The organism is Roseibium sp. (assembly GCF_048260565.1).
Lineage (GTDB): Bacteria > Pseudomonadota > Alphaproteobacteria > Rhizobiales > Stappiaceae > Roseibium.
Window position 1 is genome coordinate 336,674 of record NZ_JBLXGP010000003.1, and the last position, 229,769, is coordinate 566,442.

199 protein-coding genes, 1 tRNA gene, 2 other RNA genes and 1 riboswitch (2 of these 203 running past the window's edge) are annotated in these 229,769 nt (G+C 60.9%); of the genes, 125 read left to right on the forward strand and 77 right to left on the reverse strand.

Annotated features, from left to right (window positions below; translation table 11 throughout):
- On the forward strand, window positions 1-2,565 hold the 3' portion of the coding sequence (gene metH, locus ACN0SO_RS09800; protein WP_417677049.1) for a methionine synthase. Its footprint begins 1,161 nt before the window's first position; 2,565 of the gene's 3,726 nt are visible here — the last part of the coding sequence; the start codon falls outside the window, past its left edge; it ends in the stop codon at window positions 2,563-2,565.
- Window positions 2,566-3,339: 774 nt separating this feature from the next.
- A complete protein-coding gene (locus tag ACN0SO_RS09805) occupies window positions 3,340-4,467 on the forward strand; it encodes a DUF2336 domain-containing protein (RefSeq protein ID WP_417677051.1) in 1,128 nt (375 codons plus the stop codon).
- Window positions 4,468-4,478: 11 nt separating this feature from the next.
- On the opposite strand, the gene ACN0SO_RS09810 is transcribed toward ACN0SO_RS09805, so the two are convergent.
- Window positions 4,479-5,105 (reverse strand): LysE family translocator, encoded by a 627-nt coding sequence (locus ACN0SO_RS09810; protein WP_417677053.1) that lies wholly within the window; start codon window positions 5,103-5,105, stop codon window positions 4,479-4,481.
- A gap of 109 nt (window positions 5,106-5,214) precedes the next feature.
- On the opposite strand from ACN0SO_RS09810, the gene ACN0SO_RS09815 reads away from it, so the two are divergent.
- Window positions 5,215-6,000 carry an extensin family protein gene (locus tag ACN0SO_RS09815; protein WP_417677055.1) on the forward strand — a complete coding sequence of 262 codons (786 nt, stop codon included), beginning with the start codon at window positions 5,215-5,217 and terminating at the stop codon, window positions 5,998-6,000.
- Between the two features lie 118 nt (window positions 6,001-6,118).
- Here the strand turns inward: ACN0SO_RS09815 and ACN0SO_RS09820 are convergent, their stop codons facing one another.
- Window positions 6,119-6,574, reverse strand: coding sequence for a BA14K family protein (locus ACN0SO_RS09820; RefSeq protein ID WP_417677057.1), 456 nt, complete (start codon window positions 6,572-6,574; stop codon window positions 6,119-6,121).
- Window positions 6,575-6,820: 246 nt separating this feature from the next.
- Here ACN0SO_RS09820 and ACN0SO_RS09825 point away from each other — a divergent pair, with 246 nt between their 5' ends.
- Window positions 6,821-7,591, forward strand: coding sequence for a HugZ family protein (locus ACN0SO_RS09825; protein ID WP_417677059.1), 771 nt, complete (start codon window positions 6,821-6,823; stop codon window positions 7,589-7,591).
- A 71-nt stretch (window positions 7,592-7,662) separates the two neighbouring features.
- Here ACN0SO_RS09825 and ACN0SO_RS09830 read toward each other — a convergent pair whose 3' ends face one another.
- The 3 genes from ACN0SO_RS09830 to ACN0SO_RS09840 all read right to left on the reverse strand — a co-directional run bounded on the left by ACN0SO_RS09830 (window position 7,663) and on the right by ACN0SO_RS09840 (window position 16,425).
- On the reverse strand, window positions 7,663-9,411 hold the full coding sequence (locus tag ACN0SO_RS09830; RefSeq protein ID WP_417677061.1) for a methyl-accepting chemotaxis protein: 1,749 nt from the start codon (window positions 9,409-9,411) through the stop codon (window positions 7,663-7,665).
- A gap of 456 nt (window positions 9,412-9,867) precedes the next feature.
- Window positions 9,868-12,516, reverse strand: a complete 2,649-nt coding sequence (locus tag ACN0SO_RS09835; RefSeq protein ID WP_417677063.1) for a DUF3857 domain-containing transglutaminase family protein — start codon at window positions 12,514-12,516, stop codon at window positions 9,868-9,870.
- A 324-nt stretch (window positions 12,517-12,840) separates the two neighbouring features.
- Entirely contained in the window at window positions 12,841-16,425 is a 3,585-nt protein-coding gene (locus ACN0SO_RS09840) for a hydantoinase B/oxoprolinase family protein (protein ID WP_417677065.1), read from the reverse strand.
- Window positions 16,426-16,657: 232 nt separating this feature from the next.
- On the opposite strand from ACN0SO_RS09840, the gene ACN0SO_RS09845 reads away from it, so the two are divergent.
- Window positions 16,658-17,899: a glycosyltransferase family 87 protein gene (locus tag ACN0SO_RS09845; RefSeq protein ID WP_417677067.1), complete on the forward strand. Its 1,242-nt coding sequence runs from the start codon at window positions 16,658-16,660 to the stop codon at window positions 17,897-17,899.
- Here ACN0SO_RS09845 and ACN0SO_RS09850 read toward each other — a convergent pair.
- Window positions 17,896-18,582: an MBL fold metallo-hydrolase gene (locus ACN0SO_RS09850; RefSeq protein ID WP_417677069.1), complete on the reverse strand. Its 687-nt coding sequence runs from the start codon at window positions 18,580-18,582 to the stop codon at window positions 17,896-17,898. The genes ACN0SO_RS09845 and ACN0SO_RS09850 overlap by 4 nt on opposite strands.
- A gap of 201 nt (window positions 18,583-18,783) precedes the next feature.
- On the opposite strand from ACN0SO_RS09850, the gene ACN0SO_RS09855 reads away from it, so the two are divergent.
- The 7 genes from ACN0SO_RS09855 (at window position 18,784) to arsH (ending at window position 23,895) form a co-directional block, all read left to right on the forward strand.
- A complete protein-coding gene (locus ACN0SO_RS09855) occupies window positions 18,784-19,779 on the forward strand; it encodes a TRAP transporter substrate-binding protein (protein ID WP_417677071.1) in 996 nt (331 codons plus the stop codon).
- A 78-nt stretch (window positions 19,780-19,857) separates the two neighbouring features.
- Window positions 19,858-20,415 carry a TRAP transporter small permease gene (locus ACN0SO_RS09860; protein WP_417677073.1) on the forward strand — a complete coding sequence of 186 codons (558 nt, stop codon included), beginning with the start codon at window positions 19,858-19,860 and terminating at the stop codon, window positions 20,413-20,415.
- Window positions 20,415-21,719, forward strand: a complete 1,305-nt coding sequence (locus ACN0SO_RS09865; RefSeq protein WP_417677075.1) for a TRAP transporter large permease — start codon at window positions 20,415-20,417, stop codon at window positions 21,717-21,719. The genes ACN0SO_RS09860 and ACN0SO_RS09865 overlap by 1 nt, the downstream gene beginning before the upstream one ends.
- Window positions 21,720-21,777: 58 nt before the next feature.
- Window positions 21,778-22,311 carry a winged helix DNA-binding protein gene (locus ACN0SO_RS09870; RefSeq protein WP_417677077.1) on the forward strand — a complete coding sequence of 178 codons (534 nt, stop codon included), beginning with the start codon at window positions 21,778-21,780 and terminating at the stop codon, window positions 22,309-22,311.
- A gap of 105 nt (window positions 22,312-22,416) precedes the next feature.
- Entirely contained in the window at window positions 22,417-22,749 is a 333-nt protein-coding gene (locus tag ACN0SO_RS09875) for an ArsR/SmtB family transcription factor (RefSeq protein ID WP_417677079.1), read from the forward strand.
- Window positions 22,750-22,753: 4 nt separating this feature from the next.
- A complete protein-coding gene (gene arsC, locus ACN0SO_RS09880) occupies window positions 22,754-23,158 on the forward strand; it encodes an arsenate reductase (glutaredoxin) (RefSeq protein ID WP_417677081.1) in 405 nt (134 codons plus the stop codon).
- A complete protein-coding gene (arsH, locus tag ACN0SO_RS09885) occupies window positions 23,155-23,895 on the forward strand; it encodes an arsenical resistance protein ArsH (protein ID WP_417677083.1) in 741 nt (246 codons plus the stop codon). The genes arsC and arsH overlap by 4 nt, the downstream gene beginning before the upstream one ends.
- Before the next feature lie 3 nt (window positions 23,896-23,898).
- Here arsH and ACN0SO_RS09890 read toward each other — a convergent pair whose 3' ends face one another.
- Window positions 23,899-26,085, reverse strand: a complete 2,187-nt coding sequence (locus tag ACN0SO_RS09890; protein WP_417677085.1) for a putative bifunctional diguanylate cyclase/phosphodiesterase — start codon at window positions 26,083-26,085, stop codon at window positions 23,899-23,901.
- 277 nt (window positions 26,086-26,362) lie between these two features.
- On the opposite strand from ACN0SO_RS09890, the gene ACN0SO_RS09895 reads away from it, so the two are divergent.
- The 4 genes from ACN0SO_RS09895 to ACN0SO_RS09910 all read left to right on the forward strand — a co-directional run bounded on the left by ACN0SO_RS09895 (window position 26,363) and on the right by ACN0SO_RS09910 (window position 29,329).
- Entirely contained in the window at window positions 26,363-27,055 is a 693-nt protein-coding gene (locus ACN0SO_RS09895) for a TerB family tellurite resistance protein (RefSeq protein WP_417677087.1), read from the forward strand.
- The gene (locus ACN0SO_RS09900; RefSeq protein WP_417677089.1) at window positions 27,052-27,816 is read left to right on the forward strand and encodes an N-acetylmuramoyl-L-alanine amidase; all 765 of its coding nucleotides are present in this window, start codon (window positions 27,052-27,054) and stop codon (window positions 27,814-27,816) included. The genes ACN0SO_RS09895 and ACN0SO_RS09900 overlap by 4 nt, the downstream gene beginning before the upstream one ends.
- Window positions 27,817-28,066: 250 nt before the next feature.
- Window positions 28,067-28,657 (forward strand): lytic transglycosylase domain-containing protein, encoded by a 591-nt coding sequence (locus tag ACN0SO_RS09905; protein ID WP_417677090.1) that lies wholly within the window; start codon window positions 28,067-28,069, stop codon window positions 28,655-28,657.
- Window positions 28,658-28,939: 282 nt separating this feature from the next.
- Window positions 28,940-29,329, forward strand: a complete 390-nt coding sequence (locus ACN0SO_RS09910) for a hypothetical protein (protein WP_417677092.1) — start codon at window positions 28,940-28,942, stop codon at window positions 29,327-29,329.
- A 24-nt stretch (window positions 29,330-29,353) separates the two neighbouring features.
- Here the strand turns inward: ACN0SO_RS09910 and ACN0SO_RS09915 are convergent, their stop codons facing one another.
- The gene (locus ACN0SO_RS09915; protein ID WP_417677094.1) at window positions 29,354-30,973 is read right to left on the reverse strand and encodes a Na/Pi cotransporter family protein; all 1,620 of its coding nucleotides are present in this window, start codon (window positions 30,971-30,973) and stop codon (window positions 29,354-29,356) included.
- 255 nt (window positions 30,974-31,228) lie between these two features.
- Here ACN0SO_RS09915 and ACN0SO_RS09920 point away from each other — a divergent pair, with 255 nt between their 5' ends.
- Window positions 31,229-32,794, forward strand: a complete 1,566-nt coding sequence (locus tag ACN0SO_RS09920) for a class I adenylate-forming enzyme family protein (protein ID WP_417677096.1) — start codon at window positions 31,229-31,231, stop codon at window positions 32,792-32,794.
- Here ACN0SO_RS09920 and ACN0SO_RS09925 read toward each other — a convergent pair.
- Entirely contained in the window at window positions 32,778-33,365 is a 588-nt protein-coding gene (locus ACN0SO_RS09925) for a TetR/AcrR family transcriptional regulator (protein WP_417677098.1), read from the reverse strand. The two genes, ACN0SO_RS09920 and ACN0SO_RS09925, sit on opposite strands and share 17 nt — an antisense overlap.
- Window positions 33,366-33,824: 459 nt before the next feature.
- Between ACN0SO_RS09925 and ACN0SO_RS09930 the strand changes: the two genes are divergently transcribed.
- Both ACN0SO_RS09930 and rnpB read left to right on the forward strand, forming a co-directional pair.
- On the forward strand, window positions 33,825-36,446 hold the full coding sequence (locus ACN0SO_RS09930) for a DUF2339 domain-containing protein (RefSeq protein WP_417677100.1): 2,622 nt from the start codon (window positions 33,825-33,827) through the stop codon (window positions 36,444-36,446).
- A 46-nt stretch (window positions 36,447-36,492) separates the two neighbouring features.
- Window positions 36,493-36,880: RNase P RNA component class A (gene rnpB / locus ACN0SO_RS09935), an RNA gene on the forward strand.
- Between the two features lie 291 nt (window positions 36,881-37,171).
- Here the strand turns inward: rnpB and ACN0SO_RS09940 are convergent.
- Window positions 37,172-38,659, reverse strand: a complete 1,488-nt coding sequence (locus tag ACN0SO_RS09940) for a flavin-containing monooxygenase (RefSeq protein WP_417677102.1) — start codon at window positions 38,657-38,659, stop codon at window positions 37,172-37,174.
- 33 nt (window positions 38,660-38,692) lie between these two features.
- Complete coding sequence (locus tag ACN0SO_RS09945; protein WP_417677104.1) at window positions 38,693-39,139, reverse strand: cupin domain-containing protein; 447 nt, start codon at window positions 39,137-39,139, stop codon at window positions 38,693-38,695.
- Window positions 39,140-39,300: 161 nt separating this feature from the next.
- Between ACN0SO_RS09945 and ACN0SO_RS09950 the strand changes: the two genes are divergently transcribed.
- The 24 genes from ACN0SO_RS09950 to ACN0SO_RS10065 all read left to right on the forward strand — a co-directional run bounded on the left by ACN0SO_RS09950 (window position 39,301) and on the right by ACN0SO_RS10065 (window position 71,478).
- On the forward strand, window positions 39,301-40,302 hold the full coding sequence (locus ACN0SO_RS09950) for an AraC family transcriptional regulator (protein WP_417677106.1): 1,002 nt from the start codon (window positions 39,301-39,303) through the stop codon (window positions 40,300-40,302).
- Between the two features lie 361 nt (window positions 40,303-40,663).
- A complete protein-coding gene (mraZ, locus tag ACN0SO_RS09955; RefSeq protein ID WP_417677108.1) occupies window positions 40,664-41,134 on the forward strand; it encodes a division/cell wall cluster transcriptional repressor MraZ in 471 nt (156 codons plus the stop codon).
- The gene (rsmH, locus tag ACN0SO_RS09960; RefSeq protein ID WP_417677476.1) at window positions 41,134-42,171 is read left to right on the forward strand and encodes a 16S rRNA (cytosine(1402)-N(4))-methyltransferase RsmH; all 1,038 of its coding nucleotides are present in this window, start codon (window positions 41,134-41,136) and stop codon (window positions 42,169-42,171) included. The genes mraZ and rsmH overlap by 1 nt, the downstream gene beginning before the upstream one ends.
- A 1-nt stretch (window position 42,172) precedes the next feature.
- Complete coding sequence (gene ftsL, locus ACN0SO_RS09965; protein WP_417677110.1) at window positions 42,173-42,529, forward strand: cell division protein FtsL; 357 nt, start codon at window positions 42,173-42,175, stop codon at window positions 42,527-42,529.
- A 10-nt stretch (window positions 42,530-42,539) separates the two neighbouring features.
- Complete coding sequence (locus ACN0SO_RS09970) at window positions 42,540-44,252, forward strand: peptidoglycan D,D-transpeptidase FtsI family protein (protein WP_417677112.1); 1,713 nt, start codon at window positions 42,540-42,542, stop codon at window positions 44,250-44,252.
- Between the two features lie 84 nt (window positions 44,253-44,336).
- Window positions 44,337-45,806 (forward strand): UDP-N-acetylmuramoyl-L-alanyl-D-glutamate--2,6-diaminopimelate ligase, encoded by a 1,470-nt coding sequence (locus ACN0SO_RS09975; RefSeq protein ID WP_417677114.1) that lies wholly within the window; start codon window positions 44,337-44,339, stop codon window positions 45,804-45,806.
- The gene (locus tag ACN0SO_RS09980) at window positions 45,803-47,233 is read left to right on the forward strand and encodes a UDP-N-acetylmuramoylalanyl-D-glutamyl-2,6-diaminopimelate--D-alanyl-D-alanine ligase (RefSeq protein ID WP_417677116.1); all 1,431 of its coding nucleotides are present in this window, start codon (window positions 45,803-45,805) and stop codon (window positions 47,231-47,233) included. The genes ACN0SO_RS09975 and ACN0SO_RS09980 overlap by 4 nt, the downstream gene beginning before the upstream one ends.
- 10 nt (window positions 47,234-47,243) lie before the next feature.
- On the forward strand, window positions 47,244-48,326 hold the full coding sequence (gene mraY, locus ACN0SO_RS09985) for a phospho-N-acetylmuramoyl-pentapeptide-transferase (protein ID WP_417677118.1): 1,083 nt from the start codon (window positions 47,244-47,246) through the stop codon (window positions 48,324-48,326).
- 5 nt (window positions 48,327-48,331) lie between these two features.
- Complete coding sequence (murD, locus tag ACN0SO_RS09990; protein ID WP_417677120.1) at window positions 48,332-49,732, forward strand: UDP-N-acetylmuramoyl-L-alanine--D-glutamate ligase; 1,401 nt, start codon at window positions 48,332-48,334, stop codon at window positions 49,730-49,732.
- Complete coding sequence (gene ftsW / locus ACN0SO_RS09995) at window positions 49,732-50,889, forward strand: putative lipid II flippase FtsW (protein WP_417677122.1); 1,158 nt, start codon at window positions 49,732-49,734, stop codon at window positions 50,887-50,889. Before murD ends, ftsW begins: the two co-directional genes overlap by 1 nt.
- Window positions 50,890-50,908: 19 nt before the next feature.
- A complete protein-coding gene (gene murG, locus ACN0SO_RS10000; protein WP_417677124.1) occupies window positions 50,909-52,027 on the forward strand; it encodes an undecaprenyldiphospho-muramoylpentapeptide beta-N-acetylglucosaminyltransferase in 1,119 nt (372 codons plus the stop codon).
- Complete coding sequence (gene murC, locus ACN0SO_RS10005) at window positions 52,024-53,439, forward strand: UDP-N-acetylmuramate--L-alanine ligase (RefSeq protein ID WP_417677126.1); 1,416 nt, start codon at window positions 52,024-52,026, stop codon at window positions 53,437-53,439. The genes murG and murC overlap by 4 nt, the downstream gene beginning before the upstream one ends.
- A complete protein-coding gene (gene murB / locus ACN0SO_RS10010; protein WP_417677128.1) occupies window positions 53,436-54,407 on the forward strand; it encodes a UDP-N-acetylmuramate dehydrogenase in 972 nt (323 codons plus the stop codon). The genes murC and murB overlap by 4 nt, the downstream gene beginning before the upstream one ends.
- Window positions 54,407-55,333 (forward strand): D-alanine--D-alanine ligase, encoded by a 927-nt coding sequence (locus tag ACN0SO_RS10015; protein ID WP_417677130.1) that lies wholly within the window; start codon window positions 54,407-54,409, stop codon window positions 55,331-55,333. The genes murB and ACN0SO_RS10015 overlap by 1 nt, the downstream gene beginning before the upstream one ends.
- A 32-nt stretch (window positions 55,334-55,365) precedes the next feature.
- A complete protein-coding gene (locus tag ACN0SO_RS10020; protein ID WP_417677132.1) occupies window positions 55,366-56,238 on the forward strand; it encodes a cell division protein FtsQ/DivIB in 873 nt (290 codons plus the stop codon).
- On the forward strand, window positions 56,235-57,557 hold the full coding sequence (ftsA, locus tag ACN0SO_RS10025; RefSeq protein WP_417677134.1) for a cell division protein FtsA: 1,323 nt from the start codon (window positions 56,235-56,237) through the stop codon (window positions 57,555-57,557). Before ACN0SO_RS10020 ends, ftsA begins: the two co-directional genes overlap by 4 nt.
- Before the next feature lie 100 nt (window positions 57,558-57,657).
- Window positions 57,658-59,421: a cell division protein FtsZ gene (gene ftsZ / locus ACN0SO_RS10030; protein ID WP_417677136.1), complete on the forward strand. Its 1,764-nt coding sequence runs from the start codon at window positions 57,658-57,660 to the stop codon at window positions 59,419-59,421.
- Between the two features lie 256 nt (window positions 59,422-59,677).
- The gene (gene lpxC, locus ACN0SO_RS10035; protein ID WP_417677138.1) at window positions 59,678-60,619 is read left to right on the forward strand and encodes a UDP-3-O-acyl-N-acetylglucosamine deacetylase; all 942 of its coding nucleotides are present in this window, start codon (window positions 59,678-59,680) and stop codon (window positions 60,617-60,619) included.
- 231 nt (window positions 60,620-60,850) lie between these two features.
- Window positions 60,851-61,702 carry an outer membrane protein assembly factor BamD gene (locus tag ACN0SO_RS10040; protein WP_417677478.1) on the forward strand — a complete coding sequence of 284 codons (852 nt, stop codon included), beginning with the start codon at window positions 60,851-60,853 and terminating at the stop codon, window positions 61,700-61,702.
- A 131-nt stretch (window positions 61,703-61,833) separates the two neighbouring features.
- Window positions 61,834-63,504, forward strand: coding sequence for a DNA repair protein RecN (gene recN, locus ACN0SO_RS10045; RefSeq protein ID WP_417677140.1), 1,671 nt, complete (start codon window positions 61,834-61,836; stop codon window positions 63,502-63,504).
- Between the two features lie 52 nt (window positions 63,505-63,556).
- Window positions 63,557-65,716 carry an NAD-dependent DNA ligase LigA gene (ligA, locus tag ACN0SO_RS10050; RefSeq protein ID WP_417677142.1) on the forward strand — a complete coding sequence of 720 codons (2,160 nt, stop codon included), beginning with the start codon at window positions 63,557-63,559 and terminating at the stop codon, window positions 65,714-65,716.
- A gap of 283 nt (window positions 65,717-65,999) precedes the next feature.
- Window positions 66,000-66,287: a GIY-YIG nuclease family protein gene (locus tag ACN0SO_RS10055; RefSeq protein ID WP_417677144.1), complete on the forward strand. Its 288-nt coding sequence runs from the start codon at window positions 66,000-66,002 to the stop codon at window positions 66,285-66,287.
- Window positions 66,288-66,434: 147 nt separating this feature from the next.
- Window positions 66,435-68,867 (forward strand): ATP-dependent helicase, encoded by a 2,433-nt coding sequence (locus ACN0SO_RS10060; RefSeq protein WP_417677146.1) that lies wholly within the window; start codon window positions 66,435-66,437, stop codon window positions 68,865-68,867.
- A gap of 193 nt (window positions 68,868-69,060) precedes the next feature.
- A complete protein-coding gene (locus tag ACN0SO_RS10065) occupies window positions 69,061-71,478 on the forward strand; it encodes an autotransporter outer membrane beta-barrel domain-containing protein (RefSeq protein ID WP_417677148.1) in 2,418 nt (805 codons plus the stop codon).
- A 29-nt stretch (window positions 71,479-71,507) separates the two neighbouring features.
- Here the strand turns inward: ACN0SO_RS10065 and ACN0SO_RS10070 are convergent, their stop codons facing one another.
- Window positions 71,508-72,095 carry a tetratricopeptide repeat protein gene (locus ACN0SO_RS10070; RefSeq protein ID WP_417677150.1) on the reverse strand — a complete coding sequence of 196 codons (588 nt, stop codon included), beginning with the start codon at window positions 72,093-72,095 and terminating at the stop codon, window positions 71,508-71,510.
- A gap of 275 nt (window positions 72,096-72,370) precedes the next feature.
- On the opposite strand from ACN0SO_RS10070, the gene ACN0SO_RS10075 reads away from it, so the two are divergent.
- Window positions 72,371-73,261 carry a 50S ribosomal protein L11 methyltransferase gene (locus ACN0SO_RS10075; RefSeq protein WP_417677152.1) on the forward strand — a complete coding sequence of 297 codons (891 nt, stop codon included), beginning with the start codon at window positions 72,371-72,373 and terminating at the stop codon, window positions 73,259-73,261.
- An 88-nt stretch (window positions 73,262-73,349) separates the two neighbouring features.
- On the opposite strand, the gene ACN0SO_RS10080 is transcribed toward ACN0SO_RS10075, so the two are convergent.
- On the reverse strand, window positions 73,350-73,562 hold the full coding sequence (locus ACN0SO_RS10080; RefSeq protein ID WP_417677154.1) for a hypothetical protein: 213 nt from the start codon (window positions 73,560-73,562) through the stop codon (window positions 73,350-73,352).
- Window positions 73,563-73,811: 249 nt separating this feature from the next.
- On the opposite strand from ACN0SO_RS10080, the gene ACN0SO_RS10085 reads away from it, so the two are divergent.
- The gene (locus ACN0SO_RS10085; RefSeq protein ID WP_417677156.1) at window positions 73,812-75,626 is read left to right on the forward strand and encodes an aminopeptidase P family protein; all 1,815 of its coding nucleotides are present in this window, start codon (window positions 73,812-73,814) and stop codon (window positions 75,624-75,626) included.
- Window positions 75,627-75,700: 74 nt separating this feature from the next.
- Window positions 75,701-76,738, forward strand: coding sequence for a phytanoyl-CoA dioxygenase family protein (locus tag ACN0SO_RS10090; protein WP_417677158.1), 1,038 nt, complete (start codon window positions 75,701-75,703; stop codon window positions 76,736-76,738).
- 27 nt (window positions 76,739-76,765) lie between these two features.
- On the opposite strand, the gene ACN0SO_RS10095 is transcribed toward ACN0SO_RS10090, so the two are convergent.
- Window positions 76,766-78,430 (reverse strand): chloride channel protein, encoded by a 1,665-nt coding sequence (locus tag ACN0SO_RS10095; protein ID WP_417677160.1) that lies wholly within the window; start codon window positions 78,428-78,430, stop codon window positions 76,766-76,768.
- Window positions 78,431-78,676: 246 nt separating this feature from the next.
- Here ACN0SO_RS10095 and ACN0SO_RS10100 point away from each other — a divergent pair, with 246 nt between their 5' ends.
- Complete coding sequence (locus tag ACN0SO_RS10100) at window positions 78,677-80,488, forward strand: chloride channel protein (RefSeq protein ID WP_417677162.1); 1,812 nt, start codon at window positions 78,677-78,679, stop codon at window positions 80,486-80,488.
- A 57-nt stretch (window positions 80,489-80,545) separates the two neighbouring features.
- On the opposite strand, the gene ACN0SO_RS10105 is transcribed toward ACN0SO_RS10100, so the two are convergent.
- The gene (locus ACN0SO_RS10105; RefSeq protein WP_417677164.1) at window positions 80,546-81,043 is read right to left on the reverse strand and encodes a thioesterase family protein; all 498 of its coding nucleotides are present in this window, start codon (window positions 81,041-81,043) and stop codon (window positions 80,546-80,548) included.
- 128 nt (window positions 81,044-81,171) lie between these two features.
- Here ACN0SO_RS10105 and ACN0SO_RS10110 point away from each other — a divergent pair, with 128 nt between their 5' ends.
- Window positions 81,172-82,587, forward strand: coding sequence for an FAD-binding oxidoreductase (locus ACN0SO_RS10110; protein ID WP_417677166.1), 1,416 nt, complete (start codon window positions 81,172-81,174; stop codon window positions 82,585-82,587).
- 82 nt (window positions 82,588-82,669) lie between these two features.
- Entirely contained in the window at window positions 82,670-86,584 is a 3,915-nt protein-coding gene (locus tag ACN0SO_RS10115) for an AsmA-like C-terminal region-containing protein (RefSeq protein WP_417677480.1), read from the forward strand.
- A gap of 688 nt (window positions 86,585-87,272) precedes the next feature.
- Here ACN0SO_RS10115 and ACN0SO_RS10120 read toward each other — a convergent pair.
- Window positions 87,273-87,698, reverse strand: a complete 426-nt coding sequence (locus tag ACN0SO_RS10120) for a VOC family protein (protein ID WP_417677168.1) — start codon at window positions 87,696-87,698, stop codon at window positions 87,273-87,275.
- A gap of 67 nt (window positions 87,699-87,765) precedes the next feature.
- On the opposite strand from ACN0SO_RS10120, the gene ACN0SO_RS10125 reads away from it, so the two are divergent.
- Window positions 87,766-88,356, forward strand: a complete 591-nt coding sequence (locus ACN0SO_RS10125; protein WP_417677170.1) for a TetR/AcrR family transcriptional regulator — start codon at window positions 87,766-87,768, stop codon at window positions 88,354-88,356.
- Between the two features lie 128 nt (window positions 88,357-88,484).
- On the opposite strand, the gene ACN0SO_RS10130 is transcribed toward ACN0SO_RS10125, so the two are convergent.
- From ACN0SO_RS10130 to ssrA, 4 genes are all read right to left on the reverse strand, one after another.
- Complete coding sequence (locus tag ACN0SO_RS10130; protein WP_417677172.1) at window positions 88,485-88,724, reverse strand: ribbon-helix-helix domain-containing protein; 240 nt, start codon at window positions 88,722-88,724, stop codon at window positions 88,485-88,487.
- Between the two features lie 11 nt (window positions 88,725-88,735).
- Window positions 88,736-88,957: a DUF4169 family protein gene (locus tag ACN0SO_RS10135; protein ID WP_417677174.1), complete on the reverse strand. Its 222-nt coding sequence runs from the start codon at window positions 88,955-88,957 to the stop codon at window positions 88,736-88,738.
- A gap of 18 nt (window positions 88,958-88,975) precedes the next feature.
- Window positions 88,976-89,548 (reverse strand): SspB family protein, encoded by a 573-nt coding sequence (locus ACN0SO_RS10140; RefSeq protein WP_417677176.1) that lies wholly within the window; start codon window positions 89,546-89,548, stop codon window positions 88,976-88,978.
- Between the two features lie 124 nt (window positions 89,549-89,672).
- Window positions 89,673-90,043: a transfer-messenger RNA gene (ssrA, locus tag ACN0SO_RS10145) on the reverse strand.
- Window positions 90,044-90,205: 162 nt separating this feature from the next.
- On the opposite strand from ssrA, the gene ACN0SO_RS10150 reads away from it, so the two are divergent.
- The 3 genes from ACN0SO_RS10150 to ACN0SO_RS10160 all read left to right on the forward strand — a co-directional run bounded on the left by ACN0SO_RS10150 (window position 90,206) and on the right by ACN0SO_RS10160 (window position 91,605).
- Entirely contained in the window at window positions 90,206-91,000 is a 795-nt protein-coding gene (locus ACN0SO_RS10150; RefSeq protein WP_417677178.1) for a thymidylate synthase, read from the forward strand.
- A gap of 74 nt (window positions 91,001-91,074) precedes the next feature.
- Entirely contained in the window at window positions 91,075-91,311 is a 237-nt protein-coding gene (locus ACN0SO_RS10155; RefSeq protein WP_417677180.1) for a type II toxin-antitoxin system ParD family antitoxin, read from the forward strand.
- A gap of 3 nt (window positions 91,312-91,314) precedes the next feature.
- Complete coding sequence (locus tag ACN0SO_RS10160; protein WP_417677182.1) at window positions 91,315-91,605, forward strand: type II toxin-antitoxin system RelE/ParE family toxin; 291 nt, start codon at window positions 91,315-91,317, stop codon at window positions 91,603-91,605.
- Between the two features lie 45 nt (window positions 91,606-91,650).
- Here ACN0SO_RS10160 and ACN0SO_RS10165 read toward each other — a convergent pair whose 3' ends face one another.
- Window positions 91,651-91,992, reverse strand: a complete 342-nt coding sequence (locus ACN0SO_RS10165) for a TfoX/Sxy family protein (RefSeq protein WP_417677184.1) — start codon at window positions 91,990-91,992, stop codon at window positions 91,651-91,653.
- A 137-nt stretch (window positions 91,993-92,129) separates the two neighbouring features.
- Between ACN0SO_RS10165 and ACN0SO_RS10170 the strand changes: the two genes are divergently transcribed.
- From ACN0SO_RS10170 to ACN0SO_RS10200, 7 genes are all read left to right on the forward strand, one after another.
- Window positions 92,130-92,642, forward strand: a complete 513-nt coding sequence (locus ACN0SO_RS10170; RefSeq protein WP_417677186.1) for a dihydrofolate reductase — start codon at window positions 92,130-92,132, stop codon at window positions 92,640-92,642.
- A gap of 96 nt (window positions 92,643-92,738) precedes the next feature.
- The gene (locus ACN0SO_RS10175) at window positions 92,739-93,584 is read left to right on the forward strand and encodes a universal stress protein (RefSeq protein ID WP_417677188.1); all 846 of its coding nucleotides are present in this window, start codon (window positions 92,739-92,741) and stop codon (window positions 93,582-93,584) included.
- A 9-nt stretch (window positions 93,585-93,593) separates the two neighbouring features.
- Window positions 93,594-94,073, forward strand: coding sequence for a GNAT family N-acetyltransferase (locus ACN0SO_RS10180; protein ID WP_417677190.1), 480 nt, complete (start codon window positions 93,594-93,596; stop codon window positions 94,071-94,073).
- Window positions 94,074-94,368: 295 nt separating this feature from the next.
- Window positions 94,369-95,559 (forward strand): FtsH protease activity modulator HflK, encoded by a 1,191-nt coding sequence (hflK, locus tag ACN0SO_RS10185; protein WP_417677192.1) that lies wholly within the window; start codon window positions 94,369-94,371, stop codon window positions 95,557-95,559.
- The gene (hflC, locus tag ACN0SO_RS10190; RefSeq protein WP_417677194.1) at window positions 95,559-96,473 is read left to right on the forward strand and encodes a protease modulator HflC; all 915 of its coding nucleotides are present in this window, start codon (window positions 95,559-95,561) and stop codon (window positions 96,471-96,473) included. Before hflK ends, hflC begins: the two co-directional genes overlap by 1 nt.
- The gene (locus ACN0SO_RS10195) at window positions 96,470-96,655 is read left to right on the forward strand and encodes a DUF2065 domain-containing protein (RefSeq protein ID WP_417677196.1); all 186 of its coding nucleotides are present in this window, start codon (window positions 96,470-96,472) and stop codon (window positions 96,653-96,655) included. Before hflC ends, ACN0SO_RS10195 begins: the two co-directional genes overlap by 4 nt.
- Window positions 96,656-96,776: 121 nt before the next feature.
- Entirely contained in the window at window positions 96,777-98,264 is a 1,488-nt protein-coding gene (locus ACN0SO_RS10200) for a DegQ family serine endoprotease (protein ID WP_417677198.1), read from the forward strand.
- Between the two features lie 71 nt (window positions 98,265-98,335).
- On the opposite strand, the gene serB is transcribed toward ACN0SO_RS10200, so the two are convergent.
- Window positions 98,336-99,226, reverse strand: a complete 891-nt coding sequence (serB, locus tag ACN0SO_RS10205; protein WP_417677200.1) for a phosphoserine phosphatase SerB — start codon at window positions 99,224-99,226, stop codon at window positions 98,336-98,338.
- Here serB and miaA point away from each other — a divergent pair.
- The 3 genes from miaA (at window position 99,225) to ACN0SO_RS10220 (ending at window position 101,534) form a co-directional block, all read left to right on the forward strand.
- Window positions 99,225-100,190, forward strand: coding sequence for a tRNA (adenosine(37)-N6)-dimethylallyltransferase MiaA (gene miaA, locus ACN0SO_RS10210; RefSeq protein WP_417677202.1), 966 nt, complete (start codon window positions 99,225-99,227; stop codon window positions 100,188-100,190). The two genes, serB and miaA, sit on opposite strands and share 2 nt — an antisense overlap.
- Window positions 100,187-100,642, forward strand: a complete 456-nt coding sequence (locus ACN0SO_RS10215) for a GIY-YIG nuclease family protein (protein WP_417677204.1) — start codon at window positions 100,187-100,189, stop codon at window positions 100,640-100,642. Before miaA ends, ACN0SO_RS10215 begins: the two co-directional genes overlap by 4 nt.
- 349 nt (window positions 100,643-100,991) lie before the next feature.
- Complete coding sequence (locus tag ACN0SO_RS10220; protein WP_417677206.1) at window positions 100,992-101,534, forward strand: GNAT family N-acetyltransferase; 543 nt, start codon at window positions 100,992-100,994, stop codon at window positions 101,532-101,534.
- On the opposite strand, the gene ACN0SO_RS10225 is transcribed toward ACN0SO_RS10220, so the two are convergent.
- Window positions 101,531-102,886 carry a CoA transferase gene (locus tag ACN0SO_RS10225; RefSeq protein ID WP_417677208.1) on the reverse strand — a complete coding sequence of 452 codons (1,356 nt, stop codon included), beginning with the start codon at window positions 102,884-102,886 and terminating at the stop codon, window positions 101,531-101,533. The genes ACN0SO_RS10220 and ACN0SO_RS10225 overlap by 4 nt on opposite strands.
- 148 nt (window positions 102,887-103,034) lie before the next feature.
- Entirely contained in the window at window positions 103,035-104,585 is a 1,551-nt protein-coding gene (locus ACN0SO_RS10230) for a 2-isopropylmalate synthase (protein ID WP_417677210.1), read from the reverse strand.
- A 482-nt stretch (window positions 104,586-105,067) separates the two neighbouring features.
- On the opposite strand from ACN0SO_RS10230, the gene ACN0SO_RS10235 reads away from it, so the two are divergent.
- Entirely contained in the window at window positions 105,068-105,406 is a 339-nt protein-coding gene (locus tag ACN0SO_RS10235; RefSeq protein WP_417677212.1) for a Kazal-type serine protease inhibitor domain-containing protein, read from the forward strand.
- 43 nt (window positions 105,407-105,449) lie between these two features.
- Window positions 105,450-105,800: a pentapeptide repeat-containing protein gene (locus tag ACN0SO_RS10240; protein WP_417677214.1), complete on the forward strand. Its 351-nt coding sequence runs from the start codon at window positions 105,450-105,452 to the stop codon at window positions 105,798-105,800.
- 36 nt (window positions 105,801-105,836) lie between these two features.
- Here the strand turns inward: ACN0SO_RS10240 and ggt are convergent, their stop codons facing one another.
- The 5 genes from ggt to ACN0SO_RS10265 form a co-directional block, all read right to left on the reverse strand.
- Entirely contained in the window at window positions 105,837-107,654 is a 1,818-nt protein-coding gene (gene ggt / locus ACN0SO_RS10245) for a gamma-glutamyltransferase (RefSeq protein WP_417677216.1), read from the reverse strand.
- A 38-nt stretch (window positions 107,655-107,692) separates the two neighbouring features.
- The gene (locus ACN0SO_RS10250) at window positions 107,693-108,115 is read right to left on the reverse strand and encodes a hypothetical protein (protein WP_417677218.1); all 423 of its coding nucleotides are present in this window, start codon (window positions 108,113-108,115) and stop codon (window positions 107,693-107,695) included.
- Window positions 108,116-108,246: 131 nt separating this feature from the next.
- Window positions 108,247-109,158 carry a PhzF family phenazine biosynthesis protein gene (locus tag ACN0SO_RS10255; RefSeq protein ID WP_417677220.1) on the reverse strand — a complete coding sequence of 304 codons (912 nt, stop codon included), beginning with the start codon at window positions 109,156-109,158 and terminating at the stop codon, window positions 108,247-108,249.
- 134 nt (window positions 109,159-109,292) lie between these two features.
- Window positions 109,293-110,459 (reverse strand): GNAT family N-acetyltransferase, encoded by a 1,167-nt coding sequence (locus tag ACN0SO_RS10260; protein ID WP_417677222.1) that lies wholly within the window; start codon window positions 110,457-110,459, stop codon window positions 109,293-109,295.
- Between the two features lie 208 nt (window positions 110,460-110,667).
- Window positions 110,668-111,570 (reverse strand): pirin family protein, encoded by a 903-nt coding sequence (locus tag ACN0SO_RS10265; RefSeq protein ID WP_417677224.1) that lies wholly within the window; start codon window positions 111,568-111,570, stop codon window positions 110,668-110,670.
- 229 nt (window positions 111,571-111,799) lie between these two features.
- On the opposite strand from ACN0SO_RS10265, the gene ACN0SO_RS10270 reads away from it, so the two are divergent.
- Genes ACN0SO_RS10270 through ACN0SO_RS10280 form a run of 3 tightly spaced genes read left to right on the forward strand, consistent with a single transcriptional unit; the run spans window position 111,800 to window position 114,421 of the window.
- Window positions 111,800-112,726, forward strand: coding sequence for an ABC transporter ATP-binding protein (locus ACN0SO_RS10270; protein WP_417677226.1), 927 nt, complete (start codon window positions 111,800-111,802; stop codon window positions 112,724-112,726).
- Complete coding sequence (locus tag ACN0SO_RS10275; protein ID WP_417677228.1) at window positions 112,723-113,484, forward strand: ABC transporter permease; 762 nt, start codon at window positions 112,723-112,725, stop codon at window positions 113,482-113,484. The genes ACN0SO_RS10270 and ACN0SO_RS10275 overlap by 4 nt, the downstream gene beginning before the upstream one ends.
- A gap of 46 nt (window positions 113,485-113,530) precedes the next feature.
- Window positions 113,531-114,421: a D-alanyl-D-alanine carboxypeptidase family protein gene (locus ACN0SO_RS10280; RefSeq protein ID WP_417677230.1), complete on the forward strand. Its 891-nt coding sequence runs from the start codon at window positions 113,531-113,533 to the stop codon at window positions 114,419-114,421.
- A gap of 34 nt (window positions 114,422-114,455) precedes the next feature.
- On the opposite strand, the gene ACN0SO_RS10285 is transcribed toward ACN0SO_RS10280, so the two are convergent.
- A complete protein-coding gene (locus ACN0SO_RS10285; protein ID WP_417677232.1) occupies window positions 114,456-115,520 on the reverse strand; it encodes a GGDEF domain-containing protein in 1,065 nt (354 codons plus the stop codon).
- Between the two features lie 650 nt (window positions 115,521-116,170).
- On the opposite strand from ACN0SO_RS10285, the gene ACN0SO_RS10290 reads away from it, so the two are divergent.
- Both ACN0SO_RS10290 and ACN0SO_RS10295 read left to right on the forward strand, forming a co-directional pair.
- Complete coding sequence (locus ACN0SO_RS10290) at window positions 116,171-119,011, forward strand: tetratricopeptide repeat protein (protein ID WP_417677234.1); 2,841 nt, start codon at window positions 116,171-116,173, stop codon at window positions 119,009-119,011.
- 140 nt (window positions 119,012-119,151) lie between these two features.
- Complete coding sequence (locus ACN0SO_RS10295; protein ID WP_417677236.1) at window positions 119,152-119,613, forward strand: SRPBCC family protein; 462 nt, start codon at window positions 119,152-119,154, stop codon at window positions 119,611-119,613.
- A gap of 217 nt (window positions 119,614-119,830) precedes the next feature.
- Here ACN0SO_RS10295 and ACN0SO_RS10300 read toward each other — a convergent pair whose 3' ends face one another.
- On the reverse strand, window positions 119,831-121,156 hold the full coding sequence (locus ACN0SO_RS10300; RefSeq protein WP_417677238.1) for a hypothetical protein: 1,326 nt from the start codon (window positions 121,154-121,156) through the stop codon (window positions 119,831-119,833).
- A gap of 198 nt (window positions 121,157-121,354) precedes the next feature.
- Here ACN0SO_RS10300 and ACN0SO_RS10305 point away from each other — a divergent pair, with 198 nt between their 5' ends.
- On the forward strand, window positions 121,355-121,540 hold the full coding sequence (locus ACN0SO_RS10305; protein WP_417677240.1) for a hypothetical protein: 186 nt from the start codon (window positions 121,355-121,357) through the stop codon (window positions 121,538-121,540).
- Window positions 121,541-121,731: 191 nt separating this feature from the next.
- On the opposite strand, the gene ilvC is transcribed toward ACN0SO_RS10305, so the two are convergent.
- A complete protein-coding gene (ilvC, locus tag ACN0SO_RS10310; protein ID WP_417677242.1) occupies window positions 121,732-122,751 on the reverse strand; it encodes a ketol-acid reductoisomerase in 1,020 nt (339 codons plus the stop codon).
- A gap of 99 nt (window positions 122,752-122,850) precedes the next feature.
- Complete coding sequence (locus ACN0SO_RS10315; protein ID WP_417677244.1) at window positions 122,851-123,489, reverse strand: TetR/AcrR family transcriptional regulator; 639 nt, start codon at window positions 123,487-123,489, stop codon at window positions 122,851-122,853.
- A gap of 193 nt (window positions 123,490-123,682) precedes the next feature.
- Here ACN0SO_RS10315 and ACN0SO_RS10320 point away from each other — a divergent pair, with 193 nt between their 5' ends.
- Complete coding sequence (locus ACN0SO_RS10320; protein ID WP_417677246.1) at window positions 123,683-124,483, forward strand: siderophore-interacting protein; 801 nt, start codon at window positions 123,683-123,685, stop codon at window positions 124,481-124,483.
- A 28-nt stretch (window positions 124,484-124,511) separates the two neighbouring features.
- Here the strand turns inward: ACN0SO_RS10320 and ACN0SO_RS10325 are convergent, their stop codons facing one another.
- Window positions 124,512-124,961, reverse strand: coding sequence for a DUF805 domain-containing protein (locus ACN0SO_RS10325; protein WP_417677248.1), 450 nt, complete (start codon window positions 124,959-124,961; stop codon window positions 124,512-124,514).
- A gap of 186 nt (window positions 124,962-125,147) precedes the next feature.
- Between ACN0SO_RS10325 and ACN0SO_RS10330 the strand changes: the two genes are divergently transcribed.
- From ACN0SO_RS10330 to ACN0SO_RS10345, 4 genes are all read left to right on the forward strand, one after another.
- A complete protein-coding gene (locus ACN0SO_RS10330; RefSeq protein WP_417677250.1) occupies window positions 125,148-125,741 on the forward strand; it encodes a DJ-1/PfpI family protein in 594 nt (197 codons plus the stop codon).
- A 93-nt stretch (window positions 125,742-125,834) separates the two neighbouring features.
- The gene (locus ACN0SO_RS10335; protein WP_417677252.1) at window positions 125,835-126,185 is read left to right on the forward strand and encodes a ribbon-helix-helix domain-containing protein; all 351 of its coding nucleotides are present in this window, start codon (window positions 125,835-125,837) and stop codon (window positions 126,183-126,185) included.
- A gap of 190 nt (window positions 126,186-126,375) precedes the next feature.
- Complete coding sequence (locus ACN0SO_RS10340; protein ID WP_417677254.1) at window positions 126,376-127,149, forward strand: matrixin family metalloprotease; 774 nt, start codon at window positions 126,376-126,378, stop codon at window positions 127,147-127,149.
- 176 nt (window positions 127,150-127,325) lie between these two features.
- A complete protein-coding gene (locus tag ACN0SO_RS10345) occupies window positions 127,326-127,883 on the forward strand; it encodes a PRC-barrel domain-containing protein (protein ID WP_417677256.1) in 558 nt (185 codons plus the stop codon).
- Window positions 127,884-128,022: 139 nt separating this feature from the next.
- On the opposite strand, the gene ACN0SO_RS10350 is transcribed toward ACN0SO_RS10345, so the two are convergent.
- Together ACN0SO_RS10350 and ACN0SO_RS10355 are read right to left on the reverse strand one after the other, a co-directional pair.
- Window positions 128,023-128,562, reverse strand: coding sequence for an NADPH-dependent FMN reductase (locus ACN0SO_RS10350; RefSeq protein WP_417677258.1), 540 nt, complete (start codon window positions 128,560-128,562; stop codon window positions 128,023-128,025).
- 87 nt (window positions 128,563-128,649) lie between these two features.
- Window positions 128,650-129,396 (reverse strand): pyridoxine 5'-phosphate synthase, encoded by a 747-nt coding sequence (locus tag ACN0SO_RS10355; RefSeq protein ID WP_417677260.1) that lies wholly within the window; start codon window positions 129,394-129,396, stop codon window positions 128,650-128,652.
- 860 nt (window positions 129,397-130,256) lie between these two features.
- On the opposite strand from ACN0SO_RS10355, the gene ACN0SO_RS10360 reads away from it, so the two are divergent.
- Window positions 130,257-131,942, forward strand: coding sequence for a methyl-accepting chemotaxis protein (locus tag ACN0SO_RS10360; RefSeq protein WP_417677262.1), 1,686 nt, complete (start codon window positions 130,257-130,259; stop codon window positions 131,940-131,942).
- Between the two features lie 62 nt (window positions 131,943-132,004).
- Here the strand turns inward: ACN0SO_RS10360 and serA are convergent, their stop codons facing one another.
- From serA to ACN0SO_RS10385, 5 genes are all read right to left on the reverse strand, one after another.
- Window positions 132,005-133,249 carry a phosphoglycerate dehydrogenase gene (gene serA, locus ACN0SO_RS10365; RefSeq protein ID WP_417677264.1) on the reverse strand — a complete coding sequence of 415 codons (1,245 nt, stop codon included), beginning with the start codon at window positions 133,247-133,249 and terminating at the stop codon, window positions 132,005-132,007.
- A gap of 274 nt (window positions 133,250-133,523) precedes the next feature.
- Window positions 133,524-134,351 (reverse strand): arylamine N-acetyltransferase family protein, encoded by an 828-nt coding sequence (locus ACN0SO_RS10370; protein ID WP_417677266.1) that lies wholly within the window; start codon window positions 134,349-134,351, stop codon window positions 133,524-133,526.
- 54 nt (window positions 134,352-134,405) lie between these two features.
- Window positions 134,406-134,981 (reverse strand): acetolactate synthase small subunit, encoded by a 576-nt coding sequence (gene ilvN / locus ACN0SO_RS10375; protein ID WP_417677268.1) that lies wholly within the window; start codon window positions 134,979-134,981, stop codon window positions 134,406-134,408.
- Complete coding sequence (locus tag ACN0SO_RS10380) at window positions 134,978-135,448, reverse strand: hypothetical protein (protein ID WP_417677270.1); 471 nt, start codon at window positions 135,446-135,448, stop codon at window positions 134,978-134,980. Before ACN0SO_RS10380 ends, ilvN begins: the two co-directional genes overlap by 4 nt.
- A 9-nt stretch (window positions 135,449-135,457) precedes the next feature.
- On the reverse strand, window positions 135,458-137,233 hold the full coding sequence (locus ACN0SO_RS10385) for an acetolactate synthase 3 large subunit (RefSeq protein ID WP_417677272.1): 1,776 nt from the start codon (window positions 137,231-137,233) through the stop codon (window positions 135,458-135,460).
- A 936-nt stretch (window positions 137,234-138,169) separates the two neighbouring features.
- On the opposite strand from ACN0SO_RS10385, the gene ACN0SO_RS10390 reads away from it, so the two are divergent.
- A tRNA-Lys gene (locus tag ACN0SO_RS10390) sits at window positions 138,170-138,245 on the forward strand.
- Between the two features lie 86 nt (window positions 138,246-138,331).
- On the opposite strand, the gene ACN0SO_RS10395 is transcribed toward ACN0SO_RS10390, so the two are convergent.
- The gene (locus tag ACN0SO_RS10395) at window positions 138,332-139,060 is read right to left on the reverse strand and encodes a hypothetical protein (protein WP_417677274.1); all 729 of its coding nucleotides are present in this window, start codon (window positions 139,058-139,060) and stop codon (window positions 138,332-138,334) included.
- Window positions 139,061-139,184: 124 nt separating this feature from the next.
- Between ACN0SO_RS10395 and ACN0SO_RS10400 the strand changes: the two genes are divergently transcribed.
- The gene (locus tag ACN0SO_RS10400) at window positions 139,185-140,093 is read left to right on the forward strand and encodes a DUF1932 domain-containing protein (protein ID WP_417677276.1); all 909 of its coding nucleotides are present in this window, start codon (window positions 139,185-139,187) and stop codon (window positions 140,091-140,093) included.
- 6 nt (window positions 140,094-140,099) lie between these two features.
- Here the strand turns inward: ACN0SO_RS10400 and ACN0SO_RS10405 are convergent, their stop codons facing one another.
- Window positions 140,100-140,825 carry a helix-turn-helix transcriptional regulator gene (locus ACN0SO_RS10405; RefSeq protein WP_417677278.1) on the reverse strand — a complete coding sequence of 242 codons (726 nt, stop codon included), beginning with the start codon at window positions 140,823-140,825 and terminating at the stop codon, window positions 140,100-140,102.
- A 72-nt stretch (window positions 140,826-140,897) separates the two neighbouring features.
- Between ACN0SO_RS10405 and ACN0SO_RS10410 the strand changes: the two genes are divergently transcribed.
- From ACN0SO_RS10410 to ACN0SO_RS10425, 4 genes are all read left to right on the forward strand, one after another.
- Window positions 140,898-142,514, forward strand: coding sequence for an FAD-dependent monooxygenase (locus tag ACN0SO_RS10410; protein WP_417677280.1), 1,617 nt, complete (start codon window positions 140,898-140,900; stop codon window positions 142,512-142,514).
- Window positions 142,511-142,693 (forward strand): hypothetical protein, encoded by a 183-nt coding sequence (locus ACN0SO_RS10415; RefSeq protein WP_417677282.1) that lies wholly within the window; start codon window positions 142,511-142,513, stop codon window positions 142,691-142,693. Before ACN0SO_RS10410 ends, ACN0SO_RS10415 begins: the two co-directional genes overlap by 4 nt.
- Before the next feature lie 111 nt (window positions 142,694-142,804).
- Entirely contained in the window at window positions 142,805-143,593 is a 789-nt protein-coding gene (locus tag ACN0SO_RS10420) for a rhodanese-related sulfurtransferase (protein WP_417677284.1), read from the forward strand.
- Window positions 143,594-143,709: 116 nt separating this feature from the next.
- Window positions 143,710-144,300, forward strand: coding sequence for a hypothetical protein (locus ACN0SO_RS10425; protein WP_417677286.1), 591 nt, complete (start codon window positions 143,710-143,712; stop codon window positions 144,298-144,300).
- Window positions 144,301-144,311: 11 nt separating this feature from the next.
- On the opposite strand, the gene ACN0SO_RS10430 is transcribed toward ACN0SO_RS10425, so the two are convergent.
- Window positions 144,312-145,196 (reverse strand): SMP-30/gluconolactonase/LRE family protein, encoded by an 885-nt coding sequence (locus ACN0SO_RS10430; protein ID WP_417677288.1) that lies wholly within the window; start codon window positions 145,194-145,196, stop codon window positions 144,312-144,314.
- A gap of 101 nt (window positions 145,197-145,297) precedes the next feature.
- Window positions 145,298-145,771: an Lrp/AsnC family transcriptional regulator gene (locus tag ACN0SO_RS10435; RefSeq protein ID WP_417677290.1), complete on the reverse strand. Its 474-nt coding sequence runs from the start codon at window positions 145,769-145,771 to the stop codon at window positions 145,298-145,300.
- Window positions 145,772-145,923: 152 nt separating this feature from the next.
- Between ACN0SO_RS10435 and ald the strand changes: the two genes are divergently transcribed.
- The gene (ald, locus tag ACN0SO_RS10440) at window positions 145,924-147,060 is read left to right on the forward strand and encodes an alanine dehydrogenase (RefSeq protein WP_417677292.1); all 1,137 of its coding nucleotides are present in this window, start codon (window positions 145,924-145,926) and stop codon (window positions 147,058-147,060) included.
- A gap of 90 nt (window positions 147,061-147,150) precedes the next feature.
- Here ald and ACN0SO_RS10445 read toward each other — a convergent pair whose 3' ends face one another.
- The 4 genes from ACN0SO_RS10445 to ACN0SO_RS10460 form a co-directional block, all read right to left on the reverse strand.
- Entirely contained in the window at window positions 147,151-147,423 is a 273-nt protein-coding gene (locus ACN0SO_RS10445; protein WP_417677294.1) for a hypothetical protein, read from the reverse strand.
- 77 nt (window positions 147,424-147,500) lie between these two features.
- A complete protein-coding gene (locus ACN0SO_RS10450) occupies window positions 147,501-147,773 on the reverse strand; it encodes a bacteriocin (protein ID WP_417677296.1) in 273 nt (90 codons plus the stop codon).
- 186 nt (window positions 147,774-147,959) lie between these two features.
- Complete coding sequence (gene pgi, locus ACN0SO_RS10455) at window positions 147,960-149,579, reverse strand: glucose-6-phosphate isomerase (protein WP_417677298.1); 1,620 nt, start codon at window positions 149,577-149,579, stop codon at window positions 147,960-147,962.
- A 135-nt stretch (window positions 149,580-149,714) separates the two neighbouring features.
- Window positions 149,715-150,506 carry a delta-class carbonic anhydrase gene (locus tag ACN0SO_RS10460; RefSeq protein WP_417677300.1) on the reverse strand — a complete coding sequence of 264 codons (792 nt, stop codon included), beginning with the start codon at window positions 150,504-150,506 and terminating at the stop codon, window positions 149,715-149,717.
- 130 nt (window positions 150,507-150,636) lie between these two features.
- Between ACN0SO_RS10460 and ACN0SO_RS10465 the strand changes: the two genes are divergently transcribed.
- Window positions 150,637-151,227 (forward strand): LysE family translocator, encoded by a 591-nt coding sequence (locus ACN0SO_RS10465; protein WP_417677302.1) that lies wholly within the window; start codon window positions 150,637-150,639, stop codon window positions 151,225-151,227.
- Between the two features lie 130 nt (window positions 151,228-151,357).
- Complete coding sequence (locus tag ACN0SO_RS10470; RefSeq protein ID WP_417677304.1) at window positions 151,358-151,891, forward strand: PilZ domain-containing protein; 534 nt, start codon at window positions 151,358-151,360, stop codon at window positions 151,889-151,891.
- A gap of 10 nt (window positions 151,892-151,901) precedes the next feature.
- On the opposite strand, the gene ACN0SO_RS10475 is transcribed toward ACN0SO_RS10470, so the two are convergent.
- The 9 genes from ACN0SO_RS10475 to ACN0SO_RS10515 form a co-directional block, all read right to left on the reverse strand.
- Window positions 151,902-152,540 (reverse strand): bifunctional 4-hydroxy-2-oxoglutarate aldolase/2-dehydro-3-deoxy-phosphogluconate aldolase, encoded by a 639-nt coding sequence (locus ACN0SO_RS10475; RefSeq protein ID WP_417677306.1) that lies wholly within the window; start codon window positions 152,538-152,540, stop codon window positions 151,902-151,904.
- A 42-nt stretch (window positions 152,541-152,582) separates the two neighbouring features.
- Entirely contained in the window at window positions 152,583-154,406 is a 1,824-nt protein-coding gene (gene edd, locus ACN0SO_RS10480; protein WP_417677308.1) for a phosphogluconate dehydratase, read from the reverse strand.
- A gap of 45 nt (window positions 154,407-154,451) precedes the next feature.
- Window positions 154,452-155,924 (reverse strand): glucose-6-phosphate dehydrogenase, encoded by a 1,473-nt coding sequence (gene zwf / locus ACN0SO_RS10485; RefSeq protein WP_417677310.1) that lies wholly within the window; start codon window positions 155,922-155,924, stop codon window positions 154,452-154,454.
- 58 nt (window positions 155,925-155,982) lie between these two features.
- Window positions 155,983-156,927 (reverse strand): carbohydrate kinase family protein, encoded by a 945-nt coding sequence (locus ACN0SO_RS10490; RefSeq protein ID WP_417677312.1) that lies wholly within the window; start codon window positions 156,925-156,927, stop codon window positions 155,983-155,985.
- 73 nt (window positions 156,928-157,000) lie between these two features.
- Window positions 157,001-157,774 (reverse strand): ATP-binding cassette domain-containing protein, encoded by a 774-nt coding sequence (locus ACN0SO_RS10495; protein ID WP_417677314.1) that lies wholly within the window; start codon window positions 157,772-157,774, stop codon window positions 157,001-157,003.
- Window positions 157,774-158,856 carry an ABC transporter permease gene (locus tag ACN0SO_RS10500; protein ID WP_417677316.1) on the reverse strand — a complete coding sequence of 361 codons (1,083 nt, stop codon included), beginning with the start codon at window positions 158,854-158,856 and terminating at the stop codon, window positions 157,774-157,776. The genes ACN0SO_RS10495 and ACN0SO_RS10500 overlap by 1 nt, the downstream gene beginning before the upstream one ends.
- A gap of 114 nt (window positions 158,857-158,970) precedes the next feature.
- Window positions 158,971-159,987, reverse strand: a complete 1,017-nt coding sequence (locus ACN0SO_RS10505; protein WP_417677318.1) for a sugar ABC transporter substrate-binding protein — start codon at window positions 159,985-159,987, stop codon at window positions 158,971-158,973.
- 100 nt (window positions 159,988-160,087) lie between these two features.
- Window positions 160,088-161,362 (reverse strand): ROK family transcriptional regulator, encoded by a 1,275-nt coding sequence (locus ACN0SO_RS10510; protein WP_417677320.1) that lies wholly within the window; start codon window positions 161,360-161,362, stop codon window positions 160,088-160,090.
- Window positions 161,363-161,482: 120 nt separating this feature from the next.
- Window positions 161,483-161,755, reverse strand: a complete 273-nt coding sequence (locus tag ACN0SO_RS10515) for a hypothetical protein (RefSeq protein WP_417677322.1) — start codon at window positions 161,753-161,755, stop codon at window positions 161,483-161,485.
- On the opposite strand from ACN0SO_RS10515, the gene ade reads away from it, so the two are divergent.
- The 5 genes from ade (at window position 161,735) to ACN0SO_RS10540 (ending at window position 167,945) form a co-directional block, all read left to right on the forward strand.
- Window positions 161,735-163,459, forward strand: coding sequence for an adenine deaminase (gene ade, locus ACN0SO_RS10520; RefSeq protein ID WP_417677324.1), 1,725 nt, complete (start codon window positions 161,735-161,737; stop codon window positions 163,457-163,459). The genes ACN0SO_RS10515 and ade overlap by 21 nt on opposite strands.
- Window positions 163,456-164,613 carry an AAA family ATPase gene (locus ACN0SO_RS10525; protein WP_417677326.1) on the forward strand — a complete coding sequence of 386 codons (1,158 nt, stop codon included), beginning with the start codon at window positions 163,456-163,458 and terminating at the stop codon, window positions 164,611-164,613. The genes ade and ACN0SO_RS10525 overlap by 4 nt, the downstream gene beginning before the upstream one ends.
- A gap of 241 nt (window positions 164,614-164,854) precedes the next feature.
- Complete coding sequence (locus tag ACN0SO_RS10530; protein ID WP_417677328.1) at window positions 164,855-166,516, forward strand: long-chain-fatty-acid--CoA ligase; 1,662 nt, start codon at window positions 164,855-164,857, stop codon at window positions 166,514-166,516.
- 80 nt (window positions 166,517-166,596) lie between these two features.
- Window positions 166,597-167,481 (forward strand): substrate-binding domain-containing protein, encoded by an 885-nt coding sequence (locus ACN0SO_RS10535; RefSeq protein ID WP_417677330.1) that lies wholly within the window; start codon window positions 166,597-166,599, stop codon window positions 167,479-167,481.
- A gap of 35 nt (window positions 167,482-167,516) precedes the next feature.
- A complete protein-coding gene (locus ACN0SO_RS10540; RefSeq protein WP_417677332.1) occupies window positions 167,517-167,945 on the forward strand; it encodes a nuclear transport factor 2 family protein in 429 nt (142 codons plus the stop codon).
- A gap of 28 nt (window positions 167,946-167,973) precedes the next feature.
- On the opposite strand, the gene ACN0SO_RS10545 is transcribed toward ACN0SO_RS10540, so the two are convergent.
- Window positions 167,974-168,888 carry a DMT family transporter gene (locus ACN0SO_RS10545; protein WP_417677334.1) on the reverse strand — a complete coding sequence of 305 codons (915 nt, stop codon included), beginning with the start codon at window positions 168,886-168,888 and terminating at the stop codon, window positions 167,974-167,976.
- A gap of 311 nt (window positions 168,889-169,199) precedes the next feature.
- On the opposite strand from ACN0SO_RS10545, the gene ACN0SO_RS10550 reads away from it, so the two are divergent.
- From ACN0SO_RS10550 to ACN0SO_RS10615, 14 genes are all read left to right on the forward strand, one after another.
- Complete coding sequence (locus ACN0SO_RS10550; protein ID WP_417677336.1) at window positions 169,200-169,790, forward strand: VOC family protein; 591 nt, start codon at window positions 169,200-169,202, stop codon at window positions 169,788-169,790.
- Window positions 169,791-169,820: 30 nt separating this feature from the next.
- Window positions 169,821-169,982 (forward strand): hypothetical protein, encoded by a 162-nt coding sequence (locus ACN0SO_RS10555; protein ID WP_417677338.1) that lies wholly within the window; start codon window positions 169,821-169,823, stop codon window positions 169,980-169,982.
- Window positions 169,979-170,329, forward strand: a complete 351-nt coding sequence (locus ACN0SO_RS10560) for a ribbon-helix-helix domain-containing protein (RefSeq protein ID WP_417677340.1) — start codon at window positions 169,979-169,981, stop codon at window positions 170,327-170,329. The genes ACN0SO_RS10555 and ACN0SO_RS10560 overlap by 4 nt, the downstream gene beginning before the upstream one ends.
- Before the next feature lie 90 nt (window positions 170,330-170,419).
- Window positions 170,420-170,815, forward strand: coding sequence for a VOC family protein (locus tag ACN0SO_RS10565; protein ID WP_417677342.1), 396 nt, complete (start codon window positions 170,420-170,422; stop codon window positions 170,813-170,815).
- Window positions 170,816-170,845: 30 nt separating this feature from the next.
- Window positions 170,846-171,370 (forward strand): twin-arginine translocation signal domain-containing protein, encoded by a 525-nt coding sequence (locus tag ACN0SO_RS10570; RefSeq protein WP_417677344.1) that lies wholly within the window; start codon window positions 170,846-170,848, stop codon window positions 171,368-171,370.
- 14 nt (window positions 171,371-171,384) lie between these two features.
- A complete protein-coding gene (locus ACN0SO_RS10575; protein ID WP_417677346.1) occupies window positions 171,385-172,956 on the forward strand; it encodes a GMC family oxidoreductase in 1,572 nt (523 codons plus the stop codon).
- Window positions 172,957-173,072: 116 nt separating this feature from the next.
- Window positions 173,073-174,326 (forward strand): PQQ-dependent sugar dehydrogenase, encoded by a 1,254-nt coding sequence (locus tag ACN0SO_RS10580; RefSeq protein WP_417677348.1) that lies wholly within the window; start codon window positions 173,073-173,075, stop codon window positions 174,324-174,326.
- On the forward strand, window positions 174,326-174,910 hold the full coding sequence (locus ACN0SO_RS10585) for a c-type cytochrome (protein ID WP_417677350.1): 585 nt from the start codon (window positions 174,326-174,328) through the stop codon (window positions 174,908-174,910). The genes ACN0SO_RS10580 and ACN0SO_RS10585 overlap by 1 nt, the downstream gene beginning before the upstream one ends.
- 268 nt (window positions 174,911-175,178) lie before the next feature.
- Window positions 175,179-175,670 (forward strand): ATP-dependent zinc protease, encoded by a 492-nt coding sequence (locus ACN0SO_RS10590; protein ID WP_417677352.1) that lies wholly within the window; start codon window positions 175,179-175,181, stop codon window positions 175,668-175,670.
- Window positions 175,671-175,732: 62 nt separating this feature from the next.
- Window positions 175,733-176,638: a 30S ribosomal protein S6--L-glutamate ligase gene (gene rimK / locus ACN0SO_RS10595; RefSeq protein ID WP_346894451.1), complete on the forward strand. Its 906-nt coding sequence runs from the start codon at window positions 175,733-175,735 to the stop codon at window positions 176,636-176,638.
- Window positions 176,639-176,641: 3 nt separating this feature from the next.
- Window positions 176,642-177,685, forward strand: coding sequence for a succinylglutamate desuccinylase/aspartoacylase family protein (locus ACN0SO_RS10600; protein ID WP_417677354.1), 1,044 nt, complete (start codon window positions 176,642-176,644; stop codon window positions 177,683-177,685).
- Between the two features lie 165 nt (window positions 177,686-177,850).
- Entirely contained in the window at window positions 177,851-180,154 is a 2,304-nt protein-coding gene (locus ACN0SO_RS10605; protein ID WP_417677356.1) for a xanthine dehydrogenase family protein molybdopterin-binding subunit, read from the forward strand.
- A 242-nt stretch (window positions 180,155-180,396) separates the two neighbouring features.
- Window positions 180,397-182,475: a putative bifunctional diguanylate cyclase/phosphodiesterase gene (locus tag ACN0SO_RS10610; protein WP_417677358.1), complete on the forward strand. Its 2,079-nt coding sequence runs from the start codon at window positions 180,397-180,399 to the stop codon at window positions 182,473-182,475.
- Between the two features lie 259 nt (window positions 182,476-182,734).
- Window positions 182,735-183,682 carry a DMT family transporter gene (locus tag ACN0SO_RS10615; protein WP_417677360.1) on the forward strand — a complete coding sequence of 316 codons (948 nt, stop codon included), beginning with the start codon at window positions 182,735-182,737 and terminating at the stop codon, window positions 183,680-183,682.
- A gap of 56 nt (window positions 183,683-183,738) precedes the next feature.
- Here the strand turns inward: ACN0SO_RS10615 and ACN0SO_RS10620 are convergent, their stop codons facing one another.
- On the reverse strand, window positions 183,739-184,530 hold the full coding sequence (locus ACN0SO_RS10620; protein ID WP_417677362.1) for a hypothetical protein: 792 nt from the start codon (window positions 184,528-184,530) through the stop codon (window positions 183,739-183,741).
- A gap of 315 nt (window positions 184,531-184,845) precedes the next feature.
- Window positions 184,846-185,082 (reverse strand): Lrp/AsnC ligand binding domain-containing protein, encoded by a 237-nt coding sequence (locus tag ACN0SO_RS10625; RefSeq protein WP_346912380.1) that lies wholly within the window; start codon window positions 185,080-185,082, stop codon window positions 184,846-184,848.
- 125 nt (window positions 185,083-185,207) lie between these two features.
- Window positions 185,208-185,317: riboswitch (TPP riboswitch) on the forward strand.
- Window positions 185,318-185,388: 71 nt separating this feature from the next.
- Between ACN0SO_RS10625 and ACN0SO_RS10630 the strand changes: the two genes are divergently transcribed.
- The 3 genes from ACN0SO_RS10630 to ACN0SO_RS10640 are packed head-to-tail and all read left to right on the forward strand — an operon-like array spanning window position 185,389 to window position 188,094.
- The gene (locus tag ACN0SO_RS10630; protein WP_417677365.1) at window positions 185,389-186,150 is read left to right on the forward strand and encodes a hydroxyethylthiazole kinase; all 762 of its coding nucleotides are present in this window, start codon (window positions 185,389-185,391) and stop codon (window positions 186,148-186,150) included.
- A gap of 26 nt (window positions 186,151-186,176) precedes the next feature.
- Window positions 186,177-186,980, forward strand: coding sequence for a bifunctional hydroxymethylpyrimidine kinase/phosphomethylpyrimidine kinase (gene thiD / locus ACN0SO_RS10635; protein WP_417677367.1), 804 nt, complete (start codon window positions 186,177-186,179; stop codon window positions 186,978-186,980).
- Between the two features lies 1 nt (window position 186,981).
- A complete protein-coding gene (locus ACN0SO_RS10640) occupies window positions 186,982-188,094 on the forward strand; it encodes a TRAP transporter substrate-binding protein (protein WP_417677369.1) in 1,113 nt (370 codons plus the stop codon).
- Window positions 188,095-188,143: 49 nt separating this feature from the next.
- Here ACN0SO_RS10640 and ACN0SO_RS10645 read toward each other — a convergent pair whose 3' ends face one another.
- The gene (locus ACN0SO_RS10645) at window positions 188,144-188,986 is read right to left on the reverse strand and encodes a fumarylacetoacetate hydrolase family protein (protein WP_417677371.1); all 843 of its coding nucleotides are present in this window, start codon (window positions 188,984-188,986) and stop codon (window positions 188,144-188,146) included.
- A gap of 530 nt (window positions 188,987-189,516) precedes the next feature.
- Between ACN0SO_RS10645 and ACN0SO_RS10650 the strand changes: the two genes are divergently transcribed.
- On the forward strand, window positions 189,517-190,722 hold the full coding sequence (locus ACN0SO_RS10650) for an OmpP1/FadL family transporter (RefSeq protein ID WP_417677373.1): 1,206 nt from the start codon (window positions 189,517-189,519) through the stop codon (window positions 190,720-190,722).
- Between the two features lie 79 nt (window positions 190,723-190,801).
- Here ACN0SO_RS10650 and ACN0SO_RS10655 read toward each other — a convergent pair whose 3' ends face one another.
- Window positions 190,802-191,581, reverse strand: coding sequence for an SDR family oxidoreductase (locus ACN0SO_RS10655; protein WP_417677375.1), 780 nt, complete (start codon window positions 191,579-191,581; stop codon window positions 190,802-190,804).
- 280 nt (window positions 191,582-191,861) lie between these two features.
- Here ACN0SO_RS10655 and ACN0SO_RS10660 point away from each other — a divergent pair, with 280 nt between their 5' ends.
- The 4 genes from ACN0SO_RS10660 (at window position 191,862) to ACN0SO_RS10675 (ending at window position 196,492) form a co-directional block, all read left to right on the forward strand.
- Window positions 191,862-192,665 carry a UDP-2,3-diacylglucosamine diphosphatase gene (locus ACN0SO_RS10660; RefSeq protein WP_417677377.1) on the forward strand — a complete coding sequence of 268 codons (804 nt, stop codon included), beginning with the start codon at window positions 191,862-191,864 and terminating at the stop codon, window positions 192,663-192,665.
- Window positions 192,662-193,696, forward strand: a complete 1,035-nt coding sequence (locus tag ACN0SO_RS10665; RefSeq protein ID WP_417677379.1) for a glycosyltransferase family 4 protein — start codon at window positions 192,662-192,664, stop codon at window positions 193,694-193,696. The genes ACN0SO_RS10660 and ACN0SO_RS10665 overlap by 4 nt, the downstream gene beginning before the upstream one ends.
- Before the next feature lie 95 nt (window positions 193,697-193,791).
- A complete protein-coding gene (locus ACN0SO_RS10670; RefSeq protein ID WP_417677381.1) occupies window positions 193,792-194,781 on the forward strand; it encodes a threonine ammonia-lyase in 990 nt (329 codons plus the stop codon).
- A gap of 379 nt (window positions 194,782-195,160) precedes the next feature.
- A complete protein-coding gene (locus ACN0SO_RS10675; RefSeq protein ID WP_417677383.1) occupies window positions 195,161-196,492 on the forward strand; it encodes a protoglobin domain-containing protein in 1,332 nt (443 codons plus the stop codon).
- An 89-nt stretch (window positions 196,493-196,581) separates the two neighbouring features.
- On the opposite strand, the gene ACN0SO_RS10680 is transcribed toward ACN0SO_RS10675, so the two are convergent.
- Window positions 196,582-197,775 carry a protein phosphatase CheZ gene (locus ACN0SO_RS10680; protein WP_417677386.1) on the reverse strand — a complete coding sequence of 398 codons (1,194 nt, stop codon included), beginning with the start codon at window positions 197,773-197,775 and terminating at the stop codon, window positions 196,582-196,584.
- 118 nt (window positions 197,776-197,893) lie between these two features.
- On the opposite strand from ACN0SO_RS10680, the gene ACN0SO_RS10685 reads away from it, so the two are divergent.
- The gene (locus tag ACN0SO_RS10685) at window positions 197,894-199,069 is read left to right on the forward strand and encodes an MFS transporter (RefSeq protein WP_417677388.1); all 1,176 of its coding nucleotides are present in this window, start codon (window positions 197,894-197,896) and stop codon (window positions 199,067-199,069) included.
- A 30-nt stretch (window positions 199,070-199,099) separates the two neighbouring features.
- Here ACN0SO_RS10685 and dgcA read toward each other — a convergent pair whose 3' ends face one another.
- The gene (gene dgcA / locus ACN0SO_RS10690) at window positions 199,100-200,083 is read right to left on the reverse strand and encodes an N-acetyl-D-Glu racemase DgcA (protein WP_417677390.1); all 984 of its coding nucleotides are present in this window, start codon (window positions 200,081-200,083) and stop codon (window positions 199,100-199,102) included.
- Window positions 200,080-201,093 (reverse strand): N-acetyltransferase DgcN, encoded by a 1,014-nt coding sequence (dgcN, locus tag ACN0SO_RS10695; protein ID WP_417677392.1) that lies wholly within the window; start codon window positions 201,091-201,093, stop codon window positions 200,080-200,082. Before dgcN ends, dgcA begins: the two co-directional genes overlap by 4 nt.
- 174 nt (window positions 201,094-201,267) lie before the next feature.
- Between dgcN and ACN0SO_RS10700 the strand changes: the two genes are divergently transcribed.
- From ACN0SO_RS10700 to ACN0SO_RS10720, 5 genes are all read left to right on the forward strand, one after another.
- The gene (locus tag ACN0SO_RS10700; protein ID WP_417677394.1) at window positions 201,268-202,416 is read left to right on the forward strand and encodes an ABC transporter permease; all 1,149 of its coding nucleotides are present in this window, start codon (window positions 201,268-201,270) and stop codon (window positions 202,414-202,416) included.
- A gap of 11 nt (window positions 202,417-202,427) precedes the next feature.
- Window positions 202,428-203,237, forward strand: coding sequence for an ABC transporter ATP-binding protein (locus ACN0SO_RS10705; RefSeq protein WP_417677396.1), 810 nt, complete (start codon window positions 202,428-202,430; stop codon window positions 203,235-203,237).
- A 10-nt stretch (window positions 203,238-203,247) separates the two neighbouring features.
- Window positions 203,248-205,245 (forward strand): MlaD family protein, encoded by a 1,998-nt coding sequence (locus ACN0SO_RS10710; RefSeq protein ID WP_417677398.1) that lies wholly within the window; start codon window positions 203,248-203,250, stop codon window positions 205,243-205,245.
- A gap of 40 nt (window positions 205,246-205,285) precedes the next feature.
- Window positions 205,286-205,909, forward strand: coding sequence for an ABC-type transport auxiliary lipoprotein family protein (locus ACN0SO_RS10715; protein WP_417677400.1), 624 nt, complete (start codon window positions 205,286-205,288; stop codon window positions 205,907-205,909).
- Between the two features lie 205 nt (window positions 205,910-206,114).
- Window positions 206,115-206,579 (forward strand): MarR family winged helix-turn-helix transcriptional regulator, encoded by a 465-nt coding sequence (locus ACN0SO_RS10720; RefSeq protein ID WP_417677402.1) that lies wholly within the window; start codon window positions 206,115-206,117, stop codon window positions 206,577-206,579.
- A gap of 5 nt (window positions 206,580-206,584) precedes the next feature.
- Here ACN0SO_RS10720 and ACN0SO_RS10725 read toward each other — a convergent pair whose 3' ends face one another.
- Both ACN0SO_RS10725 and ACN0SO_RS10730 read right to left on the reverse strand, forming a co-directional pair.
- The gene (locus ACN0SO_RS10725) at window positions 206,585-207,022 is read right to left on the reverse strand and encodes a DUF930 domain-containing protein (protein ID WP_417677404.1); all 438 of its coding nucleotides are present in this window, start codon (window positions 207,020-207,022) and stop codon (window positions 206,585-206,587) included.
- 450 nt (window positions 207,023-207,472) lie between these two features.
- Entirely contained in the window at window positions 207,473-212,674 is a 5,202-nt protein-coding gene (locus ACN0SO_RS10730; RefSeq protein ID WP_417677406.1) for an antitoxin, read from the reverse strand.
- 286 nt (window positions 212,675-212,960) lie between these two features.
- Between ACN0SO_RS10730 and ACN0SO_RS10735 the strand changes: the two genes are divergently transcribed.
- From ACN0SO_RS10735 to ACN0SO_RS10750, 4 genes are all read left to right on the forward strand, one after another.
- On the forward strand, window positions 212,961-213,275 hold the full coding sequence (locus ACN0SO_RS10735) for a hypothetical protein (RefSeq protein ID WP_417677408.1): 315 nt from the start codon (window positions 212,961-212,963) through the stop codon (window positions 213,273-213,275).
- Window positions 213,276-213,532: 257 nt separating this feature from the next.
- Entirely contained in the window at window positions 213,533-213,895 is a 363-nt protein-coding gene (locus ACN0SO_RS10740; RefSeq protein ID WP_417677410.1) for an Hpt domain-containing protein, read from the forward strand.
- A gap of 196 nt (window positions 213,896-214,091) precedes the next feature.
- Window positions 214,092-214,412 (forward strand): 2Fe-2S iron-sulfur cluster-binding protein, encoded by a 321-nt coding sequence (locus ACN0SO_RS10745; protein WP_417677412.1) that lies wholly within the window; start codon window positions 214,092-214,094, stop codon window positions 214,410-214,412.
- Window positions 214,413-215,029: 617 nt separating this feature from the next.
- Entirely contained in the window at window positions 215,030-218,695 is a 3,666-nt protein-coding gene (locus tag ACN0SO_RS10750; protein ID WP_417677414.1) for a DNA/RNA non-specific endonuclease, read from the forward strand.
- A gap of 48 nt (window positions 218,696-218,743) precedes the next feature.
- Here the strand turns inward: ACN0SO_RS10750 and ACN0SO_RS10755 are convergent, their stop codons facing one another.
- A complete protein-coding gene (locus tag ACN0SO_RS10755; protein ID WP_417677416.1) occupies window positions 218,744-219,970 on the reverse strand; it encodes an MFS transporter in 1,227 nt (408 codons plus the stop codon).
- A gap of 125 nt (window positions 219,971-220,095) precedes the next feature.
- On the opposite strand from ACN0SO_RS10755, the gene ACN0SO_RS10760 reads away from it, so the two are divergent.
- Window positions 220,096-220,884: an AraC family transcriptional regulator gene (locus ACN0SO_RS10760; RefSeq protein WP_417677418.1), complete on the forward strand. Its 789-nt coding sequence runs from the start codon at window positions 220,096-220,098 to the stop codon at window positions 220,882-220,884.
- Between the two features lie 67 nt (window positions 220,885-220,951).
- A complete protein-coding gene (locus ACN0SO_RS10765; RefSeq protein WP_417677420.1) occupies window positions 220,952-221,377 on the forward strand; it encodes a universal stress protein in 426 nt (141 codons plus the stop codon).
- A 24-nt stretch (window positions 221,378-221,401) separates the two neighbouring features.
- On the opposite strand, the gene ACN0SO_RS10770 is transcribed toward ACN0SO_RS10765, so the two are convergent.
- The 8 genes from ACN0SO_RS10770 to ACN0SO_RS10805 form a co-directional block, all read right to left on the reverse strand.
- Entirely contained in the window at window positions 221,402-222,577 is a 1,176-nt protein-coding gene (locus tag ACN0SO_RS10770) for a vWA domain-containing protein (protein ID WP_417677422.1), read from the reverse strand.
- A 58-nt stretch (window positions 222,578-222,635) separates the two neighbouring features.
- Window positions 222,636-223,649, reverse strand: coding sequence for a glycosyltransferase family 2 protein (locus tag ACN0SO_RS10775; RefSeq protein ID WP_417677424.1), 1,014 nt, complete (start codon window positions 223,647-223,649; stop codon window positions 222,636-222,638).
- Window positions 223,646-224,551: a Gfo/Idh/MocA family protein gene (locus ACN0SO_RS10780; protein WP_417677426.1), complete on the reverse strand. Its 906-nt coding sequence runs from the start codon at window positions 224,549-224,551 to the stop codon at window positions 223,646-223,648. Before ACN0SO_RS10780 ends, ACN0SO_RS10775 begins: the two co-directional genes overlap by 4 nt.
- A gap of 69 nt (window positions 224,552-224,620) precedes the next feature.
- The gene (locus tag ACN0SO_RS10785) at window positions 224,621-225,163 is read right to left on the reverse strand and encodes a dTDP-4-dehydrorhamnose 3,5-epimerase family protein (protein ID WP_417677428.1); all 543 of its coding nucleotides are present in this window, start codon (window positions 225,161-225,163) and stop codon (window positions 224,621-224,623) included.
- Between the two features lie 322 nt (window positions 225,164-225,485).
- Window positions 225,486-226,541 carry a polyphosphate kinase 2 gene (gene ppk2 / locus ACN0SO_RS10790; protein WP_417677430.1) on the reverse strand — a complete coding sequence of 352 codons (1,056 nt, stop codon included), beginning with the start codon at window positions 226,539-226,541 and terminating at the stop codon, window positions 225,486-225,488.
- Between the two features lie 119 nt (window positions 226,542-226,660).
- Window positions 226,661-227,740, reverse strand: a complete 1,080-nt coding sequence (locus tag ACN0SO_RS10795; protein ID WP_417677432.1) for a YcjF family protein — start codon at window positions 227,738-227,740, stop codon at window positions 226,661-226,663.
- Entirely contained in the window at window positions 227,737-229,254 is a 1,518-nt protein-coding gene (locus ACN0SO_RS10800; RefSeq protein ID WP_417677434.1) for a YcjX family protein, read from the reverse strand. The genes ACN0SO_RS10795 and ACN0SO_RS10800 overlap by 4 nt, the downstream gene beginning before the upstream one ends.
- A gap of 70 nt (window positions 229,255-229,324) precedes the next feature.
- Window positions 229,325-229,769, reverse strand: the 3' portion of a protein-coding gene (locus ACN0SO_RS10805; RefSeq protein WP_417677436.1) for a SixA phosphatase family protein. The gene runs 83 nt beyond the window's last position; only the last 445 of its 528 coding nucleotides appear in the window; the start codon falls outside the window, past its right edge — the gene reads right to left on this strand; its stop codon occupies window positions 229,325-229,327.

The following is a 229,769-nucleotide window of genomic DNA, read 5'->3' on the forward strand; positions in this document are numbered from 1 at the left end:
GTCGCCCGCGACCAGGTGGAAAACGGCGCGCAGATCATCGACGTCAATATGGACGAGGGCCTGCTCGATTCCGAAGAGGCCATGGTCACCTTCCTCAATCTGGTGGCCGCCGAGCCGGACATCGCCCGGGTTCCGGTGATGGTCGACAGCTCCAAGTGGAGCGTGATCGAAGCCGGGCTGAAATGCATCCAGGGCAAGGGCGTCGTCAATTCCATTTCCATGAAGGAAGGCGAAGAGGCCTTCATCGAACAGGCCCGCAAAGTCCGCCGCTACGGCGCGGCCGTCGTCATCATGGCCTTCGACGACAAGGGGCAGGCGGATACGTTCGAGCGCAAGATCGAGATCTGCGGACGTTCCTACAAGCTCCTGACCGAAACGGTCGGCTTCCCGCCGGAAGACATCATTTTCGATCCGAACATCTTTGCCGTGGCCACCGGCATCGAGGAGCACAACAATTACGGCGTTGACTTCATCGAGGCGACCGGCTGGATCCGCGAGAACCTTCCGCATGCCCATGTGTCGGGGGGGGTCTCCAACCTGTCGTTCTCGTTCCGCGGGAACGAAGGAGTGCGCCAGGCGATGCATTCGGTGTTCCTCTACCATGCCATCCACAAGGGCATGGACATGGCCATCGTCAATGCCGGCCAGCTTGCCGTCTACGACAAACTGGAACCGGAACTGCGCGAGCTCTGCGAGGATGTGGTGCTCAACCGGAGCCCGGAGGCGACCGACCGACTGCTGGAAGCGGCCGAGCGGTGGAAAGGCGAGGGCGGCCAGAAGAAGGAAGCCGACCTGACGTGGCGGACATGGGATGTCGCCAAGCGCATGGAACATGCGCTCGTCAACGGCATCGCCGACTATGTGGAAGAAGATACGGAAGAAGCGCGCCAGGCGTTCGACCGGCCACTGCACGTGATCGAGGGACCGCTGATGGACGGCATGAACGTCGTCGGCGACCTGTTCGGCTCGGGTCAGATGTTCCTGCCCCAGGTGGTGAAGTCCGCCCGGGTGATGAAAAAGGCTGTCGCCTATCTGATGCCCTTCATGGAGAAGGAAAAGGAAGAACTCGGCCAGGTCGGCAATTCGACCAACGGCAAGATCCTGATGGCGACGGTGAAGGGCGACGTTCACGACATCGGCAAGAACATCGTCGGCGTGGTTCTCCAGTGCAACAATTTCGAGGTGATCGACCTGGGCGTCATGGTGCCGGTCGCGAAGATCATGGAAACGGCTCGGCAGGAGAACGTCGATATCATCGGCCTCAGCGGCCTTATCACGCCGTCGCTCGACGAGATGTGCCATGTGGCCGCCGAACTGGAGCGTGAAGGGTTCGACGTGCCGCTGATGATCGGCGGGGCAACCACCAGCCGGATCCATACGGCGGTGAAGATCCATCCGAACTACGAGCGCGGCCAGGCGATCTACGTCACCGATGCCGGACGGGCGGTCGGCGTTGCCAGCCGGCTGATGAACCAGGAGCAGCGCAAGAAGCTCTACGCGGAAGTCCGCGAGGAATACGTGGATATCGCGGAAAAGCATGCAAACCGTAATCACGCGCAGCGGGTCAGCCTTGAAGAGGCGCGAGCCAACCGCCTCGCTGTCGATTTCTCCGCTTCCGCACCGGTCCGGCCGAAGATGCTCGGCACGAAGGTCTTTGACGACTTCCCGCTTGAGGATCTGGTTCCCGTCATCGACTGGACGCCGTTCTTTTCGACCTGGGAGATCAAGGGACAGTATCCGCAGGTCCTGACCGACAATCGCTACGGCCCGGCGGCCAAGGCGCTCTATGACGATGCCCGGCGGATGCTCGACGAGATTGTGGAGAAGAAGCTTCTGACCGCGCGCGGGATCGCGGGGCTCTGGCCGGCGGCCGGGCGGGGCGACGATATCGTGGTCTACGGGGATGAAAGCCGCAGTGCCGACCGGGCGATCCTGCACAGCCTGCGTCAGCAGATCGTGCGCACATCCGGTGGCCGTGCGAACCTTGCGCTTTCCGATTTCGTCGCACCTGAAGAAAGCGGCATCGCCGATTATATCGGCGGCTTTGCAGTGACGGCGGGGCACGGTGAGGAAGAATTGGCCCGGCACTATGCCCAGGCCGGCGATGACTACAACAAGATCCTGAGCCAGGCCCTTGCGGACCGGTTGGCGGAAGCCTTTGCGGAAAAGCTGCATCAGATCGTGCGGACCGAACTGTGGGGCTACGCGCCCGATGAGAACCTCTCCGCGGAGGATCTCATTTCAGAGAAATATCAGGGCATCCGTCCGGCGCCGGGTTATCCCGCCCAGCCGGACCACACGGAAAAGGAAACCCTGTTTGCGCTGCTGGATGCGGAAAAGGCGACCGGCATCGAATTGACGGAAAGCTTCGCCATGAATCCGGGGTCTTCGGTTTCCGGGCTGTATTTTGCCCATCCGGAAAGTCATTATTTCGGCGTCGGCAAGATCGAGCGGGATCAGGTTGCAGATTATGCGGCCCGCAAAGGCTGGGATCTCGGCCTGGCCGAACGCTGGCTCGCGCCGATCCTGAATTACGATCCGCGGCGCATGGAGGCGGCGGAGTAAGCCACTTTTTGTTCGGTGGCTGAGAGTGGGTCTGTATCCGGAGCGGCCTGTGTTCGTCCAAACGAACCGGCGTTCCGGGTTCAGGGATCTCGTTCCGACGCAAGCAGTCCGAAGAACGCGGAAAGCCGGCCGTGTAGGCCGGCTTTCGCGATTTTGGTATGCGGTTTGGTCGGCAACTCTTTTTGCTGGAGGTCGTCGTCCTCAGAGGGCATCTGCCCCGTAAACCGGTTAACTTCCTTAAGGAAAACTACCCGGCGACTCCTTCTCCTCCGGTGGTTCGTGCCGCCTTGCTTATTCTCGGGTTCAGATCGCCGAACAGTGTCGGTTCAATCAGAAGATGCCGAGCACGATTGCCGTCAGAAACAGGAATGCGACGAAAAAGGCAATCATATTCAGGTTGCGTGTCAGGATCATCTTGGCCTCCCGATTACCTTCCAGAACGTTGTAACTTTAGGCGAGAGCGCGTCGGTTGCGAAGGAAAAAAGTTGCTGCATTGCAGCAGGCCTGTTGAAACAGGGGAGGCGATCCGCACCTGCGGCTTTCAAAAATCGCTGCTGAACTCTGCAGTTTTTGACAATGCTTCTTACAGATTGTGGTGTTTGAAGTTTTCTTTTTAAGGTTGTGGAAAGAAAATAAATTAAGCGGAGATTTGAATCTAAATTCTTCGGCCGCGTTGGATTATCGTTAATAATTATTTTCGATAATAGTAGCGCAATGTTAACGCGCGCCGGCTAATCTTTCGAAAATGGGAGTGAACCGCGCCAGGGAGGCTCAATGCTGACCAAGCTTTCCCAGCTTGCAAAAGATAATAGCACGGGTGGCCGAAAAAGTCTGGTTTCGGCTCTGACGGACCTTTTTGTGTCCGCGGACTCCGATCAGGCCGAGCAGGTCAGTCTGATGTTCGGGGACATCGTGATGCGCGTGCTCGGACAGCTTGAAGACGAGGCCCGCCGGGCGCTGGCAAAGCGGGTGTGTTCCCACCCTTCTGCGCCCCACGACCTTATGGTCACGCTTGCCAAGGATCAGATCGATGTCGCCCAGCCTGTTCTGGAGGAATCTCCGGTACTTCAGGCGGAAGATCTCGCAGATATTGCTTCGACCGGTTCGATGGATCACTTGAGTGCCATCGCCGGACGCGAAAGGGTCGATGAAATCGTGACCCGCGTCATCGTGTCACGCGGAGACAATCAGGTCCTGACCAAGGTTGCCAATAACGCCGGTGCCAATTTCAGCGAAGAAACGTTCCTTCGGCTGGTAGACCGTTCGATGGCCTATCCCGCCATTCAGGAAGCGCTGATCAATCGCACGGACCTGCCGAGCGATGCGGCGCGGATGCTGGTGCCGTTCCTTTCCGAAGAACTCACCGAACGGGTCAAGGAACTCGGCGCGGACAACACGCTGGTCATGGTTATGGCGGAGCGGGCCGCGGAGGAAGTGGCCGCGCGTGCGCGTCGGATTTCCGAGGCCAAGGAGCAGTCGGATCAGCTTATTCGGGATGTCCAGAACGGCAAGGCCAAGCTGGACGATGCGGTGCGTTTGTTTGCCCGTTCCGACCGGGCGACCGAATTGGGTATCCTGCTCGCCAAGGTAAGCCATCTTCCGGTCGCGGCGGTTTCGAAGCTGGTTTACAGCAAATCGGACAAGCCGCTGATCATCATCTGCAAGGCGAACGGCGTCTCAGAAGATGCCTTCAAGAACATCCTGACGATGCGGGCCCGACACCTGGGTATGTCCGGCGTGGCAGTCAACGATGCCATCCAGCGCTACAAGCAATTTACCGATGACGCCGCGAGCCGATCGCTCATCGCCATTCGCGAGAATGCGGAAAAGAACATGAAAAAGCCGGGTGAACCGGAAAAGGGTTCGCCGAAGTCGGAGATCGCGTTCGCGGTCCACCGCTAAGACGGATGACTTCAGCCTGAACTGCGCTGCAACGATGCGGTCATGAAGGCCGCCGACATCAGGAAACCTCCCCCGACACGATTGATCAGACGGACCAGCGAGGGGCTGCGCATCCGTTCTCCGATGGCCGCCGCCGCCAGGGCGTAGACGGCGGCGTTGGCGATCCCGAGCACGACAAAGGTCGTTCCCAGGAGGAGGAGCTGCGGGGCGACCGGCGCATCCGCCACGACGAAATGCGGCAGGAAGGCCATGAAGAAGACGATGCCTTTCGGATTGAGCGCTGTCACGATGTAGGCGTGCCGGAACACCTTGATCGGCGGTACCTGCGCGACCGCAACCGTTTCCAGCCCATGGGCACGTGCGCGCCACATTTTCAGGCCGATCCAGAACAGGTATGCGGCACCAACCCATTTCAGGACTGCAAACAGGCTGGCGGATGTCGCCAGAAGCGCGCCGAGGCCCAGAAGCGACGCGGTCGCGGCGGTCGCATCGCCCAGGCCCACGCCGAGCACGCTGGCGGTCGCCGACCGGCGTCCCTGCGCCAGGGCATAGCTGATGACCAGCATGATGGTCGGGCCGGGGATCGCAAGCAGGATCAGTGTTGCAACGACATATGCCGAATAGAGTTCCAAAGTCATGGCTGTCTCTCGATGTAATCTGGCTATGAGCCGCCAAATCGTCGTATTTTGCTGTGCTTTTTATCGGTAACGCAGGTGAGGTTCCAAGGAAAGGGGACGGATGGATTTCATGTGCCGCGGAAGGCGCCGGATTGCCGCAGCCTTTCTGGCCGCCGCAACAGTTTGTCTGCCGTCGGCCGGCTTCGGCTTCGTGGTGCCGTCGGTGACGCCGGTGCCGCACAAGCGGCCGGAAGCGAAAAGCCCGGTCGTTCCCGTGCCCGTACCGAAACCGGACCTTTCGTTCAGCGAAAGCGCTGCGCCTCCGGAAGCTGAAGCGGCAGATGAAATGCCTGAGGCAGTGCCTGTCCCTTGCACCGTGCAATTCGCTGACGTCGTCGACCTGCCGGCGATCGTCGGGGAAAAAGGATGCGGATTTTCGTCCGCTGTCCGGCTGTCCGGCGTGAACGGGACGGCCAAGGTGGGCTTCGTGCCTGAGCCGACGGTCAACTGCCGGTTTGCCGGGGCGCTTTCGAATTGGATTGAAGAGGATCTGGCGCAGATCGCCGTGGAAACCAAGGGCGAGCGCCTGAAGGCGGTTCATGCCGGTCCGGGGTACCAATGTCGGCGGAGAAACAATCTGGAAGACGGCAAGCTGTCGGAACATGCCGTTGGCAATGCGATCGATATCTTGAGTTTCGAGTTCGTCTCAGGCGACATCGTTACGGTTGCGGACGACTGGTCCGATGAGGATCCGGATAAGGAGCCGAGAAGACAGTTCCTGCGCGCGGTGCATGACGCGGCCTGCAAGCGGTTTACCACCGTGCTGGGGCCGGGCGCCGATGGTTATCATCAAAGCCATATCCACGTGGATATCGGCTGCCACGGCAAGACCTGCACCTATCGGATCTGCCAGTAAACGGGCGAAGGGACCGTTTGGGGAGAACGGTCCCTTGCTGCCGTCGGGCAAGATCCGGGTCGGGTGGCCAGTTCCGCTGTCCTGTCACCCGGTCCTGCCTTGGCGGAAATCTTGGCCGCTACTGACAGAACGTCTGTTCGCCCCGATAGGTCGTGTAGGTGCCGGTCGACGGATTGAAGGTGCGGAACTTGGACGAACAATAGTCGTACCAGGCTGGGCTCCAGGGCTGGTAGCCGGTGCCGGACACGCGGCCCGGATAAGGTGCCGGCGGATAGTAGCTCGGTGCCGGTTCCGCATAGCTTCGCTGATTGGTGGCGCCCAGCAGGATGGCGCCGGCGGCAAGGCCGATGATGCCCGCAGCAACCGCCGCGCCGACATCATTGTTCTTCTTCTTCTTGTGTCCGCCTTGGTGACGCCGGGGCTGATGGCGATCCCAGCCTCCGCGGTGATCGTTCCAACCGCCGCGATGATCGTTCCAGCCATGGCGGGGGCCGGCTTCGGCGGTGGAAATGGCCGGAGCAAGCAAGGCGCCGGTCAATGCGATTGCGAGAACGCGTTTGGTGATCGTGGTCATCGTCTATGCTCCTTGAGGCGGTTCCGAGGTTCGTGTCAGGGGTTCGTGTCGGGCCGCCGTGATTTGATGAGACGACTTTGCCTGAACGGCACTGAACCGATCCTGAGGCCGGCGTTCATCTGGCGTTCAGGTTTCGAATACGGTCCCCGGCGATGGAAAATGGCTCCACACGTTCGGACGGAGTGCTATGGTCCGGCTCGGCGGAGAGAGGGAAGTTTTGCAACCGGACGCTTTCAAGGAGATGCCATGACGGCCCCGAACCAGGAACCGGAAAAGAAGAAAGACGTTTTAAGGGAAACCGACGACACCGCACGGCGGCTGGCCAAAGACCTGATCCGAACCGCGCGCTTCGGTGCGCTTGCAGCGATCGAGCCGATGTCCGGCCATCCCCTGGCAAGCCGGGTTGCGCTGGCGACGGATATCGACGGAACGCCGGTGATCCTGACCTCCACGCTTTCAGGCCATACGGCGGCCATTCTGGCCGATCCGCGCTCTTCCCTGCTGGTCGGCGAGCCGGGCAAGGGCGATCCGCTCGCCCATGCCCGCATCACCCTGTTTACGCGAGCCCGGCGTATCGAGCGGGGCAGTGACGATCACGCCCGGCTGCGGCGGCGCTATCTTGCGCGCCATCCCAAGGCGGAACTCTATGTCGATTTCGGCGATTTCGCGTTTTTCCGGCTGGATATTGAGCGCGCCAGCCTGAACGGCGGTTTCGGTAAGGCGTATGAACTCAAGCGCAAAGACCTGGCCCTGGAGGGGGATTGGCTGCAGTTTGCGGATATGGAGGCTGGTGTCGTCGCCCACATGAACGAAGACCACAGTGATGCCGTGAAGCTTTATGCGGAAGTTTTGTGTGGGGCCGATCCCGCGAACTGGCGGCTTGCCACCCTCGATCCGGAAGGGCTCGATCTTGCCGCCGGTGACGATGTCCGGCGCCTGTGGTTCGATGAACCTTTGCAGACTCCGGATCAGGTGCGCGGGGTTTTGGTTGACCTGGCGAAAAGAGCGCGGAGCTGACCCTGGTGCAGAGTGGAATAGGGCGGGAACCGATGTGACTGCCGGTTCCCGGTCCAGCGCGACTGAAGTCGTCAGGCTGCGCGGATATTCAGAAGGAAGCCGTCAAGCTCGCGCTGAAGCTGTGCCGACTGATCCGAAAGCATGTCGACCGTGTCGAGAACCTGCCGGGCGCCGGCACTGGAATCGGTCGCGCCGTGGCTGACATCGCTGATGCTGTTCGTGATGTCGCTGCTGCCCTGGGCGACATCGGTCACGCAACGCGAGATTTCCGCAGCGGCGGAGTTCTGTTCTTCGACGGCCGATGCGATGCCTGTGATCTGCTGGTTCATGTCGGTGATCGCTTCGACAATGGCCATGATGGCTTCCGCGGTCTGGCTGGAGCCGGCCTGCATGTCCTTGATCTGGCGGCTGATTTCCTCGGTCGCGCTGCTCGTCTGGTTGGCGAGCGCCTTCACTTCCGAGGCAACGACCGCAAAGCCCTTGCCGGCGTCACCCGCTCGAGCCGCTTCGATCGTCGCATTCAGGGCCAGTAGATTGGTCTGATCGGCAATGTCGTTGATCAGTTTCACCACCGCGTCAATGCTCTGCGCGGAATGGGACAGGCCTTCGACCGTCTTGTTGGAGGCGGCGACACGTTCGTTGGTCGCACTTGCAAGTTCCATGGCCGAACAGGCCTGCCGGCTGATTTCCTGGATCGACGTGACCAGTTCTTCCGTGGAGGCCGCGACCGACTGAATTCCGGTTGAGGATTGTTCGGCCGCACTGGCGACACCGTTGGCGCGCTCGGAGGTCTGGACCGCCGTTGCGGACATGCGGTTGGCGGTCAACGCCAGTTCGTTGACGGCCTCGCTGATCCGGTCGGAAACCGATTTGACGGTGTTTTCCAGTTCATCGGCCATGCGCAGGGTGACTTCCCGCTTTTCCCGCTCGATGCGCTCTTCCTCTTCCCTGGCCTGGGCCTGAAGGCGTTTGATCTCGATCGTCTTTTCCCGGAAGTTGGCAAAGGTCCGCGACAACTGGCCGATTTCATCGGCGCCGCCCGTTTTCAGCTCGATCGACGTGTCGTCTTCTGCGAGCCGGTTCAGGGCGTGCGTGACCAGTTTGAGCGGTCGGCTGATCGATTTGATGGAGATGAGCAAAGACAGGCCGATACCGACGAGAATGGAAACCAGGGAGACGATGATCAACTGGCGGATTCCGGCGATCTCGTGCTGTTCGGCCGACCGGGCGGCATTTGCGGTGAAAGCCTGCAGGTCGGTCATCAGTGAGACCATTTCATGGTCGAGGCTCTCTTCTTCCGCTTCAACCGTTTCGGCAAGCGTGCTCGCTTCCTCGATCCTGCCGTCCTCGATCAGTTTGGTAACCTTGCGGGAATCCTCGTTGAAACGGTCGTGTTCGGTGTGGATTTTCTCCAGGCTGGCCAGCACAGTTCGGAACTTGTCCTTCATCTCGGCCGTCGCGGCGTGGTCGAGGCCCTGCCGTGCGAGTTTCTCCGCAGAGGCGATGACCTCATCGACTTCCAAGGCAAGTTCCTCGAAGCGCTGAACGCTGGTTTGGAACCCCTTTTCGGCGTCCTGACTCTTGATGCCGCCAAAACGCAACATTCGCTCCAGCATGACGGCCTGTTCAAGCTGATGCGCCGTGACCGCGCTTACGGTTTCCGTGAGAGGAATATCCTCTTCGGCGATCGCATACAGTTCGCCGCCGATCCGGTTCATCTGATAGATGCCGACAACGGCGACAATAACAAGCGCGATGCTTAGGAGGGCGACAAGCGAGAGGATCTTGGAAGATACCGACCGAAAAGCGATGATGTTCATTTTAACCCGTCAGTAGCGATGAGGCGGTTGGATTTGGGCATATGTTTACTGGCGCGATATTTCCGGATTCCGTGAATTCGCTTCTCAATTATAGTTATATTTTACCTTTTGGTTCCCTCTGGCCATATTTTGATATTGGTAATATTGCCATGTAGAGATGAATACGTTCATTCGATTTACAGGTTATTATTGTTTCCAATTTGTTAAAAATCAGAGTGTGGGTGAAAATATTTCCACCGATGCGCGAGATTTCGCGGTTTGATCGGTTGCTTCTGCCGAATGTGCAGGAGGTCTGTGAAGCTGGAAATTCTTCAGAAGCGCGGGGAAGCGGAACTCGAGCACTCCCGACACCGTAAGGCACGAGTTGGTCATGTGGACATGGACACCGTCGGTGCCGTTCCCGCAGGGCTCGATTATCGGAAATTTTTTTGTCTGGGGTGAGGAATATAAAAGGGGCTAAAACCCAGCCCAACTTACCCCGTATTCCATCTGAAACTGGAAGCCGAGAACGAGAACATTTATCGCAAGCAAAACCAGTGCGAAAATATTCCATCCGTTGTATCGCGAGTTCCTTTTCAGATACTCCGGATCCGCGGAATTCAAGCGATTGACCACAATGACCGCGGGCAGACAGCTTATGCCGGCCAAAAGCAACGCAGCGAAAAACGCAAAAGTTCCAACCGTGTCTTGGTAGACTGGAACACTGTTCAGGAATATCGACACAAAGAAAAACGTGACGGCTCCGAGAATGCCCCATACGGGCGGTAGGGAGACCCCCGCGTCCCTGGCTCTGGCGTTCGCCTTGCTGAAAGCGGGATAAAGCCAGAAAATGCCGAATATCATTCGCCAGGCCGGACGGATGCCGTTCATTTCCGCGCGCTTGTACCAGTTCCAGAATTTCAGCATCCAGAACATCGGGTACAAACCGAAGGATCCCATGGTCATAAGCAGGAATTTGATCGGACTCACGGGAAAGAATACGGCATTTTCCCGGTAGGCCCAATCGGCTTTCAAGCCGTATCGAAGCGCAAAAATCAGGATTGCGAAAAAGGCAAGAAACGTGATGATTTGCGCCGCAGTCGCAATTACCTTTTCCGTGGGCATCGTTGTGGCTTCCGACTGCCCGGTAGCGCCACCTCCATCCAATTCGCTGACCAGATCGGAGAAATCGTAATACAGCACACTGGAATTATTTAGCCTGTTGATGTCCTGAAGATAGTCTTCGAGCGCCTCTGCCGGGATTTGGGGCTTCAGAATATCCAGTTGCCATTTGACGTTCAGGGTATCGCCGGAGGAAAGCGTTGTTCGGCGCAGAGAGAAGGCATCGTTCGTGAAATCGATATCCTTCGGAGCCCGGAAGCCCTTGACAGCTTCCCTGATCACGATCGAATGCACGAAGGATCCGGGATAGGGTAATTTCACCGGCGCGGTCCGCCCATAGGATTTGGGGTCTGGCAACACGTTCAGTATGGTATCTGCCCGAACTATAAAATCGGTCAGGGTTGGTTTCTGGCGGAACTTGTCCTGAGGCAACGTGTAGGCCTCAATCAGCCTGATCCGGTTGGAGTCAAGGTCATCGACGACCCGGAGGTCGCGCTCAGGTGTCATACCCGGGTATTTTTCGTTGTAATACTCAAGGTAGGAGCGGCCGAGACTGGCTGTTCCCTTGCTGGCAATCCTGCGACGGAGGCTGTCCGCCTCGTCCTGAGTGTAGATAGAGGTGACGTCCAGTCGGACAGGACGGTCGGGACGCTGGGGAAAGGAGTAGCTTTCAGAGACCTTGATTTCCGGACCTTTCAATTTCTGAACGGGTATTTCCTGCAGGGCTTCTGCTTCAGGATCCAGATCCAGTGCATACCCGTAGTCCGGCTGCCGGATCTCGGTACGGCGCCCCCCCTGGTGTGTCATAGTCGGATCGAGCCAAAAGACCCGGTCTCCGTCCGAAGCGCGCACAATGGCATGATCGAAGGCATAGGGTGTCGGCAGGCGATCCGGAATTTCCAGGCCCGTAGACGTATGGACCAGGGCAGCCGAGGCGTCGATCCCCAGATACCGCAACATGACCGCGAGAAGCAAAGCCTTGTCCTTGCAGTCGCCGTAACCTTTGGCAATCACCTCGTCGGGCTGACGCGGGATGAAACCGCCCACGCCGATTTCTATGCCGACGTAACGGATCGTGTCCTGAACAAGTCGGAGGGCCTCTGTCATCCTGTCCTGGGGGGCGGGAAAATTCTTCGCAATAGCATCGAGCTTTTCCCGCAGACTTACAGGCAGATGGGATGACGGCCGATAATGCGGCGCTAGCCAATCGACGATGTCATGCCAGCGTTTCCAGGACGAGACTTCGACATAGCCCCAATGCGGGTAGGCTTCCGGCATGTCTTCTTCGTCCGGGACCGGGTCCGGATCCGTGAGGGCCCAGCTCAGGGTTTTAAATCCCCCTGCGACGGTGACTTCAGGTTGGATGTCGAGGGCATGGGCCTTGTAGCCGATGTCCATGCCTTCCGGCACGGTGACCCGAAAACGCCTTATCCCGAGGGGGACAGTCGATTCCATCCCCTTGGCCGCACTGAACGTTCCTTCGAAAACAGGATCGACAGAAGCCAGACTGTAGGCGACGTCGAGAATGTCTCCAACCCGTACATCCTTCAAATAGGCATGGGCGGTGAGTTCCCCATCGACAATGCCGTTTTCGAGTTCCTTTTCACGCCGCAGCAGTTCGAAGGAAACCTCATCCGAGAGGTCGGTCCAGTTGGAGTCACGCAATATTCTGATGTGGTGAAGGGTCAGGGTCTCCTGGCTGGGGTCATAGTCGATATCGACACTGGCAGCCCCTTCCAGTCCCTGCCGCTCAATGATCTTTCTTGCACGGCGATGGTAATTCGTCTCCGTCTCGCCGTCCCAGAACACCTGTCTGTCCGACAGCAACCAGTAAGTGCCGTATTTGATCTGGTTGAAGCGCTGGGGATTGGGATCCGGTAGTTTTGTTGCTTCTACCCAGGATGGCGTTTGTGCGCGTTCCACTTCACTCGACCGGACCGGGAAACACCCGGCATACAGGGCTGCGAGAACGACCGCAGTCCGCAAAAAGATCTGCTTGTACAAACGAATATTCCCGATCCTCGATTGCTGCCTTGTCGAGCAAGTGATGAGCAGACGGCGATTTCCTCGGCGGAGGAATCAAAGAGTTGAACGTTTAAGTTGTTTCCTCGCGATTTCTGCCAAAGTTTGGTGAAGGTTGGAAGTCGAAACTAATCTCAATGGAAAATTTTAGCCTCAGTGTGCTCCAGCTTGGCAGAAAGGTTTTCCCGGCCTTCCTTGATCGGGGGGCGCGCGCGCAAAAAGACGCGGCTGAAGAGGCTACTCTTCAGCCGCGTCCTGTCGCATCTATAGAGAGCTTTTCCGCACCTGGGAAAGGGCTGCTAAGGGTTAGGCCTTGCCCCATCCCCCGGACGTCGGAGTGATGACGGTAACGGCTTCGCCCGCTTCCAGGATGGTCTGGTCGCAACCCTCCAGGACCTCGACCTTGCCGTCCAGGCGGCGGACTTCGGTGCGGCCGAGTTCGCCGTCGCTGCCGCCTTCCAGACCCTTCGGGTGAATGGTGCGGTGGGAGGCGAGGATGGCGCAGTCCATCTTTTCCAGGAAACGCAGGGTGCGCCTGGTGCCGTCGCCTGCATGCCATTTGCCGGTTCCCCCTGACCCCTTGCGGATATGGAAATCCTCCAGAAGCACGGGGAAGCGGAACTCGAGCACTTCCGGATCGGTCAGGCGCGAGTTGGTCATGTGAACATGGACGCCGTCGGTACCGTTGAAACCGGGTCCGGCCGGCGAGCCGGAACAGATGGTTTCATAGTACTGGTAGGTATCGTTGCCGAAGGTCAGATTGTTCATGGTGCCCTGGCTGTTGGCCATGGCGCCGAGCGCGGCAAAAAGCGCGTTGGTGACGTGCTGCGAGGTTTCCACGTTGCCGGCTACAACGGCGGCCGGATAGGAGGGGCGCAGCATGCAGTCGTCCGGCAGGACGATGCGGATCGGCTTGAGGCAGCCGGCGTTCATCGGGATGTCGCCTTCCACCATCACGCGGAAGCAGTAGAGCACCGCGGCGCGGGTCACCGGTTCCGGCGCGTTGAAGTTGTTCGGCTTCACGCCGGAGGTGCCAGTGAAGTCGACGGTCGCCTCGCGGTTCGCCTTGTCAACGGTGATCTTCACCTTGATCACCGAGCCCTGGTCGGTCGGGTATTCGTACTCGCTGTCCTTAAGCGCCGAGATCACCCGGCGGACGCTTTCCTCCGCATTGTCCTGGACGTGGCCCATGTAGGCCTGGACCACGTCGAGGCCGAAGTGGGTGACCATTTTCCGCAACTCCTGGATGCCCTTTTCGTTCGCCGCGATCTGGGCGGAGAGGTCGGCGACGTTCTGGTGCGGATTGCGGGCCGGATAGGGGTGGTTGGTGAGCAGTTCCACCAGCTCCGCTTCGCGGAAATGGCCCTGATCGACGATCTTGAAATTGTCGAAGAGGACGCCTTCCTCGTCCACGGTCGTGGCGCGCGGGGTCATGGAGCCCGGCGCCGAACCGCCGACATCTGCATGGTGGCCGCGCGAGGCCGCCCAGAACAGGATCTCCTTGCCGTCATCGTCGAACACCGGCGAGACCACGGTGATGTCGGGCAGGTGGGTGCCGCCGTTATAGGGCGCGTTGAGCGCGAAAACGTCACCCGGCTTGATCTGCCCCTTGTTGAGCTTGATCACCGTTTCCACCGAGCGGTCCATGGAGCCCAGATGTACCGGCATGTGCGGTGCGTTGGCGACCAGGGCGCCATCATGGTCGAAGACCGCGCAGGAGAAGTCGAGCCGCTCCTTGATGTTCACCGAATAGGCGGTGTTCTGCAGGGTCACGCCCATCTGCTCGGCGATCGACATGAACAGGTTGTTGAACACCTCCAGCATGACCGGATCGGCATGGGTGCCGATGGCCTCGGCGCGTGCGAGCGGAACGACGCGGTTGAGGATCACGTGATCCTTGGCATTGATCTGCGCCTGCCAGCCGGGCTCGACCACGATGGTCGCGTGCGGTTCGATGATCAGGGCCGGACCGTCGACGGTCATGCCCGGTTTGAGCGCGTCGCGCTTGTAGATGCTGCCTTCGTGCCAGGCGCCGTCGGAGAAGAATTTCGTCGCCGTCGCCGCTGCGGGGATTTCTCCTGAGAGGCCCAGATCCGGTTCGGAAATGCCTGCGCCGCCGCCGAAGGTTTCCACCTCCAGCGCCTCGACCACGACCGGCTTTTCTTTATAGGCGAAGCCGAACTGCTTCCTGTGGGCTTCCTCGAAGGCGTAGCGCATGGCGTCGAGGCCTGCGAGATCGACCGGCAGCGGCGTGTCGCTGCCTTCGTAGCGCAGGTGCACGATGGCGCGCGTGTGCCGCGTATCCGGGCCGATCTCCTGGGACTGAAGCTCGGCTTCGGTGATCGCTGCAAGTTCGTCGCGCAGCTTGTCGAGTTCGGGCAGGAGGTTCTGTTCCAGGCGCTTGACAACCGCCTGCTGGCGGCTGGCGCTGATGTCGGCAAGGCCCATGCCGTAGGCGGACAGGATTCCGGAGAAGGGGTGCACGATCACCGTCGTCATGCCGAGCGTGTCCGCGACCATACAGCCGGTCTGGCCGCCGGCGCCGCCGAAGCAGGTCAGGGCATATTCGGTGACGTCATAGCCGCGCTGGACGGAGATCTTCTTGATGGCGTTGGCCATGTTTTCCACGGCGATCTTCAGGAAGCCGTCGGCGACGTCCTCGGCTGAGCGGCCGTCGCCGATCCTGTCCGCCAGTTCGGCGAACTTTGTTCTGACCGCGGTTTCGTCCAGCGGTTCGTCGCGGTTGGGACCGAAGATCTTCGGGAAGAATTCCGGGGCCAGCTTGCCGGTCATCAGGTTGGCGTCGGTGACCGTCAGCGGGCCGCCGCGGCGGTAACAGGCGGGGCCGGGGTTGGCGCCGGCGGAATCCGGGCCGACCTGGAAACGGCCGTCCTTGTAATGCAGGATCGAGCCGCCACCGGCCGCAACCGTGTGGATCATCATCATCGGCGCGCGCATGCGCACACCGGCGACTTCCGTTTCGAAAGCACGTTCGTAGTCGCCGTCGTAATGGCAGACGTCGGTCGAGGTGCCGCCCATGTCGAAGCCGATGATCCTGTCGAAGCCGGCCATCTTGGAGGTCTCGACCGCGCCGACGACGCCGCCGGCCGGGCCGGAGAGGATCGCGTCCTTGCCCTGGAACAGGTCGGCGGCGGTCAGGCCGCCGGACGACTGCATGAACATCAGCCGCGGACCTTCGCCGAGTTCCTCCTGCACCTGGTTCACGTAGCGGCGCAGGATCGGCGACAGATAGGCGTCGACAACGGTGGTGTCGCCACGGCCGACCAGTTTCATCAGCGGGGACACTTCATGGGAAACAGAAATCTGCGGAAAGCCGATCTCCCGGGCGAGTGCCGCGAGCTTCACCTCGTGGTCCGGAAAGGCGTAGGCATGCATCAAGACGATGGCGATGGAGCGGATGCCGTCGTCATAGGCCGCCTGCAGGGCTTTCTTTGCGCCATCGGCGTCGAGCGGGCTTTCCAGGGAGCCGTCGGCACGCACACGCTCGTCGATCTCGTAGACCTGCTCGTAAAGCAGTTCCGGCTTGATGATCTCCTTGGCGAAGATGTCGGGCCGGGCCTGATAGCCGATCTCCAGCGCGTCTCGGAAACCCTTGGTGATGAACAGCGCGGTGCGCTCGCCCTTGCGTTCCAGCAGCGCGTTGGTGGCAACCGTGGTGCCCATCTTGACGGTGGCGATCCGGTCCGATGGAATCGCAGCCCCGGTTTCGATGCCCATAAGCTCGCGGATCCCCTGGATGGCGGCATCGCGGTAGGCTTCAGGATTCTCGGACAGCACCTTGTGGGGGTGAATGCTGCCGTCCGGCGCGCGGCCGACGATATCGGTGAAGGTGCCGCCGCGATCGATCCAGAAATCCCATTTGGCCGTCATGTTCTTACCCTCTTTTGATTGTCGTCGTCCCGTCGGCTTGGCTACCGCAATTCCGTGCGCCGTTTCAAATCACGCCTGCCACAACCAGCCTCGGTTTGATCATACGTTTACATTTTATCGATAAATTGTCGATGAAAAAATGTCGAGGCGATCGATTTCCGCCTGTTTAGCCGATTTTAAAGCGATCGCCGTATAGCTGGACGCCTCAATTGATGATCGGGACATGCCGGCGATGGCGCAGACTGAAACTGAAAGTCCGGCAGACCGGACCGGCGTCCTGGATCGGATCGACGGTGTTCTCGGTTCCAGGCCTTTGCTTGAAGGTGTCGCCGTTTTCTTACTGTTTGTGTATGCGGCCCGGATCGGTATCGAGCTCGCAAACCGGCCGCTGGGAATTTCGAACACTTTCTTCAGCGACTTTATCGCCTTCTGGAGCGGTTCCCATTTCGCCCTGCAGGGCGATTTCCTCACGCCCTACGATTTCAACGCCTTTGTCGACTTCCAGAAGGAGCTGTTCGGCAAGACCGGTCTCGGGTTCTTCAATCCGCCCACCTGGTATCTCTATATCTTCCCGTTTGCGCTCGTCCCCTATCCGGTGGCGGCGGTCGCCTTTCAGGTGTTTGGTCTGGCACTGTTGGCCTATGTCTGCGCGCTGCTTGCCAAGCGCCGTCAGGCGGGCTGGATGGCGCTTGTCTTTCCGGGGGTGCTTTTCTGCGTCCTTTACGGCCAGAACGGTATCCTGAATGCGGTCCTGATCGGCGGCGCGATCGTGGCCCTTGAGAAAGGGCGTCCGCTGCTGGCCGGTGTCCTGATCGGGCTTCTGGCCTACAAGCCGCATATGGGGCTGCTCATTCCCTTTGCCCTGCTGGCGGGGCGGGAATACAGGGCCTTCCTCTCAGCCGCCCTGACCAGTGTCGGGATTGCGCTGCTTAGTGTGCTTCTTTTCGGGCTGGAACCCTGGTTCGCGTTTCTGGCGAGCATGGATTTCGTCAAGAGCTGCCTGCTTGAGGCTTGTGTTCCCATGCAGAAATACGCCTCGCCCTACGGCTTTTTAAGGCAGTTCGGGGTCACAGCCCAGATTGCGATGGGGGTTCAGGTCGTTGTTGCCGGCAGTGTTCTCCTCTCGGTCGTCTGGGCCTGGTCCCGTCCGGTGCCGATGGCGCTGAAAGGCGCGCTGCTGGTGGCAGGTGCGGGTGTCGCATCGCCCTATTTCCTCGACTATGACACGGCCCTGCTGGTCGTGCCGCTGGTGCTGATAACCCGGCTCGGGATGGAAGGCGGGTTCCTGCGCTATGAGCGGGTGTCGCTGTTTGCCGTGACCGTCGCGATGTTCGTCAGCCGGGGGTACGGCGTGGTCGTCCCGGTCTCGCTGATCGCGCTCGCCCCGGCCGGTTTCTTCGTCATCGCCTTGCGCCGGGTCTTTGCGACCTGCAGCGAATCCGCTTCCAGATTGCCTCAGAGCCAGACCGCTTAACGGATCAGGAGCGGCATTTCCTGGATATCGCTCCAGGTGAGATTGCCGGTCTCGTCCTTGTAGAGGGTCGGGTGATGGCCAGGCACAATCACCTTGCCGCGGCGCAGGACTTCCTGAATTGCAGCCTTGCCGCGCTTCTGCGGATCGATCTCCATGTCCGGAATGCCGGAAAGGGCCTCGCGGGCGGTCTTCAATGCGTCTGCTGCCAGCACGACGGGACCGTCCTTAGCGGCAAGCTCAAGCGAGATATGCCCCGGCGCATGGCCGGGGGTCGGGAAGGCGGTGACGCCGGGCAGGATTTCCGCCTCGCCATCGATCAGCTGAACGTCGCGGTCTGAAAGCAGGGCGGGCAGATAGCGCGGCGTCGCCGGATCGTCCTCAAACGGTGTTTCGACATAGTCGCGTTCGTCGCGGCTCATCAGGATCGGGGCTTTCGGGAACAGGTCCAGGTTCAGGACGTGGTCGAAATGTCCGTGGGAGAAGATCAGGAGGTCGATGTCATCCAGGGCGAGGTCCAGCCGTGCAAGCTGTTCGCGCAGTAGACGGCGCGTGGTGCCATGGCCGCAATCGAACAGCGCCCGCTTGCCGCCGGCTTCCACAAGCACAATGGAAGAGATGCCGAAGAATCCGCCTTCGAAGGCGAGGCTCGAGCCCGGGACCAGGATTTCGTATCGGACGGTCATGGCTTCTTCTCCCCCGTGCATCGATTATCGTATTCAAGAATAATGCAAACAATTACAATTTGTCGATAAATTGTTGATATTTCTTTCCTCTGCGTCTAGCCTGTCATCTGGACTTGGTTTTGCCCTCTTGTCAAAGCGACGGGAAGGGTTGGCCGGGTCACCGAACGAGGACAAAAGTCCCGCTTCCAAGAGGAGAGTAATATGCTGCTTTCACGTCATCTTTCGAAGGCAGGCGTTCGCCTTGCCGCTGCCGCCGTTATCGGTCTGTCGGGTCTTGCTTCCGCTTCCGCGCAGACGAAGTGGGACATGCCGACGCCTTATGGCGACAGCAACTTCCATACGGTCAATATCGCCGAATTCGCCAAGGACGTCTCCGACAAGACCGGCGGTTCGCTGACCATTCAGATCCATTCCGCTGGTTCGCTGTTCAAGCATCCGGAAATCAAGAACGCGGTCCGCAAGGGCCTGGCGCCGATCGGCGAAGTGCTGGTGTCGCGCCTGTCGAACGAAGACCCGGTCTTCGGCGTGGACTCCGTGCCGTTCGTGGCAACGTCCTATGACGATGCCTTCAAGCTCTACCAGGCGTCCAAGCCGTTCCTGGAAAAGAAGCTCGGCGAGCAGGGGCTGCAGTTGCTCTTCGCCGTGCCGTGGCCGCCGCAGGGCATCTATGCCAAGAAGGACATCAACACCATCGACGACCTGAAGGGTCTGAAGTTCCGCGCCTATAACGCGTCGACCGAACGGATCGCCCAGCTGGCCGGCGCCGTGCCGACCCAGGTGGAAGTGCCGGACCTGCCGACCGCCTTCTCCACCGGCCGTGTCGAAGCGATGATCACCTCGCCGTCGACGGGTGCGAACTCCAAGGCCTGGGACTACCTGGACCATTACTACGATGCCCAGGCCTGGTTGCCGAAGAACATGGTTTTCGTGAACAAGAAGGCTTTTGACGGCCTCAGCGACGCTGAAAAGGCAGCTGTCATGGAAGCCGCCGCCACCGCGGAAACCCGCGGCTGGGAAGCCTCCAAGGCGGAAACCGCCGAAAAGACCCAGATGCTGAAGGACAACGGCATCACGGTTGCCGCTCCCTCCGAGGCGCTGCAGGCATCCTTGAAGGAAATCGGTGCGACCATGGTTGTCGAATGGCAGGACAGCGCCGGTGACGATGGCAAGGCGATCATCGAAGCCTTTTCCAAGTAAGCGATCCTATGAAAGAGCCGGGCAATGCGCCCGGCTCTTGTCTTTTTATGGTTCCTGTCTGCGCGGGAGACCCTGCCTATGCGCGCCTTTCTCAACGGGCTTTACCGTCTGGCCGGCGGACTGGCCGCTGCCTGTCTCGTAACGATTGCCAGTCTTGTCGTGATCCAGGTGTCCTGCCGGCTCATCGACGGGTTTCGAAAGCTGATCGGCTTTGAGCCGCTCGGCCTACTGGTTCCCTCTCTTGCTGAAATCGCCGGGTTCCTGCTGGTCGGCGCCTCGTTCCTGGCGCTCGCCTCCACGCTGCGCATGGGCGACCACATTCGGGTTTCCATCCTGTTGCAGCATGTGTCGGCCCCGGTCGCGAAGGCTTTTGAGGTCTGGTGTCTCGGTGTGGCGCTGGTGCTTGTCGGGTTCTTCACCTGGCATGCGGGCTGGATGGTGAATGACAGCTACCTCTATAACGAGGTTTCCTTCGGCATTATTCCCGTTCCGTTGTGGATCCCCCAACTGGTGATGACGACGGGTCTAGCCGTTTTCGCGATCTCTATCCTGGATGATTTTCTGAGCGCGTTGCAGGGCCGACCGGTCAGCTATCAGGCGCCCGACCGCAGCGATGCGATCGAGGGAGTGGAATAATGGATCTCTCCCTCATCGCCCTGTGCCTGGGACTGGGCATGCTGGCGGCGCTTGCCACCGGTATCTGGGTCGCCGTCGCGCTCTTCGGTGTCGCGCTGATCGCCATGATGCTTCTGGTGTCGGCTCCGGCCGGTCCGGTGCTGGCTACCACCGTCTGGGGGGCGGCCAATTCCTGGGACCTGACCGCCCTGCCGATGTTCATCTGGATGGGTGAGATCCTGTTCCGTTCGCGCCTGTCGGAGGATATGTTCGCCGGCCTGTCGCCGTGGATGCGCAATCTTCCCGGACGGCTGCTGCACGTGAATATCCTGGGCTGCGGGATCTTCGCCGCGGTCTCCGGCTCGTCGGCCGCGACCACCGCCACCATCGGCAAGATGTCCCTGCCGGAACTGAAGCAGCGCGGCTATGACGAACGGATGGCGATTGGAACGCTGGCCGGATCCGGAACGCTCGGTCTCCTGATCCCGCCGTCGATCATCCTGATCGTCTACGGGGCCGCCACCGAGCAGTCGATTGCTCGTCTGTTCATTGCAGGCGTCATTCCGGGCGCCATGCTCTGCGTGCTGTTCATGGGCTACGTCGCGATCTGGGCCACCCTCAATGCATCGAAGATGCCGGGAAAGGAGCCACAGATCCCATTCTGGGACCGGGTCAAGGCCACCCGCCGCCTGTTTCCGGTGATTGCCTTGATCGCGGGTGTGATCGGCTCGATTTATGCGGGCCTCGCCGCGCCGACCGAAGCGGCAGCCATTGGTGTGGTCCTTTCGCTTCTTCTGTCCTGGGCTTCCGGTACATTGACGAAGAAGAGCTTCACCGATGCCCTGATGGGGGCGACGCGAACGTCCTGCATGATTGCCTTCATCCTGGCGGGTGCAGCCTTCCTGACCGTCGCCATGGGCTTTACCGGTATCCCGCGGGAACTGGCCGGCTGGATCGGTTCTCTCGGCCTGTCGCCGCTGCAACTGCTGGCCGCGCTCACCGTGTTCTTCATCGTGCTCGGCTGTTTCCTGGACGGGATTTCGGTCGTCGTGCTGACCACGTCGGTGATCCTGCCCATGGTCGAACAGGCCGGTCTCGATCTCATCTGGTTCGGCATCTATCTGGTCCTGGTCGTGGAAATGAGCCAGATCACGCCGCCGGTAGGCTTCAACCTGTTCGTGCTGCAGGGCATGACCGGCCACAACATCTTCAAGGTTGCGCGAATGGCCCTGCCGTTCTTCCTGCTCATGATCCTGGCGGTCGTGCTGATCGTGATCTTCCCCGAGCTGGCCCTGTGGTTGCCCCAGAACATGATGTCGCATTAGAAGGGGCGCGAAGAAGCCAGCCGGTTGCGCGGCGGTTGGGAGGACAAGGAAAATGCCAATGAGTGACAAGACACCGGATCAGCCCACAAGCATTGGCCCTGTGGTGTCGTCTGCCCATCTGGCTTCCGGCGCCATGCCGGCGTTGTCGGAAGTCGAGTTCGCCGTAACCATGATGGTCAACGCCTATCACCGCTGGATGGTGCGCTGCATGGCGGCTTCGGGCACCGAAGGCATGAGCCCGCTCGATGTGCTTGTCTTGCATACGATCAATCACCGCGGCCGCCCGAAGACGCTGTCCGATATCTGCCTCGTTCTGAATATCGAAGACACGCACACGGTGACCTATGCCATGAAGAAGCTGGAGAAGGCGGGTCTCATTACCTCCGGCCGACGGGGCAAGGAAAAGACGGCCAAGATCACGGAAAGCGGCGAAACCGCCTGCCTGGAATACCGTCGCCTGCGCGAAGCGATCTTGATCAAGCCGATGAAGGCACTGGGGCTCGACGAGAACGAACTGTCCCGGCTTGCCGCGACCCTGCGTCTGGTTTCAGGCAATTATGACCAGGCCGCACGCGCCGCCGCCGCCATGTGATGACTGACAATCGGATTATGGCGCATTCCGGCAAACACCGGATGAATGTGGCGCGGTGTCAAATTGGCCGATTGAATATTACAAATATTCTTGTAATGTCGAAATATGAAGGATGACGCCGCCATTGCCGCGCTTGCGGCCCTTGCCCAGGAAGACCGGCTCGCGGCCTTCCGGCTGCTGGTGAGGGCAGGGCCGGAGGGCATGGCATCGGGTGATATCGCCGACACGTTGTCGGTCGCACCGACGCGGATGTCCTTCCATCTTTCGGCGCTCGAACGCAGCGGGCTGGTGGCGTCCCGACGCGAGGGGCGCCGGATCTATTATGTGGTTTGTTTCGACCGGATGCGCGGTCTGCTCGGCTTCCTGACGGAGGATTGCTGCGGCGGCAGACCGGAAATTTGCGGCGTCGAGGCGCCGGCCAACACAGAAGGCTTATGAGCACATGACAATGACCATCTATCACAACCCGAAATGCGGCACCTCGCGCAACACGCTGGAGATGATCCGCAAGGCGGGCGTCGAGCCGACCGTGATCGAGTATCTGAAGACGCCGCCGAGCCGGGACGAGTTGGTCAGCCTGATCGAGCGCATGGGTCTGCCGGTGCGCGATGTGCTGCGCCAGAAGGGGACGCCTTACGACGAACTGGGGCTCGGCGAAGACAAGTGGTCGGATGACGAGCTGATCGATTTCATGATGGAGCATCCGATCCTGATCAACCGGCCGATCGTGGTCTCCGAGAAGGGCGTGCGCCTGTGCCGGCCGTCCGAAACGGTTCTGGACCTTCTGCCGCGGGACATCGGAGACTTCGTCAAGGAGGACGGTGAGGTGGTGAAGAAGGGCGCGTGACGGTGACGACAGAAAAGCCTGACTGTTCCGACCTTCCCAACATCGCCGTCGAACACTTCCGGCCCATCGACCGGCAGAAGCTGGAAACACCTGAAGACCTGATCCATCCGCCGCGGATCCTGCTGCTCTACGGCTCCCTGCGCGAGCGGTCCTACAGCCGGTTTCTCGTCCAGGAAGCTGCGCGGTTGCTTCAGACTTTCGGCGCGGAGACACGGATTTTCGATCCGTCCGGTCTGCCGCTGCCGGACGATACCGGGCCGGAGCACCCCAAGGTGCAGGAACTCCGTGACCTGAGCGCCTGGTCGGAAGCCCAGGTGTGGTGTTCGCCGGAACGTCACGGGGCCATGACCGGTATCATGAAGACCCAGATCGACTGGATTCCGCTCAGCATCGGCGCCGTTCGCCCGACCCAGGGGAAGGTTCTGGCGCTGATGCAGGTCTCCGGCGGCTCCCAGTCTTTCAATGCGCTCAACCAGATGCGGGTGCTCGGCCGCTGGATGCGCATGGTCACGATCCCGAACCAGTCATCCGTGCCGAAGGCGTTCCAGCAGTTCGACGAGGACGGACGGATGATACCGTCCGGGCTCTATGACCGGGTGGTCGACGTCATGGAAGAACTGATGAAGTTCACGCTGCTCCTGCGTGGCCGGAAGGACTATCTGGTCGACCGCTATTCGGAGCGCAAGGAAACCGGTGAGGACCTGATTGCGCGGGTCAACCGGTCTTCGTCAGGCTGAGTCTCAGCCCGTCGCGCTGAAGGGAGACGGAGGCTGCACGTTCTGCTCTTCGTCCTCTGCCTCGATCCTGGCATCGGCCAGTTCTTCCGCTGCCTGCGCGATGCTGGCGTGTGCCCTGGTATGAGCCATCGCCGGCCGCGGGTCGTTGCGTGCCATGAAGTTGGCATGCGCTTCCACCGATCCCGGTCGGCCGAAGAGATAGCCCTGAACGAGGTTGCAGCCGGCCGCGCGCAACAGGGTGACCTGCTCCTGGTTTTCCACACCTTCGGCAGTGATCACGACATCGAGGGAGCGGCCGAGGCCTATGATCGAGGTGACGATTGCGTCGGTGCCGACGTCCTTGCCGAGATTACGGATGAAGGACCGGTCGATCTTGATCTTGTCGAAGGGGAAACGGCTCAGGTAGCTCAGCGATGAATAGCCGGTGCCGAAATCGTCCATGGCGATCGAGACGCCCATATTTCGGATTTCGTTCAGGGTTTCGACGACGGCGTCGGTATTCGAAATCAGCAGGCTTTCCGTGATCTCGATTTCCAGGCGTGACGGATCGAGCCCGGAAACCCGCAGAGCGCGTGCTACCTTTTTGTGGGTCTCTCCGGCCATGAACTGGGCGGCGGAAACGTTGACCGCGACCCGAAGGTTTTTGTCGGGCCAGCCTGCCGCTTCCTGGCAGGCGCGCGACAGCACCCAATCGCCGATGGCTTCGATCAGGCCGCTGTCTTCGGCAACCGGAATAAAGACATCGGGCGGAATCGACCCCTTGGTCGGATGTTCCCAGCGGATGAGCGACTCGTAGGCCTTGAGTTGGTTGTCCGCCAGCGAATACTGCGGCTGGAACAGGAGCTCGAACTGATCGAACTTCAGGGCCTTCACCAGGCCGGCCTCGATTTCCTTGCGCTTCAACGCATCGGCGTCCATCTCCGGCGTGTACCAGGCAAAGGTCGAGCGTCCGGAATGCTTCGCTCGGTAAAGGGCAAGGTCGGCGCAGTGAAGCAGGCGGGAAGACCGCCAGTTGCCGTCGCTCGCCCGGGCAATGCCGATCGACAGGGAGATCTTGATTTCCTTGCCGTCGATGACGCACGGGTGCTTCGTTGCGGCCAGCATGTCGGAGGCGAGCTTGGTCAGCCGGGCCACGTCGGAAACCGATTGGACCATGACGGCGAATTCGTCGCCGGAGAGGCGGGCCACCAGATGGTCGCCGAAGACGGAGCGAAGGCGGTCGGCGATGATCTGGAGGAAGATATCGCCGGTCCCGTGGCCGTAGGTGTCGTTGATTTCCTTGAACTTGTCGACGTCGATCAGCATGACGCCCATGTTGCTGGCCTTGGCATGGGCCAGACGCAGGGATTCGTTCAGGCGCGCATTGAAGACCGCCCGGTTCGGCAACCCGGTCAGGGCATCGTGGTGGGCCAGGAACTCGATGTCGCGGTTGGTCTTTACCTGATCGTGGAAGCGCATCCATAACAGGAAGGCGGCGAACAGGAACGACGCCAGGCACAGGGCCGCGATGATGCCGCTGCTGATCAGGGTAATGATCGACAGGCTTTCAATCCGCTTGGTGTTGTCCAGGAGGACCACCAGAGCGCCGCGGACCATCCCTTCCGCATCCTGCTGCGGGAAAATCAGGAAAGATGCCGCTTCGACCTTGCCCCACCAGGTCATTTCAACGTCAGTGTATGGGGCGGTTTTCAGCTCTACCTGATCAAGCGCCAATTGCAGACCGAGCGCCCGTCCGTCAAAGATCTCCGGATCGGTATCCTTCGCGAAGACCGCGGCGAGACGATCGGCGAAACGCGGTCCCTGATTGATATCGGAGAGCGAGACGAAGCGATTGGCAACGACTTCGGACGGCTGCAGCGTTGCAGACATGAAGGAGAAAAGCTGTTCGGACATCTGCAGATCCGGAATCCGGATCGGCTTGTCGGTTTTCGCGGTCGTGCCGGTTTCCGTCTTGAGGCGGAGCCCCGCGCCCGTCTGCGCGTTTTCCGGAAGCATGGAGTAGAAGTCGTCCGTCAGCCCGGCCGAGACCACAGCCGGGGGAACGTGCTCGGCCGTCTGTTCGATGTTTCGAACCAGCAACCAATGGGTCAGCAGGCGGTTGCTTGCATAGACACCAAACGCAAGCAGCAGAACCAGCGCCATTGTGACGCTGAAAACGACTGTGCTGCTTCTGGCGGAGCCATTCTTCATTTATTCGAAAACTCTGTAAAACTACCAATCGCCGACAAGCTACAACGGATAGGTTTAGCCATCGTGAATCCCTGCAGATTCCCTTGCCTCGACGAATCGGATTTTTAAAAGGTTTGAAACCGACCTTGCCGGAATGCCAGAATTGGAACGGAATGACCTTCGCCCTTTCTTTTTATCCCGGCGACCCACCGGTAAAACCCGATGAACCCAACGCGAAACAGGCATCGCCGGGCATGGCGGGGATAGTGCCGGGCAGACGCAGAGCCAGGAGCCGTATGTGAGCGTTTGGAGCAGTTTGGAGACGATTGTTGCCGCCATTCAGACAGGCGGTGCGCAGGTTATCGACCGCCTGGTGCAGCTGGTGCTCTCGCGGCCGGAAGGCACGAACCGGGTGGGTTTCACGGTCGCCATGATCGCGCTCTCGGCGAAAATGGCAAAGGCCGACGGCGTTGTGACCACGGATGAGGTTCTTGCTTTCCACGAGCTTTTCCATGTGCCGCCGGGCGAAGAACGGAACGTTGTCCGCCTGTTCAATCTGGCGCAGCAGGATGTCGCCGGATTCGAGGTCTACGCCAAAAAGCTGGCTGATCTGTTTCCCTATGACCGAAAGACCCTGCTCGATATTCTCGACGGCCTGTTCTACATCGCCAAGGCGGACGGCGTCGTTCACCAGGACGAGATCAGCTATCTTGCCCGGGTCGCCGAGGTGTTCGGTCTGGACGATCGCGAATTTTCCAGGGTGCTGGCGCGCCATGTGCGGGAAAACAGCGACCCGTACGAAGTGCTCGGGCTCGGGCACGAGGCAAGCGACGAGGACCTGAAGACGAAATACCGGAGCGAGGTGCGCGATACCCATCCGGACCGGCTGATCGCGCGCGGCGTTCCCGAAGAATTCGTCCAGATCGCCAACGACCGGCTGGCGGCCCTGAATGCCGCATGGGCGCAGATTCGGGCGGAAAGAGGCCTATGAGTATAGCCACCGATACCGGCGTGAAAGCCAGGGTCCATCCATCACCCAATCACAACGATCGGGCCGGCGACGGGCCGATCGACATGCTGATCCTGCATTATACGGGCATGCCCGATGCCGAAGGCGCCCTGCGGCGGCTGTGTGATCCACGCGCCGAGGTCTCGGCCCACTACATGGTCTACGAAGACGGAGCCATCGTTCAATGCGTGCCGGAGGCAAGGCGCGCCTGGCATGCGGGGAAAAGCTTCTGGAAAGGCGAAACCGACATCAATTCCCGCTCAATCGGCGTCGAGATCGTCAATCCGGGCCATGACGGAGGGTATCCGGACTTTCATAAGGTTCAGATCGATGCGGTGATCGAACTGGTTCGGGACATCTGCAGCCGCCATTCCATCCCGCCATGGCGTGTGCTGGCCCATTCGGATATCGCACCGGACCGGAAGATGGATCCGGGCGAGAAGTTTCCATGGGGTCTGCTGGCGCAGCATGGCATCGGCCACTATGTGGACCCGGTCCAGGCGTCCGGCGGCATTTTCATGCAGGAAGGCGACAGCGGCCAGCCGGTCGAGGCCATCCAGTCCATGCTGGCCATTTACGGCTATGATGTCGCGATCACCGGTGTTTTCGACGAGCGGACCAGGAATGCGGTGACCGCCTTCCAGCGGCACTTCCGGCAGGCGAAGGTCGACGGGATCGTCGACCAGTCGACCGTAGAGACCCTTCATGCGCTGTTGGCGTCATTGCCGTCGCTGAACGCATAAAGCGGGTATCTGGCCGCATCGGCGGGATCGGCCTTTTGCCGGATCCTTGCCTTATTCTGCCCCGCCTTCGCCCGAAAGGGGGCAAGTTCCGCGCAAATTGCGTAAAAATCTCCATAAATTGCCGTGTGATCTGTAATATTTTGAAATATTTCGTGATCTGAGCGGGCCGATTTTCGTCCCATAGCGCGGTCATGTCTCTGCGCCTCGAATGAATTCCTCAACTACTCAAACAAGAACAAGGACACAACGAATGTTGCGGTCTATGAAAACACTTGTCGGAGCGCTCTGCCTTTTTGCCTCCGCCTTCTCCTTTTCCGCTCACGCGAACGAGGCATCCGGCTCCGGCCTGAAAACCTTCATTTCCGGAAAATTCGGAAACGAAGCAGAAGTTCCGAAAAAAAACACGGTGGCGAAGAAAGGCCGGCATGCCCGGGTATCCAAGCAGGCCGCTGCGTCCTCGCCACGCTCCAAGAACTATGCCCGGCTGATCCGCACGGCTGCCAGGAAACACGGCGTGCCGGAGCGCGTCGCCCTGGCCGTGGTTCAGGTCGAAAGCAATTTCAATCCGCGCGCCCGCGGCAGCGCAGGCGAGGTCGGGCTGATGCAGATCAAGCCTGCGACCGCGCGCGGACTGGGTTTTCGAGGCGCTTCCAAGTCGCTCTACGATCCGCAGACCAATCTCGAATGGGGGATGCGCTATCTTGCCGGTGCCCACAAGCGGGCCTCCGGCGATCTGTGCGGGACGATCCTGCGCTACAATGCCGGCCACTTTGCAAAACGCATGAATCCGGTGAGCCGTCGGTACTGCAGCAAGGTTAAGGCTATCCTTGCCTCAATCTGACGTAAGTGTTGATTGTGATTAAAACTTCGGATTGCGCAGAAATGTTGCTGCGTAGGCCGTTTTTATTTCCATGTTTCAGTTTTGTTCCGCGCAGGAGGTCAGTCAATTTACATTGATACTTTACCGTGCGGAGTACTACGTGCAGACGGCAGCGTCAGAATGCATATGATGGTTCTGTGACAGTGAGCATACCCTTGTGTAACCAAAGACGTGAACCGGCTGAACCGCTCTGACGGGCGGCAATCCGGGCACATCGGTATCGGTGACCCGGGAGGAAAAGCCATGCTGACGTTCAGGACCTTTCTGTACATCGTTGCATTTTCTTTTTTCTGCGGAGTGGCAGGCGCTGGCGATCTCGCCGAACAGGATGCAGGCAAATCCGTCAATCCGCCGGTTCTGGCGCAATCGGCAGACGGCGGGCAACCTGCTGCCCAACCGTCGGCCAAACCATTTGCTCCGGTATCGTCGTGGATCGGGGCAGCCGTTGCCCAGTCCTGTCCCGCGGCCGATCCCGGCGAGGCCCTGTGCGGCTATTTCAGCGGGTATTGCCGCTACTGCGATACCAAGTATCCGCACTACTGCCCGTCCAACAACACCTGCTACGAGTATTTTACCGGTGCCCAGGAAGCTTGCGGAAACAACTATGTGATTTGCGGCGGGCCGGCGCAGTAGGCAGGGACAAGGCGGTCCGCAGCATCAGTCGTCGGTCTCAAGCCGGGCTTCCTGCGCGAGCGGTGCTGCGGGTATCGCTCCTTCCGCGACCAACTGGTGATGGGTGACCCTCCAGATGTGATAGGCGACCCTGTGCAGCCAGCGCATCGCGTCGAGGCGCGCCATGGCATCGTCGGTCGCAATTTCATCCCGCGAAGCCTTGTCAATCGTCTCGGAGCGATAGCTGTGCCGGCTTTCGCGAAGTTCCTTTCTGAGAAGATTGAAGTGGGCCGCCGTCTCCGGCGTCATGTCCGTCTGAGAAGCGGCGTCGAGTGCGCGCCTGAGATCGGTGGCCTTTTTATACAGGACCGGATCCGCATCCAGGGTCGCGATCCGCTCGGTCTGGCGACAGCGGTGCAGCAGGCGTTCCAGGTGATCGAGATCGTGAAACAGTGCGCGGTGCTCGTCGTAAAGGGCTCCATCTGTCGTCTGCGTGCGGATTTCTCCGGCAAAAGACCGGGCGGTTTCGACGGCCTGTTCGAGGGTTTCCAGTTCCCTTTCGGGATGTGCCGGTTTCGGTTTTCCCAACAGAGAGGAGAGGTATTTCATGGCGCTCCGGTTGATGTCTCTTACCGTGACGCGCGCAGCGTCCAGAGCGGCGGCTGGATCCTTCAGCAGGCTTTGGTCCAGGCGGGCCGCCAGATCCGGCCCTCGCGCGGGAACCAGCAGCGTGACCAGGCGCGCGAACTGCGGGGTGACACCGATCACCAGCAGGACGCCGAGGATGTTGAACATGCTGTGAAAGGCGACAAGGCCGATCTGGGGATCGAAGCCGATCGGGCCGGCTTGCAGGGACTGCGCGATATTGCCGACAAGGGGCAGAAGGAAAAAGGCGATCACGCCGGTAAGCAGATTGTAGATGACGTGGGCATAGCCGGTTCGACGGGTCGCGACCGAGCCGCCAACGGTGGCAAGTACCGCGGTGGCCGTGGTTCCGACATTCATCCCGACCACGAGCGCGGCGGCCTGCGGGAAAGTGATCGCGCCTGTTGTGAGCGCGACCAGGGCCGTGGCAACGCCTGCGCTGGACGATTGGGCGACAATTGTGACGGCGGCGCCGATCAGGACGAGTTCGAACCGGCCGAACCATGTGTCGCCCGGGAAGATATCGGGACTGACGCTGCCTTCGAAATAGGCCATGCCGTCCTGGAGGGCGCTGATACCTACGAACAGGAGGCTGAAGCCTGTCAGCACCGTTCCGAATGTTTTCCAGGCCCCGGGGCCGAAAATCTTCAAGAGCACGCCGATGAACACGAGCGGTAATGCGATCACTTCGAGCTTCAGCTTGAAACCGAGGATGACGACCATCCAGCCGGTGACCGTGGTGCCGATGTTGGCTCCGAAAATGACCCCCAATGCTTGAGGGAAGGTCATGAGCCCGGCGCTGACGAAACCGACCGTGGCAACGGTGGTTGCGCTGGAGGATTGCAGAAGGGCAGTCACAATCGCCCCGGTGACAGCCCCGCTTCGCGGCGTTTTCGTCGACGTCCTTAGGATGTGCCGAAGCCTGTTGCCGGCCAGGGACCGAAGGCCGTCGGTCATGAGTTGCATGCCGAGCAGAAACAGGCCGAGGCCGCCCAAAGCAGTCAGAACGGACGTGTACATGTCGTGCTTCTAGTCTTTTCGTTGTTGTTGTTTTATTTGCAAATCTCTACCCACAGACGACTTCAGGGTCGACCGCGGGGCAGAGCATTTGCGAATTCTACCGGCAGGAGGATAACGGAACGTATTCTGCCCGACTGCGGCTTATGAACAATTTTTGCCGGCTTTGGATGGAGCGCGCCTCTATCAGGCGCTGGCGCCTTTTGCATAATTGTACTGGAAGAGTGGCACCTTGATGCCGCCAATTGGGAGGATTGCATGAACGTTGCCATCTGGCTTCAGCGGACCGCGCAGATCTATCCGGAAAGACCGGCACTCTACTCCGGCGACCGGTTGACCGCGACCTATTCGGCCCTCGCGGAGCAGACCCGCAGGCTCGCCGGCGGACTGGCGGACAAGCTCAACCTGCAGCCGGGCGATCGGATCGCAATCTACATGCCGAACAGTCCCGACTACCTGACCCTGCTTTATGCGGTCTGGCACGCCGGCGGGGCCGTGGTGCCGATCAACTACAAGCTCCATCCCAAGGAAGCCGCATTCATTGTGGCAAATTCCGGTGCCAGGGCCGTCTTCGTGGCGTCCGCCGCGACAGCGCGCGATCTGCAGGCCGCTCTCGATGGCAATGCTGACGGCCTCGAACTCATCGAACTCGACGGCGGTCGTTTTCGCGATCTGCAGGCCGCGCAACCTCTCCCGGAGCCGGCGGCTCGCGCCCGGGTCGATCTGGCCTGGCTGTTCTACACATCCGGTACGACAGGTCAGCCCAAGGGGGTGATGATCACTCACGGCAATATCCACGCGATGAGCTTTTCCTATTTCGTCGATGTGGACGAGGTCCGGCCTGACGATGTGGCGCTGTACGCCGCCCCCATGTCCCATGGCGCCGGTCTCTACAATTTCATGCATGTGCTGCGTGGTGCCGCCCATTCCGTGCCGGAAAGCGGCGGCTTCGATCCGGCGGAAATCCTGTCGCTGGGGCGATCCCTGAAGAGCGTACACATGTTTGCCGCACCCACCATGGTGCGCCGGCTGGTGGACCGGGCGAAAGCGGAAGGATCCGACGGAGAAGGCATAAGGACCATCGTCTACGGCGGCGGGCCCATGTATGTGGCCGATATCGAGGACGCGGTTGCCGCCATGGGGCCACGGTTCGTGCAGATTTACGGTCAGGGCGAATGCCCGATGACGATCACCGCCCTGCCGCGGGAGATGGTGGCCGACCGCACTCATCCGCGCTGGCGGGAGCGGCTAGGCTCGGTGGGCTTCGCCCAATCCTGCGTCGAGGTCCGGATCCTGAAGGAAGACGGTTCGTCTTGTGCGGTCGGCGAGGACGGGGAAATCGCGGTTCACGGCGCGGCCGTCATGGCCGGGTACTGGCGGAACGGGGAAGCCACGGAAAAGTCCCTTCGCGACGGCTGGCTGTGGACCGGGGATGTGGGGCGGATGGATGCGGACGGCTTCGTCACCCTGACGGACCGGTCGAAGGACGTCATCATCTCCGGCGGCACCAACATCTATCCGCGCGAGGTCGAGGAAGTCCTGCTGCAGCTGGAGGAGGTCGCCGAGGTTTCGGTGATCGGCAGTCCGGATGAGGAATGGGGAGAGGTGATTGTCGCCTTCGTCGTGCCGAGAGACGGGGCCAAAGTCACGCAAGCGGATCTGGATGCCCATTGCCTTGCCAACATGGCCCGGTTCAAGCGGCCGAAGAGCTACTTCTTTATCGATGCGTTGCCCAAGAACGCCTATGGCAAGGTCCTGAAGACCGACCTGCGTCAACGCCTGGCAGAGACGCCTAGCGCACGATGCTCTAGGCCTGCTCTATGAAATCGGCTGCGGTTTCCGCGGCAAGCAGGATGGAGTCATCGTCTACCCCCGCCGTTGCCATGGCGTTGAGGCCGAACAGGACCGAAGTCATATAGGCGTGGATCGCTTCCGCATCCATCCGCATCGGGCGGGTGGTCCTTTCCACAAGCAAGGATGCCTTGTCCGCGATGCGAAGCATGACGTATTCGGCCATGGATTGCAGCTTTTTAGCGTGATCCGGGCAGAGTTCGGGAGGCGCGGCAAGGGCGGACAGAAGCAGGCAGCCTCGTCCGTTGTTGCTGGTCATGAACGCACCGACCTGGCGCAGCATGCCCGAGAGGCCGGTTCGTGGATCCGGGTTTTGTTCCAGTTCGCCGACGACCAGTTTCGTGACGTCTTCGACATAGCGTTCTATCGCTGCGATGAAGGCGCTTTCCTTGCTGCCGAAGGCAGCATAGAAGCTGCCGCGTTTGATGCCGACGGCCGCCTGGAGGTGATCGATGGACGTCGCCTCGTAGCCTCGGTCCCAGAAGACCTCGACGAAGGCATCGATCGCAGTGTCGTTGTCGAAACTTTTCGGGCGGCCTGCCACTTTCTACTCCATTAAACGGCTCGTCGGTTCGGAAATGCGGATGACGTACTCCGACATGTCGTAACGGCCCACCTTAATATCACCCCGGTTCATTACCTAGGCCTACTCACACTTCAGTGAGGGGGCAGCGATTACCGGCATGTTTTGGAGGGAGATCCTCAACATTCCTGCAAGTGAATATGTAAACTCTGAAATATCGCTGTTTTGGTTCTCTTTGTGAAGCGCTTTACAGTCGGAAGCGACGGTGTTTTCGACGTATTCCCTTGAGGCCTGGGCCGGTTCACTGCAATAAATTGTCGGGAGCGAGGAATCGCCGGCTTCAAGATCCGGGAAACGGTCGTGATGCTTCTGGCCAAACCGTGAGGGAGACGGGCTTTGGAAGTTATTTTTGGTCTGGCGGTTCTCACGGCTCTTTTCTTTGTCATCCTACTATTTGTACTTGCCTATCAAGTCACCAGTTTGAACCGAAAGTTCCGCAGACTTCAGGCGGAACTGGACGTCATGAAATCCGGGATCGGCGGCGGCCGCCCGGAAGCCGGACCTGAACAGAGGCAGGACCGGGCAACCAGCCCGGCCGTCGAGACGGTTTCTCCGGCCGAAGAAGCGCCGGCGGCAGCGCAGCCCGAATATTCCGAAGCCTCTCCCGAAGTGTCGGAAATTCCCGCTGCAACAGCCGGGGCGCCGGGGCGTGAAACCATCATCGGAGGCAAATGGACCGTTTGGGCCGGCGGTGTCACCCTGGCCCTGGGCGGCGTGTTTCTGGTGAAATACGCGATTGAAAACAGCATTCTCGGTCCGGAAGTACGGCTCCTCCTCGGCGCGCTGTTCGGGTTTTTTCTGCTTGCTGCCGGCGAATGGAGCCGGCGCAGACCGGGCCAGTTTTCCTTTCCCGGTTTCGAGGTCGCCAACATTCCGGCAACCCTGACCGCAGCCGGCACGGTGGCGCTTTTTTCGGTCACCTATGCGGCCCACGGTCTTTACGGATTTATCGGTCCCGGGCCGGCCTTTCTTCTCCTCGGTGCGCTGGCGTTGATGGCCATGCTGGCCGCTTTGCTCCATGGAGCTGCACTCGCGGCCCTCGGTATCCTCGGCAGCTATGCCGTGCCGTTCATGATCAGTTCGCCCAGCAGCGCGCTTTTGCCGGTGGTCTTGTACGTTCTCGCCGTGTCGGCGGCCGGCGTGGCGATCGGCAGGTTCCGCCTGTGGCTCTGGCTTGCGGGCAGCGCGATTGCCGGTCTCATCGGTTACGGGCTTCTGTTTGAGGTTGCAGCCGCCAATGGCGACAGGCTGTTGCTGATCCTTTATGCGGCGGGCGGTATTGCGATTGCCTATTTCGGCTTCGTCTGGAAACTGCATCCGGCCGATCCGCAACGAGCGGAGCCGGTCGATTATGCGGCGACGGTCGTCCTGTCGCTTTTTGCCCTGCCTCTGGCGGCCCATGTCCAGTTTTCCCATGCGGGCGGCGCCTATCTGGCCGAGGCTTTCCTTTTGATCGTCCTGCCGTTTACGGCCGTCTATTTCCATTCGGCCTTGCGCCTTGTCCTGTTCGCGCCGCTGCTCGCCGCGCTCTGGTCGTATTACCGCATGGGCGTGCCTCTCAATGTCTCCGACGTTCTCACCGGCCCGGACTACGGGACCTGGCCAGGGATCATTACGCCGTTGCCGGCAGAATACCGGGAGGCGCTCTCGGCGTTCTCGCTATACGGCGCCTGCGCGGCCTTGTTCATGACCGCGCTGGCGGCCGTCGGTTCCTGGCGTTCCGCGGCCAGGACATACCTTGCCAGCGGCGCGGCGCTGGGCGCGCTGGGCCTGCTGTCGATCGCCTATCTGCGGGTCGAGAGCTGGCAGGTGTCCTGGAGCTTCGCCGGTCTGGCACTGGCAATCTGCATCGTGTTCCTCGTTATTGCTGACCGGTTGAAACGCAATGCCGGGCTGCCGGAAGGAGGGGGCGGTTGCGTTGCCGCCTGGCTGGTCGGCGCCCTTTCGGCACTCACTCTTGCCGCCTGTTTCGCCCTGGAGGAAGCCGCCTTGACGGTTGCGCTCGGCCTTCTGGTGCCCGCTTTCGCCCTCGTTTACCGGCGCTATCCGGAGCCGGCGCTGAGATATCTGACCGCCTTTGCCGCGATCCCCTATGTGCTGCGCCTGATCTGGGATCCGTTCATCGTCGGCGAGGCGCTGGGAACGACGCCGATCTTCAACGCGCTGCTTTACGGCTACGGCGTTCCCTGTCTCGGGCTCGTCTTTTCCGCGTACCTGCTCACCGCCAGGGGACATGACTACTCCGCCGGGCGGATGCAGGCCGTTGCCATCGTCTCGGTGGTGGTCACCCTGGCCATGCTGGCCCTGCACTGGGTGGATCCGCATTTCCGCTTTGACGCCTGGCAAGCGAAATTTCAGGCGGCGGCGATGCTGGTCATTATCGGCGGCGCGGTTTCGCTCGGCCTTACGCGGTTCCTGCCGGGGGAGCGCGGGTCCGTGCTGGAACAGGCGTCCATCTGGATCGGTGCGGGCGGCATGGTCTATGGCGCGCTGGAGCTGTTCATCGAGTTCAATCCGCTTGTGACCGGCGCGCCCGTCGGATCGGGGATCGTCGTCAACTGGGTGAGCTTTGCCTACGGCCTGCCGTTCCTGCTGTTCGGCATCCTTGCCCGGCAGGCGTGGCGGGTGCGACCGAAGCCCTATGTTCTGGCCGTTGCCCTCTTTTCGGCCGCGATGGGCTTTGCCTTCGTCAATCTCACCATCCGCAACATTTTCAGTCCGGATTACCTGATCGCCGAGCCCGTTTCGGACCTGGAAAACTACGTCTATTCCATCGTCTGGCTTGTGGTCGGTGTCGCCTGTCTTCTCGCCGGGCTGGTGCGGAATTCCCTCTTCCTGCGTCAGGTCTCCGGCGTGGTGATCGGCCTGGTGGTGCTCAAGGTGTTTCTTGTCGACATGTCGGCGCTGGAAGGCGTCCTGAGGGCGCTCTCGTTCATCGGGCTCGGCCTGACGCTGATCGGCATCGGCTACCTCTACCAGAGAATGCTGCTGCGGCCTTCCGGGGAAGCGCGGGACAGCGAGGCCAGCGCAGCGGAGTTTTGATCCGCCTTGCTTGACCTGCCCCGCATTCCCAAATAAGGCAGCAGAACCAGTCGGTCGGACAGCCGCTGCCGCAAGCGCCGAAAGGCCGTGGCGGAGGAAAGTCCGGGCTCCAAGGAGACACGGTGCCGGGTAACGCCCGGCGAGGGCGACCTCAGGGAAAGTGCCACAGAAAGCAAACCGCCGCGGACCTGTTCGCGGTAAGGGTGAAAGGGTGGGGTAAGAGCCCACCGCGCCGCCGGTAACGGAGGCGGCATGGTAAACCCCACCGGGAGTAAAACCGAATAGGGGCAGCATGGGCGCAAGCCCGGCCGGTTTCCAGGCTTGCTGCCCGGGTAGGTTGCTAGAGGCGTTTGGCAACAGACGTCCCAGATGAATGGCTGTCACGTCCGCGCAAGCGGGCCATACAGAACCCGGCTTACAGGCCGACTGGTCCTTTTTTCTGTCTATTCGGGACAGCGCGGTTTGCGGTGAATAACCCCGCTTTCCGACGATTTCTTTAAGCAACATGACAAAGCTTGATTTCGTCATCCCGGACGCAGCGTAGCGGAGATCCGGGACCGGCGAGCCGAGGTCTTTGTCCGTATCACTCTGTTGAATTTGGAAGGCCTCTGCCTCTCCGGCACCGGCTCGCGCTTTCGCTTGGCCGGGGTAACGTTGGAGGGAATGAGACTTTATCAGCAGTCGGAGGCACCCGAGAACGGGCGCCTCCGGAAGAATAGCTGCCCTCACCCCGCCTGATATTGCGGGGCGCTGGCCAGGTAGGTGCCGTAGGCCTTGGCGTTCGGGTAGGAGAACTGTTCGGCGAGCGGATTGGAGCGTTTGTGCTTTCGTGCGCCGATATCCGCCAACAGCTCGTCGAAATGCTTGAAATGGAACGGTGCGGAGCACAGGCCGCCGTAGATCTGGGCGGCGGGGCGTTCGTTGCGTCTCCAGTTCAGCATCATCTCTATGTTGTCGCGCATCTCTTTGTCGGTCGGCTGATGGGCCAGCTGGCCGTCGCAGTACCGGACCAGCCAGTTCGCGATCATTTCGGCCGACAACACCGTGCAGAAGCTGGAATTGAAGCCGACGAAACCCATGTCGGGCAGGTCCGGGTTCACGGAAAGCCGGTAGACCCGGTACTGGCCGTCCGGCTCGATCAGCTTGTCCTGGTACTCCTGAGAGAGATACGGCACGCCGAGTTTCCAGCCGACCGCAAGGACGGAGAGGTCGCAGGGAACCTTGTCACCGTTGGTCAGAACCGCATGTCCGGGCTCGTAGTGGTCGATGGTGCCCCGGACCGGTTTGATCGAACCGTCGTTGAAGCCCTCGAAGAGACCGGGGGTCACGATCGGAACCGAACAGGAAATCTCCTTTTCGATCGGCACATCGGGCACCATGTCCCATTTCTTGAGCCTGAGCTGGGTCTTGAGCAGCATCTCCAGGCCGCGGAAATTGGCCCAGATCAGGGGCTTGAACACGGCGGCGATGACCCGTGCCAGGCCTGAGCGCCCCCATGAATTGAACTGCTGTTCCTGCGCGCGCATGTAAAGCAGGCGCTTGAAGTTGATGCCGCCGACGAAGTAGGGCACCCGCCAGACCGGCTCGCGGTAGACGAGCGTCACCGACTTCGCGCCGCTCTTCGCCGCATTCACCGCAATATCCGTGGCCGATTTCGATCCGCCCAGCACCACCACGTGTCTGCCTTCGGCCATTGCGCTGTCGGTGTATTCGGAGCTGTGAATGACCGTGCCCCCGGCGGAAGTGAATGCGTCCTGGCCGGGATGGGTGATGATGTTCTTGTCGGAGAATTGCCCCGTGCAGACCGCGACGAAGTCGAAATCCTGCTCCCAGGTCTTGCCGGCAGCCTCCAGCGTCAGTGTCCAGCCGGGCTTGCCGTCCGCGCGGCGGTCCATTGACTGCACGTTGGTGTTCAGCTGGAACAGCCGCGCCAGCTTGTGCTTGTCGGCGTAGGAATGCAGATATTTGTGAACCTGCGGTCCCTTGGGCCATTCCGGATAGTCGTCCGGCATGGGCAGGTCTGTGTAGCAGTACAGCTCCTTGGGCGACTGGGTCTGCACGTCCGGATAGGACCGCGACAGCTCCCAGACGCCACCGAAATCGTGGCTGCGTTCAAAACCGATGACGCGGTGGCCGCGTTCGTCGAAGGCCTTGGCCGCGGCAAGACCGCTCACGCCGCCGCCGATGACGGCGACAGTCTTTCTGTTGATCATGCTCATGTTCCTTTCGCGTGACGCCGGGCCGTGTCAGGCCTGATCGGGCGGCGGCAGGAAGTCCACTTCGTGCAACGCGGACAGGCGCACGAGTTCGGCCGGATCGGTGACGCCGTCGAGCGCTTTGAACAGATCGAAGAGTTTGCGCGAGGGCGCGACCCCGAACACGCAGGTCGCGGTCTTGCCCGAGCGGTTGAAGATGCCGTGGGCTTCGCCCATCGGCATGCGCACGGTATCGCCAGGGCCGGCCTTGTGAACCTGGCCGCCCATCTCGACTTCCAGATCGCCCTCCAGCATGACGATCCATTCGTCCTGGGTGGGGTGGATGTGCGGCGGGACAAAGGTGTCCGCCGGGATCACTGCATGCCAGACGAAGGCATTGGTGCTGAGGAGTTTCGGTGTGTAGGTATGGCCGACGACGTTCCAGGCGAGGTTGTCCAGACCGGCTTCAGCGCCGGTTATTCCTGCTCCATGTTGCATAGCTGTCCCCTTTTTTATGGTTTGACAGCCGTGAGCCTAAATCTGGCGCGACGCTTTCTTTTATCCAGATTGCGAAATTACTTGAGGGGTGGCGGCAAATTGCCACCTTGCGTCTTGTCGACCCGCTTGCAGCCTGACTTTGCGGCATCTAAACTTTTCCGATGTTGGCTGAAGATCAAAAGACCGTGCCGCTCAGCAGGTTTTGCCGGTTTCAGACGGCCGATCTCGACGAGGCACGCGAAATTGTCGCGAGGAACTTTTGCGCCCATCGCCTGGACATGGCTTCGGGCGGCGGTCTGTTCGATGCCTGTCAGAACCGGGTGGAGGGCCGGTCGATTTCGCTGAACTACATCCGCTACGGTGCGGACGTGGAGATCGAGCCGGGCGAGCTCGACAGTTTCTTCCTGATCCAGATACCGCTTGCCGGTCATGCCACCATCCGCAACGGCCGGACGACCGTTTCCTCCAATAGCCGTGTTGCCACGATCCTCAATCCGGACCGCTACACCGCCATGCGATGGCACGCGGGGTGCGAACAGCTTCTCCTACAGATAGACCGCAGCTATGTCGTCGAAATAGCCGAACGGATGACGGGAACGCCCCTCGACAGAGGTGTCCGTTTCTCACCCCGGATTGACCTCGAGCAGGCGGCGGCGCGCGACTGGTTCGTCAAGCTGCGCGCGGTGGTGCGTGCCGCCGAGGCCGGCGCGGTCTTTGCCGGCCGTGACGGATTGCAGCAACGGCTGGTTGAGGAAAATCTCATCGTGCATCTGCTCGAAACTCAGCCTAGCGGTATTTCGCCCCTTCTGGAGCGTCCGGTCTGCAGTTCCGCCCCGGCGGTGTTGAAACGGGCGCTTGCCATTATCAACGAGCGGTTCGCGGATCCCCTGACCCTGCTTGATATCGCAACGGCCGCGGGTACCACCCCGAGGACATTGCAGCTGGTCTTCAGAAAGGAACTGGGAAAGTCCCCGATGGAATGCCTTCAGGACCGCAGACTGTGTTTCGCAAGACATTTGCTGATTTCGGATGAGGGGCAAAGAAGCGTCGGGGATGCGGCCTATCTGTCAGGCCACAGGCATTTCGGGCGGTTTTCAAGCGCCTACAGGCGGCGTTACGGCGAACATCCAAGGCAAACCCTTCAAAACGCAAACGCCTTTTGAGCCTTTAAACCCGTTCATACACGCAAATTTTTTACCTTTTTCGGCCGGTTTCTCCCGCGTTTTCCGGCTTGCGGGCTCCGATTCCCTCTTTCTGTCAAGGCTTCGTTAATCTTAACAGGATCAAAATCGCTTTGATTGCTGACACTTGTCCGTAAGCAGGTCTACGACCATGGGATTCCATTGACGTCCCATAAGATCCCATGGTATCCCATAAAAACCCAGAATGGGGATTGGCGGCCCATATCAGGGCGGTCACGGCGGCTCATATTTGGTGTCAAACCAGGTCGGAAACCGGCCGTCTTCTTTCATTCAGGGGGAACTTGGGCTTGGTCAGGCAGTTTTGCCTGCTTAGAGGGGTGTTATGGCCGGTTTTGTGTCGCATTTTACCAACCGGCTGGATGCCAAGGGTCGTGTTTCGATCCCGGCACCCTTCCGCGCGGTTCTTGCGCGCGACGGCTTTGAAGGCCTTTACTGCATCGCCTCTCCCCATTGTCCCGCCATCGATGCGGGCGGCAACGAACTCCTGGGCGAAATCCAGACCCGGCTCGACGCTTTCGCCAAGCTGTCGCCGGATCACGACGCCCTGGCCGTGGCCCTTTTCGGCGCCAGCGAGACGCCGAAGATCGACGGCGACGGCCGGATCATGATTTCCGATATGGTCCGGGACCACACCGGGATAACCGATCAGGTCACCTTCGCCGGTCTCGGATACAAGTTTCAGATCTGGGAACCGGAAAAGTTTCGCGAGCATCGCGCGGAGGCCCAAAAGCGCGCGCTCGCGATGCTGTCGGGGCAGGTGGCCCCGACACCCTTGCCAGGAGGGCCGGCATGATGGCGCTGAGCGAAAGAAGCCCTGCTTCGGATGCCGGCGGACCTGTGCGTCATGTGCCGGTTCTCCTGAAAGAGGTTCTGAAATATCTCGATCCGAAATCCGGCGAGGTAATTGTCGACGGTACCTTCGGGGCAGGCGGCTACAGTCGCGCGCTGCTGGAGGCTGGCGCATCCGTCGTCGGCATCGACCGCGATCCGGATGCGATTGCGGGCGGTCAGTCCCTCGTCGATGAGGCCAAGGGGCGTCTGACACTCGTTCCCGGCCAGTTCGCCGATCTGGACACCCATGCGCGGGATGCCGGTTTCGAACATGTCGATGGCGTGGTTCTGGATCTCGGCGTGTCGTCGATGCAGCTCGATCAGGCGGAGCGGGGGTTCTCGTTCCTGCGCGACGGGCCGCTCGACATGCGCATGGAGCAGGCCGGTCCATCCGCCGCCGACGTGGTCAACCGGATGCCGGTGAAGGACCTGATCCGCATCATCGGCCTGCTCGGCGAGGAAAAGCGGGCGACGACCGTCGCCCATGCCATTGACAATGCGCGCAAGGAAAAGCCGTTCGAGCGGACCGCGGAACTGTCCGCCCTGATCGAAAAGGTGCTCGGACGGTCTCCGAAAAAGGCCCAGATCCATCCGGCGACCCGGACCTTCCAGGCGCTGCGCATCTACGTCAACGGCGAGCTTCATCAGGCGGCCCGAGCGCTTGGCGCGGCGGAACGGATCCTGAAACCGGGCGGACGGCTGGTTCTGGTCAGCTTCCACAGCCTGGAAGACCGGATCGTGAAGCGGTTCTTCCAGGATCGGACCAAAACCCGGGGCGGCGGTTCCCGGCACATGCCGGAGGAAGACGTGCCGCCACCGACATTCGAATTGCTCACGCGCAAGGCGGTGGAAGCGGAGGAGGCCGAAACGGAGGCCAATCCGCGCGCTCGCTCCGCGCGTCTTCGCGCGGGCCGGCGGACCGATGCCCCGGCGCGCGAGCTCGACATTCACGCGGCGGGCGTCCCAAGGCTTGCCGAATTTGACGGATTAGGAGGCTGAGATGGGACGCTATCTCAACATACTCTTCGTGCTGGCCGTCGTGATCGGCGCGGCCGCGGTTTATGACATGAAGCTTGCGGCCAAGAAATCGGCGTCGCGGGTTGCCGAACTGCAGCAGCAGATCGACGAGGAGCGGGAGAACATCCGCCTCCTCAAGGCGGAATGGAGCGCGCTGAATCAGCCCGAGCGGCTGCAGCATCTTGTCGAACGGTACAATTCCTATCTTCGGCTCCAGCCGCTGGACGTGAACCAGATCGTGTCGCCAGAGGATCTCCCGGTCCGTCCGGTGCAACTGAAGCCGGTCGGCGGACCCGATCCGATGGGCGGATACGCCGGCAATTCCCAGGTCATCAGGTAAGGGCGGCGGCATGGCGGTAACCCACGACACAGGTTCCATTCTTCAGGTTCGCCGCGCAAAACCGCGTCCGGTGCGTGGTTCCGTGTCTTCCAGCGCGGTCAAGTCCCGCGTCTACCTTGCGATGATGGCGTTTGCTTTCGTCTATCTGATGATCGGAGGCCGCCTCGTGCTTCTGGCCGAGATGGACGAAACACAGTCCCCGGCCCTGATTTCGGCGCAGGATTCCGTCGCCGCCTCGCGACCCGATCTGCTGGACCGCAACGGCGAGATCCTTGCTACCGATATCAAGACCGCCTCGCTCTACGCCGAACCGCGCCGTGTCCAGGATGTGGATGAGACCGTCGAAGGCCTGATGAGCGTCCTTCCGGACCTGGCTCCTGCCGTGGTTCGCCGCCGTCTGGAAAGCCGGGCCGGGTTTGCCTGGCTGAAGCGCGAACTCACACCGGATCAGGCGAACCGGATCCATAATCTCGGTCTGCCGGGCATCAAGTTCCTGCCGGAAAACAAGCGGTTTTATCCGGGCGGCCCCACCGCCGGCCATATTGTCGGGTCGGTCAATGTGGACAACCAGGGCCTGACCGGGATCGAAAAATACATCGATGACGAATGGCTGGCGGATCTGCAGAAATTCGGCTTCGCCTCCGACAGGTCGATGGAACCGGTTCGGCTCTCCGTCGATCTCCGGGTCCAGCACGTGGTGCGCGACGAACTGGTCAAGGCCATGGAGCGCTATCAGGCCATCGCCGCAATCGGTATCGTGCTCGACGCCAAGACCGGCGAGGTCGTCGCCATGTCGTCCCTGCCGGACTACGACCCCAACGACCGGTCCGAGGCCCTGGACAAGAACCGGCTCAACCGGGCGACCGGCGGGGTCTATGAAATGGGGTCGGTGTTCAAGACCTTCACCGCGGCCATGGCGCTTGATTCGGGGAAGGTTTCGATCAACGACAGTTTCGATGCCTCGCGCCCGATCCGGGCCGCGGGACGCACAATCCACGATTTCCACGGCAAAAACCGGATCCTCTCCGTGCCGGAAATCTTCATCTATTCGTCCAACATCGGCACCGCGAAGATGATGCTTGCGACGGGGATCGACAAGCAGCAGGAATTCCTCGGCCGGCTCGGCTTCCTGGAGCGACCGCATACCGAGTTGCCCGAAAATGCGGCTCCGCTGCTGCCGCCGAAATGGTCCGAACTGGCGGCCATGACCATTTCCTTCGGTCATGGCATTTCGGTGACGCCGATGCAGACCGCGGTCGCCGCTGCCGCCCTGGTCAATGGCGGAAACTTGTTGCCGCCGACCTTCTTCCCGCGCAGCAGCGACAAGGTCAAGGCATTGGGAAAACGGGTGGTTTCGGAAGGGACCAGCCGGATCATGCGCTATCTGTTCCGGCTGAACGTTCTGTCCGGTTCCGGACGGAATGCCGATGTGCCGGGCTATACTGTGGGCGGAAAGACCGGGACGGCGGAAAAGGTCGAGAATGGCGTTTATGTTTCCAACAAGCGCCGGAACTCCTTTCTGTCCGCCTTCCCGATGGACGACCCGCGCTACGTGGTGCTGGTGGTTGTCGACGAGCCGAAGCCTGAAAAAGGCAAGTACAGCGCGACGGCGGGAATGAACGCGGCGCCGACCGTTGGCGCCATCATTCGCCGTGCCGCACCGATGCTGGGCGTGATGCCGCGCTTCGGCGATGATGAACAACCGATTGAAATAAAATATTAAGGCTTCAAGCACCGGCGGGGTCGCAGCCGTTAACCGGTGTTTGAATGCCAACATGACGACGCACCAACCGGACGACCGTATGAAATGCATCTTGAAAAATTAGCGCGCGAGCTGGACCTGCCGGAAGGGGCGGGGACGGTCGATATTTCCGGTCTGACCGCCGACAGCCGTGCGGTAGAGCCGGGTTTTCTGTTTGCCGCCCTGAAAGGCGCAAGCACGGATGGTGCGCGCTTTGTCTCCAGTGCGGTGGATGCAGGCGCGGTCGCGATCCTGTGTGCGGAAGAGGCAGCCGACCGGGTGCGGGCCGATGCGGCCGGGCGCGCCGTCGTCCTAGTGAGTGCCGAACCGCGTCGCGCTTTCGCCCTGATGGCGGCGGCCTTTTACGGGGATCAACCTGAAACGGTCGTCGCGGTGACCGGCACGAGCGGCAAGACCTCCGTCGCCCATTTCGTGCGCCAGATCTTTCAGGCCGCCGGCCATTCGGCGGCAAGCCTTGGCACCATCGGAACCGTGACTGCGGACGGCCGCATCTACGGCGGGCTGACGACACCGGACCCGGTGGCGCTCCACAAGGAACTCGCGCGGCTGGCAAGGGACAAGGTCACCCACGCGGCGCTCGAGGCGTCCAGTCACGGTCTCGACCAGTTCCGCCTCGACGGGGTGCGCCTGACGGCTGCCGGTTTCACCAATCTCGGCCGGGACCATATGGATTACCATGCGACGGTCGAGGACTATCTCAATGCGAAACTGCGCCTGTTCCGCGATCTTCTGCCCTCGGGCGGGACGGTCGTCGTCGATCCGGGCGAACCTTACGCGGACCGCGTGCTGGCGGTTGCGGCGGAGCGGAAGCTGCCGGTCATCACCGTGGGCGAAACCGGCAAGGACCTGAAGCTGACGGGATTGCGCCAGACGACTTCAGGCCAGGTCCTGACCATCCAGACGGCGCGCGGGGATTACACAGTGACCCTGCCGATGATCGGACGGTTCCAGGTCTCCAATGCCCTGATCGCCGCAGGCCTGGCGATCGCCGCCGGCATCGAAACCGGCAAGGCGGTCAGATCGCTGGAAAGCCTGAAAGGCGCGCCGGGGCGGCTGGAATTCGCCGGCAAAACCTTGAGTGGCGGCACGGTCGTCATCGACTATGCCCACAAGCCCGATGCGCTGGAAAACGTGCTTGCGGCCTTGCGTCCGTTTGCGGACGGCAAGCTCATCGCCGTGATCGGGGCCGGTGGGGACCGGGACCCGGGCAAACGGCCCTTGATGGGAAAGATTGCCGCCGAGAGGGCGGATGTCGTCATCGTGACCGATGACAATCCGCGTAGCGAAGATCCGGCGGCCATCAGGAAGGCGATCCTGGAAGCGGCGCCCGATGCGCTTGAAATCGGCGATCGCGGCGAGGCCATCCGCGAGGGTGTACGGCGGCTCGGTCCGGGCGATATTCTGTGCGTGGCCGGAAAAGGTCATGAAACGGGCCAGATTGTCGGCAACACGGTACACCCCTTTTCAGACCACGAAGCCGTGGCCGAAGCCATCGCCCAGGGAGTTGCCCGATGACCGAACCGTTGTGGACCCGAGAAGCTTTTGTCGAAGCGACCGGTGGAGAAGTCTCCGGCGAGGTCCCCGACGCGATCACGGGCATTTCCATCGACAGCCGGACACTTCAGCCGGGCGATGCCTTTGTTGCCATCAAGGGCGACCGTCTGGAGGGCCACGATTACGTCGATGCCGCCCTGAACGCCGGAGCATCGCTGGCGCTTGTGGCCCGGGAGCGCATGGCCGATCTGCCCGAAGGCGGCCGGTACGTCATCGTCGACGATCCGCTCGACGCCCTCCGCCAGCTTGGCATTGCCGCCCGGGCGCGGACGGACGCCCGTATCGTCGCGGTGACCGGGTCCGTCGGCAAGACCGGAACCAAGGAAGCGCTTCGGCTGACGCTGGAACGGTCCGGCAAGGTGCATGCATCCGTTGCCTCCTTCAACAATCATTGGGGCGTTCCCCTGACGCTGGCACGCATGCCGGCCGACACGGAATACGGCGTGTTCGAAATCGGCATGAACCACGCCGGAGAAATCACGCCGCTGGTCAAGATGGTGCGCCCGCATGTGGCGATCATCACCACGGTGCAGCCGGTCCATCTGGAATTCTTCGGGTCGGTCGAGAAAATCGCCCAGGCGAAGGCGGAGATCTTCTCAGGTCTGGAGCCGGACGGCGTTGCCATTCTGAACCGGGACAACAATCAGTACGATCTGCTGAAGTTCCTGGCGACTGCGGCGGGCGTCCCGCGCATCGATACGTTCGGCGAATCCGCCGGTGCGGATTCGGTTGTTGAGAAGGTCTCGCGCCAGCCGGGCAGCTCCAGCGTGCAGGCGGTTATCCTCGGCAACGAGATCACCTACAAGATCGGCGCGCCGGGACGCCATCACGTGAAGAACAGCCTGGCTGTTCTCACCGCCGTCGTCGAGCTGGGCGCCGATCTGGCACTGGCCGGACTGGCGCTGGCGGAGATGCATGCGCCGAAGGGTCGTGGCGAAGTGACCCGGTTGAAGCTGCCGGAAGGCTATCTCGACCTGATCGACGAGAGCTACAACGCCAATCCGGCGTCGATGAAGGCCGCTCTGGAAGTCCTGAGCGAGGCTCCTGTTTCCCGACCGGGCCGGCGTATCGCCGTGCTTGGGGACATGCGGGAGCTCGGAGAACAGGCGGATCAGCTGCATGCGGGCCTTTTCGCCCATATCAGCAACGCGGCGGTCGATACGGTTTATTGTTCGGGACCGCATATGCATGCGCTCTGGGAGCTGCTGCCCAAACATCAGCGCGCGGCCTATGCGGAAGAGGCCGCCGGACTCCGCAACCGGTTGCTGGAAGATGTGCGCTCCGGCGATGTGATCATGATCAAGGGGTCGCTCGGATCGAAGATGGGGCCCCTTGTTGAGGCCCTGAAAAAGGAATATCCGCCTGCGGACGAAACCGTGGCGGCTTGAGGACCTTCGGATGTTTTATTTTCTCGGCGAGTTAGCCGACCAGATTTCTGCCCTGAACGTGTTCCGGTACATTACGTTCCGGACCGGCGGGGCGATCATGACGGCCCTGTTCTTCGTGTTCCTGTTCGGGCCGAGGATCATCAGCAGTCTGCGCCTGCGCCAGGGACACGGACAGCCGATCCGCGCGGATGGGCCGGAAGGTCATTTGCTGAAGCAAGGCACCCCGACGATGGGCGGTCTGATGATCCTGTCGGGCGCGCTTGTCGCGGCCCTTTTGTGGACGGATCTGTCCAATCCTTATGTCTGGATCGTGATCGGGGTGACGGTCGGTTTCGGCCTGATCGGATTTTACGACGATTATCTGAAGGTGACGAAGTCCAGCGCCAAAGGTTTCGGCGGCAAGGCCCGGCTCGGACTGGAGTTCCTGATCGCGGCCGCGGCCGCCTACGCGGTCACCCTTCTCGACAACCCGCCGTTTTCGACCTCCATCGGCTTTCCCTTCCTGAAGGCGGTCACTTTCAATCTCGGTCTTTTCTTCATTCCCTTCGCCGCATTCGTGATGGTTGGCGCCGGCAACGCGGTCAACCTGACCGACGGGCTCGACGGGCTTGCGATCGTTCCGGTGATGATCGCCTGCGCGTCCTTCGCCCTGATTGCGTACCTCTCCGGGAACGCGGTGTTTGCCGAGTACCTGCAGATCCACCACGTACCCGGCACCGGCGAACTGGCGGTCATATGCGGAGCGGTGATCGGGGCCGGTCTCGGCTTCCTGTGGTTCAACGCGCCGCCGGCGGCCATTTTCATGGGCGATACCGGATCGCTGGCGCTCGGCGGAATGATCGGTGCGATCGCCGTTGCCACCAAGCACGAGATCGTTCTTGCCATCGTCGGCGGACTGTTCGTTCTGGAAGCGGTTTCCGTGATCGCCCAGGTGATCTCCTTCAAGCTGACCGGCAAGCGGGTCTTCCGCATGGCGCCGATCCACCATCATTTCGAACTGATGGGCTGGACGGAGTCCCAGGTCGTGATCCGGTTCTGGATCATCTCCGTCGTCCTGGCCCTGATCGGCCTTGCAACCCTGAAGCTGAGGTAGGTGCCATGATCCCGGTTACCTCGTTCAAGGGCAGGCATGTGGCGCTGTTCGGTCTCGGTGGTTCCGGGATGGCGACGGCGCGTGCGCTGGTGGCCGGCGGTGCGCAGGTAACGGTCTGGGACGACGCGCCGGCGCGGGTCGAGGCCGCACGCTCGGAAGGGCTGCATGCACAGGATTTGCGCGAGGCCGACTGGGACGATTTCGCAACCCTCGTGCTGGCGCCCGGCGTGCCCCTGACCCATCCGCTGCCGCACTGGACGGTGGACCGGGCGCGCGATGCCGGTATCGAAGTCATCGGAGACGTGGAACTCTTCTGCCGCGAGCGGCGCAGGAAATGTCCTGATGCACCGCTGATCGCCATTACCGGGACGAACGGCAAGTCGACCACCACCGCGCTGATCGCCCATCTCCTGAAGGCGCTCGGCTATGACACGCAGATGGGCGGCAACATCGGCATTCCGGTGCTGGAGCTGGAGCCGCCGGCGCCCGGACGGCACTATGTGGTCGAATGTTCCTCCTATCAGATCGACCTGGCCCCCACCCTCGATCCGACGGTGGGCATTCACATGAATTTGTCGCCGGATCATCTGGACCGGCACGGCACCCTGGAACGTTATGCAGCGATCAAGGAGCGGCTCGTTCAGGGCAGTGAGACGGCCGTCGTCGGTGTCGACGACCGGCTGTCGGCGGCCATTGCCGACCGCCGGGAAATGAGCGGAAAGCCCCTGTGGCGGATTGCAGGCGAGCGGGAAGTGTCGGAAGGCGCATATGCCAGCCATGGCGAGCTGTTCGAAGCCCATGACGGCGCCCAGGTCCGGGTCGCACGCCTTGCCGGGATCGACAGCCTGCGCGGCGATCATAACGGCCAGAACGCGGCGGCGGCCTTCGCCGCGCTGCGGACGCTTGGGGTTTCGGCCGACAAAATCGCCGAAGCGCTGAAAAGCTTCCCCGGACTGCATCATCGCATGGAAGTGATTGCCCGCTCCGGACGGATCCTGTTCGTCAACGATTCCAAGGCGACCAATGCGGATGCAGCCGCCCGTGCGCTCGCCAGCTTCGAACGGATCTACTGGATTGCCGGCGGTCGCGCCAAGGCCGGCGGGATCGCCCCGCTGGAAGAATTCTTCCCGCGCATCGCCAAGGCCTATCTGATCGGCGAGGCTGCGGACGACTTCGCAAAGACCCTGGGCAATCGGGTTCCCTACGAGATCACGGGAACGCTGGACAAGGCGGTCGCGCAGGCCGCTTCGGATGCCGCGAAGGACGCGGCACCCGAAATGGCCGTGCTGCTGTCGCCAGCCTGTGCGTCGTTCGACCAGTATCCCAATTTCGAAATCAGGGGCGATGCCTTTGCCAAGGCGGTCCGCGCCCTGAAGATGGTCGTCACCAGCCAGGAGGTCGCCTGATGGTCAGCCGCGCCGATCGCAGCCGCTTCGCGGAGTGGTTCTGGACCGTGGACCACTACCTGCTTGCCGCCTTCTTCCTGCTCATGGTCGGCGGTGTGGTCCTGTCCTTTGCCGCAAGCCCGCCGGTTGCAGAGCGGATCGGCGTCGAGACCTTCTTCTTCGTCAAACGTCAGGCACTGTTCTTAGGCCCGGCCATTGCGATCATGCTGGCTGCGTCGCTGATGTCGCCGCGCATGGTCCGGCGGGCGGCGCTTCTGATCTTTATCGCCTCGGTGGTGATGCTGATCGCCACGCTGTTCATCGGCCTTGAGGTCAAGGGGTCGAGGCGCTGGATCTCGTTTCTCGGTTTTTCGATCCAGCCTTCGGAATTCTTGAAGCCGGCATTCGTCGTCCTTGTCGCCTTCCTGCTGTCTGAGAGCGGTCGCAGGCGCGAGGTTCCCGGTGTCCTGTTCGCCATCCTGCTTTACGTCATCTGCGCGGCGCTCCTGATCGCCCAGCCGGACTTCGGCCAGACCATGCTTCTGGGCGCGGTCTGGGCAGGACTGTTCTTCCTGAACGGCCTGCCGTGGTTCCTGATTGCCGGTCTCGGTGTGATCGGTGTTATGGGCCTTGCGGCGGCCTATGTGTTCCTGCCGCACGTGACCGCCCGTGTGGACCGGTTCATGGACCCCAGTTCTGGCGACACCTACCAGATCGACACGGCGATGGACTCCTTCCTGTCGGGCGGCTGGTTCGGACGGGGCCCGGGGGAGGGGACGGTAAAACGGATCCTGCCGGACAGCCACACGGACTTTGTCTTCGCTGTCGTGGCGGAGGAATTCGGCATTATCGTCTGCCTGTTGCTGGTTTCCGTCTTCGCCTTCATCGTCATTCGAGGGCTTAACCACGCGAGCAAGGACCAGGATGCCTTCAGCAGGTTGGCAACGGCCGGGCTTACGGTCCTGTTCGGACTGCAGGCATCCATCAATCTGGCCGTGAACCTCAATCTTATGCCGCCGAAGGGCATGACGTTGCCGTTCATTTCCTATGGCGGTTCGTCTCTGCTGTCGTCGGCCTTGATCGCCGGAGCGTTGCTGGCGCTGACCAGGCGCAGACCGCGGCCGACCCGCGGCGAGCCGGTGACCGTCAGCCGCCTTTCGCCTTCCAGCCTCATGTGAGGACCGAGCGTCAAGAGTCATGAGTAAAACCATTCTTCTTACGGCAGGCGGTACGGGCGGGCATTTGTTCCCGGCCCAGGCGCTGGCGAGCGAACTCGGCCGGCGCGGCTGGACGGTGGAACTCGCCACCGATGAGCGGGCCGACCGGTATGGCCAGGCCTTCCCGGCCCGCAAGGTACATATCATCGCGTCGGAAACCCTGCGCGGCAAGTCGCCGGTTGCCCTGGCGAAAACGGCCTTCAGCCTGCTGCGCGGCACCTTGCAGGCGCGCAGCGTCATCAAGGCGCTCAAGCCGGCGGCTGTGGTCGGCTTCGGGGGCTATCCGACGTTCCCGCCGATGTTTGCCGCGCGGCTGACCGGGACGCCGTCCATCCTGCACGAGGCCAATGGCGTCATGGGGCGGGCGAACCGGATGCTGGCCAGGGGCGCGACCGCGATCGCCACCAGCGTTCCACTAAGCGGATTGCCGGCCGATCTCGCCGCCAAGGTGGTGGAGACGGGCAATCCCGTTCGCGATGCGGTCATTGCAGCATCCGGAAAACCTTATCAGCCGCCGTCGCCGGACGGTCCCTTTCATCTGCTCGTTTTCGGTGGCTCGCAGGGCGCTCGGTTTTTCTCCGATCTGATGCCGGAAGCCTTGAAGCATGTGTCCGATGAACTGCGCGGGCGGCTCAGGCTGGTCCAGCAATGCCGGCCGGAGGATCTGGAGCGGGTCGAAACGGCTTATCAGGCGCTCGGGGTCGATGCGGACCTCCATGCGTTCTTCCAGGATATGCCGGAGCGGATCGCTGCCTCGCATCTGGTGGTCTGCCGCGCGGGCGCGTCATCTGTCAGCGAACTGACGGTTCTGGGGCGACCGTCCATCCTGGTGCCTTTGCCGCATGCGCTCGATCAGGACCAGAGTGCCAATGCCCGGGGGCTGGAAGCAGCCGGCGGCGCCTGGCCGATCGCTCAGGCCGATCTGACACCGGAACGCATGGCACAGGAGCTGGAGCGGCTGTTCCGCGCGCCGGAGATGCTGGCGCGTGCGGCTTCGGGCGCGCTCGGGCAAGGCAAGCCGGATGCGGTCGTACGGCTGGCTGATCTCGTGGAACGGATTGCCGCAAAGAAAAAACTCGAAACAGGAGACGGCGCATGAAGATGCCGCAGGATATCGGCCCGGTGCATTTCGTCGGCATCGGAGGCATTGGGATGAGCGGCATCGCCGAGGTGCTGAAGACCCTCGGCTACGAGGTCCAGGGTTCCGACATGGCCGACAATGCCAATGTGAAACGCCTGCGGGACCACGGCATCAAGGTGACCGTCGGCCATGCGGCGGAAAACCTGGGCGATGCGGAAGTGCTCGTGGTGTCCTCTGCGATCAGGAAGGACAATCCGGAACTGGTCGCCGCGCGGGAAAAACTGATCCCGGTCGTCCGGCGCGCGGAGATGCTGGCCGAACTGATGCGCTTCAAGCAGGCGATCGCCGTCGGCGGAACCCACGGCAAGACCACGACCACCTCGATGATTTCAGCGCTGCTGGATGCAGGCAATCTCGACCCGACGGTGATCAACGGCGGGATCATCAACGCCTATGGCACCAATGCGCGCATGGGGCAGGGCGACTGGATGGTTGTCGAGGCGGACGAGAGCGACGGCACCTTCGTCAAACTGCCCGCCGATATCGCCGTGGTGACGAATATCGATCCGGAACATCTCGATCATTATGGCGACTTTGCCGGCGTGCGTGCCGCCTTCCGCCAGTTCGTGGAAAACGTTCCCTTTTACGGTTTTGCGGTCATGTGCCTGGATCATCCGGAAGTGCAGACCCTGATCGGCCAGATCGAGGACCGGCGCATCGTCACCTATGGCACCAATCCGCAGGCAGACGTCCGGTTCACAGATGTCGAGATGAGTGGCGGCAAATCGACCTTCTCCGTGACGATCCGCGACCGGCGGAGCGACGGCGTGACGGAACTCGACGGCCTCGTGCTGCCCATGCCCGGCCTGCATAACGTTTCCAATGCGACGGCGGCGATCGCAGTGGCCTCGCAACTGGGGGTCAAGCCGGAAGACCTCCGCAAGGGTCTTGCAGCATTCGGCGGGGTCAAGCGCCGCTTCACCCATACCGGTTCGGTCAACGGCATCGAGATCTTCGACGACTACGGTCATCACCCGGTGGAAATCCGCGCCGTGCTTCATGCGGCCCGCGAATCCACCAAGGGCAGGGTCGTCGCCATCGTCCAGCCGCACCGCTACACCCGGCTGAAGAGCCTGTTCGACGAGTTTTCCAGCTGCTTCAACGATGCCGACAGCGTCATCGTGGCCCCGGTCTATCCGGCCGGAGAACAGCCGATCGAAGGGGCCAGCCATCTCGACCTTGTGTCGGGTCTGAAGACCCGCGGCCACAGGTCCGCACGGGCGATCGACAATCCGGACGAGCTGGCGAAGCTGGTCGCGGAAATCGCCGAGCCCGGCGACTATGTCGTGTTCCTGGGGGCGGGCAACATCACGCAATGGGCCTACGCGCTTCCCGATCAGCTGAAGCAGCAGCTTGGAGGTTCGGTGTGAGCTTTCCCGATCTCCTGGAAATCCATCCGGATCTGGCGGAAGGCATCCGCGGCAAGCTGACGGCGAATCAACCGCTTTCGGCGGTCACCTGGTTCCGGGTCGGAGGTCCGGCCCAGCTGATGTTCCAGCCGGCCGACGAGGACGACCTGGCCGTCTTTCTGAAGAAGCTTCCGGACGATGTTCCAGTGCTGCCGGTCGGCCTCGGTTCCAATCTGCTGATCCGGGATGGCGGGCTCAAGGGTGTGGTTATTCGTTTGAGCGCCAAGGGCTTCGGGACGATCGAGGAGATCGGCGGCAACCGGCTTCGCGCCGGCGCGGCCGTGCCCGACAAGCGTCTGGCGGAAGCCGCCGTAAAGGCCGGACTGGGCGGATTTGCGTTTTACACCGGGATCCCGGGTGGCCTTGGCGGCGCGCTGCGCATGAATGCCGGTGCGCACGGCACGGAAACCCGCGAACGCATGGTGGAACTTGTTGCCATCGACCGCCGGGGCGGGCGTCATGTCCTGACGAATGCGGATATGGGCTACGCCTATCGCCATTCGGCGGCGTCGAAAGATTTGATTTTTACCGAAGCGGTGTTCGAGGGCACGCCCGCCGACGAGGCGGACATCCGCAAGGAAATGGAAGACGTCGTCGCGCACCGCGAACGGGCGCAGCCGATCCGGGAAAAGACGGGCGGCTCCACCTTCAAGAACCCGGAAGGCTCTTCCGCCTGGAAGGTGATCGACGCGGCCGGCTGCCGAGGCCTGACCATCGGCGGTGCGCAGATGTCGGAACTGCACTGCAATTTCATGATCAACACCGGCAACGCCACGGGACACGACCTGGAACTTCTGGGCGAAACGGTACGGGCGCGGGTCCTGGAGCATTCCGGGGTCCGGCTGGAATGGGAAATCAAGCGACTTGGGGAATTCGGTCCCGAAGGTGCGATCGCGCCCTTCCTGGGCAAACTTGAGGAGGCCTGCTGATGGCGCAAAAACACGTGGCGGTTCTCATGGGCGGCTGGGTCAGCGAACGGCCGGTCAGCCTGTCTACTGGACGCGAATGCGTCAAGGCGCTGAACGAGGCGGGCTACAAGGTCACCGAGATCGATGTCGACCGCAATGTCGCCGCCGTCCTCAAAGAGGTTGCTCCCGATGTCGCCTTCAATGCGCTGCATGGCCCCTTCGGGGAAGATGGCTGCATTCAGGGTATTCTGGAAGTGATGGGTATTCCCTATACCCATTCGGGTGTGATGGCCTCCGCGCTTGCCATGAACAAGGTCAAGGCGAAGGCGGTGATGGCGGCGACCGGAATCCCGGTCACCGAACACCGGATCGTGAACAGGCACGAGATCGGTCGCGAACACCCGATGAAACCGCCTTACGTGATCAAGCCGATCAACGAGGGATCGAGTTTCGGAGTCCTGATCGTGAAGGAGGACCAGGACTATCCGCCGCAGGAACTGACCCGCGAGGACTGGCCCTATCCGGACGTTTTGATGTGCGAACGGTTCATCGCGGGCCGGGAACTGACCTGCGCCGTCATGGGGGACAGGGCGTTGGGGGTCATCGACATCGTTCCGGTCGGTCACGGTTTTTACGATTACGATGCAAAATATCTGGAAGGAGGCTCTAAACACATCCTTCCTGCAAAAATTTCACCGATTGTTTACCAAAAAATACAGACACTGACACTCGAGGCTCATCAGTCTCTCGGCTGTCGCGGGGTTTCCCGCGCGGATTTCCGCTTCGATGAACGGGAAGACGGTACCGGCGAACTGATTTGCCTTGAAGTGAACACGCAGCCAGGCATGACGCCGACCTCTCTTGTGCCCGATATGGCGGCCCACGAGGGGATGAGTTTCAAGGACCTGGTCAGCTGGATGGTAGAGGACGCAAGTTGCTGTCGTTAAGGCGAAAAAACAGGCGGGACGACCTGACCCCGATGGAAGCCGAGCTGGCTCCGCGGGGACGTGGCGTCGCACGCCTGCATCGCCAGCCCGTGTGGCGGGCCGCCGGACGACTTGCGGAATTGCCGCGCTGGACCGGGTCCGCGGCGGCGCTCGGTTTCTTAAGTCTTACCATCACCTACGGCATTATCCTCGGCGGCTACGGGCGCGAGGTATCCGATGCGCTTCTGTCGGCCGTCGGTTTCGAGATCGAGGCGGTCAAGCTGTCCGGTCAACGCGAAACCAACGAATTCCAGATCCTGGAAGCGCTGGAAATCCAGGAAGGCTCCTCTCTGGCCCTGTTCGATGCGGATGCCGCCAGGATACGCCTGACCGATATCGCCTGGGTGAAGAACGCTTCGGTGATGAAGCTCTATCCGGGAACGATCCAGGTCAACCTGGAGGAACGCGTTCCCTACGCGCTGTGGCAGCGCGGCGACGTGGTCTCGATCATCAACGAGGCCGGGGATGTGATCACCGATGATGTCGACGGCCGCTATGCCAATCTGCTCCTGGTCGTGAACCACGGTGCGCAGCACCGTGCGAAGGAAATCATAACCGCCCTGGAAAAGGTGCCGGGACTGCGTTCGCGGGTCCGGGCGGCCTTTCTGGTCGGCGAAAGACGTTGGGACCTGATGCTGGAAAACGGCATTTCCATCCGTTTGCCGGAAGAAAACATGGATGTGGCTCTCGCCGACGTGGTGGCCATGGACGAACAGAACGGTCTTTTGTCCCGAGACATTGTCGCGGTGGACGTGCGATTGGCGGACCGGGTCGTCGTCCGGCTTTCCGACGAGGCCATGGAACGGCGCAAGGAAGAAGGCAAGGGACGCGGTCAGGTGGCTTCCGCCCGGGGGCACAACACATGAAGAAGTCCCGGTCCAACCTCTATCTGCCGCGCATGCGGCCCCTGCCGGGGCGCCGCGCCGTCGTGATGTCCGTTCTCGACGTCGGCTCGACAAAGATCTGCTGCCTGATCGCAAAGCTGACGCCGCGCGACGAAGGCGCGGTCCTATCCGGCCGTTCACATGCGGTCGAGGTGCTCGGCTACGGCTACCAGCGTTCGCGCGGGATCAAGTCCGGTGTCGTCGTCGACATGGATGCCGCCGAACATGCCATCCGGCTGGCCGTGGATTCCGCCGAACGCATGGCCGGTGTCACCGTTGAATCTCTGATCGCCAACGTGAGCTGCGGCCGGCTGCAGAGCGAAATCTTCTCCGCCGGGGTGCCGCTTGCCGGTGAATCGGTGACGGAAGCCGATATCCAGCGGGTGCTGTCGGCCGGGTCGTCCCATTCGGTGACCGAGGGCCGGGCCGTGACCCACGCCCTGCCGATTTCCTATTCGCTCGACGGCAACCGGGGCATGCGCGATCCGCGCGGCATGATGGGCCACAAGCTCGGGGTCGACATGCAGGTGGTCACCGCCGAGGTGCCGCCCGTACGCAATCTGGAACTATGCATCAACCGCGGCCACCTGCATGTGGAGACGCTGGTCGCGACGCCGTTCGCCAGCGGCCTGTCGACGCTTGTCGACGATGAAACCGAACTCGGCGTCGCCTGTATCGATATGGGCGGCGGAACGACGACACTTTCGGTGTTCGTCGAGGGCCAGATGGTCCACCTGGATGCGATCGCCGTCGGCGGGCATCACGTGACCACGGATATCGCCAGGGCTTTCGCCACGCGCCTGCAGGATGCGGAGCGGCTGAAGACCCTGCACGGGTCTCCGATCGTCAGCAGCTCTGACGACCGGGACATGCTCACGGTCCCGCCGCTGGAAGGCGACGGCGATCTGCCAAATCAGATCCCCCGCTCGGCGCTGACCCGTGTCATCCGCCCGCGGGTGGAGGAAATCCTCGAACTCGTGCGGGATCGTCTGACGGCCTCCGGCTTTGCCGGACGTGTCGGCAAACAGATCGTGCTGACCGGCGGAGCCAGTCAGCTCACGGGTTTGAGTGAAGTTGCGCGCCGGGTCCTGGGGCGTAACGTTCGTCTGGGCCGGCCATTAGGCGTCGCCGGCCTTCCTGAAGCCGCGAAAGGACCGGCATTCGCTACGGCGGTCGGTCTTCTCATCTATCCCCAGGTCGCACAGATCGAGCAGTTCGAGCACAAGAACCGCCGCACTGGCTGGGGTGGACAATCTGGTTATCTGGCCCGCGTAGGCCAGTGGATCAGGGAAAGTTTCTGACGATATGAGCCAAGGACAGGAACCGCCGGTGACGGCTGACGAGATTAGGGAAGAAGAGGGAGCCCCCGTTTCGGGTGCCCCAGTGGGTCGCGAGGATACTATGACCATCAACCTGAAGATGCCCGACATTCAGGAGCTGAAGCCGAGAATTACGGTCTTCGGCGTAGGCGGCGCGGGCGGAAACGCCGTCAATAACATGATCACTGCCGGACTCCAGGGCTGCGACTTCGTCGTGGCCAATACGGATGCCCAGGCTCTTGCCATGAACCATTCCGAACGGCTCGTCCAGATGGGCGTTGCGGTGACGGAAGGTCTTGGCGCCGGTTCGCAGCCCGAAGTGGGTAGCGCGGCGGCCGAGGAAGTGATCGACGAGATCAACGACCACCTGAGCGGATCGCACATGGTGTTCATCACTGCCGGCATGGGCGGCGGAACCGGAACGGGGGCCGCACCGGTCATCGCCCGGGCCGCCCGAGAGCAGGGTATACTGACGGTAGGTGTGGTCACCAAACCGTTTCAGTTCGAAGGTGCCCGACGGATGCGCATTGCGGATTCCGGCATCGAGGAATTGCAGAAGAACGTCGATACGCTGATCGTCATTCCGAACCAGAATCTGTTCCGGATCGCGAATGCGCAGACGACCTTCGCCGACGCTTTCGCCATGGCCGACCAGGTTCTTTACTCCGGTGTTGCCTGCATCACCGACCTGATGGTCAAGGAAGGCCTGATCAACCTGGATTTCGCCGATGTCCGCTCCGTCATGCGCGGCATGGGCAAGGCGATGATGGGAACCGGCGAGGCCAGCGGCGAGAAACGCGCCCAGCAGGCGGCGGAGGCGGCAATCGCCAACCCGCTGCTCGACGAGTCCTCCATGAAGGGGGCCAAGGGGCTGCTGATTTCCATCACCGGCGGCAACGATCTGACGCTGTTCGAGGTGGACGAAGCGGCAACCCGTATCCGCGAGGAAGTGGATGCGGATGCCAATATCATCCTCGGGGCGACCTTCGACGAGAGCCTTGACGGCATCATCCGGGTTTCCGTTGTCGCAACCGGAATCGACCGGGAAGCGGGCGCGCAGGACCTGCCCTATCAGATGGCCGCACCGGTCATGGCGAGCAAGCCGAAGGTAGAGACCGCTCCTGCACCGGCAAGGACGGAGTCCTCTCTGGACGAAGCGGCCAAGAAGGCCGTTGCCAGCCTGGAGCGCGAACTTGCGCTGCCGGACACCGCCAGCGTGACGGCCGCGTCAGATCCTGACGTGGAGATCAAGCCGTTCCGTCCGGCTCCCGAGATGCTTCAGGACAAGACACCGGCTGTCGACCTGGATGCGGAAGCACCGGTTGCCGCAGCAGCGGATGAGCCGGTCAACAAGCCGTATATCCCGCCGGTTGCCGAACAGCACAGCCCGTCTCCGCGTATGCCGCGGGTCGAGGATTTCCCGCCGATCGCGCAGCGGGAAATCCAGGCCAGACAGGCCGCGGCCCCTGCGGCAGCAAGGCCTGCGGCAGCGGAACGCGCTGCACCTGCTCCCGCTCCTGCTCCGCGTGACATGCATCACGACGAGTATGACGAGGAACGCCGGCCCATGGGCCTGCTGCGCCGTCTGGCCAGCGGTCTGGGTCGCCGGGACGAGCACGAGGACGATGAGGGCTATCACGAGCATCATGCGGAACCGCAGGTTCAGCAGCCCGCTCCGGTCGCCGCCGCACGTCCGGCTGCTCCGAGAGCTCCCGCGCCGCGTCAGAGTTCGGAAGGTGCTTCCGGCCAACTCGACACGACCGGACGGGCAGCACCCAAGCCGATGTCTGCGGCGGATGACGAACAGCTGGAAATTCCGGCTTTCCTGCGCAGACAGTCGAACTGATTCGTAGCCTTATCTTCTTCCCCTGTGGACAGCCCGGAGCATCGCTCCGGGCTGTTTCCGTTACGTCAAAGTTTATTGATTAATTTCAAGGCGTTGCGATGCTGCGCTGCGTTACAAACCGTAATAAAGCTTTATTTCATGTCCCGGGGGGGACTCGAGTATGTTCCTGACCAAGACGCAATCGTTAACAGTTCGTAATGTGCATTTGCGCATTTAGAGCTGGTTTCCAGATGCGAAATCGAAAGGCCGGGGCAGAATGACCAACCACATTGATCGCCAGACGACTCTTGCAGATCAGGTAACGCTTACCGGCATTGGCGTTCATTCCGGAAAACCGGCAAGTATCACCCTCCTGCCAACGGATGCGGGCACAGGCATCGTGTTCCAACGCACGGACAAGGATGACGCGGCAGAAATGCCGGCGCTCTGGAACCGGGTGACCCAAACCGCCTTGCAAACCGTGCTCGGCGACCCGTCGGACAACGGCCTGTCGACCGTCGAACACCTTATGGCGGCCCTGTCCGGAATGGGGATCGACAATCTGATCGTTGAAATCGACGGTCCGGAAATGCCGATCATGGATGGTTCGAGCGCCGCGTTCGTCGACGCCATCGACCAGGTCGGCGTGAAATATCTGGATCGCGGCCGCCGCTACCTGAAAATCAAGAAGCCGGTTCGGGTCGATAACGGCGGTGCATGGTGCGAACTCAAGCCCTATGACGGCACGCGCTTCGAGATTACCATCGATTTCGACACACCGTTGATCGGCCGCCAGACATTCGTTTCCGACCTGACCCCGCAGGTGTTCCGCGAAGACCTGTCCCGTGCGCGCACCTTCGGTTACGTGAAGGACGTGGAGCAGCTCTGGAAGATGGGCTTTGCTCTCGGGTCGTCCCTTGAGAATTCGGTGGCCATTGCCGAAGACAAGGTGCTCAATCCGGAAGGGACCCGCTGGCCGGATGAATTTGCCCGTCACAAGGCCTTGGACGCGGTCGGCGATTTGTCGCTTGCCGGACTGCCGATCCTCGGCCTCTACCGCTCCTACAAGGGCGGGCACAAGATGAACAATGCGATTCTCGCCAAGCTGTTCGAGGACAAGAGTGCTTACGAGATCGTCGAGGCGCCTGCGTTCCGCGAAATCGGCCATGCGGAAAACGCCGGTCTCGCAGCCGCCGCGTTCGGTCCGGACGTCTCCTGAGCCGGGAAATCCTGGTCCGCAACGCCGGTAAGTCGGCTGAAATTTACTCTCCGCCACAAAAAAGCTTAAAAAAAGCGACACATGACGCTCTTGGGGCGTGACGGCGACCTTTTATTTCCGCTAAACATCCCCCGTCGAGCAATGTAGATGACCGTTTCGGATCTGCCCGGACCCTGGAATTCAGACAGGGCGGGTCCCCGGGGAAGGAGTGCAAGGGTGAAGCTTAAGGACATGCGTCCGGTTAAACGGTTCGGCAATCGAACCACCGCACTCCTGAATGTCGCCGTTCTCGGACTTTCCCTGACGCTTGGTGCCTGTACTTCGAAGGACGACGTCGACGACCTTGCCCTCAACGATACCCCGCCCGAGGTTCTCTACAACGAGGGCCTTGCCTTGCGCGCGCAGGGCAAGCTGCGCGATGCCGGCGACAAGTTCGAGGAACTCGACAAGCTTTATCCCTATTCCGAATACGCCAAGAAGTCGCTGGTCAACCTTGCCTATCTGAACTTCACCAGAGGGAAGTACACCGAGGCGATATCCGCGGCCAAGCGGTTCCTGACGCTTTATCCGGGCAGCAACGACGCCGCCTATGCGCTTTATATCATCGGCCAGTGCTATTTCCGCCAGATGCCGGATATCACCCGCGATCAGGAAATGACGGAAAAGGCGATGTCCGCGTTCCGGGAACTGATCCAGCGCTATCCCGATTCCGAATACACCGCCGATGCCGAAAAGAAACTTCTGGTCACGCAGGACCAGCTTGCCGGCAAGGAGATGCAGATTGGCCGTTTCTATCTGAAGAAACGCAACTACATCGCGGCCATCAACCGGTTCAAGACCGTGGTGATCAACTATCAGACCACGCGTCATGTCGAAGAAGCCCTGTTCCGCCTGACCGAATCCTACTACGCGCTTGGCGTTGTCAACGAGGCACAGACTGCGGCGGCCGTTCTGGGACACAACTTCCCGGACAGCCAGTGGTACAAGGACGCCTATTCGCTGCTGACCAAGGGCGGTTACGAACCGTCTGAAGATTCCGGCAGCTGGATCAGTAAGGCGTTCAAGGGCATCAACGTCTTTTAAGCGGCGGTAGTGCGTGTCGGGGGCGATGCGACCGGCACTCGTTTTGCCGCTTGTAACCGGTCTGATCGGCTCATACCATTCGCAGACATGATAGGTATAAGTTCTCTGTTTTGATTCGGAGCTTTCCGTCCATGCTGGTTACGCTGTCCATTCGCGACATCGTATTGATAGACCGTCTCGATCTCGACTTCGCCGCGGGCATGTCGGTGCTGACCGGTGAAACCGGGGCCGGCAAATCCATTCTGCTGGATGCCCTGTCGCTCGCCATTGGCGGGCGAGGGGATGCGGATCTGGTGCGCCATGGCGAGGCCCAGGGTCAGGTGACGGCCGTCTTCGATGTGCCCGGAGATCACGCGGTTCGTGCGCTTCTGCGGGAAAACGACGTGGAGGATGACGGCGATGTCATCCTGAGGCGGATACAGACCGCGGACGGCCGCACGCGTGCCTTCATCAACGATCAGCCCGTAAGCGTCGGGTTGATGCGCCAGGCCGGCACACTTCTCGTCGAGATTCACGGACAGCACGACGACCGGGCCCTGGTCGATCCGGACAGCCACCGGCTTCTGATCGATTCCTTCGGTGGCCTGAGCGATGACGTGGAGGCGATCGGCGAGGCTTACAAGGCGTTCAAAGCCGCCGAGAAAGCCGTCCGGGATCATGAAGCGCGGATAGAGACAGCGCGTCAGGAAGCCGATTACCTGAAGAGCGCGGTCAGTGAATTGACCGCCCTTGCCCCGCAGGCCGGCGAAGAGGAAGAGCTCGCCGCCCGGCGGACCACCATGATGCAGGTGGAGAAGATCGCCGGCGATCTGAACGAGGCGTTTGAGACGCTCAACGGCACAGCGTCGCCGATCCCGGAACTGGCCAGCCTGCTGCGGCGCATGGAGCGCAAGACGGAGCAGGCGCCGGCTCTTCTGACAGGACCGGTGACCGCGCTCGCCAACGCGCTCGACAATCTGGAAGAGGCCCGCAGCGGGCTGGAAACGGCCGTTCGCGAGACCGACTTCGATCCGCGCGAGTTGGAGAGTGTCGAGGAACGACTTTTCGCCCTGCGTGCGGCATCCCGCAAATTTGCGGTTCCCGTCGATGAACTGGCCGGTCTTTGCGCCCGTATGAGCGAGGATCTGGCCGATCTGGATGCGGGCGAGGACAAGCTGGCAACGCTGAAGCAAGCAGCGGTCAAGACCCGCGACGCCTACGACAAGAAGGCAAAGGCACTTTCAAAGGCCCGGGAAAAGTCGGCGCGGATGCTAGAAGAGGCCGTGGGCGGGGAACTGCCGGCGCTGAAACTGGAACGGGCCCGGTTCATCGTTGAAATGACGAGCGATCCGGAGAACCGGTCGCGGACCGGTTTCGACCAGCTGGAGTTTTACGTTCAGACCAACCCGGGCACGAAACCCGGTCCGATGATGAAGGTGGCCTCCGGGGGAGAGCTTTCCCGCTTTCTGCTGGCGCTGAAGGTTTCGCTTGCCGACAAGGGATCGGCACCGACCCTGGTGTTCGACGAAATCGACACGGGCGTCGGCGGTGCCGTGGCCGAGGCGATCGGTGTCCGCCTTGCCCGGCTTGCCGCCAATGTCCAGGTGCTGACGGTCACCCATGCGCCGCAGGTGGCCGCACGCGCCGCCGGTCATTTCCTGATCGCCAAGGAAGAAGCCCATCCGGAAAGGGTGGCGACCCGTGTGCGCCGGATCGACGAAGACCACCGGCGCGAGGAAATCGCCCGCATGCTGGCCGGCAGCGTGATTACCGAGGAAGCGCGCGCCGCGGCCGGCAAGCTGATCACGGAAGCGGCCGGCTGACCGCGTCCGGCGATATCTGCCGGCGATGTTTGTTTGGGTGAATGGGGCCACAATGACCGAAAAATCCGATTCCGCTGCCGCTATCGCCGTGGAGGCGCTGACGCTGGAACAGGCGGAGGCCGAACTGAAGCGCCTGGCGGCGGAAATCGCGGAGCATGACAAGCACTACTTCGATGAAGATGCGCCCACCGTCTCCGATGCCGAGTATGACGCGCTGCGTCAGCGCAACAATGCGATCGAGGCCCGGTTCCCGGAACTGATCCGGGGAGACAGCCCATCCCAGCGTGTCGGCGTGGAGCCGACCTCGGGGTTCGGCAAGATCACACACAGCATCCCGATGCTGTCGCTGGACAATGCCTTTGATGATGAGGATGTGCGCGACTTCGTCGGCCGTGTCCGGCGCTTTCTGAAATTCGATCCGTTGATGGGCGCGCTTGGCGTAACCGCCGAGCCCAAGATCGACGGGCTGTCGCTATCGCTGCGCTATGAACGCGGCAAGCTGGTGAGCGCGGCCACACGGGGTGACGGCACGGTCGGCGAAAACGTGACCGCCAATGCCCGCACCATCGCCGATATTCCGCAAGTGCTGAAAGGCAAGGCGCCGGAGGTGGCCGAGATCCGCGGCGAGGTCTATATGGCCCATGCGGATTTCCAGTCGCTCAACGAGCGCATGGCCGCCAATGGCGGCAAGGTTTTCGCGAACCCGCGGAACGCTGCGGCCGGATCCCTGCGCCAGCTCAATCCGGACATCACCGCTTCCCGGCCTCTGCGCTTTTTTGCCTATGCCTGGGGCGAGATGACCGCACTGCCGGCCGATACCCAGATGGGGATGGTCCAGGCCATCGGCGACTGGGGATTTTCCATCAATCCGAAGATGCAGCGCTGCGAGAGCGTCGAGGAGCTGATCGCCGTCTATCACGGGATCGAGGAAGAACGGGCGACGCTCGACTATGACATCGACGGCGTCGTCTACAAGGTCGACCGGCTGGATCTGCAGGAGCGGCTCGGCTACGTGTCCCGCTCGCCCCGCTGGGCGATCGCCCACAAGTTCCCGGCCGAACAGGCCTTCACCATCCTGAACGATATCGAAATCCAGGTCGGGCGGACCGGCGCGCTGACGCCGGTCGCCAAGCTGGAACCGGTGACCGTCGGCGGTGTGGTCGTTTCCAACGCGACGCTGCACAACGAGGACTACATCAAGGGTATCGGACAGGATGGCGAGCCGCTTCGCGGCGGCAAGGATCTGCGCATCGGCGACACGGTGAAGATCCAGCGGGCCGGCGACGTGATCCCGCAGGTGATCGATGTGGATCTCGACAAGCGTCCCGCCGACGCCGAGCCATATGAATATCCAACCGTCTGTCCCGCATGCGGCAGCCATGCGGTGCGCGAAATCCATCCGAAGACAGGCCGCCAGGATGCGGTGCGCCGCTGCACCGGCGGGCTGATCTGTCCGGCCCAGGCGACGGAAAAGCTCAAGCATTTCGTCTCGCGCAACGCGTTCGACATCGAGGGCTTCGGCGACAAGCAGGTCGATGCCTTCTACGCGGACGGGCTGGTAAAGGCGCCTGCCGACATTTTCACTCTGGAAGAGCGCGACCGGCAGGCGCTGACAAAGCTCAGGAACCGGGACGGCTGGGGCGCGGTGTCGGCGCGCAACCTGTTCGAGGCGATCAACGCAAGGCGCGAGATCGACCTGCACCGCTTCATCTTCGCCCTCGGCATCCGCCATGTGGGCGAAGGCAATGCCAAGCTTCTGGCGCGTTATTACGGCTCATGGGATGCGTTCTACGAGGCGATGCAAAAGGCGCATGATCATGACAGCGAGGCCTGGGCGGAGCTGAACGACATTGATGGCATAGGCACGATCGTGGCCGAGGCGGTGACCGAATTCTTCGCCGAGAGCCACAACCGGGATCAGCTTACCGCGCTCCTGGAACAGGTGACCCCGAAGGACGCGGAAAAGATCGATGCCGGCGACAGTCCGGTTGCCGGCAAGACCATCGTGTTTACCGGATCGCTCGAACGCATGACCCGCGACGAAGCCAAGGCCATGGCGGAACGCTTCGGCGCCAAGGTCTCCGGCTCGGTGTCGAAAAAGACCGACCTCGTCGTCGCCGGCCCGGGGGCGGGCTCGAAACTGACCAAGGCCCAGGAACTGGACGTCGAGGTGATTTCCGAGGACGACTGGTTCGATCTGGTTGGGGGGTGAGGCAACCTGCCTACCGTCACCCCGGACGGAGCGAAGCGGAGATCCGGGGCCTACTCGCAACTCCGCTTGCTGAAACAACGGATGTTTTGCGAGGCTGCCTGCCGTTCCGATCAACTCGTCGACTCTCTGCGAATGAGTAGGCCCCGGGTCTGCACTTCGTTTCGCCCGGGGTGACGGTAGGAGGGGTGCACGCGCTTCAATCCTCGCGATTTTCTGTCACTCCGGGCTCGGCATTGGCGTTTGTAACGCTTGCTTATTTGGTTTGCGCAATCGAGAATTGTGTATGCCCTACTACGTCTACATCTTGGCCAGCCGTAAACACGGGACGTTATATGTCGGTGTGACCAACGAGCTCGCGAGGAGGGTGTTGGAGCATCGGTCTGGAGATGCGAGTGGCTTTACGAAGGAACACCAGGTTTTTCGGCTGGTCTTTTTCGAAACTTTTGAGCGGGTGGACGAAGCGATTGCGATGGAAAAACGTTTGAAGCGTTGGCATCGCCCCTGGAAAATCCAGTTAATCGAAAAACAAAATCCAGAGTGGGCCGGCTTGCTCAACAGTCTGAATAGCTGAAACGGCGCTTCGCTTCGTCTAGGCCAATGTCTATTGATTTTAGACTTCCAACCTTTTCCCGCAAAATCTCTCACTTCAAGCCTCGCTCTTGGACCGTTCGTTGCTATATTGTTCTCTTGAGATCTCACAGATTCGCGAAAGTGTGTAATGTCAGACCCGAACGGGTATTCCGATGATTGGGAACGGATCGAGCCGAGCTTCGATCCGGCGCCGCCTGCGCGTGCCGAGAAAGGCTCCGGTGGCGGGATTGCCGCGCGGGCCATGGCGGCGCGGCGGGCGCCCGATTATCTCGACGGACTGAACCCGGAACAGCGGCTGGCGGTGGAGACCATCAACGGCCCGGTTCTGGTGCTCGCCGGGGCGGGAACCGGAAAGACTCGGGTTCTGACCACCCGGATCGCGCATATCCTTGCGACCGGGGCCGCACGACCGTCGGAAATTCTGGCAGTGACCTTCACCAACAAGGCCGCGCGCGAGATGAAGGAGCGCATCGCGTCCTTCATCGGCGGCAATGTGGAGGGGATGGCCTGGCTCGGCACGTTCCACTCGATCTGCGTCAAGATCCTCCGCCGGCATGCGGAACTGGTCGGGCTGAAATCGGGCTTTTCCATTCTGGATACGGACGACCAGCTCCGGCTGATCAAGCAGATCATTCAGGCCGAAGGCCTCGACGACAAGCGCTGGACCGCACGCGCCTTCGCTTCGATGCTCGACGGCTGGAAAAACCGGGCACTGACGCCCAAGGATGTGCCGGAAGGCGAGGCGCGGGCCTTCGCCAACGGGAACGGCCGCAAGCTTTACGAAGAATACCAGGACCGTCTGTCGGTGCTGAACGCCTGCGACTTCGGCGACCTGCTCCTGCATGTGATCACCCTGTTCAAGACCCAACCGGATATCCTCAAGGAGTATCAGCGCCGGTTCCGCTACATGTTGGTGGACGAGTATCAGGACACCAACATCGCCCAGTATCTGTGGCTGCGTCTGCTGGCCCAGGGCAATCCGAACGTCTGCTGTGTGGGCGACGACGACCAGTCGATCTACGGCTGGCGCGGGGCGGAAGTGGACAACATCCTGCGCTTCGAGCACGATTTCAAAGGCGCGATCGTGATCCGGCTGGAACGGAACTACCGCTCCACCAGCCATATCCTGGCGGCTGCCTCGCACCTGATCGCCCACAACGAAGGCCGGCTCGGCAAGACGCTGTTCACCGACTTCCACGAGCCGGACCACGATCTGGTGACGGTCGCATCCGTCTGGGATTCCGAAGAAGAGGCCCGGTCCATCGGTGACGAGATCGAGGCGTTGCAGGCCAAGGGGCATGCGCTCAACGATATCGCCATTCTGGTGCGGGCGTCGTTTCAGATGCGCGAGTTCGAAGACCGCTTCGTCACGCTGGGTCTGAACTACCGCGTCATCGGCGGTCCGCGCTTCTACGAGCGCATGGAAATCCGCGATGCCATGGCCTATTTCCGCTGCGTGGTGCAGCCGGCGGACGATCTGGCCTTCGAGCGCATCGTCAATACCCCGAAGCGCGGCCTCGGCGAAGCGACACTTAAGCTGGTGCATGAACTGGCGCGTGCCGGACGCATCCCGCTGATGCAGGCGGCCAGCCAGCTGTGCCAGACGGAGGAGCTTCGACCGAAGGCGCGCAATGCTCTCAGCAGCCTGCTTGGGGACATGGACCGGTGGCGGTCGCAGATCAACGCGGTTTCCCACACGGAAATGGCGGAAATCATCCTGGACGAAAGCGGTTATACGGCGATGTGGCGCGCGGATCGTTCCGCGGAAGCGCCCGGCCGGCTCGACAACCTCAAGGAACTCATCCGCTCCATGGAAGACTTCGAATCCATGCAAGGCTTCCTGGAGCACGTGTCGCTGGTGATGGACCGGGACAGCGCGGAGAGCAATGACGCCGTCTCCATCATGACGCTGCATTCGGCCAAGGGGCTGGAATTCGACACGGTGTTCCTGCCCGGCTGGGAGGAAGGCCTGTTTCCGCATCAGCGGTCTCTGGATGAGAGTGGCCGGGCGGGGCTGGAGGAAGAGCGGCGGCTCGCCTATGTCGGCATCACCCGGGCGAAGAAACGCGCCAAGATCTATTTCGCCTCCAACCGGCGCATTCACGGCCTGTGGCAATCGACGGTACCGTCGCGCTTTCTTGACGAATTGCCCGAGGAGCATGTTGAGATCGCGGAAGCCTCGTCCAGCTACGGCGGCTATGGCGGCGGCGGTTACGGCGCCTCGCGCTTCGACAATCGCGACCCGTTCCAGTCAGGCTCCTATTCGACGCCCGGCTGGAAGCGGGCGCAGCGGGCGTCCCAATCCGGCGGCGGTTTCGGCGAAAGCCGGAACGACTACCGCTCCGCCCGCACCAAGCGTCAGGGGCCGCTCACCATCGAGGGCGAACTGGTTGCCAAGTCGGTCAGTGACACGCCATCGGAGTTTTCCCTCGGCGAGCGCGTGTTCCACATCAAGTTTGGCTATGGTGCGATCAAGTCGATCGAGGGCAACAAACTGACCATCGATTTCGAAAAGGCGGGTGTGAAAAAAGTCATTGATAGTTTTGTCGAGCGCCATTGAATAATGGAAGTGTCTTTGTGGGAATTATGACTTGATAATTTCTTTATCGATCCCTTCTTTAAACTTTTTTTAACCGTAAAACGCAAGCATTCCGCTGCGGGAGAAAGAGTCCTTGTCGCGAGAACTCCCGAATTGATATGGAGTTCGGCGCTCATATTTGAGCGTGCGGACGCCATAAATCGGGAGGTGTGGAATGCAAGGCGGGGGTGAGCCGAGCGCGCGGGTTTTAAAGAAGTCCGACAGTATCCTGTGTGTGCTGGCTGTCTTCTCCTGGGACCTGTATCTTGGGTCTTCCGCCGAGGCTTCAACATGCCCTGCGGCGGGTGTGGGAACCTACATCCTCTACGGGGCCAGTCCGACCAATATCCCGCCTGGAAGCCTTACTTCCACCACCAAGGTTTGTGTCACGTCTACCCACGATATCAACGTGGCGAACGGGACGATATCTGCCGATGGGAATCTGGTTTTCTCAACGAAATTTTTCTACGGAATCTCCTCCTCGCAGGCCGATGACGACATCAACAACATTCTGTTTTCCAACGTATCCGTAACAGGGGCGGCTACCGCCAATACACCGTTTCTGGAATTCGTTCCTCTCTCCGGTACGAGTCAGATGGCGGCGACCCGCGTGAACCTCGTTGACGTGAATATTGGTCAGAACCGCTCCATCGAGGCTTCATCCACCTCTTCGTCCGCTTTCGAGAATCCTTACATTTACATCGCCAGCACCACGCCCAGAACCTACGAGAATTTTGCGATCACCTATCCGGAGCTGGTGGCAATCGGGGCATACAATATCGACAAACATGAGCGGGACTTTGTGACGGACTTAACGCTCAAGGACAGCAGCATAATCGGTGCGGCGACTGTCGGCGTCCGAGACGGTTCCACGCTCAGACTGGACAACACCACTATCGACGCCACCTATTTCAGGCTTGATGGGACGCTTTCCGGAAACGGAACGATCCGGGGGATGTCGGGGGCCGCCGACGCTAATTTCCTAACCGCTTCAGGATCTGTCTTTGCGCCTGGGAACTCGATCGGAACGCTCGCGATCAATGGGGATTTGTCCTTTCAGGGGGCGACGGACCTTGTGTCGGAACTTAATCCCCTGGCCTCTCAAAATGCCGACCTTCTTGATGTTTCAGGCTCGATCGGAGGACTCAACAACCTGACGGTTACCCTGGAGAAGGACAGCGGTTATGCCGCTACCGGGGCAGGTGAAATCACGGATTTCGTTGGGGCAACTTATGTGGTGCTGGATGCGGCCAGTATCGACAGCGACGGTGTCACGCTCGTGGAGGGCGCTTCGCTGAATGCGCATTTGAGTGCGAGCCTTGTGGCCAGTCCGACAGCTGCGGGAAAGGTCGAGGTGCAGTTCACCGACAATTCGGCCGTGGGGACGCATCTGCCATCCAAGATCCTGACACTGTCATCGGGTAAGAAAGTGACGTTATCCAGCCCGGTTGCAAAGCTCACATCGGCCATATCCGCCACCCATACGGGGTCGACGGTCAATGGCATATCCGGCGGCAGTGGCGGCGGAAGCCAGTTGGTTACGAATGGAAGCACGCTCAGCACTGCCTGGCTATCCCTGACGAATTCGCAGCTCCTTCAGCTGAACACTGTTCATGCTGAACCCTACTCCTCCAATCTGACCGTTGCCCTGGAGCAGGTGGATCAGGTTGCGTCCACCGTCATGAGCCGCATCTCCGGCGGTCACGACGTTCTGGACAGGGCAAAAACGACGCGGGATTCCCAAGGTCGGGTGATCTGGATGGACAGCTCCGGCACGCTTGGCCATGTCGAAGGTCAGGATGGGCTCGGCACCTTCGGCTATTCGCTCGTCAATCTGATCGTCGGAGCCGACGTCCTTGCCTCCGAAGCCGGATCGGCCGGTGTCTTCGCCGGATACGGTTTTCATCAGATGAGCGAGCACGACAACGTCGATCAATCCTTCTCTGCTCACACCGGTTATGGCGGTGCCTATCTGACGCTGCTGCCCGGCGACTGGCGTCTCGCCCTGTCGGGCGGATATGCCTACAGCGCCAACTCCGGGATGCGTAACAATCCGGACGTCGGCCTGTTCACGGGCGGGCGCGCCGAGTCAGATTTCAATTCTCATTCGGCATTCGTGGCCGGCAAGTTCGGTTACGCCGCTTCGGTAACGGAAATCCTCTCGGTCACGCCATTCGTCTCAGCCTCCTATTCCCGCATCTGGCAGGGGGAGGCCAAGGAAACCGGTGGGGGCGACTTTTCCTATGACGTCCATGCCGCGACGGCCGAGGCGATCGTCACCGGCGTCGGCCTGGACTGGACGGCCGATATCGTCAATGTGGAGCGGAGCAAGGCGCAGCTTGGTGGATTTCTCCGCTATGACCATGACTGGAGTGCTGCGTCCGATTCCAGCCATGACGTCACCGTGACCAATAGCCTGTTCGGAACTTTCACCCAGTCGGGCCAGAACCGCGGACCTCATACTTTGACTGGCGGCTTCGGTGTCATGGGCGCACTCTCTGAAAGGGCAGCATGGCGGGTCGGCCTTGCCGGCAGCATGAGCCCCCATGGGCACGAGATTGGTGCCGGGGGGCATTTCACGCTGTATTTCTAACCGGAAATGCAATGTGGCGGGTCCGGTCCCTAGAGCTCCTTGCCCTTCGGCTCGATCAGCATGTGCCTTTCCTTGATGAAGGGGTAGATCTCGATCGCCTGGCGCAGGGCCTTTTGTCCGAGTGCGATCCGTCCCTGACGCATCAGGATATGCGCTTTCCCGGAAAGGGCGCCGAAATGGCGCGGTTCCAGTTCCAGCGCCCGGTCGGCATCCTCCAGGGCCTCATCGAGTTTGTCCTGCAGGAACAGGATGAAGGCCCGCTGGTTCCAGACTTCCGCGTAATCGGGCGCGCGCTTGACGGCGTCGTTGAGCAGAAGGCGGGCGCCCTCGAAATCGTAGCTGTCGCGCTTGCGCATGGCTTCATCGACGAGATGGCGGGTTTCCGTGTCCGGAGCCTCGCCGAGCCAGAACCACCAGATCTGGTCCTCGACCAGACGTGCTTCCTGTTCGGTCTTCGCCGACTTCAGAGCGGTGAAAAGGGCGTCCTTTTCCTCCGAGGCAAGGCTGGTTCCGGCTGACGACAGAAGAGCGAGGAAAGCAAATGCGACGAAGCCGATGAGGCCGGTCCGGATCCGGCGCATTGATGTCGGGTCGTGACTGAAACTCTCTTGTGCCATTCCCTATCCTCCCGAAAGGCGGCCGATCCAAGTCTGCCTGTCCTGAGAGTTAGGGCGAATGCAATTGACCTCCAGACTCGGTCGATCTTCTGTCACCCGATTGTTATCGGGATCGTCTTGCCGCCTCTCATAACCTTTGGAAGGTTATCGGGTTCTCTCGAACTTCAGGAATAGCACGGCAGCGGTTTGAACTGGCGATTGCCGCCGTCCCCCGTTATACCCCGGCTTCAGTTTGACATGCGAAGCGGCGCGGCGAGCGCGACAAGGGGTGCGTCATGAAGACGATCAGGGTCCGGATCACGGCCGGCGAGACGGAAGCCAAGCGTATTGCCGATGTGCTGGAGCGGGCTTTCGAGGACGATGGCAATCCGGTTTCCATCTACGAAGCGTCGGCCGACGGGAAGACCTGGTCGGCGGAAATCCTGCTTTTCGACATGGAACCGGACGAGGCGGAAGCCCTGGTCCGCGACCGGGTGGGCGCAGACGCCTTCGCCGCCCCTCTGGACGCGGAAGAGCTGCCGGACATCAACTGGGTGGAAAAGAGCCTGGAGGGACTGGCGCCGGTCCGGGCGGGCCGTTTCGTGGTGCATGGTTCCCATGACAGGGACAAGGTCCCGCCGGCAGCGATCGGCCTGGAGATCGAGGCGGCGCTTGCCTTCGGAACCGGCCACCACGGCACCACGGCCGGTTGTCTGGATGAACTCGACCGGCTTCTGGCCATGCGTTCCTATGACAGTATTCTGGATCTGGGGACGGGAACCGGGGTGCTGGCCATTGCTGCGGCTCATCTGGTGCGCCGGCCCGTGCTTGCCACGGACATCGATCCGATTGCCACCAGGACGGCGGCGGAAAACGCCCGCCTGAACGGTGTCGGGCCGCTGGTGAAGACCTTTACCGCCAATGGCATGGAAGACCGGCGTTTCGGCGAATACGGGCCATTCGACCTGGTCATCGCCAATATTCTGGCGCGTCCGCTGATGCAGATGGCCAAATCCATCGGGGCCCACTGTGCAGCGACGTCGACCCTTGTGCTGTCGGGACTGAGGATCGAGGACGGGCCCCGCATCCTGTTCGCCTACCGCTGCCAGGGATTCCACCTGGTCCGGTCGCGCCAGAAAGACGGCTGGCTGACATTGACACTGGTGCGTGGGCGAAAAGACGCCTGAAACGGCGACTTTCCCGAAAACCGGGCAAAAAAAGAGCGCGATGGCCGGGCCAACGCGCTTCTTTTTATTATGACGCCGGATATCCTGCTTAGAAGATGATCGGCGAAGAACCTTCGCGTTCCAGCTCGGCACGGTCATAGCCGTGAGCGGCAAGCGTAGCGTCGTCAAGGGACAGAAGGTAGCCGTTGACATAGCGACGAGCCTGCTTGGAGCGGGCATCGATCATGCGGTCGAATGCGCGGCGCACAAAGCCGGTGGAAGTGGAGCGGCCTGCGCCGGTGAAGGTGGTGGTCATTGCCATGGGACTTCTCCATGCTGTGAGTGAACGGGCGTATCCTCCGAGGGATTCGCTGCCTTAATCTTGTTGACCCGAATATGGGTGCTGGATCCGGTATGAGGTAGATGCAATCCTGCATGCCAGTCCTGCATTTTTCGCATATGCGAGATAAATGGTGCACTGCGAAGTGGTCGGGAGATTTTTCCGGTATTCTCCTCTTTAAGAAGAATTATCCAGCTTGATCGGTGCGGGGTGAGGAATTAGCTTTCCGGCATGTTTCAGAACTTTGACGATCTTGCCGATCCCTCCTGCGGAGCGCCGCATGCGGCCCTTCTCAGGGCAGAACTCAAGCGCCGCGGCCTGGATGGTTTCCTCATCCCGAGGGCCGATGCGCATCAGGGCGAATATGTGCCCGCTTCCGACGGCCGGCTGCAGTGGCTGACGGGATTTTCCGGCTCGGCGGGACTTGCCGCGGTGCTGGGGGACGAGGCGGCGATTTTCGTCGACGGGCGCTATACCATCCAGGTCCGCGAGCAGGTCGACATGGCCGTCTTCCCAGCACGCCACCTGATCAACGAACCGTTGACCGACTGGCTCGGTACGCACTTGAAACCGGGCCAGAAACTCGGCTTCGATCCGATGCTGCATACGGTGCGTGAGGTCCGGAAGCTGCGCGAGGTCTGCGACGAGGCCGGGGCGGAGCTGTTGGCGCTCGACGACAACCCGTTGGATGCGGTCTGGGAAGACAGACCGGAACCGCCGCTCGGTCAGGTCACGCTTCACCCGGAAGCGCTGGCCGGAAAATCCGCGAACGCCAAGATTGCCGAGATCCAGGCTGAGATCCTTAAGAAGAAGGCAGAGGCCTGCGTTCTGACCCAGCCGGATTCGATCGCCTGGCTGTTCAATATCCGCGGAGCCGATGTTCCGCACACGCCGCTGCCGCTGTCCTTCGCGACAGTCCCTGCGGAAGGTCGCCCGACGCTTTATATCGATGGCCGCAAGCTGTCCAATTCGGTACGCGACGCTCTGGAAAAGCTGACCGAAATCGAGGAGCCGACGGGGTTCAAGGCCGGGCTTGCAGGTTTGGGAAAGGCGGGAAAAAAGGTTCTGATCGATCCGGCCCTGGCCGGCGAGGCGATTGCAACGGCCATTACGGAGACCGGCGGATCCCTGATCGAGGCGTCGGATCCGGTGCTGTTGCCGAAGGCCGTCAAGAACCAGACGGAAATCGCCGGCGCGCGTGCCGCGCATCTGCGCGACGCGGCCGCCTATGCCCGGTTCCTGTGCTGGTTCGACGAAATGGCGCCTACGGGTAAGCTCGACGAGATCGGCGCGGCGCGGAAACTGGAAGAGTTCCGGGTCGGAACCGGGGCCCTAAAGGACATTTCCTTCGATACGATTTCGGGTGCGGGGCCCAATGGCGCCATCTGTCATTACCGGGTCAGCGAAAAGAGCAATCTGCCGATCCCGGCCGGAAAGCCGTTCCTGATCGACAGCGGTGCCCAGTACGAGGACGGCACGACGGATATTACCCGCACGATCGCGGTGGGGACCATGTCCGCTGACATGAAGCGGAACAACACCCTGGTGCTCAAGGGCCATATCGCGATTTCGTCTGCGCGCTTTCCGGAAGGAACGACCGGTGCGCAGCTCGACACCCTGGCCCGGATCGATCTGTGGAAGGCCGGCCTCGACTTCGACCACGGCACCGGCCACGGGGTCGGCTCCTATCTGTCGGTTCACGAGGGGCCGCAGCGGATTGCCAAGACCGGCTCGGTGCCTCTGAAGCCGGGCATGATTCTGTCCAACGAACCGGGCTATTACCCGGCCGGCGAATACGGCATCCGGATCGAAAACCTGGAGCTCGTGACCGAAGCAGGGCCAATCGAGGGCGGCGAACGCAACATGCTCGGGTTCGAAACCCTGACGCTCGCCCCGATCGATACCAGGCTGGTGGATGTGGCACTCCTGACCGCCGGCGAGCGCGATTGGCTGAATGCCTATCACAAGCGGGTGTTCGAAATGGTCGGTCCGTTGCTGGACGGGGAAACGCGCAACTGGCTGGAAGGTGTGACAAAGCCTATCTAGCGATATTTTGCCGCTTGATCTAACGTTGGTCTCCGACAATCTAATGTTTGAGCGCGATCATTCAGGGGGGGCTGTTGAGGGCGATCGATTTGTTGAAAATGCCGCTCTGGACCGCAGAGCTGGCAACGGGGGCGAAGTCGTTCGTCACCAATCCTGTCATCGGCAGCCGTTGGCTGAACGAACGTGGCCTGCATGAAAAACGGTTGCAGCTGGCCCAGCGGATGGCCGATTTCCGACGCCGGCAGATGAAGCATATGGTTTCGCCGGAGCACGCCGAAGCCTATGCCCGCGACGGTTACGTGATTTGCCGAAACGCTTTGCCGCAGGACGCGTTCGAACGGCTCAGGCACGAGGTCGAAGACAACGCATTTTCCGCCCAGGAAATGCTTCAGGGCCATACGGTCACCCGGTTCACGCCGATCACGCGCAAGATGCTGCGCGACTTGCCCGAGTTCGGAGCCTTCGTCACCGGTTCGTTGTTCCAGGGGCTGCTGCGCTACGTTGCTTCCAGCAACGCGGACCCGATCACCTTCATCCATACAGTGTTTGCCGAACCGGACCGCGGCAAGCGGGACCCGCAGACCGTATTCCACTCCGATACGTTCCAGCCGACGGCCAAGTGCTGGTATTTCCTCACCGATGTTGCGGAGGACGGCGGGCCCTTCACCTATGTGCCGGGCTCTCACCGTCTGACACCGGAAAGGCTCGCCTGGGAGCGGGAACAGGCGATTGCCGCGGGGTCCCAGAAGCGGTCCATGCACACGCTCGGCTCGTTCCGGATCTCCGACGAGGATCTGGCCCGCCTTGGGTACGGGCAACCGGTCAAGGTCGCGGTTCCGGCCAATACGCTGGTGGTTGCGGATACCCATGGGTTCCATGCGCGCGGTGTCAGTACCAGGCCGACCGTGCGGCTCGGCATTTACGGATCGTTGCGGCGCAATCCCTTCCTGCCCTGGGCCGGGCTCGATCCGTTCTCCCTGCCTGGACTACGCTGGCGACAGGCCGAAATCCATGATGCCATCAACAACTGGAAAATGCGCACCGGCCGGTTTACCGGCCAGCCGAACGTGGGCGACGTAAAACCGCTGGATCCGCCGCGCCGCTGGCAGTGATCGGAGTCCTGCCTTGGGGTACGGACCCTAGCGGTGTTCTTCCTCCGCCGCGTCGATCAGCGCCGAATTGAAATAGGTGAGCGCGTGGACGTGGTGGGCGATGCCGATGATTGTCTCCAGGTCGTTGATGTCGACCACCGGCAGGGTGTCGCGTCCCGTCTCCTTGAACATCTTCAAGGCGCTTTCCAGCGTGCCGGTCGCATGCAGGTAGGGACCGTCGGTTTCAATGCTGAATTTTCGGTCTTCTTCCGCTTCCGGGGCGGGATCCATGAAATCGCGAACCTTGACGGACGTGCTCAGGAAGCGGTGCGGGCCTTCGGTGGCCAGAACGCCGTGGGTCGCGAGCTGCCACTGGAAATAGGAGCGGCCGTGGAAGGCCTGGGTGATACCGGTCGCGATCGAGACGGTCAGAAGCAGGGCGATGGACAGGGTATAGCCGCCGGTCAGTTCGAATACGATCATGGTGGTGGAGACCGGAGCGCCGAGAACCGCAGCCGCGACGGCGCCCATTCCCAGGATGGAGTAAAGGCCTTCGCTGGAGGCCATTTCCGGGAAGACGGAGGCGGCGATCAGTCCGAAGGCACCGCCGGCCATCGCGCCGAGATAAAGGGATGGCGAAAAGATGCCTCCGCCGAACCTCGACGCCAGCGTGATGGCGGTCGCCGCGGTCTTGGCGATCAGCAGGGCCAACAGCATGGAGATCGAGAACTGGTCCTTGAGTGCGGCGTCGGTGGCCTCGTATCCGACGCCGACGACGGCAGGGAAGGCCAGTGCGATGGTGCCGACCGCGCAGCCGCCGACCACGGGTCTGACCCAAAGGGCGAGGGGGATATTCCGGGCGACCCAGTCGGTGCCGATCAGCGCGAACTGGAAGCAGATGGCCACGACCGCGCAGGTCACGCCCAGAAGCGCGAAGGCCGGAAACTCCCAGTAGGAGCTGATCTGGTGACCGGGAATAACGAAGGCTGCGACGTCTCCGAACCACAGCCGTGAAAACACGGTGCCGGTGACGGCGGCAATCGCGATCGGGGAAATCGCCGACAAGGCATAGTGCCCGAGGATGACTTCGTGGGCAAAGAGCACCCCGGCGATCGGGGCGTTGAAAGATGCCGACACGGCGCTGGCAACCCCGCAGGCAAGCAATATGCGCCGCGCGGAGGCAGGCAACTGAAACAGCCGGCTGAGGGAAGCGCCGATGGTTGCGCCCAGATGAACCACGGGACCCTCACGGCCGGCACTTGCTCCGGAACCGAGGGAAAGGGCGGTAATCAGGGCAGATGTAATGCCGGGCCTGAACAAGAGGCCCTCAGCTCCTCTGGCTCGTGCTTCGATGACATCTGCGACACTGTAGGTGCGCTTCGTCGGCTGGACATACTGCAGCAGCAGGCCGACGAGGAGGCCGCCGACCGTGGGCGCTGCGACAATCACATACCAGGGCAGGTCGGACAGAGCGGTAATGACGTTCTCGCTTGATGTGCCGAGCCACACCAGTTGCACCAGGCCGATGGCTTCGCGGAACAGGATAGCGGCCCAGGACACGATTGCGCCGATGCACAGCGCAAGCAACCAGACCAGCGGCCGTTTTTGGGCCATGAATTCATTGAAGTTCAGCCGGATGCCCGCCGGGATCGTCTTCAGGCCGATTTTGATCAGGCCGAAGCGGCGAACTGCGGAGAAAAGCCAATCAGGCATAGGGTTACCCTGGGGCGGCGGTATCATTCCAGTATTGGAGGAATATTAGGGCTTCGACGGAAAATTGCGCAGTCAAATATAAAATTTCTTAGCTTTTCCCTTGATTTTCGGATGCTGCAGGTTCAGGACAGGGGCATTCCCTGGCTTCCAGGCAGGCTCCCTGCCATTCGAACGGTCCATTCGGCCCGTGGCCAGGTATGAGCTCGCCCGAGACCATTACCCGCTGCCCATAAATGTTGGCTATTCATGTCCGTCTCTGATCCGTCGAATTCTCCCGCCGTCGAAACCGTCATCTCATCCGAAGTCCAAGACCGCGTCTTTTCCGTGCCGATGCTTTGCATCATCGCCTTTGCCATCGGCATCGTCGCCGCCGCAGGCGCGGTTGTCTTCCGATACCTGATCTCCCTTGTTCACAATCTCTTTTATTACGGAACGATTTCGGCCGTCTATGACGCGAACCAGTTCGATGCGCCCAGTCCGCTCGGAGCGCTGGTCATTCTGGTTCCCGTCGTCGGCGGCCTGATCGTCGTCTTCCTGGTCAAGACGTTCGCACCGGAGGCCAAGGGCCACGGCGTTCCGGAAGTCATGTATGCGATCTATCACAACAAGGGCGACGTGCGCGGCGTCGTCGCGGTGGTCAAATCGTTCGCGTCGGCGATTTCCATCGGCAGCGGCGCTTCGGTCGGCCGGGAAGGTCCGATCATTCAGATCGGGGCTTCGTTCGGATCCACCATCGCCCGGAAGCTGCAACTGGTCAGATGGCAGAAGATCACGTTGCTTTCGGCCGGCGCCGGGGCCGGGATCGCGGCCACCTTCAACACGCCCCTTGGCGGTGTGCTGTTTGCGGTGGAGATGCTTCTGCCGGAAGTCAGCAGCAGAACGTTCCTGCCCGTCGTCGTGGCGACGGCGACAGCGACCTATGCCGGCCGTATCGCCTTCGGTCTCGACCCGGCCTTCATCGTGCCGGTGGCCAATGTGACGGCGATTGAAGCCATCGATCCGGTCCAACTCGTCGCCTATGCGTTTCTCGGCGCCGCGGCAGGGGTCGCTTCCTGGGCCTTCATCCGCACGCTGGCCTGGTGCGAGGATCTTTTTCCGACGCTGCCGGGGAACGAATACACGCAGAATATCATCGGCATGCTGATCATCGGTTGCATGGGCTATGCGTTCTTCCTGACGACCGGAAACTATCACACTTCGGGTGTCGGCTACGCGACCATCCAGGATATTCTGAATGCGACCCCCTACACGATCGTCCTGCTCGGGGCGCTTCTCATCGCCAAGATCGTGGCGACATCGGTCAGCCTGGGGGCCGGCGCGTCCGGCGGTGTCTTCTCGCCGTCGCTGTTCATCGGGGCCACCCTGGGCGGCGTCGTGGGCGTGATCGGCAGCTGGCTGTTTCCCGAACATGGTTTCATCGCTGCGGAATTCGCTCTTGTCGGCATGGGTGCGCTGGTCGGCGGGGCCACCGGTGCCTCGATGACGGCCATCGTGATGATTTTCGAGATGACGCGCGATTACAACGTCATCGTGCCGCTGGTTCTGGCCGTTGCGATTGCGGTTGGTGTGCGCCGCTGGCTGATCGTGGACAACATCTATACCATCAAGCTGCGCCACCGCGGGCGGCCGATCCCGGTCAACCGGCATACGAACATGTATCTGGTGAAGCCGATCAAGGAAGTGATGGCGACCAATTTCAAGATCCTGCCGATCGATACGCCGATCCAGGAAGCGATCGCCACGATCGCGGAAGCGGGAGACGCTCATATCATCGTATCCGACGGAGCCCGAATTGCCGGCTTCGTCCGCTTCGGCACCATTCCCTATCAGGCCGATCGCTTTTCCGGCCAGACCCTGCGTGAGGTCTTGTCGAGCGACTATGTGATCGCCCCGGCCTCGAATATCCTGAACTCCGTCATCACCAGAATGAACAACCGCAGCCGAAGCTATGCCATCATCGTGGGCGGCGACGGCCGGATTCCGCGTCCGGATGATGTTGTCGGTGTAGTGGATTCCAAGGAAATCGCCGAAGTGGTCGTGGCCAACCACTACGGCTAGGCGGCCATATCGTTCCGGACCCCGCCAGGCTGTCGGGCCCGGAACAGGATTTCCGGTTCAGGCGGGCTTGCGCTTGATTTCGATGCGGCGTCCGGAGCGTTCGGGTCGCGGCAGGCCGGACTGGGCATCGGCGAGGGCCTGGATATTGGCAGCAATGTCTTCCGGCCAGGGAACGACCTTGCGGGCGCCCATGTCCACATGCAGGCTGATCTGCTCGTTGGTGGCCGAAAGCCAGCCTTCGTCCGCGTGATGGATTTCCTGATAGAAGTGGCAGCGTTTGGCGTCGTGGTCGACCAGTTGCAGACGGACCGTGACCGGCATGCCTGCGGCCAGTTCGCGCACATAACAGATGTGTGTCTCGGCCGTGAAATAAGAGGCGTTCCGTTCTTTCAGGTAGCTTTCCCCGAGGCCCAGTTTTTCAAAGACCTCGTCACAGGCCCTGTCGAACAAAACCACATAATAGGCCATGTTGAGGTGGCCATTGTAATCGATCCAGTCGTCCTGGACGGTCATTCGGGAGCTTTCGACCATCTGCGTCGGCCAGGTAACGGACATAATTCCTCCTTCTGTGTGGCACCAAGGGCGCTTGACTTTCACCTTCGCAAGCTGGCCTAACATATTCTCAGGCGAAACCGGAAATGCTGTCCGGTAGAACGCGATAAAAAGATAAGGGAAGTCGAACCATGTCCTTGACTGCTTTGCAGGCTCCGGTCGAACGCAACGAGGCAAACGCTATGCTCGTCGCGGATATTCTGACCCAGAAATTCGGTGAGCGCTGTTCGCGGTCGCAGGCCGTGCGCGAGCAGCATGGCCACACCACGACATGGTTGCCCAACCAGGCACCCGACGCGGTGATCTTTGCCGAAAGCACGGAAGAAGTCGCCGATGTGGTGCGGATCTGCGCCGAGCACAAGGTGCCGGTTATTCCCTTCGGTACGGGCTCTTCGCTCGAAGGCCATGTCAATGCGCCCGGCGGCGGCATTTCGATCGATCTGTCCCGCATGAACCGCATCCTGGCGGTGAACGCGGAAGACCTCGACTGCCGCATCGAGGCCGGCGTCACCCGCAAGCAGCTGAACAGCTACCTGCGCGATACCGGCCTGTTCTTCCCGATCGATCCGGGAGCAGATGCAAGCCTCGGCGGCATGGCGGCGACACGGGCATCGGGCACCAATGCGGTGCGCTATGGCACCATGAAAGATGCGGTCCTGGGGCTGACGGTGGTCACGGCTTCCGGCGAGGTCATCAAGACCGGCGGCCGGGCGCGCAAATCTTCGGCCGGCTACGACCTGACCCGCCTGATGGTCGGTTCGGAAGGTACGCTCGGCATCATCACCGAATTGACGGTTCGGCTTCATGGTCAGCCGGAAGCGATTTCCGGCGGGGTCTGCCCGTTCCCGAGCATCGAGGCCGCCTGCCAGGCCGTCATCGCGACGATCCAGTGCGGAATTCCGGTCGCGCGGATCGAGCTTCTGGACGAGCAGCAGGTGAAGGCCTGCAACATCTATTCGAAACTGACATTGACCGAAACGCCGACCCTGTTCCTGGAATTCCACGGCAGTGAGGCAGGGGTCAAGGAACAGTCCGAACTGTTTGGTGCCATTGCCGAGGAATATGGTGGCGGTCCCTTCGACTGGGCGACAAAAGCGGAAGATCGCACCAATCTCTGGACGGCGCGCCACGATGCCTACTGGGCATCCTTCACGCTTCGTCCGGGGTCCAAGGGGGTCGCGACCGATGTCTGCGTGCCGATCTCGCGCCTTGCGGAATGCGTGACGGAGTCCAAGAAGGACATTGAGGCTGAGGGCTTGCTGGCGACCGTGGTCGGCCACGTGGGCGACGGTAACTTCCACGTACTCGTGCTTGTCGATGAAGACAATGACGAAGAAGTGGCCAGGGCGGAGGGTTTCGTTGAACGTCTCAACTGGCGTGCGATCGAAATGGAAGGCACCTGTACCGGAGAGCATGGAGTCGGCCAGGGCAAGATGAAATATCTCCGAAAAGAGCATGGCGGCGGCGTCGATATGATGGCTGCCATCAAACGGGCACTTGATCCGGATAACATCCTGAATCCCGGCAAGATCGTGCCTATGTCATGATAGACTTCCGAATCGGCGGAAACGCCGGGGCTTTTGAGCCGGGAAGCAAGGAGAGCAGGGCCTGAATTCGGTTTATATCACAATAGGCGTCGCGATCATTCTGGTGCTGGTGACGGCACTGGTGGGGCCGTTTTTTGTCGATTGGACCATGTACCGCTCCACCTTCGAAAAATATGCGGAACAGGCCCTCGCGCACAAGGTCACGGTTCTCGGCGATGCGGATATCCGCCTTCTGCCGTCTCCGGCAGTGACCTTCACAGACGTTCGCGTTGGCGAAGCGGAGGATCCGCTTCTCGTCGTTTCCCGTTTCCAGATGCGCATCGAGCTGCCGGCCCTTCTTAAGGGGGAAGTGCGGGTGCTCGATATGGAACTGGATCGTCCGCATCTGAGCCTATCTCTCGATGAAAGCGGCCGTCTGGACTGGTTGACGGCGCAAACCTCCGACGGTGCGCTCGGCGACCTGGCTGCAGAAGACGTTGCCTTCGATCGCATTTCCATCGTCGACGGAGCGGTGTCGGTCATCGATGCGCGTACCGGCGAGACGCACCGGTTGGACAACGGCAACCTCCTGATCAGTGCCAGGACCCTGGCAGGACCGTTCAAGGTCGACGGCAGTGCCACATATGACGGCAAGCCCTACAGTGTACGGCTTGCCTCCGGCAAGGAGCTGGACAACGGCGCCATCCGGGTCAAGGGGCAGGTCACGCCGTCGGCCTGGCCGGTCAACCTGGCGGTCGACGGAACGCTGTCCCAGGACAACGGCGTGCCCGGGTACGAGGGAAACTTCTCGCTCGCCTCGATCCAGGACGAGGACCGGAAAGACAATGCATGGCGTGCCGGAGGCTCATTTTCGGCAAATATGGACGGGTTGAATGTTCCTTCCTTCGAGTTTCGCTATGGTCCTGAAGACCGCGTTCTCGGCCTGGACGGAACGGCGGAGCTTGCCTATTCCGGGCAGAAGCGCTTTGAAATCCGCGGACGGGCGAAACAGGTCGATCTCGACCGTATCTTCGGCGGCGGCCCCCAGACGCCGGTATCGGCGGACAATGCCGCTTCCAGGCTCATTGCCGCGCTTAAGTCGGTTCCGATACCGGACATGGACGGGGTCATCGCGCTTGACATTCCAGCCGTCGTCGTCGGCGGCGGGTTGGCCCAGGACGTGAAACTCGATCTGGAGACGACGCTCGGCGGATGGCGGGTCGCGCGGCTTGCCGTACGGGCGCCGGGACGCACGGTGATCGCCACCCAGGGCGATCTCGGACTCGAACCGGATCTTACCTATCGCGGCAGCGTGTCGATCGCTTCCGAACAGCCGGGTGCCTTTGCCGCCTGGTGGCGGCAGACGGGCAAGGGCGCAACTGCGATCCAACCGATTTCGATGGAAGGAAGGCTCAGTCTCGTTCCGGATGGAGTCGCGCTCGACAACATGCGGCTGAATATGGCCGGATCCGAAGCCACCGGCGGGCTGTCCTACCAGAAACCGCGTTCGGGCAATGCCGTCTTTTCGCTCAGTCTGGATGCGGACAAGCTTGACATCGATCAGGTCGAGACACTTGCAGGTCTTTTTGAACGCCCCGAAGACGGGGTGAAAGACCTTGACGTTTCCTTGAGGGTGCAGGCGCGAGAGGTCAGCGTGCGCGGGGTGGACGGCAAGGGCCTGTCGCTGGAGGCGCAGTATTCGGATAACGGCTTGCGGATCGATCGCCTCTATGCGGAAGACCTGGCCGGAGCCGAAGTGGATGTCATCGGTCGTGTCGACGATCTCCTGACCGCACCGGAAGGCCAGTTGACCGGTACTCTGAACGCGACCGACCTGACCGGCGTTACCGCGGTGCTGGGCAGCGTGCTGCCGGATAACGTCCTGGTCGGGCGTCTTGAGCAGGCGTCCGGACATCTGGTTCCTGCCAAATTCCAGGCAAACCTGAAGGCTTCGGCGCAGGACGGGGTCAGCCAGATCGATTTCACGCTGAATGGCGATGCCGGCGGCGCCAAAACCGACTTCGGGATGAATTTCAAAGGCCGGGTAGATGAGTGGCATTCGGCAGAGATCGGGCTCGGGGTCAGCCTGTCCGGCCCGAGCGGAGACCAGATCCTGAGGCAACTGGGATTTGCGGTTCTGCCGGTGGGCAGCCTTGGCACGGGGGAAGTCCGTTTCAGCGCAATCGGACGGCCGAAGGACGGCCTGACGGTTTCCTTGAGCGCTGCCGCCGGCCAGGCCACCCTGGGAATGGAAGGGCGGATAACCCTGCAGAAGGACCGGGAACCCGACTATCGGCTCTCCGTTTCGTCAGCCGCGCCCGATATCGCACCCTATGCCCTTCTGTTCGGCCGGGTACTTCCCGTCATGGCGGGCGACATCGACGCAGTCGTCGATTTCGACGTTAATGGAACGGGCAGCAAGATCGAAGTGTCGAAGCTGACGGGTAAAGTCGCCGGCGTGGCTGTGGAGGGCGAACTGGCCGGGGACATGGAACCTCTTCAGGGCGAGACCATCCGCCGGTTCAAAGGCAGCTTGGATCTGGACGCGCTCGACCTGAAGTTTCTGTCGGAAGCGATCCTCGGGCCGGATCAGTGGTTTTCCGCCGGTGACGGCTCCAGCATCTGGCCGAACGGGGCTTTCGGGACGCCGCTCCTGACACAAACGGACCTGACGCTTCAGCTTTCCACCGATCGCCTGATCGTTGACGACACCGACACGATCCAGGGCGCAAAGGCTGAGCTGCGGCTGACGCCGACCATGCTGCGTCTCGACGGACTGAACGGCACCTACGCCAACGGAAAGCTGGACGGCACACTCGCCATTCGCCGATCCGGAGCGGAAGGGGCCGTCTCCGGTACCATCAGGCTGACCCGCGGCTCTGTGCGTGATCTGATTTGGAACCTTAATAACCGGCCGGTGGCAACCGGGTCTTTCGATCTCTTCCTGGAATACCAGGGCAGCGGCCGGACGATTTCAGGGATTGTGTCCGGTTTGACAGGCGGCGGAACCTTCGCCGTGACGGACGGCGAACTCAGAGGCATCAATCCGCAGGCCTTTCCGCTGGTGATCAGGGCCGTCGACGCCGGCCTGGACCTGCATGACGACAAGATCCGCGAGGTCTTCCTGAACCACATGGCGGCGGGAAGCCTCGGATTCAAGCGGATCGAAGGCACGGTCACCCTGATCGGCGGCCGGCTGAGCGCACGTAATGTGGTGGTCGATTCCAATCGGGCGGATATTTTCGGCTCCGCGGAGGTCAACTTGAACGACTGGACCCTCAACGGGGATTTCGCCGTGAAGGTGGATCCGGGCGAAAACGCCGTAACCGGAGCGGAGCCGCAGGTCGGCGTGGTCTTCAACGGTCCGGTTGAGGCTCCGGTCAGGACAGTGGATATCTCTCCCTTTACCGCGTTCCTGACCCTGCGCGCCTTCGAACAGGAGGTGCAGAGGGTTGAAAAGCTGCAGGCGGAGATCCTGGAGCGCGATCGCCTGCTGCGGGAAATGAAGCGGATCAAGCACGAACGGGTGCGTCGGCAGCGGGAAGCCGAGGAGGCGGCCGTCAGGGCTGCAGAAGAAGCTGCGCGTGCGGCGGAAGCGGCGGCAGAGGCAGCAGCGGCAGACGATAGCAAGGACACACCCGACGCGAACCGAAAGGTCAACGGAACGGGCGGTGCAGTACCGGTTGAGGGAGGAAAAAACAGCTCCTCGCGGGATCAGAGCCGGAATAATGTCACGGTTGCCCCCGGAGAAAAGCCGCGCCATGAGGCCGTAACCGATCCGGCGGATTTCGCCAATCGCATCCGTTCCGTCATCGGCGCTGAGGGCAACGGGAACGGCGGGCCCATGGTCCTTCAACCCGGCGCCCCGGGGGCTTCGGCCCAGGAGGAGGCGACCGAAACACTGCCGCCTCTCGAACCGCCGCAGGTGATCGATGATCTTATCGCACGGGAAATCGGTATCCCGGCGTCAGAGCTTAACAGGCCGCCCGATCCGCTGATCAACGGCGGCACGAATTAGGGGCAGCCTTATAAACGTTCATCCACCAGCGGATTGCCGCAAGTTTGATGAACGCGAGGAAGCTCTCCGCCTGTTTGTCGTAACGGGCGGCAATCCTCCTGTAAGGTCTTATCCGGTCTGGGAACCGTTCCACCCAATTGCGATGGCGGTATAGACGTCGGCTAAAGCAGATCGGGTTTCTCCGATTTCGTTTCGGAGGGTTGTTTGTCCATGCACCAAGCTCTCGCACCAACTCCGTAATTTTATCAGAGACATATGCCCTGTCTGCAAGTGGCATTACGCTGTTGCGACGCCCGTCAGCAAATCGGTTGCGCGTGGACTGTCGTGGTCTTGACCGGCGCTAAGGGCCAATCGGAGAGGCGACCTTCTGGCATCAACTACCGCGTGGTTTTCGTTGTCAGCCCGCCGCGCCCGTGCAGTTGCTCTCGCTATCCTTGACGCAGCTTGCGTGCCGGTGAAGCCGTATAATCGACGCGTCGAGCATCTGAATGTCGTCGTCACGTCCGTCAGTTATGGCAACCGGTATGCTGTCCCAAATGCCTGCCTTGCCTCTTCTGACACTGCAAACATGTCCGCGGGTCTGACAGTCCGCTTCGAGCCCGGAGTTGCCGATGCTGCGCGATGCTCGAACGTCAACTGGTGAATGCGAAGCCCGGCCATAGTCAACAGGCTTCGCATTACACATGGGTCAGGTCGGCAATGCTTCGGTCGTATATTGATCGACGAACTGACCGACAGGCGGGATCGGCTTGATCACATCGATCATGACGCCGTTCGGATCGCGCGTGATGAAATGCCGTTGTCCGAAGGCCTCATCTGTGAGGGTCATCAGAATGGGCAGACCAGCCCTCTGGGCGCGTTCGAATTCTGCGTCGACGTCCTCGACCTCGAAGTTGAGGATCAGGCCCCGCGTGCACCCGCGCCCCTTAGACGGGATCGTTTCGTGATCGCCTTTCAGGATCGCGACGTTGACCTTCGGGTCTTCACTGGACTGCAGATGACAGTACCAGTCCGCTTCGAAGCTCACCTTGAAGCGGAAGTTGTCGATGTAGAACGCTTTCGTCGCATTCACAGCCTCGGTTTGGATGACGGGGTAGTATTGCGTGCATTTCATTTTCGCCTCCTTCATGTGATACATACAGTCTGCATGTGCAAAATACACAAACATACAGGCTGAATGTATGCAACAAAAATCTGTAACCCGCTCAAACAAGGACCGCACAGAAGCGACGCGTTCAGCGCTCTTGAAGGCAGCCAGGGTGCTTTTCGCGGAGAAGGGCTATGCCGAAACCTCAACGCCCGAGATCGTCAGGGCTGCAGGGGTAACGCGAGGCGCCCTCTACCATCACTTCGAGGACAAGGTGGCGCTCTTCCGTGCCGTCATCACAGAAGAATACCGCGCGGTCGCAGAGGAAATAACCAAGTCGGCGAAAACAGTACCAGGGTCTGCCCTCGATGCCTTGAAGCAAGGCAGCCGCGGCTACCTTGATGCAATGGCCGACAGGGGGCGCATTCGGATCATGCTCCGTGACGGCCCGGCCGTGCTTGGCCAGATGGAACTTGACAAGATTGATCGAGAGACATCGGCGGACACCTTGCGAATGGGACTGGCCGAGGCGATGCGGGCCGGTCAGATCAAGAGACTCCCGATTGATGCCCTGACCGTCCAGTTGTCAGCCCTTTTCGACAGGGTTGCCTTGGCCGTCTCCGAAGGTGACGATCCCAACGATCACCTTGAGGTGCTCGATGCCATCTTCCAATCGCTTAAGTAGCTGAGAGCTCTGCAAGCATCTGTGGCTTTACGTGTTGCGAGCGGAAGAGAAGCCCGCATAGCCGCCATCAGATCCGCATGTATCAGCTTCGCGAGTGGTCCCGAAAGTGGTCACTGGCTATCCGACAATTATGAGTCCGTACCCTGGGGTTCCGAAGGCCCTTCAAGCGCTCTCCCGAGTGCCCAGACGCGAACGGAAGACGACAGGGCGTCTTCCGGGTCGCGATTGTCATCGATTTCGGCAATGAGGGCAGCCAGCGCCATTTTCCGGGACCTTGCCGCTTCGTCCACTACCTCCCAGAATTCCGGTTCCAGTGCCAGGCTGGTGCGGTGACCGTGCAGGGATATGGATCTTTTGACCAGCGGCATTCGAACCGGGCCTATTCAGCCGAAGAGGTTGGAGCGTCGGGCGTTTCGTTGTCGGAAGCCGACAGCCGGTGACCGTCAATAGTCTTTTCCAGGACGGCTCTTTCGTGTTTTGCAGCCTGTTTTTCCGCCTTGGTCCGGCCGAATTTCAAGCGGTTATCTTGCGCTTGAGCTTCACGCTCGGAGCGGACCTTGCGTTTCCGTGCCTGGCGCAGATTGACGATCTCGGCGCTCATCAGATTACCCGTTTAAGGTCAGGTTTTTTTCCGGAAGGCATCGAGAGAGACGACCTGGCCGCTGGCGTCGCCCTTGTCCGCATCGGAGGCTTTCGCCTTGTCATCGGTTTCGGCAGACGCGGTTTCCGCCAGTGGCTTCTCGTCGTTTCCGGCAGCTTCCTCCGCTTCGGCCTGTTCGACCCTGGCGAGTTCCTCGACCGCTTCCAGAAGTTCTTCCGGCAGCTCTTCGGCTGTCTTGCCGGGATCGAATTCAAGGGCAAACTGGACGGACGGGTCGAAGAAGCCCTTGATGGCGGAATAGGGCACCAGGAGCTTTTCGGCGACGCCGCCGAAGGACAGACCGACCTCGAAGGCATGTTCGCCAATGGCGAGATCCCAGAACTGATGCTGGAGGACGATGGTCATCTCCTGCGGGTAACGTTCTTTCAGCCGCTGGGAGATCCGCACGCCCGGCGCTCTCGTGTCGAAGGCGATATAGAAGTGATGCTCGCCCGGAAGACCTGTGCGCCCCACCTCGGCAAGAATTTTCTTCACCGCGCCGCGCAGCGCGTCCTGAATGAGGATGTCGTATCTGAGTAGGTCTTCGGACATCTTGTCTTCGTTGGCTTCCGAGTCGTCACTTGTTAGGGCTTCATGCAATTTGACGGTTGGAGCGCGAAAAGAAAAGGCCCCAATTCGTCGCCTCACTGGCTTTTTTGTCATTTGATTGGTGGAAAGTGGAGGCTTCTGTTGCCAGGTGCCTCCGAACCCCGCCTGACGGTGCTACCCGTCAGGGCTTTAATGGACTACCGGTACTGCGTTACGCAGCAACAGCCATGTCCGAAGCATAGTTGTCATTTGCAACTATTAGGATGGCCCGATGTCGGTGGTACCATGCCGAGCAAAAGTACAGTCTTTACGCCCTCGTCGATCCTATTTCGCCCCCGCCGAAACACATCGCTGAACCTCGTCTGTCCTCGATGTGCTTGGGTGGAGGCGCCGGGTACCGCCCCCGGGTCCGATAGGTTTATTGCACTGACCATTTATTGCCGTAGCCGGCGAACCGGCACGCCAGATATAAGGTCTTGTGTCGGCAAATAAAAGGGGCTGCGTATCGACCTGCATAATTTCTGCCCGGCCGGCCCAAAGCCCCAAGAGTGGGGATATGACTCGTGGGAATCGCGCGAATGCTCGCGAATCTGGCACTTTACAGGTATCTGGAGAACAGGTGGATACGGGCGAAAGCCGAAGCAATACGGAAACAGCGACTTGCAGCAATATCTCGATCTCATGCAGCTCATCCTGGACAAGGGCGTCGACCGGGGCGACCGAACGGGAACCGGTACCCGGTCGGTCTTCGGTCACCAGATGCGGTTCGATCTGTCGGAAGGATTTCCGCTGGTCACGACCAAGAAGCTGCACCTGAAATCGATCATTTACGAACTGCTGTGGTTCCTCGCCGGCGATACCAACGTGCGCTACCTGCAGGAACACGGGGTAAAGATCTGGGACGACTGGGCAGACGAGAACGGCGAGCTGGGGCCGGTCTACGGCTATCAGTGGCGTTCCTGGCCGGCGCCGGACGGGCGCTCCATCGACCAGATTTCAAATCTGCTGCGCATGATCCGGGAGACCCCGAACTCCCGCCGCCTGATCGTGTCGGCCTGGAATCCGGCACTGGTCGACGACATGGCGCTGCCGCCGTGCCATTCCCTGTTTCAGTTCTACGTGGCGGAGGGGAAGCTGTCCTGTCAGCTCTACCAGCGTTCGGCGGACGTTTTCCTGGGCGTTCCGTTCAACATCGCCTCCTACGCGCTGCTGACCATGATGATCGCGCAGGTGACGGGCCTCAAACCGGGGGATTTCGTCCATACCTTCGGCGACGCGCATCTTTATCACAACCACTTCGACCAGGCCCGCGAACAGCTCACCCGGACGCCGAGGTCCCTGCCGACGATGACAATCAATCCGGGCGTGACCGATCTCTTCGCCTTCAAATACGAGGATTTCGCCCTGTCGGACTACGATCCGCATCCGCATATCTCAGCGCCGATTGCGGTTTGAGGGAAACGCGAGGTGTCAGCCGTTCTTGTTGATAGTACCAATTTTTGGTACATTGTCGGGCATTGGAGATTGTCATGGCCAGAAACACTTCGCTTTCCCTCGGCGACCACTTTGCCGGATTTGTCGACAGTCGTGTGAAGACCGGCCGCTACGCCAGTGCGAGCGATGTGGTTCGCGCAGGGCTTCGCCTGCTTGAGGAACAGGAAGCCAGGGTTGATGCGCTCCGGGCCGCTCTGCAGGCGGGCGAGGCGTCGGGCGAACCGAAAGACTTCGATTTCGACGATTTTATCGAACGGAAAACCGAAGCCTGAGCAATGCGGCATCTGCAGTTCACGCCGGCCGCTTTAGAAGACCTCGACAACATTTGGACATATACGGTTGAGCAATGGGGAAAGGCGCAGGCCGTGCGTTATGTCCGGGATTTGCAAGCAACCTGCAAAGCGATTGCAGAGGGACGGCAGTCAGGTCGAACGGCGGAAGATATCCGTGCTGGTTACCTCAAGGCGGCTTGCGGTGCGCATATCCTTTTTTATCGTGTGACCGACGAGGCGTTGGTTGTTGTAAGGATTCTGCATCAGAGAATGGACGTCGAACGCCACCTTTGAAGTCGGGGCTGTGAGTTGGTCATAGGAGTTCGGCCCGTCTTGCCGCTATTTCTTCACCTTCTCCGGCAGCTGGCCCACGTAGTCCATCGCAAGACCGATCCAGTGTTCCAGATCCGCGTCACTTGCGAGCCCGTCGGGGGCGACGCGCAGGAAGCCGGGCATTTTGCGTTCCGACATGCGGACCGGCGTGACATGAGGCGATTTCAGGATGTCGGCCTCGCGTGCCGGGTCGGTCCGGATCATCAGGCCTTTCTTGCTGGCGCCGCACAGGAGATTGCCGTTCAGCATGAAGCCGATATTGCCGAACATCGGTCTGTGGGTGACGTTTTGATCCGGGAGGACGGATCGGACCCGTTCCGCCAGCAGTTGTTTGTCCATCTCGGTCATTCGGGAGGCTTCCTCCGTAATCTTATCGCCCAATGCTCTAAGCCATCCTTCAACACCTTATTATACCGGAATGCGCTCCCGAATTGATCACACCCTTGTGCTTGCCTATGAGTGAAAGGCGAAACACGGGAGAAGAAATGCCCCAAATCGTTCTGATCGCGGCGGTGGCCCGCAATGGAGCTATCGGTCTGGACAACGACATGCCCTGGCGGCTGCCGTCGGACCTGAAGCATTTCAAGGCAATCACCCTCGGCAAACCGGTTGTGATGGGCCGCAAGACGTTTGAATCGCTCGGACGGCCTCTCCCCGGGCGGCCGAATATCGTGATTTCCAGGAATGGTTACCGTGCCGAAGGTGCCGAAGTGGTGTCGTCCCTGGACGATGCGCTGGAGCGGGCGTCCGCGCTTGCCGCCGATCTCGCCGTCGATGATATTATCGTCATGGGTGGTGGGCAGATCTACGATCAGGCCATGGGCCGGGCCGATCGGCTGGAGATCACAGAGGTGCAGGCGGATCCGGACGCCGATACCCATTTTCCCGACATCGACCCGGCGATCTGGCGGGAAACGGCGCGGGTCAAGGGGGAGCGGAGCGAACGGGATTCCGCCGATTTCGAATTTGTCACCTATCGTCGGGCGCAATCCGTCTGATATGGCTTGAACGAGACTGTTGAGTGGCCGCATCTGGCGGCGTTGGTGATTTGGAACCTGCTGCCCGGCGGGTTTCGGAAGATGGATGAGGCACCCATGTCCTTCAAAACCGTTCTGGCCGTTGTGGATTACAGATCCGACCTGCCGGATAGCCTGCAAAGCTCCATTCGGATCGCAAGGTGGTTCGACGCCCATTTGGCCGTGCTTCTGGTCGGCGAGGTGGAGTCCCTGCCGTTCTACGGCTACGGCAGTGTCGGCTATACGGAAATCTGGGTGAAGGAGAGCGAGGAGCGTGCGGCGGCCCTGAAACAGGCGGCCGTAGACGTGGATGCCCTCCTGGCCCGCGAAGGCCTGTCCTTCGAGGTTCGCGCCCATCAGACGATCGTCGCGCGGGAGGACAACCTGGTCGCCCGCCATGCGATCTATGCCGATCTGACGATCATGCAGCGGACCGGAGAAGATGGTTTGAGTACCGTCGAACGCCAGGCGATCGATGGCGCGCTGTTCGATTCCGGCAGGCCGCTTTTGTTTCTGCCCGCCGGCAAGGTGCCGGAGAGCATCGGCAAGAATGTGATGATTGCCTGGAATTCCCGTTCCCAGGCGGCGGAAGCCGTCTCCGATGCGCTGCCTCTTCTGAAGACCGCAGACAAGGTGACCCTGATCGTCGTCGACCCGGTGACGGGGCCGGATGATCACGGCGAGGTGCCCGGCGCCGATATGGCGGTGGTTCTGGCCCGCCACGGGGTGGAGGTCGAGGTTCGCTCGGTTGCGGCCGGCGACCGGCCGGTTTCTCAAGTTCTTCAGGAGGAAGCGGCCGCACTTGGCGCGGATCTCGTGGTCATGGGCGCTTATGGCCATATGCGTATCCGGGAGAACATTATCGGCGGGACCACCCGGGATATGCTGGAAACGGCGAAAACCCCGCTCTTCCTGGCGCATTGAAGGCTGGCAATGTCGGTCGAGCAAACGGGCAGATCCCTGCACATCACTGGAAAATGGGCCGGATTCGACGCGCTCAGCGGTCGGGAGGTGCATGACCTTTTGAAGCTCCGTCAGGATGTGTTCGTGGTCGAACAGGCTTGTGCTTTTGGGGAGATCGACGGCAAGGACCCCATCGCCCTGCATTATTTTCTGCTTTCCCCATCGGGGGAGATTGCCGGGGCGTTGCGACTGTTCGCCGGCAGCGGTGCGGACCGGCCGTCCCGGATCGGCCGGGTGGTGATCGCGCCTGAGTACCGTGGACAGAAACTCGGGCAAAGGCTCATGCGGGACGGCATCGACAAGGCGCGCGCGCTTGCGCCGGGAGCGCCGATCCATCTGTCGGCACAGGCTCATCTGGAGAGGTTTTACGGCGAACTTGGCTTCAGCACCGTTTCCGAAGTCTATCTGGAAGACGATATTCCGCATATCGACATGGTTCTCGCGGTTTAGGCCATGCCCCGGTCGAACGACCGGCCTTACGCCGTCAGACCATCCGTATTTGTTGCCTTGCGCTCTAATAACGCACCGATAAGCCGGAACTGCCCTTGAAAGCCTTGAAAATGCCCACCAAGTGGCATTTACGGAAAAAAGGGGCGGTTGGCGGGCGTGAAGCATGCCTATGCGTTGAAAGCGCTCGGTAACCTCCCTATAACCTGCGGTGAGTGACAACAGGCCGAATGTAGTCCCGGGACGCCTTTTGAGACAAAGGTGCAGAAGCCCGGGAGCTGGGAAAAAGGAAGTCTTGATGCCTTGGAGCAATCAGTCAGGCAGTGGCGGTCCCTGGAAGGGCGGCGGCAACAACGGCGGCCCTTGGGGCGGCGGTGGCGGAAACAACGGCGGCCCATGGGGCGGCGGTCCGAACCGCGGCGGCGGCGGCCAGCCGCCGGATCTTGAGGAGCTCCTGAAACGGACCCAGGACCGGATGAAGAACGTCCTGCCCGGCGGCGGCGGCGGGTTCGGGGCTCTGGGCATCGCTATCGTTGTCGGACTGGCCGTTGTCGGCTGGCTTGCAACCGGCATCTACATCGTCGATGAAGGCAAGGGCGAGGTCGGTGTCGAACTCGTGCTCGGCAAGGTGACCGATCAGACCGGAGCCGGTTTCAACTACAACTGGCCCTATCCGATCGGCGAGGTTTACAAGCCTCAGGTCGAGTTGCAGCGTGAAATGACCGTCGGTGTTCGGGAAAGCGTCCGTGGCAGTACGGTCACTTCCATCGAAGCGCCGGAGGAAAGCCTGATGCTGACCGGTGACGAGAACATTGTCGACGTTGGCTTCAAGGTACAGTGGCGTATCAAGAACACCCGCGAGGGCATCGCAAATTACCTGTTCAACATCCAGAACCCGGAAGGCACCGTGAAGGCGGTTGCCGAAAGCGCCATGCGCGAGGTGGTCGGCCGGTCCAAGATCGACGCGATCCTGACGGAAAGCCGGGTGGAAACAGAGCGTGCGGTTGACGAACTGATGCAGAAGACGCTCGACGACTACAAGGCCGGTATCGAAATCACCGAAGTACAGATGCAGAAGGTGGACCCGCCGCAGCAGGTGATCGATGCGTTCCGCGACGTTCAGGCGGCTCGTGCCGACCAGGAGCGGATCCAGAACGAGGCGCAGGCCTATGCGAACAAGGTCGTTCCGGAAGCGCGTGGTGAAGCGGCCCGTGTCCTGGAAAAGGCGAACGGGTACCGCGAACAGGCCATCGCCGAGGCGACCGGTCAGTCCCAGCGCTTCGAAAAGATCTACGAGCAGTACAAGAAAGCGCCCGACGTGACCCGGGAACGTCTCTATCTGGAGACGCTCGAAAAGGTGCTCGGCACCAACTCCAAGATCATTATCGACAACAAGGCTACAAGTCAGGGCGTCCTGCCATATCTGCCGCTCAACCAGCTGTCTTCGGGCGGCGCGAAACAGACCGGACAGACTGGAGGGAACCAGTAATGCGTAGCGGATTTCTTGGAATACTGGTCGCCGTCGTAGCGTTTCTTGCCTACATGTCGGTCTTTGTCGTCAATCCGGCGCAGCAGGCGCTGGTTCTGCAGCTCGGCCGTGTCGAGAAGGTGGTGCGGGAGCCTGGCGTTCAGTTCAAATATCCGTTCATTCAGAACGTGATCTATCTGGACAAGCGTATTCTCGATCTGAACATGCCGCCGCAGGAAGTGATCGCGTCGGACAAGAAGCGTCTCGTGGTGGATGCCTTCGCACGCTACCGGATTTCCGATCCGGTCCTGTTCTATCAGCGCGTGAACAATATCAACCAGGCGAACCGCCGGCTTTCGACCTTCCTGCAGTCCTCCCTGCGGTCTGAGCTGGGTAAGGCCTCCTTCATCGCCGTTGTCCGCGACAACCGCGACGGGTTGATGGAGAATATCCGCAAGAACGTCAGTGCGAGTGCCGCGGACCTGGGGATCGAAGTGGTCGACGTGAAGATTCGCCGTGCGGATCTGCCCGAGGCCAACTCCCTGGCCATCTTCCGGCGGATGCAGACCGAACGCCAGCGTGAAGCCTCGGAGCTGCGTGCGCAGGGTGAGGAACAAGCCCGCCGTATCCGCTCCCGGGCGGATCGCGAGGTGACGGTCGTGGTTGCGGAGGCAAATCGTGACGCGGACATCACCCGTGGTGAGGGCGACGCGGAACGTAACCGCATCTTTGCGGAAGCCTACGGCAAGGACCCGGACTTCTTCGCTTTCTACCGGTCCATGCAGGCCTACGAGGCCGGACTGCGCGAAGGAGATACCAGCCTGGTGCTGTCGCCGGATTCCAACTTCTTCCGTTATTTCAACGATCCCATGGGAGCGTCGGATGATACGGAAGGGAATTCCCAGGAGCGTCTGAGAGCACCTGGCGTTCAATGAACGACTTCCTGACGGCACTGGGCCTGGTGCTTGCCCTTGAGGGCACGCTCTATGCCCTGGTCCCGGGCGGCATGAAGAATGTGATGCGCGCGGCGCTGAACATGTCCGACCAGAGCCTCAGGATTGCCGGACTTGCGGGACTTGCGCTCGGCGTTCTGATGGTCTGGCTCATCCGCGCGTAACACATTTTTGCGGGGCGGGGGATCTTCTGTTCTCCCGCCCGTTCTATTCTCGTATATGTTTGTATCTTCAGGCCGGTCTGTGACCGGCCACCGATCCGAAAGGGATGGAGGAGAAGCCCAAATGGCTCCTGGTTTCTACCAACGTAGTCTCAAAACGATGAAATCGCTGGCCGCAAGTGCTGCACTTGGCGGTCTGATTGCCCTGCAGCCTCTGGCTGCCGTGCAGGCACAGGGGCCGGCCTCCGTCGCGGATCTGGCCGAGGGCCTTGCCGATGCGGTCGTCAATATTTCCACGTCCCAGACGGTTCAGGGACGGCGGTCCGTTCCTCTGCCCAAGGTGCCCGAGGGGTCTCCCTTCCAGGAGTTCTTCGAGGAATTCTTCAATCGCCAGAATCGCGATGAGGATCGGCCGCGCAAGGTGCAGTCGCTCGGCTCGGGCTTCGTGATCGACGGCAAGGAAGGCATTATCGTCACGAATAACCACGTCATCGAGGGCGCGGACGAAATCACCGCGAATTTCAATGACGGGACCAAGCTGAAAGCCGAACTGATCGGCACGGACGAAAAGACCGATCTTGCCGTGCTGAAGGTCAATCCGGAAAAGCCGTTGACGGATGTCAGCCTGGGCGACTCTGACATGATCCGCGTCGGCGACTGGGTGATGGCCATCGGCAACCCGTTCGGCCTGGGCGGAACCGTGACGGTGGGGATCGTCTCTGCCCGCAACCGTGACATCAACTCCGGTCCCTACGACAACTTCATCCAGACCGATGCATCGATCAACCGGGGCAACTCGGGCGGACCGCTGTTCAACATGGACGGCGAGGTGATCGGCATCAACACGGCGATCATCTCGCCGTCGGGCGGATCGATCGGTATCGGTTTCGCCATTCCGGCGAAGACGGCAAAGCGGGTGATCGCCCAGCTCCGCGAGTTCGGCGAAACGCGCCGCGGCTGGCTCGGGGTCCGGATCCAGGAGGTTACCGACGAGATTGCCGAGAGCCTGAACATGGACGAGGCCATGGGCGCTCTGGTCGCCGGCGTGACGGAAGGCGGGCCCGCCGAAAAGGCGAAAATCGAACCGGGCGACGTGATCCTGGAATTCGATGGCAATCCGGTCGACCATATGCGTGAACTGCCGCGCATGGTCGCGGATACCCCGATCGGAAAGACCGTCGATGTGGTGGTTCTGCGCCGGGGCGAGAAGGTTACGCTCCAGGTGGACCTGGGCCGGCTCGAGGAGGCCTCCGCGGAGGAAGACAAGACCGGCGATCAGGACAAGGACCAGCCCGCCGACAGCCCGGCCGAAAAGGAAGTGCTCGGCATGATCCTTTCCGAACTGGATGACGCGGGCCGGGAAGAATTCAAGATCGACAAGGAAGTTGCCGGTGTGCTGGTCAAAGAGGTTGCGCCGGGAAGCTCTGCGGAAGAAAAGCGCGTTCAGGCAGGCGATGTGATCAAGGAAGTTGCACAGGAACCGGTGTCCACCCCGGCCGATGTCATCGACCAGGTCAAGAAGCTGAAGGAAGACGGGCGCCGTTCAGCGTTGCTGCTCCTGTCCAATCCGAACGGCGAACTGCGCTTCGTTCCGGTTCGGATCGAAGACTGATACAGAGCCGTCAGAAACTGAAAAAGGGCGCCCCCGGGTGCCCTTTTTTGTTGCCGCGTCAAGCCGATGGATCAGGAGAGGACGAAGTCGCCTGCCGCGTAGCCCTGCAGATAGAGGAGAGCGGTCAGGTCGCCGTGATCGACCCGCATGTCGGCAGCCGCACCGACCGCTGGCTTCGCGCGGTAGGCCACGCCGATACCGGCGCGCTCGATCATCGCCAGATCGTTAGCGCCGTCGCCCACGGCCAGCGTCTCGGAAAAGGCGAGGTTCTTTTCCGCCACCAGCTCTTCCAGACGTCTGCGTTTGGCATCCTTGCCAAGGATCGGTTCCTGAACGATGCCCGCCAGGGTGCCGTCTTCCTCGATCAGCACGTTGGCCTGATTCTCGTCGAAACCGATCATGGCGGCGACCGCACCGGTGAAATGGGTAAAGCCGCCGGAGACGAGGGCGCAGTAGGCGCCGTTGGCTTTCATGGTCTGCACCAGCGTCCGACCGCCGGGCATGAGCTGGATGCGCGTATTGAGAACGGTGTCGATCGCGGAGACCGCAAGACCCTTCAGGAGCGCCACCCGTTCGCGCAGGGCCGGTTCGAATTCGATCTCGCCACGCATGGCCCGTTCGGTGATGGCGGCAATGTGGTCCTTGAGCCCGAGTTCGGCGGCCAGCTCGTCGATGCATTCCTGACGGATCATGGTCGAATCCATGTCGGCGATCAGCAGACGCTTGCGCCGGCCGTCGATGGGCTGCACAAAGACGTCGACGGGCGCACCGGCCAGTGTTTCGCGGATGGCGGCCTCGGATTGCTTGGCGTCCGGTGTGTCGAAGACGACTTCGGCGGCAACGCCCGGATTGAGCATGGCCGGGGGAGAGGAAGCACCGAGGACCCTTGCGACGCGCGCCAGAATGTCGTCGTCGACAGCAGGATTGTTCGGATTGGAAACGAGAGTGGCAACAAAGGACATGAGCGCGACCTTGGACGACGGGCGGGGACGGAGGCAATCCGGATATGATGCTGTCCTGATAGCCGGACCGACGGCCAGCGGCAAGTCGGCATTGGCGCTCGCGCTCGCCGATGCCCTGGATGGCGTGATCGTGAACGCGGACTCCATGCAGCTTTACCGGGAGCTTTCGATTGTTACGGCCCGTCCGCCGGCGGAGGACCTTTCCCGGGCGCCGCACCGTCTTTACGGCGTCCTGCCGGCTTTTGATCCGTTCTCGACCGGCGACTGGCTGCGGCTGGTGGAGCGGGAGCTTGAGGCGATCACGGCGCTCGGCAAGCAGCCAATCTTTGTCGGCGGCACCGGCCTTTATTTCAAGGCGCTCACGGAAGGGTTTGCGGAGCTACCCGATATCGATCCCGGGGTAAGGGCCCGATGCCGGAGGCTTGGCGAAGAAGGCGGTGCTGACGCCGTCCGTCACGCCCTGCAGGAAGAGGATCCGAAGGCGGCAGGTGAGCTGAAAGATCTGCAAAGGCTGACACGTGCACTGGAAGTCGTCCTTTCCACCGGCAGAACGCTGGCCGCTTGGCAAAGGGAGGCGCATGGCGAGCCGCTTCTCCCGGCCGACCGATGCCTGCGGCTGGTTCTGGCGCCGCCGCGCGCCTGGCTGCACGAGCGGATCGCCCTGCGGGCAAGGCAAATGCTGGACTGCGGCGGTATCGACGAGGTTGAGCGCCTTCTGCAGCTTGACCTGCCTACGAGCCTGCCGGCGATGCGTGCCATCGGGGTGAAAGAGATCGGGGCGTTGCTGGCGGAAGAGATCGACCGGGAAGAGGCCGAACGGCTGTTGACCGTCGCGACGCGCCAGTATGCAAAGCGCCAGGAGACCTGGTTCCGGAACCAGATGGCGGAGTGGGAACGTCTGGACCCGTCCATTGAACCGGCACAGGAGATGGCGAAGCGGATCGCGGACAGGTTCGTCCGGTGATCCGGCCGATACCGGCCGAGACGGCGGACATCGCCCGGCTGCTCGGCGTCGGCGTCTTTGCCGGGGAAGGGGAAGCGGAGAGATTACCTTCTCGGCCTGGAACCTACGGTCTCCTGTTGCGGCTCCTGGAGCCTGTCCATATTGACCTCGCCCGGCTGGGAAGCCCGGTGTTTGCACCCGGGCTCTATCTTTACTGCGGCAGCGCCAATGGCCCCGGCGGGATCCGGGCCCGGCTCGGGCGCCATCTGCGCCGGGACAAGGCCGTGCGCTGGCACATCGATTATCTGAGCGGCATGGCGGCGGAAATCGCGGGGCTCGTGGTGCCGGACGAAACCGAATGCAGCCTCCGGCAGAAGGCCGCTTCCGTTTTGAAAGCGCAGGCACCAGTCCCCGGCTTCGGGTCCTCGGATTGCAGGATCTGTCCGACCCATCTCATGCTGCTGGCGACATGACCGGTATTGGAAATACTGATAGGCCAGTTGCTTGGTAGCAAGGCCTTTCCCGTAGTTGCCCGGAAGTCTTGGATATCTTCCCGATTATTTTTGCGCCGGCTAAGGTTCTGATTTCAAGTATTAACCGGATATTTGCTAACTTTTAACGTAACGGCATGAAGCGCCCATTGTGCGGTGCACTGTGGAAAGGCTCTGAATAATTTTATGCATAAACCGATGTAACCGAACTTTTGTCTGGATTAAGAATCTTTTGCCTTTGTAACGGCACATTTTCCGACTACCTAAGCAGGGTTGTCAAATGAGGGGTCAACTACTTCTCGACGATGCTGACGTGCGCAGGGAGGCCACAGTGCAGGAGGTTGTTCTGAAGTGCGGGGCTGTGCGCCTCGTGCCCTTTTCCCGTTCCGATTTGAGTCTCGTGCAGGATCTTCACTGTGATGTCAGTGTCGATCGCTATTCCTCGCCAGATCCCGCCGCCAGATCGGCCGAAGATGTCGAGCGGTTTCTCGCCGAGACTGAAAAGAGCCGGGACAGTTACGGCTTCAGCCGGTGGAAAGCCTTGTCCGCTGAAGGCAGGTTCCTTGGCTGGGCCGGATTCTCGGCATTCGAGGAAACGTCCGAGATCGAATTGAGCTACTGCTTCACCGAGGCCGCGCTCAACAAGGATCCGGGACTTCCGTGCCGGATGTGTCAGGCGCTGGTCGACTGGTTTTTCGACAACACCTATTTTTCCCATCTGGTCGCCATGGTGCGCACCGACAACAAGGCGGCGCGGGACAGTCTGCTGAAAACCGGGTTCGCCTACCGGGAAAGCCGGCGCATCGCGGGCTTCCCTTGTGACGTGTTCCAGATGTTGAGCCCGGCCATGCAGTCTTATGTGATGAGCGCCTAGCTCGGGACTTCGTCGTTCCATTGCAGTGGATCGGAGCGCAGAGGGTGGGCAGCGCATCGCCAGCCGGCGGCTATGCCTTCGATTTCGAATGGCAGCGGCAGGCGGTGAAGATCGCCCCAGGCGGTTGCTTCGAATGTGGGACCCCGGCGGATGAGATCGGACGGAATAAAGTCCGAGGGTTTCGGCTCCTCCTGCCGGTGGTCCAGCAGAAGATGCGCCTGCCTTGCCAATGAAAGCCTGGCCGTTGAAATCACGCCTCCAGATGACGCCCTGAGCAGGGCGTGGATTGCTGTGGCGGCCATCAGGTATCCGGTCGAATGATCCAGCACCTGGTAAGGCAGTCCCTTGGGCTGGCCGTCCGGGCCGGGGGCTGCCAGGCCGGTGCTCCGCTGCACGAGGCTGTCGAACCCCCGCCGGGTGCGCCAGGGGCCGGTCCAGCCATAGGCATTCAGGGAAACCGTGATCAGATCGGGGTTAGCGGCCTGCAGCGCCTCGGGGCCGAGCCCCAGGCGATCCAGGGCGTCGGCCCGGTAGCCCGACACCAGCAGATGGGCTTCGCCCGCCAGTTTCAGGAAGGCGTCGCGGCCGTCTTCGGTCTTGAGATCGATCGTGCTGCAGGTCTTGCCCACGGTCATTTCGATCGCATTGCCGTCCTCGTTCCAGCTTTCCGGATCGATGCGCAGGACCGATGCACCGAAACCGGCGAGGAACCGGGTGCACACCGGTCCGGCCAGAACGCGGGTCAGGTCAAGCACGCGCAGTCCGGCAAGAGGCCGCGCAGCATTTGTCGACCGCCATGGGGCTTTCCGCGCAGGGCGCTCCGTCCAGGCGACGACCGGTTCTTTGGCAACCGCCTGTCCCTGCGGATGGGTTCTCCATGTCGCGGTGTCGTGTCGGACGGCAGCGCAGCCGCCGGCGTCGACGATGGCGGTTTCCAGATCCTCTCCGTCCCAGTGCGAAATCCGCTCGACTGCTTCCTCGGCGGTTTCGGGAGTTCCGAGAACGCCAAGGGCCGCGGCGCGGTGATGCGGGGCGTTGGTGTGCAGCCGGATCCAGCCGTCGCGGGTGGCGTAATCCCGGGCGAAATCATCCCATTGGGAGGGCAGTTTCCAGCCCAGCGGCGTGACGCTGGCCTTGCACCATCGGTCAACCAGAGTGCGGTCGATCACCGCCTTGCCTCTAGTTCCGGCAAGGGCGCGAACGGCGGCGACCGCGGACGACACGGCTGCCAGCGCCAGTTCGGAGACGGGCGGGCTTTCGCTGAGGGAGAGATCGCCCCCGATGATCACATCCTGTGGGCGTGCGGTCTGGTCATGGCCGTTTGCCAGGGAATTTGCGATTGCTTGCCACATGATCTGCGGGCCTCCTTGTCCGCCTCAAGGTACGAGTGCGGCTGCCGCGGTCACTCTTGATCGTTACAATCAACGTGACAATTCATTGCGCAAAAAAACGGGAAGCCGTGGGCTTCCCGTCCTTTGATCCAAGACTGCGGAGCGCGGATCAGCTTGCCTTCAGCGCACCCGGGTTGCTGCCCTGCTGGCGCAGCGCCAGCTTGTTGAGCGCCGAGACATAGGCGCGGGCGGAAGCGACCAGGGTGTCGGTGTCCGCGCCCTTGCCGGTGGCGATCCGGCCGCCCGATTCCAGTCGGACGGAGACTTCCGCCTGGGCGTCGGTGCCCTCGGTCACCGCATGCACCTGGTAGAGCTGCAGGGTGGCGTCGTGGGGGATGATCGCCTTGATGGCGTTGAAGGTCGCGTCGACCGGGCCGTCGCCCGTGCATTCGCGGGTCTCGTGATGGCCGTTGACGTCCATGGTCAGGATGGCCTTCTGCGGGCCGCCGGTGCCGGCGATCACGGTCAGGGCGATGACCCTTGTGTTCTCGCTGGCGATGGAGATTTCGTCCTCGACCAGGGCCTCGATGTCCTCGTCATAGACGTGCTTCTTGCGGTCGGCCAGATCCTTGAACCGGCGGAAGGCATCCTGCAGGGCGTTGTCGCCCAGTTCGTAGCCCAGTTCGCGCAGTTTGTCCTTGAAGGCATGGCGGCCGGAATGCTTGCCCATGACCAGGGACGTCGCCTTCACGCCGACGTCTTCGGGACGCATGATTTCGTAGGTTTCGGCGTTCTTCAGCATGCCGTCCTGGTGGATGCCGCTTTCATGGGCGAAGGCATTCTTGCCGACGATGGCCTTGTTGTACTGGACCGCGAAACCGGAAGCGCCGGCGACCAGCTTGGACGCGCGGGTCAGGTACTTCGGGTCGACGCTGCAGGCATAGGGCAGCACGTCGCCGCGGGTGCGGATCGCCATGACGATTTCTTCCAGCGCCGCGTTGCCGGCGCGCTCGCCCAGGCCGTTGATGGTGCATTCGATCTGGCGCGCGCCGCCGGCCACACCGGCCAGCGAGTTGGCGACCGCCAGGCCTAAGTCATCATGACAGTGGACGGAGAAGATGGCCTTGTCGGCGTTCGGCACCCGGTTGCGGATGTCGACGAACATCTGCTTGTACTCGTCCGGCGTCGCGTAGCCGACCGTGTCCGGCAGGTTGATGGTGGTCGCGCCGCATTTGATGGCGGCTTCCACGCAGCGGCACAGGTAGTCGATCGGCGTGCGGGTCGCGTCCATGGCGGACCATTCCACGTCGTCGATCAGGTTGCGCGCGCGGGTCACCGTGTCGGTGATGATGTCGAGGACCTGATCCTCGGTCTTGTTCATCTGGAACTGCAGATGGATCGGCGAGGTGGAGACGAACGTGTGGATGCGGCCTTTTTCGGCGTGCTTCACGGCGTCGCCGCAGCGGTCGATATCGGCGTGGATGGCGCGGGCCAAGCCGGCGATCACCGAGTTCTTGGAGCGCTTGGCGATCTCGCTGACGGCCTCGAAGTCGCCGTTGGAGGCGATCGGAAAGCCGGCTTCGATGATGTCGACGCCCATGTCGTCGAGGATTTCGGCGATCTGCAGCTTCTCTTCCAGCGTCATGGAGGCGCCGGGCGACTGTTCGCCGTCGCGCAAGGTGGTGTCGAAGATGCGGACCTGATCTTTTTCGGCGGTCATAATTTTATTCCTTCCCGGGGATCGGCGGCCTTGAGAGCGGATATCGGACAGTGCTCCGGCGCGCGATCAGTCTGTCTTTAACTGGTGAATGCGCTTTGTCTCCCCTAAGTGCCCGTCCGCAGGATACGGATCAGCCGACGCTCAGGGGCAGCTAAGCAGAAGGAGGTCGCCAAGTAGAATAAGGCCGCCGCGCAGGGGAAGCGCGTCGTTGAAAGAACCGGTCATGTCGCGCGTTGCGATCATCGGTGTTTCAGGGCCTTTGTTCAGGTCACATGGGATCTTTGGGTTTAAGCGTGCCGCAGAAACGTGACCGGGACGTTAATCTTTGATCAGGTTTCTAGGGGATCGGAAAATAATTGGCAAGAGGGAATGGGCTGTCCGCAGGCAGGGATTTTCACGAGTGAAAAGTTTTTTCTCCGCCATTTCGAGCCAAAGCAATAGACTTGCATCTGCCGTTGGTCCCGTTGTGAAAGGTCTGGAAGATGAGAGTTCTGGCTTCCCTGATCCTCTTTCTGCTGGCTGCCCAGGTTGCTCGGGTCCCAGTTGCAAGGGCCGAAGTCGGCACACCCTGCGGTGGGATCGTGGGAGCAATCTGCGGAGACCTCGAGTTCTGCAAGTTCACGCCGGAGGCGAGCTGCGGAGCCGGAGACCGGAAAGGCACCTGCGTCAGGAAACCGGATTTCTGCACCCTGCAGTTCGATCCTGTCTGTGGCTGCGACGGCAAGAGTTACAGCAATGCCTGCCAAGCCCATACCGCCGGCCAGAACGTAGCGCAGAAGGGGTTCTGCCCGGGCGCCGAGACTGCGCCTCCTGTAAAATGAGCGACTGATCTGCATTCCACCCGAAGCATGCGACCCTCCTGCCATGACAATCCTCGCGAAATTCCTGCTTTCCGGAATGCTCTTCCTATCGATTGGTGTCACGGCACAGGCCGAAAGCGGATCCTGTTATTCGGCAACACAGATGGCGGATGCCTTCATCGGCAAAATGGTGCGCGACCTGATCGAAAAGGGACAGGCTTTTCGTCTCGCCGGGGGCGATGTCTATGCGGTTTTTGAAAACCTGCCCGGTGCCGCTATTTGCGATCTCAAGGATGCCGATTTGTCCAACCTGGACCTTTCGCAGGTGGACCTCGATCCCGCCGATCTGAGCGAAGCGGTGTTATGCGACACGGTCCTGCCGGGCGGAGCGGTCAGTCACCGGGACTGCCGGTAGGCGATCCACTTCGTCCCGGCAACTTGCCGGCCAGGCTCACTCCCCAAGCGCAATGCCTTCCCGCCGAGGATCCGCGCCGCCCTGGAGCGTGTCGCCGATGGCAATCGCATGGAGGCCGGAGTTGAGGTCGCGGGTGTTGACCTTGTAGCCGAGGGCTTCCAGCGGTTCGGCAAGGCTTTCCGCTTTCGTGCCCGCTTCCAGGTCATAGGTGCCGAAGCGGTTGACCAGATGGGGCAGGGAGACGGCCTGCTGGACGTTCATGCCCCAGTCGAGATGGGCGATGATTGCCCCGGCCACATAACCGATGATCCGGCTGCCGCCCGGGCTGCCGATGACCAGTTCCGGTTTGCCGTCCTTCATGACGATGGTCGGCGCCATGGACGAGCGGGGCCGCTTGCCCGGTTCCAGCCGGTTGGCGATCGGCACGCCGTCCTTGTGGGTGCGGAAGGAGAAATCGGTCAGTTCGTTGTTGAGCAGGAAGCCGCGCACGAACAGCCGCGAGCCGAAACCGTTTTCGATGGTGGTGGTCATGGACAGCGCATTGCCGGCCGCATCGACGATGGAAATGTGGGATGTGGAGGGAAACTCGATGGCTTCGTCGCCGGAGAGCAGCATGGCGTGGTCCCACGGCGGCGTGCCGGGGGCGACTTCCGGCAAGGCATCGTCGCCTTCAAGAAGCTCAGCGCGATCGTCGAGATACTCCTCGTCGACAAGTCCCTTCAGCGGCATCGGCACGAAATCATTGTCGGCCATGTAGCGGCCGCGGTCGGCGAAGGCGAGGCGGGAGGCATCGCCGATCAGCCGCCAGCTTTTCGGATCGTCCGGCCCGAGCGCCGCCAGATCGTACTCGTCCAACATGCCGAGGATCTGACCGACGGTGAGCGCGCCGGAAGACGGCGGGCCCATGCCGCAGACGTCCCGGTCGCGATAGTCGACACAGACGGGCTTGCGCTCGATTACCTCATAGAGAGACAGGTCCCTGTCGGACAGAAAACCGGGATTTCCGGGCGCGGTCTGCACGGTCTTGACGAGGTCGCGCGCGATCTCGCCGTAGTAGAAGGCCTTGGTGCCGTTTGCCGCGATGGCCCGAAGGGTCGCGGCATAGTCCGGATTCCGGAGCGTTTCACCGGCCTTGATCGGCGTGCCATTGGGGAAGAAATAGGCGCGGGTGGCAGGGAAACGCTGCAAGCGTTCGGGATCTCCGGCGACCAGCGAGGCTAGGCGCGGGGAGACGGTGAATCCCTTGTCCGCCAGGTCGATCGCGTCCTGGAACAGTGGCGCCCAGCCGAGCTTGCCCCAGCGCTTGTGGGCTTCTTCCAGGAGCTTCGGCGTGCCGGGCGTGCCGACAGACAGGCCGCCGACGACCGCATCGAAGAATTTCAGCGGCTCGCCCTCGTCGTTCAGGAAGGCGGTCGGACGCGCGGCGAGCGGCGCGGTTTCGCGGCCATCGAGCGTGGTGAGCGTGCCGGTTGCCGCGTCGTACCAGACGAGAAAGGCGCCGCCGCCGAGGCCGGAGGATTGCGGTTCGACCAGACCGAGCACGGTCTGAACCGCGACCAGGGCGTCGGCTGCGCTGCCGCCTGCCTTTAGCACCTTTGCACCGGCTTCCACCGCCAACGGGTTGGCGGCCGCAATCATCCAGCTCTTCGCCTCGACCGGCTCGCCGAGGGACTTTGCTTCGATCGCGGATAAGGCTGCTGGCGACAAGGCCTCGAAACCTTTCGCGACCGTACTTCCGCTTTCCGGTGCCACCCTATCCGCAGCTTGTTGGGCAATGGCGGGAAGCGAGCCGAAAAGAGTGAGCGCGCTTGCGAGGAACAGGCGAGTGAGGAAGGTTTTCGGAGCCGAAGTCATCGGAATTTCCCTGTTGGAAATGCTTGGTGCGGAGATTTTTACGAAAAAGCCAGGACGGCCAGAACGATGGTGCTCACGCCGAAGAATGAGCCGAGCATGCCGATCTTTGGCATATGGGGGGCGAAACGGGCGGGCTTTCCGGCCTTGAGGCGGCTGATGGTCATCCGGCCCGTCACCGAGACAACGGTCAGCAGCACGACGGAAAGCATCTTGAGGTGAAACATCGGGCCGAGCCCCGCGCCGCCGTTATAAGCAAGCCATAACAGCAGAGGCCCGGTAATCCACAGGAGGATGACGGAGTGGAAGCTCATGGTTGCGATCCGCGGCATGACCCCGCGCAGGATCTTTGCGGCATCCGCATCGGCGGCCATGGCCGCGCGCATGACCAGCAGGTTGGCGAGCCCGCCGCCGACGCCCGCGGTAAAGGCCAGAACATGCAGTAATTTCAAAAGTGTAATCATGGCGCCGTGGTCCCTCCTTTTGGCCTCCTGTTCGGCCGGGTGGAGCACAGGCTAGACGATCGAAACGGGCGGTGCCATGGGGAATTGCCATCCGGCGGCGCCAAGTCCGCCGGAGACTTCGAACCGTTTATTTAGACGAAGAGTTCGCCACGGGCGACGAGGGTGGCCTGACCGCCGATCCGGATGGCGTGCATGGCGCCGTTTTCGATGTCGATTTCCAGGTCGATCAGTGAGGGGCGGCCCATTTCGAAACCCTGCTCGATGCGGATGTGGTGGGTGCCGCTCGGCAGGTCGTCGAAGAAATGGATGGCGCCGGCAAAGGCCGCAGCGGCAGACCCGGTCGCCGGATCCTCGGTGATGCCCATGGCGGGTGCGAACATGCGCGCATGGAACGCGCTTTCATGGGCGCGGGTCTCGCGGCAATAGACGTAGGCGTCCGTGTGGGTGTCGTTGCCGAAGGCATCGTGCCAGACGGTGAGATCAGGTTTGGCGCGAGCCAGCGCGCCGAGGTCGCGGACAGGAATGAAGTTGAAAGGTGCGCCGACCTGATACCGGGATGGCGCGTGGTTTTCGAAACTGATGTCGACCGGGTCGAGGCTGAGGGCGGCGGCGATCAGCTCCTTGTCCCGGGTCGGGCCGGCGGGTTCCGGCAGCTTCGGCACGTCGAACTCGGCGAAGGCGGCCGCATTTTCCCGCAAGACCACGGCGCAGCGCACGGCACCGATCTGTTCCTTCAAAACGACGACCGCATCCTGTTCGCCGCTGACGTCGCCGAAGCGCTCCATCGCCATCAGGATCGCCGTGCCGACGGTCGGATGGCCGGCGAAGGGCAGTTCCAGGGCAGGCGTGAAGATGCGGATGTTGGCCGTGTGCCCGGGATTTTCCGGCGGAAACACGAACACTGTCTCGGAGAGGTTGAATTCCTTGGCAATCGCCTGCATTCGCTCGTCACTCAAGCCTTCCGCATCGAGCACAACGGCAAGCGGATTTCCGGCAAGGGACTTGTTGGTGAAGACATCGAGGACGGCGTAGCGACGACCCATCGGCAGTTTCTCCATGGCTTTCCAAAGGCATCGAACGAGACCGGACTGTTGCACGGAAGAGTTCCGACTGCCACCCCGTACGTTTGCGCATTGGGCAATAAAGGATTAATCCGCCCCGGGGTCGAGACCTGACGTCAGGCCGGTGCGGGAGCCGGCAGAAGCATTCTCGCTATATCCCGGGCAAAGGGCACGAAATTCGGCGATGCCAGATCCTGTGGATGACGCAGGATCCGGATGTCGGAAAGTTCCTGTTCCTCGCTTGCCATCGAATGCCTCAGGATCCGGTCGCGCAAAGGCTCGGAGGCAAGCGGAACGTCGAGGACGCGGGCGATGGAAATCCGGGGGCCGTCCATGATCGCGTAAAGCGGTCCGGCTGTGATATCGTCCACGCCCAGGCCCGTTTCTTCCGCAAGCTCGCGGTAGATGGCTCCCAGGATGTCCACGTTGCCGCCCGCGCGAATATCCGACGGGTCCAGATTGCCGCCGGGCGGATAGATCCTGCCGGCATTGGCCGTGTCTTGCGACATGACCCCGTAAAGCAGGGCACCGTCCGACGATCTCAAGACCGCCGAGCCGAAGATATTATAGGTGTCGAGATCGGGAGCGCCCCAGTCGCGCCAGGTCAGAAAAGCGGCATAGGAGCATTCCCGGCAGGTCCCGGTGAAATGACCGTCGGCGAGGGAATAGCCGGCAAGTTTCAGCGTTCGCCCGTTCCACAAGGTGGGGTTCTTCCGGCAGAGTTCGGCCCAATGGGCTTCGATTTCCCTGACGTGCCTGCGTTCAAACGCCCAATGGCTCCCGCGGTCAATGGTGAGGTGGACGGACTGCAGCGGGAAGATTGCTGCGTGAAGAGGTTTTTCCATGATCGGAATGACGCCGTCGGGGGACATCTGCCCCGGCCGTTCGGACAAGGCGGCAAAGCCCCGGCTTTCATAGAAAGCGCGCGCGAAGTGGTCGCTTTCCAGCATGATCCGGTTCTTGCCGCAGGCCCTGGCCCGGTCGGCCATGCGTTGCAGCAGCAGGCTGCCGATCCCTTGCCGCATCGCCTCGGGCGCGACGAACAGGAATTCGAGATAGAGGCAGTCCTCCCGCATCCTGCCGCCGGCAAAGGCGACCGGGCGGCCGTTTTTCTCGGCCACGATCATGTCGAGCGATGCGAGGGTTGACTGGGTGATGCGGTATTCGCTGCGGAATGCCTCGATCTTCTCCGGAGGGTATCCCCAGGAGGCCTTGGATCGGTGCAGGATATCGGTGAGTATGCCGGTGTCGCCCGCATGCGCCGGGCGGAGTTTCAAGGTCATTCGCAGTCTTCGGCCCGTTTCATTGTCCCCGCTCAAGGGGTAGCCGCTCAGTGAATATCCGGCAAGCGCGGCGACGCCATGCCAGAGAAAAAAGGCGGTATCCATCAGGGACGGATACCGCCAGTAAGTGCTTGGCGGGCAAGCAAAGTCGGGAAGTCAGGGAGAGAGCCCCGGGTTGGGGACTCAAACAAATTATTGAATTCTCAATCTAGCGGATGAATGTACCGCTGCGCAGTTCGTTGACGGCCTGTATCAGCTCTTCTCGGGTGTTCATGACGATTGGGCCGTGCCATGCGACCGGCTCGCGGATCGGGGCGCCGGAGACGAGGAGGAAGCGGATGCCCTGTTCACCGGCCTGGACGATGATTTCGTCGCCGGAACCGAACATGACCAGGGTCCGGTTTCCGGTCTGGTCGCGCACATGCAGTTCCGTCCCGTCCAGTTCCTTTTCGGTCAGAACACCGACGGGGTCGGAGGCATCAGTGAAGGCGCCCGAGCCTTCGAAGACATAGGCAAAGGTCTGCTTGTAGGTGTCGACCTTCAATCGTTTCTTCACCCCGGCGGGCACATGGACATCCAGGTATTGCGGATCGGCGGCAATTCCGTCGACCGGGCCGGATTTACCCCAGAAGTCGCCGCAGATGACGCGTACCGAGGTGCCATCGTCATCGACGGCAACAGGTATATCGGCGGAACTGACGTCCTGGTAGCGCGGTTCGGACATCTTCAGCGATGAGGGCAGATTGGCCCAGAGCTGAAATCCGTGCATGCGTCCCTTGTCATCTCCCTTGGGCATTTCCTGGTGCATGATGCCGCGCCCGGCGGTCATCCATTGAACGTCACCGGCGCCCAGATTGCCGGTGTTGCCCAGGCTGTCGCCGTGGTCGACCGTTCCCGCGAGCACATAGGTGATCGTTTCGATCCCGCGGTGGGGATGCCAGGGAAAGCCGGCCAGGTAGTCCTCGGGCCGTTCGTTCCGGAAATCGTCGAGGAGCAGGAACGGATCGAGCATCTCCGGATCCTGAAATCCGAACACGCGTTCCAGCTTGACACCTGCCCCTTCAAGGGTCGGCTGGGTGCTGCCGATATGAGTAACGGGCCGAATAGACATTGATCCTCGCTCCAATACGTGGTTTCCCTAAAATAGTGGACCGGGAGCCGGTTCCCATCGGCCAATAACAAACAGTCTGTTCACTTTGAAGAAACAATAACGACCGGTCTTGGAACAGATCGAAGTGACGCCTATCTTTTGTAAACAGTGTCAGGCAGGTTCGGCGCATATGGCCTAAGCTGAACACGGCCTTTTCCCACTCCTCAACGCTTGAAGATCTCAACGATTCATGTCCGCGATCATTTCTGTTCAGTCCCTTACGAAAACCTATGACGGTGGCTTCCAGGCGCTCAAGTCGGTTTCGCTCGACATCGCCGAGGGCGAGGTCTTCGCGCTGCTCGGGCCCAATGGCGCCGGCAAGACGACGTTGATCAGTACGATCTGCGGGCTGATCCGGCCGACGTCGGGCACCATCGCCGTCGGCGGGTTCGACGCCATTCGGGAGTATCGCGACGCGCGCAAGCTGATCGGCCTTGTGCCCCAGGAAATGCCGGTCTCCCATTTCGAGAAGGTCATCGACATGGTGTCCTTCAGTCGGGGCCTGTTCGGCCTGCGGAGCAATCCGGCCCTGGTTGAGGGGATTCTGAAGGACCTGAGCCTGTGGGACAAGCGACGTGCGCCGATCATGGCGCTGTCCGGCGGCATGAAGCGGCGGCTCCTGGTTGCCAAGGCGCTGGCGCACGAGCCGCGGGTGCTGTTTCTGGACGAACCGACCGCGGGCGTGGATGTGGAATTGCGCCGGGACATGTGGCGCATCGTCGAAAGCCTGCAGAACCGTGGCGTGACGATCATCCTGACCACCCACTATATCGAGGAGGCGGAGGAAATGGCCGACCGCGTCGGGGTGATCAACAAGGGCGAGATCATCCTGGTGGAGGAAAAAAACGAGCTCATGCGCAAGCTTGGCCGCAAGGAGCTGACCCTCCATCTGCAAAACCCGATCAGCGAATTGCCCGCGGGACTTGAAGCACATGACCTGACCATCGGCGATGACGGCAAGTCGCTGACCTATTCCTACGACACGAAGAGCGAGCGGACCGGAATTACCTCTCTGCTGAACGACCTGTCGAAGGCGGGTGTTCGTTTCCACGACCTCAATACGACCCAGAGTTCCCTGGAGGATATCTTCGTCGATCTGGTGAAGGAAAAGGCATGAACTTTCAGGCGATCAAGGCGATCTATTTCTATGAAATGGCCCGCACGGGCCGAACGCTGATGCAGTCGGTGATATCACCGGTGATTTCCACGACGTTGTATTTCGTCGTTTTCGGCGCGGCGATCGGGTCGCGGATCAGCGAAGTGGACGGGGTTTCCTACGGGGCCTTCATCGTGCCGGGGCTGATCATGCTGTCCTTGATGACGCAGAGCCTGTCCAATGCGGCCTTCGGGATCTATTTTCCGAAGTTTACCGGGACAATCTACGAGATCCTGTCCGCGCCTGTGTCTTTCTTCGAAATCACCGTCGCCTATGTGGGCGCGGCGGCGACAAAGGCGGTGTTCGTCGGCTCGATCATTTTCGTAACGGCAACCTTCTTCGTGCCGATCGAGGTGCAGCATCCGGCCTGGATGGTCGCGTTCTTCCTGCTGACCGCCACGACCTTCTCGCTGCTCGGCTTCATTATCGGGATCTGGGCCGATACGTTCGAGAAGCTGCAATTCGTGCCGCTTCTGATCGTCACGCCGCTCGCCTTCCTGGGCGGCAGCTTCTATTCCATCAGCATGTTGCCGGAATTCTGGCAGAAGGTGACGCTCGCCAATCCGGTCGTCTATCTCATCTCCGGCTTCCGCTGGAGTTTCTATGGCAAGGCCGATGTCAGCCTCGCGCTTTCGCTCAGCATGACCCTGCTGTTTCTCGTTATCTGCCTTGCAATCATTCGATGGATATTCAAAACAGGGTACAAACTGAAGGCCTGACGGGCAGAGATGTGAAAGTGTCGGGGAAGACGAGGTGACGCGGATCATGACGGGAATTTCGGGAAGGCCGTTGCTTGCCCTGGCCATGGCGCTTGCGCTTGCCGCCTGCCAGACCGCGGGCGGAGCTGTGGCGCCAACTCCGACGCCTGTCGTCTCGCAGTCCGCGCCGCCGCCACAGGTCAAGGCGGTCGCCTATACGGAGACGGCGCCGGCGTCGGCCGCCAGCTATTCGGAATATGTGCTCGATATGGCAACCGGATCCGAGCTTTACGCCCACGATGCCGACAAGATCCGCTACCCGGCTTCGCTCACCAAGATGATGACGCTCTATCTGCTGTTCGATGAGGTTGCCTCCGGCCGGTATTCGCTTTCAAGCCCGCTGACCGTCTCGGCGAGAGCGGCCAGCCAGCCGCCGGCCAAGCTCGGCCTGAAGGCGGGCTCGACGATCACGGTGGAGCAGGCCGCCCGGGCGCTTGCGGTGAAGTCGGCAAACGACGTGGCGGTGGCGATTGCAGAAAACATATCCGGCAGCGAAGACGCCTTTGCCGCCAGAATGAACGCGCAGGCGCGCGCCCTGGGCCTTACCAGAACCCGCTTCGCCAATGCCAGCGGGCTGCCGGATCCCAATCATGTGTCGACCGCCCGGGATATGGCCAAGCTCGGAAGGGCGCTGAAAACCCGTTTTCCGCAATATGCCGGCTTTTTCCGGGCGAAGTCCTTCACCTACAACGGCCGGACCTACGAGACGACGAACAATCTGCTTGGCAAGGTGCCCGGTGTCGACGGACTGAAGACCGGACATACCAACGCGGCGGGCTACAATCTGGTGGCAACAGCGCACCGGGGCGGGGAACGGCGTCTCGTCGTGGTCATGGGCAGCAAGAGCGAAAGCGCCCGCGACAAGGAAGTCACCCGCCTGCTTGAGGCGTCTTTCTGACAGGCCGGTTGAAGGCGGGCGCTCAGGGGCTCGTTTAGGCGGCGTCGGCCAGGCACACCCGGTTGCGGCCGGCGTTCTTCGATTGATAAAGGCCCTGGTCGACACGGCGCATCAGCCCCTTGTGGCCGAGATCGCCGCCGGTTCCGTGATAGACGCCGGCCGAGAGGGTCAGCCGGAATTCGGCGGGGGCGAAGTCCAGCCTGGCTTCGGCGACGCTCTTGCGGATTGCCTCGGCGATTCGGACAGCCTCGTCCTGAGAAATCTCGGGCAGGATCGCGGCGAACTCCTCACCGCCAAGGCGGGCGAGGCAATCTTCGTCGCGCAGGTGCCATTTGATGAGGTCGGCGCAATATTGGAGTGCTTCGTCACCGGCGACATGGCCGAAGCGGTCGTTGACCTGTTTGAAGTGATCGAGATCGAACTGCAGGACGGCGAAGGCCCTCCGGGTTTCATCCGACAGCAGGGCCTTCAACCGGAGTTCGAATTCGCGCCTGTTGTAGACGCCGGTCAGGGGATCGCGATGGGCCGCGTCGCGCTGTTCGGCAACGGCCCGTTCAAAGGCGATGGCAAGGGAAAAGGCTCCGCTCGCGCTGACATAGATCAGGGCGAGCAGCAGATGGAACGTCAGGATGACGTCGTCCGGCAGGCCGATGCCCATGTTCTGCCATTCGGCAATCCCCTGAAACACACGCACCAGAAACGAAATGCCGACCAGAATATAGGCCAGGGTCAGGCCGTGACGCGATGAAAGACGGGAGGCCTTCATGCCGAAGTATTCCCGCGCGGTGCCGAACGCAAGCGCTGCCAGCATGACATTGGTCACGGTGTAGGTCAGTCCGTAATTGTTCATGGCGAGCGCGGGCAGGGTCGTTGCGATCAGGATCACCAGAGGGCCCCAGATTCTTACGTTGCAGAGCTTGCAGCCGGCGAACTGGCGCGCGGCGTTCCAATGCAGGCCAAAGCCCACCAGGAGAAGGCCGTTTGGGACCAGAAACACGACAGTAGCCGGCAGGTGCGCTTCCACAATGTAGAAAACCAGGGCCGTGGCCAGGACAAGGTTCGCAACGGTCCATGTTCGCCAGTAGCGGGCACGCTTCATGTCGTGAAATGCGGCCAGGAAAGCTATTGAAAAAACGACCAAAATAACTGCGTTGGCCGTAAAAAGGCTAAATTTGTCCACGGCAGGAAAGCCTTCGAATGTGACTGACAAGGCAAAAGGCGTATCGATGATGTTGCGGACACTAGGCAGAGCCCCTTGCGGCGTGTTTAACGCACTCGGTAAAACTTTATCTAACCGTGCAGTAATTTGTTTCGGCAGGATGCGGAGTGGCGGCAGGGTAGGAACTAAGTCTTTGAAAGCATGTCCTGATCAGGTGCCGGTATATTCGGAAATGCGACAAAACCGCGCTTTCCGGCATTAGTATTTTTCCCAATATTTTTTGGTATTCATGAAGACCGCCTTGGCTGAGAGGCTTTCAGGGCGCGGTCGTGCAGTTAACAAATCCAAACCCGATGCGTTGCCGACGGAATTGTCGACCGGGACATATTAACGCCTTCTGACCCGGGGTAAGGGTATTTTGCCGGTCCAAACAATAGTTTACAGCAGGACATGGAGCGCCGGCGGGCTGCAATTATGAGGTGCGGTCGGTTTCAAACTATCGGGATTGAATATGAGCCGCAGGATGGTCCATTATCGAAAGCGATTGGTGTCGGGTGTCGGGCTCTATGAACAGGAAGACGTCAGCGTTATTGCTCTCTGCCTTTTGGCTTTCGGTGGCTGCCGCGCCCGCCGGCGCGGTCGAAAGTCATGACGATGCGCTCAAATCCCTGAATCGGGGGACGATCGAAGACAGTCTGTCATCGCCTGGACGCGGCAGTCTGGATGAAACGCTCGAGCCTGAATTTCTGGAACTGGACACGTTGCGGGCCGCGGCTGCCGAAGGAGATCCGGAGGCGCATTTCCGGCTGGGGCTGGCCTACGAAAACGACCGGTTCTGGACGCCGGACTATGACAAGGCCTTCTTTCATTTCAAGGCAGCTGCGGATGCGGGATATCCGGCCGCGAAAGGCGCTTTGGGGCAATACTACCAGCTCGGTCTGGGGACGGAACGGGACCTGGAAAAGGCCGTCTGGCTTTATCAGGATGCTGCCGATTACGGTCACTACTGGAGCGGGATGCGGCTCGGCGCCATGTACCTGAACGGTCTGGGTGTGCGCCGGGACCATGCCCGGGCCCGGTTCTGGATCAAATGGGCATCCGACAACGGCGTGTTGCAGGCGACCGACTGGTTGGGCTGGCTTTACGAGAACGGCTGGGGTGTCGAGCAGAATTACGAAACCGCGGCAAAATACTATCAGCAGGCGATCGAGGACGGCTACACCGACAGTTATGCCTCGCTCGGGTTGCTTTACGAAGATGGCATGCTGAAACCCGGAGGCGCCGAAAAGGCTGTAGAGTTGTACCGGCAGGGGGCGGTTCGCGACGATCCCCGTTCGACCCACTACCTGGGAGAAATGTACTGGGCCGGGTCGGGGGTGGCGCAGGATTACGCGAAAGCGGCCGAGCTTTTCCGGCGATCCGTCGACCTGGGCCGGACGCGCGCCAACATTTCCCTTGGTGTCGCCTATGAAACCGGCAAGGGCGTGGCCGAGGATAACGCCGCCGCCTTCAGGCATTACAAGGCGATGGTGGATTACGATCGGGATGCGCAGGCGGTCGCCTATATGGCGTCGCTCATGGATCGCGGTCTCGGCACACAGAAGAATCTGGAAAAGGCGCGCGCGCTTTTCATCGAGGCGGCGGACAAAGGCTACGGTTACGCCCAGTACGAGGCCGGCCGGATGCTGCTCTACGGGCTGGGCGGAGATGCGCAGCCGCAGCGGGCGCGCAGATATATCCGCGCGGCGGCCGAAGACGGGCGGTCCTATGCGCAGGTGCTGCTGGGGAACATGTACTACTGGGGCAACGGCGTTGCGGAAGACGACAAGGAGGCGTTCGACTGGTTCACGAAGGCCTACGAGAACGATCGTCAGGCCGGTGCCTTCGCTCTTGCCCAGTGCTACCAGTACGGTGTCGGCGTTGAACAGGATGTCGGAAAGGCGCGTGAAATTTATCTGGAAGTGGCCTCAGACGACGCCGATGCGGCAACCGGGCTCGGCGACATCTACGGCGACAAGGACGGCGACTTCTACGATCCGCAGCGCGCTTTCGACTATTACCTCCAGGGCCACGAAGGCGGCGATATCGACGGGACCGTGATGCTGGGCGAAGCCTATTTCAAGGGCGAAGGCACGAGGCGGGACTACAAGCGTGCCGCGGAGCTTTTCCGGAAAGGGGCCGAACAGGACAACGCTCTTGCCATGGCCTATCTCGGCCATATGGCGGAACGAGGGCTTGCGACCAAAAAGGACGTCAAGGCCGCGGTCGAATGGTACGAAAAGGCTGCGCAAGGCGACAATGCCTATTCGGCCCGCCGGCTTGTCCACATCCACTCCAATGGCCCGGACGTTTTGAGGGACCGGAAAAAAGCGCTGCACTGGCAGATCAAGCTGGCAGAGGGCGGAGACGCCAAGCTGGCTTACGAAGCAGCGGAGGCGCTGTCGCGCAGCGCCCTGCTCGGCGATAAGCAGACGGCGTTGGATCTCTACAGAGTGGCGGCGGACAACGGCAACCTGGAGGCGACCGTCAAATGGAGCCGGGGGCAGATCCTGGAGGAGGCGTCCGAGCCGGATTTTGAGGGCGCGGTCGAACGGCTGCTGAAGATTTCGAAGTCCGATCCCCTGGCGAGCCTCGGGCCGCTTTCCGGCCTTGTCCGCAACACGGAAACCGGCAAGTGGCAGAAGCTCGGCGAGCGGAACCAGAACCTGTTTCTCGGTCTGGCCTATCAGTACGGGATCGCGCTGCCGATCGATCCGGAAAACGCGGAAAAGCATCTGAGGCTGGCGGCCGAAGGCGAGGACCGTCTTGCCACGACCCGTTATGCCCTGGCCGATTTTCTGCTGACGCAGGCGGCAGACCGTCCAGGCGCAAAGGAAGAGGCATTTAAAAACCTGGAAATCGCGGCCAATCGCGGCCTGACGATTGCTCAGCAACGGTTGGGGGATGCCTATTTCAACGGAACGGGTATCTCCCGCGATACGGGCAAGGCGGCATTCTGGTGGCAGCTTGCGGGCAAAACATCCGTCAAGGCGCGGCTTGCCGCCGCGGACCTGGTTCTCGACACCAAAACGGATGCGGGCGAGCGGGAAAAAGCGGTGACGTTGCTGGAGGATGAGGCCGAGACCGGAAATGCGGAGGCCGCGGCGGCTCTGGGCACCTACCATGCCTACCGGGCCGACGAGCCGCGCTTCGATCTGGCACTTCACTGGTTCGAGAAGGCCGCCCGGTTCGGTGAACCCCATGCGCTGACGGATATCGGCTATCTCTATAAAAGCGGCAAACTCGAGAAGGCGGACGTCGGGCTTGCGTGCGACTATTTCCTGAAAGCCGTCCAGGCGGGGGACGAAAAGGCGGCGGCGGAAGTTGAACTCTGCTCCCAGGCCGGGACCAGGTTGGCGCACGGCAAATCGAAGACGCCGAAGTCACGCTGAGGTCTTTCCGGTTTCCTTTTGGCGGGGCGTGCGAGGCAATGTGAACCTGCTATTGGGCAGGCACTTTCAGAGACGAGCCTGGGCCTTCAGACGTCGGCGGCCGTACCGATCGGCGACGACAGGACGGAGCGGAGGCGACCATGAACGAACATGGTGTTGTCCATGCCAAGTTTACATTGGAGCGGATCTACAGGGCGCCCAGGGAGCGGGTTTTCGATGCGTTTGCCGATTTCGAACAGAAACGGCAATGGTTCGAAAACCGGGAAGCGACCTCGGCCGCATCGATGGATTTCCGCATCGGCGGGCGTGAACACAGCCACGGCGTCATGAATTATCATGACCATAGCCATTCCTACCGGTTCGATTCCATCTATCTGGATATCGTCAAGGACGAGCGGATCATCTATGCGTATGACATGGATGCGGACGGCCGGCACATTTCCGCATCGCTGACCACCATCGAGCTGTTCGACGTGCCGGGCGGCACAAGACTGAAGTTCACCGAACAGGGGGCTTTCTTCGATGGCCACGACGGCCCGCAGATGCGCGAGGCCGGAACCCGTGACCTCCTGGAGGCACTGGGGCGGGTGGTGGAGGGGTAGGGTTTTCAAGTTGTTGTCGGTCGAGCGCGCAACGCCGAACCTTTTTGTTGCGCGCTACCACTTTTGCGGTGCTTCCGGCGTCTGCAGCGGACCCGCCGCGGTGACGACCGTCACGTCAGCCGCCAGGGCGTGACCATGTTCAATCGATCATGGCGGAGAACGGCTGTTGAAAGGGTAGTAAATGCGTAGAAGCTTTAAGTGGTTGGCAGAAAAGGGTTTAGTTCCGGGATTGCGGTTTCGCGCCAACTGTCTGCTGTTTTAATTTTTGTGCGATCACGCGAGCAAGCGGCTTGGCAATTTCAAGGGAGGCTTGAGGGCCTTTCGGCGCACGCATTGACACCTTTCCAAGGTATTTCCCGACAACAAACTCCAAATCAAGATTATCGTCGACCATTCTCCAGGCGGCTCCAGCACTCAAGGACGTGTAGCCATTGTTGGAAACGTCATAATCCAGAATGTCCTGTACGCTTAAGGAATAGCCGGCATCTTTTTCCGGCTTGGCAACCATTATGAACACCCGCACGTTCATGTAAGGGAAATCGCAGTCCTGGGTAGCCCCACTGCCTGGTTTGCACCAGCTACCGTTTTTATTCACGGAAAAGCCTTTTCCGGTGCTCATCGTGAAGGACTGGCGCCAGATGTCATAAGGGGATCCACTCGTTTGATTGGCGACTGGAGTTTCGGTGAAAGCTTCGCGGCCATCCTGTACCCACCACCAACCGGCAGGCAGATCCGACGCCGGATCCAAAAACAGGGACGTGTTGATTCCTGCCGGTGCCGCAAGTTGATCGAGAATTCCCTGAACACTGGCCCAGACAGCGTCTATGAGGCTTTGTTTCTGTCCTGCCAGGATCTCCCGCTGGTAGGTCACCTCCATCCGTCCGGTCCAGAAATCGTCAAGCTTTCCTTTCAGGTGTTCTTCAAGGCGTTTGCCGACGAGATCAGGATTGTAATCCTTCGCCTTCAAAAAGGTCTGATATTGTGCTTCGTATTGAGGCCAGTAACCTTTGAAACTAAGGCCGCCATTTGCCCGCTGGAGGTTGTATATGGCCTGTTCGAATGCTTCTTCCGGCGAAGCGTAGCTGTAATCGAGACGTCCTCCGCGGGCACGCTTGTATTCTCCATAGACAGCAGCGTTGAGCGCCGGCACGAATGCGTAATCACGGATCAGTTCGAGCGAGGCTTTATATGCTTTTACGGCGGCAATGAAGGCCGCCACGGGAGGAGGCAATGCCTTGCTGACAAACGTATCCGCAGCGCCTGTCGCCGTTCCGGTCACGAGATCGACGACAACCTCGGAGTCTTTTCCCTGCAAAAGCTTGTCGATCAGTTGAGCTGCGGTAACCGCACTGCCAAGCTTTTGCATCCAGGCCGGATTGTCGCCCAACGTCTGAGCGATAATGTCTGATGAAAGTCCCGTCACCCGCGAAACTTCGTTTATGACTTCCTGGCGACTTGCGCCTTCCTGGGCCCCCGCGACTTGCAGGGACCCTGCCCAGAAAACCAGGAGGGCAAGTGTAAGAATTACGACGCGGGCGCCCATCGGAAAATCTCCAGCTTGTGAATCTTGATGACTTTCTGCCGGGCATCAAGCGCAGCTAAATCATTTATCCGCCTTGATTATTCTCAAATCGCTGGGAGGGCTTATCTGTTACAGCACAAATGACCGGGATGCCGACTGATATGCTTGTCTGTTTATGGGCCTTGGCATTGTCGGCCCGCCTATCAGGAGGAATTGATATTGAAAATACTCGATCTCTTGGCCAAGCTTGGCATCCTTCGCTTTGGCGTCAAAAGCGGAACGTATCACTCCGGCAAAGACCGTCCGGCGGAGTTTCTTATTGATGGCGTATATGATGCGGAAAAAGACCTGACACATGCGGAAGACCTGAAGAAACCCACCGGCTCCAAAGACGGATCCGACTAATTTCAGGTCATACCCGCATTGCACCCAAGATCACGTCCTCACCGCCCACGACGCCATGCCGGAGGCTTACACCAAGGAATGTCCGGGGCAAGTTCTGTGTGACCGGTTATGAGTTCATGACCTGACACATCCCCGAAATGCAAAACGGCCCGCCGAAAGGCGGGCCGCTGCAAGCCGGATAAACCGCAAGCTTAGTTCTTGGTCTTGTCGACCAGGGCGTTGGACTTGATCCACGGCATCATGCCGCGCAGGCGCTCGCCGACTTCCTCGATCTGGTGTGCGTCGTTCAGACGGCGGGTTGCCTTGAACTTGGCGGCACCTGCCCGGTACTCCTGCATCCAGTCGGAGGTGAACTTGCCGGTCTGGATGTCGGTGAGGACGCGCTTCATTTCAGCCTTGGTTTCGGCGGTGACGATGCGCGGGCCGGTGACGTATTCGCCCCATTCAGCCGTGTTGGAGATGGAGTAGTTCATGTTGGCGATGCCGCCTTCGTAGATCAGGTCCACGATCAGCTTCACTTCGTGCAGGCACTCGAAATAGGCCATTTCCGGAGCGTAGCCGGCTTCGACCAGGGTTTCGAAACCGGCGCGGATCAGTTCGACGAGACCGCCACACAGAACGGCCTGTTCGCCGAAGAGGTCGGTTTCGCACTCTTCCTTGAAGGAGGTTTCGATGATGCCCGAACGGCCGCCGCCGACGCCGCAGGCGTAGGACAGGCCGAGGTCATGGGCATTGCCGGAAGCATCCTGGTGGACGGCGATCAGGCAGGGCACGCCGCCGCCGCGCTGGTATTCGGAGCGCACGGTGTGACCCGGGCCCTTCGGGGCGACCATGAGAACGTCGACGGTGGACTTCGGCTCGATCAGGCCGAAGTGGACGTTGAGGCCGTGAGCGAAAGCGATGGCAGCGCCGTCACGGATGTTGCCGGCGATGTGGTCCTTGTAGATGTCGGCCTGGAGTTCGTCCGGGGTTGCCATCATCATCAGATCGGCCCAGGCAGCGCCTTCAGCCACGTTCATGACCTTGAAGCCGTCGGCTTCGGCCTTCAGCGCGGTGGTGGAGCCTTCGCGCAGCGCAACGGCGATTTCGGTGCAGCCGCTGTCCTTCAGGTTCATGGCATGGGCGCGGCCCTGGGAACCGTAACCGATGACGAGGACTTTCTTGGACTTGATCAGGTTCAGATCGGCATCGCGATCGTAATAAACACGCATGGGTCTTCCTTTCTCCCGTTTGTCATGGGGGACCCGGCCTTATTTCCGGTGTCCCGATCTTTCGAACGTATTCCGTGGTTGTTGGCTATCCGGTGCCGGTCAGGCCTCGAAGAGCCGGTAAAACCTGTCGACCGCGACCCGTGCCTGGGCTTCCAGGTCGCGTTCCGCTTCGCTGGGCGTTTCGCCCAGCAGCAGGCGAATGTGGACGTCGCGGACGGCCAGGCCGTAGAGCACCTGATAGGCCTCTTCCGCGTCGTTGAACTTGATCAGCCCGCGGTGGCGCCCGGCCTCCAGCAGCGAGCGGGCGCGGGCGGAGATCATGTGCTTGCCGCGCACCAGAAGCAGCCGTCCGAGCCGGCTGTCGTCCCGGTTCGACTGGCCGATGGCAAGGCGATTGAGCGCCAGCGACGTCTCGCCGAACAGGACCGCAAGCAGTTCCGTGGCGAAGGCGACCAGGTGGGTACGGAACGTTTCCGCATCCGCCGTGGCGCCGCTTTCGGGCGGGAAATGCACCTTGCTCGCCTGATAAGCGACGACGGCGGCAAGCAAACCATCCCGGTCGCCGAACCACTTATAAAGGCTTTCCTTTGAGCAGTTGGCGGTGCGCGCCAGACCCGCCGTCGTCAGCGCCTTCTCGCCACCGCCGACGAGCAATGCCAACGCATGCTCCAGCACCGCTTCCTGGCGCGGCGTGAAGGCGATGTCTTCGAACTCGGGATCGACGGTGTGGGCGGACATGGGCATGGCAGTTGCTGTAATGTGTTTGTACCGTACGGTACGGTTCGGGATTTATGGCGGAGGCGGAAGGCGAGGTCAAGGGGGAATTTGGGGGAGGGACTGGACTGCGTCCGAAGCCGGACTTTGAAGCCCCCTTTTCAAATGAAAACTCAGGATATAAATATGAGTAAATAATTCAAGTTTAGGAATTCCAATGGCTGCTCCCCAGAAACGTAAACCCCGCATCCTGACCGTCAAATCCTCCCGCTACCTTACCCCCCACATGATCCGTGTCACCCTGACCGGCGATGACCTGGCGGATTTTCCCGAAAGACAGGAAGGCGCCCACTGCAAGCTCGCCTTTCCGCGCGCGGATGAAAGCCTCGAGGCGTTCTCCGCTCTTTACGCGGAAGGCAGGCCGAAGGAGCGGCTCCATCCGGTCCGCACCTACACGGTGCGTGCGTTCCGGCCTGAAAACCTGGAAATGGATATCGATTTCGTCGCCCATGGGGACGAGGGGCCGGCGACCCTTTGGGCACAAAGAGCAGAGCCGGGCGATTTCCTGGCCTTCATGGGGCCGGGGCCGGTCAAGCTGACGGAGTTTTATGCCGACTGGTATCTGGTGGCCGCCGACATGTCGGCGTTGCCCGTTGCTGCCGCCACGCTTGAGGCCATGCCGGCGACGGCGAGGGGCGTGGCGATCTTCGAGATCCACACGGAGGAGGACCGGCAGGAGATCGATATCCCTGAAGGCATCGAGGTCCATTGGCTGGTCCAGGACGATCCGCATCTGCCGTCGGCGGCGCAGATCGACTTCATTCGCGATCTCACATTCCCGGAAGGCCGGATCCAGACCTGCATTGCCGGCGAGAGCGGCGTCATCCGCGAGCTGCGCATGCTGGTGCAGACCGAGCGCGGCATCGACAAGGCCGACGCCTATATCTCCGGCTACTGGAAGATCGGGCTGGTGGAGGATCAGCACCAGCAGGCCAAGCGGGCAGGGGCTGCCGGCTAAATCCTCTGCGGCACCGGTTGCCAGGTGGTCAGGCCTGTCGGCGGCCGAAGGTCCGCCGGCTCCGTTGCTGGGGGATCTGAGCCCGTGGGGGCGGTGCGTAGGTCTGAGGGGGCGGATTATCGGTGTCGGCGGACGGACCTAAGATCGTTCCCCGGTTCCGCTCGATGCCGCAGAAATAGATCATTAGGCCGGTGCCTGCGGTCGGAAGCAGGAAGGTCAGATACCAGAACCCGCTTCGGCCGCTGTCCCGCAGCCGATTGAGGCAAGTCGAGAAATTCGCGAACAGGACCGAAAGGAGTATTCCGGTAAGGGCCCAGGTCTCGCCGGAGGTGCGTGTGCTGACCGGTTCGGAGCGGTCCGACAGAAGGAATGCGGTCAGAAACAGCCCGGCAAAAGCGGCGGCGAATATTCCGAGCTGCGCCAGCCACCACTGGAGCCGTGTCATCTGCCCCTCAAACGGATTGAAAAGAAAAGCCATACTGAAACTCCTGACAATATGGCTTTCCTATCCTGCACAGGTGAAAATTCGCTAAATGGAACCCTGGGTTTAGTTGGTGCGGGCAGGCCCGCGTGAAAATCTGTCCTGTAGTAACGGCCTAATACCCGTTGCATCCGCGCGCCTGCTAGCGTTCTTCCCGTTCTAGCTTGCTAATGGGAGGATGCGATGAGCGCGAAGAAAATCCTGATGATCACCGGTGACTTCACCGAAGACTACGAAACGATGGTGCCGTTCCAGACGCTTCTGGCGGTCGGCCACACGGTGGATGCGGTTTGTCCGGGCAAGAAGGCCGGCGAGACGGTGGCCACCTCGATCCACGATTTCGAGGGCGACCAGACCTATTCGGAAAAGCGCGGGCACAACTTCGCGCTGAATGCCACGTTCGCCGATATCGATCCGGCCGACTACGACGCCCTGGTCATTCCGGGCGGTCGGGCGCCGGAATACCTGCGTCTTGACGCGGATGTGATTGCCGCCGTGAAATACTTCTTCGAAGCCGGCAAACCGGTGGCAGCCATCTGTCACGGTGCCCAGCTTCTTGCTGCCGCCAGAGTGATCGAGGGCCGGACGGTGTCGGCCTATCCGGCCTGCCGTCCGGAGGTGGAACTTGCCGGCGGCACCTACGCCGAGATCGCCATCGATGCGGCCGTCACGGACGGCAATCTGGTCACGGCTCCGGCGTGGCCGGCCCATCCGGCCTGGCTCAGTCAGTTCATGGCCGTTCTGTCCGGCGAGGCGGCAGGCTCCCTGGCCGCCTGATATAGGCTTGGTCGTCAGCACTGTTTCGGACGGCACCTGCCTTGGCAGCGGGCCGTCCGGAGCCTATTTTCAGACAGGCCCGAGGAGGATCCGATGTGCAAACTGTTCATTGAAGCCGACGCGACGCTTTGGGAAAGCACGACCCGGTCGCTCAGGATCGACGGCATGGTCACCAGCGTGCGGCTGGAGAACTTCTTCTGGACGACGCTGGAGGAGATCGGCGCGCGTGACGGCATGAATGTGGTCCAGCTCATCACCAAGCTGCATCACGAGTCCATTGACGCCGGCCATGACCTGGGCAACTTCACTTCTTTCCTGCGCGTCTGCTGCGGGCGCTATCTGGCGCTGCAACTATCCGGCGATGTGCCCACCGACAAGCGCCTGCCGATCGCGGGCCTCGATGCCGACGGCATCCTGCCGTCCGAACGCGGTCGGATGCACTAACGAGGACGTGTCGTGGATCTCGTTTTCGGATGCGCGCGGTACCTTGTGAAAAATACCTTGGTGTTCTTCCCTATTTTACATGCCCGCCTATCGGTGCAAAGCTCGTCGCCGGACCCTGAAGCGCGATAGAAGCAACAGCGGGCATGACGGAAATGAAGCGGAACTTCCTCAAGCGGAAAAGCAGGCTGTTTTGAAGGCACGGTCCCTCCTTCTTCTGACGGGTTTCGTTTCCGCGTGGATGATGCCGGGTGAAGCCGCGCAGGCCGGGGGCGCGGCCTACAAGCTGCTTAAACTCGACAGGCAAATCGTGAAATGGGGCGCTCCGCGGCTCGGGGCTCCGGCTCGCATCGCCTACGCTTATGCGGACGGTCCGATCGCGGATCCGGCCGCGCGCAATTGCAAGTCCATGGACCGGCTCGACGCGGCCGGACTTCGCTCAGGACTTTCGATGTCCGACATGACCGCTGCCGCAGAGGCTGCGTTCCGGTTGTGGGAAAAGGCTGGCGGTGTCGTGTTCGAAAGGGTCGATGCGGTTGACGAGGCGGATATCGTGATTGGAGCGCAGACCGTTCCGCGCGGTTATGCTTTTACAAACGTTCACAAGGGAACCGATACGCCGCAAACCGTCTCACGGGAAAAGAACAGCGAACGGGGTCTTGGAAGCGACGACAGGGAAACCGTGAGCCCCGCCGGGGAAACGGCCGCGCAAGTTGCCTCTATTTCCAGGTCGGCGATCTGCATCAACCCCGATCGGACCTGGAAACTCGGCCATGACGGAAACCTCAAGGTTTACGATCTGGTTTTCACCTTCGCCCACGAAATCGGCCACGCGATCGGTCTGGATCACCCGGGGCGGAAGGACGAAGTGATGTACTTCAAGTACAGCGAGGATTTCGATGGCCTGCAAGCTGGCGATATTGCCGGCATCGTCAGGCTATACGGCCCTCCGATATCATCAAATTGACAAGGTTTGGCGCTATGCGGCTGATCTGAACGTTATCCAAGTTCCTTATTTTACTCAATAATTTTATTGTGGATCCTCCCGAAAATCGCCCTGTTTGACCACCACCTTTGCGTGTGCATGCGGCGCGTCGCATCTGAATTTTGCGGCGTTGGGGGTGACTGAAAAGGGAGTTAGACATGATGTACCGTACGATTGCAGCCGGGCTTGCCGTGGCCGCGATGGCCACCGGTCCGGCTCTTGCCCAACAGGCAACGACACCGTCGCAGCCGATTCCGCAGAAAAACGAAGCGCTCGATCCGGCGGCGGAAACGCCGATGGAAGCTCCGAAACCCACCGATGCGGCTCAGGCAACCTCTACCCAGCCATATGTCATGGCCCAGAAGGAAGGCAACATCCTTTCCTCCGACCTGATCGGACACGATGTGGAAAGCCCGACCGGAGATACGCTCGGCGAGGTCTCGGCATTCGAAATCGACCCGGAAGGCCGGATCGTTGCCTATGTGATCGATGTCGGCGGGTTCCTTGGCGTCGGAGCCAAACAGGTTGCGATCCCGGCCGACCAGGTACAGCACGACTTCACCCTGGGCGGGGAGAGCAAATTGATGCTCAACGCCTCGGCCGAGCAACTGGAAAGCGCGCCGGTCTACATGACCCTGCTGCAGAAAAAGCGCGCAATGGATGCGGCAAAGGCGGAAGAGCAATCCTCGCCGCGTCAAACCACCGGTACGCAGTAGGCCCAACAAACCAACTGGTGCACAACAATCCCCATAACGGAGGCCACCAAGGATCGGGTCGCGGAGGTTCCGCGGCCCGATCTGCTTCGGGCAGACCCGGCCGAGGCTTTCTGAGCGCACCGCGGCGTTCGTTGCCTTGTCAGGTTCTGCTGCGGATATATCCGGCAAAGTGCTGCAGCTTGTCCCTGATCGCGGCCGTAATCTCGGGAACGGCGGCAAGCACTTCGGGTTCGATCCTGTTGGTGGTGGCCGGCAGCACGAAGCTCGCCTGTTCCACCACATCGGTGGCCATGGTCTTCAGGACATCTCGCAACAGGGCCGGAACGTATTCATGACGCGAAGTCGCCTGGAAGAGCGCCACCGGTTTTCCGGGGAATGTCTCACTGCCGACCATCCAGTCGAGCGCGTTCTTGAAGCTGCCGGGCAGGCAATGCATGTACTCCGGGCAGGAAATCACGAGCCCGTCAGCTTCCTCCACTCTTTGACGCAAGTCCTTGGCGGCTTCGGGCAAGAGCGCGTCGTCATCCAGATCCGGAGAAAAATGCGGCAGGGCCTCGATGCCGGCGTAAATGGAAATCTCGATCCCATCCGGCCGGACCAATTGCGCGGCTTCCAGCAAGGCCCGGTTGGATGAACCCTTGCGCAGGCTGCCGCACAGGGCGAGGAGGTGGATCGGCATGAGTGGAGGTCCGGCTGATTGCACTGGCGCGATGAGCTGGTCCTGCTTAGCAGATTCGTGGTGCTATGGCCGAGGTGATACGCTGCCTCAAACTTCCCCCATCGCGTGCCGGAACCGCCTGACACTCTCCGCAAAGCCGTAGATCAGCGCATCGGCCGTAAAGCCATGGCCGATGGACATTTCGCGGATGAAGGGCGCGCGTTTGATCAGGGCCGGGATGTTTTCGACCGTCAGGTCGTGGCCGGCATTGACGCCGAGGCCGCAGTCTCTTGCCGCTTCCGCGGTGGCAACCACCTTGTCGAGTTCCTTTTCCGTCCGGTCCGGGTCATCGTAGCAGGCGCCGTAGGGGCCGGTGTAGATCTCGATCCGCTCAGCGCCGAGCCGGGCGGCGTGCTCGGGTGCGGCCGGATCCGGATCGCAGAACAGGGATACCGTGACCGCCCAGTTCCTGGCCGCCGTAATGGCAGCTGCAAGCGTGGAGGTGTCGCGGTCGAATTGCCAGCCGTGGTCGGAGGTCTGCTGTTCCGGGTCATCAGGCACGAACAGCACCTGTTCCGGCCGGGCCTCCTCGACAAGCTTCAGGAAGTCGGCGGACGGGTAGCCCTCCAGGCAAAGTTCCTTGTTCGGATAGCGCTCCTCGATCAGTTCTGCGAGCTCGTAGACGTCCGTCTTGCGGATATGGCGTTCGTCCGGGCGCGGATGGACCGTGATCCCCTTGGCCCCGGCCTCCATGGCGATTGCCGAAAGGCCCGTCACGCTCGGCCAGGGCAGGTCGCGCCGGTTGCGGAGCATGGCGATAGCATTGACATTGACGGAAAGGCGCGAGGCAGTCATGGGTTCGATCCGAACTGGTTGATTTGAAAAACGGGCGACTTCAATCGCCGGTTTCCCGCAAAATTGGCGTGAAAAGCGTTGGAGTCAAACAGGAAATTGTCCCTAGGGACAATGGCAATAAAGGCCGTTGAGCTAGGTGCGGACCCTGGTTCGGAGGGCTTCCTTGGCCGATTGAATTGCCGTTAACAGTTGATCCAACGGGACACTTATCTTGTGCTTATGGATAGCAGAAGGAAATATCTCGAGACAAATATCCGATAGTCCCCTGTCCTGGTTCAGCTTGCACCCAAGGTCGCCGTTCCAATAAATATCCGCAGTCAGTTGCTCATAATCGCTGTCGCTGGCGAGAAGTATTCTTATTCCACTACTGCTCATGATGCTGTCCGTTTTCCGCTGGACCTGAAGCGGTATGTTGTAAAGAGAGTAACGAATGGTGCTTCAATCTCAGGGATGGACCCGGCGCAAACTCTGGATTTTTATGTATTTGTCCGCCAGCCTGCACAGCCATTCTCCCATAAGAACTTCATAAATAATTCACGCATAAAATAAGAAAATGAAAGGGAAGATCGCAAATATTTCTTTATAATGCGATCTAAAATACAGGAGATAAGTATTAATCCTTATGAAATAATGCTTTGAATTAACGTTCCGATGCCGTTTTCGGGATTCGGATAACGTAAGGTTTCTTACTTGTATTTCGGAGTTCTTTCGCTTTCTGTTATTTTTATGGTTGTAACTGTAATTATCTCGCCTTCAATATTCGATTTAATAATACCTTATAAATAAAATATATTATTGCTGTTAACTGGTGATTAGTTTTCTTTTTGGATTGTTTTATTAAATAGTGATTTGGGGGTTTCATGTTTAATTTATCAAGCGTGCGCGGACGCCTGCTTCTTGTGACGGCGGGTGTCATTTTCGGTTTCTGTATCATGGTCGCAGTTGCGTGGATTTCGGCGCGAAAGAGTGAGCAGGCCATGGCGGACGTGGAACGTCTCAGCGCCAATCTCTCGGTGGTTGAGGGTATGCGCCTGGCGAATGTCGAACTTGTCCTGGCAGCCATGGACTCCATCGTTGACAAGGACGAAGGCAAGGTTCTGCCCGAGCGCACCCAGGCCATCGAAGATGCGATCAAGAAGATCCGGGACGGCATCGAAACCGCCAGGACGACCGCTGAAGCGATCGGCCAGCCGGACCTGATGGCCACGTTCGAAACGGACCTTGCCGCGGTGGCCAAGGCAATCCAGGTCGACCTGAAGACGATGATCGAGGCAAATGCCACGACCGAGGAATTCACCAAGCTCGACGACGCCATCGATGGCGGCGGAGAAAACATGATCGGCGCTCTGACGACCATTTCGGAAAAGGGCGGGGAGGTCCTGAAGGAAACCATCGCAAGTGCGAATTCGACAGCGTCGATGGCCCGGTTTGCGCAGATCGGTACGGCGCTTCTGGCGATCCTGCTGATTGCACCCGCGATGCTGTTCGTGGTCCGCTCCATTACCGCGCCGCTGACCCGGCTTCGGGAAAACATGGTTCAGCTCGCCGATGGGGAGCTTGAAATCGATATCGTCGATGCCGGCCGAAGCGACGAGATCGGCCATATGGCCCGCGCCGTCGAGGTCTTCCGCGACAATGCCCGCGAGCAGTCGCGGCTATCGGTGGCAAGCGAAGCCGAGCAGTTGCAGAAAGCGCAGCGGCAGGAGCGGATCGACAGTTTGATTGGGGCCTTCCGCACCAATGTACTGGAGCGTTTGAGCACGGTCGGAGCCAATACGGAGAAAATGGAAGAGACTGCCGTCGCGCTGACGGAGGTCGCCAATGCGACCAATCAGCAGGCAAGCGATGCCTCTGCCGCTTCCCAGCAGGCTTCGAGCAATGTCCAGACCGTGGCCGCCGCAGCGGAGGAACTGGCAGCCTCGATTTCCGAAATCGAACGACAGGTGGAACAGACCACAAAAATTGTCGGCGAGGCCACCGGTTCCGCTCAGGAGACGAATGAAAAGGTGGCGAGCCTCGCAAGTGCCGCCCAGAAGATCGGCGATGTCGTTTCCCTCATCCAGGCCATTGCCGAGCAAACCAATCTGCTGGCGCTGAACGCGACCATCGAGGCGGCGCGCGCGGGTGACGCCGGCAAGGGGTTCGCGGTCGTTGCTGCGGAGGTCAAGGAACTTGCGACGCAGACGTCCAAGGCGACGGAAGAAATCAGCCAGCAGATTTCGGCGATCCAGGGATCGACCGATCAGGCGGTGGAAGCGATTGGCGCAATCGCGGAAAAGATCGAGAGCGTCAATTCCTTCACGACCACGATCGCCGCCGCCGTGCGTCAGCAGGGCGACGCGACCGGCGAGATTTCGGAAAACGTCAATCAGGCTGCCGTGGGCACCCAGCATGCGACCGACAATATCGCCGGCGTGACGGAGGCGGCTTCCAGGGCGACCGCCTCGGCGGAAGACGTCCGCCACGTCTCAAGCGACATGGCCGTTCAGGCCCAGGCGCTGGAAGATGCCATCAGCGCCTTCCTGGATGATGTCGCTGCCGCTTAAGGCCTCCGGGCCCATTTAAGACAAAAACCCCTCTCCGCCCGGAGAGGGGTTTTTTGTTGGGCTTACACCCGGTTCAGCAGCCTTGCCCGGATGGTATTCGGCAGGGCGCGGATTTCCTCCAGGATGTCCTCGGAGTTTTCGACCGGGCTGTCCACATCGACCACCACGTAACCGATGTCCCGGTAGGACTGCAGGTACTGGGCGCAGATGTTGAGGTCGTGGCGGGCGAACAGGTCGTTGAGGGTGCGCAGGGCGCCCGGCGCATTGTGGTGCACCTGGATGAAACGGGTGGCGTCCGTTCCCTTGGGAAGTTGCACGCCCGGGAAGTTGACCGCGCCGATGGTCGAACCGACGTCGGAATATTCCACCAGCCGCTTGGAGACCTCCTCGCCGATCCGGTCCTGGGCTTCCTCGGTGGATCCGCCCACATGCGGGGTCAGGATCACATTGTCGAGGCCGCGCAGCGGGCTGATGAATTCGTCCTTGTTGGACTTCGGCTCCACGGGGAAGACGTCGATGGCGGCACCCGCCAGGTGATTGCTTTTCAGCGCTTCCGCCAGGGCGTCGATGTCGACCACCTTGCCGCGGGCGTTGTTGATGAGGAAGGCGCCCTTCTTCATCTTCGCGATTTCAGCGGCCGTGATCATGTTGCGGGTCGCGGCCGTGTCCGGCACGTGCAGCGAAACCACATCCGACTGTTCCAGCAACTCGTCCAGGCTTTCCGTGGGCAGGACGTTGCCGTGCTGGAGCTTGTCGGTGAGGTCGAAGAAGATCACCCGCATGCCCATGGCTTCGCCCAGGTTGGCGAGCTGGGTGCCGATGTTGCCGTAACCGACGATGCCTAACGTCTTGCCGCGTACTTCGTGGGAACCGACGGCGGTCTTCATCCACTTGCCCTGGTGGGCGGCGGTGGACTTGGGGAAGATGCCGCGCATCAGCATGACGGTTTCGGCAATCGTCAGCTCCGCGACGGAGCGGGTGTTGGAGAAGGGCGCGTTGAAGACCGGAATGCCGCGGATCAGAGCGGCGTCCAGATCCACCTGGTTGGTGCCGACCGAGAAGCAGCCGACGGCCACCAGCGTCTTCGCCGCATCCAGCACCTCTTCGGTCAGCTGGGTGCGCGAACGGATGCCGACCACATGGACGTTCTGGATCTTTTCAATGAGGGCATCCTTGTCGAGGGCGGTCGAAAGCCGTTCGACATTGGTGTAGCCGGCTTTTTCCAGAATCGCGTGCGCGGTCGGGGAAATCCCCTCCAGCAGCAGCCAGCGAATCTGGTTTTTCGGTCGGGAGAGACCGTGAATCATGGCAAAGGCCTTCCTGATGGGATGTGGCAGGAATCAGTCTGAAGCCGGAGGGTCGATCGTGGCCATCCGGGCGCGCACATATACGCAAAGACTCAGGGAGGCGTCTACCGCTCACACCCATGTCTTTCGTCCTTGCGACATAAAAACACGGGAATCCGTCAGGTGAGCGGCTTTGGCTACCGCATATTCCGCGGCCCGTCATTCCAGATCTCGTGATGGCACTTGCGTGCCACACGGTACGGAATGACGGGGGATAGCGGCGGAAGCATACGCGTCAATCTTCAACGCCGATCGGCGGGTGAAGCTCGTTCATGCGGTACCAGAGCGCATCGATGGTGGCCTCGTCATAGCCGAGACCCAGATCGTCGGTGACGTATCGGCGAAAGGCTTCGGGCGTCTCGATCTGCCAGGTCTCGCCGGTGCCGTCGTCCTTGCGCCGGGCCGTGCCGTTCAGGAAGCTGAAGCGGCCGCCGTCCGTCAGGCGGAAGAAGATCAGGTTTTCGACAAAGGGCTTCTGGTTCCAGGTGGCGCAGATGTAGTTCGCGGCCACGATATCGGGGAAGGTGGGCAGCATCCGGTCGAAACTGTAGAGCTCGAACCAGCCGTCGGCCATGTCCCGTTCCAGAACCTGTTCCTGGGCGGCTTCATCGAAACGGATGCGGAAACCCTGGCCGCGAATGGTCTGCGGCTCCGGCGTATCGAGACTGATCGGTTCTGCCGGCGCCGGTCCGCCGAAACCGCAATCTGTCAGCCATTCCTTGCCTTCTATGGTCACAACGAAGGCGAGGTGGCTCCTGTTGCGTCCCTCCGGCGGTCCCTTGCGCACCCGGGCCAGCACCGGCAGGGCGGAAAAGCCGATCGCGGCGAGCGCTTCGCCGAACAGCGTGTTCTGCTCGAAGCAGTAGCCGCCAAGCCGGTTCTCGACGATCTTTTTCCAGACCGCTTCGGAACGGACATCCGGGATCTGCCCCAGGAACGGCAGCACGTTTTCGAACGGAATGGCCGCCATGTGGTGGGACTGCAGCGCGCGCAGGCCGTCCAGCGTGGGTTCGCAGCCGTTAAGGCCGATGCGGCGGAGGTAGGTGTGAAGATCGAATGTCATGTCAGACGCTTAGCGCCCGCCGCATGTTTTCACAAGCGGCGGGCAGACAAGATTTTAAAGCCCTTCAGGACCGCGCTGGACGGCGGCGACGCCCGTGCGCGAGACTTCCACCAGGCCGAGCGGTTTCATGATCGACACGAACTGCTCGATCTTGGAGCTGCGGCCGGTGATCTCGAAGACGAAGTGATCGGTCGTCGCGTCGATGACCCGGGCGCGGAAGGCGTCGCCCAGGCGCAGGGCCTCGAGGCGCTTGTCGCCGGTGCCTGCGACTTTCACCAGCGCCAGTTCCCGCTCCAGCGGCTTTTCCTGGTTGGCCATCTGCGCCTGGACGGTGAGGTCGATGACCCGGTGGACGGGCACCAGCCGGTCGAGCTGGTTGCGGATCTGCTCGATCACCATGGGCGTGCCGGTGGTGACGATGGTGATCCGCGAGAGGTGCCGCTCGTGCTCGGTTTCCGACACCGTCAGGCTGTCGATGTTGTAGCCGCGGCCGGAGAACAGGCCGATGACCCGGGCAAGCACGCCCGGTTCGTTGTCGACGAGGACGGAGAGCGTATGGGTCTCGATCTTGTCGCTGACCTCGGCCATGAAATAGATGGACGGGGCGGTCGGGTTTAGCTGTGCGTTCATGAGCTTGGCTTTCTGTTTGACGCATGGTCAAGCTTCGATATTGCCAATGCGGCCAGCAATAGCGAGCAAATCAAAGCGGGAACCAGGAAGTAGGAAATGAGGATCAAGGCGTTCTCCTGAGCGACCAGGGAGGTGCCGTAGGACTGGTAGTCGGCGCCACACGGGGTTCCGTACCGAATGACGTTGAGCCATGTTTCGCGTGTCGTAATGAGCATCGCCGCAACAAGGGCCAACGGCAGCAGTCCAAGGAACACAGGCTGTTCGGTTTCAGATCGTTTCGCCGTCCGGAAGAAAATGGCGCTTCCGGCCACAGCAACAGCGAGCGGGGCGGCGCTGAAGACTGCCCCGTTGACGGCCGGTCCGTTGTCTCCCTGGGTGCAGGTACCGGTGAGAGAACCGAGTATCTGAAGGAACCAGGAAAGAGCCAACGAGACCGTCACGGCTATCGATGTGACCAAAACCGCCATCTTGCGTCCTTACACCAGAACCTTGCCGGCGGCGTCGATGGCGTTGGCAACGGCCTCGTCGGTCGCCTCGTCCGGAAGCAGCATTTCGTTGTGGGCCTTGCCCGAGGGGATCATCGGGAAGCAGTTGGCCAGATTCGCCACCCGGCAGTCGAACAGGACCGGCTTGTCGACGGAAATCATCTCCTCGATGGCGCCGTCCAGGTCCCCCGGCTTGTCGACCCGGAAGCCGACGCCGCCATAGGCGTCGGCCAGCTTTACGAAGTCGGGCAGGCTGTCCGTATAGGAATGGGACAGGCGGTTGCCGTGCAGCAGCTGCTGCCACTGGCGGACCATGCCCATGTACTGGTTGTTCAGGATGAAGATCTTGACCGGCAGGCCGTATTGAACCGCCGTCGACATTTCCTGAATGTTCATCAGCACCGAGGCGTCGCCGGCGATGTCGATGCACAGCGCGTCGCGGTGGGCGACCTGGGCGCCGATACAGGCCGGCAGGCCGTAGCCCATGGTGCCGAGGCCGCCGGAGGTGAGCCAGCGGTTGGGCGCCTCGAAGCCGTAGAACTGGGCCGCCCACATCTGGTGCTGGCCGACCTCGGTCGAGATATAGGTGTTGCGGTCCCTGGTCGCTTCATACAGCCGCTGAATGGCGTATTGCGGCATGATGATATCGCTGTTCGGCTTGTAGGCGAGCGAGTTGCGCGCCCGCCAGGCGTCGATCTGCGCCCACCAGGCCTTCATCGCGGCCGGCTCCGCCTTCAGCGAAGACGAGCGCCAGATCCGGACCAGATCTTCCAGAACGTGGCCGACATCGCCGATGATCGGCAGGTCGACCTTGACGTTCTTGTTGATCGACGACGGGTCGATGTCGATGTGGATGATCTTGGCGTCCGGGGCAAAAGCGTCGACGCGGCCGGTGATGCGGTCGTCGAAGCGCGCGCCGATGCAGACCATGACGTCACAGTCGTGCATGGTCATGTTGGCTTCGTAGGTGCCGTGCATGCCGAGCATGCCGAGCCAGTTCTTGCCCGATGCCGGATAAGCGCCGAGTCCCATCAGGGTCGACGTGATCGGGAAGCCGGTCAGGTCGACCAGTTCGCGCAAGAGCTGGGCTGCCTGGGGACCGGAATTGATGACGCCGCCGCCGGTGTAGAGCACCGGCTTTTTCGCATGGGCCATCAGTTCGGCGGCCGCCCGGATCGACTGGGCGTCACCCTTGACCTGGGGTCGGTAGCTCTTGTGGGCCGCGGCCGGATTGGCGCTCGGGCCCTGATAGGTGCCGGTGGCGAACTGGACGTCCTTCGGGATATCGACGACGACCGGGCCCGGACGGCCCGAGGTGGCGACATAAAACGCCTCGTGCAGGACGCGGGCGAGATCGTCGACGTCGCGGACCAGCCAGTTGTGCTTGGTGCAGGGCCGGGTGATGCCGACCGTGTCGCATTCCTGGAAGGCGTCGGTGCCGATCAGATGGGTCGCGGTCTGGCCGGTGATGCAGACCAGCGGAATGCTGTCCATCATCGCGTCGGTCAGCGCGGTGACCATGTTGGTCGCGCCGGGGCCGGAGGTGACGAGCACGACGCCCGGCTTGCCGGTGGAGCGGGCATAGCCTTCGGCCGCGTGGCCGGCGCCCTGTTCGTGGCGCACAAGGATATGCTGGATCGTGTCCTGCTGAATGATCTCGTCATAGATCGGAAGCACAGCGCCGCCCGGGTAGCCGAAAACGGTGTCAACTCCCTGGTCCTGCAGCGCCTGGATCACCATGTTGGCGCCGGTCATCTCCCGTGTCATTCTCGATTTCCTTGCGTTTGGCCTGTCGGCATGTGGCTCGTCGTGTCAGTTTTCTGGTCTTTTGTCAGGGTTTCGAATTCGCGGCGTTGATCTGGCTCGCCCTGGAAGCACGAAACGGAACGGGGAGGCATAAAAAAAGGCCCCATCGGGACCTCAGCGCGCGCCAGCCTGTTCCGAACGGGTCATCCCGTTCCGGCGGCGCGCTTTCCTACTACTAGAATGAGAGACGTCATGATGCTGTCTTCCCGAATCCGAAACTTTTGACATTTCAACGGCCGGAGACCCCGGACCGGAGATCGCGAAGGAACACAACCTCCTTCTTGATGCGCCGCACCCTAGTCAGGGGGGCGGGCAGGGTCAAGTGCAAAATTCCATTTATTGCGTTTGAGGTGGCAAGGCTTTTTGAAAATTACAGGAGTGGGGTGGCGGGAAGCTTCGGAAGGGACAAGGCGGTTCCTTGTCGTGAGGAAACGGCATGGATGCCATGGTCGAGCCCACTGCTGTCCGGTTTAAAATTGCGGATGTTTGACATCGCTTTGAGCAAATGTGGGAAATACCGCCTGGTGCGCTTGGGGACACGGGTTTCCCACTCGGTTGTCATCCCGGTTTGGCGCAAAGCGACAAGACCGGGATCCAGTAGCCCCGGTGTCGCTTTGGGCCGCAAACCTTTGTGTTTACTGGATCCCAGCCTTCGCTGGGATGACAAGGCGGAGAGGTGATTGCTTTGTCTAACTACCGCCCCAACCTAAACCGGACACCAGTGGGTCGAGCCATGGTATGATGGAAGGAGAGGAAGGGGAACGGCTGCCAGGCCATTGATCCGCATTTCCGCCCGCGCTCATCCACATGCCAAAAAAATGTCACGAAAGGGATTGTGCCCGACGGATCACGGCGATATATACCCGCCATCCGGTGCGCTTCGAGCGCGGCCGCGATGGGTGTATAGCTCAGTTGGTAGAGCATCTGACTCTTAATCAGACGGTCCCGGGTTCGAATCCCTGTGCACCCACCATTTTCATCTTTTTCTAAGCATTTGTGCGCTAAGCGTTAGCGCTATTGGCAATTGTTAATCTCATTGCGTTCAGCAATATCCGGTCTTTATTTAGATATATTTATTAGATTTGTCAGTTTTTTCTGAAGTTCAGTTATCTCATTTATATGATAGTTACATAATTTTTTTAATTTTGGATCGTTTGCTTGCTCAGAAAACGTCATTTGTTCTGCGCTGTATTCTGAGTTTTCGTTTTTCTGAATCCAAAAGCTATAAAAATGCGCCGAAATTTGCGAAATCTGAGTTCGAACGGTAATGAGCCTTTTTAAAATGTCTTCTCTATTTTCGTCGAGGTACGATTTTTCGAAAGGTATGTGGAGTTCAGCCCACTTGTTGATTTCTTCGGATAATTTTCTCGAATAATCTTCGCAAAAATTCCAGTATTCGCCTCTGACAACAACATCGCTATAGCTGTTTGCTTTGGCCATCGCGTTCGCAAATGCTTCGGGCCTGGCTAAGGCATTGCTCTGGTTTAAGATTTCATACGTATTGAAGCTAGCCGCTCTTACAAGCGATACAGACCTGCGTTCGGATTCGATCGCTTTTCGGTTTTCATGGCGTAGTTGGCTGACGATCGGCTTAAGTTGTGTGATGCCAATCCAAGCCGCAATAAAGGCGGCAAACCATCCCCCTGACGCACCTGCCCATTCGCGAAAACATTGGCCCCAAGTCTCGCCGGTGCGACAAAAGCCGGTTGCGATAAGAGCATTGATGATCAATGCAATAGTAGTAAATAGTGTTATCCCGGCAAGATTGTTATCAGGCTTGTTGGTCACGAAGTAGCACCCTTCCCTTTTTACAACCTTACTGTAGCCTCAATTCAGTATGTCATGCTAGGCGCTTGCGTCCGAACTGCCCCCTGACACATAGTCCCCACCAAGACTGCTTCGGAGCGGCGCAATGAGCACTGAAAAACCCGTTATCGGACTTCTCGGCATCGGTGAGATGGGCGGTAACATGGCCCGGGAGCTGACCGGGGCAGGGTTTCGGGTGGTGTCGGTGCTGGCCGGGCGCTCAAAGGAAAGTGTCGCGCGGGCGAAAGAGGCGGGAATTGAAGACGTCGCGGATTTGAACGGCCTCGTCGCCGCCTGCGATATCCTGTTTTCCGTCCTGCCGCCCTCCGCCGCCGAGGAGGAAGCCCGCGCCGTGGCGGATTGTCTGAGCGATGCCCCGAAGCCGCTTGTCTTTGTCGAAGGCAATGCGATTTCGCCGGTGCTTGTGCGGGAGATTGCCGACCTGTTCGACGGCACGCCGGTGACCTTCATCGACGGCGGCATCATCGGGCAGCCGCCGAAGGACGGAAAGGTGCCGCGGCTTTATCTCTCCGGGACAGGGAGTGAGATGCTCGATGTCCTCGACGGTCCGGCGTTCGAGATCGTTCACTTAGGCGATACCATCGGTGACGCCTCCGGTTTCAAGATGGTCTACGCGTCCCAGACCAAGGGGCACAACGCTTTGCTGACGGCCGGGTTCGTGGCGGCCGAACGGATGGGGCTGCTCGAGGCCTTTGTCGCGGAACTGAAACGCAGCCAGCCGGGGTTTCTCACCAAGGCGGAGACCAACATTCCGCGCCTGCCGGCCGATGCCGGGCGCTGGGTGCGGGAGATGGAGGAAATCCGCGACACATACGAAGCGCTGGGTCTGACCGGCGGGTTCCATGAGGGCGCGGCGGCGATGATGCGGCTGCTTGCAAATTCGCCCTTCGGCCATGAGACGCGGCGCACCCGGGACACGTCGCGCGGTATGATCGAGACGGTGAAAGCGCTGGCCCCGCAGGCGGCGAACGAGAACACGAGGCTGAAAAGCTGAACCGTTCTAGTCCCGGCAGATGGCGAACAGTTCGCCGCGGGAGTTGATGCCCAGCTTTTCGTAGGCCCGCTGGCGGTAGGTGGCGACGCTGGTCGGCTTGATGCCGAGTTCGTGGCCGATCAGTTCCGCCTTCTTGCCGGCCAGTATACCAAGACAAATATCGCGCTCGCGGGCCGACAGCACCTGCAGGGCGGGCGGTTCGGACGAAGGCGCAAGGGCGTCGAAATGAAGCTGGACCAGTCGGGCCGCGATATTCAGAAGGTCCGATGAGATTTCACATCTGGTCTGCCAGTAAAAGCTGATCGCCAGCCGGTGTTTGCTCACCGATAGCACCGTGGTCTTGTCCTCGATATCCGGTGCCGTGAAGAACCGGAGCCGGTAGTCTTGCGAAACTTCCGGCAGGATGTCCTTCAGCCGGTGGGTCTCGAAACTTCCATCTTCAAGCGCCATGATCCTTGTGTAAAGCGGGTCCTGCAGGAACCAGTCGTCCAGGTAGTCCGCGGCCAGGCGCTTGCCGATGCCGCCTTCTATGAAATTGCGCGACAACAGGCACTGCGCGTGGTTTTCGCTGTAGCTGAAGACCATGACCTGGGCGGTTGCCATGGATCTCAGAAGGTCGAAAAAGGGCTCCAGGAACGCCGGCCTGCCGAGCGTACCCAGGCATTGCGAGACGTGTGCCAGGCTGCTTTCAGCGGCGGGAATGTGGTCCTTGTCCTCCATAAAAGAGGACATATTCCATGGCGCCTGCGATGTATAGCAGGGGGAAAGACAGGCCCCGCCTGTTCCGGAAAGGGAGGAAACCCCATGCGCCCCGCAGGCCGATCGGAGCTCGATTCGCTCTATTTCACCTATCCGCATTTCGATGGCCCGTCGGACCGCGCCCGCCTGAGCGACGATGCGCCGGTGGCGATTGTCGGTGCCGGCCCGGTCGGGCTGACGGCGGCGCTGACGCTGGCCAGCGAAGGCGTGCGGTCGGTGGTTCTGGAAAGGAAGGCGACCTTCAACGACGGCAGCCGGGCGATCTGCATCGCGCGCCAGAGCTATTACATCCTCGACCGGATCGGGGCGCTGAAGCCGTTTCTGGAGAAGTCGCTCGGCTGGACCACGGGCCGCACCTTCTACCGGGGCAAGCAGATCCTGGAATTCCGGATGCCGGACAGCGAGGCCGAGCGTTTTCGACCGATGTACAATCTTCAGCAGCAGTATATCGAGCAGTTCCTATGGGAGGCGGCGGCCGCCTCGCCCCTGATCGAGATCCGCTGGCAGAGCGCGGTGACGGATGTCGCCGATGAACAAGACGGCGTGCGGCTCTCCGTCTCCGATCCGGATGGAGACTATGCCTTCAAGGCGGACTGGGTGCTGGCCGCCGATGGCGCCCACAGTCCGGTTCGGAAAATGCGCGGGCTGCGGCTTCAGGGCGAGAATTACGAAGGCCGCTACGTGATCGCCGACGTGCGCATGGAACACGATTATCCGACCATTCGCCGGGCCCTGTTCGATCCGGAATGCCGGCCGGGAGGGACGGTGCTGGTGCACCGTCAGCCGGACAACATCTGGCGGATCGACTATCAGCTGCGCGACGGCGAGTCTGCGGAAGACGCCACCCGGGAAGAGGAAGTGCGCCGCAATGTGGAAGCGGTGCTGACCGACTTGGGCCACACCGGCGGCTACGATCTGGAATGGTGGAGTGTCTATTCCGCGAACACGCTGGCCCTCGACGATTACCGGGACGGGCGGATCTTCTTCATCGGCGACAGCGCCCATATCGTGCCGATCTTCGGCGTGCGCGGCCTGAACAACGGTCTGGCCGATGCCCAGAACATCGGCTGGAAACTGGGCTGGGTGCTTACCGGTCGCGCAGGCGCGGGGCTGCTCGACAGCTACACCCCGGAACGGCGCGGGGCGACGCTGGACGTCTTCGCCAATGCCTCGAAGAGCACCCGGTTCATGACGCCGCCAAGCCATGGCTGGCAGGTGATGCGCGATGCGGCCCTGTCGCTTGCGCTGACGAAACCATATGCAGGCGCGCTGGCGAACCCCCGGCAGATGGTGCCCTATACCTATGCCGACAGCCCGTTCACTCTTGAGGACGATCCGGCCTTCTCGTCCGGTCCGGCGCCCGGTTCGGTCGCCGCCGATCCGCCACTGGACCAGGGGCATCTTTCCGAAAGGCTTTGCGGGTTTACGGTCCTTTCCTTCGGCAACGGGCCGGATACCGGCGCACTGGACTGGATGGAAGACGTGACTGTCCTACGTATTGGATTGGAGACGGACGTTGCCCGCGCCTACGACGCGGTCGACGGGACGCTCTATCTGATCCGCCCCGACATGTACGTGGCGGCAAGGTGGCGTCAGGGCGACCTGGACGGGATCAAAAACGCGCTGGGCCACATTCTTCAAACTTCGGGAGGGGCTCAATGACTTCAGAGGAGTTCGAAACCTTCTACGAGGCAATGGCGGAAGCGATTGACGCCATTGCTCCGGAATATACGGAAGTCTTTCTCGCTAAGCTCTGTCTCGCGTTTGGTCGCGAGATTGGGGAAAGCGAAAAGGCACTGGCATTGATTGCCGATTGCCGGAAGGACCTGTCCGGAAGATAAACGGCGGCGCGGGGTCCGATGAATTGCGGACTTCTCTTTCAGCCGGCCATAGCTGTATAAGCGGGCAATCATTTTACCGCAAAGCACCGAAGCCGTCTGAAACCGAACACCATGTCGAACCAGTACCTGATTGCCGCCCTTTACAAGTTTGCTCCCCTCGAGGATTACGAGGAGATGCGCGACGCGCTGAAGAAGTTCTGCGTCGAGAGGGACGTGCGCGGCAGCCTGCTGCTGGCACGTGAAGGCATCAACGGCACGGTGTGCGGTCCGCAATACGGCGTCCGGGAGCTGCTGGAGCACCTGCGTTCCGATCCGCGCCTGGCCGACCTGGAGCACAAGGAGGCCTGGAGCCACAGGCATGTGTTCAAGCGCATGAAGGTGCGCCTGAAGCAGGAAATCGTGCGTCTGGCGGTGGACGGCATCGACCCGAACGAACTGGTCGGGACCTATGTGCCGCCGGAAGACTGGAACGAGCTTATCAGCGATCCGGATGTGGTCGTCATCGATACCCGCAACGACTACGAATATGCCTTCGGCACCTTCGAGCGCGCGCTCAATCCGAAGACACAGTCGTTCCGCGAGTTTCCGGATTGGGTGCAAAAGGCGGTGGAACTGGAGAGCAAGCCGAAGGTCGCCATGTTCTGCACCGGCGGCATCCGCTGTGAAAAAGCCACTTCGCTTATGCTCCGGGAGGGTTTCGAGGAGGTCTATCACCTCCAGGGCGGGATCCTGAATTACCTGGAAAAGGTGCCGGAGGACAAAAGCCTCTGGAAGGGCGAGTGTTTCGTCTTCGACGACCGTGTGTCGGTCGATCACAAGCTCGAACCGCGCTGGGGCGAATGGGTGCCGGAAGAGGCCCGGCACGTGATCAACGAGGATACGGATTACGACAATGGGTAATGTGCTACCTGTCGGAATCTGACACCCCGGTTTTTAAGCTTTAACACTTCGTTAACTTTCCCTAGACTTCGCCTTGCAGCCTGTCATTTCACAGGCTCGGGACAGGGGGAAGTGTCATGCGTCGAACCGTTGTCAGCGCCAGTTTGGGCCTTTTGCTGGCTCTATCCCAGACACAATCGGTTTTTGCCGGCGGCAGGGCACTTGCCTGCTACGAACAGGCCGTCGTTCCGGCCGTCTACCAGACCGTTCAGGAACAGGTGCTGGTCAGGCCGGCTTCCAGCCACGTGGTGCGCCAGCCGGCCGTCTATGCCTATCAGGCACGGCAGGTGGTACTTCAGCCGGAACGGGTCAGCTATCGAACCGTCGCTCCGGTCTATTCGCTTCAGTCCCGCCGGGTACAGGTCCGGCCGGCAAGTTACGGCTGGGAATACCGGAACCGGAAGGGGCGCCGGATCCTGTGCAAGATCGCTTATCCGGCCGTCTATTCCACCGTCCAGGAACGGGTGCTGGTGAAGCCGGGCGGCCGGGTCGCCGTCCGCCAGCCGGCAATCTACGGTTCGGTCAGGGAAAAGGTGCTCGTGCAGCCGGCATCACAGCGCGTCGTGCGCGAACCGGCGGTCTACAGCACCGTGACCCGCAGGGTGAAGGTCCGCGAGGCGCAGACGGTCTGGAAGCCGGTGAAGGTGCGTAGCGGCTGCAGCTACTGAAATTTTAGACATCAGTCTGGTGTGTCGGCGGTCCTGAAACGGGTTGCAGGCAAGCCTTTTACTCCATGGCCTTCCACCAGATAGAGCCCGCCGGAGACACCGTCGTCGGTGTCCGGCGCGGCCTTGAGGCTTGTGACGACCAACTGGTCGAGATCGGGGCCGCAGAAGCAGGGCATGGTCGGTTTCGGACATGGCATGGGAATGGCCTGCTTCAGCTCGCCGTCGGGCGAAAAGCAGTTGAGCACGCCGGCGGAGACGCCCGCGCTCCAGTAGTTGCCCTCCGCATCCACGGTCGCGCCGTCCGGTCGTCCGGTCTCGTCCGTCTGCTGGGCAAAGAGCATTTTCGCGCCGAGTGAACCTGTCACGGGATCGAAGACATAGGCCTCGATCCATCCCGGCGAACTGTCGGAATGGTACATGAGGGTGCCGTCCGGGGACCAGGCCAGCCCGTTGGAGACCTTGAGCCCGTCGCGGATCTGCCAGACGTCGCCGCCGGCATCCACCCGGTAGAGCCCGCCGATCGGTTCGCGCGGGTTCGAGGTGTCCATGGTTCCAACCCAGAACGCGCCGTCCGGGCCGACCTTGCCGTCGTTCAGACGGGTCTGGGGCAGATCGGTCTCGATCTCCGCCAGCACCGTTTTTTCGCCGCTCTCCGGGTCAAACAGGATGACCTTGTCCCAGATGCTGACGACAAGCCGGCCGTCATCCGCCAGGCCGAAGGACCCGACCTCGTTTTCGAAGTACCACGATGTGATGGATTTGGTGGCCCAGTCCATGGACTGGATGGTTCGGCCCTGAATGTCCGCCCACAGCAAGCGGCCGTTCTTTTCGTCCCATGTCGGACATTCGGCCAGTTGATAGGTCGGATCGATCAGCCGGGTTACCTTGTAGGACACCCTGCGGTTTCTCCTTTGGTGCAGCTCAATGTGCTGCCGCGACTATAACTTGCGTCGGCAGGGGCGTCGATATGGATTGTCCACCGATGTACACCGGTCGATCAGTCGCGCTTTTCGGCCATGGGAAAGGCGGTCTTGCGCACGATCGGGCGGATGGCAAAGGAGGATTTCATCCTGAGAACGCCGGGCAGGCGGGCCAGTTCCTCCCGGTGAATGCGCTCGAAATCGGTCGGGTCGGCGGCGGTTACGCGCAGCATGTAATCGGCATCGCCTGCCATCAGATAGCATTCCATGATCTCGCCTGACCGGGCGACCGCCTTTTCGAAATTCTCCAGCACCTCGTTCGACTGACCGGTCAGGGCGATTTCGACGAAGACATCCATGCGCCGCCCGAGCTTGCGCTGATCCAGAAGTGCGACATACTTGTCGATGATCCCGACCTCTTCCAGGGCGCGCACGCGGCGCAGGCAGGTCGAGGGCGACAGGCCGACCTTTTCGGCGAGATCCGCATTTGCGATCCGTCCGTCTCGTTGCAGTTCTTCAAGGATGCGGCGATCGAGCCGGTCGAGCTTCAAGATTGCCTCCGTGGCAGAATATTCGAATAATTTGGCGATATTTATTCCCGGATTGCAAGAATGGTGTTTTTCGTGCCGCGAATGCAAGGAAATTCGAGTGACGATGGCGTAAAATATTCCCCAAATCGAACCCGACCAGAGAGGGCAAAAACATGCGTATCGGTGTGCCGAAGGAAATCAAGAATCAGGAATACCGGGTCGGTCTGACCCCGGACAGCGTTCAGGAAATCGTGGCGCGCGGTCACGAGGTTTTCGTCGAAACCCAGGCCGGCGCGGGTATCCGCGCGGACGACGCTGTCTATGAAGCTGCCGGCGCCAGGATCCTCGGATCGGCGGCCGAAATCTTCGACACCGCGGAAATGATCGTCAAGGTCAAGGAGCCGCAGGCCGTCGAACGGGCCATGCTGCGTCCCGATCATATCCTTTTCACGTATCTTCACCTCGCTCCCGATGCTCCGCAGACCGCGGATCTTGTAAAGTCCGGCGCGACCTGCATCGCCTATGAAACGGTTCAGGGCATGGAAGGCGGCCTGCCGTTGCTGGCGCCGATGTCCCAGGTCGCCGGCCGGCTGGCCGTGACCGCAGGCGCGACTGCGCTGGAACGTGCAAACGGCGGTGTGGGTATCCTCATCGGCGGCGTGCCGGGCGTTGCTCCGGCCAAGGTCGTCGTCATCGGCGGCGGTGTTGTCGGCTCCAACTGCATTACCATGGCGCTGGGCCTCGGCGCGGACGTGACGGTGCTCGACCGCAACGTGACCGTTCTTGCGCATCTGTCGCAGACCTTCGGTCCGGCGCTGAAGACCGTCTATTCCACGAAGGCGGCTCTGGAGCAGTACGTGATGGACGCCGACATGGTGGTCGGCGCGGTTCTGGTTCCCGGTGCGGCGGCACCCAAGCTGGTGAGCGCGGACATGGTCAAGCGCATGAAGCCGGGTGCCGTCCTCGTGGACGTGGCCATCGACCAGGGCGGCTGCTTCGCCACTTCGAAGCCGACGACCCATTCGGAGCCGACCTATATCGTCGACGAAGTCGTCCATTACTGCGTGGCGAACATGCCCGGAGCGGTTCCGCGGACCTCCGCTTACGCGCTCAACAACGCGACCCTGCCGTTCACGCTGGCGCTTGCAGACAAGGGTGCGAAGCAGGCGCTGCTCGACGATCCGCTGTTCCTGCCAGGCCTGAACGTTCATGCCGGTATGATCACCTGCGAGGCGGTTGCGAGCGCTCTCGGTTATGACTACGTGGACCCGAAGACCGCGCTGGAGACCAAGGTGTCAAAGGCCGCCTGAGGTCGCGTCCATAGTCAGGAATGACAAAAGGCAGGGGCTTGCGCCTCTGCCTTTTGTCGTTTCTGAAGACCGATTAGACCGTCTGCCGTCTCAGGGACAGCGCACCTTGTAAGGAACGCCGTTCTGGTCGCGGGCGATACAGTTTCTCGGCGTGGTCATCACGCCGATGATACCGCCGCCCATGGCGCCAATCGCAGCGCCGGCAAGAGTGGCTCCCCCGCCCGAACCGACGGCGGCGCCTATGGCAGCACCGGTCGCTGCACCGAGACCTCCGCCGATCAGCATGCGATCCCGCTGGCTTTCGCTGTTGACGCAACCGGCTAGGAAAACGGCCAGAACCGCTACGGCAAGTAAGGGTTTCATCCACGCCTCCCGACGTTTTAGGAATCGAATCACCCTTATTTTACAACGGTTCCGGCCAAATGTCGGTCTTGTCTATTTTACGGGCATGCAACCCGGTACGGACGGCCGTAGCGGTCATAGGCCACGCAGTTCTTCGGCGTGGTCGCTCCACCGATAACCGCACCGCCGACTGCGCCGATCGCAGCACCGGCAAGAGCACCGCCGGCACCGCCGCCGTCAATGGCCGAACCGATGACTGCCCCGGTAGCAGCACCGAGGCCGCCGCCGACGAGCGCGCGGTCACGCTGGCTGTCCGACTGGCAGGCTGCCAGAAGCAGGCCGGCAGCCGCGAGAACAATCAACTTTTTCATTTCACTGGTCTCCAGATTCCATCAATGAGTACGAAAATGAACACATCATATTGTATTGGCAACAATGAGATATGTCATTTCGGCCCATATTTCTCCCTTAAAGATGCCCAAGGGTAATCAGGATTCTTCGCGACGGCAATCTGTCTGTCGAGGGGCATCTTCGTTTGAAGCCTAACATACGGACCGCTAACAAAGTGTGGCGAGCAGGCCTTTTGTGGAACTGTCCTTGCCATCTGCCTGCTTTTCACCGCGCACCAACGGCAGCAGAGCCGTCGCCAGTTCCTTGCCGAGTTCCACGCCCCACTGGTCGAAGGAATTGATTCCCCAGATTACGCCTTCGACGAAGACCCGGTGTTCGTACAGCGCGATCAGACGGCCAAGTGCGAAGGGGGTCAGTTTCTCGTAGGCAATGGTCAGGGACGGACGATTGCCGGGGAAAACCTTGTGCGGAGCGAGGCGGTCCGCTTCCTCGTCCGATTTTCCGGATGCCTTCAGCTGGGCTCTCGCCTCGTCAAGCGTCCGGCCGACCATCAGGGCCTCCGACTGGGCCAGACAGTTGGCGACCAGCATTTCATGATGATGCACGAGATCCTCTTCGTGACCTTTGGCGGCAACGATGAACTCGCAAGGGATCACCGTCGTTCCCTGATGAAGGAGCTGGTAGAAGGCATGCTGCCCGTTGGTACCGGGTTCGCCCCAGACCAACGGGCCCGTGTCCATGTCGACGGGCGTGCCGTCGAGCTTCACCCGTTTGCCGTTGGATTCCATGTCGAGTTGCTGCAGATAGGCGGGCAAACGCGAAAGGCGCTGGTCATAGGGAAGGACCGCCCGGGCGGAATGACCCAGCACGTCCCGGTTCCAGATGCCGACGAGCCCGAGCAGCACAGGCAGGTTGGTCTCCAGCGGTGCCTCCACGAAATGACGGTCCATGGCATGGGCGCCTTCGAGGAAATCGGCAAAGGCATCGGGGCCGATGGCGATCATCAGCGGCAGGCCGATGGCCGACCAGATGGAATAACGCCCGCCGACCCAGTCCCAGAAACCGAAGATCCTGTCTTCCGCGATCCCGAATGCCGCAACCTTGTCGAGGGCGGTGGAAATGGCAGCGAAATGTGCTTCGACGGCCTCTTCCCCGAGCGCATCGGTGATCCATTTGCGCGCTGTCTGCGCGTTGGTCATGGTTTCGATGGTGGTGAAGGTCTTCGAGGCGACAAGGATCAGGGTTGTCGCCGGATCGAGCGCCTTCAGCGTATCGGCAATATGGGCGCCGTCGACATTGGAGACATAATGGACAGCCGGGCCGTCGTGGTAGGGAGCGAGCGCCAGCGTGGTCATCAAAGGGCCCAGGTCCGAGCCGCCGATGCCGATGTTTACCACGTCGGTGAAAGGCGCGCCGTTCTTCGCCGTGAGATCTCCGGAGCGGATCGCTTCTGCAAACGCCGCCATAGCCGTCAGCACGGAGCGGATCTCCGGCATGACATCCTCGCCATCGACCAGCACGGGCCGATCCGAACTGTTCCGCAAGGCGGTGTGCAGGACGGCCCGGCCTTCGGTTTCATTGATCCTTTCGCCGGCGAACATGGCATCCCGACGGGCTTCCACGCCGGCCTCGCCGGCCAGACCGACAAGCAGTTCGAAGGCCTTTTCGTCCAGGATGCATTTGGAAAAATCGATCAGCAGGTCATCCAGATGGAACGACAGTTTGTCGAAACGGGCAGGGTCGGCTTCAAACAGCTGGCGCAAGGGCCGTCCATCAAACGTCCGGGCATGGGATGACAGGTCCTGGAAAATGTCCGCTGCAGCCATGCAACAGGCCTCCTAAGATGTGTATTTAAAACGATTAAAACGAAAGGATTCCTGAGATCCTCTCCTCCAGTCGCGTTTTAACACATGAAACTGGAGGAGAAGAAGGCAGGCGACAAATATGGAAGATGCCCGAACCTAGTCGATCGGCGCCAGGAGCTCCGGTGCCGTTACGAGCTGGCGAACGCCATGAGAATGATCTTCCTTGAAGATGTTGCCGTTTGCAGCCCACTTGTTCAGTGAGTTGATATCCAGTTTCGCGCATTGCGGCCGGACGCTCCATGTCACCTGAAGCGGCGAGCAGACTTCCTGGGTGTAGCTCGGTCCGGTGGTCGAGCCGGCAAAGCGCACCGGCTCGCCGGTTCCCGTCGGGAGCGCCTTGGCCTGATACAGGCCATCCACCTTGTTGCCCATGTAGGCAAAGTCCGTGAAGTCGAGGGCATCGGGATCGTTCACGACCAGAAAGACCTGGGCTTCCACGCGCAATTGCGGATTGGCGCAGCTGTCGGTCAGGCAAGACCCGAGCCCCGGTCCGGGGCCGGCTTCACAGGACGTGTAGACCCAGTGTACCTCGATCGTGTCGCCCGGCTTCACGCCGTGATAGGCGAGTTCGCCCGGGTCCTTGAGTTCCGCTTCTGTGAGTTGATCGGTTTCGTTGCACTGGAAACCGCCATCTTTGCCATCGCCGACAAAGACCGAAAAACCGGGGCCCTTGTGTTCGGCATTGGTGTGGGTGTGAATATCGCACAGGTTCATTTTCGAAGCGTCGGGCGCAAGCGTGAAGGTCCGGGGATTCGTTCCGGCCTTGCTCGATATGTCGCGTGGCGTTTGCGGTCCAAAACTGGTGCAAAGGGTTTCCGCGGTCGCGGCGGTGGCGAAAAGGCTGCAGGTGACTGCGAGCGCAAGTGTCTGCTTCGTCAACGGTCTCATGAAAAATGCTCCAAATCGAATTTTCGTTCGGCAAGTTAACACTGTTATATCCGATTGGTCCCTTTATCCTTGGGATATCAGTAAATAGAATCGAACCACCCCTTCAACCGCACGTTTTCCCGATCCCGTCATGCTGATCTTTCTTGGAGCCGTTTTTTTTCTGCTGATCACGCCGGGCCCCGGCGTGCTGTCGACTGCGGGTGTCGGCTCCGGGTTCGGCGCCCGGGCGGGTCTGCGTTATGTCGCCGGGCTTTTCATCGGCACGAATATGGTCGCCTTTGCCGTGGTCAGCGGCCTGGCTGCCGTCATCTTTTCCGTTCCGATTGTCAGGGATATCCTGTTCTACGCCTCGGCCGCCTATCTCTTTTATCTCGCGCTCAAGATTGCCCTGTCCGGAACGCGGATTGCCTTTATTCATTCCGAGCGGGCGCCGGGTATCATAGGCGGCCTGGCGCTCCAGGCGATCAATCCCAAGGCCTATGCGGTCAATACGACGTTCTTTTCCGGGTTCAATTTCTATCCCGACAGTCTCGCGACGGAAACGGTCCTGAAATTCCTGGCGATCAATGCGATCTGGGTGCCGGTGCATCTGATCTGGCTGGGGGCGGGGATTTATCTCCATCGACTGGATCTGAGCGAGAGGGCGCATTTCGCCATCAATGTGCTGATGGCCCTGTCGATGCTCGCCGTCGTTGCACTCGCAGCCTATGCCCAGATGTAGGCCGGCACGCTGCTGAATTGTCAAAACTGCTGAATATTGAAGGAGGTAACCGTGTAAAAACCGGTTTCCCTTAAGTGATCGGCAACCGTTTTTTGATAGTTTCAATTTCGGTAGATTTCGGAGACGAGTAATGCACGCCCTGGCGCACCTTCAGGATCAGGAAGATGTCACGGAAGAAGTCCTTGTGATCGACTTCGACAATCTTGCCTGCATCAAGGCCATAGTTTCGAATGTGAGCGAATGGGGCTGCAAGCTCATTGCCGACGATGTGAACGAACTGCGCAAGAATATCGGGATCCGCGTCGGCAACACGGGCAAGCTGACCAAGGCCCAGGTGACCGCGGTCAAGGGCAATGAGGCGGCGGTCGTCTTTCCGCGCGCGGATACCGGCACGGTTCAGGACAAGCGCCGCGAGCGGCGCAACAAGGTGTCCATTCCGGTCAAGATCGCCGACAAGGAAGGCATTACCGAAATTTCCGGAACGATCGTGGACGCAGGCCAGAACGGCTGCCGGGTGAGCGCAAAGGGGCTTAAATCCCTGCCCGATGAAGTCATGCTCACCATCAAGAAGTTCGACAAGCCGGTCGCGGGCGAGTTCGTCTGGCGCAACGACAATTCTGCAGGCCTGCGCCTCGTATGGGAAACCGTGGAAGTAGCCGGTTAGGCCGGTTCGATTACTTGCCGAGTGCCGCCGCCGCGCGCGCCAGCCGTTCGATTTCATCCCACTGCTCGGCCTTGATCATTTCGGCCGTCGCGACCCAGGACCCGCCGACACAGATGACATTCGGCAGGTCAAGATAGGTCTTCGCCTTTTCCGGCGTGATGCCGCCGGTCGGGCAGAATTTTATCGCGCTCAACGGCGAGGACAGGGATTTCAGATAGGCAGCGCCACCAGCCTGTTCGGCAGGGAAGAATTTCAGCCGGCTGTATCCACGTTCCATCAGACGCATCACTTCCGAGGCCGTCGCCGCCCCCGGTAACAACGGCACGTCGTAGTGTGCCGCGGCATCGACCAGGGCGTCGGTCGCTCCGGGCGACACGACGAACTGGGATCCGGCGGCAACCACATCGGCATACTGGCCTGCGTTGAGCACCGTGCCCGCGCCGACGATCGCATCGCCGACATGTTCCCGGATGGCGTCGATGGCTTCAAGCGCGTGCGCGGTCCTGAGCGTGATTTCCAGGACTTTCAGTCCGCCTTGCACCAGTGCCTTTGCCATAGGGACCGCTCTTTTCGGGTCTTCGATGATCAGGACCGGAATGACCGGAGCCGCGCTCATGATGGCATCCAGTCGTTCGGTGTTCTGGGACATTAATCGGATCTCCTCAAAGGGCTGTTCAGCTATCGTCTGTTTTTAGGCGCCAAACACATGTGCGCCCGCATCCGCTGTTCCGACATTGGCGCGGAAGGCGGCGAAGAGGTCGCGGCCGACACCGGCCTGATGGGCACTCAGGTCCTGGGTTGCCGGTTCGCGCGCGGCGAATTCCGCCGCGTCGACCAGAACTTCCAGGGCGCCCGTTACGGCGTTGATGCGGATCATGTCGCCGTCGCGGACCTTTGCGATCGCGCCGCCGTCGGCGGCTTCCGGCGTCACATGGATCGCCGCCGGCACCTTGCCGGAAGCGCCCGACATGCGTCCGTCGGTGATGAGCGCCACCTTGTGGCCGCGGTCCTGCAGGATGCCGAGGGAAGGGGTAAGCTTGTGCAGTTCCGGCATGCCGCAAGCCTTCGGCCCCATAAAGCGGACCACTGCGGCGATATCGCCGTTGAATTCCTTGCGGGAAAAGGCGGCCAGGAAGTCCTCCTGGGAATGGAACACGCGGGCAGGCGCCTCGATCACGTGACGCTCCTTGGCGACGGCGGAAATCTTGATTACCGCCTTGCCGATGTTGCCGGTCAGCATCTTCAGGCCGCCGGTCGGCTGGAACGCCTTGTCCAGCGGTGCCAGAACGGTTTCATCGCCGGAGGTTTCGGGCACCGGCTCGCGCCGGACGGTGCCGTCGGCGTCGAGTTTGGCTTCGACCGTGTAGCCGGAAAGATCCGTGCCATGGACCGTTTTGACGTCCTGGTGCAGGTAGCCGTCGGAAAGCAGTTCCCGGATCAGGAATCCCAGGCCGCCGGCGGCCTGGAAATGGTTCACGTCCGACTTGCCGTTCGGATAGACGCGGGCGAGAAGCGGGACCACGTCGGAAAGGTCGGAAATGTCGTCCCAGGTCAGCCGGATGCCGGCGGTCGCTGCCATGGCGACAAGATGCATGGTGTGGTTGGTGGAGCCGCCGGTGGCATGGAGGCCGACCACACCATTCACGATGGCCTTCTCGTCGATCACTTCGCCGACGGGCGTGAACTCGTTGCCGAGTGCCGTGATGGCCAGCGCCCGTTTCGCGGCTTCGCGGGTCAGGGCGTCGCGCAAGGGGGTGCCCGGATTGACGAAGGAGGCGCCGGGCATGTGCAGCCCCATGATTTCCATCAGCATCTGGTTGGAATTGGCGGTGCCGTAGAAGGTACAGGTGCCCGGGCCGTGGTAGGCCTTGGACTCCGATTCAAGAAGGGCGTCCCGACCGACCTTGCCTTCGGCATAGAGCTGACGGATCTTTGCCTTTTCGTCGTTGGAAATGCCGGTCGTCATCGGGCCGGCGGGAATGAAGACCACCGGCAGATGGCCGAAGGAGAGGGCGGAAATCACCAGCCCCGGCACGATCTTGTCGCAGATGCCCAAGAAAACCGCGGCGTCGAACATCTGGTGCGACAGGCCGACGGCGGCGGCCATGGCGATCACGTCGCGGGAAAACAGGGACAGTTCCATGCCGTCCTGGCCCTGGGTAACGCCGTCGCACATGGCCGGCACGCCGCCGGCGACCTGGGCGACCGCGCCCACTTCATGGGCTGCCTGTCGGATCAGGTCGGGAAAGTGCTCGTAAGGCTGATGGGCCGACAGCATGTCGTTATAGGCGGTGATGATGCCGAGGTTCGGCACCACATCGCCGGAAAGCGCCTGCTTGTCGGAAACACCGCAGGCCGCAAAACCGTGGGCAAGATTGCCGCAGGACAGGCGGGAGCGGTGCGGTCCCTTGTCGGCTGCGGCACGGATCCGGTCCAGGTAGCGGGACCGGCCGTCATGGCTGCGTTTAACGATGCGTTCGGTGACTTCGCCGACGCGGGCTTGGATGGTCGTCATGGCTGGTTCCTCGATCGCGTGTTCAAAAGATTTGGACCGGACAGCTCAAAGTCCGTCTTCGGCCCAGGTGCGGCCGTCCCGTTCCACCAGGGCGATGGAGGCCGACGGACCCCAGGTGCCGGCGGTGTAGCCGCGCGGCTTGTCCTTGGAATTTGCCCAGGCCTCCAGGATCGGATCGACCCAGCCCCAGGCTGCATCCACTTCGTCGCGGCGCATGAAAAGGGTCTGGTTGCCGCGGATCACGTCCATGATCAGTCGTTCATAGGCATCCGGATTGCGTATCTTGAAAGCTTCCGCAAAGCTCATGTCCAGGGGAACCTGGCGCAGACGCATGCCGCCTGGACCCGGGTCCTTGATCATGACCTTCATCTGGACGCCTTCGTCCGGTTGCAGGCGGATGATCAGCCGGTTGGCGGATATGGTACCCGCTTCCTCATCGAAGATCGAATGGGGGATCGGCCGGAACTGGACGACGATCTCCGACACGCGCTGGGCAAGCCGCTTTCCGGTGCGCAGATAGAACGGAACGCCAGCCCAGCGCCAGTTGGCGATTTCCGCCTTCAGCGCGACGAAGGTTTCGGTGGTGCTGGTCTCATTGCCGAGTTCCTCCAGATATCCCGGCACGGCGCCGCCTGCGGAGGCGCCCGCGCGGTACTGGCCGCGGACCGTGACCTTGTCCATATTCTGTTCGCTGATCGGGGCGAGGGCCTTGAGGACTTTCAGCTTCTCGTCACGGACGCTGTCGGCATCCATGGATTCCGGCGGCTCCATGGCCACGAGGCAGAGCAACTGGAGAATATGGTTCTGGACCATGTCGCGCAGGGCGCCGGCGGTATCGTAATAGCCGGCGCGTCCGCCGACACCGAGGGATTCGGCGACGGTGATCTGGACATGGTCGATGTGAGCGGCGTTCCAAAGCGGTTCGAACAGGGCGTTGGCAAATCGCAGCGCCATCAGGTTCTGCACCGTTTCCTTGCCCAGGTAATGGTCGATACGGAAGATCTGATGTTCGTCGAAGACGGCGCCGACGGTATCGTTCAGGATCTTGGCGGAGGCGCCGTCCTTGCCGATCGGCTTTTCGATCACGACCCGTGTCTGGTCGGTGACGAGCCCGGCCTTGCCGATCTTTTCGCAGATGGTGCCGAACAGATCCGGGCCAACCGCGAGATAAAAGGCGCGGATCACGTCGGGCCGCTCGTTCAGGATCTTCTTCAGCTCGTCGAAACCCACGCCGCTGCCGATGTCGATCTTCACGTAGTAGATGCGGTTCAGGAAGCGGTCGAGATGGGCCTCGTCGATCTCGGACACGTGTTCCTTCAGCGCCAGGCTGGCCCATTCGCGGTAGTCTTCGTGGGAATAGTCGCGGCGGGCGCTGCAGACGATGCGCGCATTCTCCGGCATCTGGCCGTCGCAATCGCGGTGGTAAAGGGCGGGGATCAGTTTGCGGTGGGCAAGATCGCCCGAGGCCCCGAAGACCACGAGGTCGAAATCGTCGACTTCCAGGAAACGTGCCACCATGAAAAGAACCCCAATCCTGATATTTTCGACTGCGTTTTAAATCGATTTAATTTTCTTGTCAGCAACTGTTTTCAAACCGGAGGACGTCGTCCCGCGAGGGCAGGTCCGCGCCCTGTCTGGTGCAGGTCAGCGCGGAAGCGTTGACCGCCTTCAAGACAATCTCATGCAGTGCAGCATGGTCAAGACCCTCAAGGGCCTCCCGGCCGGTGATATCACGCGAAACCAGTCCTGACAGCAGGGCGGCCTGGAAGGTGTCGCCCGCTCCGACGGTGTCGATGACGGTTACGGTCCGGCCGGAGACTTCGACATGAAGATCCCCGGTGAAGGCTTCCGCGCCCTTTGCGCCGGCGGTAACGATGACCAGCGTTGCGCCCAAATCGAGCCAGTGCCGGGCGATGTCGGCGGGCGCGCGATCCGGGTAGATCAGGGCCAGGTCCTCGTCGCTGACCTTGATGATGTCGGCCAGGGCGGCAATGTCTTCCGTGTTTTCCCGCCAGCGGCAAAGGTCGGCGACGACCGTCGGGCGGATGTTCGGGTCGAAGGCGATCAGGCAATTCGCCTTTTGCTGGTCTATCAGCGTCTTCAGGGCCGACGCGACCGGTTCGACGAGGGCCGAATAGGAGCCGATGTGCAGGATGGAAAGATCGGGGATTCCTTCGGGAAGGTCGGCAACCGTGACCATGCGGTCGGCGGCGCCGTCTCCGTAGAAGGTATAGGCCGGGTGGCCGTTCGCGTCCTTTTGTACAACGCTGAGGGTCGTCAGCGCCTCCGGACGGCAGACATGGCGGGTCTCGACACCTTCCGATCTGAGCCGGCCGATCAGTTTCTCACCGAGCAGATCTTTGGAGATGCCGCCGAAAAAGGCGACGTCCTCGCCAAGCCGGGCCAGGCCGATCGCCACATTGAAGGGCGATCCGCCCACATAGGCGTCGAATGCCACGGGATCTTCAGCAAGGTCGGAGGCGAACATGTCGAACAGCGCTTCGCCGCAAATCAGTATCATCGGGTTCTTCCAGAATTGCGGACCGGCACTCGTTTGAAGATGCCGGTCCGCCGGGAGGGGGCTTTCGGACCGGTTATGCCGCAAGCCCTTCAGGGGGATCCATGGCCCCGGTCATGATGGCGACCGCATCCGCCATGGAAAAATCCTGCGGCTTGATGACAGCCGCGCGTTTTCCGAGCCGGTGAATGTGAATGCGGTCGGCCACCTCAAAGACGTGGGGCATATTATGGCTTATGAGGATGATGGGGAGCCCACGTGCTTTCACGTCCTTGATCAGTTCGAGCACGCGGCGGCTTTCCTTGACGCCGAGTGCCGCGGTCGGTTCGTCCATGATGACCACCTTCGAACCGAAGGCGGCGGCGCGTGCGACGGCGACACCCTGGCGCTGGCCGCCGGACAGGGTTTCGACCGCCTGATTGATGTTCTGGATCGTCATCAGACCGAGTTCGGAGAGCTTTTCACGGGCCAGCTCTTCCATTTTCCGGCGGTCGAGCTGGCGCAGCCACTTGCCCCTGAAACCGGGTTTGCGGATCTCGCGGCCCATGAACATGTTGTCGGCGATGGAGAGCGCCGGCGACATGGCAAGCGTCTGGTACACGGTTTCGATGCCGGCCTCGCGGGCCTGGATCGGTGACGTGAACTGGATCCGCTTGCCGTTCAGGTGGATTTCACCTTCATCGGGAACGACCGCGCCGGAAATCGCCTTGATCAGGGTGCTCTTGCCGGCACCGTTGTCGCCGATCACGGCAAGGATCTCTCCCGGCATCAGATCGAAATCGCAATGATCGAGGGCGGTTACGCGGCCGTAGCGCTTGACGAGATTGCGGCCTTTGAGAAGAGGTTCCATCAGACTGCCACCTTTCTGATCCACTGGTCCACGGCGACGGCGGCGATGATGAGCACGCCGATGAGCAGATAGGTCCATTGCGCGTCGGCACCGAGCAGACGCAGGCCGAGGGTGAAGACGCCGACGATCAGGGCGCCGAACAGGGTTCCGAGGATCGAGCCCCGGCCGCCGAAGAGGGAGATCCCGCCGATCACGACCGCGGTAATGGATTCGATGTTCGCCAGCTGGCCCGAGGTCGGCGACACGGAGCCGATGCGCCCGATCAGGGCCCAGCCGGCAAAGGCGCAGATCAGGCCGGACAGCACGTAAACGGAGATCAGGGTCTTCCTGACCTGAACGCCTGATAGGGCGGCCGCTTCCGGATCGTCGCCGACGGCATAGACATGGCGGCCCCAGGCTGTGTGGCGCAGGCAATAAGCCAGCACGATGACCAGCAGCACCATGAAGATCACGCCATAGGTGAAGATCGCGCCGCCGACGGTGACCTTGTTGCCGAAGAAATGGAGCAGGGGCGCCTGTTCGGCGATTTCCTGGGCGCGGATGGTTTCGTTCGCGGAATAGAGGAAATTGGTCGCCAGCACGATCTGCCACATGCCGAGGGTGACGATGAACGGCGGCAGCTTCATCGCGGCGACGAGCCAGCCGTTGATATAGCCGCAGATCGAGCCGCAAAGCAGACCGGCGAGGACGGCAAATGGAGCCGGTATTCCGTAGCGGAAGGCGAATTGCCCCATGACCACCGAGGACAGGACCATGATCGCGCCAACGGAAAGATCGATCCCGGCCGTCAGGATGACGAGGCTCTGGGCCGCGGCGACAATGCCGACGATCTGCACCTGCTGCAGGATCAGCGTCAGGGCGAAGGGCGAGAAGAACTTCGAGCCGAGCAGGATGCCGAAGACGAGCATGGACAATAGCAGCACGATCAGCGGCACCAGCGACGGTGTCATATGCAAAGCATGCTGAACCTTGTGCATCAGGCCGTGACGATGGTCGTCGAAGGCGGCCACCTGCTGGGGGCCTGCCGCGGCAGCGGCCTCATAGGACGCCGGATTGGCGGCCGACTGGTTGTTCGAAGTCATCCCTTTATCCTCCCACGGACTTTTCTTCGTTTCTTGGAGCCTCTCCGGGCTCTTTGAACTCGAGGGCGGCTGAGCCGCCCCCAAGACGAGCTTGCCGTTTCCGGCGGGTTTCGATCAACCCCAGCAGAGCTTCGTGCCTTCGGCGGTGTCGATGGACGGTACGCCTTCGACCGGTTTATCGGTCACGAGCGCGACGCCGGTGTCGAAGAAGTCCTTGCCCGGGCTCGGCTCAGGCTTGGCGCCGCTCTTGGCGTATTCGGCAATGGCTTCGATGCCTTTTGAGGCCATCAGCAGCGGGTATTGCTGCGAGGTGGCGCCGATCACGCCGTCCTTGACATTGGCGACGCCGGGGCAGCCGCCGTCGACGGAAACGATCAGAACGTCGTTTGCACGGCCGATGGCCTTGAGCGCTTCATAGGCGCCGGCTGCGGCCGGTTCGTTGATGGTGTAGACCACGTTGATCATCGGGTCCTTGGCGAGCAGGTTTTCCATGGCCTTGCGGCCGCCTTCCTCGTTGCCGGCGGTCACGTCGTTGCCGACGATGCGCGGATCGGTTTCGTCGCCCCACTTGTTCGGATCGCCGAGGTCGATGCCGAAGCCCTGCAGGAAACCCTGGTCGCGCAGCACGCCAACGGTCGGCTGGCTTACGCCGAGGTCAAGCATGGCGATCTTGGCATTGGCCGCATCGGCGCCGAGCGCGGCCGCGGCCCATTTGCCGATCAGTTCGCCGGCCTTGAAGTTGTCGGTGGCGAAGGTGGCGTCGGCGGCATCGACCGGATCGAGCGGCGTGTCGAGGGCGATCACCAGCAGGCCCGCGTCGCGTGCCTGCTGAACCGACGAGACGATCGAGGAGGTATCGGAGGCGGTCAGAAGGATACCCTTCGCGCCGTCGGCGATGCAGGTCTCAATGGCCGCGACCTGGGTTTCATGGTCGCCGTCGATCTTGCCGGCGTAGGTCTTCAGGTCGATTCCGAGTTCCTGGGCCTTGGCCGATGCGCCTTCCTTCATCTTGACGAAGAAGGGATTGGTGTCGGTCTTGGTGATCAGGCAGGCGGAGATGTCTGCTGCCGCAGCGGGTGCAGCCGCCATGACCGCGAGGACGGAGCCTGTTGCGAGTAGCTTACGGATCATTTCGTTTCCTCCCTGGCCGTGTCTTGAATTGACGGTTCGGATTTGGCCAGTTCTGACCCGAACCGTAACTGTTATGGCCGTATTTTTTGGGCCGTATCTATCAGGCCGGGACACCGGCCGCTTCGTTCCGGATCGCAGCCCCGGCGGATCCTCCGGGCCGGTTGCCGGTCAAAATCGCCGCGCGCGGCGAGAAGTTGAAAAACATCGGCAGGCTGGCGGCGCCGATCGCGCCTGCGTCCTGATGAAAGTTGCCGAACAGCAGATCGGGCGTGTTGCGGGCTTCGGGCGCGGCGTCCGCCAGTGCCGCGGCCAGCCCTTTCGTCAGCCGCTCGGCGAATGCGCCGTCGAGATCGCTGTCGATGATGACGAGCGGCATGTCGAGCAGGGCATAGGCGGCGCCGAGCGACGGCGTGAGCGCATCGATGCAGTCAGCCATCCATTCGGTAACCGCCGGGTCGTCGTGCTCGACTGCATCCTGAAGATCCAGGCGGCTGAGCGACGCAAAATTCTCCGGCGACAGGTGGCGTGCAAGCGACACCAGCGAGGCGCGGGTCAGAAGCAGATCCCATTGCTTCTTCGGCTCCGGCGCCGTCGACAGCCTGCTCGGCGGCACGGGCATCATGGCGACGTCGCCCGCATTGCCGGTGACGCCACGCACGACGTCGCCGGACAGGATCAGGCCGCCGCCGATTGCCGGGCCGAGGAAGAGATAGAGGAAGTTGTCGTGCTCCCGGCCGTGGCCGTAGAAGAGCTCCGCGACTGCCGCCGCCGTGCCGTCGTTCTCGTGAAACACCGGCAGGTCGGTGGCGTCCTGCAACGCTTCGGTGATGTCGAAATCGTCCCACTCTCGGAAACTGGCCGGCGGCAGGCCGAGTTCATGGAGCCAGGCACCCAGGTTGAAGGGCTGGGCAACGCCGATCCCGGCAATGCGGTCCTGTTCGTCTTCGCTCAGCAGAGACTTGAGGTTGTCGAGGTCGCTGCGGATGATTTCCAGGGCCTTGGCGGGCGGCGGCAGGATCATGTCGTGGCCGCGGCGGCCGATGACCTTGCCCTCGAAATCGAGCAGGACGACTTCCAGATTGGTGCGGTCGATCCGTACGCCGAAGCCGAAGGCGCCGCGCGGGGCGAGTTTCAGGAGGGTCGCCGGTTGACCGCGGCCGCCGGCATGGCGCTTGCCGCTTTCGGCGATCAGTCCGTCATCGATCAGGGTCTGGATGATGCCGCCGACAGCCGCATTGGTCAGTTTCGTCGAGCGGGCGAGGTCGGCCTTGGACGCGCTGCCGGCGCGGCGAAGCATCAGCAGAACGATACGCTCGTTGTACTGGCGCAGTTGCGCGGAGTTCGATCCGCGCCCGCTTTGACCGCGCTTGTTCAAGGCCTGTTCCTCCCGGACGCCGCCTGCCGGCGGTCAATTTCAGTTTGGTGTTATTAATTATTGTTGATTTAACTATTTGTAATCGGTGGTTTTCTGTCAATCTAAAAAGCTTGTCCTCCTTCAGATCTTTTTAATGCAATGCGATAAGGTATTGTAAAATATTGTTTTCGCTGCGTCAGGTTTTGTGGCGGTTTCGCTTGAAATCCAGTGTTCAGACAGATGAATTGCCTCGAAGGCGACGTTTTGGACCGGTTGAAAGGCTTTTTCTTCAAAGCGGTCCGAAGGGCGCGCGGCGGCGTTGTCGGCGCGGCGGGTCCTCCGATAGACTGGTGCGAAACGAAGCTGCGGCTTCCCGATTCTCTGGAGACACTCATGGCCGCCGATATGGAACATTCAAGCGATTTCCTGGCACGGGCGATTGCCGCGGGATCCGGCGAAGAACCTGCCGATCTCGTCATCAAGAATGCCCGGATCTTCAGCGTTCTGGACGGCTCGCTCACGCAAAGCGATATCGCCGTCGTCGGCGACCGCATCGTCGGGACCTTCGGATCCTACGAAGCGGCCAGAACGGTCGATGCGGAGGGACGCGTCGTGGTGCCGGGGTTCATCGACACCCATCTGCACGTGGAATCCTCCCTGGTCACACCGTTCGAGTTCGACCGATGCGTGCTGCCGCACGGGGTGACCACGGCGATCTGCGATCCGCATGAAATCGCCAATGTGCTCGGCAGCGAAGGCATTCGTTATTTTCTGGACAGTTCCCTGGAAACGGTCATGGACCTCAGGGTCAACCTGTCCTCCTGCGTTCCCGCGACCGCCTTCGAGACCTCGGGTGCCTGCCTGGAAATCGAGGACCTGTTGCCGTTCAAGGACCATCCGAAGGTGATCGGCCTGGCGGAGTTCATGAATTTCCCCGGCGTGCTGGCGCGCGACCCGAAGGTTCTGGCGAAGCTCGCGGCCTTTCAGGACGGTCATATAGACGGCCATGCGCCGCTTCTGTCGGGGCTTGCGCTCAACGGTTATCTGGCGGCGGGTATCCGCACCGACCATGAGGCGACGACGACGGAAGAGGCCCTGGAAAAGCTTGCCAAGGGCATGAACATCCTGATCCGCGAGGGCTCGGTCTCCAAGGACCTGGAAGCGCTTTACCCGATCCTGCAGCCGGATGTGTCCGCGTTCGTCGCACTGTGCACCGACGACCGCAATCCGCTCGATATTGCCGAGGAGGGCCATCTCGACAGCATGATCCGGCGGCTGATCGCCAAGGGTATCCGGCCGTTGGATGCCTACCGGGCGGCAAGCTGGTCGGCGGCCAATGCCTTCGGGCTGAAGGACCGCGGCCTGATTGCGCCGGGCCGGCGGGCTGACCTGGTGCTGCTCGACGATTTCGAGGAGTGCCGGGTGGCATCGGTCGTCAGCGGTGGACGACCGGTAACGGACGAGCTGTATGACCGGCGGAAAATCGTTGCCCCGGTCGGACTGACAAGTGTGAAGGCCGATCCGGTGCAGGCGTCGTCTTTCGAGATCCGGGCTGCGAACCGCGAGGGCGATGTCATCGGCGTGGTGCCGGGGCGAATCATCACCGAGCATCTCAAGCATGCGCTGCCGGTCGAAAACGGACAGGCGCAGATCGATCTCGATGCGGATGTCCTGAAGGTCGCCGTCGTCGAGCGGCACAAGGGGACCGGCAATATCGGCAAGGGCTTCGTCAAGGGGTTCGGCATGAAGGCGGGCGCCATCGCGTCTTCCGTCGGCCATGACAGCCATAATATCTGCGTCGTCGGCGCCAGCGAACAGGCGATGGCCCATGCGGTCAACCGCGTCATCGCGCTCCACGGCGGTTTCGTCGTTGCCGGTGATGAGGGCGTTCGGGCCGAACTGGCGCTGCCGCTTGCGGGACTGATGAGCCTCGAGCCCTTCGAGACGGTGCGCCATGCGCTGGAAGACCTGCGCCATGCGGCAAAGGATCTCGGCTGCACGTTGCCGGAACCCTTCCTCCAGGTCGCCTTCCTGCCGCTGCCGGTCATCCCTCATTTGAAGATCACCGATTTCGGGATGTTCGACGTGGACAAGTTCGAGCTGATAGAGCCGGCATGATCCTGACCCTTGCCGTTTCCGGATACCGCTCGCTGCGTAATCTGGTCCTGCCGCTCGACCGGATCACGGTGATCACCGGTCCGAACGGCAGCGGCAAGTCGAGCCTCTACCGCGCCATACGCCTGCTCGGCGATGTGGCTCAGGGACAGGCGATCGCGTCGCTGGCGCGGGAAGGCGGGTTGCAGTCGACGCTTTGGGCCGGCCCGGAAACCATTTCAAGGGCCATGAAGCTTGGAGAGGTGCCGATACAGGGCGCCCGCCGCCAGGATGTGGTCAGCCTGAAACTCGGGTTTGCCGACGAGGATTATGGCTATGCCATCGACCTCGGCCTGCCCGTTGCCGACAGCACGTCGTTCTTCAATCACGATCCGGAAATCAAGGCGGAGGTGCTCTGGGCCGGTGAGGCCCTGCGGCGCTCCAACGAGATCGCCGCCCGGTCCGGGCCGTCCGTTCGGGTTCTGAACCTGGCCGGACACCGGGTGCCGGTGATGCAGACCCTGGCAAGCTTCGACAGCATGATGACCCATGCGGCAGATCCGCAGAATGCGCTGGAATTGCTCGTCATGCGCGACCGCATGCGCGGCTGGCGGTTCTACGACCATTTGCGCACCGATGTGGAGGCCCCTGCACGGATGCCGCGGGTGGGAACCCGGACGACGGCCCTGTCCGCCGATGGCGGCGATCTGGCGGCGGCCCTGCGCACCATCCAGGAAATCGGCGATCCGGAGTTGCTCGCGGAGTCCATTGACGATGCTTTCCCGGGCTCGGAGATCGAAATCCAGGTAACGGACGGGCTGTTTGAGGTGCTGATGTTTCAGCGCGGCCTTCTCAGGCCGCTTCGGACCAGCGAACTGTCCGACGGGACGCTGCGCTACCTGCTTCTGACCGCCCTGCTGCTGACGCCGCGCCCGCCGCCACTGCTGGTGCTCAACGAGCCGGAAACCAGCCTGCATCCGAAACTGCTGGACCCGCTTGCCCGGCTGATTGCCAGGGCTGCGGAAAAGACCCAGATCATCCTCGTCTCCCATGCCCGGGACCTTGTGGAACCGATCTCCGGCCTTTCCGGCTGTCTGCGATACGAGTTGCGCAAGGAACTGGGCGAAACGGTTACCGATGTGGTGGATATGCCTGCCTGGAACTGGCCGGCGCGATAGAGGGCCGGGCGGCCCGGCGAACGTCAACTCCGTAGACATCCTCTCCGCTGACGTTCGGTCATGAGTTGACGTTTACGGAAGGTTGTGTCCATTTCAAATGCACGGCGGGTAAGTCAGCTTTCGTGGGGCTGACAGCAGCGGACCGGCATGGGGGAAACGGCAGGGAGGCCGCTCATAGACCCTTCGCATATGTCTTTCGCGGCTCCGTGGGTGTAAGAATAAGAAAGATCTGGAGTAGGCAATGACGACTGTGGAGGAGTGGAGGAGCGCGTTCAGGCCTCGTCCGGTACACGACTATCTGGAGGACACGGTTCGGCAATTCGGAGACCGGCCGGCGATCGATTTTCTGGGCCGTATGTGGAGCTATGCGGAACTGGGCGCGCTGGTCGACAAGACCGCGGCCGGTCTGCAGGCGATCGGAGTAAAGCCCGGCGTTCACGTGGGCCTGTGTCTTCCCAACACCCCCTACTACACTGTTTTTTATTTCGCGATCCTGAAGATCGGCGGCACGGTGGTCAATTTCAACCCGCTCTACGTCAAGCGGGAGATCGAATTCCAGGCCCGGGACGCGGATGTGAAGATCATGGTCACGCTCGACCTGAAGATGATCTTCGATACGGTCGAGGCGGTGCGCGCCGCAGGGGCGCTTGACACGATCATCGTCTGTTCCATGTCGTCCTGCCTGCCGACGGTCAAGAGCATCGCCTTCAAACTGCTGAAACGCAAGGAAGTAGCCGAGATTCCGGACGGTCCGACACATATCCGGTTTGAGGACCTGATGAAGGGGGCAGACCGGCCGAAGCCGGTCGAAATCGACCCGGATACGGCAATCGCCGTTCTGCAGTATACCGGCGGCACGACCGGGGTCCCCAAGGGGGCAATGCTGACCCACCGCAATCTGTCCGCCAATATGGAGCAGATGCGCTGCGTCTTTCAGATGGCGAAAACGGGCGAGGAGAAGCTGCTTTGCGTTCTGCCCTTTTTCCATGTCTTTGCCATGACCGCGGCGCAGAACCTGTCCGTCATTCTGGGCGCGGAAATGGTGCTGCAGCCGAAGTTCGAGCTGAAATCGCTGTTGAATGTGATCGCCCGCAAGAAGGTGACCCTGTTTCCGGGCGTGCCGACGCTCTACACCGCAATCAACAATTCGCCTTTGACCCCCAAATACGATCTCAGCAGCGTGCGGGTGTGTATTTCCGGCGGAGCGCCGCTGCCGGTGGAGGTCAAGCAGAGGTTCGAGGCGCTGACCGGGTGTATTCTGGCTGAGGGTTACGGGCTCACCGAGACCTCGCCGGTTGCTGCGGTCAACCCGCTCGACGGGACGGGCAAGACCGGATCCATCGGCACTCTGGTGCCTGGAACGAAGGCGCGGTTCTGCAGTATCGAGGACCGCACCAGGGTTCTGCCCGACGGGGAAAAAGGCGAACTTTGCCTTCAGGGGCCGCAGGTCATGAAAGGCTACTGGAAGCGCCCGGATGCCACCGAGGAGACCATCGAGGCAGACGGTTTTCTGCATACCGGCGATGTCGGCTATATCGATCCGGAGGGGTTCATCTACCTGGTCGACCGGATCAAGGACCTGATCCTGTGCTCCGGCTACAACGTCTACCCTCGTGTCGTGGAAGAAGCGATCTATCTGCACGAGGCGGTGGCGGAAGTGATCGTGATCGGTATTCCGGATGCCTATCGGGGCCAGTCGCCGAAAGCGTTCGTCAAGCTCAAGGACGGATATGACCTGAGCGAAGATGAACTGGCGACGTTTCTCAAGGGGCAGCTTTCCGCGATCGAACTTCCGCGGGAGTATGAATTCCGCACCGAGCTGCCCAAGACGATGGTCGGCAAATTGTCGAAAAAGGAACTCGTGGAAGAGGAAATGGCAAAGCGGGCCGATAACGCGAACTGATGCGCGGCGGTCTGTCGCCAATGGGTTGTTTTCCATGCGGCTTCTCGCTACCGATTATAAAAAACCAGTGAGCGAAAAAGATGTTGCAGGATCTGCCGCCCTATCTGACCACCCGGGAGCTTGCCGACCTGATCCGGGTCAAGGAACGCAAGGTTTACGATCTGGCCGCGGCCGGCGAGGTGCCCCACAGCCGGGCTACCGGGAAACTGCTCTTTCCGCGCGACGCGGTGCTTGCCTGGATCGACCGGGCCGGAGATGCGGCCGACGAGGGACACGAGCGCCCCGCTGTCGTTCTCGGCAGCCATGATCTGCTTCTCGAATGGGCCTTGCGTGAATCCGGTTGCGGGCTTGCCAGTCTGTTCGACGGCTCGCTCGACGGCATCGAGCGTCTGGCCCGCAGGGAAGGGGTGGCCGCCGGTGTCCATGTTCCGGATATGGAAGACGATAACTGGAACATCGAAGCGGTCTCGAACCAGTTTGCCTTCAAGTCGGTCGTCCTGATCGAGTGGGCGAAGCGCCACAGGGGCTTCATCGTTCCGGCAGGCAATCCGGGACGGATCAACACGGTTGCCGACCTTGCGGGCAAGCGTCTGGCAAGACGGCAGCAGGCGGCTGGAACCCATGTTTTGTTGCAGAAACTGATCTCCGAAGCTGGCAACAATCTGGAGGCCGGCATCGTTGACGGACCGCTCGTGCGTGACGAGCGGGAGGCGGCACAGGCGGTCTTCGGCGGTGAGGCGGATGTTGCGTTCGGCCTCGAGAGTGCCGCGCGCCAGAGCCGGCTGGATTTCGTTCCGGTGTGTACCGAACGGTTCGATCTCGTCGTCCTGAGGCGGGAGTATTTCGAGCCTGCGTTCCAGAAACTGCTGGCCTTCGCGCGGAGAGAGGCTTTCGCGAACAAAGCCGAGCAGCTTGGCGGCTACGATATCTCTGACCTCGGCAAGGTGCACTTCAACGGTTACTGACGCGCCTTTGGAAAACTATCTGCATTGGAGACGGCATGGGCATCCATGATTTCATGGCGGCATATAAACGGGTCTGGGAAGGCCAGGACAAGCATGGGTTTGCCGCGCTATTCGTCGATGGCGGGCGCTACTGGAACACACCATTCCAGGTCCAGACAGGCGCAGAGGAACTGGCCGCCTATTGGGCCCGCATCGAGTTGCAGCGCGATATTGCCCTGACCTACGAAGTCCTTGCGGAGACGCCGAACGGCGGGATTGCGCATTGGCATGTCAGCTATCAGGTCGCCTCGGAGGAATTGTTCCGGATCTGGGCGGCATCCACGGGGACGGGATTGCCGGACCGCAAGCCCGGCGATCCGCTGCCGCGACTGACGCTCGACGGCTTGCTCAAAGCCGAATTCGCGCCTGACGGCCGTGCAGAAGAAGTGCGCATCTGGTGGCATTCGATCGCGGATATGCCCTAGGCCGGGGACCGTAGAAACAAATATCCAGCTAGTTGTTGTAGCCGCGTCCTTCGGCGGCGCGGGCCAGTTGCCGGCCGCGCTTGGCTTCGCGGCGGACGGTGTAAAGCGAGGCGCCGATGATGATCGCGGCGCCCGCGAGTGTTGCGGCACTCGGCCAGTTCCCGAAAACGACGATGCCGATGACAGCGGCGTAGAGAAGCCTCGTGTAGTCGAGCGAGGCGATGGCGGTGGCTTCGCCGGACCGGAAGGCCTTGATGTTGCACATTTGAGAGGCCCAGGCGACGACGCCGACCATGATCAGGATACCCCATTGCTCAAGGGTCGGCGTGTGCCAGGTGTAGATGGCTGGCCCGATCATCAAGAGGCCGACAAGCAGGGCCTGGTAGGTCAGGATGGTTGTCGGCGAATCCGTTCGCGTCAGGATGCGCAGGATGATCATCACGATCCCGGCGCCGGCCGCGCCCAGGATGGCGAGCGCGGCATAGGGGTCGACGAAACCGGTCCCTTCAGGCCGAAGCATCAGCAAGACGCCAATGAAGCCCACGATGGTTGCGCCCCAGCGATGGATACCGACCTGCTCGCCCAGAAAGAAGATCGCGAAGATCGTGATGAAGAAGGTTTTCGAAAAGCCGAGCGCGGTCGCATCCGCCAGCGGCAGCTTGATGATTGCGGTAAAACCGCAGAGCATTGCGATGGTCGCAAAGATCACGCGCGCGATCTGCAGGTCGGGACGGTGGGTCTTGAGCGATGTCGGCAGACCCCGCAGGATCTTCGGCGCGACGATGACGACCATTACCAGCTGTCGGATGACCAGGATCTGGAACACCGACATGTTCTCACCTGCCATCTTGATGAAGGTCGCCATGATGGTGAACAGGAAAGCTGCCAGCAATATCCACAAGGCGCCAATGGTGTTCGGCGGCAGGTCGTCCCAGATTGGCAAGCCGAACCGAGAGCCGCGACTCGGGCTGTCGGCTGAATCGGGGGCGGATCTGTCCGCTGGCGCTTTGTCTGGCGCCTTGTCCATCATTGGTGTCCTTGTTGTTGACGCGGCGCATCGAGGGGCGGGAGTGTTCGAGTATGGCTCCGGATCATAACCGTTTTGAGTCGTTCGGAAAGGGGGCTGGCCAAATGCGGCCGGGACTTGGAATATAGGTCCGGATTTGTAATTGCCGCAGAAATGTCTGTAACGACAATCTGTCGGCCGAAGTGAATTCAGGACGAAGACCGAAGCTATCGGCAAGGGAGCGTGCCATGAGAAAAATCCAGAGCCAGGGCGTTCATCACATCACACTCGTCGGCGCGGACAGGCAGACGTCGATCGATTTCTGGGAGGGGCTTTTGGGCATGCCCTTCGTGTTCGAACAGCCCAATCTCGACAATGCCAATGAGAGCCATCTCTATTTCGATCCGGGCGACGGCCGGCTGATCACCATTTTCACAAACGAGGACCGCAAGCCGGACCCGCACAGGACCCCGACCGATGTCGGATGCGTGCATCACCTGGCGCTCTCGGTCTCGCAGGCGACGTTCAAACAGACGGTGGAGCGGCTCGACGAACGCGGGATCCGTCACAGCGGGCCGAAAGATCGCGGCTTTATGGATTCCATTTATTTCGAGGATCCGCTCGGGTTTCTGATCGAGCTTGCGTCCTATCGTTTCGAACCGCCGTTCGGGGTCTCCTACGGGGAGGTGATGATCGAGGCGCATAACATCCGGGTCGCGCGTGGGGATTACAATATCGCCGAGATCCATCTTGCCGACGCGATCGAAAACCTGACACGCTCGACGCGGCGCAGCCTGTCCGACGACCGATCGCCCAAGAACCCCTATGGCAACGTTTGAGGGTCGAAGTCTCGGCAGACGGGCAGTCTCATGTCTGTCGCCGAGGTGCTGCGTCACATTGAAATGAAGATTTTATCGCTGAAGGAACATGTGTTTTTCGGCCGGTTGCAATCTGTTGAAACAACTAAACAAAAGGGTGTTTTTCGCGGAGCCTCGCAGGAGACAACAGTCCCTCGCATTGATTTTGCTTGAGTTTTTTCTTCAAGCGGCGGAAGCTGATGGTGTTGAAATACCGGGGAGGACTGAACATGTGTCAGATTTTTGCCGGGCAAGACCCAGCTGACTATGAACCGGAAACGCGCCGTCTCAGGCTCAATGGACAAAGCACCAGCATCAGACTGGAGCGGTCCTTTTGGCAGATTGTCGATGAAATCGCCGCCGCAGAGGGGCTGAGTACGCCGGCGTTCGTTTCGAAACTGCATTCGGAAGTGCTCGAATTGCATGGCGAAGCGCGGAACTTCACATCGCTTTTGCGGTGCGCCTGTATCGTGCGCGTCCGTCATACGATGGCGCCGATTGAAACAATCGCCGCAGAATAATTACGTGTAGTACTTTGATACTACCCACCCTTTGAAATATTCGGGCATTCTTCCCTCAGGATCGCAAAGACGGTCTGTTGGGAGGAAAAGTTGGCTAAAGTAATACATGCGATGTTTCGCGTGCTCGAAGAAGTGCGCTCTGTTGACTTTTACAGGAAAGCCTTTGGCCTGGAGGTCTCCGAGCGTCTCGATTTCGACAGCTTTACCCTGGTCTATCTGAAAAACTCTTCCGCTGATTTCGAGATAGAGCTCACCGTCAACAAGGGACGGGAGGAGCCTTATAACCTCGGAGACGGCTATGGGCACGTGGCCTTCTGTGTCGAGGATCTCGACAGCGAACATGCCCGGTTCGAAGCCGAAGGCCTTTCTCCCCGCAAAATCGTTGAATTTGAACGTGATGGTGCGTTGCTGGCCCGTTTCTTTTTCGTCCAGGACCCGGACGGATACCAGATCGAGGTGCTGCAGCGGCACGGCCGCTACCGGTAACCGCCATCGCGCGGAATGAGGGAGGAAGACATGAAAACTGCTCTGGATCGTCACAAGATGACGCGGAGGGACCTGCTTGCCCGCAGCGCGGCGATTGGCGGGGCCTTTGTCATCGGAACGGGGTTCGTCGCTGCGTCGACGGCCGCCTGGGCCATGGAGGTCGAATACATCAAGCCGGATACCATGGCGGCGCTGATCCAGATGGCACGGGACATTTATCCTCACGATCACGTTGCGGACCAATTCTATGCGGCCGCCGTGAAGGGCTACGACAACGCCGATCAGTCCCAGATGATTGAGGCGGGTATCGCGGCCCTGAACGCGGCGGCCGCCGGCAAGGGATATGCCGGCTATCTGGCGGCAGGATGGGAACGGGAGCGGGTGGACATTCTGCGCGCCCAGGAGGACAGCCCGTTCTTTCAGACCATCCGGGGCGGTCTCGTGACTGGTCTCTATAACCAGAAGGCCCTTTGGCCGCTGTTTGGCTACGAAGGCGAAAGCTACTCCAAGGGCGGCTACATCGATCGCGGCTTCAACGACATCGACTGGATCTGAGGGAGGGCGCGAACATGGCTGCAACATTTGATCTCAATGACGACAGCGTCGTCGTCGTCATCGGAACGGGCGCCGGCGGTGGCGTTCTGTCCAACGAACTGGCGCAGAAGGGTGTGAAGGTCGTCGCACTGGAGGCGGGCGGGCGTTATCTCCCCGACGACTACATCAACGACGAATGGGACAGTTTCGGTCAGCTTGCCTGGACCGATCCGCGAACGACCTCCGGGGACTGGCGCGTCGCGAAGGACTTTTCCGGCCTTCCGGCCTGGATCGTCAAGGCCGTTGGCGGCACGACGATCCACTGGGCCGGTGCGTCGCTGCGCTTCCAGCCCCACGAATTCAAGACCAAGACGACATACGGGGACGTGCAGGGCGCGAACCTTCTCGACTGGCCCATCGATCTTGCCGAAATGGAGCCCTGGTACGAAAAAGCCGAGACCAAACTCGGCGTGACCCGCACCGGCGGGCGACCCGGGCTTCCCGGCAACAACAACTTCAAGGTCTTCGAGGCCGGCGCCAAGGCACTGGGCTACAAGGAAGTCCATACCGGCCGGATGGCGATCAACAGCGAGGACTACGACGACCGGATTTCCTGCCAGCAGACCGGCTTCTGTTTCCAGGGGTGCAAATGGGGCGCGAAATGGTCCGCCGCCTATACGGATATTCCGCGCGGTGAGGCGACCGGCAACCTGGAAGTCCGCGACCGCTGCCACGTGCTGAAAATCGAGCATGATGCATCCGGCAAGGTGACCGGTGTCGTCTACGCGGACAAGGACGGCAATCAGCAGATGCAGAAGGCGCGCCTTGTCTGCGTGGCGGGCAATTCCATCGAAAGCCCACGGCTGCTTCTGAATTCCGCGTCGAACATGTTCCCGGACGGCCTTGCCAATTCCTCCGGCCAGGTCGGGCGCAATTACATGCGCCACATGACCGGTTCGGTCTATGCGGCGTTCGACAAGCCGGTGCGCATGTGGCGGGGCACCACCATGGCCGGCATCATTCAGGACGAGGCCCGCTTCGATCCGTCGCGCGGGTTCGTCGGCGGTTACGAGTTGGAAACTCTGGCCCTCGGTCTGCCGTTCATGGCGGCGTTCCTGGATCCGGGCGCATGGGGGCGGGAATTCACGACCGCGCTCGATTCTTATGAAAACATGGCCGGGATGTGGATCGTGGGCGAGGACATGCCTCAGGAAACCAACCGGATCACGCTGAACCACGACGTGAAGGACAGTCACGGACTGCCGGTTCCGGACGTGCATTTCGACGATCACCCGAACGACATCGCCATGCGCAACCATGCCTACGCCCAAGGTCAGGCGATCTACGACGCGGTCGGGGCCACCCGAACGTTCCCGACGCCGCCCTATCCGTCGACGCACAATCTGGGAACCAACCGGATGTCGGCGAATGCCCGCGACGGGGTCGTCAACAAATGGGGGCAGACGCACGACATTCCGAACCTTTTCGTTTCTGACGGCAGCCAGTTCACGACCGGTGCCGCGGAGAATCCCACGCTGACGATCGTCGCTCTCGCCATCCGGCAGGCCGATCACATCGCGGGGGAAATGAGCAAGGGCAATCTCTAGGGCAGGGTGATTGAATCTGACAGCCGGCTGTATTGCATTTGCTTGAACCAGGGGTGGTCTTTCCAGAAAAGGCCGCCCCCAACGCACGTCAGGTGCGGCAAACTTGGGAGGAAATAATGAAAAGACTGCTTTTGGGAACGGCGAGCCTGCTCGCGGTAACGGCACTGGCACAGGCCCAGGCGCCGGTGCCGGAGAATCTGGAGAAACTGTCGAATTTCCAGACGACGGGCACATCGGAATTCACCTTCGTCGATCAGACCGGTGAATACGCGGACGGCATCAAGAAGACGCTGGAACGGATCAAGCTGCCGGACGGATTCAAGATCGGCCTTTATGCGGTCGTGCCCGACGCGCGCCACATGGCGGTCGGCCCGCAGGGGATCGTGACCTTCGTCGGGACCCGCAAGGACAAGGTCTGGTCCGTGACCGACCGAAACAAGGACCGCGTGGCCGACGAGGTCAAGGATTTCGCGCCGTCGTTGAAGTTCGCGATCCCGAACGGGCCGTGTTTCTCCAAGGACGGGTTCCTCTATATCGCCGAACAGAACCGGGTCCTGGTCTATCCGGCGGCCGAGTTCTTCTATGAAAGCCCGGACGTGGCCGCCTTCAACGTGGTCAAGCAGGGCGAGCTGATCCCGCCGGCGGAAGAAAGCTACAACCACACCGCCCGCGTCTGCGACATCGGGCCGGACGGCAAGCTCTACATCGCCCTCGGTCAGCCGTTCAATGTGCCGGCCCCCGAAAAGCTGGACCTCTACAACAAGTGGGGCATCGGCGGCATCATCCGTCTGAACACCGATGGCACGGGCCGGGAAGTCTTCGCGACCGGCATCCGCAACTCCGTTGGTATGGATTTTGATCCGAACACCGGCGATCTCTGGTTTACGGATAACCAGGTCGACGGCATGGGGGACGATATCCCACCGGGTGAACTCAACCATGCGACTGCGGCCGGGCAGAACTTCGGCTTCCCGTGGTACGGCGGCGGCGATGTCCGCACCAACGAGTACAAGAACGACGAGCCGCCGGCGGATGTGGTGTTCCCGGCAGCCGAGCAGGTCGCTCATGCGGCCGACCTCGGCATGAAGTTCTACACCGGCAAGATGTTCCCGGCCAAATACCAGGGGGCTATCTTCTCCGCCCAGCACGGCTCATGGAACCGGACGACGCCTGTCGGTGCCCGTGTGATGGTGTCCTATGTCAACGAAGACGGGACCGCGACCAGTGAGCCTTTTGCCGAAGGCTGGATCGACGAGAACGGCGAATATCTCGGTCGTCCGGTCGACGTGGCCGAACTGCGTGACGGGTCTATCCTGGTGTCCGACGATCTGGCGGGTGCCATCTACCGGATCTGGTACGAGGGCAATTGATGCTGCGTAGCGTGATACTGGCTCTGGGCGGGGTTTTCCTCGCCCAGAGCGCTTTGGCGGATATGCCGGCCGGCGATCCGGCGGAAGGCCGCAAGAAAGCGACGATGTGCCGGACCTGTCACGGGATCGAGGGGCTGGCGAAGATCCCGATAGCCCCGAATATCGGCGGCGAGCCGGCCGCCTATATCACCCGGCAGTTGATCGCGTTCCGCTCAGGCGCACGGACCCACGAGATGATGAGCGTCGTTGCAAAGTCGCTCGACGACCAGACGATCGCCGATGTGGCGGCCTGGTATGCGTTGCAGAAGGCATCGGCCACCCTGCCCGCGGGCAAGACGGACGCGCAGGCGCCGGAGACCTGTGTCGCCTGCCACGGAGCGGAGGGCATTGCGACAATGGAGGATGCGCCCAATCTCGCGGGCGAAACGGTGATGTATCTCGATACCCAGCTCAAGGCTTTCCGAAGCGGCAAGCGCACCCATGAGATCATGTCCGGGATCGCCGCGGACCTCAGCGATGACGACATCCGCACGCTCGCGGAATGGTATTCCGGGATCAAGTTGAAGATCGAAAAGGCAAACTAGGTTTTCCCATCTGATCCACAGGAATTGATGGCTCCCCCGCAGCCCAACCTGCCCTGGCGCACGCACGGAACAGAAAGGTTTTGTGCGTGTTCCAGGGTTCTTTTTTGATACGTCAGCTCCAGTTGAACAATCAGGGGCATCGGTGCCTGTTCGTGGCGTGTTTTTCTCCTTCCCAAGCGCCCCGATTATGTATTTATCATTCAGGTCTCGGGAGCGTTGGGTCAGGAACCGGTGCTTGATCCGACCTGAACAACGGGAACCGGAGCGCATGAAATCCGCTACAGGTAAAAAAAAGCGGCCACCGGCAGATGTTATCGGCTGGCGTGAAATCGTTGCCCTCCCGGAGCTGGGTCTGCCTTCAATCCGCGCCAAGATCGATACCGGTGCGCGAACCTCTGCCTTGCATGCGGAGGACCAGGAGATCTACGATCGGGACGGAAGGACCTGGGTGCGCTTCCGTCTGCCCGGCTCGCGCTATCACCGCGATATGCAGGTGGAGGTGCCGGTTGCGGACGCCCGGGACATCAAGAATACGAGCGGTGTGCCTGAACAGCGGCTTGTCATTGAGACGTTGCTGATCCTCGGGCACCATCACTGGCATGTCGAAGTCTCCCTGGCCAACCGGGAGAATATGGGGTTCGACATGATCCTTGGACGCACGGCAGTTAGGGGCCGCAATGTCCTTGTCGACCCGGGCCGGTCCTTTCTGGCCGGAGAACCGGTGGTTCCCGGAACCAAGGCTTCAGGGTCCGACGCCTGAGATCGTATTTCGGCGGCTTTGAGGCCGGTGCCGATAGCATTTATCCCGATCGGAGATCACTTATGAAAATCGCAATGCTGGCGCGGAACGCGGATCTTTATTCTCACAAACGGCTCAAGCAAGCCGCCGAGGATCGGGGGCTGCAACTCGACATCATCAATACCCTGCGATGTTACATGAACATCGCCTCGCGCCGACCGGAGATTTATTATAACGGGGAGAAGCTCGTTGGTTATGATGCGGTTATCCCGCGTATCGGGGCTTCTATCACTTTTTACGGCCTGGCCATTCTGCGTCAGTTCGAGATGATGGGCGTCTATCCGCTCAACGAATCCGTCGCCATCGGACGGTCGCGGGACAAGTTGCGGTCCCTCCAGCTTCTGGCGCGTGACGGGATCGGTCTGCCGGTGACCACCTTCGCGCATGATCCGAAGATGACGGAAGAGGTCCTGAAGGTGGCGGGTGGCGCACCGGTGGTCATCAAGCTCCTGGAAGGCACTCAGGGCATCGGTGTCGTTCTTGCGGATACCGAACGCTCGGCAAAATCTGTGATCGAGGCCTTCCGCGGCGCCAATGTGAACATCCTCGTCCAGGAGTTCATCAAGGAGGCGGGCGGTACCGATATTCGCGCCCTCGTCGTGGGCGGCAAGGTCATCGCGTCGATGAAGCGGACCGGCGCGGAAGGCGAATTCCGCTCCAACCTGCATCGCGGCGGCAGCGCGGCAGCGATCCGGATTTCCCCGGAAGAACGGTCGACGGCGATCCGCGCGGCGAAAGCCATGGGGCTCAATGTCTGCGGTGTCGACATGCTGCGGTCCAATCACGGACCGGTGGTGATGGAAGTGAATTCCTCTCCGGGTCTGGAAGGGGTGGAGAACGCGACCGGGATCGACGTTGCGGGCAAGATCATCGAATTCCTGATGAAACACGCCACCGCCGGGAAAACGAAAACCAAGGGCAAGGGCTAGGCCGTGGACGATCGCAGAGCCTTCGAGATCGGCAGTTTCAAGGTCGCCCCGGGTGCCCGCAAGACGGTGGACCTTCCGGTCAGCGTCCTCTCCGACCACACGCCGGTGAAAATGTCGGTCCATGTCATCCATGGCCGCCGCCCCGGACCCGTGGTCTTCGTCAGTGCCGCCGTGCATGGGGACGAGGTGATCGGTGTCGAAATCGCGCGGCGGGTTCTGCGGGCGCCGAACCTTGATACGATCAAGGGCACCTTGCTGATTATCCCGATCGTGAATGCGTTCGGGTTTCACAGCCATTCCAGATACCTGCCCGACAGGCGCGATCTCAACCGCTCCTTTCCCGGCAGCGAGAAGGGATCCCTAGCCGGACGGCTGGCGAACCTGTTCATGACCGAGATCGTGTGCAAGGCCGACCTCGGCATCGATTTGCACTCGGCGGCGATCCACCGGACCAATCTGCCCCAGATCCGTGTTTCGCCGTCCAAGGATGATACCATGGCTCTCGCCGAAGCCTTCGGCGCGCCGGTCATCCTGACATCGAAGCTTCGGGAAGGCTCCCTGCGCGAAGCCGGTCAGAAAAAGGGTGTCGATATTCTGATTTACGAGGCCGGCGAGGGGCTTCGCTTCGACGAAATGGCGATCCGGGCCGGTGTATCTGGGATTTTGCGCGTCCTGCGCAAGCTCGGCATGATTTCCGGAAAAGGCGTGACCAGGCCCAAGGTGGCGTCGATCCGCACGTCGTCCAGTTCCTGGGTTCGGGCGCCCGCGGGCGGTTTGCTGCGGCCATTCAAGTCGACCGGAGAAGTCGTCGAGCGCGGAGATCTTTTGGGGATCGTCTCCGATCCGTTCGGCGAGGTGGAAAAGGAAATCATCGCTCCTGACGGCGGGTTGATCATAGGCCGGACCAACTTGCCGATCATCTACGAAGGAGACGGCCTGTTCCATATTGCCACGGTCCGAAAGCATCACGACCCGGAAGGAACGGTCGACAGCCTCGCGGCGCAACACATTGCCGATCCGCTCTTCGACGAGGATGAAATCATCTGAGGTTCATGCCTCGGAAATTTTGTTCCGGAGGATTGAAACTCCTTTGCTTCAGCCCTCTGGAACTGAACGGTGAGAGCCGGTAAGCTCCGCCGAAATCGCCGCCCTTCTCTCCCGAACACCTCCTCCCCAGGGCGGCTCAAATCACGTTATCAAGGACGTAGCCAGATGAACCAGATGGTCCCAGCCAAGTTCGGTATCGGTGCGCCGGTCCGGCGCAAGGAAGATGCAGCCCTGATCACCGGCCATGGCCATTTCACCGACGATTTTGCACCGGAAGGCTGCCTGCATGCCTATGTGCTGCGGTCTGCCATGGCGCATGCGAAGATTTCCCTGTCCGGTCTCGATGACGCCCGTGCGTTTCCGGGCGTGTCGCTGATCCTGACGGCGGCGGACATCCAGGATCTGAAGACCATGCCGACCAAGGCGGTGATGAAACAGGTCGACGGGACCATGCACAAATGCCCGCCCCAGCCGGTTCTTTGCGGCGACGAGGTGCGCTATGTGGGCGATGCGATCGCCTTCATCGTGGCCGACAGCGTCAATACCGCGAAGTCCGCTGCCGAACTGATCGAGATCGATTACGAGCCGCTCGACGTCGTTGTCGGTATCGAAGATGCGCTCGCCGACGGTGCACCGCTGGTCTGGCCGGAATTCGGCACCAACAAGGCCTTCACGCTAGGTCACGGCGATGCGGACAAGTGCGCCGAAGCCTTCAAGAAGGCAGCTCATGTCACCAAGATCCGGATCGTCAACAACCGCCTTGTGGCCAACTACATGGAAGCCCGCGCCTGCATCGGCGAATACGATGCGGAGACGGAGCGCTACACGCTGACCTCCGGCACCCAGGGCGGTCATGGCACCCGTGACGTGATCTGCAGCGATATCCTCGGTATCGATCCGTCGCGCCTTCGGGTGGTGACCCCGGATGTGGGAGGTGGTTTCGGCACCAAGATCTTCGTCTACCGTGAGTATCCGCTCTGCCTCGTGGCCGCTGAGCGGCTCGGCAAGCCGGTGAAATGGACCGGTGAGCGCACGGAGCATTTCGTCACTGATGCTCATGGCCGGGATAATGTCACCACCGCTGAACTGGCAATGGACGAAAACCACAAGATCCTGGGTCTCAAGATCGACGTGTTAGCCTCCATGGGCGCCTACCTGCACCAGTTCGGGCCCTATATCCCTTACGTGGGCACCTCCATGTCGACCGGTCTCTACGATGTTCCGGCGCTCGCCGTGACCGCAACCGGGGTCTATGACAACACGGTTCCGACCGATGCCTACCGAGGCGCCGGCCGGCCGGAAGCCGCCTATCTGATCGAGCGGCTGATTGAAAAGGCCGGACTGGAAACCGGTCTCGGGTCCGCGGAAATCCGCCGCCGCAACTTCGTGCCGTCGGAAAATCTGCCCTACACCACCGCGACCGGACGGCTTTACGACACCGGCGACTTTGCCGGGCACATGGACAAGGCGATGGCGGAAGCCGACTGGGACGGCTTCAAGGCACGCCAGGAAAAAAGCGCTTCGGAGGGCAAGTACCGCGGCATCGGCATGTGCAGCTACATCGAGGCCTGCGCCTTTCCGGGCAGCGAGGAAGCCACGGTCGAACTCAACGACAACGGCACGGTCACGCTGCTGATCGGTACCCAGACCAACGGCCAGGGCCATGCGACCGCCTATGGTCAGGTGATCGCCGACCAGCTCGGCCTCGACCTGGACCATATCGAAGTGATCCAGGGCGATACCGACCGCGTGCGCAAGGGCGGCGGAACGGGCGGCTCGCGTTCCATTCCGCTCGGTATGCCTTCGGTCAACGGGGCCTCCAAGATCCTGGTTCAGAAAATCAAGGAACAGGCCGCACAGCAGTTGGAAACGGGCACGGATGACCTTGAGCTCGTCGACGGCAATGTACGGGTCGTCGGCACGGATCGTCAGGTCACCCTGGCGGAAGTCGCTGCCCAGGCACCGGAAAAACTGTCCGGTCGCGACGAGGTCAAGCAGGTGGAAGCGACCTATCCAAACGGCACCCATATCGCCGAGCTGGAAGTCGATCCGGAAACCGGCGAGGTGACCCTCGAAAACTACGTCATCGTCGACGATTTCGGCGTCACGGTGAACCCGATCCTTCTGGAAGGGCAGGTCCATGGCGGTGCCGCCCAGGCGATCAGCCAGGCGCTTTGCGAAAACACGGTCTATGACGAGGACGGTCAGCTCCTGACGGCCTCGCTCATGGACTACAAGCTGATCCGGGCCGCCGACCTGCCTTATTTCAATTTCCAGACAAAGAACGTGCCGTCGACGACCAACGCGCTCGGGATCAAGGGCGCGGGTGAGGCCGGCACCATCGGCGGCTGTGCTTCTGTCATGAATGCGCTGCAAATGGCGCTGCGCGACGGCGCCGGGGTCGCGCATATCGACATGCCGGCAACGCCGCTGCGCATCTGGGAAGCGATCCAGGCTGCGAAGGGCTGATCGCCGTTTTTCCGGCAATGTTCTGAGGGCGGCCTGGTGCCGCCCTTTTTTTGGCCGGCAGATGGTTTGAAAGACCGGAAACGCCAACCCAGCCATATCCCTGCGGGGTATGGCTGGGTTGGCGTTTCGAAAAGTATTGTCCGCAAGGGCACATACGGTCTGTTAGGACATATGTGCTAGAGAATTCGCAATGCGTGCGGGAGGCGCCAAATCGAGTAATCCGGATCCGACTGGAAAGTCGTATGTTTTCTGTACTGTCAAGTATTGCGGTTGAGCACGAGTATCGTTTCATCGGTTTTGCCGCGATTGTTTGCGTCGTCGGCTCCTTCCTTACCATGAGCCTCTTTTCCAGGATCAGGAGCTGCGCCGGATCCCGCCGGTATCTCTGGCTGTTGCTGGCCGGGCTGGTGGGCGGCAGCACGATCTGGACCACCCACTTTGCGGCCATGCTCGGCTACTTCGTGCCCTTCGGGCGGACGTTCGAGCCGGCTTCGACCCTGTTGTCCCTGGCAGTCGCCATCGGTTCCACAAGCTTCAGCTTCTTCGTCGCCAGCCGGTCGGACAATCGGTTGATGATCGGGTTTGGGGGGCTTCTGTTCGGTCTCGGTTCGGCCGCCATGCATTACATCGGTATGTCGGCTTATCTGGTTCCGGGATTTATCCGGTGGGACACGAGCTTCGTTGTGGCTTCGGTGGTTGTCGGCGGCCTGTTCGGCGCGGCAACAACTCTGGTCCTTGCGGAATACGGCAAACGCACAGGATTATGGGGTGCGACGGCGATGATGGTGCTGTGTATCGTTACCCTGCATTTCACCGGCATGGCGGCAATGACCATCGTGCCGCTCAGTGGCATAGACGTGCCGCCGCAGGCCGTCTCGGACGATGTCATGCTTGCGGCCGTCGTCGGTATGACCATGGTCATTATCGTGGTCGTCGGTTCGGCTTTCCTTATCGACCAGCGGAGCATGGAGGAGGCAGCGACCACCTATCGGCACCTGGCGTTGCACGATCCGATGACCGGCATGCCGAACCGGTCCTTCCTGAAAAAACGGATCGAGGAAGATCTCGAAGTTGTCGGTGGCGGCCCGAACCGGCTTGCGGTGGTCTCCGTCGATCTGGATCGTTTCAAGGACATCAACGATCTCCATGGGCAGATGGCGGGAGACAAGCTCCTGCAACGTATCTCCGAGCGACTGCAGGCTGCTGTGGCCGAAGACGAATTCATCGCCCGCAATGACGGCGATGAATTCGTGGCAGTCAAACGGATTACGGACGATGACCGGCAGGCGATGGAATTCGCCAGCCGGATTCGGCACCAGCTGGATGCGCCTTTCCATTGGAATGGAGACACGATCAGCATCGCCAGCAGCACCGGCATCTCCCTGGCTCCGCGTGACGGACGCGACGCGCATGATCTCATCGCGCGGGCAGGGATGGCCGCTTATCACGCCAAGATGAACGGTGGTGACCGGGTCGTCCTATATGAAACGACCATGGAGAAGACGAGCAGAATTCGCGCGTCCATCGCCATGGATCTGAAGTCTGCAATCGCAAACCGGGAACTGGAACTTTACTATCAGCCCCAGAACGATACCAGGACACGCCGGCTGAAGGGCTTCGAGGCCCTGGTTAGATGGAACCATCCGAAGAAGGGGCTCATACCGCCCTCGGATTTCATCCCGGTAGCAGAGGAAACCGGACTCATCCTGGACATCGGCGCATGGGTTCTGGAAACCGCCTGCCGGACGGCCGCGAACTGGCCCGGGGAATTTACTGTCGCGGTCAATGTTTCGGCCCGCCAGCTGGCCCAGGAGACCCTGCCGCATCAGGTTGCGGGCGTGTTGGCACGGACCGGGCTGCTTCCCGGCCGTCTTGAGATCGAACTGACGGAAAGCGGCCTGATCGCGGATCAGGAACATGCGCTCAAGATCGTTCAGGCGCTGAAGGACCTTGGCGTCAGTGTTGCCATGGACGATTTCGGTACCGGCTATTCCTCGCTTTCGACCCTGCAGAGTTTTCCGTTCGACAAGATCAAGATCGACCGGGAGTTCGTCAGAAGCCTGACGTCGAACCAGCAGGCGACCGCGATCGTCAAGTCGACGCTCCTGCTCGGATCCAGCCTGAATATTCCGGTTCTCGCAGAGGGCGTGGAGACGGAAGATCAGCTTTCCTTCCTGGAGGCCGAGGGCTGTCAGTCGGTGCAGGGCTTTCTGTTCGGCCGGCCGCTCCGGCTCGAGCAATGCGAGGAACTGATCAGGGAGGAAATGCAGGGACGGCTGTCCATCCCTCTTGCGTTTGCGACCAAGGCAGGCGTGCGTTGATTTTTCAGGAATCGGGCCTATTGTTGCCCGTGTAACCATATTCTGCCGCTTTCCGCCCGTATTCGCCTTGCCGTCCGCCATGATGAGACTGCTTCAAGGCTTGTTCCTGGGCTGGCTTCCGGTTTTTTCAAACGACAGAGTGGCCTGTCCGGGCCCGGCGCCCCGCTCTGCCTTTCCCTATCAGCGCCGGCCCCTTAGGACGTGATCCATGGCGCTTTCCGGCGCTTCCGCCAAATCATCGGAGCAAACATCATCCGGAATGACACGCGTCGCTCCGGTGCTCGGAATTTCCCTCAAACTCGCCTCGACCCTGGTGTTCACCATCATGGTGGCGATGCTGAAAATCGCAGCTGAAACCGTGCCGATCGGCGAGATCGTCTTTGCCCGCAATTTCTTCGGTCTGTTTCCGGTGCTGATTATGGTCGCTTTCCGGGGAGAACTCGCAATAGCGCTCAGGACATCCCGGCCTCTCAGTCATCTCGGGCGTTCGTCGGTGGGGATTTCCGCCATGATCCTGTCGTTCACGGGCTTTTCGCTGCTGCCGCTGCCCGATGCGACGGCGATCGGCTTCGCCACGCCGCTGTTCGTAGTGGTACTCGCCTGGCTGGTGTTGCAGGAGACCGTCCGGCTCTACCGCTGGAGCGCGGTCATCATCGGGTTCTTCGGTATCCTGATCATCCTGTCGCCGCATCTGGGACAAGGCGCGCTGGGCAGCGGGCAGATGATCGGCGCGGTCTGCTCGGCCCTGGCCGCGGTCTGTGCCGCACTCGCGATGATCTTCGTGCGCAGGCTGTGCGAAACCGAGCGAACCACGACCATCGTCACCTGGTTTTCCGGCTCGGCGACGTTACTGGCCCTGCTGACGATCCCCTTGGGGGTCGTCTTTCCGGATCAGGCCTGGGTCATGCCGGACGCGGATACGGCCCTCATCCTGATGATGGTCGGGCTGGCAGGCGGTGTCGGCCAGATTCTGCTCACCCAGAGCTATCGCTACGCCGATGCCTCGACGATCGCACCGTTCGACTACGCCAACATGATCTGGGCGGTGATCCTGGGATATGTCCTGTTTGACGAAGTGCCGGTGTGGCAAGTCCTGGTCGGCGCGGCGATCGTCATCGCGGCGGGGATCTTCGTGATCTTCCGGGAACACCGTTTGGGCCTGGACCGGACGAGGGCGCGGCGGGCGTCCACGCCGTCGAAATCCTGATTGGTTTGATTACCTGATGGCGTGCTGGTTTTCCCGCGCGCCGCATCACATGCCTGTCAGGCCAGGGCGGGGAGATCGAAATCCCTGGGCGTGAATGGGATCAGGTTTTTCGAACGGAGCGCCTTTGCCCATTTTTCAGCATAGCTGTGCGCGTATTGTTCCTTTTCAACATTGGGCTTGGCGAAGTACAAATCTGCCGCCAGATCCAGGTCCTCTTGAGCCAACACATCGTTTTCGTAGTGCTGCCAGTGACCTAACTCATGGATCAGGGTGCGATAGAGAACCGTGTTTCTGAGTGCCTTTTCCGTTAGTCGGCTGGTCGAATACCGTTTTGTCTTTTCAAACTCATGACCGTCTTCCTTAAGACGTTCAAACTCGGCTCTGTCTTCTACGTCAAGCTTGTGGCTCCAACGCAATTTCGCACCGAGTTCCTGAGCTTCCAGGAAAATGGCGGGTCCGCGAAGATCACCGATTTCTGCGTGATAGATAAGGCGGCCCCACACCGGGCATTGCTGGCGCTGTTTGCGGGTAGGTTGCCGGAAAATGACATAGTCCAGCAAACGATGTTCATCGTCCGGGAGCATCGACAAAAGATGAATAACATCCTCAGGCGAGCATCCGTAGCTGAAACCATCCGATGGCTTTTCGTACAGGACTTTGATGGTGTTGCTGCCGATCCGGTAGTCCTTCACGAAATCCGGCCGGACGCGTTCGTAGTAACAACTCCAGTTACCACTGCTGTCCTGCCAGCTTTCCGGAATCCGCATTCTGTTTGATTGACCAAGGCCGGACGCCGGCGTGCCGATGTTCCGGTTCCGCCGTTCCGGTCTCCAGACGGGTGTTGGCATACTGTGTCTCCGGGCTTTCCGGATCTAGGTCACAGCCTCATAAATGAGGCCGAAATGGCATGGGAAATGGCGAAAGATCGCAAGGAAGGGCGCGCAGAGCGGGCTTGTTGCCCGGTCAAGCGCGCTGACGCAGCGAGGTGAAGCCATTTCCATGTCCTTCGGATTTGACCAGATTGCTCCTCCTCTTCGTCGCGAAAGATTTGAAAATGAACCACATTTCCTGCACTTTCGCTCCTTGACGAGGAGCAATCCGCTTCAAACCATTTCAGCCTCATTTATGAGGCTGTGACCTATGCCGCCAGACATGGACGGCCTTCAGAAAGCCTTGAAAGTGATAATCGTTTTCGTGTCCTGAATGCCGTCGACCGGGTGGACCTTTTCATTGACGAAATGGCCGATGTCCGTCTCATCTTCGACATAGAACTTGACGAGGAGGTCGTAGTCGCCGCTGGTCGAATAGATCTCGCTGGCGATTTCCGCATCCGCAATCCCGTTGGCGACCTTGTAGGTCTCGCCGAGTTTGCATTTGATCATCACGAAAAACGGAATCATGGAACCCTCCAGGAGTTGGCCCGAAATCTGTCTGGCCTTGGACATGGCCCATCTCAGGGGCGCAGTCAATCGTGCGGTCATATTTCCGGTGCTTGCAATTCGCTTTCCAAGTTGTTAGCTCTCGGAGCATCTCATGGGGGTGCCCGGCGTGTCGGTCCGGGCTGAGAGGCAAACGGCCAACTCCTTGAACCTGATCCGGTTTGGACCGGCGGAGGGATTTGAGATGACTGTTCTTCAGGCTGCGGCCGCCCTGTCATCACCGCACGATCTTCTGTTATCCGTTCCGTGTTTCGCGGAGGCCGGCGCATGACCGCTTCGTATCCGGACTTCGACGCGGGCATTGCCGCGGATCTGCTTGAGCGGGTGCGGCGGACGGCGCCCAGGGTCCACTGCATCACCAACGCGGTCGCCCAGCATTTTACCGCCAACGTTCTTCTGGCGCTGGGCGCTGTTCCCTCCATGACGATTGCGCCGGAGGAGGTCGCGACCTTTGCGGCGGGCGCCGATGCGCTGCTCGTCAATCTGGGAACCCTCGACGACACCCGCCGTGCGGCGATCCCGAAGGCCATCGAGGCGGCAAAGGCGGCCGGAAGGCCGTTCGTGCTGGATCCGGTCTTCGTCAACCGCTCCCCGGTGCGCTGTTCCCATGCGAAGGAGCTTCTGTCGTCCTCTCCGACTGTGCTCAGGGCGAACCGGGAGGAACTGGCCGCTCTCTATCCGGCAGAGGATCCCCTTGAAGTCCTTGCCGGTACATCCGTGACGCTGGCGATGACCGGTGCGGAAGACCTCATTTCCGGGCCGGGCGGCACCGTGCGTATTGCCAACGGCCACCCGCTGCTTGCCAGGGTGACGGCGACCGGCTGTGCGGGAGGGGCGGTTATCGCCGCTTTTCTTTCCGTTTCCGACGATCCGGTACAGGCGGCCGCCGCTGCGCTCACCGTTTTCAATATTGCAGGCGAGATGGCCGCGGAACGGGCGAGGGGACCGGGCACCCTGGTGCCGGAGCTTCTGGACGCGCTCTACCTGATCGATGAGGCCCGGATCTCCGACAGACTGAAACGGGTTTGACAGACTGAAAAACGCAGGAGAAAACCATGACCGCCATTGCGGTGACCATTGCAGGCTCCGACTCCGGGGGCGGGGCCGGTATCCAGGCCGATCTGAAGAGCTTTTCCGCCAACGGCGTCTATGGCGCAAGCGTTCTGACCGCGCTGACCGCGCAGAACACGCTCGGGGTGACGGCGATCCACGATGTGCCGCCGGATTTCATCCGGGCGCAGATGGACGCGGTCTATTCCGACCTGAAGGTCAATGCGACCAAGATTGGCATGCTCTCGCAGCCGGCGGTGATCCGTACCGTTGCCGAAGGGCTCGACGCCCATGAGACGGGGCCGGTGGTGTTCGACCCGGTGATGGTCGCAGCTTCCGGCGATCCGCTTGTCGCCGATGACGCGGTTTCGGTCCTGATCGACGTCCTTGTCCCGAAGGTGGATCTGATTACGCCCAATCTCCATGAGGCGGCCCGGATGCTGGACGGCACTGTTGCCGACGACGAGGCGGAGATGAGCCGGCAGGCGGCGAAGCTGAAAATGCTCGGGGCGAAAGCCGTGCTTTTGAAAGGCGGTCATGGCAGCGGCGCAGAGAGCGTCGACCTGTTGCTGACCGACGACGGCGAAACCTGGTTGCGGGCGCCGCGCCATGAAACGCGCAACACCCACGGCACCGGCTGCACGCTGTCGTCGGCGATTGCCGCCGGCCTTGCGAAGGGCGAGCCGATCGAGGAAGCCGTCCGGTTGGCAAAGGCCTATATCACCGCGGCCATTTCGGCAGCCGACAGCCTTCACATCGGTGCCGGCCACGGCCCGGTGCACCACTTCTTCGAGTTCTGGGAGAAATAGGATGACGACACAGGCAAACACCAAGACTATGTCGCGGCGGTCTGCGCTGGGATTGGCGGGAGCCGCCGCGGGGTCTGTTCTGGCGGCACCGGCTCTTGCCGCAGAAGGTGAGGCGACCATTGAATGGAAGATGGTCACCTCCTGGCCGAAGAACCTGCCCGGACCGGGAGTGACGGCCCAACGGATCTGCGACCGGATCACACTGATGTCAGGCGGGCGCCTGCGTGTCCGTCTTTATGCGGCCGGCGAGCTGGTGCCGGCACTCGAGGTGTTCGATGCGGTGTCGTCGAATACGGCCCATATGGGACATACCGCTTCCTTTTTCTGGCAAGGCAAGCTGCCGGCGGCCGTGTTCTTCACCGCCATTCCCTTCGGCCTTCTGCCCCTGGAGCATATCACCTGGATCGAGCAGGGGGGTGGTCAGGCGCTCTGGGACGAGCTGTACGCACCGTTCAACATCAAGCCGGTCATGGCCGGAAACACGGGCGTTCAGATGGGCGGCTGGTTCAAGCGGGACATCAATTCGCTGGAAGACCTGAAGGGCCTGAAGATCCGCATGCCGGGGCTCGGCGGCGAGGTCATGCGCCGGCTCGGTGCTACGCCGGTCAGCCTGCCGCCGGGCGAGTTGTTCCAGGCGCTGCAGAGCGGCGTCATCGATGCGACCGAATTCCTCGGGCCGTGGAGCGACCGGGCCATGGGCTTCCAGAAGGTGACGAAGAACTATTACGCGCCGGGCTTTCACGAGCCGAACGGCACCGGCGAGGCGCTTTTGAGCAAGACCGCGCTCGACGGGCTGCCGGAGGACCTGCAGGCAATCGTGCTGGAAGCCTGCAAGGCGGAAAACGGCCGGGCGCTGGCCGAGAGCGAGTGGGAAAACGCGGCCAATCTGCTGGCGCTGCAGGAAGAGGACGGCGTGATCGTCAAGTTCTATCCGGACGACGTCCTCGACGCGCTGCGGACCACATCGGCCGAGGTTCTGGACGAGTTCGCTGCGAGAGATCTGCTGAGCGGGAAAATCTACGAAAGCTACAAGGCGGCGCTGGCACAGCTCGCGCCGTGGTCGAACGTGTCCATTCGCCGTTTCCTGAGTGCGCGGGACGGCGAGGAAGCATGAGAGATGCGCGCCGGGCAGGATGAACCGCCCGGCGCAGGTTTCCGTCTTTCTATTCGGCCACGACCTTCTGGGTCTGCTCGCCGATGCCGGCGATGCCGAGGCGGATTTCGTCGCCCGGGTGGAGGAACTGTTGCGGCTTCATGCCCATGCCCACGCCGGGAGGCGTCCCTGTGGTGACCACATCGCCGGGCTCCAGCATCATGATCGTCGAGAGATAGGCGACCAGTGTCTTCACGGGGAAGATCATCGTGGAGGTGTTGCCGGTCTGGCGGCGCTTGCCGTTGACATCCAGGAACATGTCGAGGTTTTGCGGGTCGGCAATCTCGTCGCCGGTCACCAGTACAGGACCGAGCGGGCCGAAGGTCGGCGCGCTCTTGCCCTTGATCCACTGGCCCGTGCCGTCGATCTGCCAGGCGCGTTCGGACACGTCGTTGCAGACGGTGTAGCCGGCAACATGGTCGAGCGCATCTGCCTCTGAGACCTGCCAGGCCTTCTTTGAGATGATAAACGCAAGCTCGACTTCCCAGTCGAGTTTCGACGCGCCCCTCGGATAGACGATGTCGTCGTTCGGGCCGTTCAGGCTGCTCGGGGCCTTGGAGAAGACGACCGGTTCCGCCGGGATCGGCAGTCCGGACTCCTTGGCATGATCCGCGTAGTTCAGGCCGATGGCGATGAAATGCCCGGTCCGGGAAATCGGTGCGCCGAGGCGCGGAGATCCTTCGAGGGCGGGAAGGCTTGCCGGGTCGATCTGCTTCAACCGCTCCAGGCTCCCGCTTTCATAGGCAGCGGCATCCAGGTCGGCGATGTGGGCCGACAGGTCACGCAACTGGCCGGACCCGTCGATCAGGCCAGGCTTCTCCGTACCGACTTCTCCGTAACGAACGAGTTTCATGTCTGTCTCTCAATCAGGCGTTTGAATTTGGTTGATGCTGCGAATTTTTCGATACGAGAGCAAGGGGTGTTTCGGCTTTGCCGGTACGCCCCGTCCCGGAACCGGCTGAAAGTCTTTTCAGTCGAGTTGTGGCGGAGCAGAAATGCTCTTTGGAAGTTGTGGCCTTTTGGCAACTTTCCACCTGTAAATGCGGGTTCGTATTTTCCCGGAGCGAGTTGCCTAAAAAATATGCAAATCGCCAGTCATGTGACGGAGGAGTGACATTTTGATACCGGATTCCCAATGATCGATGCTCTTTCCCCAGGGGAATGCCCTCCCTGTATCTCGGGAAAACATGTTGAAGGCAAGTTCTGAGCAGAAAAACCGCTGTCAAATGCACTTTAAAATTTATTGAACTCTCGAAGACTTTTCCGGATCCTATCTCTCTGAGGCATTGACTAACCACGTCGGGAGGAGTGGGAGAGAAAATGAGGTGTTCTCCAGGGAAATGCGGCCTAATATTGTCGTCTGCGATATTAATGCTGCCAATTATGTCTCAAACCGTGTCTGCGGGCGGTTTTGCTCTTCGGGAACAGAGTTCCTATTATCAGGGATTGTCATTTGCGGGAAATGCAACAAGCGGCCCGTCGATCTCGTCCGTGTTCTGGAATCCGGCGACAATCACAAGCGCCAAGGACGGGCTGACAGCCGAACTCCACAACACGTTTATCATTCCCCGATCGTATATCGATGTGAGCCCGTCATCGACGCTGGCCGCTTATGGTGACAGTGGCGATATCGCTTCCGATGCCTGGGTCGGGTCCACGTATCTTTCCTACAAGGTCAATGACCGGATTTACGTGGGATTGGGTGTGAACGCACCGTTCGGCTTGTCGACGAAGCCGAATTTCACATGGGCCGGTCAGGTCTACAATCGGTCATCGAAAGTGTTCTCGATCAATGCCAATCCCATGATCGGGTATAAGGTCAACGATGTCCTTTCCATCGCGCTCGGTGCGCAGATCGAGTACATGTCGGTCAGACTGAAAAGCGCCTCGAGCGCCGCGATCGGAGCGGCGTCTTCAGCGCTGGAAGGGGACGATGTCGGTTTCGGTGTCACTGCGGGTGTGACGATCAAGCCGATGAAAGGGACCGAGATCGGTCTCGGCTATCGCTCGGGCGTCAGCCACAGTCTTTCGGGCTCCCTCTACACGCCGGTTGTGATCGGGCTTCTGCCGCCGGGAACCTATAACATCACCTCGGATCTGATCACGCCGGACACGGTGACCCTTTCAGCGAAACAGTCGATCAACGACAAGCTCCGCCTTCTCGGGTCCGTCGAATGGGCCAACTGGAGCCGCCTCAAGCAGCCGGCCGTCAAGCTGGACCCGAGCGGCTTGCAGATAACCAGCCTGAGGTTCAATTACAAGGACGGTTACTTCGCCTCGCTGGGCGGCGAATATGATTACAACGACCATCTGACCTTCCGCGCCGGGATCGCCTACGAATGGTCGCCGATCGACACATCGATCCGCTCGGCGCGCCTGCCTGACAACAACCGTATCTGGTTGAGCGGTGGCGCCACCTACAACGTGAACGGCAAGCTGTCGCTCGACTTCGGCTATTCCCATATTTTCGGAACGGACACGAAGTTGCGCATCGGTCCGGGGCATCAGGACTTCAACGGCGTCTCGCTCATTGCGGATGTGGATTCATCCGTCGATATCCTCAGCGCGTCTCTTCGCTACACGTTCTGAACAGGACCGTGCGACCTGAAGAAAAGACCGGCGTCCTTCCGGGCGCCGGTCGTTTCGCTTCTTATGATCGTTCAAAGTCTCAGAAGGCAGCCGGGTAGAGGCCTCCGTCCAGCAGAATGTTCTGACCGGTGATGTAACCGGCGTGGACCGAGCACAGGAAGGCGCAGGTCTGGCCGAATTCCTCCGCGTTGCCGAAGCGGCCCATGGGGATTTCGGCAGCCTGGGCGGCACGGATGTCCTCTATGCTCTTGCCGCTCATCTGGGCCGCTCTTTCGAAGCCGCCGCGCAGCCGGTCGGTGTCCATCTTGCCGGGCAGGATGTTGTTGATCGTCACGCCGGTTCCGGCGATCTGGCGGCAGACGCCCGCCAGGAAGGCCGTCAAGCCGGCGCGCGCGCCGCTCGACAGGTCCAGCCCCTCGATCGGCATGCGCACCGACATGGAGGTGATGTTGACCACACGTCCGAAGCCGCGCTCCTGCATGCCCGGCACCAGTGCCTGGATCAGCTCGATCGGTGTGACCATGTTCTGGATCACTCCGTCCAGCATCGCCTCGCGGGTCAGCTCGGAGTAATCCTTGCGGGGCGGGCCGCCATTGTTGTTGACCAGGATATCCGCATCGGGGCAGGCTTCCAGAAGCGCCTTCTGGCCGTCGCTGGTGGACACGTCGGCAGCGACGCTGGTCACGCCGACGTTGAAGCGCGCCTTTATGTCTGCCGCGGTTTTAGCCAGGGTTTCCTCGTTCCGTCCGTTCAGGACGACATCGCAGCCGGCTTCCGCCAGCGCGAACGCGCATCCGCGTCCCAGTCCGCGGCTGGATGCGCACACGATTGCCTTGCGGCCGGCAATTCCAAGATCCATCTCTGATCCCTTCGCATATTCGGTTCGTGCCAGGATTTCCGGGACGGCACAGTGTCTTTTGCGGAGACGGATTGCAAGGGGCAGGTGGCCTGCATCGGTCCTGCTGCGGAGTGACCTAAGGTTAGGATGCGGCGGCAAAGTCTGCGCGCTGCGCGTGGCAGATTAACCGGGACCTGTTGGGGTGTGGCTTAACGCTTATTCGCTCAAATGGCGAAGTGTCATAATAGTGATACCTGAATCAAGTCTAAGGCCCTCCAATGAACGATTTGGAGTGGAAGTCATGTCAGCGCCAGACAAGTCGCGACATTACCGGGCACTGTTTATTTCGGATGTTCACCTGGGAACCCGCGGTTGCCAGGCGGATCTGCTTCTCGACTTCCTGAAGGTGAACGATGCCGAGACCGTCTATCTCGTCGGCGACATCGTGGACGGATGGCGTCTGAGGCGGTCCTGGTACTGGCCTCAGCCGCACAATGACGTGGTTCAGAAGATCCTGCGCAAGGGCCGCAAAGGGGCCCGCATCGTCTACATTCCCGGTAATCACGACGAGTTCCTGCGCGATTTCCTCGGCACCCATTTCGGTGGGGTTGAGGTGACCGACAGTATTATCCACGAGACCGCGGACGGACGAAACTATCTGGTCATTCACGGCGACCAGTTCGATGTGGTGATCCGCCATGCCAAATGGCTCGCCTTCTTCGGCGACAAGGCCTATGTGACCGCGCTCAGCCTGAATACCTGGGTCAATGTCGTGCGTCGCCGCGTCGGCCTGACCTACTGGTCCCTGTCCGCCTGGGCCAAGCTCAAGGTGAAGAACGCGGTGAATTTCATCGGCCGGTTCGAGGAGGCCCTGTCGGACGAAGCGCGACGCCAGGGCGTTCACGGGGTGATCTGCGGCCATATCCACCATGCCGCGGACCGGGACTTTAACGGCATCCACTATATCAATACCGGTGACTGGGTCGAGAGCTGCACCGCCGTGGCCGAGCACCATGATGGAACCTTTGAGGTGATCCGATGGGTCAATCCGGCGCAAGCCGACGCGGTTCCGGCACCGGCCAAGGAGCGCCCGGTCGCCGCATGACATCCATACTGATTGTTACGGATGCCTGGCAGCCGCAAATCAATGGCGTGGTGCGCTCGCTGGAGCGTACCGCCGCAGAACTGGTCGCCATGGGGATCAGGGTCGAGTTCCTGACGCCGCAGGATTTCCGCACCCTGCCGTGTCCGACCTATCCGGAAATCCGCCTTTCGCTGACCCATACCGGCACCATCCGCCGGATGATCGTCGACCATGCCTGCGATCATCTTCACATCGCAACCGAAGGACCTCTGGGCTTGATGGCGGCATCCGCGGCACGCAAGCTCGGCCAGCCTTTCACGACCAGCTACCACACCCGCTTTCCCGAATATGTCTCGGCCCGGCTGCCGATCCCCCTGTCATGGTCCTACAGCTGGCTCAGACGATTTCACAATGCCGGTGTCGGCTGCATGGTTGCGACACGGTCGCTGGAAGACGATCTTCGCGCTCGTGGCTTCAACAACCTGATGCGCTGGTCGCGCGGCGTGGATGAGACGATCTTCAAACCTCATGCGGAATCCGTTCTGCCGGCGGACCTGCCGCGGCCGATCTTCATGAATGTCGGCCGGGTCTCGGTGGAAAAGAACATCAAGGCCTTCCTGGATCTGGACCTGCCGGGCACCAAGGTGGTGGTCGGAGGCGGACCGCAGCTGGAAAGCCTGAAGCGGGACTATCCGGATGTCCATTTCACCGGCCCGAAGGTCGGGGAGGACCTGGCGCGCCACTACGCATCCGCCGATGTCTTCGTGTTCCCGTCCCTGACGGATACCTTCGGTAACGTGCTTCTGGAGGCGCTTGCCTGCGGAGTGCCGGTTGCGGCCTATCCGGTGATGGGGCCGCTCGACGTGATTGGCGATACCGGAGCAGGGGTGCTTTCCGACAACCTGCAGGAAGCCGCGCTTGCCGCACTCGATGTTCCCAGGGACCACTGCCGAAAAATGGCTTTGAACTATACGTGGGCTGCAAGCGCCCAGCAGTTTCTTAACAATGCCCGGATTGCACGGGACCGGGATGCCGTTGCAGCTGCTGCCTGAGCAGGTCTGTTTTCCATTTGACCGAATAATGTTAGGTCTTGGTCCGACCGGTTGTTCTGGCCGGTTGCTCCATTAGCTTGTTCAGGAAAACGACCATGACCGACTGCGTGTCGCGCGCCGATATAGAGGCCGCCCGGAAGCGCCTGGAAACCCATGCCGTCAAGACGCCGCTGCTGCGGTTTCCGGTCCTGGACGAAGCCGTCGGTGGAACCGTCCTGGTCAAGCCGGAGAGCCTCCAGAGAACGGGATCCTTCAAGTTTCGCGGAGCCTTCAACCGGATCAGCCAGATCCCGGTGGCGGACAGGTCCAAGGGCGTCGTGGCCTGTTCGTCGGGCAATCATGCGCAAGGAGTGGCCGCGAGCGCCAAAATTCTCGGAATTCCGGCGACCATTGTCATGCCGGAGGATGCGCCGGCGATCAAGCTGCAGCGGACGCGGGATTTCGGGGCGACCATCGTCACCTACGACCGCGCGACCGAAGACAGGGATGCGATCGCGGGCGAGATCTGCGGGCGCACGGGAGCTGTCCTCGTTCACCCTTACAATGACCCGCAGGTCATCGCGGGACAGGGAACGGTCGGCGCCGAAATCGCCGAGCAGGCCAAGGCCTTGAACCTTCTGCCCGATGCGGTGCTCGCCTGTACCGGCGGCGGCGGCCTGTCGAGCGGAATTGCGCTGGCGCTTGAAAGCGATCTGCCCGATGCGGTGTTTCATACCGTGGAACCGGAAGGCTTTGACGATTACGCGCGTTCGCTCGCCTGCGGAAAACGTGTTGCCAATGACCGCTTGTCCGGGTCCGTCTGCGATGCGCTGATGTCGCCCGAACCGGGCGAAAACGGCTTTGCCATATTGCACCGTCTCGGCGTTCAGGGGCTGGCGGTTTCCGATGAGGAGGTTCTTGCGGCCGTCGCGTTCGCTTTTACGGAAATGAAGCTTGTGGTTGAACCTGGAGGTGTGGCCGCACTCGCAGCTGTTTTATCGGGGAAGATTTCCGCTGCGGGAAACGTTCTCGGTGTGGTCCTGACAGGTGGGAACATAGACCCTTCGATGATGCAGAAGGCCCTTAGTTATAAGGACTACTTATAAATACGCGTGTGAAGTATTTTTAATCGTCGATTCTGCCGTGAGGGTTCGGGATATTATTTTTCTAACTCTGCGTACTTAACAAGTATTATATCTTTGCAGTTCAGTGAATTTCGTTTATTCTCGACTTTTATAAAGTTGTGTCGAAACTTTACCTGTGTGAATGATTTCTGATTTTTATATTTTTACACAGGTCACGTTTGAAAATTAACCAATCAATAAATCGTGTCAGGCTAAATCCCTTTTGCAATGTTCGGTTGGTTCGTCGGGTTCTTCGTATCTATTTTCCCGAAGCAAATCTCTCCGAAGTTTTCTAGTAACAGGAAATAGGCCGGAAGCCCCCGTCAACCCGGCCTTTTCGCACGTGTTTTGTGAGGTTGCGATGTCGGATGATGGCATTCTGAATCGTGTCAGGTTTTTTAAACTTTCCAGCGAGGATTATGACACAGCCCGTTCCGTCTGGCCGTTCGTGAAGAGCAATCTGAAGCCTGTGCTTGAGGCCTTTTACGCGCATGTGGAAACGGTTCCTCATCTTGCCGGGCTCGTGGGCCAGGACCAATCGCGTCTGATGGCGGCTCAGGAGCGGCACTGGGAAAACCTGTTTACCTCCGGCGTGAGCGCCGACTATGTGGAAAGCGCGCAGCGCATCGGTCTGGCTCATGTAAGGATCGGACTGGATCCCACCTGGTACATCGGCGGCTACTCCTTCTTCCTGAGCAGGCTGATTAGCCTTTTTCAGCAAAAATACCGCTTTTCTTCCGGCAAATCGGCCAAGGTGCTGCAGTCGGTTACCAGACTGATCATGCTGGACATGGATGTCGCCATTTCGACCTACCACGACAGGATGATTGCGGATGCGGAAGCCCGCGAGGAGGGGATCCGGCAGGCGATCCAGGAGTTCGACGGTGTCATGGGCGCAGCGATGACGTCCTTCGGATCGGCCTCGAACGACATGGCACTGACATCCGAACACCTTCTGTCGGCGGCGACCGACATCAATCAGCGCATGTCCAGGATGGAGCATTCCTCCGGTGAGACGGCGAACGGTGTTCAGTCGGGCGCTGCCGCCACCGAGGAAATGACCAGCTCAATCGAGGAGATCGGCCGTCAGGCGGCCATGTCCAGCAGCGTGGCCCAGAAAGCGGTCGACGGTGCGCTGAAAACCAATCGGTCGGTTCAGGAACTCGCCGAGGTTGCCGAAAAGGTCGGCTCGGTCATCGGTTTGATCTCGGAAATCGCGGAACAGACCAACCTACTGGCCCTGAATGCCACGATCGAAGCGGCCCGGGCCGGCGAGATGGGCAGGGGCTTTGCGGTCGTCGCCTCGGAAGTGAAGGAGCTTGCCGGGCAGACGACCAAGGCGACCGAAGAGATTACCGATCAGATTGCTGCCATTCAGCGTGCGACAAGGCAGTCGGTGCACGACATCGAGGAAATCACGGAAACCATCAACCAGGTTTCGGAAATTGCGACCAATATCGCGTCCGCCGTGGAAGAGCAGACGGTCGCGGCCTCCGAGATTTCTCAGAATGTCCAGATTGCGGCGACCGGTGCCCGGGACTTCTCTCGGGAAATCGTGGCGGTCCGGGCCTCCCTGGGGGAATCGGAACGTTCCGCCGGCAAGGTGTCGGAAATGTCCTGTGAGTTGAAGAACCATGCCGACCGGCTGGAACAGGAAGCCCGAACCTTCTTCAGCAAGGTCCAGGGCCGATAACCCGCGCGACCGGGATCAGATCGGACAGCGAGACATACGAAAAAGGCGCCACGGAGATGGCGCCTTTTTCGTGTTTGGAGGAGATCGGATCAGTTGAACAGCGCCTGCCGTTCGGCTTCGGACAATTCTTCCAGCGGATCCTTGGCTTCGGCCTCGGCGCTTTCATCCTCGGCCTGCTCCCATTCCGCATCCGCGTCGGCTTCCTTGGCTTCCGCGTCAAACAGCTTGTCGATTGCGGCCTCGTCGAGAACCTCGGCTTCGAATTCGGAGACATCGAGTTCCGAATCCTCTTCGGCCGCTTCGACGGGAGGGATGTCGTCGTCGGCTGCCGCGTCCGCCAGTGAAACGTCTTCGTCGTCATCACTCGCATTCGGACCGAACATGTCGTCGATGGCGGCTGCATCCATCACATCGTTCGCGCCGTTATCCGCAGCCATAAGGGCTTCGATATCGGCTTCGCTGGCAATCGATTCTTCCGCAGGACCCGCATCCGGGTGAATATCGGTTTCGACCGTCGAGGGGTGGGCCTTGCGCGTTTCCTTCAGGGCGGCGTCAAACACGTCCCCGGAGACTGCCATCAGCTCGTCGACGTTGGTCTGGCTGACGCCATGACCATCCCTCTGCGGTCCGTTCAGCAGGTGGGCGTCCGGGCGGGTATCCTCCGGTCCGGCAGTTTCGTCGGCTTCGTGATCCTCGATCCCCCAGATGCTGATCATCAGGTTGATGCGGCTTTCCAGATAGCGCAGGACCTGCACCACTTTGGTGGTCCGCTGGCCGGTCAGGTCCTGGAAGGAGCAGGCCATGAAGATTTCGGTCGCCTTGGCGTCGATGTCGTCGCAAATGGCGTCTTCCGCACCCTGTTCGCGCAACGTCCAGGCTTTTTCCTGGATCTGCTCGGCCGCTTCCAGGATCGACTGGGTCGCCCCTTCGGTCTGGGTCACGATGGCGTCGAGTTCGTGTGAGGCGTCGATAAACCGGTTGGTGTGCTCGCCTTCCTGCTTGATGTTGGCGATTTCGAGCTTTGTGCGCTCGATCGCGTCATGCATTTCGGCAATATCCAACCGGATCCGGTCCAGGTCGGGAACTTTGCGCTGCCGGGTCATGGTCTTCTCAAGGCGGTGAATGGCCGCGAGAATTTCCTGCGTTTCCGGCGTCTGGTTGCGCTTGACAAACTCGGCTAGGAACCGTCTGCCCCGATCGGACTCCATCAGCGTCTGCTCAAGAGTCCGGTACTCGAGTTCTCCGATTGATTCCGGCTCGGTCTGTGCTTCCTTAGTCTGCATCTGAATCGTTTCTCAGCTTGCCTTGGGCCACAAATAGCCGTAACTCGGACGACTTCCAGATCAGCCTAGTGGCACAATCGTTAACATTGCTTTAGGCGGTCCGACGGATTTAAGAATTATGCCAGAAACAAAGACGGGCCTTCCGGGATGGGTCGGCGCATTATTTGCCAGCCATTTCCTCGGTTTTGGCCTTTTTCTGCCGTTCTTTCCGCTTGTCTTGGAGGCGCGCGGTTTAACTGTCGATGAAATCGGTTTTGTTCTGGGTTTAAGCACGGTTGTCCGGATTGCGGCCAATCCGCTCCTGACGAACCTGTCCGACAGGAGTGGCCGGCGCCGGGTCTCCATTTTTGCCTATTCCGTTTTGAGCGGAGTGTTCCTGGGCGGATTTGCCGCCACCAGCGACATCACCAGCGCCTGGGTGACCGTTGCCGGCCTGATGGCCTTCTGGTCGCCCATCGTCCCGCTATGCGATGCCTATGCGCTGGATGTCGCCCGCAACACCGGGGCCGACTATGCGCGCATGCGCCTTTGGGGATCCGTCGCTTTCGTTGTCGCAAACCTCATCGGTGGTTGGCTGGTGTCAGTGGGGAGCCCTCTGCTTCTCGTCGCCGGGCTAGCGGTGAGCGTCCTGTCGACCGGGGTCGTTGCCATCTGCCTGCCCGGGCAGACCTCCCGCCACGAGGAGGAGCAGGCCGGGCCGGACAAACCGGCAACCGTGTTCAGGTCACCCTGGTTTATCGCGGTGCTCTGGATCGGCGGATTGCTGCAGGCAACCCATGCCGCCTACTACGGTTTCAGTACGCTCTACTGGGTGAATGCCGGCATCGACAAACTGTCTATCGGCTTCCTGTGGGCGATTGGGGTCATGGCGGAGATTGCCTTGTTTTACGCCGCCAAGCGTCTGAACCCGCGCTTCGGCCCGCTCCAGTTCCTGATGATCGCGGCGGGCGGCTCCATCGTTCGCTGGAGCCTGTTTCCGTTAGCCGAGGATCTGGCGACGATTGCGGCTCTCCAGATCCTGCATGCGGTCTCCTTCGGGGCCGCTCATCTTGGTGCGGTCGGTCTGTTGTCGAAGGTCGTGCCGCGGAAATGGTCCGCTACCGGGCAGGGGCTTCTGTCCACGTCCAGCGGGCTGCAGCTTGCGCTCGGTCTGGCTATTTGCGGCCCGCTCTACAATCTCAATCCCGGCTATCCGTTCTGGGTCATGGCCCTGGCGGCGGGAGTGGCGCTGATTGCGCTTCTGTTCTTGCAGCCGCTGCTGAGTGTAAAACTGCAGGCGGCAGAGCGGGCCTGACCTCAGGTCGAAAAGGAATACCCGGCCACATCAGCCCCAAAGGGCCGGTTCGGCCGGGTAAAGCAGGCTGCCTTCGAATTTCAGCCCCGGGTCGCGGTCTTTCGACAGCAGCAGCGGGCCGTCGAGATCCACATAGTCGGCCGTTTGCGCCAGCAGCATGGCCGGCGCCATGGCAAGCGATGTGCCGAGCATGCAACCGATCATGGTCTTGAACTCATGGGCCTTTGCGTCTTCCAGAAGCAGGAGGGCCTCTGTCAGTCCTCCGGCCTTGTCGAGCTTGATGTTCACCGCGTCGTAGCGTTTGCGCAGGGTGCCGAGATCCTTGCGGGTATGCAGGCTTTCATCCGCGCAGACGGTGACCGGGCGGGCCAGGCTCTCCAGCGCGCCGTCATCGCTCGCCGGCAGCGGCTGTTCGATGAGTTCGACGCCGGTTTCCAGGCAGGCGGCCATGTTTTCCGCAAAGCAGCTTTCGTCCCAGGCTTCGTTGGCATCGATGATCAGGCGCGCTTCGGGGGCATTGGCGCGCACGGCGCGTATGCGTTCCGGGTCGCCGGGGCCGGCAAGCTTGACCTTCAACAGAGGCCGTGCGGCCGCCTTGCGGGCCGCTTCCGCCATGGTCTCAGGCGTGCCGACGCTGATGGTATAAGCGGTCGTGACCGGTTTGAGCGCAGTCAGGCCTGCAAGTTCGGCTGCCGTTTTTCCCGACATCTTCGCTTCAAGGTCCCAGAAGGCGCAGTCGACCGCGTTGCGGGCCGCACCGGCCGGCATGGCGTCCTGCAGCTCCGCCCGGGTCATGCCTGCCTCGATGCCGGGGATGACCGCCCTGATCTGCTCGGCCACGCTGTCGAGGCTTTCGCCGTAGCGGGCGTAGGGGACGCATTCGCCGTGCCCGCGGGCGGACCCGTTATCCAGGGTGACAACGAGGACTTCGGCATGGGTTCGACTGCCGCGGGAAATGGCGAAGCCGCCCGCGATCTCGAAACGTTCGGTATCAAGGCTGACGGAGATGCTCATGGGGCGCCGTATTCTGACACGACCTGATCAACGATGGCCTCCATGCCGAAGCGGACCGGATCGGTCGCCGGCAGGCCGTGTTCCTCACCGATCTTGGCCAGATAGCCCCAGGCTTCGGATTCGCCCATGGCGGCGGTGTTCACCGCGATCCCGATGCAGTGGATATCCGGATTCGTCAGCTTGCCGCATTGGATGGTCAGGTCGATGACCTGCTGAATGGACGGCAGGGGCGTCTGCACGCCGCGCATGTTGGTCCGGGTCGGCTCATGGCAGACGATGAAGGCATCGGGCTGGGACCCGTGCAGAAGGCCCAGCGTCACGCCGGCGAAGGAGGGGTGGAACAGGGATCCCTGGCCTTCGATGATCTGCCAATGGTCGTCATCGGTTGCGGGCGAAATCCATTCGGCCGCTCCGGAGATGAAATCGGCAACCACCGCATCCAGCGCAACGCCCCGGCCGGAGATAAAGACGCCGGTCTGGCCGGTGGCGCAGAAGCTGCTCTTGTAGCCTCGCTCGACCATTGCCTTGTCCATGGCAAGGGCGGTGTATTTCTTGCCGACCGAGCAGTCGGTTCCGACCGCCAGGATCCGCTTGCCGCTGCGCTTGGTGCCCTTGCCGGTGGCGAAGGTCTCGCTGGAGTGGCGCACATCATGGAGATTCCGGCCGGTCCGTTCCGCGGCTTCCCGGATGGCATCGACGCTTGCCAGGCGCACATGCAACCCGCTGGCGATATCCATGCCGGCTTCAAGGGCCTCGACGATCGAAGAGACCCAGTGTTCGGGCAGGCGTCCGCCGGCATTCACGGCGCCGACGATCATCGTCTTTGCCCCTTTTTCGGCCGCATCGGCGATGGCCATGTCGGGCAGGCCCGTATCCGCTACGCAGCCGTCCAGACGATTCTGGCCCAGGCACCAGTCCTTCCTCCAGTCGACGATGCCGGTGGCCGTCTTGGCCGCCAGCGCATCGGGAACGTCTCCGAGAAACAAAAGGTAAGGGTGCTTGATTTCCATGGCGTATATTTCCGGGTTTGGGGCGGAACCTTCCGGCAATCGGGTATTTTGATCACGCTCGCACGCCAATTTCCGATTGTCGTCCGGTTCAGGGGGCCCATGTCTGGACGATGAACTCTGCTCTCAGGTATAGGAGGGAGTGCATCCGAGCGACAAGGGGGTCATGCAGCCTCAATGGCATTCCTGGATAAAATTATCCCTCCGGCGTTCAGTCTCGACGGGTCGGTTCCCGGTCGGAAGACCCTGGCGTTGACCGGCGACTGGACGGTCAATTCGGCAGAAAGTGCTGAAAAGCTGCTCGGTTCCATCGATCTTGCCCCGGATCAGACCGTTTGCATCGACATTTCCAGGATCGACAGCCTCGACACCAGCGGAGCGTGGCTGGTGCACCGTTTTCGTGGAGCGCTCGAATACGGCGGCAAACGCACCGAGCTGATCGGCCTGGACGAAAAGCGCAAGATCCTGTTCCGCGAACTGGAAAAGCATCACCCGCCGGCCTGGAAGCCGGAGCGCCATCGGTTCTCCGTGGTCGGTTTTCTCGAGGCGACCGGTCGTGTCGGGGTCGATGTCGTCAAGGACACGCTGGCGATGCTGAACATTCTCGGCACCCTCGGCGCCGTTCTTGCGACGGTTCTGCCGCACCCGAAACGGCTGCGGAGCATATCGGTCGCGGTGCAGTTCGACCGGTCCTGCATCGGCGGCGTTCCGATCGTTGCCCTCATGAGCTTCCTGATCGGGGCGATCATCTCGCAGCAGGGCGGCTTCTATCTGAAACAGTTCGGGGCCGACGTCTATGTGGTGGATCTGGCCGGCATTCTGATTCTCCGGGAGATGGGCGTGATCCTGACGGCGATCATGGTGGCGGGTCGGTCCGGATCGGCTTTCACCGCGGAACTGGGCTCCATGCGGATGCGGGAAGAGGTCGATGCGCTGCATGTGATCGGCATGAGCGTGACCGAAGTTCTGGTTCTGCCGCGGATTCTTGCACTGATGATCGCCCTGCCGATCCTGACCTTCATTTCGGATATCTCCGCCCTGGTCGGTTCGGGTCTGGTCACATGGGTCTATCTGGACATTCCACCCCAGGCCTTCCTCGTTCAGCTTCAGGCGGCGATTTCGACAAAAACCCTGATGATCGGTCTCGTCAAAGCGCCGTTCATGGCGCTGATCGTCGGTCTGATCGCCTGTGTGGAGGGTTTGAAGGTCGAGGGCTCGTCGGAATCGCTCGGCCGCCACACGACCATGTCGGTTGTGAAAGCCATTTTTCTGGTTATCGTGGTGGACGGCGTTTTCGCCATCTTTTTCGCAGCTATAGGTGTTTAGGGCGGGTTTACATGTCGCTGGCCGAAGTATCCAAAGACGGCTCCGCCGATCATGAACCTGCGACGGGCGATGACCTTATCCTGTCCGCCAAGGGGGTGACCGTCGGATTCGGCAGCAAGATCATTCTTCAGGATCTCGATCTCGATGTCCGGCGCGGCGAAATCCTGGGCTTCGTCGGCGGTTCGGGAACGGGCAAGTCGGTCCTGATGCGCGCAATTCTCGGCCTGACGCCCAAGCAAGCCGGTACGATCAGCGTTTTCGGGCATAATCTGACGGGTGTTACGCCTGCGATCCGCACGTCCATCGAACGGCGCTGGGGGGTGTTGTTTCAGCAAGGCGCCCTGTTTTCGGCGCTCACCGTGAAACAGAACATCCAGGTGCCCATGCGCGAGCACCTCAGGCTGTCGCCGCAACTGATGGACGAATTGGCGCTGTTGAAGCTCGAACTGGTCGGATTGTCACAAGACGCGGCCGACAAGTTGCCCTCGGAGCTCTCGGGCGGCATGATCAAGAGGGCCAGCCTGGCGCGTGCGCTTGCACTTGATCCCGATTTGGTGTTTCTGGACGAACCGACTTCGGGTCTTGACCCGATCGGTGCAGCTGCATTTGATGACTTGATCAAGAATCTCAGTGAGACGCTCGGTTTGACGGTCTATATGGTAACGCACGACCTGGACAGCCTGCATTCCATCTGTGACCGGATAGCCGTTCTGGCGGACAAGAAGGTATTGGCGATCGGAACCCTGGACGACATGATGAAAAACGACCACCCCTGGATCAAATCCTATTTCCAGGGCACGCGCGCTTTGCGCCGGATGTAAGGGCCGTATCATGGAAACCCGGGCGAACTATATCCTGATCGGCAGCTTCATGATGGCGGTGCTCCTGGGCTCGTTCCTGTTCGTCTATTGGCTCGCCGTAACCGCGGAATCCCGGGAAAATGTCTTCGTGAGGATCATCTTTCCGGCACCCGTCACCGGCCTGCCGGTCGGTGGGCAGGTGCTGTTCAACGGGATCCCGATCGGCAATGTCAGCGCGCTGGATTTCGATCCGCAGAATCCGAAGGTCGTGGTTGCGACGGTCCGGGTCAAACCTCACACGCCCCTGCGGACGGATACAACCGCGTCCCTCAATTTCACCGGCCTGACGGGTGTGGCCTATGTGGATCTGAACGGCGGCAGCCTGGATGCGCCGTTGCTGATCAAGCCGGATTCGGATGAAGTCCCGGTCATGCATGCCGAACGATCCCTGTTCGACGATATCGTCAGCGGGGCGCGGGATGTGCTGAAGCAGGCCGATTCGGCCCTGAACAGCATCGACGGTTTCCTGAAGGAAAACAGCCCGACTGTGACGAAAACATTGAAGAACGTGGAGGAATTTTCTTCCGCACTGGCTGCCAATTCCGCAGGCGTGTCAGACTTCATGGTAAACCTGTCATCGGTCTCCAAGGCTCTGACCAGCCTGTCCGGGCGTATGGAGAAGCTGGTCGATCAGGGCGAACGAATCCTGGCGGCAGTGCCTTCCGACGATGTTACCAAGATCGTTCAGAATATCTCGGAGTTTTCCGACGGTCTGGCCAATGCGCGCCAGAGTATCGACAAGGTCATGGCGGATGCCGAGGTGGCGGCAAAGGATCTGCAAGCCTTTACGAGCGGCTTGAACAGCAGCCTGGAAGACGTGCAGAAAATCGTCAAGGCGGTCGATCCGGAAGACGTCAGGAAGACCGTGAAAGGTGCAGCTGCGATCGGGGAACTGCTTGAAAAGCGCAGCCCGGACATCGACAGCCTGATCGCCTCCACGTCGACGGCCATGGACAATATCAGCGACATTTCGGGCACCATTCGCGACCGGAAAGAAGCGATCTCGGATGTGATCAAGAGCACGAACGCGGTGATAGGCAAGGTCGACACGTTCGTTACGCGTGGGAACGAACTTGCCCAGGCGATCGATCCGGATCGGGTATCGAACATCGTGACCAATGTGGACACGTTCAGCACGGGGTTGAACAGCACGCTTGGAAACGTCGACCAGATCGTGGCCAATATCGACCCGCAAAAAGTGGGTGAAGCGGTCGACGGCGCTGCTGCCGTGGTGGCCAACATCAATGCGCAAAAAGAGCAGATCAACGAGATCATCGCTTCGACGAAATCCACCGTCCAGAATTTCGAGTCGTTCTCCGCAACCGTTCGAGGTCAGGATGACCGTATCATCGGGCTTGTGGACGATGTGCGTTCCGCAGCCAACGCCTTCACACAGACCCTAGCGGACGCCGATGGTATCCTGAAGGCCGTGGACCCGGATCAGGTGTCGAATATCGTCGGCTCTGTCGCCAATGTCACGGGCGGCCTGTCGGAGAACAAGGAAAGCATCGACGCCATGATTGCCTCGGCACGCAACGCCGCGGCAAATGTGGAAAAGATGACGAACGACCTGTCGCAGCGCACGCCAGATGTCGATCAGATCATCACCGACGCAAAGGAAATGACCGCGACGCTGAATGCGACATCCACGCGAATTCAAGGGATCGTGGATCAGGTCGGGACCATGGTCGAGGGTGACGGCGAAGGCCTGATTGTCGAGGCGACAAAGGCGGCAACGGCCATTCGCAAGGTGGCCGATGCCTTTGAATCGCGAGCGGATTCGATTGCCGGCGGCTTGTCCAAGTTTGCCAACCAGGGGTCCGCGGACTTCATTGCCGCGATGTCCCAGGTCAATCGGACACTTGTTTCGATCCAGCGGGCAGTGGAAAGTTTCGACAGGAACCCGAACCGGATCATCTTCGGGGGCGAAGCAGTGCCGACCTACACGGGCGGCGGACACAGAAGATAAACGGGAAGCCGGAAGCACAAGCGAGGCTGCGGAATGGCGTATGGGGGCTATTGAAGGCATGAACAGCGGATCGGCACATATCAGCCGAAGGCGGTTCCTGGGCGTCTGCGGGGCCGGTCTGACGCTTGCCGGCTGCGCCAGCTCAGGCCCTACCGCGCTTTACGGCATCGATGCTGCGAACGTCCCGGCAAGCGGGCAGCGCAGGAAAAGCAAGCAGGTTCTGGTGCCGCGGCCGCGCGCCCTCAAGGCACTGGACACCGAGTTCATCGCCGTGGTCGACAAGGGACCGGTCTACAGCTACTTCCCGAAGGTCGCCTGGACCGATTCCCTGCCCAGTGTGGTGCAGTCCAAAATCGTCCAGACTCTGGAAAACACCAACCGCCTGCGCGGTGTCGGATTCCCGGGCGAAGGCTTGCTGATCGACTATCAGCTTCAGACGGATCTCAGGTCGTTTGAATTTCATATCGACGGCACCAACAGAGGGGTCGTCGTGATCGCCGCCAAGCTGGTCAACGACCGCAATGGCCGGGCGATCGCCAACAAGGTCTTTCGTGCTGAAGTCGCCTCCGGCGGGACCTCCGTCGATCAGGCGGTCGCCGCCCTGAACAGCGCCGCCGACCGGGTTTTTTCCGAAATGGCGCAGTGGATCCTGGCGCGGGTCTGACCGGAAACTGTCTTTGGGTAAGTTTTTTGCTCAAAGACATGTCATCCATGCATTCTTTTGTTGCCTAAAAGATATCCTCAAGCGACACTTAGTTCCAAATGTAACTAACAGGCACCGCCTGGCACCACGGGCCGCGCTTTCGCGGCCCCGGCCGGCGGCAAGACCTGGAGCAGGAGGGAGTGTATCCATTGAGGCAAGGGCGGACATGAACGGGCAGGTATCGGTTTCTGACGAGGTCCGGTTCGATCTTCAGGCGTTTCTGCCGTATCGGATTCGCGTTTTCTACACCGACGTGACGAGCACGTTGTCGGAAATTTATATCCGCGACCACCAACTGACGCCGTCGGAATGGCGGTCAATGGCGATCCTCGGCGCCACCGGCAGAATGCCGGCAACGGAAATTGTCGAACGGTCCAGCATGGACAAGGTGTCGGTCAGCCGGGCGGTGAAGAAAATGCACGAACGCGGTCTTCTGGAAAAGACCAACAACGCCGAAGACGGACGGAGTTCGCTGCTGAGCCTTTCTGAAAAAGGGCGGACCATCTATTTCGACCTCGTGCCCAAGATGCTGGCCGCCGAGGCACGCATGTTCGACGGGGTCAGCGATGAGGAAGTGTCGGCCTTTGTCGCGACCATGGCAAAAGTCCGCCAGAACCTGCAGAAGGCATAGCGGCTTCAGTCGACGCTTTCCACCCGTTCCGGGAGAGAATACGCCTCCCATTTCTTCCGGGGGATTTCCCCGCCGACGGCGAATTCGAAGGCGACGACGGATGTCATGTCCGTGGTGGTCTCGCATTTGAAGCGTATCTCATACCAGCTGTTGCCGTCGTGAAAGGCTCCGCCGTCGGCCTCGATTGCCTGGCGGCCGGTCAACCGCACGTCGGATTTTGCATAGGCGACCAGGAAGTTCGGCTTGAACTTCTGGTTCCAGCGATGGACCTGTTCCAGGGCTTCAAGGTTGCACAGCTGGATGATCCGGTCCTCGTTCACCAGCTGACGCAGGCGTGCTTTCGCTTTCCGGCTTTTGGGATTGTCCAGTATGGCGGCGGCATAAAGCTGTGTGGCGCGGATCATTCCGTCGGGCGTTTCCAGCCGGGCTGTTCGGGGTTCCACGCCGGTATTGTCCGAAGGCGCAGTTGAGGGAGGGGCTGCGTCTGTCCGTTCTGCCGGTGTCGTGTCTTCCGGCAGGGGGGGCGAGATCCGGGGACGGAACAACAGGAACGGCTTCTGACGCGATGATTTCGATCGCAATTCCCTTGATGACCTCCGGCTTCGGAAGCTGCTTCAATGGGTTCAGGCCAAGCGCTGTTGCGATGACTATATGAACAACAAGGGCGACGCCGGCCCAGAGCCAGATCGTCCTGTCTTCCCCGATGTGCGCCAGAGTCCGCATGCCTGGAGCGACCTGTCCTCATGGTTCCGCCGTTTTCGGAAAATCGGAAAACGAGCCCGCCGGTCCGCCTGCTCCGGCTGAAAGGTGCCAAGACAGGAAGAGGGGGTGATCAGGGCATAAAAAAGGCGGCCATGCGGCCGCCTTTTCCGTGTCTGGAGATATTTTCCGTCTTAATCTAGACGTCCGCTGGCATGGGCCAGCATGGTGTAGACCTTGCCGGTATCCGACGTCAGATAGGTCTGGCCCAGCATGTTGTCCCGGTCGTTGCGCGAAACCTGGGCGAGCAGCTGTTCGAAATCGGCCACATACCGTTCCACGGCGGTTCGGAATTCCGGGTCGCGGGAATATTTCTGGCTGATTTCATCGAAGGTCTGCTGACCCTGCAGGGTGTAGAGGCGACGGGTAAAGACGTGCCGCTCGCCCCGCTTGTAGCGGTCCCACAGGTCGACGAAGGTTTCGTGATCGATGGCCCGGGCGATGTCCACGGACAGCGAGTTCAGGCTTTCCACCGTGTTCAGGGATGCGCGCTCCTGGTCGGGAGAGGCATTTTCCTCATCGCGCGAGGCTCGGCGCAGCAAGTCGGAGACCCAGCCCTTGCCGGCGCTTTGCGGTTCGCTTGCCGGTGACGGCCGGCGCGGCGTCTCGCTCTGGCGGGACGGAGCGGATGGCCGCGGAGCCGGCTGGCTCGGTGCCTGGGACCGGCTCGGAACCTGGAAGGCCGGAGCGGGCGCTGCAGCTTGCGGAGCGGGAGCGGATGCCGCGGCAGCGGATGCGCTGCGCTCCTGTGGCCGTGAGATGTCGAGCGCATTGGACTGTCGTGCGACGATGTCGGACAATTCGGTCAGCGCCCGGATCTGCTCATTGACGACCTTGCGCAACGCGGCGGTGGATTCTTCCGCCTCGTCCGGAAGGTTCAGGACGCCCTGCTTGAGCTCGTTGCGGGTGGCTTCGAGTTCGCGGTGGACGTCGCGGGCCGTGTCGCGCATGCGCACCGCGGCCTCGTTGAAACGTTCGGAGGCATCGGAAACCGTGCGCGACATTTCCGACATGATGTCGTCCTGAGCGGAACGGATCGCATCGCGGGCCTTCTGGCCTTCCATGCCGGCTGTAAGGCGCATGGATTCGAACTGCTCGGTGACCTGCTTGGTGGCCGCTTCTGCGGCCGCGCCCAGCATGCCTGCGGCTTCGCGAGCCTTGTCGTCCGCCGTTTCCAGCGTCTGCGACAGGGTTTCGGTGAAGGAACGCATGAGCTTGTCGACGGCTTCCGTCTTGGCCAGCAGCGTGTCGGCGACCTCCTCGATGGCGGTCTTGCGTTCGGAGACACGGCCCTCGACGGAGCGGTTGGTGTCTTCCAGATAGCGTGCCGCGGAGGTCAGTTCTTCCGTCTGGCTGCCGAACTTGTCGGTCAGGTTGCGGATGTCGGCGAGCGTGGTCATGACCACGTCACGCAGCGCATCCACCTGTTCGCCGATCAGGCCGGTCGTGCTGGTGGTGTCGGTCACGGCCCGATCCACGGCAACCCGGAACTCGTTCACGCGGCGGCCGAGGCTGACCTCGACGTCGTTGAGGTTCGTTCCGGCGGAGGCGAGGACGGTCTGCAGGTTGGTGTTCGTCTCCTCCAGCTTGGAGAGGATGTCCGTGACATCGGCTTCAAGCTGCTGCTTGGTGGCAAGCAGGGACTTGGTCGCCTGGCTGCTGCGCTCGTCGATGCTGGCGACAATCCGTTCGCCGGCGTCCACCAGGGACCGGGTGGCATTCAGACCGTTCTGGGCGAAGGTGTCCGCCACTTCGCGTCCCTTGACGTTGATCGCGTCCAGGATCGCGGTGTGGATTTCGCCGATACGGCCGGTCAGGTCGGTCGCCCGTGCCTCGATGGCGGTAATCAGGGCGTTGCCGTCGGTGCCGATCAGCTTGGAGAACTCGCCCGACCGGTCTCCGAAGGCCTGGTTGAGGGTCGAGGCCTTTTCGAGCATTTCGTTGGCAACCTCATTGCCACGCTGAACCAGAAGTTCGGCCGCTTCGTTGACCGCGGAATGGACGCGGGCGCGAACCGTGTCGGCTTCGCCGGACATGCGGCCCCGGACGTCTTCCAGGGTCTTGTTCAGGGTCAGACGCGCCTGTTCGCTTTCCGCGGACAGGTTGCCGGAAATTTCGGCGATGGTGCGGGACAGGTCGCTGCGGACCTTCTCGCTCTCGCCGGTCAGGGATCCGGAGAATTCCGCGATGGTGCCGGCATAGAGCGCGCGGGCCTTTTCGCTTTCCGCCGTCAACGTGCGTGCGGCGTCGGCGACGGCCGACAGAAGCAGGCCGCGGACCTTCTCGCCTTCACCGGACATCTTTTCCGAAGCGCCGTTGAGGGCTTCCTGAATGATGTCATGCATCCGGGTGCTTTCGGTGGACAGCGTGCTGCCGGCTTCCGAAATGATCTGGGTGAGCAGATCGCGGGCCTTTTCCGTCTCCGTGCTCAAGGCACCGGAGATGCTTTCCAGGCGCTCGTTGAGCACCGTTTCCAGCTGGCCGGCACGGGTGTCCAGGGTCTCGGCGACTTCGAACACCTTGGCCCCCAGGGAGACATTGATCTCGGCGATGCGTTCCGACAGGGATTCCGTCAGTTCTTCGCTCTGGCGGGCAAGCACGGTTCCGGCTTCCGCAAGGCGATTGTCCAGAGCGGACGTCATCTCGTCCTGGCCTTCGACGAAAGCCTTGGCGATTTCCTTGGTGCGGCTGATCAGGGTTTCGCTGATCTGGCGCGCCCGGTTGTCCAGGGTTTCATCGATCCGGTCCGTACCGGAGGTCATGGTGATGGCCAGATGTTCCGCTTTTTCGGAAATGGAGCCGGCGGCTACGTCAACATGTTCGGTCAGAATACGGCCGATTTCCTGAGCCCGTTCGGCCAGGGTGTTGCCGGCGGCTTCAACCCGCTGGCCGAGCTGAAGCGTGATGGCATCGGACCGGTCGGCGAGGACGTCGGTGATGTTGCGGGTCTTGTCTTCCAGCGTATCGCTGATGCTGGCCGTGCGCTGATCGATGGCATCGGAAAGAAGCGCGGTCCGCGTTTCGAGCGCCGCCTCGAAGGAGGCCGTGCGCTGATCGAGGGTCAGGTCGATCGTGTTGATCCGGCTGTCGAGAGACGCATCGAGGCTGGTGATGCGCGTGTCGAGTGCCGCTTCGAAGGAACTGGTCCGCTGGTCGAGCGTCATATCGATCGTGTTGATGCGGCTGTCGAGAGACGCATCCAGACCGGTCAGGCGGGTTTCGAGCGCTTCGGTCAGGATCTGGGTCTTGGCGTCGAAAGCATCGACAAGCTGTCCGCCGCGTTCGGTCACGAGGCTTTCCAGTTCGTTCAGGCGGCCCGACAGGCCTTCCTGCAATTGCTGTCCCTGGACTTCGATGGTCTGGGTGATGTTGTTGCCCACTTCGGCAAATTCAGCGGTGACACGCTCGCCGCGGCTGGCGACGAGTTCCGCAAGCTGGGTGCCGGTGTCGGCCAGCTTCTGGGTGATCGCGGAGGTTTCGTACCCGAGGGAGGCGGAGATCTCGGTGGTGACCGAATTCATGGCTTCGCGGAAGAGAACGCTTTGCTCTTCCATGGTCGCCGCGATTTCCCGGCCGCGCTCGGACAGACGTTCGTCCAGTTCCATGCCGTTGACGGAAATTGCCGTGTAGATACGCTCGGAAATACCGCCGAGTTTTTCCGCCAGTTCGCCGCCGTGTACGGTGATCGTCTCCGTAAGGGAGCCGGCGGTCTCGTCGAGTTTGGAGGCGATTTCGCCGCCGCGCAGGGACAGGTCGACAACGATCGACTCGCCGGTGCCGCGCAGGATCTCGGCGACCTCGGTGCTGCGCTCCGACAGGGTGTCGACAATTTCCGCGCCCTTGACGGAAATGGTGTTGGTGACCTCCTGACCGCGTTCGGAAATGCTTTCCACGACCCGGTCGCCGGTTTCGGCAAGCGACGCGTCGAGGCTTGTGACCCGGGAATCGACCGTACTGATGAGTTCTTCGGTGCGCGACGTGATCGTGTCGATCAGTCGGCCGCTCGTCAGAGACAGGTTGGCGTTGATTTCCTCGCCGCGCTGCGTGATCGCCTCGCCGACGCTCGTGCCGGTGGTTTCCATCGAGGTGCGGAATTCTTCCGCCTTTTCGCTCAGCGTCTGGACGACCTGATTGCTGGAAGCCGAAAGGGTTTCGTTGATGTCGGTACCCTTTGCGGACAGGGTTTCGACGAAGCTGGCCGCGGTTTGGGCGAACTGCTCGTTGATGTCGGTGCCGCGGGTGGTCAGGGTTTCCCAAAGCTGGGTACCGGTCGACGACAGGTTTTCGACCAGGTCATTGCCGGTGGAGCTTAGCTGGGTGACATAATCTTCGGCACGGGTCGACAGCGTGTTGACCATGTCATTGCCGGTGGAGCTGAGCTGCGTGACGTAGTCGTCCGCGCGCAGGGACAGCGCCTCGATCATGCGTTCGGTGGCCGAATCGACCGTGGTACCGAACTGGTCGGATGTGGAAGAGAGCTGGGCTGCGAAGCTTTCGTGCGCACCGGAAATGGTTTCGCGGACACGTTCGGCATTGATCGCTATGGATTCACGCTGGCTGACCAGTTCCTCGATCAGCGAGCGGATCTTCAGTTCGTTCTCATTGTAGGAGCGTTCCAGCGACGAGACCTCGTTGTGGACAAGGACTTCCAGCTCACTGGCGCGGGCGATGGCGCGCTCGATCCCGTCGCCCATGGCGGAAACTTCGCGACGGATGGCTTGACCCACGCTCAGGATGGATTCCTTGGCCATGCTTTCCGGTTCGGCGAGGCGCAGGGCGACCTCAGTCATGCCGCGGGCGACGATGCGCATTTCCTGCGCGCGCCAGATCATCATGGCCATGACGAAGAAGAAGATCACCGGCACGACGATGCCGATGCCGGAAAGAATCAGCGCAGGCGAATTCGCAAGGGAGCTGAAGTCGGTGATCGTGGAAAGCTGGTCGCCGAAGGAAGAGGCGAACAGGCTGCTGCCGACGCCGATCCACAGCACGCTGAGCGCGAGCGCGCCCCAAAACGGTGTCGAGGACGGGCGGCGCTGAAGCGCGAAAATGAGGTTGCCGATGTTTCGGCGGTCGTCATTGGCAGCAGGTGGGCGACTGCCGCGGCCGCCGCGTCGGCGCGACGCACGCGTTTCATCGCGGGAGCTCTTGGCGTCCTGTCCGTCGGGTGTTTCGGGGGCGGAGCGGGCCGCTGCGTTATCGCTTGCCGAAGCGCTGGCTGTTTCTGCCGCCACTTCTTCAGCGAATTCCGGTCCGCCAAAATCGAGCTTAAGGGCCTCTTCGACAGCAGACAGAGCTGCTTCCGCCGGGTCTTTAACCTTCGGGGGATTTGCCATATTTGGATCGCCTCACGTCCGTACTCAGTACACTTCGGTAATCTCGGCTGGCCGAGTGGTCTACCGAACGCTTTGACCTCGAAAACGACAGGGGGAAGCGACTGGCGCTTTCCTCGATCGATGCTTCCGTGGCCTGGCTGGTTTGGGGGGTCGCCGCAGACCGACTGACAGCATATTATGCCGAACAGCCTTTTCCCCACCTTGCCGCATCGCTTTACCTAATGGCACACTCTCTCCTAATGAACAAGAAACAGCAATGCTGTTAATGACCTAGGAACGGCTGACAATGTCGATTAAGAGCACTGAAGAAGGTCCTGGAAAAGCTGAAAAAGGGGCTGTGAAAGGGCGTTCGAAAACGGTTGTGCCAACATCGGCGCAAAAACGCTGGTTGTCGAAAGGGCTGAATCAGCCGGGTGGAAAGCTGCCCCTTTTCGACGACGCCGGACGTGAAGTTCCGGCGCGCACAATCCGCGCCTGTATCGCCGCAGGGTGGGCAGAGCCTTGGTTTTCCAACCCAATCAAGCCTGACTGGCTCGTCTGCAAGCTGACGACAAGTGGTGCCGCGGCGCTTGGCGCAACCGGAAAATCGAAAAAGAGTTAACGTCGCTTCCTGCTGGCGAGTGCCCATCTGCAAGGCAAAAGCCGCACCGGCTAAGGAGTTTTGACGGCGGCTCCTCAAAAGCCACCTAAACTTACGTTAACCATTTTTTCAGTTTTTTGGGGATCTTGCCGTCAGGCGACCTGTTCGCCACGGTCTTAACGAGTTGTTCGGCCATCGAGGGCCATGATGACTTTGTCATAACCGGCATGCCCAGGGAGGAGGGCCCCGGAACGAACGCTTCATGCGAGGGCAACTCAATGGCCATGACTTCCATATCCCGGCAACAGAGCCGGCTCCACTTCCAGGCTCCGATCGATCTTGTCCGCCTTGCCGCGAACACGCTGGGCAACCGGGACCTCGAAATCCAGGTCCTGCGACTGTTCGTGACCCAAAGTACCGGTGCGCTGAAAAAGCTTACGGCAGAAACGGACACCGGTGTTCTTCACGATCTGGTCCATACGTTGAAGGGCTCGGCCCGCGCGGTCGGCGCCGGTACCGTTGCGGAGCGCTGCGAAGAACTTGAGCAGGGTCTGGATGAGACCGGGACGCCGGATTTCTCGGGCTTGTTCCAGGCGGTGGACGAGGCGAACGGTTATATCGCGGACCTGCTGACCGACTGAGACGGCAACCGGACCGGCGGACATGAACCGCAAAAGCGTCGTTTCCGAAGCGGTGTCCGATGCCGTTTTGGGCATTCGCCGGCTGGTATTTGTGCGGTTTCCATAATCAGAATCCTTGACGTTTGCCTGCGAACGTATATGTCGGGTCTGAATTATCGTCTAACCCCTCCCGTAATTACCTGATCAGACGCGGATCATGCCGAAAATCACTTATATTGCTGCCGATGGTGCACAGACCGAGGTCGAAGCCGCCGAAGGCTCCACCGTCATGGAAAATGCCATCAAGAACATGGTTCAGGGCATTGAGGCCGAATGCGGCGGCGCCTGTGCCTGCGCAACCTGTCATGTCTATGTGGACGATGCCTGGACCGACAAGGTCGGCAAGCCGGAGCCCATGGAAGAGGACATGCTGGACTTCGCCTATGACGTGAAGCCGAATTCGCGCTTGTCCTGCCAGATCAAGGTGACTTCCGACCTGGATGGCCTGGTCGTCCATGTTCCCGAGCGTCAGGCCTGATCGGACGTCATGAACCGGCCGGCGGTTCACCGGCGGCCGGCTGGATCCTATTTAGAAAAGTAAGCCGATCTTCCCGGCCCCGATGCTCTAAGCCGGGTTGCCTTTGGATCGGCGCTTGAACCTCATTCTGAATCGATAGCTGCGTTCTGCGGCAATCACCTGATTGCTTTGCGAAGGCGAGTAGCCAGTCACTGCAATCCGGCTGACTGCTGCAAAACCTGGCGTGCGCCTCTCGGCTGGCTCGCTACACGAAAGCCCCGGTGCATGCGGCGTACCTGGCAGGCCCCTGGTTCCTTAAAACATCGAACACGATCTGACGGCGGTTTGTCTTGCAGATGACAGTCGCGGGAGCGCCTTTTCGATGGCGCTTTGTGGACGTCGGCCGCCCATCCGGATCGCAGCTGGCGATCACCTTGTTCAATACGGTCATGGTCGCCCCCGCTTCTTCCGGTTCAGCAGGCAGCTCCCCGGTCAGGGGGCGGCTCCGCCCGCTTTTCCTTCGCCAGACGTCGCGTTGGCAATATTCTGATTTTTGGTGTATTCTGTAAAATAACAACTATCGGTATATTATTTTTATTCTTTTTGAATCATGCATTTAAGCGAGTGGGGGGATAACTATGTACCTTTCCGACGAGACTATCGAAGCCGCGTTGCTTTCCGGCTCTCACGAAATCGAACTGCGCCAGGAGCTTGGGGACGCGACCTATGAGGAACTGCGCGGTCTCGGCGCGGAAATAAGCGCCGGGTCTCCGGTACCGGCCGTTCCAGCCGGTGTCTCGCCCCAGGAAGTGTTCGGTTTCGGAAAGCCGCGGAAGGCAATTTATATTCTGCCGGGCATTATGGGCTCGAAGCTTTCGGTCAGATCCGATCTTCGCGACAATCTCATCTGGTTCGACCCGGCCAGCATTGCCCTGGGGCAGGTGGAGAAGCTCAAATACAGGCCCGGCAAGGACAATGTCTTCGCTTCGGGCGTGTTCTGGGCGGCCTATGGCTGGTTGCGTCTGAAACTGAGCGTTGCCGGATACAAGACCCGCTTCCTGCCCTTTGACTGGCGGTACCCCACCATTGAACTCGGCGATGCCCTCTACAGGCAGATCCTGGCGGACGGCGACAGCGACGTCACACTGATCGCCCATTCCATGGGGGGGCTCGTAGCCCGGCAGGTCGCCAAACTGGACGCGAGCGCTAAAAAGATCAGCCGGATCATAACCCTCGGTACCCCTAATAACGGCTCCTACTCGCCCGTGCAGGTGTTCCGGAATGTGCATTCGATGGTCGCGAAGCTCGACAGGCTCGACCCGCTTCATTCCGCGGAGGACATCATTCAGGACGTCCTCCGCGACTACCCGGGGCTGGTGGAAATGATGCCGGACCCGAAGCTGCGACCGAACGAGAATTATTTCGATCACGCGAGCTGGCCCAATTCGGGAACGCGTCCGGTGCAGAAGGTGCTGGACGCCGCCTTGGAGGCGCATACCGACTTGCCGCTTCCAGACGACCGGTTTTACCAGATTATCGGCATCGGCGAGAAGACCGTCGTCTCGGCCAAAAAAACGGGCAACGAATTGCAGTTCCGCTATTCGCTCGACGGCGACGGAACGGTGCCGCGCGATCTGGCGGAAATGGACGGCCTGCCGAAGACCTTCGTGGAAGAAAGCCACGGGGGGCTGGTGAAGAACCGGTCGGTGCTGTCCACCCTGGAAAGGCTTCTGGAAGGCAAGCCGCCCCGCACGCTCGCCGAGCGGGATCGTTACGTTTCGAATGTGCTCTTCGAAACCGTCGCCGAGGAGGTTGTGTCGGAGGAAAAACTGCGCGCACGCCCCATGCCGCAGGTCGACGAAACGGCTCGCGTGCAGGATTTCGCCGAAGAGTTCCTCGGCGCGCCGAGCAGACCCGCGCCGCCAGCAGGCAGAGTCCTTTCAGCGGCTGCCGCCCCCGAAATCCGCATGATAGGCGGCTATCCGGCCAACCTGATCCTGCAAGCGACCGAGAACTGGGAAAAGGCTGCTCCGTTGCGCGCAAAGGGCAGAGCCGCGGTGGCGGCGGGGGAAGCCTTCCAGGCGGAAAGCGATGTACGCCGGCCGATTTACGCCAAGCGCAAGGTCAGTCAGCTGATCCAGATCGCGGCGGAAACAGAAGGGGCGGTGACGATGCCTGCCTCGCTCGAACGCGTCGTGGCCATGGCGGAGCGCAACCCGGCCGAAGCGATCGACGCGCTGCTCAACGAGCGCGTTCTGAACGAAGCAGAGGAATTCCTCTCCGTCCTGTTTGTGAAGCGTGCAGCGATCGTCAACAAGTCGGTCGGGCGTATCGTGGCGCGTGGAACGCGCCAGGGCTTCGGTACCGGCTTTCTGGTCGCGCCGGGCGTGCTGATCACCAACCATCATGTCCTCGGCACTGCGTCGGATGCGCGGAATGCGGCGGTTCAGTTCGACTACGAGTTGAATGCTCGCTACAGGCAACTGAGTTCGGAGACTTTCGAGTTCCGGCCGCAGGATCTTTTCTTCTCCGACCGGTCGCTCGATTTCGCGCTCGTCGCCGTGGCGGAAACGGGCCTGGACCAAGGGCATTCCCTGAACGACTACGGCTATCTGCCGCTCGATGAAAAGGTCGGCAAGATCCGGGCGGAAGCGCCGGTGAACATCATCCAGCATCCGCAGGCGGGCCTGAAACAGGTCGTGTTCCGCAGCAGCAAGATCTTCCCGCTCCCGTCCGAACTCGATCCCGGCAATTCCTATTCCGGCAAGTCCATCGACACCGCCGCTCATTATTCCGGTGACACCAAGCCCGGCTCCTCCGGCAGTCCGGTCTTCAACGACACATGGGAAGTCGTTGCCCTGCATCACAGCGCCGTCGCGGAGATGGATGCCCAGAGACGCATACGGATGAAGGACGGCAGCTTCAAGCTGCCCGCGGACATCGTCGACGGCGACGACATCAAATGGGTCGCAAACGAAGGCATCCGCGTTTCCAGGATCATGAAACACTTGCGAGGACTGAAAAAGGACGGCGTGTTTCAGGGGAAGGGCCTGGAACTCGTTCAGCGGGTCTTCGTAGTCGGCGACAAGGCCACCTCGAATGGCGCGTTCAACCGGCCGATGCCGCGTCGGATATTCTCTGTCATCGAAGATCCCGACGCTTCCGGAGTTCAAGAGGAGGCGGTCCCGGAGGTCGAGCCCGATCGGGAAACCCGGTATTCTCAAGGGGACAAAACCCCGGCAACAGGTTTTTCGGCGGTGCGGACGCCAGGCGGTGTCTCGATCACCGTTCCACTCACCGTCCAGTTGTCGCTCGGGCAGGCCGGTCTGCCGACGCTCTCGGCTCCGACGGAGGGTTCGTCACCGCGTCCCGTATTCCTGGGTGGCCAGGGTCTCGTCAGTCCCGCTGCCGGAGGCGAATTCGCCGAGGAACGGCTCTACACGGTGGCCGATCTGGCCGACCGGACAGGATATGACCCGGATTTCCTCGGTGTGACGGTTCCTTTCCCCGGCCTTCGGGAGACCGCCCCGGGACATCCGGCGCAAAGGCTCGACAACGGCAAGACACAGCTAGACTACGATCATTACAGCGTCGTGATGAACGCCGACCGACGCATGGCCTATGTCTCCGCCGGCAACCATGATCCCGCCGCCCCCTTCAAGCCCGCGCGCGGCAAGGAGCCCTGGAGCTTCGATCCGAGGCTTTCAGAAAACGAGCAAGCGGGAAATGAACTCTACAAGAACAACGATCTGGACCGGGGGCATCTGCTGCGCAGGGTCGACGGGTCCTGGGGGTTCAGCGAACAGGCGGCCGTTCGCGCCGATCACGACACCTATTTCTGGACCAACATCACGCCGCAGCACAAGGCCTTCAATCAGTCGAAGCAAAAAGGGGTTTGGGGAGAGCTGGAAAACTCGGTCATGCGGCAGGCAACCGCAACGCAGACCCGGTTTTCCGTTTTCAACGGGCCGATCTTCGGCAAGAACGACAGATCCCATCGCGGGATCAAGATCCCTGCAGGCTTCTGGAAACTCGTAGCCTTCGCGACAGACTGCACGCTCCATGCATTGGCGTTCCGGCTGGGGCAGGAAGAACTGCTCGTGGACATTCCGCTCGAAAGAATCCTGCCGGAGGAATTCGGCGTCTTCCAGATCCCGGTTTCCGAGCTGGCCGACCTCGTGCATATGGATTTCGGTCCGTTGGAGGCCGCGGACACGCTCTTAAAACGGCAGACTTCGCTGGAGAGCCTTGCGCCGGGACACCGCCAGATCGAAATCCGCCAGCCGGGGAATATCGTCGTCTGACCGGGGCCGGGGCGAGACGGAACCTTCCATCCGGATCGCTTCCGGTCATTATTCCGCAGCCTGTGGCGCAGGTTGGCGGAACCAGAAGTCGACCTCGTTGCCGGTAGCGGGATTGCCCGGAATGATGCTGGCCAGGAACAGGCTGGCGCCGGCCATGGCTGCCCCTGCCAGAAATACGGCGGCGGGCGAGTAAAGCCAGATGAAGCCGAAGACGACGGGAATGAAGACCGCGGCGATGTGGTTGATCGTGAAGGCGACACCAGAGGTCGGGGCAATGTCGCCCGGATCGGCGATTTTCTGGAAGTAGGTCTTGATCGCGATCGCAATCGCAAAGAAGGCGTGGTCGATCACATAGAGCCCGGCGGCGACATGCTCATTGGTGACAAAGGCATAGCTGAGGAACACCACGATCAGGCCGATATATTCCAGCATCAGTGCCTTGCGTTCGCCGAAACGGACGATCAACTGGCCGATCTTGGGCGCCAGGGCCATGTTGAACAGGCCGTTCAGCAGGAAAAGCCCCGCGACCTCATGAACGTCGTAGCCGAAACGTTCGACCATGAGGAAACCGGCGAAGACGGTGAAGATCTGCCGGCGGGCGCCAGCCATGAAAGTCAGCGCATAAAACAGCCAATACCGCTTGCGCAGGACGAGTTTCTTGCGCTGGGGCACGCCTTCCTTGAATTTCGGATAGGCGACCAGCAGGAAGACCAGAACCACCAGGGTCAGACAGCCCGACACCAGAAAGACGGTGGTGAACGACAGGTCGAACATCTTCCAGCCGATGAAGATCAGCCCGTAGGCCACAAGCTGGGCAAAGGCGCCGACGGCGATGATCTTGCCCATGCTGGCGGCGGCGGTCGCCTTCGGCAGCCACTGCAGGGACAGGGACTGGGCCATGGTCTCGTAGTAGTGGAACCCGAGCGACATGATCAGCGTGGTCGCGTAGAACCCGATCTCGGTCGGAAAATAGCCGGTGACCGCAACGCCGATGCCGAGCAATGCCAGCGAGACATAGGCGAGTGTCTGCTCACGCATGATCAAGAGGAGAAAGATCGCGGCGAAACTCAGGAAACCCGGGATTTCCCGGATCGACTGCTGAATGCCGATTTCCCGGCCGGTGAAGGCGAGTTCCTGAACCGCGAAATTGTTCATCAGGTTCCACCAGCCGGCAAAGGACAGCTGCATGGCGCCGGCCATGATCATGAGAAGAACGGCCGGGGAGCGCCAGCCGGTGAGGGAGGAGGGGGCGGCGCTGCGGGTGAAGTAGCTCATCTTGGCGGACTCGAATATGAAACGTCAGGTTTGTTGACGTTCTAAGGTGTTCCGCTCTTGCGTGTTAGCGCTGTTTTGTCATCATATGTCGCCAACTCGCCAAACATTGGATTCCGGAGCGTCTCGTGTCGATTCATCCTGAGCTTTCGCATTTCCCGACAGAACGGATCGCGGCAAAGATCATCGGGTTGGCCTCGTCCCAGCCACGCGGCTCGGTGACCGAATGGCATTCCCACGAAACCGCTCAACTGTTTCATGTGGTCAAGGGTTCGCTGGCGATCCATACCGAATGCGGCACTTTTTTCGCTCCACCGGAACGGGCCGTCTGGTTACCGTCCCGGTTGCCTCATGAAACCCATTACCTGTCCGACACCGAGATCCGGTACCTCTACATTCAGAACGAGGTGGCGATGGACCTGCCGCAGGAGCCTCAGGTGCTGCAGGTCACCAGGTTGTTGCGGGAGCTGATCCTGGAGTTCATGTCCTATCCGCGTCAGGAAACGGCAGAGGGGCCGGCCGCCAGGATCGGTGAGGTGATCCTGGATCAGCTCAAGATGCTTCCGGTTTCGCCGCTGCAGCTGCCGATGCCGCAGGATGCAAAGCTGCGCGCCCTGTGCGAGGGGATTGTGCGGTGTCCGGCCGAAGTTCCCGCCCTTGCCGAGGCCGCCGCGGCTTGCGCCATGTCGGCGCGTTCGTTCGAGCGACGGATCCGGGAGGAAACCAATATGAACTACCGGACGTGGTGCCGGCAGGTGAAGCTGTTCCGCGCGCTGGAACTGTTGTCGGCCGGCCGGCCGGTTTCGGATGTCTCCCACAAGTTGGGCTACGAAGGGCCCAGCGCCTTTGTCTCCACGTTCAGGAAAGCTTTCGGAGTGACGCCGGGCCGTTATTTTACCGACAAGCTTCCAGATTGATCTGGCTCATGGCGCGCTGATGGGCAAAAATCCGAATATCAGCGCATTCAAAACCTTGGGGTGGAATATGTTCAAGAAAATACTCCTGCCGATCGATCCGGCCGAAACCAGCTTTGCCGATGACGCATTGGCCAAAGCGACGCAATTCGCCAAGGACTATGGCGCAAAGATCCACCTGCTTGCTGTCTGTCCGGAAGTGCAGAGCTTCGTGGCAAGCCAGCTGCCGGAGGACTTTCAGGCGAAGGAAGTCTCTGAAACCCAGGCAATCCTGGACGGTGTCGTGGGAAAGCTGGACCTGCCGAAAGAGGATATCACTTCGGAAATCCGCGTCGGCACGGTCTATCACGAGGTGATCGAGGCGGCGAACGACAGCGGCTCCGACCTCGTGCTGCTGCATTCGCACAAGCCGGGCTTTGCGACCTATTTCATCGGCTCCAATGCCGCGCATATCGTGCGTCACGCACCGTGCTCGGTGATGGTGTTGCGGGACTGATTGCCTTGGCTGGCGCGCGGAAGTTCAGCGCGCCAGTTCCTTCATGGCCTCGGTGAGGCCTTCCACGGTCAGCGGATACATGCGGCCTTCCATCAGCTCGTGCAGCATCTTGATGGAATGGGTGTAGCCCCAGTGCTCCTCGCGCACGGGATTGAGCCAGACGGCGCTCTTGTAGAGGTCGGTAACCCGCTTGATCCACTCGCTGCCCGGTTCCTCGTTCCAGTGTTCCACCGAGCCGCCTGCGTAAGCGATTTCGTAGGGGCTCATGGACGCGTCGCCGACGAAGATCACCTTGTAATCGGACGGGTATTTGTGGAGCACGTCCATGGTGTCGATGCGCTCCGCGTGGCGCCGCTTGTTCTCCTTCCACACATATTCGTAAAGGCAGTTGTGGAAGTAGAAATGCTCCATGACCTTGAATTCGGTGCGGGCTGCGGAGAACAGCTCCTCGCAGACGCGGATATGGTCGTCCATGGAGCCGCCGATGTCGAAGAAAAGGAGCACCTTGACCGCGTTGCGCCGTTCCGGGCGCATCTTCACGTCGAGCAGGCCCTTGTGGGCGGTTGACCGGATGGTGTTGTCGAGATCCAGCTCTTCGGCCGCCCCTGAACGGGCAAAATTACGCAGGCGCTTGAGGGCAACCTGAATGTTGCGGGTGCCGAGCGCCAGCGTGTCGTCCAGGTCCTTGAACTCGCGCTTGTCCCAGACCTTGACCGCGCGCCGATGCCTGCTTTCCTTCTGGCCGATGCGCACGCCTTCCGGATTGTAGCCATAGGCGCCGAAGGGAGAGGTGCCGGCGGTGCCGATCCATTTGCTGCCGCCCTGGTGGCGCTTTTCCTGTTCCTTCAGCCGCTCGCGCAGGGTCTCCATCAGCTTTTCGAAGCCGCCGAGCGCCTCGATCTGGGCCTTTTCTTCTTCCGTGAGATGCTTCTCTGCGAGTTTGCGCAGCCACTCTTCCGGGATCTCCCCGGCGGGCGCATCGCTCAGGAGGTCGAGTCCTTTGAAGACATGACCGAAAACCCGGTCGAACCGGTCCAGGTTGCTTTCGTCCTTCACCAGGGCCGTACGGGCGAGATAGTAGAAATCCTCGACCCTGCGTTCGGCCAGATCCAGTTCAAGGGCTTCCATCAGCGACAGATATTCGCGCAAGGAAACCGGAACGCCGGCGGATTTCAGCTCTGTGAAGAAGGTAATGAACATGAAGGGACGTTAGCGGGAAAGAGCGGGGCGGGGAAGAGGCATGTTCACGCCGCCATTGTCATTTCCGGTCGCTTTTAAAGACGCTGGCAATGTCTCGAAAAGGGGCGGTCAACCGCCACGACATGGACGACCGTATGGATTTCAGTTCTGCGACTTTCTCTTTGAGTTGCAGGGATTTCGATTTCTTCAGAGTGTTTACCTTGTGCAGTTTCGCTTCCAGAATCCCTATTTTTTCGTTCTTTCTTTTGAGCCCGCGAATGAGTTTTTGCTGCTGTAAGAGTTGTTTCTCCAGGCTTTTCGTCCGCTTCTTGAGTTCGGCGGAGAGTATCAGGTTGAAACAGCTGGTCTGGAAGTCCTGTTGCGCTCTTGGAGAGGCATATTTCTCAGCGAGGCGTTTCGTCTCCTCCAGCCTCTCCGCAAGTGTCGTCTCTTTGCGCATGGAATCGGGGATTTTGATGCACTGGACCGAATATCGCGTGCCGACGGTCAGCCCCTCGCAGGCGAGAAACTTTCGCCACATGTGAAGATCCGTCCAGATATCGTCCGGTGCCGGGCTCCATCCCGCGGGGAGCGACCGATAGGCGGCAAGTCGGTAGCCTGCGGACGACGGCCCGAAGAAGTTCCACTTCTCCGTAAGCATCCGGTTCCGGGTATCAGGATCCTCAAGCTTTCCGATATGGACATTGACGCTGCCGTCGGGATGAATGTCGGCATGCAGGAGATTGCCGAAATCGCAGGCTCTGAGGAGACATTCGAGTTCGGACAGATGATTTGGCAGCCATATGTCGTCGTCCCCCAGATGCGCGACATAGGTGGACCGGGCGTCCTTGAGCGCCGTGTCCCTGTGGGTTTCCCCGTGCCGCTCCCCCTTGGGAAAAGGATAGACCCGGATCCGGCGGTCTCCGGCGGAATAGGTTTCCGCGAGTTTGACCGTCTCTTCCGGAGCCCCGTCGCAGACGATGAACAGTTCGAAATCCTGAACGGTTTGCCTCAGGACGCTTTCAACGGCAAATGGCAGCAGCAGCGGCGGACGGTGAACTGCCAGAATGATCGTGAACAGCGGGGAGGTCATGTCCAGCCGGCCAAGGCGCGCGCTTCGGCAATGCGCTGGACCGTGACGGCCCCTTCCTGTGCCGATGATTTGGGTGCCGGACCACCCTTTGCGTGAGCGATGAATGCCTCCAGTTCCGCCAGGAGGGGCATTTTGGTGTCGACCCGGATTTCCTGCGTGCCCTTGTCATCTCCGATCGCCGCAAAAAGGACCCGGTCGTCATAGGAATCGGCGAGCTGGGCGACCGCGGTGCTGCCAATGACCACCACCGAGCGTTTGTTGCCTGGATGCAGGGTCGAAATTTCGCAGGTCACGGAGACGCCGGTCAAATGATCCTTCAAACGAACCGTCAGGTCATGGCCTTTCAGGTCCTTGTGCTGGACGAGAACCGTATCCAGTTCGGGAAGGTATCCCAGGATGTCCTGGGCGATCGAGAAATCGTGAGGAAGCAGGATCCAGGCAGCATCCACATCCTTGTGCGGATTGCCCCAGCCGAGCCGGTAGGTTCGCACAGCCCGGATTTCGCCCAGGGCACCGGAACGAGCCAGTTCCGACAGCTTCAGAATGCCCGGATGATACCGCCATTTGTCCATGACGAAGACCCGGTCCGGATTTTCCCCGGCAATGCGCCAGGCCGATACAGGATCGTCGGTCAGGGGTTTCTCGATAAAAATGGGCTTGCCGCGCCCCATCAGGGGTTCGATGCACTGCGCATGGAAATTGGTTGGGACGGCGACGACATAGCCATCGACATCGGGCAAATCGGACGCCTGCCCGCAGGCACTCGTCGCACCGGCTTCGATGGCCGCGGCCCGGCTCGTTTCGCTCGGTACCGCGACGTGAACACTGGCGCCCAGAGCACGCAAGTCCCGAAAGATGAGCTTTCCCCAGCGTCCGAAGCCGACCAATCCTAATTCGGGCATGTTTCCTCTACGATCTGTTCCGTCGTCAGCCGAGATTTAACACGTAAGGCCGATCCACCCGATCGGGGTTCAGCCGACGCGTGTGCGTCCCGACAAATACTTCTCACACATTGCAGTGTAACTGTCGGCGGTTTTATCCCGGCTTGAAAGCAGGGGCGTCCCGGCCGGCCATTCGAGTCCGAGTTCCGGGCAGTTGAAACGGCAGCCGAGTTCATCTGTGGGGTCGAAATATTGAGAAACTGCGTAAAGGTGGGTGGACGGCTGGAAATAATAAAAACCGTGGCAGACCCCAGGCGGGATTAGAATTGCGTCTGACGGATCGGTGCCCAGTTCGATCATGTTTGACCTGCCGAATGTCGGGCTCTCGGGCCTGATATCATGGAGCCCCAGAAGCATTTTGCCGGAGAGCACTGTCAAATAATCATGATGGTAAATATGCACATGCACGCCACGGAGCGTATTCTCGCAGCTATGGACAACGTTCCACTGTATCGGCTGCGTTTCATCAACCCATTCATCGCGGTAAATTTCAATAAAGGTACCGCGATCATCTGTATGGGGGTGCAGGTTAAGTAATCTAACTCCGTCAATACCAATATTTGAGTGCTTCATGCATATGCTCTGGAATATAACGAATTAAAATAGATTATATAAGTATTTCAAATTTTATATCCGACATGCATGAATTGGCAATGTCTTTTTTTTGAGTTTTTGTGCCATGAATTTCTTTTCATATATTCGTAATTTATCAAATATCTGTGTTGTCACGAAACCTCATGATTGGTTTCCAAGAGGAAGTCAGTCAGGTCTGCAGAAATACCTTGCCGAAGTTGATTTGTTTTCCGGTCTCTGGGGCGCATCGAGCAGGCCGATGCAAACAAAAAAGCGCGGAAGGGCGTCGCCTGCCGCGCTTTCAAGTCTCGTCATCGGGAAGTTATTCCTGCCCGCCGATCTTCAGTTCCGGGTGCACCGTCTTGCCGAGGATTTCGGTATCCCGGCCGATCACATGCCGGCCCGAGCCGACGATCAGCGGATCGGGCTGATTGACCACGCGCCGGTCCTTGTCCGGGTACGGTAGGCAGTTGAGGAAGTGTTCCATACAGTTGAGACGGGCGCGCTTCTTGTCGTCCGACTTGACGATGGTCCAGGGGGCATCCGCCGTATCCGTGTGGAAGAACATGGCTTCCTTAGCCTCGGTGTAGTCATTCCACTTGTCGAGGGACGCCATGTCGACGGGGGACAGTTTCCATTGTTTCAGCGGGTCGGTGCTTCGCTGTTTGAACCGGCGGCGCTGTTCGTCCTGTGTGACCGAGAACCAGTACTTGAACAGCAGGACGCCGTCGCGGACCAGCATACGTTCGAAGTCGGGACACTGCCGCATGAATTCCAGATACTGGTTGGGAGAACAGAAGCCCATGACACGTTCGACGCCGGCCCGGTTGTACCAGGAGCGGTCGAACAGAACCATTTCGCCAGCCGAGGGCAGATGTTCGATATAGCGCTGGAAGAACCACTGGCTTTTTTCGCGCTCGGTCGGTTTCTGCAGGGCGACGACGCCGGCGCCGCGTGGATTGAGGTGTTCCATGAACCGCTTGATGGTGCCGCCTTTGCCTGCGGCATCCCGGCCCTCGAACAGGATAATGACCCTTTGCCCGGTTTCCTGGATCCACTTTTGCGCCTTCAGAAGTTCCGCCTGCAGCTTTGCCTTCTGTTTCTCGTAGGCGAGGCGCCGCATCTTTGTGTGATAAGGATATTCGCCGGTTTCGAAGACATGATGGATGGCGGCCGGATCATGGCGCATCTCCGCCAGATGATGGTTCAGCTCGGCGGCCGCGGACCGCAGAATGTCCTGCGGATTGGCGGAGGCGGGGTTCCTCTTGGCCTTGCCCTGCGAGCTTGATGTTTTCGGCTGTTTTTCAGGCGCGGCATCCTGAATCGCTGTTTCGAGGTTTTCGACAGATACGGGGTCGATACGTGCGGTCTTGGTCAAGAGTGCCTCCAGGCCTGATTTTCAGCCTTGATAGCACGCAGAGGAAAACAATCTATTTAAGTATAACTGAATCTAATTGATCGGTAACCGAAGTTTTAATGTAAGTATAATTCCGAATGTTATTTCTTATTGCTGTCTTCTGTTTTTTCTTCGGTTTTCCGATCTCCGGTATTCAGAAGTTCCGTCATGAATTCCGTAACGGACGGGCCTTTGGTATCGATAAACGGCGCAGGGCGGCAGACGGCGATGGCCGCAATGCCGATGCGTGACGTCAAAAGGCCGTTGATGACACCTTCGCCAAGCCGTGCGGACAGGCGGGCGGCAAGACCGTGGCCGAGAACCTGAGAGGCAAGGCTGTCGCCGGCTGCCATGCCGCCGGTGAGCGCCAGGTGGGTGGCGATTTGGCGGGCCAACCGCAGAAAGCCGAGCGTGCCCGGCCGGCCGCCGTAAAGGGCCGCGACCCGGCGGATGGTGCGCATGTTCTCGATCAGGACGGCAAGCAGATCGATGAGGGCGCGCGGGCTGACGGCCGTGACCAGCGAGACCCTTTTGGCGCTGTTCATGACGATGCGTTTGGCTTCCAAGTCGAGCGGCCTCAGGAGATCGCGCTCGGCGAGCACCACCAGGTCGCGGCCGTCGATGATTTCGCGCATATGCCCGGTGAGCTGCTTGCGCCCGCGGGCCGTCTCCGGACGGTCCTGATAGAGCGCCATCAACTCCTTCAGGTGATGACCGGCTGCGCGCGCGTCATCTTCCTCGGCAGCCTTTGCGAGTGCGGCGCGCAGGTGGTCGATCTTGCCCAGGCGCAGCAGGCCCAGAAGCTCGCGCAGGATAAAGCCGGCGAGGCCAAGAGCAGCCAGGGTTGCGAGTCCGATGCCTGCCCAGCCGAGCCATTCGGTCTTTGAAAACAGGTCGCGGATCAGCGCATCGACGGCAAGGCCGGCAGCCAGGCTGACCAGGCCGCCGAAACCGATGGCGATCCACTTGCCGAAGCCGAAAGCCGATTTCGGCGAACTCGCCGTTGCCGGCAGGCGCGGGGTTTCGGTTTCTTCTTCAAGGGCAGCAATCAACGCTTCGTCGTTGTCCGGGACGGCCGCGGGATCTTCCGTGAGCCGGACGTTCCGGTCGTCCAGGCGAAAGGCGGTGGGTTTGCGCCCGGAGCGCGGGGAGGCGGAGGATGTCGATGAAGTGTCGGTCACGCGAGACGGTCTCCGAGAAGGAATTCAAGGGCCCGGTCGAGGCGGATGTGCGGCAGGGACAAGGTCATGCCTTCGGCTGTGGTGTCGAGCTTCGGCGGCCGGAAGCGCAGATACTGAAGGGTTGAATCAACGCCTTCATGTTGTGAATCAAAATGTACCTGTCCTTGTGCTTCAGGATCCTGCGAGCCTGATTCAAGTCCTGCAAAGACAGAGTCAGGATCTTCCGGCAAGTCGCCGGGAAACATGGCAATTTCCGTGTTGCCGTCATAGCTCTCGCCGCTCACGGTTTCACCGGGCAGGGGTGTGCCCAGAATGGCCGGCAGCTCTTCGCCCTTGTGCTTGACCGTGGCTTCACGCGTTGCGCGAACCGCCGCCATGGCCAGCACCTCGACCTCCGCGCCCTTGAAGCGGGCATGTTCGATGCCGCGCGCCACCAGCCGTTCCAGGATCGCCTCGAGCCGGTCGTGGTCCTCCCGGTGCAGGTGATCGGCCTTGGTGGCGGCAAACAGGATCCGGTCGATACGCCGGCTCAGGATGGACGCCAGCCAGCTTCTGCGGCCTGGCCGGAATGCCTTCAGGACTTCGCCCAGCGCGACCTCCAGATCGTTCATCGCCGATGGACCTGCGTTCAGGGCATGAAGGACATCGACCAGCACGATCTGCCGGTCGAGGCGCGCGAAATGCTCGCGGAAGAAGGGGCGGACGACGTGGGATTTATAGGCCTCGTACCGCCGCTCCATCATGGCGCGAAAGGTGCCGTTGCGCGCGGGCGGCGCGTCGGCGGGTATATCGAGGGGGGCAAATGTCAGCGCAGGCGACCCGTCCAGATCGCCTGGCATGAGAAACCGTCCCGGCGGCAGCATGGACAGGGCATGGGCGTCATTCCGGCAGGCGGCGAGATAGCGCTTGAAGGCCTCCGACAGCTTCTGCGCGTCGGATTCCTTTTCCGCTCCGTCCGGGTCCGTTTCGCCAAGCATCGACAGCCATGGGGCAGCGATTTTCGCCCGGCCCGGAGCACGGGCCAGGCGAAGGGCCTCGGCGGAGAATTCCGCGTAGGACTTGGACAGGAGGGGCAGGTCGAGCAGCCATTCGCCGGGATAGTCTATCAGGTCGAGATGCAACTTGCCCCGGCCGAACTTGCGCGAGAAGTAGGAGGCGCTTTCGAATTCGAGTGTCAGGCGCAGTTCGGAAACCTGCCGGGTCGACTGGGGCCAAAGCCGCTCGTTGACGAGGGCTGCGACGTGACTTTCGTAGTCGAACCTGGGGACCGCATCGTCCGGCTGGGGTTGCAGTCTCGCCCTGGAAAGACGTCCTCCCGCAGCGGCCCGGAAGACCGGCAGCCGGCCCCCGTGAATAAGATTGTGCACCAGCGCGGTGATGAAGACGGTCTTGCCGGAACGGGCCAGGCCCGTTACGCCAAGGCGCAGGCTCGGAACGGCCAGATCCCCCGCCGTGTCGGCCAGGTTGGCAAGGGTCAGGCGGGCTTCTTCTGTGAGCGACTGAAGTCGTGTCAATGCAATATCTCCGCCGCAGATGTAGGCGTGCCCCTGGCCGTTCGCAATCAGGCGAACATGGAAAATGCCCTTATGCGTCAGGAATTTCGAGATCGCGGGGTTTGACAAACCGGTCCAGATGCCCGTTTTCCGGTTTCAGCTTCGCCCAGGTATCGATTTCGAAATCAAGAATGGCGAGGGCGCCGGTCGGAAATTTCAGACCCATGTCCTCAATGGCTTCTTCCGGGCCGGAGCCGACCAGCGACAGGGCGGTTTCTTCGATTGCCGGATTGTGACCGATCAGCAGAAGGTTGCGGGCGGAGCCGCCGTCCTTTCGCAGGATCGGCATATAGGTGTCTTCGTTCTGGTAATAGAGATCCGCCTGGACCCGGATATCATATTCACCGTCCAGAAAAGGCAGCAGATGCGCCAGGGTTTCGCGGGTTCTCTGGGCACTCGAACACAGGATCAGGTCCGGCAGGAGATCCTGTGCGGCGAAATAGGCGGCCATCGTCCCGGCCGCGGCGCGACCGCGC

Bases quoted from the DNA above. Each gene is read 5' to 3' on its own strand.
- ACN0SO_RS10320 (WP_417677246.1), top strand. From the start codon at position 123,683: ATGGCTGCTCCCCAGAAACGTAAACCCCGCATCCTGACCGTCAAATCC.
- serA (WP_417677264.1), bottom strand. From the start codon at position 133,249: ATGATTCACGGTCTCTCCCGACCGAAAAACCAGATTCGCTGGCTGCTG.
- ACN0SO_RS10740 (WP_417677410.1), top strand. From the start codon at position 213,533: ATGGCCATGACTTCCATATCCCGGCAACAGAGCCGGCTCCACTTCCAG.
- ACN0SO_RS10605 (WP_417677356.1), top strand. From the start codon at position 177,851: ATGAACCAGATGGTCCCAGCCAAGTTCGGTATCGGTGCGCCGGTCCGG.
- ACN0SO_RS10285 (WP_417677232.1), bottom strand. From the start codon at position 115,520: ATGAAGCGTGCCCGCTACTGGCGAACATGGACCGTTGCGAACCTTGTC.
- ACN0SO_RS10130 (WP_417677172.1), bottom strand. From the start codon at position 88,724: ATGCCGCTGGTCAAAAGATCCATATCCCTGCACGGTCACCGCACCAGC.
- ACN0SO_RS10255 (WP_417677220.1), bottom strand. From the start codon at position 109,158: ATGGGTCGTCGCTACGCCGTCCTCGATGTCTTCACCAACAAGTCCCTT.
- ACN0SO_RS10470 (WP_417677304.1), top strand. From the start codon at position 151,358: ATGCACGCCCTGGCGCACCTTCAGGATCAGGAAGATGTCACGGAAGAA.
- ACN0SO_RS10095 (WP_417677160.1), bottom strand. From the start codon at position 78,430: ATGCCTGATTGGCTTTTCTCCGCAGTTCGCCGCTTCGGCCTGATCAAA.
- murG (WP_417677124.1), top strand. From the start codon at position 50,909: ATGAGTAAAACCATTCTTCTTACGGCAGGCGGTACGGGCGGGCATTTG.
- ACN0SO_RS09855 (WP_417677071.1), top strand. From the start codon at position 18,784: ATGCTGCTTTCACGTCATCTTTCGAAGGCAGGCGTTCGCCTTGCCGCT.
- ACN0SO_RS10250 (WP_417677218.1), bottom strand. From the start codon at position 108,115: ATGATTACACTTTTGAAATTACTGCATGTTCTGGCCTTTACCGCGGGC.
- ACN0SO_RS09850 (WP_417677069.1), bottom strand. From the start codon at position 18,582: ATGACCGTCCGATACGAAATCCTGGTCCCGGGCTCGAGCCTCGCCTTC.
- ACN0SO_RS10180 (WP_417677190.1), top strand. From the start codon at position 93,594: ATGTCGGTCGAGCAAACGGGCAGATCCCTGCACATCACTGGAAAATGG.
- ACN0SO_RS10580 (WP_417677348.1), top strand. From the start codon at position 173,073: ATGAAAAGACTGCTTTTGGGAACGGCGAGCCTGCTCGCGGTAACGGCA.
- ACN0SO_RS10275 (WP_417677228.1), top strand. From the start codon at position 112,723: ATGAACTTTCAGGCGATCAAGGCGATCTATTTCTATGAAATGGCCCGC.
- ACN0SO_RS10020 (WP_417677132.1), top strand. From the start codon at position 55,366: ATGGAAGCCGAGCTGGCTCCGCGGGGACGTGGCGTCGCACGCCTGCAT.
- ACN0SO_RS10070 (WP_417677150.1), bottom strand. From the start codon at position 72,095: ATGGCACAAGAGAGTTTCAGTCACGACCCGACATCAATGCGCCGGATC.
- ACN0SO_RS09805 (WP_417677051.1), top strand. From the start codon at position 3,340: ATGCTGACCAAGCTTTCCCAGCTTGCAAAAGATAATAGCACGGGTGGC.
- ACN0SO_RS10505 (WP_417677318.1), bottom strand. From the start codon at position 159,987: ATGATCCGTAAGCTACTCGCAACAGGCTCCGTCCTCGCGGTCATGGCG.
- ACN0SO_RS10065 (WP_417677148.1), top strand. From the start codon at position 69,061: ATGCAAGGCGGGGGTGAGCCGAGCGCGCGGGTTTTAAAGAAGTCCGAC.
- ACN0SO_RS10765 (WP_417677420.1), top strand. From the start codon at position 220,952: ATGTTCAAGAAAATACTCCTGCCGATCGATCCGGCCGAAACCAGCTTT.
- ACN0SO_RS10650 (WP_417677373.1), top strand. From the start codon at position 189,517: ATGTCTCAAACCGTGTCTGCGGGCGGTTTTGCTCTTCGGGAACAGAGT.
- ACN0SO_RS10235 (WP_417677212.1), top strand. From the start codon at position 105,068: ATGAGAGTTCTGGCTTCCCTGATCCTCTTTCTGCTGGCTGCCCAGGTT.
- ACN0SO_RS10525 (WP_417677326.1), top strand. From the start codon at position 163,456: ATGATCCTGACCCTTGCCGTTTCCGGATACCGCTCGCTGCGTAATCTG.
- ACN0SO_RS09845 (WP_417677067.1), top strand. From the start codon at position 16,658: ATGGCGCAGACTGAAACTGAAAGTCCGGCAGACCGGACCGGCGTCCTG.
- ggt (WP_417677216.1), bottom strand. From the start codon at position 107,654: ATGACTTCGGCTCCGAAAACCTTCCTCACTCGCCTGTTCCTCGCAAGC.
- ACN0SO_RS10555 (WP_417677338.1), top strand. From the start codon at position 169,821: ATGTCTGTCGCCGAGGTGCTGCGTCACATTGAAATGAAGATTTTATCG.
- ACN0SO_RS10705 (WP_417677396.1), top strand. From the start codon at position 202,428: ATGTCGCTGGCCGAAGTATCCAAAGACGGCTCCGCCGATCATGAACCT.
- ACN0SO_RS10125 (WP_417677170.1), top strand. From the start codon at position 87,766: ATGCAACAAAAATCTGTAACCCGCTCAAACAAGGACCGCACAGAAGCG.
- ACN0SO_RS10280 (WP_417677230.1), top strand. From the start codon at position 113,531: ATGACGGGAATTTCGGGAAGGCCGTTGCTTGCCCTGGCCATGGCGCTT.
- ald (WP_417677292.1), top strand. From the start codon at position 145,924: ATGCGTATCGGTGTGCCGAAGGAAATCAAGAATCAGGAATACCGGGTC.
- ACN0SO_RS10665 (WP_417677379.1), top strand. From the start codon at position 192,662: ATGACATCCATACTGATTGTTACGGATGCCTGGCAGCCGCAAATCAAT.
- ACN0SO_RS10460 (WP_417677300.1), bottom strand. From the start codon at position 150,506: ATGAGACCGTTGACGAAGCAGACACTTGCGCTCGCAGTCACCTGCAGC.
- ACN0SO_RS10230 (WP_417677210.1), bottom strand. From the start codon at position 104,585: ATGACCGCCGAAAAAGATCAGGTCCGCATCTTCGACACCACCTTGCGC.
- ACN0SO_RS09860 (WP_417677073.1), top strand. From the start codon at position 19,858: ATGCGCGCCTTTCTCAACGGGCTTTACCGTCTGGCCGGCGGACTGGCC.
- ACN0SO_RS10785 (WP_417677428.1), bottom strand. From the start codon at position 225,163: ATGAAGCACTCAAATATTGGTATTGACGGAGTTAGATTACTTAACCTG.
- ACN0SO_RS10660 (WP_417677377.1), top strand. From the start codon at position 191,862: ATGTCAGCGCCAGACAAGTCGCGACATTACCGGGCACTGTTTATTTCG.
- ACN0SO_RS10195 (WP_417677196.1), top strand. From the start codon at position 96,470: ATGAACGACTTCCTGACGGCACTGGGCCTGGTGCTTGCCCTTGAGGGC.
- murC (WP_417677126.1), top strand. From the start codon at position 52,024: ATGAAGATGCCGCAGGATATCGGCCCGGTGCATTTCGTCGGCATCGGA.
- ACN0SO_RS10100 (WP_417677162.1), top strand. From the start codon at position 78,677: ATGTCCGTCTCTGATCCGTCGAATTCTCCCGCCGTCGAAACCGTCATC.
- ACN0SO_RS10675 (WP_417677383.1), top strand. From the start codon at position 195,161: ATGTCGGATGATGGCATTCTGAATCGTGTCAGGTTTTTTAAACTTTCC.
- ACN0SO_RS10360 (WP_417677262.1), top strand. From the start codon at position 130,257: ATGTTTAATTTATCAAGCGTGCGCGGACGCCTGCTTCTTGTGACGGCG.
- ACN0SO_RS10750 (WP_417677414.1), top strand. From the start codon at position 215,030: ATGTACCTTTCCGACGAGACTATCGAAGCCGCGTTGCTTTCCGGCTCT.
- ACN0SO_RS10135 (WP_417677174.1), bottom strand. From the start codon at position 88,957: ATGAGCGCCGAGATCGTCAATCTGCGCCAGGCACGGAAACGCAAGGTC.
- serB (WP_417677200.1), bottom strand. From the start codon at position 99,226: ATGTCCTTTGTTGCCACTCTCGTTTCCAATCCGAACAATCCTGCTGTC.
- ACN0SO_RS10500 (WP_417677316.1), bottom strand. From the start codon at position 158,856: ATGACTTCGAACAACCAGTCGGCCGCCAATCCGGCGTCCTATGAGGCC.
- ACN0SO_RS10175 (WP_417677188.1), top strand. From the start codon at position 92,739: ATGTCCTTCAAAACCGTTCTGGCCGTTGTGGATTACAGATCCGACCTG.
- ACN0SO_RS10350 (WP_417677258.1), bottom strand. From the start codon at position 128,562: ATGCCGATCCACCTCCTCGCCCTGTGCGGCAGCCTGCGCAAGGGTTCA.
- ACN0SO_RS10490 (WP_417677312.1), bottom strand. From the start codon at position 156,927: ATGATACTGATTTGCGGCGAAGCGCTGTTCGACATGTTCGCCTCCGAC.
- ACN0SO_RS10055 (WP_417677144.1), top strand. From the start codon at position 66,000: ATGCCCTACTACGTCTACATCTTGGCCAGCCGTAAACACGGGACGTTA.
- ACN0SO_RS10240 (WP_417677214.1), top strand. From the start codon at position 105,450: ATGACAATCCTCGCGAAATTCCTGCTTTCCGGAATGCTCTTCCTATCG.
- ACN0SO_RS10745 (WP_417677412.1), top strand. From the start codon at position 214,092: ATGCCGAAAATCACTTATATTGCTGCCGATGGTGCACAGACCGAGGTC.
- ilvC (WP_417677242.1), bottom strand. From the start codon at position 122,751: ATGCGTGTTTATTACGATCGCGATGCCGATCTGAACCTGATCAAGTCC.
- ACN0SO_RS10535 (WP_417677330.1), top strand. From the start codon at position 166,597: ATGTTGCAGGATCTGCCGCCCTATCTGACCACCCGGGAGCTTGCCGAC.
- ACN0SO_RS10160 (WP_417677182.1), top strand. From the start codon at position 91,315: ATGCGGCATCTGCAGTTCACGCCGGCCGCTTTAGAAGACCTCGACAAC.
- lpxC (WP_417677138.1), top strand. From the start codon at position 59,678: ATGACCAACCACATTGATCGCCAGACGACTCTTGCAGATCAGGTAACG.
- ACN0SO_RS09830 (WP_417677061.1), bottom strand. From the start codon at position 9,411: ATGAACATCATCGCTTTTCGGTCGGTATCTTCCAAGATCCTCTCGCTT.
- ACN0SO_RS10295 (WP_417677236.1), top strand. From the start codon at position 119,152: ATGAACGAACATGGTGTTGTCCATGCCAAGTTTACATTGGAGCGGATC.
- ftsW (WP_417677122.1), top strand. From the start codon at position 49,732: ATGGTCAGCCGCGCCGATCGCAGCCGCTTCGCGGAGTGGTTCTGGACC.
- ACN0SO_RS10720 (WP_417677402.1), top strand. From the start codon at position 206,115: ATGAACGGGCAGGTATCGGTTTCTGACGAGGTCCGGTTCGATCTTCAG.
- ACN0SO_RS10200 (WP_417677198.1), top strand. From the start codon at position 96,777: ATGGCTCCTGGTTTCTACCAACGTAGTCTCAAAACGATGAAATCGCTG.
- ACN0SO_RS10775 (WP_417677424.1), bottom strand. From the start codon at position 223,649: ATGACCTCCCCGCTGTTCACGATCATTCTGGCAGTTCACCGTCCGCCG.
- edd (WP_417677308.1), bottom strand. From the start codon at position 154,406: ATGACGACCATCCAAGCCCGCGTCGGCGAAGTCACCGAACGCATCGTT.
- recN (WP_417677140.1), top strand. From the start codon at position 61,834: ATGCTGGTTACGCTGTCCATTCGCGACATCGTATTGATAGACCGTCTC.
- ACN0SO_RS10585 (WP_417677350.1), top strand. From the start codon at position 174,326: ATGCTGCGTAGCGTGATACTGGCTCTGGGCGGGGTTTTCCTCGCCCAG.
- ACN0SO_RS10710 (WP_417677398.1), top strand. From the start codon at position 203,248: ATGGAAACCCGGGCGAACTATATCCTGATCGGCAGCTTCATGATGGCG.
- ACN0SO_RS09875 (WP_417677079.1), top strand. From the start codon at position 22,417: ATGAAGGATGACGCCGCCATTGCCGCGCTTGCGGCCCTTGCCCAGGAA.
- ACN0SO_RS10450 (WP_417677296.1), bottom strand. From the start codon at position 147,773: ATGAAAAAGTTGATTGTTCTCGCGGCTGCCGGCCTGCTTCTGGCAGCC.
- ACN0SO_RS09950 (WP_417677106.1), top strand. From the start codon at position 39,301: ATGTTGGCTGAAGATCAAAAGACCGTGCCGCTCAGCAGGTTTTGCCGG.
- ACN0SO_RS10270 (WP_417677226.1), top strand. From the start codon at position 111,800: ATGTCCGCGATCATTTCTGTTCAGTCCCTTACGAAAACCTATGACGGT.
- ACN0SO_RS10140 (WP_417677176.1), bottom strand. From the start codon at position 89,548: ATGTCCGAAGACCTACTCAGATACGACATCCTCATTCAGGACGCGCTG.
- ACN0SO_RS10780 (WP_417677426.1), bottom strand. From the start codon at position 224,551: ATGCCCGAATTAGGATTGGTCGGCTTCGGACGCTGGGGAAAGCTCATC.
- ACN0SO_RS10590 (WP_417677352.1), top strand. From the start codon at position 175,179: ATGAAATCCGCTACAGGTAAAAAAAAGCGGCCACCGGCAGATGTTATC.
- ACN0SO_RS10735 (WP_417677408.1), top strand. From the start codon at position 212,961: ATGTCGATTAAGAGCACTGAAGAAGGTCCTGGAAAAGCTGAAAAAGGG.
- ACN0SO_RS10630 (WP_417677365.1), top strand. From the start codon at position 185,389: ATGACCGCTTCGTATCCGGACTTCGACGCGGGCATTGCCGCGGATCTG.
- ACN0SO_RS10425 (WP_417677286.1), top strand. From the start codon at position 143,710: ATGCGTCGAACCGTTGTCAGCGCCAGTTTGGGCCTTTTGCTGGCTCTA.
- ACN0SO_RS09820 (WP_417677057.1), bottom strand. From the start codon at position 6,574: ATGACCACGATCACCAAACGCGTTCTCGCAATCGCATTGACCGGCGCC.
- dgcN (WP_417677392.1), bottom strand. From the start codon at position 201,093: ATGGAAATCAAGCACCCTTACCTTTTGTTTCTCGGAGACGTTCCCGAT.
- hflC (WP_417677194.1), top strand. From the start codon at position 95,559: ATGCGTAGCGGATTTCTTGGAATACTGGTCGCCGTCGTAGCGTTTCTT.
- ACN0SO_RS10550 (WP_417677336.1), top strand. From the start codon at position 169,200: ATGAGAAAAATCCAGAGCCAGGGCGTTCATCACATCACACTCGTCGGC.
- ACN0SO_RS09890 (WP_417677085.1), bottom strand. From the start codon at position 26,085: ATGAAGAATGGCTCCGCCAGAAGCAGCACAGTCGTTTTCAGCGTCACA.
- pgi (WP_417677298.1), bottom strand. From the start codon at position 149,579: ATGGCTGCAGCGGACATTTTCCAGGACCTGTCATCCCATGCCCGGACG.
- ACN0SO_RS10645 (WP_417677371.1), bottom strand. From the start codon at position 188,986: ATGAAACTCGTTCGTTACGGAGAAGTCGGTACGGAGAAGCCTGGCCTG.
- ACN0SO_RS09915 (WP_417677094.1), bottom strand. From the start codon at position 30,973: ATGTACACGTCCGTTCTGACTGCTTTGGGCGGCCTCGGCCTGTTTCTG.
- ACN0SO_RS10040 (WP_417677478.1), top strand. From the start codon at position 60,851: ATGCGTCCGGTTAAACGGTTCGGCAATCGAACCACCGCACTCCTGAAT.
- ACN0SO_RS10085 (WP_417677156.1), top strand. From the start codon at position 73,812: ATGTTTCAGAACTTTGACGATCTTGCCGATCCCTCCTGCGGAGCGCCG.
- ACN0SO_RS10400 (WP_417677276.1), top strand. From the start codon at position 139,185: ATGAGCACTGAAAAACCCGTTATCGGACTTCTCGGCATCGGTGAGATG.
- ligA (WP_417677142.1), top strand. From the start codon at position 63,557: ATGACCGAAAAATCCGATTCCGCTGCCGCTATCGCCGTGGAGGCGCTG.
- ACN0SO_RS10620 (WP_417677362.1), bottom strand. From the start codon at position 184,530: ATGCCAACACCCGTCTGGAGACCGGAACGGCGGAACCGGAACATCGGC.
- ACN0SO_RS10260 (WP_417677222.1), bottom strand. From the start codon at position 110,459: ATGACCTTGAAACTCCGCCCGGCGCATGCGGGCGACACCGGCATACTC.
- ACN0SO_RS10080 (WP_417677154.1), bottom strand. From the start codon at position 73,562: ATGGCAATGACCACCACCTTCACCGGCGCAGGCCGCTCCACTTCCACC.
- ACN0SO_RS10730 (WP_417677406.1), bottom strand. From the start codon at position 212,674: ATGGCAAATCCCCCGAAGGTTAAAGACCCGGCGGAAGCAGCTCTGTCT.
- ACN0SO_RS10330 (WP_417677250.1), top strand. From the start codon at position 125,148: ATGAGCGCGAAGAAAATCCTGATGATCACCGGTGACTTCACCGAAGAC.
- ACN0SO_RS09900 (WP_417677089.1), top strand. From the start codon at position 27,052: ATGAGTATAGCCACCGATACCGGCGTGAAAGCCAGGGTCCATCCATCA.
- ACN0SO_RS10410 (WP_417677280.1), top strand. From the start codon at position 140,898: ATGCGCCCCGCAGGCCGATCGGAGCTCGATTCGCTCTATTTCACCTAT.
- ACN0SO_RS10405 (WP_417677278.1), bottom strand. From the start codon at position 140,825: ATGTCCTCTTTTATGGAGGACAAGGACCACATTCCCGCCGCTGAAAGC.
- ACN0SO_RS09865 (WP_417677075.1), top strand. From the start codon at position 20,415: ATGGATCTCTCCCTCATCGCCCTGTGCCTGGGACTGGGCATGCTGGCG.
- ACN0SO_RS10355 (WP_417677260.1), bottom strand. From the start codon at position 129,396: ATGACTGCCTCGCGCCTTTCCGTCAATGTCAATGCTATCGCCATGCTC.
- ACN0SO_RS10530 (WP_417677328.1), top strand. From the start codon at position 164,855: ATGACGACTGTGGAGGAGTGGAGGAGCGCGTTCAGGCCTCGTCCGGTA.
- ACN0SO_RS10380 (WP_417677270.1), bottom strand. From the start codon at position 135,448: ATGGCGGTTTTGGTCACATCGATAGCCGTGACGGTCTCGTTGGCTCTT.
- ACN0SO_RS10495 (WP_417677314.1), bottom strand. From the start codon at position 157,774: ATGGAACCTCTTCTCAAAGGCCGCAATCTCGTCAAGCGCTACGGCCGC.
- ACN0SO_RS10370 (WP_417677266.1), bottom strand. From the start codon at position 134,351: ATGACATTCGATCTTCACACCTACCTCCGCCGCATCGGCCTTAACGGC.
- mraY (WP_417677118.1), top strand. From the start codon at position 47,244: ATGTTTTATTTTCTCGGCGAGTTAGCCGACCAGATTTCTGCCCTGAAC.
- ACN0SO_RS09905 (WP_417677090.1), top strand. From the start codon at position 28,067: ATGTTGCGGTCTATGAAAACACTTGTCGGAGCGCTCTGCCTTTTTGCC.
- ACN0SO_RS10420 (WP_417677284.1), top strand. From the start codon at position 142,805: ATGTCGAACCAGTACCTGATTGCCGCCCTTTACAAGTTTGCTCCCCTC.
- ACN0SO_RS10060 (WP_417677146.1), top strand. From the start codon at position 66,435: ATGTCAGACCCGAACGGGTATTCCGATGATTGGGAACGGATCGAGCCG.
- ACN0SO_RS10225 (WP_417677208.1), bottom strand. From the start codon at position 102,886: ATGTGGCAAGCAATCGCAAATTCCCTGGCAAACGGCCATGACCAGACC.
- ACN0SO_RS10415 (WP_417677282.1), top strand. From the start codon at position 142,511: ATGACTTCAGAGGAGTTCGAAACCTTCTACGAGGCAATGGCGGAAGCG.
- ACN0SO_RS10715 (WP_417677400.1), top strand. From the start codon at position 205,286: ATGGGGGCTATTGAAGGCATGAACAGCGGATCGGCACATATCAGCCGA.
- ftsL (WP_417677110.1), top strand. From the start codon at position 42,173: ATGGGACGCTATCTCAACATACTCTTCGTGCTGGCCGTCGTGATCGGC.
- ACN0SO_RS10610 (WP_417677358.1), top strand. From the start codon at position 180,397: ATGTTTTCTGTACTGTCAAGTATTGCGGTTGAGCACGAGTATCGTTTC.
- zwf (WP_417677310.1), bottom strand. From the start codon at position 155,924: ATGGTGGCACGTTTCCTGGAAGTCGACGATTTCGACCTCGTGGTCTTC.
- ACN0SO_RS10575 (WP_417677346.1), top strand. From the start codon at position 171,385: ATGGCTGCAACATTTGATCTCAATGACGACAGCGTCGTCGTCGTCATC.
- ACN0SO_RS09980 (WP_417677116.1), top strand. From the start codon at position 45,803: ATGACCGAACCGTTGTGGACCCGAGAAGCTTTTGTCGAAGCGACCGGT.
- ACN0SO_RS10670 (WP_417677381.1), top strand. From the start codon at position 193,792: ATGACCGACTGCGTGTCGCGCGCCGATATAGAGGCCGCCCGGAAGCGC.
- ACN0SO_RS10300 (WP_417677238.1), bottom strand. From the start codon at position 121,156: ATGGGCGCCCGCGTCGTAATTCTTACACTTGCCCTCCTGGTTTTCTGG.
- ACN0SO_RS10110 (WP_417677166.1), top strand. From the start codon at position 81,172: ATGTCCTTGACTGCTTTGCAGGCTCCGGTCGAACGCAACGAGGCAAAC.
- ade (WP_417677324.1), top strand. From the start codon at position 161,735: ATGGCCGCCGATATGGAACATTCAAGCGATTTCCTGGCACGGGCGATT.
- ACN0SO_RS10465 (WP_417677302.1), top strand. From the start codon at position 150,637: ATGCTGATCTTTCTTGGAGCCGTTTTTTTTCTGCTGATCACGCCGGGC.
- ACN0SO_RS10325 (WP_417677248.1), bottom strand. From the start codon at position 124,961: ATGGCTTTTCTTTTCAATCCGTTTGAGGGGCAGATGACACGGCTCCAG.
- ACN0SO_RS10640 (WP_417677369.1), top strand. From the start codon at position 186,982: ATGACGACACAGGCAAACACCAAGACTATGTCGCGGCGGTCTGCGCTG.
- arsC (WP_417677081.1), top strand. From the start codon at position 22,754: ATGACAATGACCATCTATCACAACCCGAAATGCGGCACCTCGCGCAAC.
- ACN0SO_RS10475 (WP_417677306.1), bottom strand. From the start codon at position 152,540: ATGTCCCAGAACACCGAACGACTGGATGCCATCATGAGCGCGGCTCCG.
- ACN0SO_RS10120 (WP_417677168.1), bottom strand. From the start codon at position 87,698: ATGAAATGCACGCAATACTACCCCGTCATCCAAACCGAGGCTGTGAAT.
- ACN0SO_RS10540 (WP_417677332.1), top strand. From the start codon at position 167,517: ATGGGCATCCATGATTTCATGGCGGCATATAAACGGGTCTGGGAAGGC.
- ACN0SO_RS09825 (WP_417677059.1), top strand. From the start codon at position 6,821: ATGACGGCCCCGAACCAGGAACCGGAAAAGAAGAAAGACGTTTTAAGG.
- ACN0SO_RS10625 (WP_346912380.1), bottom strand. From the start codon at position 185,082: ATGATTCCGTTTTTCGTGATGATCAAATGCAAACTCGGCGAGACCTAC.
- ACN0SO_RS10615 (WP_417677360.1), top strand. From the start codon at position 182,735: ATGACACGCGTCGCTCCGGTGCTCGGAATTTCCCTCAAACTCGCCTCG.
- ACN0SO_RS10345 (WP_417677256.1), top strand. From the start codon at position 127,326: ATGATGTACCGTACGATTGCAGCCGGGCTTGCCGTGGCCGCGATGGCC.
- ftsZ (WP_417677136.1), top strand. From the start codon at position 57,658: ATGACCATCAACCTGAAGATGCCCGACATTCAGGAGCTGAAGCCGAGA.
- ACN0SO_RS09945 (WP_417677104.1), bottom strand. From the start codon at position 39,139: ATGCAACATGGAGCAGGAATAACCGGCGCTGAAGCCGGTCTGGACAAC.
- ACN0SO_RS09910 (WP_417677092.1), top strand. From the start codon at position 28,940: ATGCTGACGTTCAGGACCTTTCTGTACATCGTTGCATTTTCTTTTTTC.
- ACN0SO_RS09970 (WP_417677112.1), top strand. From the start codon at position 42,540: ATGGCGGTAACCCACGACACAGGTTCCATTCTTCAGGTTCGCCGCGCA.
- ACN0SO_RS09940 (WP_417677102.1), bottom strand. From the start codon at position 38,659: ATGATCAACAGAAAGACTGTCGCCGTCATCGGCGGCGGCGTGAGCGGT.
- ACN0SO_RS10515 (WP_417677322.1), bottom strand. From the start codon at position 161,755: ATGTTCCATATCGGCGGCCATGAGTGTCTCCAGAGAATCGGGAAGCCG.
- ACN0SO_RS10570 (WP_417677344.1), top strand. From the start codon at position 170,846: ATGAAAACTGCTCTGGATCGTCACAAGATGACGCGGAGGGACCTGCTT.
- rimK (WP_346894451.1), top strand. From the start codon at position 175,733: ATGAAAATCGCAATGCTGGCGCGGAACGCGGATCTTTATTCTCACAAA.
- ACN0SO_RS09920 (WP_417677096.1), top strand. From the start codon at position 31,229: ATGAACGTTGCCATCTGGCTTCAGCGGACCGCGCAGATCTATCCGGAA.
- ACN0SO_RS10445 (WP_417677294.1), bottom strand. From the start codon at position 147,423: ATGAAACCCTTACTTGCCGTAGCGGTTCTGGCCGTTTTCCTAGCCGGT.
- miaA (WP_417677202.1), top strand. From the start codon at position 99,225: ATGAGCGCGACCTTGGACGACGGGCGGGGACGGAGGCAATCCGGATAT.
- ilvN (WP_417677268.1), bottom strand. From the start codon at position 134,981: ATGAACGCACAGCTAAACCCGACCGCCCCGTCCATCTATTTCATGGCC.
- ACN0SO_RS10335 (WP_417677252.1), top strand. From the start codon at position 125,835: ATGTGCAAACTGTTCATTGAAGCCGACGCGACGCTTTGGGAAAGCACG.
- ACN0SO_RS10170 (WP_417677186.1), top strand. From the start codon at position 92,130: ATGCCCCAAATCGTTCTGATCGCGGCGGTGGCCCGCAATGGAGCTATC.
- hflK (WP_417677192.1), top strand. From the start codon at position 94,369: ATGCCTTGGAGCAATCAGTCAGGCAGTGGCGGTCCCTGGAAGGGCGGC.
- thiD (WP_417677367.1), top strand. From the start codon at position 186,177: ATGACCGCCATTGCGGTGACCATTGCAGGCTCCGACTCCGGGGGCGGG.
- rsmH (WP_417677476.1), top strand. From the start codon at position 41,134: ATGGCGCTGAGCGAAAGAAGCCCTGCTTCGGATGCCGGCGGACCTGTG.
- ACN0SO_RS10265 (WP_417677224.1), bottom strand. From the start codon at position 111,570: ATGTCTATTCGGCCCGTTACTCATATCGGCAGCACCCAGCCGACCCTT.
- ACN0SO_RS09870 (WP_417677077.1), top strand. From the start codon at position 21,778: ATGAGTGACAAGACACCGGATCAGCCCACAAGCATTGGCCCTGTGGTG.
- ACN0SO_RS10105 (WP_417677164.1), bottom strand. From the start codon at position 81,043: ATGTCCGTTACCTGGCCGACGCAGATGGTCGAAAGCTCCCGAATGACC.
- ACN0SO_RS10755 (WP_417677416.1), bottom strand. From the start codon at position 219,970: ATGAGCTACTTCACCCGCAGCGCCGCCCCCTCCTCCCTCACCGGCTGG.
- ACN0SO_RS10700 (WP_417677394.1), top strand. From the start codon at position 201,268: ATGGCATTCCTGGATAAAATTATCCCTCCGGCGTTCAGTCTCGACGGG.
- ACN0SO_RS09810 (WP_417677053.1), bottom strand. From the start codon at position 5,105: ATGACTTTGGAACTCTATTCGGCATATGTCGTTGCAACACTGATCCTG.
- ACN0SO_RS10075 (WP_417677152.1), top strand. From the start codon at position 72,371: ATGAAGACGATCAGGGTCCGGATCACGGCCGGCGAGACGGAAGCCAAG.
- ACN0SO_RS09840 (WP_417677065.1), bottom strand. From the start codon at position 16,425: ATGACGGCCAAATGGGATTTCTGGATCGATCGCGGCGGCACCTTCACC.
- mraZ (WP_417677108.1), top strand. From the start codon at position 40,664: ATGGCCGGTTTTGTGTCGCATTTTACCAACCGGCTGGATGCCAAGGGT.
- ACN0SO_RS09815 (WP_417677055.1), top strand. From the start codon at position 5,215: ATGTGCCGCGGAAGGCGCCGGATTGCCGCAGCCTTTCTGGCCGCCGCA.
- ACN0SO_RS10165 (WP_417677184.1), bottom strand. From the start codon at position 91,992: ATGACCGAGATGGACAAACAACTGCTGGCGGAACGGGTCCGATCCGTC.
- ACN0SO_RS10680 (WP_417677386.1), bottom strand. From the start codon at position 197,775: ATGCAGACTAAGGAAGCACAGACCGAGCCGGAATCAATCGGAGAACTC.
- dgcA (WP_417677390.1), bottom strand. From the start codon at position 200,083: ATGAGCATCTCCGTCAGCCTTGATACCGAACGTTTCGAGATCGCGGGC.
- murD (WP_417677120.1), top strand. From the start codon at position 48,332: ATGATCCCGGTTACCTCGTTCAAGGGCAGGCATGTGGCGCTGTTCGGT.
- ACN0SO_RS10655 (WP_417677375.1), bottom strand. From the start codon at position 191,581: ATGGATCTTGGAATTGCCGGCCGCAAGGCAATCGTGTGCGCATCCAGC.
- ACN0SO_RS10315 (WP_417677244.1), bottom strand. From the start codon at position 123,489: ATGTCCGCCCACACCGTCGATCCCGAGTTCGAAGACATCGCCTTCACG.
- ACN0SO_RS10155 (WP_417677180.1), top strand. From the start codon at position 91,075: ATGGCCAGAAACACTTCGCTTTCCCTCGGCGACCACTTTGCCGGATTT.
- ACN0SO_RS10685 (WP_417677388.1), top strand. From the start codon at position 197,894: ATGCCAGAAACAAAGACGGGCCTTCCGGGATGGGTCGGCGCATTATTT.
- ACN0SO_RS10015 (WP_417677130.1), top strand. From the start codon at position 54,407: ATGGCGCAAAAACACGTGGCGGTTCTCATGGGCGGCTGGGTCAGCGAA.
- ACN0SO_RS09975 (WP_417677114.1), top strand. From the start codon at position 44,337: ATGCATCTTGAAAAATTAGCGCGCGAGCTGGACCTGCCGGAAGGGGCG.
- ACN0SO_RS10770 (WP_417677422.1), bottom strand. From the start codon at position 222,577: ATGTTCATTACCTTCTTCACAGAGCTGAAATCCGCCGGCGTTCCGGTT.
- ACN0SO_RS10385 (WP_417677272.1), bottom strand. From the start codon at position 137,233: ATGACACGGGAGATGACCGGCGCCAACATGGTGATCCAGGCGCTGCAG.
- ftsA (WP_417677134.1), top strand. From the start codon at position 56,235: ATGAAGAAGTCCCGGTCCAACCTCTATCTGCCGCGCATGCGGCCCCTG.